Below are 230,686 nucleotides of genomic sequence, written 5' to 3'. Positions count from 1 at the left end.
GCCTTTTTTCGCCAGCAGACGTGTGCCGACCACAAAAATAGTGTCAGAGAACGCAGCCTGTTTCTGGCGCTCCACGTTATTGGTGGTGGAACCACACTCAAAATCGAAAGTGCCGTTTTGCAGCAGCGGAATACGGTTCTGAGAGGTAATTGGGATCAGCTTAACCTGCAGATCGGGCTTGTTCAGTTTCTTCTTCACGGCTTCAACGATAGCGTTGGAGTAATCCTGAGAATAACCCACCACTTTCTGCTGATTGTCGTAATAAGAGAATGGCACGGAGGATTCACGGTGACCGACCACGATTACGCCATTTTTAGCGATCTTGTCGAGCGTGCTGCCTGCGGCAGGTGCGGCGTCTTCTGCGTGCGCCAGACCGGCTGACAGTCCCATAACCAGCATTGCTGTGGCTAGCTTACGTAATTGCATATCCAACTCCTTATCGTCTGCGCCGTTGGCGCAGTGATACCTATTGTGAATGTCAGTGTTGTTATCGCCTGCAACTTAAGTGTGCAGTGTTTTACCTGTTTGTTAACATTTAGTCTGGGTTAATGTAAAGATTTTGCTGCGTTATTGTTTATTTTTGCGAAGTGCGCCGCACCATTCAGAGGCAAAAATCTCTCATTGCACCGTTTCGGTGCTACCGATGAACAGCCGTGGTGCGACTAAGTTGCGCTGAACGCTAAAACAGGTTTGCCTTCTTTAACAAAGCAATAGACGTGCCAGAATGGTTTTCGGGGGGAGGTTTGTAGGCCTGATAAGCGAAGCGTCATCAGGCACGATGTGGCACAACTGCCGGATGGCGGCGTACCGCCTTATCCAGCCAACATTTGATGGTGCACTGTGTTATCGACGGCGCTGACGCAAACTCATTAACACGGCGGCAAAACCGAACAGCGCGGTAATGAGCCACAGCGGCCAGTTGCCGGTACGTGCATAAGGCGTCAGGCCAGAGGTCGGCGTGACGTTGGCGGTCAATACCTGACGTGTAAACTGCGGGATCATGGCCTGAATTTCGCCCTGAGGGCCAATCACCGCCGTAATGCCGTTGTTGGTGCTACGCAGCAAGGGGCGCGCCAGCTCCAGCGAACGCATCCGCGCCATCTGGAAGTGCTGCCACGGACCAATCGACTTACCGAACCAGGCATCATTAGAGATAGTCAGCAGAAAATCCGTGTCCGGGCGGAAGTTATCGCGTACCTGTTCGCCCAGAATAATCTCGTAGCAAATCGCGGCAGTCAGTGCAAAGCCGTGCGCATGGAGCTGGGGTTGCACGTAGGCTCCGCGACTGAATGACGACATTGGCAGGTCAAAGAACGGCGCTAGCGGGCGCAGGATGGATTCCAGCGGTACAAACTCGCCAAACGGCACCAGATGGTTCTTGTCATAGCGGTTGCTGGAGTCATAGCGATATGGATTGTCTTTCCCCAGTGTGATGATGGTGTTGTATGTGTCATAGCGGTTCTGTTTATTCAGCCGTGCATCGACAATACCGGTAATCAGCGTACTGTCTTTTGAACGCAGCAGATCGTCCATCATGGCAAGAAAACGCTGCTGATTGATTTCCAGATCCGGGATAGCCGATTCCGGCCAGATAATCAGTTGGGATTTCCCCATCTCAGGCTGTGTCGCATCAAGATAGATTTTGAGCGTATTCAGCAACTGATTTTCATCCCATTTCAGTGACTGTGGAATATCGCCCTGAACCATCGACACGCGGGTCGTTCTTTCCGGTTCCAGCGTAAACCACTGGATATAGCGGAGCGGGAAGGGGAGAGCGAAAAGGACGACCGCAACGACCAGCGGACGCCAGTTGCGGGTTACCAGGGCGAGGACCAGCAGGCCGCTGACCATCATCAGCAAAAAATTGATGGCTTCGACGCCCATCACCGGCGCCAGTCCTTTCAGCGGACCGTCAATCTGACTGTAGCCAAACTGTAGCCACGGAAAGCCAGTCAGCACCCAGCCGCGCAGGAATTCGGAGAGCTGCCAGACGACCGGTGCGGCAATCGCCACCCGCAGCCAGGTGGTGTTCGGCCAAAGGCGCGAAAGCACACCAGCAAACAGCCCGGTATACAAGGAGAGATATGCCGCGAGAAGGACAACCAGAAAGACGTTCACCGGGCCTGGCATTCCACCAAACTGTGCGATGCTAACGTATACCCAGTTGATTCCCGTCCCGAAGAGTCCCAGCCCCCAGAAGTAGCCGATAGCGGCAGACTGGAGGGGGCGGCGATTGAGGGTTAAAGCCTGCAGTCCCATCAACGATACAATCGCGGCGGGCCAGATATCATAAGGAGAAAAGGCCAGCGTACCGCAGGCACCGAATAATAACGCCAGCAGCAGGCGAATGCGCTGGCGTTCAATTAATGAGGCAAAAGCCATTGAGTTCTTCTTCCCGTTCGGTTTTATTCGTCCAGTTTGGGCTGGGGAGAGTCATCCGGAATTCTGACGTGAACCTGAATAATACGACGGCTGTCGGCCATTGCAACTTTGAACTGGTAACCATCGATATCAATGGTTTCACCGCGTGCTGGCAGGTGACCAAACGCCTGCATCACCAGACCCCCGATGGTATCGACCTCTTCATCGCTAAAGCTGGTGCCGAAGGCTTCATTAAAGTCTTCTATCGGTGCCAGAGCGCGAATGGTCCAGGTGTGGCGGCTGAGCTGACGGAAGTCGATATCATCTTCTTCGTCGTACTCATCTTCAATTTCACCGACGATCAGTTCGAGGATGTCTTCAATGGTCACCAGACCAGAGACGCCGCCGAATTCGTCGATGACGATAGCCATATGGTAACGCTGAGAGCGGAACTCTTTGAGCATACGGTCAACGCGTTTGCTCTCCGGGACGACAACGGCCTGACGTAACACTTTCTCCATGCTGAAAGCATCGGCATCGCTGCGCATAAATGGCAGCAAATCCTTCGCCATCAGAATCCCTTCAATGTGATCTTTGTCCTCGCTGATCACCGGGAAACGCGAGTGGGCGGACTCGATGATGACATCAAGGCATTCGTCCAGCGTCTGGTTGCGTTTCAGGGTAATCATCTGGGAACGGGGGATCATGATGTCGCGAACGCGCTGGTCCGCAATGTCCATCACCCCTTCAAGCATGTCGCGCGTATCTTCATCGATAAGCTCGTTCTGCCCGGAATCACGGATCAGCGCCAGCAGTTCATCACGGTTTTTCGGTTCGCCGTGGAAAAGTTGGCTCAGTAACAGGGAGAAAAATCCCTTCTTGTTGCTTAATGTGTCACTACTGTGTGAATTGTCGTCGCTCATGGCGTCGTATGGGTTCTCTTGTTAGTTAATCTCTTGCGCAATGCGCGCAAACTCAGCGCATGGCATCACCGGAAATCACCGGGCATACGCCCGGTCGCTTATTCCTTCTCGGCAATGTACGGATCCTCATAGCCCAGAGCAAGCATAATCTCTGTTTCGAGGGCTTCCATCTCTTCTGCCTCATCGTCTTCGATATGATCGTAGCCCAGCAAATGCAAGCTGCCGTGGACGACCATATGCGCCCAGTGAGCATCCAACGGCTTACCTTGCTCCTGCGCTTCTTGTTCAACCACCTGGCGGCAGATGATCAAGTCGCCGAGCAGCGGCAGCTCAATACCCGGTGGGGCTTCAAACGGGAAAGAGAGCACATTGGTCGGCTTGTCTTTCCCACGGTATGTCAGATTGAGATCGTGACTTTCGGCTTCGTCCACCAGGCGAATCGTCACTTCTGATTCTTCCTGAAATTGCGGAATAACGGCGTTCAGCCAGGCCTGAAACTGGGCCTCTTCCGGCAAACCCGTGTTGTTCTCACACGCCAGTTGTAAATCGAGGATCACCTGACTCATTTTTGTTCCTGCTCCTGGGCTTCACGCTTACGCTCTGCTGCCAGCTCGGCTTTGCGTTTTTGTTCGGCTTCTTCCCACGCCTCATAGGCGTTAACGATGCGGGCAACCACCGGGTGGCGCACGACATCTTCGCTGTGGAAAAAGTTAAAGCTGATCTCGTCGACTTCCGCCAGCACTTCGATGGCGTGGCGCAACCCCGATTTAGTGTTACGCGGAAGGTCAATCTGCGTGACGTCGCCGGTAATCACCGCCTTCGAGTTAAAACCAATACGGGTCAGGAACATCTTCATCTGTTCGATGGTGGTGTTCTGGCTTTCATCCAGAATGATAAAGGCATCGTTCAGGGTACGACCACGCATGTATGCCAGCGGTGCCACTTCAATCACATTACGCTCAATCAGCTTTTCGACTTTCTCGAAGCCGAGCATTTCGAACAGGGCGTCATACAGCGGGCGCAGGTAGGGGTCAACTTTCTGACTCAGATCGCCAGGCAAGAAGCCCAGTTTTTCACCGGCTTCAACCGCCGGACGGGTCAGCAGAATGCGGCGAATCTCCTGACGCTCAAGCGCATCGACTGCGGCGGCGACGGCCAGATACGTTTTCCCCGTACCGGCCGGGCCCACGCCGAAAGTGATGTCATGATCAAGGATATTTGCAATGTACTGAGCCTGGTTTGGCGTGCGCGGCTTAATCACGCCCCGCTTCGTCTTGATGTTTACCGCTTTGCCAAACTCAGGCACGCTCTCGGCGGTTTGCTCAAGTACGCGGGCTTCTTTAATGGCGAGATGAACTTGTTCTGGCTCGATATCCTGCGTCTGGCCGCGCATCGGCGCGGTATCGACGTACAGGCTGCGTAAGATATCCGCTGCGGCGGTGACGCAAATCGGGCGGCCGGTCAGTTTAAAATGGTTGTCACGGCGGTTAATCTCGATACCGAGACGGCGTTCCAGTTGTTTGATGTTGTCATCAAACGGACCGCAAAGGCTCAGCAGGCGGTCATTGTCTGCGGGCTCAAGGGTAATTTCGCGAGTGTCTATGTTCAAACTGTTCCTCTTATGCATAGATAGCCGGAACGTGTGTGCTCACCGGCTGATAAGGAAATTATTCACGCCACAGGATAAAGGCGCAAGCACTGGAATGAAAATGGGGGCGAAGAAGGGAATAACAAGGCCCGCCATTACAGCGGGCCGGGCGTTTTTGCAGGCCCGATAAGCGCGGCGTCATCGGGCAAGTCATCCGTTACCAGTGCTCCTGTAGGCCCGATAAGCGCAGCGCCATCGGGCATTTTGGCGTTTTAGCTGAATTAAGGCTGCCAGAATCCCACGCCAATATCGTTTTCTTTACGGGTACGGGCAATCACTGATTCCGGGGTTTCTGCGATGCGCAGACCCATTTCATCTTCGGTACGAACCACTTTGCCGCGCAGGGAGTTTGTCCAGACGTCGGTAATTTCAACATCGACAAATTTACCGATCATCTCCGGCGTGCCTTCGAAGTTCACCACGCGGTTATTTTCGGTACGACCCGACAGCTCCATAATGCTCTTACGCGATGTCCCTTCCACCAGAATACGCTGGACCGTGCCGAGCATACGACGACTCCAGGCCATCGCCTGCTGGTTAATGCGATCCTGCAGAATATAAAGACGCTGTTTTTTCTCTTCTTCCGGCACATCATCTACCATATCGGCGGCTGGCGTCCCTGGACGCGCAGAGAAGATAAAGCTGTAGCTCATGTCAAAATTGACGTCGGCAATCAGCTTCATGGTCTGTTCGAAATCCTGGGTGGTTTCACCCGGGAAGCCGACAATAAAGTCGGAACTTATCTGAATATCCGGGCGCGCCGCACGCAGCTTACGGATGATCGCTTTATATTCCAGCGCCGTGTGGGTACGCCCCATCAGGTTCAGCACACGATCCGAACCGCTCTGTACCGGCAGGTGCAGGAAGCTCACCAGTTCCGGCGTATCGCGATAAACCTCAATGATGTCATCGGTAAATTCGATCGGATGGCTGGTGGTAAAGCGGATACGGTCAATACCGTCAATGGCGGCAACCAGACGCAGCAGATCGGCGAAGGAACCAGTAGTGCCATCAAAGTTCTCTCCGCGCCAGGCATTCACGTTCTGGCCGAGCAGGTTGACTTCACGCACGCCCTGAGCGGCAAGCTGGGCGATTTCAAACAGAATATCATCCGACGGACGGCTGACCTCTTCACCGCGGGTATACGGCACCACGCAGTAGGTACAATATTTGTTACAGCCTTCCATGATTGACACAAAGGCGGTCGGGCCTTCCGCACGCGGTTCCGGCAGACGGTCAAATTTCTCGATCTCCGGGAAGCTGATGTCCACAACCGGGCTACGATTGCCGCGAACGGAGTTAATCATCTCCGGCAGGCGATGCAGCGTTTGCGGGCCAAAGATGATGTCGACATAGTGCGCGCGTTGGCGAATATGATCGCCTTCCTGAGACGCCACACAGCCGCCGACGCCGATTATCAGATCGGGATTCTTCTCTTTTAACAGCTTCCAGCGCCCCAACTGATGGAAGACCTTCTCCTGGGCCTTCTCGCGGATTGAGCAGGTATTCAGCAGCAGCACATCCGCTTCTTCCGCCACGTCGGTCAGTTGATACCCGTGAGTGGCATCCAGCAGATCGGCCATCTTCGATGAATCGTATTCGTTCATCTGACAGCCCCAGGTTTTAATATGGAGTTTTTTGGTCATCGACTTGCTCTTGCGAAATAGTGGCTGAATTGCAGGGCGCATAGTGTAATGCTTTGCTGCTCTGGTGACCAGTATGACCGTTATCAGCCTCAAGGGGTAAAAAATCCTGTAAACTTACGCAATACATGCAACAGGATGATTGACCATGACAAATCAACCAACGGAAATTGCCATTGTCGGCGGGGGGATGGTCGGCGGCGCGCTGGCGCTGGGACTGGCACAACATGGATTTACGGTCACGGTGATCGAACACGCCTTACCTGCGCCGTTTGTCGCGGACAGCCAGCCCGATGTGCGTATTTCGGCGATCAGCGCCGCCTCTGTTTCTCTTCTGAAAGGCCTGGGCGTGTGGGATGTCGTGCAGGGAATGCGCAGCCATCCCTATCGTCGGCTGGAAACCTGGGAGTGGGAAAACGCGCATGTGGTGTTCGATGCCACGGAACTTAAGCTCCCGCTGCTCGGTTATATGGTTGAGAACAACGTTTTGCAACTGGCGCTCTGGCAGGCGCTGGAGGCGCATCCGAAAGTGACACTGCGCGTTCCTGCGTCGTTGATAGCGCTGCACCGACTGAACGATTGCCATGAGCTGGAGCTGGCGGGCGGTGAACGGATCAGCGCAAAACTGGTGATCGGTGCGGATGGTGCCAGTTCGCAGGTACGCCAGATGGCCGGCATTGGCATTCACGCCTGGCAATATGCGCAATCTTGTATGCTGATAACCGTTCAGTGTGAAAACGATCCGGGGGACAGTACCTGGCAGCAGTTTACGCCGGACGGCCCGCGCGCCTTTCTGCCGCTGTTTGACCACTGGGCGTCGCTGGTGTGGTACGACTCACCGGCGCGTATTCGCCAGTTGCAGGCGCTCAGCATGCCTCAGCTTCAGGATGAGATCGCAAAGCATTTTCCGGCGCGTACCGGAAAGGTAACGCCCGTTGCAGCAGGCGCGTTCCCACTGATGCGCCGCCACGCGTTGCAATATGTGCAGCCCGGACTAGCGCTGGTGGGCGACGCGGCGCATACCATCCACCCACTGGCCGGGCAGGGGGTAAATCTGGGGTATCGCGATGTGGATGCGCTGATTGATGTCCTGGTGAGCGCCCGTAGCTATGGCGAGTCCTGGGTGAGCCAGCCGGTGCTTAAACGTTACCAGACCCGTCGCATGGCGGATAACTTCATTATGCAAAGCGGGATGGATCTGTTCTACGCCGGATTCAGCAATGACCTGCAGCCGTTGCGGATTATCCGTAACCTCGGGCTGATGGCGGCAGAGCGCGCAGGCGTGTTGAAACGCCAGGCGCTGAAATATGCGTTAGGGTTGTAATTTTTGATGCTTTATCAGGTCTACGATCGCAGGCCTGATAAGCGCAGCGCCATCAGGCAATGTGATGCAAAAAAACAAAAAGCTCGCCGAAGCGAGCTTTTTTATGTGGCTGGGGTACGAGGATTCGAACCTCGGAATGCCGGAATCAGAATCCGGTGCCTTACCGCTTGGCGATACCCCAGTAGTTGACCTTCTTGCGTTCACAAGCTGAACGTCTTTGAATGTGGCTGGGGTACGAGGATTCGAACCTCGGAATGCCGGAATCAGAATCCGGTGCCTTACCGCTTGGCGATACCCCAACAAATTGTCTTCGGCGCTGTCGAAATCAATCAACACACTTTAAATATGGTGGCTACGACGGGATTCGAACCTGTGACCCCATCATTATGAGTGATGTGCTCTAACCAACTGAGCTACGTAGCCAGATAATTTCTTCGATGGCTGGGGTACCTGGATTCGAACCAGGGAATGCCGGTATCAAAAACCGGTGCCTTACCGCTTGGCGATACCCCAATGACCGTCGCGGAGAACCGCAAACTCGAAGAAATGTGGCTGGGGTACCTGGATTCGAACCAGGGAATGCCGGTATCAAAAACCGGTGCCTTACCGCTTGGCGATACCCCAACAAAATTTCCGAATGGAGAACTTCAGGCTCGTTCGTTATTAGCCGTGGAGGCTAACTTACAACCTGGAGATACCTCATCCGTGCAACGCTTTTATGGGAATGGTGCGGGAGGCGAGACTTGAACTCGCACACCTTGCGGCGCCAGAACCTAAATCTGGTGCGTCTACCAATTTCGCCACTCCCGCAAAAAAGATGGTGGCTACGACGGGATTCGAACCTGTGACCCCATCATTATGAGTGATGTGCTCTAACCAACTGAGCTACGTAGCCCTCTTTTTTCGCGCGTTACCTTATCGGCGTTGCGGGGCGCATTATGCGTATTGAGCCTTGAAGCGTCAACCTCTTTTTCATCGAAAACAGCCGGAATGTGACTGTTTGGTTAGGTTGCGAACAGCGTGACGCAGAAATCGGCAATTATTGGTTATTAATCACTTTCTGAACTGTTTTTCAGCATCAAAAAAGGGCCCCGAAGGACCCTTTTATTGCCGCTCAACTTACTGATAAGCGGACTGATGAACACCCACCGCGCGACCTGATGGATCGTTCATGGTTTTGAACGCTTCGTCCCATTCGATCGCTTTGGCTGAAGAACAGGCGACGGACGGACCACCCGGCACACACTCCGCAGCGCTCGGCAACGGGAACAACTCTTCGAAAATCTCGCGATACAGGTACGCTTCTTTAGAAGACGGCGTGTTATACGGGAAGCGGAAGCGGGCGGTTTCCAGTTGCTGGTCGGAAATTTGTTCGGCCGCCACTTCTTTCAGCGTATCAATCCAGCTATAGCCCACCCCATCAGAGAACTGCTCTTTCTGGCGCCACGCCACGCTGGCTGGCAAATAGGATTCAAAACATTCACGAAGAATATGCTTTTCCATCTTGCCATTGCCGCACATTTTGTCTTCCGGGTTGATGCGCATTGCCACATCGAGGAATTTTTTATCCAGGAACGGGACGCGCGCTTCCACACCCCAGGCCGACATGGCTTTGTTTGCGCGAGCGCAGTCAAACATATGCAAGGCCTGTAACTTGCGGACGGTTTCTTCGTGCAGCTCTTTCGCGTTCGGCGCTTTATGGAAATAGAGATACCCGCCAAACACTTCGTCAGACCCTTCGCCTGAGAGGACCATTTTGATCCCCATCGCTTTGATCTTACGCGACATTAAGTACATCGGCGTCGAGGCGCGAATGGTGGTCACATCATAAGTTTCAATGTGATAAATCACATCACGGATCGCATCCAGCCCTTCCTGCACCGTAAAGTGAATTTCATGGTGTACTGTTCCCAGGTGGTTTGCCACTTCCTGCGCGGCTTTCAGGTCAGGAGAGCCTTCCAGACCTACTGCGAAAGAGTGGAGTTGCGGCCACCAGGCTTCAGAACGCTCATCATCTTCCACGCGACGGGCGGCGAATTTCTTGGTGATTGCGGAGATCACGGAGGAGTCCAGACCGCCGGAAAGCAGCACGCCATAAGGCACGTCTGACATCAGGTGACTTTTTACGGAATCTTCCAGCGCCTGACGCAATGCGTTTTTGTCGGTCACATTATCTTTAACCGCGTCGAAATCGAACCAGTCACGCTGATAATACTGACGGATCTCGCCGTCTTTGCTCCACAGATAGCTCCCCGCCGGGAACTCTTTAATGGTGCGACAAACCGGCACCAGCGCTTTCATTTCGGAAGCCACATACAGGTTACCGAACTCGTCATAACCCATATACAGCGGGATTATCCCGATGTGATCGCGGCCAATCAGGTAAGCATCCTGCTCGCTGTCGTACAGGGCGAAGGCGAACATGCCTTGAAGATCATCGAGAAATTCAGCCCCTTTTTCCTGATACAGCGCGAGGATAACTTCGCAATCGGAACCGGTCTGGAAAGCATAGCGATCGCCGTATTCTGCGCGCAGCGCCTGATGGTTGTAGATTTCACCGTTAACCGCCAGCACGTGAGTTTTCTTTTCGTTATACAGTGGCTGAGCGCCAGCGTTGACGTCGACAATCGACAGACGTTCATGGGCAAGAATGGCCTTATCGCAGGCATAGATGCCGGACCAGTCCGGGCCGCGATGGCGCATCAGGCGTGACAGCTCGAGTGCTTTTTTACGCAGTTCACCTGCATCAGATTTAATATCGAATACGCCGAAAATTGAACACATAACCTTCTCCGTTAACCTGTTGCGTAATGCTTTTTGTGTTTGCTTGCTTAAGAAAATGCCGCAAAGAAAAAGAGGGTGCAAGAGCTTTGCCGTCTGAAAAAGAAAAAACGCAACGCTGATTGCATAATGGTGAAAAAAGAACATGTAATGAACACATTCATTAATGAATCGTCAAAAAAATGGCGTTTTTATTGATTGGCTTTGTTTTTGTGGCGGAGAAACATGAAAAACCACGTCCTGGGACGTGGTCTGTTTTAAATAACGTCGATCTCTGCGACAGAAGGGTAAATCCAGCTTGGGCGGAACGGCATACTGTCGATATCATCCAGCGTCGAGACCCCGGAGAGCACCAGGATCGTCTCCAGCCCTGCCTGGAATCCGGCCAGAATATCGGTACGCAGATTGTCGCCTACAATCACCGTCTCTTCTGAGTGCGCCTGCATTTTGTTCAGCGCCGCGCGGATAATCCACGGACTCGGTTTGCCCACGTAGAACGGCTTGCGGCCAGAGATTTTCTCGATACCTGCGCAAAGCGCACCACAGGCCGGATAAAAACCGCGACCGTGGGTATCCGGGTTGGTGGCGATAAAACGTGCGCCGTTTGCCACAAAATAAGCCGCTTTATGCATCATGTCCCAGTTATAGGAGCGGGTCTCACCGACGATCACAAAGTCCGGATTCACGTCAGTAATGGTGAATCCAGCCTTATACAGTTCGTGGATCAGCGCGCCTTCACCTACTACATAGGCCTTTTTGCCTTCCTGACGACGCAGGAAATCGGCGGTCGCCATCGCCGAGGTATAAAACACGCTGTCTGGCACATTAACGCCAGCCGTCGCAAAACGGTTCGCCAGATCCTGACCGGTCTGTGACGGGTAATTGGTCAGCAGCACCAGCGGCAGGCCTTTTTCCATTACACCAGTCAGAAACTCCGCCGCGCCAGGTACGGCGACATTGTCGTGCATCAGCACGCCGTCGATATCACAAATGACATTCTTGATGGTCATGAACTACCCAGGAAATGTGTTAATAATCCGATACTATAAGAGCGCATCAGTTTTCCAGCAAATGCTGGAGCAAAATGCCGTTGAGCATGGCACGCTTCACCAGCGCAAATGCGCCAATCGCCGAGCGGTGGTCCAGCGTGGAACGCACCACTGGCAAATTCTTGCGAAATGCCTTCAACGCCTGCGTATTAATGCAGCTTTCAATGGCGGGTAACAGCACTTTATCCGCTTCGGTTATCTCACCCGCGATGACGATTTTTTGCGGATTAAACAGGTTAATGGCGATGGCAATGGTTTTACCCAGATGACGCCCTACGTGTTCGATAACTTCAGACGCCAGACTGTCACCTTTATTGGCCGCTTTGCAAATCGTTTTAATCGTGCAGTCGTCCTGCGGCACGCGGCTCTGGTAACCCTGCTTCAGCAGATTGAGGACACGTTGTTCAATGGCTGCATTCGCGGCGATGGTTTCCAGACAGCCGAAGTTGCCGCAATGACAGCGTTCGCCCAGCGGTTCAACCTGGATATGACCGATTTCGCCAACGTTACCGTTACGGCCAATAAAAATGCGTCCGTTAGAGATGATCCCGGCGCCTGTCCCCCGGTGTACACGCACCAGAATGGAGTCTTCACAATCCTGACTTGCACCGAAGTAGTGCTCTGCCAGTGCCAGACTCCGAATGTCGTGGCCGACGAAACAGGTGACGCGGAATTTTTTCTCCAGCGCTTCAACAAGGCCCCAGTTTTCTACCTGAATATGCGGCATGTAGTGAATCATGCCGCTTTCCGGATCGACAAGACCTGGCAGGATCACAGAGATCGCGATTAACTCGCGGATCTTACGCTGATTGCTGTCGATAAAGGTCGTAATGGCGTTCAGCAGCGCGTGCTCCAGCGTTTCCTGGGTACGCTCCGGTAAAGGGTAGTGCTCTTCAGCCAGCACTTTACTGCTCAGATCAAACAAGGTGATCGTCGCGTCATGACGGCCAAGACGCACGCCAATAGCGTGAAAATTGCGGGTTTCGGTGACGATAGAAATGGCGCGGCGGCCCCCAGTGGAGGCCTGTTGATCAACTTCTTTGATCAGTCCGCGTTCAATTAACTGACGCGTAATTTTCGTTACGCTGGCGGGAGCAAGCTGGCTTTGTTCGGCAATCTGAATCCGCGAGATAGGCCCGTGCTGGTCAATCAGGCGGTAAACGGCCGCGCTGTTAAGCTGTTTTACGAGATCAACATTACCTATTTGAGCTTGTCCGCCTGGTGTCATACGTTCTCTTACTCAGTAACGACCTCGTTGCCATTAACGATGGTCTTGATGATTTTAAAATCGTGTGTAAAAGCGGTCAGGTTAGCCACTTTCCCTGCCGCGATGCTGCCAAGGTGTTTCTCAACACCGATGGCACGCGCAGGGTAGAGCGTTGCCATGCGCAGCACTTCATCCAGCGCAATGCCGCAATGTTCAACCAGGTTACGCACGCCTTCGATCATGGTTAATGATGAACCGCTCAGCGTACCGTTCTCATCCACACAAAGTCCATTGCGGTAGTATATTGTTTTACCAGCAAAAATGAACTGTTCAATATTTGCACCTGCCGGAGCCGTTGCATCTGTCACGAGGCAAAGCTTGTCACCTTTCAGGCGCTTGGCATTGCGGATGTTGGCATAATCAACGTGCAGACCGTCTGCAATAACGCCGCAATAAATGTCGGCTTCATCCAGAATGGCTCCCGCCAGACCCGGTTCGCGTCCGGTAATGTACGGCATGGCATTGTACAGGTGGGTGGCAAACGTAATACCTGCCCGGAAGCCCGCTTTGGCTTCTTTCAGCGTGGCGTTTGAGTGACCCGCAGAGACGACGATACCCGCCTGCGCCAGCTTGCGAATCACTTCGGCAGGCACCATTTCCGGCGCTAAGGTGACCTTGGTAATCACGTCGGCATTATCGCACAGGAAATCGACCAGCGCAGCGTCAGGCTGACGGACAAAACTCGGGTTATGCGTTCCTTTTTTGACCAGGTTCAGCCACGGACCTTCCAGATGCAGCCCGAGCGCCTGGTTCGGATGTTTCGCGAGGTATTCGCGCATCACGCGAACGCCTTGCTTCATCAGATCGTCGCTGGTGGTGATCAGCGTTGGCAGGTAATTGGTGCAGCCGGATTTCTCATTGGCTTTCTGCATGATCTCCAGCGTTTCAACGGTAACGGCTTCCGCCGTATCGTTAAACTGCACGCCGCCGCAGCCATTGAGCTGGACATCGATGAAACCGGGGGAAAGAATGGCCCCGTTCACTGAACGTTGTTCGATCTCTGGCGGCAGTTCTGCCACTGGACAAACGCTGTCAATCAGGCCATTAGCGACAACAATCGCATGGTCATCAAGAATTTCGTGGCCGGTAAAGATCCGGCCCTGGGTTAAAGCATACATTCCGACCCCCGATTTCAAAAAAATGCCGCCCTGAACGCAGAGGCAGGGCGGAGACTACATTACAGACCTTTGATATTTTCGGCTTCTAACTCGTTGAAATATTTCAGCGTCTTAACTTTCAGTTCCATCGTGGACGGCTCATCGCACACCACAACCGCTTTCGGATGCAGTTGCAGACAGCTGATGGTCCACATATGGTTCACATTACCCTCAACCGCCGCCTGCAGCGCCTGCGCTTTCTGATGACCCAGCACCAGAATCATCACTTCTTCGGCATCCAGCAGGGTACCTACGCCAACGGTCAGGGCATATTTCGGCACCTGATCCACGTCGCCGTCAAAGAAACGGGAGTTTGCCACACGGGTATCATGCGTCAGGGTTTTGATACGGGTACGGGATGCCAGCGAAGAGGCCGGTTCGTTGAATGCGATATGGCCGTCGTTACCCACACCGCCCATAAACAGGTGGATTTTGCCGTATGAACGGATTTTTTCTTCGTACTGGCGGCATTCGGCGTCGATATCTGGCGCGTTGCCGTTGAGCAGGTTGATATTTTCTGCTGGAATATCAACGTGGTCAAAGAAATTGCGGTGCATAAAGCTATGGTAGCTTTCCGGGTGTTCTTTTGGCAGACCGACATATTCGTCCATATTGAACGTCACAACATGTTTGAAGCTAACCTGGCCCGCTTTGTGCATTTCGACTAAGGCTTTATACGCGGTCAGTGGCGTCCCGCCTGTCGGTAACCCCAGAACAAACGGGCGATCGGCTGTCGGTTTGAACGCGTTGATACGGTTAACGATATGGCGTGCAGCCCATTTGCCGACCTGTTCAGCGGAAGTCAGTGGGATCAGTCTCATTCTTCACCTCAGAAAGTAAATGTAAGCCATTGGCGGATTGCACGTCGGTGCATTCTAAAGCGTAACCTGGTATGCCGCAGTGGGGACAATCCGTCTTGATTTTTTGAATGATAAAATAAGTTTTCACAGTTAGCCAGTAAAAGGGAGTGATGATAACGATATTTGGTGACTAAACTCACAAAAAACACGCTTTTAATTTGCGATACGAATTAAATTTTTACACACTCAGAATGCCAGTAAAGCAACAACTGAATTTCTATAAGTTAGTGACAAAATAAAAACACAGCTTAAAGCGAGCCTTAACGGGGTCTCAAAGGGGGAAGAAAGTGAGTATTCTAGGTTATCTGCAAAAGGTAGGCCGTGCGCTAATGGTGCCGGTCGCCACGCTGCCGGCGGCGGCGATATTGATGGGGGTCGGTTACTGGATCGACCCGGTTGGCTGGGGTGGAGATAACGCGCTCGCGGCGTTCTTCATTAAATCCGGCTCCGCTATTATCGATAACATGTCCGTGCTGTTTGCTATCGGTGTAGCGTATGGCATGTCTAAAGATAAAGATGGCGCAGCGGCGCTGACTGGTTTTGTGGGCTTCCTTGTGTTGACCACACTCTGTTCTCCGGCTGCGGTTGCAATGATTCAGAAGATCCCGGCCGATCAGGTTCCTGCTGCATTTGGCAAGATCAGCAACCAGTTCGTGGGTATTCTGGTCGGTATTATCTCTGCTGAGCTGTATAACCGCTTTAGCAGCGTTGAGCTGCCGAAAGCACTTTCCTTCTTCAGTGGGCGCCGTTTGGTTCCGATCCTCACCTCTTTTGTGATGATCGTCGTGGCGTTTATCATGATGTACATCTGGCCGATGATTTTCGATGGCCTGGTAAACTTCGGTGAACACATCCAGAAACTGGGCTCAGCCGGTGCGGGTATTTATGCCTTCTTCAACCGTCTGCTGATTCCGGTAGGTCTGCATCACGCGCTGAACTCCGTATTCTGGTTTGACGTTGCGGGTATCAACGATATTCCTAACTTCCTCGGCGGTGCTCAGTCTATCGAAGCGGGTAAAGCAACGGTTGGGATCACCGGTCGCTATCAGGCGGGCTTCTTCCCGATCATGATGTTTGGTTTGCCGGGTGCGGCGCTGGCTATCTACCACTGCGCGCGTCCTGAGAACAAGGCGAAAGTGCTGGGTATTATGATGGCCGGTGCGTTTGCTGCCTTCTTCACCGGTATCACTGAACCGCTGGAATTCTCCTTCATGTTCGTTGCGCCGGTGCTGTATGTCATCCACGCTATTTTGACCGGTATCTCCGTTTTCATCGCGGCGAGTATGCACTGGATTGCCGGCTTCGGCTTTAGTGCGGGTCTGGTGGATATGGTGCTCTCTTCCCGTAACCCGCTGGCGACGCAGTGGTGGATGCTGATCCCTCAGGGTCTGGTGTTCTTTGTTATCTATTACGTTGTGTTCCGTTTCGTCATCACTAAATTCAACCTGATGACGCCGGGTCGCGAACTGGCAGTGGCCGGTAGCGAAGCGGATGGTCAGGACGTCAATGTGAGCAACGGTAATGAGCAGGACGTTTCCGCGCTGGCGCGTCAGTACATCGCGGCAATCGGTGGTTCCGACAACCTTACCGGTATCGATGCCTGCATCACCCGTTTGCGCTTGAACGTAAAAGACTCTTCTCTGGTGAACGAAGCGCTGGCGAAACGCCTGGGCGCGTCTGGCGTGATTCGTCTGAACAAGACCAGCGTACAGATCATTGTAGGCTTTGTGGCTGAGAAAATTGCTAACGCGATGAAGACAACAGGTCCGGTCGCTGCGGCAGAAGCGTCTGCTGCTCCTGTTGCACAACCGGCCGCCAAACCGCAGGCAGTACCGAATGCGGTGACCATCGCTGAGCTGGTTTCGCCAGTGACCGGTGACGTTGTTGCGCTGGATCAGGTGCCTGATGAAGCCTTCGCCAGCAAAGCCGTTGGTGATGGCGTTGCGGTAAAACCGACGGATAAAACCGTTGTTTCTCCGGCAGCCGGTACCATCGTGAAAATCTTCAACACCAACCATGCGTTCTGCCTGGAAACCGAGAAAGGTGCAGAAATCGTCGTTCACATGGGTATTGATACTGTTGCGCTGAACGGTCAGGGCTTCACGCGTCTGGTGGAAGAGGGCGCAGAAGTGGCCGCAGGTCAGCCGATTCTGGAAATGGATCTGGACTACCTGAACGCGAATGCGCGCTCGATGATTAGCCCGGTTGTTTGCAGCAACATCGACGACTTCAGCGGTCTGGTTGTTAAAGCTGAAGGTCATGTGGTTGCTGGTCAAACGCCGCTGTATGAGATTAAAGGCCAGGCCAGATAAGGCGTAAGCCGCCATCTGGCACTATGAAGCGGCGGGGGGAAACCTCCGCCGCTTTTTTTATCGGTAACGCTTTTTCCGTGACATTTAAAGGTTGTCTCTTCGCCCGGCTTATAAGATCATATGCCGTTATACGTTGTTTACGCTTTGAGGAACCTACGATGAGTGAGGCTGAAGCCCGCCCGAGTAATTTTATTCGTCAGATCATCGATGAAGATCTGGCCAGTGGTAAGCACACCACAGTCCATACCCGTTTTCCGCCGGAGCCAAATGGTTATCTGCACATTGGCCACGCGAAATCTATCTGCCTGAACTTTGGTATCGCGCAAGACTACCAGGGGCAGTGCAATCTGCGTTTCGATGACACCAATCCGGTAAAAGAAGATATTGAGTACGTTGACTCGATCAAAAACGACGTAGAGTGGTTAGGTTTTCACTGGACTGGCGACGTTCGCTACTCCTCAGATTACTTTGATCAATTGCATGCCTACGCGGTCGAGCTGATCAACAAAGGACTGGCGTATGTCGATGAACTGACGCCGGAACAGATCCGTGAATACCGTGGCACGCTCACGCAACCAGGTAAAAACAGCCCATTCCGCGATCGCAGCGTTGAGGAGAACCTCGCACTGTTCGAGAAAATGCGTACCGGCGGCTTCGAAGAAGGTAAGGCCTGTCTGCGCGCGAAGATCGACATGGCATCACCGTTTATCGTGATGCGCGATCCGGTGTTGTACCGCATTAAATTTGCCGAGCACCATCAGACCGGCAACAAGTGGTGCATCTATCCGATGTACGACTTCACCCACTGCATCAGCGATGCGCTGGAAGGTATTACGCACTCTCTGTGTACGCTGGAGTTCCAGGACAATCGCCGCCTGTACGACTGGGTGCTCGATAATATCACCATTCCGGTTCACCCGCGCCAGTATGAGTTCTCGCGCCTGAATCTGGAATACACGGTGATGTCCAAGCGTAAGCTGAATCTGCTGGTGACCGATAAGCACGTTGAAGGCTGGGACGATCCGCGTATGCCGACCATCTCCGGTCTGCGTCGTCGCGGCTATACCGCGGCGGCAATCCGTGAATTCTGTAAACGCATTGGCGTGACCAAACAGGACAACACCATCGAGATGGCATCGCTGGAATCCTGCATTCGTGAAGATCTCAACGAAAACGCACCACGTGCGATGGCGGTTATCGATCCGGTGAAACTGGTGATTGAGAACTACCCGCAGGGTGAAAGCGAAATGGTCACCATGCCTAACCATCCGAACAAACCGGAAATGGGTACCCGCGAAGTTCCGTTTAGCGGTGAAATCTGGATTGATCGCGCGGACTTCCGTGAAGAAGCGAACAAGCAGTACAAGCGTCTGGTCATGGGCAAAGAAGTACGTCTGCGCAACGCCTACGTGGTGAAAGCAGAACGCGTGGAAAAAGATGCCGAAGGCAACATCACCACTATCTTCTGTACCTATGACGCGGATACCCTGAGCAAAGATCCGGCTGACGGACGTAAAGTGAAGGGCGTTATTCATTGGGTGAGCGCGGCACATGCGCTGCCGGTGGAAATTCGCCTCTACGATCGTCTGTTCAGTGTGCCAAACCCGGGAGCAGCAGAAGATTTTCTCTCTGTGATGAACCCGGAATCGCTGGTGATCAAACAGGGTTTTGCGGAGCCATCTCTGAAAGACACTGTGGCGGGTAAAGCGTACCAGTTTGAGCGCGAAGGTTACTTCTGCCTGGACAGCCGCTATGCCACAGCAGAAAAACGCGTGTTTAACCGCACTGTTGGCCTGCGTGATACCTGGGCAAAAGCCGGCGAATAAACCGCTTTCTGAATACCCCTTCCAAACGCCGCGTCCTGCGGCGTTTTTTTACCGCTTTTGCCGCTGACCGATGTCACTTTGCGTTACGAATTAATTTCTGTCTTAGAAATTAATAATTTCACAAATGTTAATTTGCAAGGAATTGATTTGTAGAATGAGTCATGAGATGAAACCGATTTCATCTTTCTGGAAAACAACGAAATTTTTTATTCTTAGGGCGTTTTTTGAGCGATGAATGAAATGTAACAGAAAGCGATGAAATATGTGCGGTTGCTCATACTCTTACATTCTCGTTACAGAAAGATATTGATAATTCGCGTCGCGAAAAATAGTCTATTCACTGTAGTCAGCGAGGTTTTTCTCAACGCTACTTTTTCATTTTTATTTTTTCGCTGTTTTGCTTTTGGCAACAGCAATTTATACGTCAAAGAGGATTAACTATGCGTACGTTTAGTGGCAAACGTAGTGCGCTGGCGCTGGCTATCGCCGGTATCACAGCAATGTCGGGTCTGGTCGTTGTTCCGCAGGCGCATGCCGAAGGCTTTATTGATGATTCCACATTAACCGGCGGCATCTATTACTGGCAGCGCGAGCGTGACCGTAAAGATGTGACCGACGGCGACAAATATAAAACCAACCTTTCTCATTCAACCTGGAACGCCAATCTGGATTTCCAGTCCGGCTATGCGGCTGATATGTTCGGTCTTGATATTGCGGCATTCACCGCGATAGAAATGGCGGAAAATGGCGACAGTGGCCACCCTAACGAAATTGCCTTCTCGAAAAAGAATAAAGGTTATGACGAAGACTATTCCGGTGATAAGAGTGGCATAAGCCTGTATAAAGCGGCTGCGAAATTCAAATATGGTCCGGCCTGGGCGCGTGCGGGTTATATCCAGCCCACCGGTCAAACGCTGCTGGCACCACACTGGAGCTTTATGCCTGGCACCTATCAGGGGGCCGAAGCGGGGGCGAATTTTGACTACGGCGATGCGGGTGCGCTGAGCTTCTCCTACATGTGGACGAATGAGTACAAAGCGCCGTGGCATACTGACGTCGATAAATTCTATCAGGCCGACAAAAAGACCAAAGTCGATTATCTCCACTCTGTTGGCGCAAAATACGATTTCAAAAATGATCTGGTGCTGGAAGCCGCATTTGGGCAGTCCGAAGGGTATGTCGATCAGTACTTCGCCAAGGCCAGCTACAAATTTGATCTGGCTGGTAACCCATTCACCACCAGCTACCAGTTCTACGGTGCGCGCGACAAGGTTGATGATCGCAGCGTGAACGACATCTATGACGGTACTGCCTGGTTACAGGCATTAACCTTCGGCTACAAGGTGGCGGAAGTGGTTGATCTGCGTCTGGAAGGGACCTGGGTTAAAGCTGACGGTCAGCAGGGGTACTTCCTGCAACGTATGACGCCGACCTATGCGTCATCCAACGGTCGTCTGGATATCTGGTGGGATAACCGTTCAGACTTCAACGCCAACGGCGAAAAAGCGGTCTTCTTTGGCGCGATGTACGATCTGAAGAACTGGGATTTGCCTGGCTGGGCTGTGGGCGCTTCCTATGTATATGCCTGGGACGCGAAGCCGGCAACCTGGCAGAGCAACCCGGATGCGTACTACGACAAAAACCGTACCATCGAAGAGTCCTCATACAGTCTGGACGCCATCTACACCCTGCAGGAAGGTCGTGCCAAAGGCACCATGTTTAAACTGCACTTCACCGAGTATGACAACCACTCCAACATTCCGAGCTGGGGCGGCGGTTACGGCAACATCTTCCAGGATGAGCGTGACGTGAAGTTCATCGTAATTGCACCGTTTACTATTTTCTAATGCCAACATCGGCAGGCGATAAGCCTGCCGCATCGTTGAGGACCGCACTATGAAAAAACTGATACTCATCGTCATAATGGCTTCGGGACTGGTTGCCTGTGCTCCATCATCCGCACCGCAAGAAGACAGCCGCTTGAAAGAGGCGTATAGCGCCTGTATCAATACCGCTGAGGGTTCACCTGAAAAAATCGAAGCCTGTCAGAGTGTGCTGAATGTGTTGAAAAAAGAGAAACAGCATCAACAGTTTGCCAATCAGGAGAGCGTAAGAGTTCTGGATTACCAGCAATGTATTCAGGCGGTACACAGCGGTAATGGCCAGGCTGTGAGCGCTGATTGCGACAAGATTTGGCGGGAAATTAGCCGTAATAATACGGCCAAATAACCGACATTTCAGACAGAAAACAGGCGGAGAGATTTCTCCGCCTGTTTGCATTCAGACCTTACTCTCTGTGGGCTGATAGCCGCGGCTGAGACGTACAAACAACATTGCCGTGGCGGCAAGTCCGCATAGTGCGGCGCACATGAGCCACCATCCCGGCGAACTTTTATCTCCGGTCCACTGGACCAGCGCAGTGGAGATGGCTGGCGTCAGGCCGCCAAAAATTGCGGTGGCGAGACTGAAGGCCAGCGAAAAACCCACGGTACGAACATAAACGGGCATCACTTCGGTGAGTGCGGCAACCATCGCGCCGTTATACATCCCAAAAAAGAACGAGAACCAAAGGAGCACCAGCGTCATGCGGGCGAAATCCGGCGCGGCGGTAAGCCAGTTCATCACCGGCCAGGTTGTGAGCAGCGCCAGCACAGTAATGCCCATCAGCACCGGCCGACGCCCGATGCGGTCAGAAATCGCGCCGCCAATCGGCAGCCAGATAAAGTTAGAAATTCCCACCAGCATAGTGACTACCAGGCTGTCACGCGCGCTCAGATTCAGCACGGCTCTTCCGTAAGTCGGGGTATAGACGGTAATAAAGTAAAACGTCGTCGTGGTCATTGCCACCAGCAGGGTGCCCGCAGTAATGATGCGCCAGTTTTTGGCGATGGTGGCAAAAATTTCCCGGGTGTCCGGGCGGTGCTTACGTTGCAAAAAGGCTTCGGTTTCCTGCAACGTACGACGAAGAACAAAAATCAGCGGAATAATCATACAGCCGATAAAAAACGGGATCCGCCAGCCCCATTCTGAGATTTCATCGTGCCCGAGCGTCGCATTCAGGGTGTAACCAATCAGCGCGGCGAAGACAATCGCCACCTGCTGGCTGGCAGACTGCCAACTGGTGTAAAAACCTTTGTTGCCAGGTGTGGCGATCTCAGACAGATAAACTGACACGCCACCCAGTTCGACGCCCGCAGAGAAGCCCTGAAGCAATCGTCCCAGCAGCACCAGCACAGGGGCGAGTACACCGATTGTCTGATAACCGGGAACAAGGGCTATCAGCAACGTGCCGCAGCCCATAATCGCCAGCGTGACCATCAGTCCTTTTCGCCGACCAATCCTGTCGATATAAGCTCCCAGCACTACTGCTCCGATGGGACGCATTAAAAAACCCGAACCAAAAACGGCGAAGGTGAGCATGAGCGCGGCAAACTCACTTTCGGCGGGAAAAAACGTCTTTGCGATATAGGTTGCGTAGAAGCCAAACAGAAAAAAGTCGAACTGTTCGAGAAAATTACCGCTGGTTACACGCAGTATTGCGCCAAACGTGCCAACGCGTGAGGGTTGTTGTGTCATTGAGGTTGCTCCACTGTCTTATCATAATATTTATAGAGGTAAGATGTAGCGGGTCAGTCGCCTGCGACCCCCGCCTGTTTTCCACGTCGCTTCTCAATCGCCCATTTGAGTAACGATGCGCAGCGGTAAAAACCGTGGGCGAATTTTCCGTATGGAATAGTCAAAAAAAGCGCCATGACTACGCCAAGATGGATGGCAAGCAGGACTCCCATCCACGAGGTATCTCTTCCTGCCAGCAGGCCTAAACCGGTCAGGCTGGTCAGGAGCAGCAGCAAAATAAAGCCGCGATCCATCGGTTTCTGTCGTGCGTCGCCATGCAGCGGCGAGCGTTTAAGGTTCAACCACAGCAAGCCCGCCGGGCCAATGACTAAACCGATTCCGCCGAGCGTGCCCAGCATGACCGGCACGCTGAAGAACGGGTAAGGCGCTTCCCATCCGGCGAAATAGTGATAGCCCGTCGCCACCACCGTGGCGGCGAAGCAGAGCATAAAGCCGTAGAAGGTGAAGTGATGGAAGCGACGGCGCATCAGCGTGAAAGCGTCATCAGCTTCGTTGCAGCCTTTGCCATGTCCCCCGTCGAGGTATTTCAGCGTCAGCGCACTGTGTGAGGCTTCGGCAATTTCAGCCGGATGCGGGTTGACGGGAGATATCTCTCGCCAGAAGCGAACCACGCCCGCCATCAGTAACCCCATTGCCAGAATGAAAACTGAGCCAAACATCCATGCCAGCAGGTTGTGGGGGACGATTTGGTAGAAATCACCGGCCAGCGGCGGGTGGAGCAGTGATCCTTTCAACCCCATTGCGAGGAGTAAAAAGAGGATCAGACCGAAAACCAGCGCCAGCGCGACGGTGATACCCGCCCGGCGATACAGCGCGCCAAACGCTGCGGGCAGGGCGTAGTGCTGATAGCTTTCCAGACGCACTTCCGCCATCGCTTTCGGGACATTGATAGCAAATTCATGCGGTGGGGCATACTGGCAGGCATGCAGGCAGGCACCACAGTTGTGACACAGGTTCGCCAGATAGTTAATGTCGGCTTTGCCGAACTCCAGTCGATGCGTCATCGCCGGGAACACCGCACAAAACCCTTCGCAATAACGACAGGCGTTGCAAACCTGCATCACCCGTTCAACTTCGGCCTCCGGTTCAGTAAGAATTTTTGCCTCGATAATCAATTTTTCAAGCTGCTTCATGACGCGCCTCCTTACCTGCTGCCTGCGCGGCTTCTTTACCGGCGATCCGACCAAACGTGGTGCCGATGGACATGCCGACACCGGCGGTATATCCCTTGCCCAGCACGTTGCCTGCCATCATCTCTCCGGCGACAAACAGATTGCGGCTGGGGTTGCCGCCAAAATGGACGGCGGCGTGTTCATTTACTTTCAGCCCCAGATAGGTAAAGGTTATCCCCGGGCGCAGGGCGTAGCCGTAATAGGGGGGCGTATCGATGGGGCGTGCCCAGTGGGTTTTCGGCGGCGTCAGGCCCTGCGTAGAACAGTTGTCCAGCGTGGTGTGATCAAACTGACCTGGCTGACAGGCCTGGTTGTAGCGCTCCACGGTTTCGGTAAAACGTCCGGGATCCAGCCCCAACTGGCGGGCCAGTTCGCCCAGCGTGTTGGCTTGCGCGCCCGGAAAAACGGGGGGCATAAAGTGACCGATAGCTTTGCTGTCGATAATGGAATAGCCAATCTGGCCCGGCTGGTGGGCGACCAGACGCCCCCAGATGGCATAGCGCTTGGGCCAGAAATCTTCACCTTCATCATAAAAGCGTTCCGCGTCCCGGTTGACCACCACGCCGAGAGAGACGCAATCCACACGGGTGCAGATGCCACCGTCATACAGCGGGGCGCGGGCATCAATGGCGACGCAGTGCGACTGAGAAGGATCGCCGATGATGTCAGCCCCGGCCTCGATCATGAATTTAAGCAAGACGCCCTGATTAAAGCGGGTGCCACGAATGAGAAAATTATCGGCAGGCCATTCTCCACGTGCGTTTTCTCCCCAGGCTTCGCGCAGCCATTCGCGGTTGGATTCAAACCCGCCGGCGGCGAGCACGCAGGTTCTGGCTTCAATACGTTCGTTACCCGCCAGCGCCGCGACAAACTCGCCATTTTGCAATTCAAGGGCCTGCACTGGCGTGTTATAGCGAATCTGTACGCCCAGTTTTTCTGCGCTACGGTAATAGGCATTCACGAGGGCTTTGCCGCCGCCCATAAAAAAAGCGTTGGTCCGCGCCACGTGCAGCGCGCCCGAGAGCGGAGGCTGAAAGTTTACGCCGTGCCGACGCATCCAGTCCCGGCATTGCGAAGAGGTACGGATCACCAGGCGTGCCAGTGCTTCATCGGTATTTCCCTCGGTCACACGCCAGAGATCCTGCCAGAATTCCTCTTCGGGATAGCTCTCGACCAGCACATCCTGGGGGGCATCGTGCATACAGCGTAAATTGCGCGTGTGCTGAGAGTTACCGCCGCGCCATTCCCGGGGCGCAGCCTCCAACAGCAGCACGGAAGCGCCTGCCTCGCGGGCGGTTAAGGCGGCACATAGTGCGGCATTGCCGCCGCCAATCACCAGTACATCAAGCATGTATACTCCCTTACCATTTAACTATTTGTTAAATTTGTAATTGAAATGTATACGCGCGGGTTGTCCTGGCGCTATGGCGAGACGCTAAAGACCTGTTTAGTGAGAGTAAAGAGTGGCGCCCGGCCAACAGCCGGTTTCCACCAGTTCACGCATGACTTTAGTAAGGATGACGCGGGCGGCAAGGCCCGCCGGGGTGAGTTCATCGTCAGACAAGCTGACCAGAAAATTGGGGCGACTGAGTATCGGATTGTGAACGCCGATCACTCTTAACGCCTCACTCTCCAGATGTGAAATGGCGGCGCCGGGTTGCAGCGTGGCGCCCAGACCGCCGCGAACGGCGCGCATCAGTAGCGCAAGCCCGTCAATCTCAGTGACGATGTCAATATTCAGTCCATGTTCCTGGCAGATAACGTCCAGTCTGCCACGCAGCCCGTGGCCCTGGCTTGGCATGATCAGGGGGATACTGGACAGTTGTGCTGGCGTGATGGCGTCGTCGGTTATATCCGCCAGCAGGTCATGTGTGCCAATCAGAAAGAGCCGTTCTTCGAGGATGGGTCTGGCGCTCCAGCGCAGGATTTTCTCTTTCTGAAACACCACCGCCAGATCAATTTGCCGGGTATTGATCATCCGTTCCAGATTACCCGAGAGGCTTTCCACCACATGTAAGCGTACATCATGGTAGTGTTCCCGCATGGCGTTAATAAAGGGGATCCCGAGGACGGAAGCGGTGCTGGGAGCCATGCCAACGCTGACGTGTCCGGACAGCCGGGCCTCACGGGCGGCAAGGACAGCATCGTCAGCGTGACGCAGCGCCAGTTGCGCCTGGGAGTAGAAAGCGAGACCGGCGTTAGTTGGCGTTACGCCGCGAGACGTTCGTTGCAGCAGACGAATGGCGAGTTCGTTTTCCAGTCGCGTCATCTGCTGACTCAGCGCTGAGACGCCGATATCGAGATCGAGCGCGGCGCTGCCCATGCTGCCGGTTTCCACTATACGAACAAAGTAACGCAACTGACGAAGTTCCATTTCGATTCTCCGGGGACAGGGCAAAGGAGATTTTACATTAAAGCAACATGACGCCAGAGGAAAGAAAAGAGTGCAGGGAATGGCAGGCATAAAAAAAGCCAACCGACAGGCTGGCTTTTCAGAATGACGTCAATTATTTCGCGTCGTGCGCGTGTTCGTCTTCGCGACAATCGCCTTCAGCGCAGTGGCCGTAGAGATAGAGGCTATGGTTCGTCAAACGAATACCATGCTTCGCCGCGATTTCACGCTGGCGCGCTTCGATAGAATCATCACTGAATTCGATCACTTTGCCGCAATCGAGGCAAATCAAGTGATCGTGATGATGCTGCTGGGTCAGCTCAAAAACGGATTTACCGCCTTCAAAATTGTGGCGGGTGACGATACCGGCGTCATCAAACTGGTTCAGCACGCGGTACACGGTCGCTAAACCTATCTCTTCACCCATGTCGATCAGCCGTTTATATAAATCTTCCGCACTGACGTGATGGTTTTCCGGTCCCTGAAGAACTTCCAGAATCTTTAAACGAGGAAGCGTTACTTTCAGGCCAGCCTTCTTTAATGCGGTATTGTTGTCAGTCATGCGGAATCTGTCCTGTTGCTAAACGATTCACTTCATACAAGAAGTGACAGAAATGGCACCCAAGAGAATGCGTTTCATTATAGGGCTGCCGTACTTAAATGAAAACTGCAAGCCTCTGGCAAATGTTAATAAATAAACGGTATTGCCTGGAAATGAGAGCACCACCTAAAAACTCCTGCATATTGTACAGGGATGGGCTGGAAAGTTACAAATTTGTAGCAATTATTTTGATTGGTATTGTCTATTGATGCGGCGCAAACATAGTCCGCGCCGCATCACATCAGGCGTTGATGATGTCGTCGAGGTGCAGTTCGTCGGAAATCTGCTTCACCCATTTTTCTACGCGCTCAGCGGTCAGTTCCGGCTGGCGATCTTCGTCGATGGCCAGACCAACGAAATGATCGTCGTCCGCCAGGCCTTTAGAGGCTTCAAAATGGTAGCCTGCGGTTGGCCAGTGGCCCACGATGGTCGCGCCGCGCGGTTCAATGATATCGCGGATGGTACCTAACGCGTCACAGAAGTATTCCGCGTAATCTTCCTGGTCGCCGCAGCCAAACAGTGCTACGAGTTTGCCATTAAAATCAATCTCTTCGAGAGTCGGGAAAAAATCATCCCAGTCACACTGCGCTTCACCATAGTACCAGGTTGGGATACCGAGCAGCAGTATGTCATAGCCTTCAAGATCTTCTTTGCTGCTTTTCGCAATGTCATGCACATCGGCAACGTCTTTACCAAGCTGTTTTTGAATCATTTTTGCGATATTTTCGGTGTTCCCGGTGTCGCTGCCGAAAAAAATGCCAGTGATTGCCATGAGTAAAGTAACCTCTTGAAACTTATTGAAATGGTGGTGGCGAATTGCCCACAGATAAGGGCAATCATAGCAGAACAGTCAGGTATGCGGAAATAGCAAAGGCACCCGAGTGCACTCCATGCTACATGAAAGTGGATAATCAGATGATTTCAGACGGGATTCTGGCCGCGCAATGTTGCCAGTTGGGTCATCAGCATCTCTTCGATGAGCTCACTGCGGCTCATTTCACGGGATTCCGCCAGCTCGTTGAGCGCATCAACGGCATCCGCGTTGAGTTTAAGCTCGACACGTTTAAGACCACGAACCTTGTCGCGTTTTAGCTGATTACGCTTGTTAATGCGCAGTTGTTCATCGCGCGAAAGCGGATTCGTTTTCGGTCGTCCCGGGCGACGCTCGTGCGCGAACAGATCTAGTGTCGTACGGTCCGTTTGTTCTTTGGCCATGATTTTGGTGACTTCGAGGAAACAATCAGCCAGGCCTCTGCCCGGATGGATAGCGCGCCATCATACATCAGCGAATGAGGCGCGCCAACGTTCACGCGCGTATTCGCGCACGGACGCTGAGTTTTTAATCAGCCAGCCATCTCATTGAGATAGCGGCGGATGGCACGCAGTACCGCTTCCGGTTTTTCAGCATGCACCCAGTGACCGGCACCGGCAATCACATGTGCCCGCGCCTGGGGGAACTGGGCCAGTAAATCAGCGCGACAGGCTTCGGTGACATAAGGCGAGTTACCGCCGGGGATAAACAGCGCCGGGTGATCCCAGGCAGGAAGGGGCTCCCAGCCGACGATGTGCGGATATTGTTCCCACAGCACCGGCACGTTGAAACGCCACTCTCCGTCCACGAACGATTTCAACAAAAACTGAATCACGCCTTCTTCGTTGAGATGCTCACGCATAACGACGGCTGCCTGCTGGCGAGTTTGCGCTTTCGATGCCGTGACGGCATTAATGGCGGCGAAAATTTCGTCGTGGCGGCGGACGTGATAATCCACCGGCGCAATATCAATAGCCACTAAACCGTTGATGCGATCCGGAGCCAGCGCGCTCAGCGCCATGACTGCTTTACCGCCCATCGAATGGCCGACAAACGTCGCGTTATCAATCTGTTGTGCATCCAGCGTGTCCAGTAAATCCTGCGCCATCGCCGGGTAGTTCATGACCGGGTCGCGTGGGGACAAACCGTGGTTACGCATATCGACCTGGATAATGTCATGATCACTTACCAGGTCGCGCGCGAGGACGCCAAGATTGTCCAGACTGCCAAATAAGCCGTGAACGAGGACGATGGGAGAATTATTGTTCAGGTTTTGTGCAGATTGCGCTCGGATATTCAATTTCATGGCAAAGTTCTTTTTTTCGCTCTGTCGGGTTAGGGTATTATGTTGACCATTCTGCCACTGGGCTGCAACCTCTACGGTTTACTCCGAGTTTTTCGTTCAGCCAGGTTTGACGCTATTCGCTGTTGGGATTTGCTTCTATAATCCCAACGATTTGTATTCAGATCAGATAAAACACCGCACTGGATAAAGATGAAAACGATTGAAGTTGATGATGAACTCTACAGCTATATTGCCAGCCACACGAAGCATATTGGCGAGAGCGCATCCGAAATTTTACGGCGCATGTTAAAGTTTTCCGCCGCATCACAGCCTGCCGCTCCGGCGGCAAAAGAGGTTCGCGCCGCGCAGCCTGAGGTTGCGCAGACGAAGCCCGTCAATCCTGTGAAAGATAAAGTGCGCGCGATGCGTGAGCTGCTTCTCTCCGACGAATACGCGGAGCAGAAGAAAGCGGTTAACCGCTTTATGCTGGTGCTGTCTACACTTTATTCACTGGATCAACACGCGTTTGCCGACGCAACGGAATCGTTGCACGGTCGTACACGCGTCTATTTTGCGGCAGATGAACAGACGCTGCTGAAAAATGGTAATCAGACCAAACCAAAACACGTGCCCGGCACGCCTTATTGGGTGATCACCAACACCAACACCGGCCGTAAATGCAGCATGGTTGAACACATCATGCAGTCAATGCAATTCCCGGCGGAATTGATTGAAAAGGTTTGCGGAACAATTTAATCCTTGCATAAAAGGACCAGGCAATGGCAATCCACAACCGTGCAGGTCAACCTGCGCAACAAAGTGATTTGATTAACGTCGCCCAACTGACGGCACAATATTACGTACTGAAGCCCGCAAAAGGAAATGCGGAACACGCGGTGAAGTTCGGCACTTCCGGACACCGCGGCAGTGCAGGTCGCCACAGTTTCAACGAGCCACATATCCTGGCGATTGCGCAAGCTATCGCGGAAGAACGTGCAAAAAACGGCATTACCGGTCCGTGCTATGTGGGCAAAGATACCCACGCGTTGTCTGAACCGGCGTTTATCTCCGTACTGGAAGTGCTCGCAGCGAACGGCGTCGACGTGATTGTTCAGGAGAACAACGGTTTTACCCCAACGCCCGCAGTATCACATGCGATTCTGGTCCACAACAAAAAAGGCGGCCCGCTGGCTGACGGTATTGTAATTACGCCGTCGCATAACCCGCCTGAAGATGGTGGTATCAAATACAACCCGCCAAACGGTGGTCCGGCAGATACCAACGTCACGAAAGTGGTGGAAGATCGCGCGAACGCGCTGTTAGCAGACGGCCTGAAAGGGGTTAAACGGATTTCTCTGGATGCGGCGCTGGCGTCCGGCCACGTTAAAGAGCTGGATCTGGTGCAGCCGTTCGTTGAAGGGCTGGCGGAAATCGTCGATATGGCGGCGATTCAGAAAGCCGGTCTGACGCTGGGTGTCGATCCGCTGGGCGGCTCCGGTATCGAGTACTGGAAGCGCATCGCTGAGCACTACAAACTGAACCTGACCATCGTCAACGATCAGGTTGATCAGACTTTCCGCTTTATGCATCTCGATAAAGATGGCGCGATCCGTATGGACTGCTCTTCTGAGTGTGCCATGGCCGGTTTGCTGGCGCTGCGCGATAAGTTCGATCTGGCGTTTGCCAACGATCCGGATTATGACCGTCACGGTATCGTCACCCCGGCGGGACTGATGAATCCGAACCACTACCTGGCGGTAGCAATCAACTATCTGTTCCAGCATCGTCCGCAGTGGGGCAAAGAGGTGGCTGTCGGTAAAACGCTGGTCTCTTCGGCAATGATTGACCGGGTGGTTAACGATCTGGGGCGTAAACTGGTCGAAGTCCCGGTGGGCTTTAAATGGTTTGTTGATGGTCTGTTCGACGGTAGTTTCGGCTTTGGCGGTGAAGAGAGCGCGGGTGCGTCCTTCCTGCGTTTCGACGGTACGCCGTGGTCTACCGATAAAGACGGGATCATCATGTGCCTGCTGGCGGCGGAAATTACCGCTGTGACCGGGAAAAATCCGCAGGAGCACTACAACGAGCTGGCGGCCCGTTTTGGCGCGCCGAGCTACAACCGTCTGCAGGCTGGCGCAACATCCGCACAGAAAGCGGCGCTGTCTAAACTGTCTCCGGAAATGGTTAGCGCCAGCACGCTGGCCGGTGACCCGATCACCGCGCGTCTGACGGCAGCACCGGGTAACGGTGCGTCAATTGGCGGCCTGAAAGTGATGACCGATAACGGCTGGTTCGCGGCGCGTCCGTCCGGTACAGAAGACGCCTATAAGATCTACTGTGAGAGCTTCCTTGGTGAAGAACATCGTAAGCAGATCGAAAAAGAAGCGGTCGAAATTGTCAGCGAAGTGTTGAAGAACGCCTGATTTCATTGAATATAAAAAGGGAGCCGAAAGGCTCCTTTTTTACATCCCGGTATGCCGCCGACAGGTTAATGTCTGGCAATCGATACGAACCACACAGACCGCTTTCATCATTTCTTCGCGATATATGAAATCTTTTCCTGGCGTCGCCTGACGCATAATCCGGTTAAGCCCATATTCCATCTCTTTTCGTTCCTGAACTATAGATGCCTTCCCGCAGGCAAAGATGCTGGTATAAGCGTAGCTGTAATCGCAGGCATCTTCGGCCTCCATCAAACGATGGTCGCCATCCATTTCTATACTGACAGCCGGGTTTCTCCGTAACAGCCGCATCTTTTTCCCGCTACGCGCGCCGTGGAACCAGATTGTCCAGCGTCCGCTCTGATACTCATAGCCAAAATTGACCGGTACAATATATGGGCTGCTCTCATCGTTTAGCGCCACCCGGCAAACCTGGTATTTAGCGATAATTGTATGGATTTCATCAGGATTGCTGACTATTCGTTCTGGATTGCTCATGATTATTGTCTTAAGACTGAGGTTGAAGAAAACCGGACTGCAATGACTTGCAGTCCGGTAAGGGACATTAACCGTGCTTATTCTTCAACTCAAAGCGCGGTGATACCAGACCGTACAATGTCCAGCCCAGGAAGGTCACAATCGAGCCGTACAGCATGGCTTCCTCACCTGACGAGTAGAGCGCATAGAAGCTGTACATCGCCCCCACGAACGCCACGAAGTTTGCGGGTTTTGCTTTCGCGGACGGGACATTCGCCATTCTCTGAATGATAACCAGCGCAGCCATCGACAGAATATACGGGATAATGTTCGTTACCACGGCCAGGTTGACCAGCACGTTAAACTGACTGTTTAACGACGGGCTAATGGTCATCAGCGACAAGCCACTCTGGATGATCACAATGGCCAGCATGCCCTGAACCGGCGCATCGACTTTGGTCACGCGAGAGAATACTTTCGGGAAATACCCTTCATCAGCCGATGACTTAAACACCTGTGCGATGGTGAACTGCCAGCCCAGCAGCGAACCGCAGCAGGACATGACCATCAGCGCCATGATCACTTTACCCACTTCCGGAGTAAACATCTGGGCGAACGCCAGACCAAATGGTGCGGTGGAATTCGCCAGATCCATGTTCGGCACGATCCCGGCGATGACGTTGGTGGAGACGATATAGATTACCGCCGCACCCAGCGTTCCGCCCAGTACCGCAATCGGGACGTTCTTTTCAGGGTTATCCACCACATCTGCGTTAGCACAGGCGGATTCCAGACCGAGGAATGCCCACAGCGTCATGGCGATAGATGAACCAACCGCAGTAAAGAACGGTACGTGATGCGGGTTCCAGGAGTTGGCATACAGGGTTGGGCTAAACCAGAACCAGCCGATGATGCACAGACCGACAACCGGAATAATAACCCCCCAGACGGTGATACTGCTGATCTGCCCGGTGATGCGCGCGCCGCCAAAGTTAGCCACCGTACAGATCCACAGTACGCCAATGGTGGCAAGCCCGATTTGCACCGGCGAGAGGGCGACACCGAAAAGCTCCGTGCCGTAGCCCACCGCGGAAATCGCAATGGCGACGTTGGCAATCAACAGCGACACCCCGTAGGTGTAGTTCGCCATAAAGTTGCCGGACTTGCCGAATGCATACTCCGCGTAGCCGCCCATACCGCCTGATTTACGGCTGAACATTCCACACTTGGCGAATGCCCAGGCCAGCGCCATTGAACCGACCGCAGTGACCAGCCAGGAGATAATCGAGATGGTACCGACTTCCGCCAGTTTCGTCGGCAGCATGATAATCCCGGAGCCCATCATATTGACCATGGTCAGGATGGTGAGCTGTACCACGCCCATCTTGTTGGATTTAGCTTTACTCATAATGCGTCTCCTTTTAACAGACAGTTCTCGGCGTCACGCGCTTTGATCACGTAGCACCAGACCTGTTTGCGACCGTCATTTTCCTGGATGTATACGCCCTGAAGCTCCGGTGCGAAACCGGGGAGCAGGTTGATCCCTTCTTCCAGCGCGCTGAAGTAACGCAGTACCGCGCCACCCCAGACTTCGCCCGGAACCACGCACAGTACGCCTGGCGGGTAAGGGAGCGCGCCTTCTGCCGCAATGCGGCCTTCGGCCTCCGGCAGAGGCACCAGATCCACTTCGCCGCGCAGATAGGCGTAGTTGGCTGCCTGCGGATTCATACTCACGCGTGGGAAATGTGATTTGCGGAACATCTCTTTCTGCAACTGCTTCACGTTGTGACGCGCATACAGGTCGTGCATTTCCTGGCACAGTTGACGCAGGGTATAACCGGCATAACGCGCTTCGTGCTGTTTGTAGAGAGACGGCAGGACGTCAGCCAGCGGCGCATCGGACTCCAGCAGCTTCTCGAAGCGCACCAGCAGGGCGACGAGTTGTTGCAGTTTTGCCATGTCTTCCGCCGGGGTCAGCAGGAACAGGATTGAGTTGAGATCGCATTTTTCCGGAACCACACCGTTTTCACGCAGGAAGTTAGCGAGAATGGTCGCCGGAACGCCAAAGGTGTCGTATTCGCCGTTACGTGCGTTTATGCCTGGGGTGGTAAGCAACAATTTGCACGGGTCAACAAAATACTGGTGCTCTGCGTAGCCTTCAAACGCATGCCAGTGTTCACCAGGGACAAAGTGGAAGAAGCGCAAATCATTGGCGATTTCCGCCGTCGGGTAGGTGTGCCACGGTTTACCGTCAACCAGTTCAGGCACGAACGGGCGGATATGATGGCAGTTTTCAAGGATTAGCTTGCGGGCATCAATCCCATTTGCGACGCAATCCATCCACATATTCCGACCGCTGACGCCTTCATGCATTTTGGCGTTAACGTCCAGCGCCGCAAACAGGGGATAGAACGGACTGGTGGAGGCGTGCATCATGAACGCGTTGTTCATACGTTTATGCGGCACATAGCGTGACTGGCCTTTAATATGGCTGTCTTTTTTGTGAATTTGCGAGGTCTGAGAGAAACCCGCCTGCTGCTTGTGAACAGACTGGGTGACCAGAATCCCCGGATCGTTCTCGTTCAACTCCAGTAGTAACGGAGAGCAATCCGCCATCATCGGGATAAACTGTTCGTAGCCCACCCAGGCGGAGTCGAACAGGATGTAGTCACACAAATGGCCAATCTTATCCACCACCTGGCGCGCGTTATAAATGGTGCCGTCGTAGGTGCCTAACTGGATAACGGCAAGACGGAACGGACGCGCATCGCGAGAACGCTGTGGCGCCACTTCGCCTATCAGTTCACGCAGGTAACTTTCTTCAAAGCAGTGGGCATCGATCCCGCCGATAAAGCCGTACGGGTTACGCGCTGTTTCCAGATATACCGGCGTTGCGCCTGCCTGCAATAAAGCGCCATGGTGGTTCGATTTATGGTTATTGCGGTCGAAAAGCACCAGATCGCCGGGGGTCAGCAGCGCGTTGAGCACCACTTTGTTTGACGAAGAGGTTCCGTTCAGCACAAAGTAGGTCTTATCCGCATTGAACACTTTTGCGGCGTGTTGTTGGGCGATGCACGGCGCGCCTTCATGGATCAGCAAGTCACCCATTGCCACGTCGGCATTGCACAGGTCAGAGCGGAAGAGTGTTTCACCAAAATACTCCACAAACTGGTTACCTGCCGGGTGACGACTGAAAAATTCACCGCCCTGATGCCCAGGACAGTCAAAGGCGCTGTTGCCCTGATTTACATAGTCCACCAGTGCGCGGAAGAAGGGGGGACGAAGCTGCGTTTCGTAATGGCTTGCGGCGGTTTCTAATTGACGTCCATAGAAGGCGGTACGGGCTTCGTGACATTCAAAAACGCCCGAGATACGCGGCAGGTACTCAGCCGGTACGCGCTCTTCATCTTCCGTGGCGATAAAGACAGGAATACCGTAGCCGGTCGCGTCAATTTCATCGAGTTTCCCACGTTCAATATCATTGACAGACAACACCACGGCTGCCACGTCAATGAAATGACTTTCATCCACGTTCACAATCGTGCGCTGTGTAGAAAAACAATCCGGGCAAGAACGACTCACGGCAATTTTTAATTCAGACATTTTTCATCTCTTTATTTCAGGTAATAGCAGGTCCTCAATTTCTCGAATGAGAAACTGATAGCTCCGGAAAAAAAGCAATATGTAGCCACTGATGAAATAATCAGTAAAATGCTTTTTCAAAGATGCAATTAACCCTAACCAGTCCGGTCACAGGGAAAAACAGGGTTATGCAGTGTGAGCACTGAGAGATACAGGCGATAGCCTGTGATACAGCGAGTCAGGAAGACCTGTATGCTGGAGTGCCCTTAGTCGAAAGACTAACGGGCATTAAAGAAATGAAAGTCGAAACTGTTACGGTGGGCAAACATCATAATATGTGTTGTCCGCCTTATATGGGGCATTGTACGGCTATTATTTTCCATTTTGCTTACCTTTACTGAATGAGTGGAAGGTGAAGATATTTTATCCAGGAAATGGCGTTGTTCTGTGAAGAAGATCAATATTAAACGATCGTTTCTAAAATATTTAATCGTGATTTATGCATATCGTGCGATAAGATATCGCATTGTTGTTGACATGTTATAAATATGTATTTTTATATTTTAATAAGATTTTTCTTGCGCCAGTAAATATATAAATCCCGGCGCGAAAAATTATTAATTTAATATTTGTGTTTTATTTAAAATAAATGAATAACCATTCATGGCATAAAGCGATAGCCAATTCCGGTTTCGGTAATGAAGTGGCGGGGGCGAGCAGGATCGTGCTCCAGTTTCTGTCTAAGGTGACCCATATAAATACGCAAATAGTGGCTGTGCTCAACGGCGTTCGGTCCCCAGACCTGATTCAGCAACTGGCGTTGCGTGAGGACTTTTCCGGCGTTATTGAGTAACACCGCGAGCAGGCGAAACTCGATGGGCGTTAAATGGATTTCCATGTCCCCACGATGAATCAGGTGGGCGGCAAGATCGACCACCACATCGGAAAAGCGCACAACCGGTTCGCAGGAAGGCGTGGTGGAGTGACGGCGAAGGGCCACGCGTAAGCGCGCCTGAAGTTCGCCAATGCCAAACGGTTTGCTGAGATAGTCGTCTGCACCCGCGTCAAGCGCGGCGATTTTGTCGCTCTCTTCGCTGCGGGCGGAGAGCACAATCACCGGGATGGCACTCCACTGTCGCAGGTCGCGAATAAAATCAATGCCGTCGCCATCCGGAAGACCGAGGTCGAGAATAATCAGATCGGGCTTGCGGGTTGCCGCCTCCAGCAACCCGCGCTGCAGCGTTTCGGCTTCGTACACGCGCAGGCCATCGCTTTCCAGCGCGGTGCGCAGAAAACGGCGAATGGCCTGTTCATCTTCAACAATCAGAACGTTTGTCACATATCCTCATGAAAATCTTCAAGTTCTGGAGGGGCGTCTTGTCGCAGTGTAACACGAAAACAGGCACCGCCCTGAGGACGATTATAGACGGCAATGGTTCCGCCATGGACTTCAACGATCGCCCGGCAAATCGCCAGTCCCAGTCCGACGCCTGGCACTGCGGACTCTTTGTTTCCTCGGGCGAATTTGTCGAAAACACGCTGTTCCTGACCCGGCGGAATACCCGGTCCGTTATCCCAGACGTCAAGCTGCAAATGCTCGCCTTCAAGGTGGGCCTCAATACCGATCTCTGCCTGTGGACCGGCGTACTTAATGGCGTTTTCCAGCAGATTAATCAGCACTCGCTCGAACAACGGGCCATCAACATGGATCAGCGTCAGCGGCGCGGGCAGGGAAAGATTGACCGGATGCAATAAACCGGGCTCCAGCATTTTCAGCGCGCTGCCGACCACTTCTTCCAGCGTCAGCCACTCTTTTTTGAGATTAAAACCGCCAGACTGAATACGCGCCATATCCAGCAGATTATTCACCAGACGGGTAGTGTTCAGCACATGCTGGCGGATTTCGCTGGCCTGTTTTGCGTGTGCCGACCCTTCGCTGGCGAGATCGAGGGTGAGGATTTCCGCCTGACCAAACAGCACGGTCAACGGGGTGCGCAGATCGTGAGAGAGCGCGGCGAGCAGGTCATTACGCAGGCTTTCCCGTTCGCCAGCCAGACGCGCCTGCTCTTCACTGGCCGTTAACGTCAGACGTTCAAGGGCGTTCGCCACCAGCAGCGTGAAGGTTTCCAGCAGTCGCTGTTGTTCGGGAATCATCAACTGGCGCAGATTTCCAGGTTCGACAACCACCAGACCATGCGTCTTGTCCGCACTGCGTAATGGCAGGATTTGGTACGGCACGCCGGGGAGGGTATCGGTGCCGGCTCCTGCCGGTAGACCTTTATCAAAACTCCAGCGGGCAATAGCATCATCCCAGGGCGTGAGCCCCTGCTGGTGGGTGAGCGCAACCAGTTTGCCATCCTCGCCAGGCAACAGAATCTGGCTGCGGGCATGAAAGGTGGACGCAATAAATTGCTCGCTGGTGGTGGCAATATCTTTTTCACTGCGACCCATTGCCAGCGCTTTCGACATTTCATAGAGGTGACGGGTACGCTGTTCCCGATAGCGCGCAACGCGGGCCTGGTAACGCACGCCCGCCGTCAGGTTCCCGACCACCAGCCCCACCGTCAGCATGACGCCAAAGGTGAGCAAATACTGCACATCCGAGACGGCGAGCGTCCCGCGCGGCGCGATGAAAAACAGGTCGAAACTGATCACGCTAATAACGGTGGAAAACACCGAGGGCCAGCGGCCATAGACGAGGGCGATCACTACCACACCGAGCAGATACAACATCACCAGGTTCGCGGCATCAAAGGCGGCCAGCCATTGACTGGCAATAAATGTCGTGAGGGCGCAGAGAGCGATAGCCACCAGACAGCCCTGGATTTGCACACGCCATTTGTCCTTAAACGCGCGGGTATCGGGCAAAGACGTCAGCGCCCGGACGGGTGGTTCATCCAGGGCGACGACCATCAAATCCAGTTCTGGCGCCCGTTTCGCCAGGCGGTCGGCAAACGAGGTGCGGTGCCACCAGCGTCGTGTTGTCGCACGCCCCAGCACAATTTTGCCCAGATTATGCTCGCGGGCATAACGCACTACCGCTTTGTCTTCTTTGGGATCGGAAAGGGTGGCGGTTTCTGCGCCTAACTCCTGTGCCAGTTGCAAGGCTCGCAGGATGTCGCGCCGTTGTTTTTCAGGAAGACGATGCAGCGCCGGGGTTTCCACATAGACAGCGTGCCAGACGCTGCCCAGCCGGGAGGCCAGGCGGGCGGCGGTACGCACCAGCTTTTCACTGCCAGTATTGTGACCGATACAGAGCAGAATCGCGTCACGGGTATGCCAGACTTTCTCTTCCCCTGGGCGGCACCGCCACGCGCGCATCTGATCGTCCACCCGGTCGGCGGTACGCCGCAGAGCCATTTCGCGCAGTGCTATCAGATTGCCTTTGCGAAAGAAGTGTTCAATCGCGCGTTCGGCCTGGCCGGCAATATACACCTTGCCTTCTTTCAGGCGCTGTCGCAGATCGTCAGGCGGCAGATCGACCAGTACCACCTCGTCGGCGGCGTCAAAAAAGGGATCCGGCACGGTTTCGCGCACCTGAATGCCTGTCACGCCGCTCACGACATCGTTCAGGCTTTCGAGGTGTTGCACGTTGACTGTGGTAAATACATCAATACCGGCGTCGAGCAACTCTTCGATATCCTGCCAGCGCTTGGGATGGCGTGAGCCTGGCGCATTACTGTGCGCCAGTTCATCCATCAAAATCAGGGCCGGACGGCGGGCGAGGGCCGCGTCGAGATCAAACTCGCTGATGTGACGCCCGTGGCGTGCCTGTCTTTTAAGCGGCAGGATGCTGAGTCCGTCCAGCAAGGCGGCGGTTTCTTTGCGTCCATGGGTCTCCACCACGCCAATGAGAATATCCAGTCCCTGCGCGCGCAGCCGCTGCGCTTCGGCGAGCATCGACCAGGTTTTCCCGACGCCTGCACAGGCGCCGAAGAAAATTTTCAGTTTTCCCCGATGCGGTGCGACGGTCTGCTCCAGCAGGCGATCGGGGTCGGGACGTAATACGTCATCATCAATCATCAGAGCCTGTCCAGCGCCAAATTGAGTTCCACAATATTCACCACCGGCTGGCCGATAAAACTCACCAGCGGTTTCTGCGTGTATTCTGCAACCAGTTGCGTCACCTGTTCAATGGGGAGGTGGCGAGCCTGTGCGACGCGCGGGATCTGCCAGACGACCGCGGCGGGCGTCAGGTTATTATCCAGACCGCTCGCAGAGGCGGTCACCAGTTCAACGGGAACACGGCGGCTGGCCTGTGGGTTAGCCTCACGCAGCGCGGCGATCCGGCTTTGCAACTGTTTATCCAGCTCCGGGTTACTGGCGGCAAGGTTACTGCCGCCGGACGCCATGGGATTATAGGGCATTTCAGCGGTGGCAGACGGTCGTCCCTGGAAATAGCCTGCGGCGGTGAAGTTCTGCCCGATCAGCGCAGAACCGCGTACACCGCCATCGTCTTTAATGAGTGAACCATTGGCCTGTTCAGGAAATAATCCTTGCCCAAGCGCAGTGGTCAGCAACGGATAGACGCCGCCGGTCAGCAGCATCAGGAAAATCATTGTCGGGAACAGAGGGCGTAAACCACTCATCGGACACCTCACACCAGACCCAGCAGGGTCAGCAGTAAATCAATCACTTTGATGCCGATAAACGGCACAACCAGACCACCCAGACCGTAGATCCACAAATTACGGCGCAGCATGGCGGACGCAGACAGCGGTTTGTAACTCACCCCTTTCAACGCCAGTGGGATCAGAAAGACGATTATCAGGGCGTTAAAGATTACGGCGCTCAAAATGGCGGAGTCTGGCGAGTGCAGACGCATAATGTTCAGCGCATTCAACTGCGGATAGGTCGCGGCGAAGGCGGCAGGAATAATGGCGAAATACTTCGCCACGTCGTTGGCGATACTGAAGGTGGTCAGCGAGCCGCGCGTCATTAGCATCTGTTTGCCAATATGTACCACTTCAATGAGCTTGGTGGGGTTCGAATCGAGATCCACCATATTTCCGGCTTCTTTCGCGGCCTGGGTGCCGGAGTTCATCGCCACCGCGACATCGGCCTGGGCCAGCGCCGGGGCATCGTTAGTGCCATCGCCGGTCATCGCCACGAGGCGGCCTTCTGCCTGATACTGGCGGATTAACGCCAGCTTCGCTTCCGGTGTCGCTTCAGCGAGGAAATCATCCACCCCCGCTTCCGCAGCGATAGCCGCGGCCGTCAGGCGGTTATCGCCGGTGATCATCACTGTTTTAATGCCCATTTTACGGAGCTGAGCAAAGCGCTCTTTTATCCCACCTTTGACGATGTCTTTGAGTGCGATAACCCCCAGTACGCGAGCCCCTTCGACCACCACCAATGGCGTGGCGCCAAGGCGGGCGACGCTGTCGACCTTCTGGTCGACATCAGCCGGAAACTGACCGCCATTGGCTTCAACGTGACGGCGAATGGCGTCCACAGAACCTTTGCGGATCATCCGGTTGTCGATGTTAATACCGCTCATGCGACTCTGGGCGGTAAAGGGCACAAAGGTGGCATGTAGCGACTGCACGTCGCGTTCGCGCAGATTAAAACGCTGCTTGGTGAGGATCACAATGCTGCGGCCTTCCGGCGTTTCATCGGCTAACGAAGAGAGTTGTGCGGCATCGGCGAGCGTTTTTTCATCCACGCCTTGCGCGGGCAGGAAATCAGAAGCCTGGCGGTTGCCGAGCGTAATGGTGCCGGTTTTGTCCAGCAGCAGTACGTCCACATCGCCGGCGGCTTCCACCGCGCGTCCGCTGGTGGCGATCACGTTCGCGCCCAGCATTCGGCTCATCCCCGCGACACCAATGGCGGAGAGCAGTCCGCCGATTGTCGTTGGGATCAGACACACCAGCAGGGCGACCAGAACCGTCACGCTGACCGCATGGCCGCCCCAGGCGGAAAACGGCCACAGCGTGGCGGTTGCCAGTAAGAAGACGATCGTCAGGGCAATCAGCAGGATGGTCAGGGCGATTTCATTGGGCGTTTTGCGACGCTGTGCGCCTTCGACCATAGCGATCATCCGGTCAAGGAAGGTTTCACCGGGGTTCACGCTACATTCGATCACCAGCCAGTCGGAGAGAATGCGCGTCCCGCCGGTCACGGAGGCAAAATCGCCGCCGGATTCGCGAATGACCGGCGCAGACTCGCCGGTAATGGCGCTTTCATCCACCGACGCACCGCCTTCTATGACCTCGCCATCGCAGGGAATAATATCGCCCGCTTCCACCAGTACAATATCGCCTTTGCGCAGCGCATCAGCCGGGACCTGATCCATCTTCGCCCCGTACTTCGGTTCACGCAGCTTGCGAGCGAAGGCGGTTTTTTTCACCCCTTTGAGACTGTTGGCCTGCGCTTTACTGCGCCCTTCAGCGAGCGCTTCGGCAAAGTTGGCGAACAGTACGGTGACCCATAACCAGAGGCTAATCGCCCCGGTAAACAGCGCGCTGCCTGCCATCAGTCCTGTTGCCATTGCAACGGCAATCGCGGTGGTTAACAGGCTGCCAATCCAGACAATGAACATCACCGGATTGCGCCACTGGCTGTGAGGACTTAATTTTTTTACAGCGTCCATTAGCGCCTGGGCGACCAAAGATGGTTCGAACAGCGCCAGTTGTTTGCGACTCATAACATTGTGCTCCGCATCGCTCAGCGTAAGGAAAGGTGTTCAGCGACTGGGCCAAGCGCCAGCGCAGGGATAAAGGTCAGAGCACCCACCAGCAAGACGGTGCCGACCAGTAAGCCGATAAACAGCGCGCCATGCGTGGCCAGCGTGCCGGGACTGGCGGGCTGGCTTTTTTTCGCCACCAGCGATCCGGCAATCGCCATTACCGGGATGATGATCCCGAAGCGACCCATAAACATGCAGAAGGCCAGCAGGCAGTTCCAGAATGGCGTGTTGGCGCTGAGACCTGCAAAGGCGCTACCGTTGTTATTAGCGGCAGACGAGACGGCGTACAGCACTTCGCTAAAACCGTGCGGGCCGGGGTTGAGCATGGCGCTGCGTCCCGCGTCGGTCATCATGGCGAGCGCAGAACCAAGCAATACCAGCGTCGGGGTGACCAGAATCGCCAGCGCAGTCAATTTCATTTCCCGCACGTCGATCTTTTTACCCAGATATTCCGGGGTGCGGCCAATCATCAGACCGGCGATAAACACCGCCAGCAACACGAACAGCAGCATGCCGTAGAGACCTGAACCCACGCCACCGAACACCACTTCGCCTATCTGCATCAGCCACATGGGGACCATGCCGCCCAGCGCAGTAAACGAGTCATGCATGGCGATCACCGCGCCGCACGAGGCGGCCGTTGTCACTACCGCAAACAGGCTGCTCGCCAGCACGCCAAAACGTGTCTCTTTCCCTTCCATATTGAGACTGGAATCAGCGCCAAATGCCAACAGATGCGGATTTCCCTGCACCTCAGCCCACATCACCACGGCGACGCAGACGACAAAGATAAGTGACATCGCCCCCAGCAACATTCGTCCCTGGCGACGATCGCCCACCACGTCGCCAAAAGCGAAACAGAGCGCGGCCGGAATGATAAAGATCGCCAGCATTTGCGCCATGTTGGTCAGCGCGGTTGGGTTTTCGAACGGATGCGAGGAGTTTGCATTAAAGAAGCCGCCGCCGTTGGTGCCCAGCATTTTAATGGCCTCCTGCGACGCCACCGGTCCCATCGGCAGAAGCTGGTGTACACCTTCCAGCGTGGTGTAGGGCTGATATGGCAGGAGGTTTTGCAGGCTACCTTGCTGAATAAAGAACAGCGCAATCAGCAGGGCAATGGGGAGCAAAATCCACAGGGTGATGCGCACCAGGTCGGCCCAGGCATTGCCCAATGTGCTCATGCTCTGGCGACTAAACGCACGGAACAGGGCAAATACCACGGCGATCCCGGTTGCCGCCGACAGGAAGTTTTGCACTGTCAACCCAGCCATCTGGCTGAAGTAGCTTAAGGTGGTTTCTCCGCCGTAGGACTGCCAGTTGGTGTTTGTGACAAAACTGACCGCGGTATTGAGCGCCAAGTGCCATGACAGACCCGGAAACTGCTGCGGATTGAGCGGCAGAAACTGTTGTCCCATTAACATCAGAAACAGAATCACCAGACCCAGCATGTTCAGGCTGAGGATCGCCAGCAGGTACTGTTTCCAGTTCATCTCATCTGCGGAAATGCCTAATCCTCGCCACAGCAGGCGTTCAGCGCCTGCTGTACCGGGGAGCGGCATATTGTTGATAAGCCGCGCCAGTCCCACGCCTAACGGTCTGGCGAGCACGAACAACAGCACCAGAAAACTGGCGATAAGTAAAAACCCTTGCGCAGCCATCAGAACGCCTCCGCATTGATTAAGGCATACACCAGATAACCTAATAATAAGAAAATCAGCACGATGCCGATTATCACGCCTGCACTCACCGTGCACCTCCCGTGACCTGAATGTGATAAATAAAGCGTAAATATCTGGCTGCAAAGATTTCGCAAAAATCGGCGGTGGGGGTGTAAAAAAAGTATAAAAATGGCAAAGACCATTATTTAACTAATGTTTAGTATTAATTTAACTTTTATGTAACTTAATTACAGGGTGAATGTAAATAAAGCTTCAATAGCTAAAAATAAGTGGTCGGATGAGTAGTAAAATTACACGCAAAGCGGTACTATTTTCATCAGATAACCAAATTGACTTTACCGGTGATGATTACCGGCCAGATAAAGGGGAGAGAATCATGGAGTTGTACAAAGAATACCCAGCACATGTTGTATTTTTACGCCGTACTTTCGCCGTCGTGGCTGGCGTACTGGCGCTGCCGGTGATGTTGTTCTGGAAAGATCGCGCTCGTTTTTACAGCTATTTACATCGCGTCTGGTCAAAAACCAGCGATAAGCCGGTGTGGATGGAACAGGCTGAAAAAGCCACCTGCGATTTCTACTAAGATCTGAAATGCCCGATGACGCACGCTTATCAGGCCTACGGTAAAATATGTTTATAGTCTGTAGGCCGGATAAGGCGTCACCCGCCACCCGGCAAGACCTGACTGCCCGATGACGCACGCTTATCAGGCCTACGGTAAAATATGTTTATAGTCTGTAGGCCGGATAAGGCGTTAGCTGCCATCCGGCACGACCTGAAATGCCCGATGACGCACGCTTATCAGGCCTACGGTAAAATATGTTTATAGTCTGTAGGCCGGATAAGGCGTCAGCCGCCACCCGGCACGACCTGAAATGCCCGATGGCGCAGGCTTATCGGGCCTACGGTAAAATATGTTTATAGCCTGTAGGCCGGATAAGGCGTCAGCCGCCATCCGGCAAGACCTGAAATGCCCGATGGCGCAGGCTTATCGGGCCTACGGTAAAATATGTTAATAGTCTGTAGGCCGGATAAGGCGTCAGCCGCCATCCGGCAAGACCTTCACCAGTCTGAATGACGTTTTCTTCATTATTTATATTGCGTTAAAAGTCCCTCTGAAAAAGCAGTGGAATGATTCTGTTCATCACCACGTTCTGTACAATCCTCGCTCCGTCAAGGAAAACCGAATTCAGGCTCTGGTCACCTGGCGGTTTTTTTATGTCTCTGTGTCTACACTTATTTCAGATCAAACACGATATGGCAGAATAGCCGGATGCCTGTCTTCCGGGGCTGCGTGATTTTGATCCCCGTCCGGAAGTACTGCGTTTGCGCGACGGGAGTTGAATTTTTTTATTCAGGAGTGTTATGTCCACCCATCTGGTCTGGTTCCGCTGTGATCTTCGCCTGCATGATAATCTCGCCCTTGCTGCCGCCTGCCGCAACCGGGCGGCACATGTGCTGGCGCTGTATATTTCTACGCCTGAGCAATGGACGAATCACGTCATGTCTCCGCGTCAGGCGGCATTTATCCAGGCGCAACTGAATGCCTTACAGAACGCGCTCGCGGAAAAAGGTATTCCGTTACTCTTCGCAGAGGTCAGGGATTTCAGGGCCAGCGTCGACACGGTGAAAGCGGTATGCGAGAAGCATAACGTGAGCCATCTGTTTTATAACTATCAATATGAAGTGAACGAGCGCGAGCGCGACGCGGCGGTAGAACTCGCGCTGAACAACGTGGTGTGTGAAGGGTTTGATGACAGTGTCATTTTGTCGCCGGGCTCCGTGATGACAGGCAATCACGAGATGTATAAGGTTTTCACACCGTTTAAAAATGCCTGGATAAAACGACTGAAAGAGGGGATGCCGGTGTGCGTTCCCGCACCTGAACGCCGAGAGAATAGCGACATCTCTCCCACCACTGCGCCGATTACGCTTAATTACCCTCAACAGGAATTCGATTGCACTCTTTTTCCCCCGGAAGAGAAAAAGGCGATTGCCCGGCTGCGTCAGTTTTGCCAGCAAGGGGCGGGGGATTACGAGCAACAGCGCGATTTTCCGTCCATTGAAGGCACCAGTCGGTTATCTGCCAGCCTCGCCACCGGCGGTTTATCGCCACGCCAGTGCTTACATCGTTTACTGGCGGAGCAGCCGCACGCACTGGACGGCGGCGCGGGCAGTGTCTGGCTGAACGAACTGATCTGGCGTGAATTTTACCGTCATTTAATGACCGGGTATCCTGGGCTGTGTAAGCACCGTCCGTTTATTCTCTGGACCGATCGCATGCGCTGGCGGGACAGCGCGAGTGATTTCCAGGCATGGCAGGAGGGGAAAACGGGGTATCCGATTGTCGATGCGGCGATGCGTCAACTGAATGCTACCGGCTGGATGCACAATCGACTGCGGATGATCACGGCCAGTTTTCTGGTGAAAGATTTGCTGATCGACTGGCGTAAAGGCGAGCGTTATTTCATGTCGCAACTGATCGATGGCGATCTCGCCGCCAACAATGGCGGTTGGCAGTGGGCTGCGTCAACCGGCACCGACGCCGCACCCTATTTCCGTATTTTTAACCCGACGACCCAGGGCGAGAAATTCGACCGCGACGGCACATTTATTCGCCAGTGGATCCCGGCGCTGCGCGATGTCCCAGGCAACGCCATTCATGACCCCTGGAAATGGGCAACGAAAGCGGGCATCGAGCTTGACTACCCACAGCCGATTGTCGATCACAAACTGGCGCGTCAGGAGACGCTGGCCGCCTATGAAGCCGCGCGAAATGGCTGAGTATTGCCTATCGACGGACAGGCTCAGGGACGCTATGTTAACGAATGCCTAACTCAACAAGGGAGCGATGATGAAAAACACCGAACTGGAACAACTGATCAACGAGAAGCTGAATAGCGCCGCCATCAGTGATTACGCGCCAAACGGTTTACAGGTTGAAGGCAGAGAGACGGTGCAAAAAATCGTAACCGGTGTGACTGCCAGTCAGGCGCTGCTTGATGAAGCGGTGCGTCAGCAGGCTGATGCGGTTATCGTTCATCATGGTTATTTCTGGAAAGGCGAGGCTCCGGTAATACGCGGAATGAAGCGTAATCGCCTGAAAACCCTGCTGGCTAACGATATCAACCTCTACGGCTGGCACCTTCCTCTGGATGCGCACCCTGAACTGGGCAACAATGCGCAACTGGCGGCTCTGCTAGGTATAACCGTAATGGGAGAGATAGAGCCACTGGTGCCCTGGGGTGAACTGGCGATGCCGGTTCCGGGGCTTGAACTGGCGTCGTGGATTGAGGCGCGTCTGGGCCGCAAACCACTTTGGTGTGGTGATACCGGGCCAGATACCGTCAAACGTGTCGCCTGGTGTACAGGGGGAGGGCAGAGCTTTATCGACAGCGCCGCTCAATTTGGTGTTGACGCTTTTATCACCGGTGAAGTCTCGGAACAAACCATTCACTCTGCCCGTGAACAGAATCTGCATTTTTATGCCGCCGGACACCATGCTACCGAACGCGGTGGGATCCGGGCGCTCAGCGAATGGCTGAATGAGACAACTAGTCTGGATGTGACCTTTATTGATATTCCAAACCCTGCATAAGCTGCTTTAAAAAACGAGTCGTAAGAATAAGAGGAACACAAGTGCAACGAGCGCGTTGTTATCTGTTAGGTGAAACGGCGGTGGTGCTGGAGCTGGAGCCACCGGTGACTCTGGAAAGCCAGAAACGTATCTGGCGGCTGACGCAGCGTCTGGCGGAGTTGCCGAATATTGTCGAAGCCATCCCGGGAATGAACAATATCACGGTAATTTTGCGCAATCCGCAAACCCTGGCGCTGGATGCTATCGAGCGCTTACAGCGCTGGTGGGAGGAGAGCGAAGCGCTGGAGCCTGATTCACGTTTTATCGAAATCCCGGTGACCTATGGCGGCGCAGGCGGCCCCGATCTGGCAGAAGTCGCCCGTCATAACGGCCTGAGCGAAAAGCAGGTGGTTGAGCTGCACGCGTCGGTTGATTACGTGGTCTGGTTTTTAGGGTTTCAGCCCGGTTTTCCCTATCTTGGAAGTTTACCGGAACAACTGCATACGCCACGGCGCGCAGAACCGCGTCTGAGCGTTCCGGCGGGATCTGTCGGTATCGGCGGGCCGCAAACCGGGATTTACCCGATCCCTACGCCCGGCGGCTGGCAACTGATTGGTCACACATCGCTGCCACTGTTCTCTCCTGAACGAGAGGAGCCGGTTCTGCTGCGCCCCGGCGACCGCGTGCGCTTTATTCCGCAGAAGGAGGGGGTATGCTGAAAATTATTCGCGCAGGTCTGTATACCTCAGTGCAGGATGGAGGGCGTCACGGTTTCCGGCAGTCAGGCATTAGTCACTGCGGCGCGCTGGATAAACCGGCGATGCAAATCGCTAATCTGTTGGTGGGCAATGACGCTAACGCGGCGGTGCTGGAAATCACCCTCGGCCAACTGGTGGTGGAGTTTGAAACGGATGGCTGGTTTGCCCTGACGGGCGCAGGCTGTGACGCGCAACTGGATAATCACGCCGTCTGGACCGGCTGGCGTTTGCCGGTTAACGCGGGCCAGCGTCTGACGCTGAAACGTCCGCTGCATGGGATGCGCAGTTATCTTGCGGTTGCTGGCGGCATTGATGTACCGGAAGTGATGGGATCGCGCAGTACCGATCGCAAAGTGGGCATTGGCGGCCTTGAAGGACGCCTGCTCAAAGATGGCGACCGGCTGGCGCTTGGTCAATCCCGACGCCAGTTTATGGAGGCGCAGGGGGTAAAACAACTGCTGTGGGGGAACCGCATTCGGGCGCTACCCGGGCCCGAGTACCACGAATTTGACGCTGTCTCTCAGGCGTCTTTCTGGCGTTCGCCCTGGTATCTCAGCCCGCAAAGTAACCGGATGGGCTACCGCTTGCAGGGACAACCGCTGATGCGTACAACGTCACGGGAACTGGTGTCGCACGGCCTGTTGCCCGGTGTGGTTCAGGTGCCGCACAACGGTCAGCCGATTGTATTAATGAACGATGCCCAGACGACCGGCGGTTACCCGCGCATCGCCTGCATTATTGAAGCTGACATGTACCATCTGGCGCAAATTCCGCTCGGTCAACCGATTCATTTTGTTCAGTGTACGCTGGAAGAGGCGCTGAAAGCGCGTCAGGATCAACAGCGCTATCTGGAACAACTCAACTGGCGGCTTAACAATGAACATTGATTTAAACGCGGACCTCGGCGAAGGCTGCGCCAGCGATGCCGACCTGCTGACGCTGGTGTCATCTGCCAATATTGCCTGTGGATTTCATGCCGGTGATGCGCAAACCATGCTGGCGAGCGTGCGCGAGGCGTTGAAAAACGGCGTCGCCATTGGCGCGCATCCCAGTTTCCCTGATCGGGAAAATTTTGGCCGCACGGCGATGACGCTGCCGCCGGAAACGGTCTACGCGCAGACGTTGTATCAAATCGGCGCGCTGGCGGCGATAGCCCGGGCTGAAGGGGGTGTGATGCGCCACGTTAAACCTCACGGCATGCTCTACAACCAGGCCGCGAAAACCCCACAGCTGGCGGATGCCATCGCCAGGGCGGTACACGCCTGCGATCCGGCGCTGATTCTGGTTGGTCTGGCTGGAAGCGAACTGATCCGTGCAGGAGAGCGCTATGGTCTCGTCACGCGACAGGAAGTTTTTGCCGACAGGGGATATCAGGCTGATGGCAGTCTGGTACCGCGTACCCAGCCAGGCGCGCTGATTGAAGACGAGGAACAGTCACTGGCGCAAACGCTGGGTATGGTGGAAACCGGCCGCGTGAAAAGTGTGACCGGTGAATGGGCGAACGTGGTCGCGCAAACGGTCTGTATACACGGAGATGGCGAACACGCACTGGCCTTTGCCCGCCGTCTGCGCGCGGCATTTGAAGAACGCAGGATCGCGATTATTGCGTAATGGATACTGACGTTGTCTCCACAGAGAGACGGCGCATATAAAAAACACCACAACAAACACAACATACAGGAATGGATTATGGGAGAGACTATCACTCTCTGGCCACTGATGGGCATTGCCGTCATTGTGGTTGGATTTCTTTTACGTTTTAACCCGGTGCTGGTGGTCATTGTCGCCGGGATCGTCACCGGACTCGCGGCGCAAATGCCGATCGCCACGATCCTCGAAAAACTGGGCGAAGGTTTTCTCAATACCCGCAACCTGCCGTTTATCCTGCTGATCCCGCTGGCGGTGATTGGTTTGCTGGAGCGCTACGGTTTAAAAGAGCGCGCCCAGAGATGGATTGCCAAAATTCAGAGCGCCACGACGGGTCGTCTGCTGGTTGTTTATCTGTTCATCCGTGAAGCCACCGCCGCACTGGGGCTGACCAGTCTGGGCGGACATCCGCAAATGGTGCGCCCGCTGTTAGCGCCGATGGCGGAAGGGGCGGCAGAGAAAAAATACGGCACCTTGCCCGGTGCGGTGCGCTACCGTCTGCGGGCGATGTCAGCCGCGACGGATAACGTGGGGCTCTTTTTTGGTGAGGACATCTTCGTTGCTTTCGGGGCGATCATCTTCATGCACAATTTTATGCTGGAGTCCGGCGGTATCCAGACCGAGCCGTTGCATATTGCCCTGTGGGGGATCCCGACAGCGCTTTGCGCCTTCCTGATCCACGGCACACGGCTGTGGCGACTGGATAACTATTTGCAGCGTGAGATGGCGAAAGCTGGCGCGATTGACGCACGCAAAGGAGAGGCGCAATGAATTTTCAGCAAAGCTACCTCTACTTGCTGGCGGGAATTATCCTGCTGATCGTTGCCATCATGTCCTGGCGGGACAAAGCCAACCCGCGTCGTCTGACCACCGGTTTATTCTGGGGCGTGTATGGACTGTTATTCCTGCTGGGCGACTGGACGTATCAACTGGCGGGTGACAAACGTACGGTGAATATTGCGGTCGGCGTCGCCGTCGTGCTGATGGCGCTAATCGCAGGTTTTGGCGGCGTGAAGCTGGGAAGTTATCACCAGCGCACCCGCGAACAGCGTGAAGAGAGCGCCACGCGCCTGGGGAACCGTCTGTTTTATCCGGCGCTGGCGATTCCGGTGGTGACCGTTATTGGCGTATTGATGTTCAACCATATTCCAGGCTTGCAGGATGCGCTGTTTGGGCCGGGCAATCACGCCACGTTGGTGACGCTGTTTTCCATGACGGTGGGGTCGTTGATTGGCCTGGCAATGGCGATCAAAATGACCCATGAAAAAGTGCATCAGCCAATGCAGGAAGCGCGTCGTTTGCTGGATTCCATTGGCTGGGCGTTTATTCTGCCGCAAATTCTCGCCACGCTCGGTCTGCTGTTTACGGCGGCAGGCGTAGGCAGCGGAATTTCATATCTGACTCAAGAGTATCTTGCGGTCGACAGCCGCTTTATTGCCGTGGTGGTTTATACCCTCGGTATGGCGTTGCTGACCATGGTGATGGGCAATGCGTTTGCGGCCTTCCCGATTGTTACCGCGGGGATTGGGATCCCAATTCTGGTGCTTCAGCACGGGGGCAACCCGGCGGTGATGGCGGCGATTGGCATGTTCTCGGGCTATTGCGGAACGCTGATGACGCCGATGGCGGCAAACTTTAACATTGTGCCCGCAGCACTACTGGAATTGCCGGATAAAAATGCAGTGATTAAAGCGCAGGTACCCACCGGCGTGTTGTTATTGATCGCTAACGTGTTTCTGATGTATTTCCTGATGTTCCTGTAAGGAGGAAGGATGAAAACGGTATTAATCACCGGCTTTGAGCCTTTTGGTGGCGAGCAGATCAATCCCTCCTGGGAAGTGGTCTCCCGCCTCGACAATGCGGTTATCGCCGGGTGTCGCGTGGTTGCGCGACAACTCCCCTGTGTATTTGGCGAATCGCTCCACGCGCTGAATTCCGCCATTGATACACTCTCACCGTCACTGGTGCTTGCCATCGGTCAGGCGGGTGGGCGGACGGATATTACCGTTGAGCGCGTGGCGATCAATGTCGATGATGCCCGTATTGCGGATAATAAAGGCCAGCAACCGGTGGATGAAGCGATAGTCCCCGGTGGACCAGCGGCCTGGTTTAGCACGCTGCCAATCAAAGCGATGGTCGCCGCGATGCGCGAGGCGGGCATTCCGGCGTCGGTATCGCAAACGGCGGGCACCTTTGTCTGTAACCATGTGATGTACGGACTGCTGCATAAACTGAGCGGTCAGCCGGAGGTTAAAGGGGGCTTTATCCATATCCCTTACCTGCCAGAGCAGGCGGCGGCTCATCCCGGCGCGCCCAGTATGGCGGCAGAAACGGTGCGTCAGGCGCTGGAGATCGCCATCGTTACCGCATTACAGGTAGACAATGACATTGCCGTGAGCGGCGGCGCCACGCACTAATTTCATCAGATAAGGACAGGATCATGCCTGAAGGCCCGGAGATCCGCCGCGCGGCGGATACCCTGGAGGCGGCGATCAAAGGCAAGCCGTTGACGGATGTCTGGTTTGCCTTTGCGCAGTTAAAACCCTATCAATCGCAACTGACGGGGCAGACCGTCACGCAGATGGAGACGCGCGGCAAAGCGCTGCTCACCCATTTTTCCGGCGGTCTGACGCTTTATAGCCATAACCAGCTTTACGGTGTCTGGCGCGTGGTGGAAAGCGGTGACATGCCGCAAACCACTCGTATTCTGCGCGTTAAACTGCAAACCGCGGACAAAACGATTTTGCTCTACAGCGCGTCTGATATTGCGATGTTGACGCCGGAACAGCTCACCACTCATCCTTTCCTGCAACGTGTCGGACCGGACGTACTGGATCCGCATTTGACGCCGGAGGCGGTAAAAATCCGTCTGCTTTCGCCGCGTTTTTGCAATCGTCAGTTTTCCGGCTTGCTGCTGGATCAGGCGTTTCTTGCCGGACTGGGAAACTATTTACGCGTAGAAATTCTCTGGCAGGTAGGGTTAACCAGCAGCCATAAAGCCCGCGATCTAAACGAGCGGCAACTGGAGGCGTTAGCGCAGGCGCTGCTGGATATTCCGCGTTTGTCCTACAACACGCGTGGTCAGGTGGATGAGAACAAGCACCACGGCGCGCTGTTTCGTTTTAAGGTGTTTCATCGCGACGGGCAGCCCTGTGAGCGCTGCGGTGGGATCATCGAGAAAACCACGCTCTCTTCACGCCCGTTTTACTGGTGCCCACACTGCCAGCGTTAAGAGGCATGTCTGGGTGCCTTTGCAGAAAGAAAGCGGGCAATCGCCGGGCCGGTAAGCAAAATGCTGAACAGACGCAGGGTTTGCATCGCCATGATCAAGGCCATATCCGCATGGCTGCCTGCGGCAATCACCGCGACGGTATCCAGCCCGCCGGGGCTGGTGGCGAGATAAGCGGTGAGAAAATCAATCTGCATATAGTGGCTCAGTCCCCAGGCCATCGCCGCGCAGATTGCCATCAGGGCGAAAATGGAGAGCAGGATCTGCGGCAATGGTCGCAGGGCCATAAATAACACCTGCTTATCAAAGCCAAGGCCAATTTGCCATCCTATGACCATATAGGCTATTGCCAGTAGCCATTCCGGAAGTTCAATGACCATCACGCCACTCGCATGAAGCCATGCGCCGACCAGCATCGGCACCAGCATCGTCCCGGAGGGAATGCGCAGCAGTCGTCCGGCGAGAGCCGCAACGACGGCCAGCAGCAGCGTACTGAACAGATTGCCGCTCAGCGGCGGGAACCACTCAATTTGCTGGCTGACGGTTTCCGCGCTGTCACCCAACATAAACCGAGCCACCAGCACCGCGGCACCCGCGACAAACAGCACCCGGAGATACTGCATAAAGGCGACCAGGCGGATATCGGCGCCATAGTCCTGCGCCATAGCAACCATCGCCGCCGCGCCGCCGGGCGAGGAGCCCCATGCGCCGGTATTGCCCGGCAGCGAACTGTAGCGAACCAGCAGCCAGCCGACGACCGTGCTGGAGAATAATGTCACCAGCAGAACCCCCAACACTACCGCCCAATTTTCCGCCAGTGTCGTCAGCAACGTACCGGACAGATTCTGCGCAATCATGCAGCCGAGAATCGCCTGTGCGCCGAGGAACATACAGCGGGGAAGCTTCAGCGTGATACCGCGAAGGCTAAACAGAATACCGGTGAGCATCGGACCGAGCAGCAGCGCCGCCGGGAGATGAATGCAGAGAAAGAGCAGGGACAGAAGGAGTGATAGCAAAAACAACAAGCCCCACTGCAGAACTGGCATCCTGTGCTCCCGAAAGAAAATGAACAAACTATCCGTAAATCATAGAGAAGGGCAGAGAAGATTAATATAGCGAGGGTCAAGAAAAGGTTGGGAAGTTGCCGGATGGCGCTAACACTTATCCGGCCTACGAATTGACAACCGTAGGCCGGATAAGACGCGGTAGCGTCACCATCCGGCAGTCTGAGGATTAACGCTTCAGTGCGGATTTAAAATCGCGTTTCTCATAACCGGTATACAACTGGCGAGGACGGGCGATTTTCATGCCATCAGTGTGCATTTCGTTCCAGTGCGCAATCCAGCCCACGGTACGCGCCATCGCGAAGATAACGGTGAACATGGAGGACGGAATGCCCATCGCTTTCAGAATGATGCCGGAGTAGAAGTCGACGTTCGGGTAGAGTTTCTTCTCGATGAAGTACGGGTCGTTCAGCGCGATGTGCTCAAGCTCCATGGCCACTTCCAGCAGGTCATCTTTGGTACCCAGCTCTTTGAGGACTTCATGGCAGGTTTCACGCATTACAGTGGCGCGCGGGTCATAGTTTTTGTAAACACGGTGACCGAAGCCCATCAGGCGGAAAGAGTCATTCTTGTCTTTCGCTCGACGAACAAATTCCGGAATGTGTTTAACAGAACTGATTTCTTCCAGCATTTTCAGTGCCGCTTCGTTTGCGCCACCGTGTGCCGGTCCCCACAGGGAAGCGATACCCGCCGCGATGCAGGCGAATGGATTCGCGCCGGAAGAACCCGCGGTGCGCACGGTTGACGTGGAGGCGTTCTGCTCGTGGTCGGCGTGGAGGATCAGAATGCGGTCCATCGCGCGTTCCAGTACCGGGTTAACCTCATAGGTTTCACACGGCGTGGAGAACATCATGTTCAGGAAGTTACCGGCGTAGGAGAGGTCGTTACGCGGATAAACAAACGGCTGGCCAATTGAATACTTGTAACACATCGCGGCCATGGTCGGCATTTTAGACAGCAGACGGAAGGCGGCGATTTCACGGTGGCGCGGATTGTTAACATCCAGAGAGTCGTGATAGAACGCGGCGAGCGCACCGGTGATCCCGCACATTACGGCCATCGGATGAGAGTCACGACGGAAAGCGTGGAACAGGCGGGTGATTTGCTCGTGGATCATCGTATGGCGGGTAACCGTGGTTCTGAACTCGTCATACTCTGCCTGTGTCGGCTTCTCGCCGTACAGCAGGATATAGCAGACTTCCAGATAGTTAGAGTCGGTCGCTAACTGATCGATCGGGAAGCCGCGATGTAACAAAATACCTTCATCACCGTCGATGAACGTAATTTTCGATTCGCAGGATGCAGTCGAGGTGAAACCAGGGTCAAAAGTGAACATCCCCTTTGAACCCAGGCTACGAATATCAATAACGTCTTGACCCAGCGTGCCCTTCAGCACATCCAGCTCAATAGCAGCATCGCCATTTAGGGTGAGCTTTGCTTTTATATCAGCCATTTACGGTCTCCTTAGCGCCTTATTGCTTAAGACTACTTAAGTGAGATTTGCCATCGATACATCAATTAACCGTTACCAGTTTGTTATTCGGCTCGCCGCTCTGGATAGAGGAGAAAACCAGGGTACAGAGCAAGGGGCGCTTGCAGGTAAATCAGTTAACTTATGGTGAATTAGCAACAAATCAACAACTTAGCAATCCGAATTATTCAACCTGTCTATCACTATTAACTGTACTGAAGGGATCGGTCAATATCTTCCTACGGTTACATAACTTATTTGCAGGTTAAAGAGTGACCCCATAACTTTTACGCATTATATGCTTTTTCTGGTGTTGTTTGTAACAACTTTGTTTAATGATTGTCAAATCAGATGATTAAAAATTAAATAAATGTTGTTATCGTGACCTGTGTCACTGTTCGGGATAAAACCTGACAAACTATATGTAGGTTAATTGTAATGATTTTGTGAACGTCCTATACTGCCGCCAGGTCTCCGGAAACCCCTGCAATCCCGAGCCACCCAGCGTTGTAACGTGTCGTTTTAGCATCTGGAAGCAGTGTTTTACATGACGCGTAGTTATAGAAAGGACGCTGTCTGACCCGCACGCAGACCGGAGGAAGGAAATCCCGTCGTCTTTCAGGCCACAGATGGATTCAGCCTCTGTACCCGAAGTCCTAAGGGAATAATAAGAACAGCATGTGGGCGTTATTCATGATAAGAAATGTGAAAAAACAAAGACCTGTCAATCTGGATCTGCAAACGATCCGGTTCCCAATCACGGCGATAGCGTCCATTCTCCATCGCGTTTCCGGAGTGATCACCTTTGTGGCGGTCGGGATCCTGTTGTGGTTACTGGGCACCAGCCTCTCTTCCCCTGAAGGATTCCAGCAGGCATCCGCCATCATGGGTAGCTTTTTTGTTAAATTTATTATGTGGGGCATCCTTACCGCACTGGCGTATCACGTCGTGGTCGGTGTTCGTCACATGATGATGGATTTTGGCTATCTGGAAGAAACATTCGAAGCGGGTAAACGCTCCGCCAAAATCTCATTTGTTATCACTGTCGTGCTTTCACTTCTCGCAGGAGTCCTCGTATGGTAAGCAACGCCTCCGCATTAGGACGCAATGGCGTACATGACTTCATCCTGGTCCGCGCTACCGCTATCGTTCTGACGTTATACATCATCTACATGGTGGGTTTTTTCGCCACAAGCGGCTCACTCACCTGGGAAGTCTGGACCGGTTTCTTCTCATCGGCATTCACCAAAGTCTTCACCCTGCTGGCCCTGTTCTCCATCTTGATTCATGCCTGGATTGGCATGTGGCAGGTGTTGACCGACTACGTTAAACCGCTGGCCGTGCGTTTGTTGCTGCAACTGGTTATCGTTGTTGCGCTGGTGGTTTACGTGATTTATGGATTTGTTGTGGTGTGGGGTGTGTAATGAAACTGCCAGTCAGAGAATTTGATGCTGTAGTTATTGGTGCAGGCGGCGCAGGTATGCGTGCGGCACTGCAAATTTCCCAGAGCGGCCAGACCTGTGCGCTGCTGTCCAAAGTCTTTCCAACCCGTTCCCATACCGTATCCGCGCAGGGTGGCATCACCGTGGCGCTCGGTAATACCCATGAAGATAACTGGGAATGGCACATGTACGACACCGTGAAAGGGTCGGACTACATTGGTGACCAGGACGCGATTGAATATATGTGTAAAACCGGTCCGGAAGCGATTCTGGAACTGGAACATATGGGTCTGCCGTTCTCCCGTCTCGACGATGGTCGAATCTATCAGCGTCCGTTTGGCGGCCAGTCGAAAAACTTCGGCGGCGAACAGGCGGCACGTACCGCGGCTGCCGCGGACCGTACCGGTCACGCGCTGTTGCACACGCTGTATCAGCAGAACCTGAAAAACCACACCACCATTTTCTCCGAGTGGTATGCGCTGGATCTGGTGAAAAATGCCGATGGCGCAATTGTCGGTTGCACCGCACTGTGTATCGAAACCGGTGAAGTGGTCTACTTCAAAGCCCGCGCGACCGTGCTGGCAACCGGCGGCGCAGGCCGTATCTATCAGTCCACCACCAATGCCCATATCAACACCGGTGACGGCGTAGGGATGGCGATTCGTGCCGGCGTTCCGGTACAGGATATGGAGATGTGGCAGTTCCACCCAACCGGTATCGCCGGCGCGGGCGTTCTGGTCACGGAAGGTTGCCGTGGTGAAGGCGGTTATCTGCTGAACAAACATGGCGAACGCTTTATGGAGCGTTATGCCCCGAATGCAAAAGACCTGGCGGGTCGTGACGTGGTGGCGCGTTCCATCATGATCGAAATCCGTGAAGGTCGTGGCTGTGACGGTCCGTGGGGGCCGCATGCCAAACTGAAACTCGACCATCTGGGTAAAGAAGTGCTTGAGTCCCGTCTGCCGGGTATTCTGGAACTGTCCCGTACCTTTGCGCACGTGGATCCGGTGAAAGAGCCAATTCCGGTTATCCCGACCTGCCACTACATGATGGGCGGTATTCCGACCAAAGTAACCGGTCAGGCGCTGACGGTGAACGAGCAGGGCGAAGACGTGGTGATCCCGGGGCTGTTCGCGGTGGGTGAAATCGCCTGCGTATCGGTCCACGGCGCGAACCGTCTGGGCGGTAACTCACTGCTGGATCTGGTGGTATTTGGCCGTGCGGCTGGCCTGCATTTGCAGGAGTCTATCGCCGAGCAGGGCGACCTGCGCGATGCGACGGAAGAGGAAATCGACGCCTCCCTGGCCCGTCTGAACCGCTGGAACAACAACCGTGATGGTGAAGATCCGGTAGTGATTCGTAAAGCGCTACAGGAATGTATGCAGCACAACTTCTCGGTATTCCGTGAAGGTGACGCAATGGCGAAAGGGCTCGAAGAGCTGAAAGCCATCCGTGAGCGTTTGAAAAATGCCCGTCTGGACGACACTTCCAGCGAATTTAACACCCAGCGTGTAGAGTGTCTGGAGCTGGATAACCTGATGGAAACTGCCTATGCAACGGCGGTATCTGCCAACTTCCGTACCGAAAGCCGTGGCGCGCATAGCCGCTTCGACTTCCCGGAACGTGATGATGAAAACTGGCTGTGCCATTCCCTGTATCTGCCAGAAACGGAAACCATGACGCGTCGTAGCGTCAATATGGAACCGAAACTGCGCCCGGCATTCCCGCCGAAGATTCGTACTTACTAATGCGGAGACAGGACAATGAAACTCGAGTTTTCAATTTATCGCTATAACCCGGATGTTGATGACGCTCCGCGCATGCAGGATTACACCCTGGAGGCAGAAGAAGGGCGTGACATGATGCTGCTGGACGCACTGATGCAGCTCAAAGAGAAAGACCCCAGTCTCTCTTTTCGTCGCTCCTGCCGTGAAGGCGTGTGTGGTTCCGATGGTCTGAACATGAACGGCAAAAACGGTCTGGCGTGTATCACACCGGTATCGGCGCTGGTTCAGCCCGGCAAGAAAATTGTTATCCGTCCACTGCCAGGTTTGCCGGTGATCCGCGATTTGGTGGTAGACATGGGGCAATTCTATGCACAATATGAGAAGATTAAGCCTTACTTATTGAATAATGGGCAAAATCCTCCGGCTCGTGAGCATTTACAGATGCCAGAGCAGCGGGAAAAACTCGATGGGCTGTATGAATGCATTCTGTGCGCCTGCTGCTCAACGTCTTGCCCATCCTTCTGGTGGAATCCGGATAAGTTTATCGGTCCGGCGGGTCTGTTAGCGGCGTACCGTTTCCTGATCGACAGCCGTGATACTGAAACCGACAGCCGTCTGGAAGGGATGAGTGATGCATTCAGCGTATTCCGCTGTCACAGCATCATGAACTGCGTCAGTGTGTGCCCTAAGGGGCTGAACCCGACGCGTGCCATCGGCCATATTAAGTCGATGCTGTTGCAACGCAGTGCGTAAGTAGACATTGTCCGCGGTGGCAATCCTGCAGGCCGGATAAGACGTTTATGTCGCCATCCGGCACATTTTGCCTGATGGCGCATCGCTTATCAGGCCTACGGGGTCGCCATCAGGCAAATCAGAGCAGGAAACCTTTAAAAACTGCCATGATGGTAGACAGTTTCTAAAGGTTCCTTCGCGGGCCACAAAGAGCTCGCAAGTGAACCCCGGCACGCACGTCACTGTGCGTGGTAGTATCCACGGCGAAGTAAGCATATAAATGCTTAAGGGATCACGATGCAGAACAGCGCTTTGAAAGCCTGGTTGGACTCTTCTTACCTCTCTGGCGCAAACCAGAGCTGGATAGAACAGCTCTATGAAGACTTCTTAACCGATCCTGACTCGGTAGACGCTAACTGGCGTTCGACGTTCCAGCAGTTACCTGGTACCGGAGTCAAACCGGATCAATTCCATTCAAAAACGCGTGATTATTTCCGTCGTCTGGCGAAGGATGCCTCGCGTTACTCTTCTTCGATTTCCGACCCTGACACCAATGCGAAGCAGGTTAAAGTCCTGCAGCTCATTAACGCTTATCGCTTCCGTGGTCACCAGCATGCGAATCTCGATCCGCTGGGACTGTGGCAGCAAGAAACTGTGGCGGATCTGGAACCTTCTTTCCACGATCTGACAGAGGCCGATTTCCAGGAAAGCTTTAACGTAGGTTCTTTTGCTGGCGGCAAAGAGACGATGAAGCTGGGCGAGCTGCTTTCTGCGCTCAAACAAACTTACTGCGGCCCGATTGGCGCCGAGTACATGCACATCACCAGCACCGAAGAAAAACGCTGGCTGCAACAGCGTATTGAATCCGGTCGCGCGGCATTTAGCGGTGAAGAGAAAAAACGCTTCCTGAGCGAACTCACCGCCGCCGAAGGTCTGGAGCGTTATCTGGGGGCGAAATTCCCGGGTGCGAAACGCTTCTCGCTGGAAGGTGGCGATGCGTTAATCCCGATGCTCAAAGAGATGATCCGCCATGCGGGCAACAGCGGCACCCGCGAAGTGGTGCTGGGAATGGCGCACCGTGGTCGTCTGAACGTCCTGGTCAACGTGCTGGGTAAAAAACCGCAGGACCTGTTCGACGAATTCGCGGGCAAACATAAAGAACACCTCGGCACCGGTGACGTGAAGTACCACATGGGCTTCTCCTCCGATATCGAAACCGAAGGCGGTCTGGTTCACCTGGCGCTGGCGTTTAACCCGTCGCACCTGGAGATTGTCAGCCCGGTGGTGATTGGTTCCGTCCGTGCGCGTCTGGACAGGCTGGACGAACCAAGCAGCAATAAAGTGCTGCCGATCACCATTCACGGCGACGCCGCCGTGACGGGTCAGGGCGTGGTTCAGGAAACCCTGAACATGTCGAAAGCACGCGGTTACGAAGTGGGCGGCACCGTTCGCATCGTGATTAACAACCAGGTGGGTTTTACGACCTCTAATCCGCTGGATGCTCGCTCCACGCCGTACTGCACCGATATCGGTAAAATGGTCCAGGCGCCGATTTTCCACGTGAATGCGGACGACCCGGAAGCTGTCGCGTTTGTTACCCGCCTGGCGCTGGATTTCCGTAATACGTTCAAGCGCGATGTGTTTATCGATTTGGTGTGTTATCGCCGTCACGGTCACAACGAAGCCGACGAGCCGAGCGCAACCCAGCCGCTGATGTACCAGAAAATCAAAAAGCACCCGACGCCGCGCAAAATCTACGCTGACAAGCTGGAAGCGGAAAACGTCGCGACGCTGGAAGATGCCACCGAGATGGTTAATCTGTATCGCGATGCGCTGGATGCCGGCGAGTGCGTGGTGAAAGAGTGGCGTCCGATGAACATGCACTCCTTTACCTGGTCGCCGTATCTCAACCACGAGTGGGATGAGGCGTATCCGAACAAAGTTGAAATGAAGCGTTTACAGGAACTGGCGAAACGCATCAGTACGGTGCCGGAAACCGTTGAGATGCAGTCGCGTGTTGCCAAGATTTACGGCGACCGCCAGCTCATGGCGAACGGGGAAAAACCGTTCGACTGGGGCGGCGCAGAAACCCTGGCGTACGCAACATTGGTTGACGAAGGGATTCCAATTCGCCTGTCGGGTGAAGACTCGGGGCGCGGCACCTTCTTCCATCGCCATGCGGTGATCCATAACCAGACCAACGGTTCGACCTGGACGCCGCTGCAACACGTCCATAACGGTCAGGGCTCCTTCCGCGTCTGGGACTCCGTGCTGTCTGAAGAAGCGGTGCTGGCATTCGAATACGGCTATGCCACGGCGGAACCGCGTACCTTGACCATCTGGGAAGCGCAGTTTGGCGACTTCGCCAACGGCGCGCAGGTGGTGATCGACCAGTTCATCTCCTCCGGCGAGCAGAAGTGGGGCCGGATGTGTGGCCTGGTGATGCTGCTGCCGCACGGTTACGAAGGTCAGGGTCCGGAGCACTCTTCCGCGCGTCTGGAGCGTTATCTGCAACTTTGCGCAGAGCAAAACATGCAGGTGTGCGTACCGTCGACTCCGGCACAGGTTTATCACATGCTGCGCCGTCAGGCGCTGCGCGGAATGCGTCGTCCGTTGGTGGTGATGTCGCCAAAATCGCTGCTGCGTCACCCGCTGGCGGTCTCCAGCCTGGACGAACTGGCGAACGGCACCTTCCAGCCCGCCATCGGTGAGATAGACGACATCGATCCGAAAGGCGTGAAGCGCGTGGTGATGTGTTCTGGTAAGGTTTATTACGACCTGCTGGAACAGCGTCGCAAGAGCGATCAGAAAGATGTTGCCATTGTGCGCATCGAACAGCTCTATCCCTTCCCGCATCAGGCGATGCAGGACGTGCTGAAACAGTATGCTCACGTACATGATTTTGTCTGGTGCCAGGAAGAGCCGCTCAACCAGGGCGCATGGTATTGCAGCCAGCATCATTTCCGTGAAGTGATTCCATTTGGGGCCGCTCTGCGTTACGCAGGCCGCCCGGCCTCCGCCTCTCCGGCGGTAGGGTATATGTCCGTTCACCAGAAACAGCAACAAGATCTGGTTAATGACGCGCTGAACGTCGATTAATTAAAGGATAAATAATGAGTAGCGTAGATATTCTTGTTCCCGACCTGCCTGAGTCCGTAGCGGACGCGACTGTTGCCACCTGGCACAAAAAACCGGGTGACGCGGTAGTTCGCGACGAAGTGCTGGTCGAAATCGAAACTGACAAAGTGGTACTGGAAGTACCGGCATCAGCGGACGGCATTCTGGATGCGGTTCTGGAAGACGAAGGCACCACGGTGACCTCACGCCAGATCCTCGGTCGCCTGCGTGAAGGCAACAGCACCGGTAAAGAAAGCAGCGCTAAATCTGAAGAGAAAGCGTCCACCCCGGCGCAGCGTCAGCAGGCCTCTCTGGAAGAGCAAAACAACGATGCGTTGAGCCCGGCGATCCGTCGTTTGCTGGCTGAACACAACCTCGACGCCAGCGCCATTAAAGGTACGGGTGTGGGCGGTCGTATCACCCGTGAAGACGTGGACAAGCATCTGGCCAACGCCCCGGCGAAAGCGGATGCGAAAGCACCAGCCGCCGCGCCAGCGGCACAGCCAGCCCTGGGGGCACGCAGTGAAAAACGCGTACCAATGACCCGTCTGCGCAAGCGCGTGGCTGAGCGTCTGCTGGAAGCGAAAAACTCCACCGCGATGCTGACGACCTTCAACGAAGTCAACATGAAGCCGATTATGGGTCTGCGTAAGCAGTACGGTGACGCGTTCGAAAAACGCCACGGTATCCGTCTGGGCTTCATGTCCTTCTACGTGAAAGCGGTCGTTGAAGCACTGAAGCGCTATCCGGAAGTGAACGCCTCTATTGATGGCGACGACGTGGTGTATCACAACTACTTCGACGTGAGCATGGCGGTTTCCACGCCGCGTGGCCTGGTGACCCCGGTTCTGCGTGATGTTGACACCCTTGGGATGGCTGATATCGAGAAAAACATCAAAGAACTGGCCATCAAAGGTCGTGACGGCAAACTGACGGTCGACGATCTGACCGGCGGTAACTTCACCATCACCAACGGTGGTGTGTTCGGTTCCCTGATGTCCACGCCGATCATCAACCCGCCGCAGAGCGCGATCCTCGGTATGCACGCGATTAAAGATCGCCCGATGGCGGTCGACGGCAAGGTTGAAATCCTGCCGATGATGTATCTGGCGTTGTCCTACGATCACCGTCTGATCGATGGTCGCGAATCCGTGGGCTTCCTGGTGGCCATTAAAGAGCTGCTGGAAGATCCAACGCGTCTGCTGCTGGACGTGTAGTAAACAAGAGTATCACCTGCCCGTAGGCCGGATAAGGCGTTTACGCCGCCATCCGGCGTCGATGAGATGCCTGATGGCGACGCAGCCGCGTATTATCAGGCCTACGGTTTAAGATAACGATTACCTGAAGGATGGACAGAACACATGAACTTACATGAATATCAGGCAAAACAACTTTTTGCCCGCTATGGCTTACCGGCGCCGGTGGGTTATGCCTGTACTACTCCGCGTGAAGCTGAAGAAGCGGCATCGAAAATCGGCGCAGGTCCGTGGGTAGTAAAATGTCAGGTTCACGCAGGTGGCCGCGGCAAAGCGGGCGGTGTGAAGGTTGTAAAAAGCAAAGAAGAGATTCGTGCTTTCGCTGAGCACTGGTTGGGCAAACGTCTGGTGACCTATCAAACAGACGCCAACGGCCAACCGGTAAACCAGATTCTGGTTGAAGCGGCGACCGATATTGATAAAGAACTGTACCTGGGCGCGGTGGTTGACCGTAGCTCCCGTCGCGTGGTCTTTATGGCCTCTACCGAAGGCGGCGTGGAAATTGAAAAAGTGGCGGAGGAAACGCCGCACCTGATCCACAAAGTGGCGCTGGATCCGCTGACCGGCCCGATGCCGTATCAGGGACGCGAACTGGCGTTCAAACTGGGTCTGGAAGGCAAACTGGTTCAGCAGTTCACTAAAATTTTCATGGGCCTGGCGACCATTTTCCTTGAGCGCGACCTGGCGCTGATCGAAATCAACCCGCTGGTGATCACCAAACAGGGCGACCTGATCTGCCTCGACGGCAAACTGGGCGCTGACGGCAACGCGTTGTTCCGCCAGCCTGATCTGCGTGAAATGCGCGATCAGTCGCAGGAAGACCCGCGCGAAGCGCAGGCGGCGCAGTGGGAACTGAACTACGTCGCACTGGATGGCAACATCGGTTGCATGGTTAACGGCGCGGGTCTGGCGATGGGCACTATGGACATCGTTAAGCTGCACGGCGGCGAACCGGCTAACTTCCTTGACGTAGGCGGCGGCGCAACCAAAGAGCGCGTGACTGAAGCGTTCAAAATTATCCTCTCTGACGACAACGTTAAAGCGGTTCTGGTTAACATCTTCGGCGGTATTGTGCGTTGCGACCTGATCGCGGACGGTATTATCGGCGCGGTAGCGGAAGTGGGTGTTAACGTACCGGTGGTGGTTCGTCTGGAAGGCAACAACGCCGAACTCGGCGCGAAGAAACTGGCTGACAGCGGCCTGAATATTATTGCAGCGAAAAGTCTGACGGATGCAGCTCAGCAGGTTGTTGCCGCAGTGGAGGGGAAATAATGTCTGTTTTAATTGATAAAAACACCAAGGTTATCTGTCAGGGCTTTACCGGTAGCCAGGGGACGTTCCACTCTGAACAGGCGATCGCTTACGGTACGCAGATGGTTGGCGGTGTAACGCCAGGTAAAGGCGGCACCACGCACCTGGGCCTGCCGGTGTTCAACACCGTGCGTGAAGCGGTTGAAGCGACGGGCGCGACCGCAACGGTTATCTACGTTCCGGCGCCGTTCTGCAAAGACTCCATCCTGGAAGCCATCGACGCGGGCATTAAGCTTATTATCACCATTACCGAAGGTATCCCGACGCTGGATATGCTGACGGTGAAAGTGAAACTCGATGAAGCCGGCGTGCGCATGATCGGGCCGAACTGCCCGGGTGTTATCACCCCTGGCGAATGTAAAATCGGCATCATGCCGGGTCACATTCATAAGCCGGGTAAAGTGGGTATCGTCTCCCGTTCCGGTACGCTGACCTATGAAGCGGTTAAGCAGACCACCGACTACGGTTTCGGCCAGTCCACCTGTGTGGGCATTGGCGGCGACCCGATCCCTGGCTCTAACTTCATCGACATCCTGAAACTGTTCGAGGAAGATCCGCAGACCGAAGCGATCGTGATGATCGGTGAGATCGGCGGTAGCGCGGAAGAAGAAGCGGCTGCCTACATTAAAGATCACGTGACCAAACCGGTGGTTGGCTACATTGCCGGTGTGACCGCGCCGAAAGGCAAACGTATGGGACACGCAGGGGCAATTATCGCTGGTGGTAAAGGGACTGCGGATGAGAAATTCGCGGCGCTGGAAGCCGCTGGCGTGAAAACTGTCCGCAGCCTGGCCGATATCGGCGAAGCGCTGAAAGCGGTTATTAAGTAAAAGCAATAAAACAGCCTGCTTTCCTGTATCTACCCGTGATGCAGGAAAAAGGGCTGGTCCATTTTCGACATGGTTGGCCATCTGATGATGGCCTTTTTTTTACCTGCAGATTTGCCGGATGGCGCTGTCGCTTATCCGGCCTGGGGTTGTAGGCCTGATAAGATGCGCCAGCATTGCCATCAGGCGGTTACGCGCTTTCCGCCAGCGTTTTCAGCCAGCGTATGCCACTTTCCGGTGAGGTCATTACCGGGACGGGCGGAGGAGGGAGCTGTTGCAGAACGCGCGCCATCGATGCCTGCGCCAGCATCACGACATCGGCTTGTTTATACGCGCTGTCCAATCCCTCACTGACGATGCGATCGTGGGTTTCCATATCGCCCGCCAGCAGGGCATGGAAGGCCTCTTCCATCAATATCGGCGTCACAGTGCATTGCTTACCGCTGGCCTGCACTTTGCGCTGGACATACTCCAGCGTCGGTTTCATGGTCGTGGCGACGGTGGCCAGTACGGCAATGTTCTCGCCCAGGCTGATGGCTTGTTCCACCATCGCGCAGTCGATACGCGCAAGTTGCAGCGGCGTCATAAACTGGCACTGTTCAACCGCCGTGCCAATGGACGAGCAGGCGGTGATGAAAATCTCGCAGTCTGCTTTTTCGGCAATGTGGACGTAGTCGGCAATGCGAGCCGCAATGTTCGGCGTTACGCCCCCGGCTTTCATCACCTGCTTGATCATCGACTCTTCGACGAGGTGCATCACGTCTGCTTCTGGCATGATGTCCCCGATCAGCTGCTGCATCATGGCGAGCGTAGCGGAACTGGTGTGAAGCATAGCGATCTTTTTCATTCTGCGATCTCCTTGAGCAAACATTCGGCAACGGCCATGGCCGCATCGTGATCTTCCTGAGCGGACAGTCCACCCACCGCGACGGCCCCCAGGCATTTACCGTTGTGAAGAACCGGTACGCCGCCGGGCAGCGCGGTAAAACGCGGATCGGCAAAGTAGCTGATATCCAGCGACTCGTTTTGCAGACGTTGTAAAAACGCCTGCGTGGTACAGCCTAAACGGCTGCTGGTACGCGCTTTGCGTTGCGTAAGCTCAATGGTCAACAGTTTGGCGTTATCCATACGGGCGAAGCTCAGTAACTCGCCGTGAGCATCACAAACAGCCACGCTGAGCGGACGTTGTGCATAACGGGTATCGGCGAGATCGAGCGCACAGTCTACCGCGCGTCGTGCCTGTTCCAGGGTTAAAGTCATCATTGTGCGTTATCCTTTTGACAGTGGTTCTGATACCGGCTGAGCAGGCGAAATCTTGCTATGGGCCTGCGCCTGTCGGGCATCTTTCTTGCGCCAGTAATTAGCCAGCAGCGAGCCGCTCACGTTGCCAAGCGGCGTCATGACCGCAGAGGCGAGGCCTACGGTAGCCAGTTTGCCCATCGCGGCAGCCAGACCCGACGCCATACCGCCGTTTTGCAAACCGACTTCGAAGGCCACCGTTCGCGCTGACTGGACATCCATACGGAAGATCCAGCGACTCATCAGATAGCCAATCAGGAAACCGCCGAGGTTGTGCATCAACATGGCGAAGCAGAGCAGAAAACCGACCTGCACCAGGTTGTCGCGCCCGGCCGCCGCCGCTGTGGTGGTGAAGAAAATGATGCCCATCATCGAGATGGTTGGCATGACTTTCTTAACGCCGTCCACGCGTCCATACAGCCAGTTATAGAACAGCGCCCAGATGATCCCACCCGCCACAAAGTTCAGCACCACTGCGTACATTTGCGCGTCGGCGCTGGTGCTGCCGAACAGTGAGTCCCAGCCGCCGGCAATCATATACAGCAGCCAGAGGGCACTGATCCCCGCCAGAATTTGCACGGTCCGACGACCCTGCACACCGGCATAGGTTTTCAGGTAGTCATGTAAAATCGCGGCACCAATCGGGATCAGCACGATTTTCACGACGTCCATCACCATCGCCGTGAGCTTGATATCTATCATCGAACCGGCCAGCAGATTCACCCACAGCGGGGTCATGACCGTCGCCGCCAGCGTTGAGACAGCGGCAATAGAGACTGCCAGCGCCAGGTTGGCGTTGGCGATATACACCATGACGGTGGAGGAGAGCCCGCTGGGGCAGGAGCCAATGAGCAGAATGCCTACCGCCACTTCCGGGGGGAAATCGAAGATCAATGTGATGCTCAGGCCGAGCAGAGGCATGATGACGAAATGACAGAAGGTGCCGATAAACACCGCCCATGGCATTTTAGCGACGTCGATAAAGTCCTGGATCGTGAGTTTAGTGCCCATACTGAACATGGTTGCCTGGATCACTAAAAAGACGATCCATTTATGGGTGATGTTGAATCCGCCCCAGACGATCAGATCGGTTGACCAGGTCATCGCTGCAACAAAACCGGCGATGATCCACAGGGTAAACTGATAGCTGCGAAGGCCAGACCAGAAGCCTGCGCCTGCCGCGAAACCAGCCGTCAGCATCACCAGCCCCGGCTGCCAGAGGGCGGGAGACTGCACCAGCGCGCCAATAGCCGCCAGTGCGCCGCCGGCGATGCAGACGCCCAGTCCGGTTTTGTGAATAACGGTCGTGATAGTCATGATGAAATGTCCTTTCTCTCGTTATTACTGCCGTGGTGGAATAGCTAACATTTGCCGCGCAATATCCGGCGTGGCGACCTTTTTATCCATACTGCGAATAAGCGTGGCGAGTTTGGCAACCTGCTGATAATTATGCTGAGCTTTCTCTTCGGCGCTTAAATAATAACTGTCTTCAAAACCAATTCTTACTTCACTGGCACCCATACCGACCGCTGCTGCAATAATATCGAAATTCTGGCGGCCAAAATGGGTAATTCCCCATAAAGCATCGCGAGGGATCATGCTACGCAAGGCAATTAACGCATCAACCGTCGCCGGTGAACTTCCACGGTGTCCAAGCACAATATTAAATAACATGGGTTTTTTGAACGGTATTTTTTCTTCCAGGGCCAGGATGTTATTAATCATCCCAATTTCAAAGACTTCGAATTCAGGAATAATGCCGCGTTGGGTGATTTGTTGTGAACAATATTTGACGTCCGGTCCGGGATTAAAGTAGACGGCATCGCCGAGGTTAACGGAACCGACGTTCAGCGACGCCATTTCGACGCCGGGACAGTTCAGCGGCGCACAGCGCTCGGCAATCGACATGGCAGAGACGCCACCGGTGGAGGCCTGAATAATCAGGTCGGAATGGCGCATGACGTGGTCGATCGTCGCCTGAAAATCGGTGGTGTCTGGCGTCAGGCGACCTTGCTTATCGCGAACGTGTAAATGCACGATGGCCGCACCATATTCGACACTGGCCAATATTTCCTGTGCCAGTTCTTCGGGTATAACTCTGGGGCAATCCGCGGCAACGGGTGCCAGCGAAATAATAACAGTATCCGACATGTGTTCCTCCGGTTTTCCGGTACAGAGATATTAAAATTATAAGTACGGTGTCATCCAGCGTAACGATTCGGGCCCTGGTGTTGACGGTTTATATTCACAACCGATCCAGCCCTGATAACCTGTCTGTTTAATAAAATCAAAGAGCCATGCTTCGTTTAATTCCCCTGTTCCCGGTTCATGGCGACCGGGCACAGAAGCAATCTGGAAGTGTTTAATAATCGGTAAATAATGATCAATAAGATGCGCAACATTACCGTGTATTTTTTGACAGTGGTAAATATCAAACTGTAAGCCGATATTTTTTCTGCCAACGTCGTGAATAAGACTTTCAGCCAGTGGAAAGCTGTCGACGAAATAACCAGGCATATCTTCCGGGTTTAGCGGTTCGATCAGCACGTCGATGTCAGCCTCGACCATAACGTCGCAGGCGATACGCAGTCGCTCGGTTAATTGCTCGCGCTGGGCGTTGGCGGAAAGCCCGACCACGCGGTGTCCGGCCATGACGTGCACCTTGCGACAACCCAACGCCGTGGCGTAATTGCGGGCAATCAGCAGACTGCGATGAAACTCTTCGTCACGGTCCGCCAGGGAGGCCAGCCCGCGTTCACCGGCCTGCCAGTTACCGGCAGGGGCATTCATCAACGCTACTGGCAGGCCGGTTTCCCGCTGCGCCGCCAGCAGCACATCCAGCGGATGCTGCCAGAGAAACAGCCCTTCAACACCGTGGAAACCCGCCGCCTTTGCGGCCTGAAAGCGTTCCGCAATGGGGCGGTCGCAAAACAGCCAGTCGAGGTTAGCCGCTAACTTCAGCATGGTGCGTTCCCTCCCGGCAATCAACCAGGTGCAGTTTCACGCCCTGGCTGGCAATGGTGTCCTGCGCCACGTCGGGCAACCGGTTATCTGAAATAATGTCGGTCAGTTGATTCAGTGAGCAGATGTGGAACATGCCGTATTTGCCAAATTTACTGCTGTCGCAGACCAGCACCCGACGGCGGGAGACGGTGAGTACCGCCTCTTTCACCGAGGCTTTGCCTTCGCTGGGGGTCGACATGCCGCGTTCGGTATCCCACGAGGATGAGCTGAGAAACGCCACGTCGATATTTATGGTGTGCAGAAAACTGGCGGCGCTTTTCCCGAGGCAGGAACGGTTACGCTGATCCACCAGTCCTCCTGTGTGATACAGCGCGATGTGCGGCATGTCCATCAGGTAGTGGCTGATGGAAAAATCGTTCGTCACCACCGTCAGGTTAAAGCAATGGCTGGCGGCTACCGCTTTCGCCACTTCAAATAACGATGTTCCCGCATCGAGATACAGCGTTTGCCCAGGCTCTATCAGCATGGCGGCAAGTTGCCCCATCCGCCGCTTCACGTCATGATGCAGCTCGGCTTTTTCCCGCCAGGGCAGCTCCGATTTCAGCAGATTGTTGAGTTTCACCCCGCCGTTGATCGAGATGACTTTTCCTTCTTCTTCCAGTAACTGAATATCGCGCCGTACGGTCATATGCGACACGCTCATCAGGTCCGCCAGCTCATTAAACGAGGCGACATTTTTTTCGTGCACGTAGCGGTAGATAAAATCACGTCGTTGTTCAGGGATCATCATCTCACCTCATGTTCGCCGGGATTGTTCGAGTTCAGCCACCGCTTCTGCCGTGAGCGGCACGTAACCGAGGGGCTTTAAGGTCAGCCAGATGCGGGCGCTGTCTTCCAGCTCTTCGGCATTAAATACCGCCTCACGAAGTGAGCGACCACTGACTACCGGGCCGTGATTTGCCAGGAGCGCGGCGGTATGGTCAGCCGCAATCTTGCTGAGTGCGCTGGCGATACCTTCATGACCAGGTTTGAAATAGGGCAACAGTGGCAGCTGCCCGACGCGCATCACGTAGTACGGCGTTAACGGCGGCAGACAGTTTTCCGGCGTGCTGCACGGCAGGCAGGAAAGGGCGGTCAGCCACGGTGAATGCAGATGGACCACCGCGCCGCAGGTCGGACGATGACGGTACCAGGCCAGGTGCATAGGCACTTCTTTCGACGGTTTATCACCGCTCAGGTGAACGCCGTTGGCATCCAGTTTACTGAGCGTCGCGGCGTCCAGCTCGCCCAGACAGGAGTTGGTCGGTGTGACCAGATAGCTGCCATCCGGCAACTTTACGCTCAGATTGCCCGAACCACCGCTGCTGAAACCGCGCATAAACAGGGAACGACCATAATGCACCAACTGTTCACGGAGTTGCTGTTCGTTAAGCTGACTCATGATGCATACTCCTGCGCGGTAAAAAAGAAGTCTTCGTCACCGAAGTTGCCTGACTTCAGCGCCAGCGCGAGCGGCGGCTCGGCGGAAAACACCCAGGGGACGCCGGGAGCGATGGCGTTTCCAACCGTCAATCGTGTTACCTTTAACGCTTCCACCACGGTACCGGACGTTTCGCCGCCCGCGACGATAAATCCGTTCACGCCTGCGGCCTGCAGTTTGGCCGACAATCTGGCAAAGGTATGTTCAATCGCCTGGCTGGCCTGCTGCTCGCCGTACTCCTGTTGAATTCGTTTCAGCGCTTCTGGCGACTGTGTGGCGTAAATCAACGGCGCGAGCGCATCATCGACATGGGCCATCGCCCACAGCGACAGCTCATCGCTGTAACGCTCTGCGTCAGCCAGGCAGCGCGCCACGTCAAGCTGACGGGAGGCCGCCTGCGCTTTATAGCGATTCACCTGGCGGTTGCTCATGGTTGAGCAACTTCCGGAAAAAACCACCGTTTTTACAGGCGTCGGGAAAGGATGCGCCGCTTCCCGTCCACGCTGTGGCGCGGCGCAAGCGGCCAGTGCGCCTCCCAGACCAGAACCGCCCGCCAACAGTGGCGTACGGCGTAAGGCCTGAGCGAGGGTTTGCAGATCGGCTTCACTAAAGGTATCCACGATCACGTGTCGTATACCTTCAGACCTGCAGCGGTCCAGCGCGTGAGTGACCGCTTCCACACCGTTTTGAATGGTGCTGAGGTCGATGCGCCCGACGGTGCGGGTGGTTTGCACCGCGAGCAGGCGAATCAGGTTCGCATCGGTCATCGGGTTGAGCGGATGTTTCTCCATGCCGGATTCGTTCAGCAATACGCCATTTACAAACAGATGACCGTGGATCACGGTGCGTCCGTTTTGCGGCAGGGCAGGACAGTGAACAATGTATGGCGTGTGCATCACCTCCATCAGCGCATCGCTGACCGGACCGATATTGCCGGCAGGGGTGGAATCAAAGGTGGAACAATATTTAAAGTAAATCTGCTGTGCGCGAGCCGCGTTACGCAGCCATTGCCAGCAGTGTAATGACTGATCGATGGCCTGGTCAGCCGCCAGAGAACGGCTTTTAAGCGAGATGACAATCGCATCGACCTCTTCATCCCACGGCTGTGCGGCGTCTGGCATTCCGGGCAACAGCGCGACCCGCCAGCCTTGCTCAGCCATAAAACTTGCGATATCCGTTGCGCCAGTAAAGTCGTCGGCGATAATACCTGTCGTGACGGGCATACATCCACTCCGTTCAGATTGTCTGGTAATTGAGTCCATTATTCAGGAGGGCGTTTCACATTCACATGATGATTCTCACAAATAACCACATTATAAAATTGAATTGTTTTTATATAATCATTTGAAAATTATAATAAAAACTCCATTTCAAATTGAAGTGATGCTCACAGGGCGCTGTGAAGATTCGTTAATCTTTGGGAAAGGTTGTCACAACAGGTACAGGATGTTTTTCAGGAGACAGAGGCGCCGCTCTTGCAATTTGATCATAATTACCTGAATAAATGAGATTATTTTTTGCGGTCAGGGTCATTCTTTCATCCGGACAAATTTCGCATAGTAGCGACGTTATCCAGACCACTGACGGAGCGGAACGTGCCTCAGCATAATCAGGACGATGTCTTACACACTTTTTATTCACTGGCAGAGGTGTTTTCTAAGGCCACGGGACTTGCTGCCGTGGTAGTGGACATTCATGGTCGGGAAATCTCTGCCTGTCATAATTTTAATTCGTTCTGTTCATTATTGCGCGCGGATCCGCAATACCAAAAAAGTTGTCAGAAATGTGACAAATATTGTGCCTTTGAAGGGTTAAAAGAAGAAAAAGTCAGAATACTCTGCTGTCATGCAGGGTTAAGTTTTTTCTCTATGCCGTTAATTTGTCAGGGGCACCTGCTGGGATTTATTATTTGCGGTCAGGTTCGCGCAAAGTATCCGGAATATAAAACGATTGTCATTGATGACGATCGGCAGTGGGTTTTCGATCCCAAAATTAAATCGGCCTGGAATCAGGTGGCGATTGTTGAAAATAATCACCTGGTGGCGGCGGCAAACCTGCTCAGTTTTATTATTAATAATCTTAACCCGGTCCAGCATAAAACGTTGGACACGACCGATGTGCAGTTGAGCGATCTGCGCCTGTCGGCAATGGAACTTTCGCACCATGAAAAGAAACTGGTTGCTGCGCTGCGCTATATTGATGAGCACTTATACGAGGAACTGACGCTGGAGTCGGTGGCCGCGCATGTCTGTTTAAGCGCCAATTACTTTAGCCGCTTCTTTAAAAAGCGGCAGGGTGTGAATTTTAAAACCTGGGTAAATCAGAAGAAAATGCAGCGGGCGAGTGAGTTGCTGTGCGATCCGACGAACTCTATCGACAGCATCGCCCGGAAACTTCAGTATGCGCAGACCAGCTATTTTTGTCGTGTGTTCCGGGCGGCGCATCAGACATCCCCTCAGTCATTTCGTCATGAACGGCTTTCGCTGTAGACGCTGTCTATGACCTGCGGAATAAATGAGAGTCGGTCGCTAAGGCGGACAACGTCGCCGACAACAATAAGCGCAGGCGGCGCTATGTTGGCTTCCTGGGCTTTTGCGAGCAGCGTCCCGAGCGTACAGGTCAGACGGCGCTGATTGTCACGGGAGGCAGACATCACAATGGCGGCGGGCGTATTCGGTGATTTTCCCCCCATTAATAACTCTTCGCAGATAAACGGCAGATTGGCTATCCCCATAACGATCACCAGCGTACCGTTAAGCCTGGCGAGCTGCCGCCAGTCCTGCTGCTGATTCCCTTCGCGAGTGTGGCCCGTCACAACATGAAAACCGGATGCAAAGTCGCGATGGGTCACCGGGATCCCCGCGTAAGCCAGCCCGCCAATGGCGGAACTGATGCCCGGCACCACTTCAAAGGTAATACCTTCATCAACCAGACATTCCACCTCTTCGGCGCCGCGCCCAAAGACATAAGGATCGCCGCCTTTCAGACGAACAACATTGCGGTGCGTTTGCGCATGCCGGATGAGCAGGGCATTAATCTCCTCCTGCGGAACGCAATGATAACCTGAACTTTTGCCAACGTTGATCAAAGTGCAGTTGGTCGGCGCCCATGCGAGGATGTTGGGATTAACCAGTCGATCGTAAATAATCACATCAGCTTGCTGGATGCAATAATGGGCTTTGAGGGTAAGCAGGCTGATATCGCCAGGACCGGCGCCGACTAACCAGACTTTTCCTAAATTTTTCACATGACATCCTTAATAATTTATCAGGGAAAGATAAAAAAGTAATAAACAGATGGAAAAAGCCATCGTTTGCTTATCTGACAAAGAACTAAATTTTCCTGAAATAATGAGCAAATAATATTGATTAAACCCGCAAAGTTTTTTCTCCAATTAACAAGTTAACTTGAAAAATTATTAAGAACTTACTGGCACTATTTGTCTAAAAATAACCCTATTTAAATTGTGTTTATGGTCAACGTTGCGTATTATTGCTCATTATTTGCCCGACTCCTGTCTGAATAAATCATGGAGTGGATCAATGACATCCAGGTAGAAAATAAAATATAACTCTCAGGCTAATCGGGAGTCGGTTGCATTTATTTTTTATTAATTAAACTATTTTTGTACGCGGCATATGGAAGACGTTATGAGAGGAAAGATACCAAAGACCGAATTACTGGTGACATTTGAAGTCGTGGCTCGTCATGAAAGTTATACACGCGCGGCGGAAGAGTTAGCATTAACGCAAAGCGCGGTATTTCGTCAGGTGAATGCCCTTGAGGATTTTCTGAATACCTCATTATTTAATCATGCCAAAAAGCGGATTTTTTTAAACGCAGCCGGTAAGCATTATTTGAGCATTGTTAAAGAAACGCTGAACAAGCTTGAGCGCGACACCAATACCATTATGACCTGGCAACCGACAGTGGAAGTGATTGAACTGGCGGTGAATCCGACTTTCAGCACCCACTGGTTGATCCCCAATCTTCGTGAATTCAATAAGTTGAATCCCGATATTATCGTCAATATCCACTCTCTGGCGAATATTGGCGATTTCCTTAATCGTGAATATGATGCGGCGATTATGCGCGAAGACTTCTGTTCGCCATGGTCAGAAGTGGAGTATCTGTTCGAAGAGGAAATTTTGCCTGTCTGTAGCGGCAGCCTGCTGTCACAACCGAATCAGAAACTGACCGTCGAAGAGTTGCTTAATGAGTTTCCGCTACTGCATCAAAGCACACGAATTAATGGCTGGCAGGAGTGGTTCGCTCTGTCGGATATCAGCAATCCACTGGCGAACAAAGGTCCGCGATTTGATCTGCTGTCGATGCTGATCGCGGCGGTGCGCTCGAACCTTGGGGTGGCGCTACTCCCGCGCTTTGCAATCCAGCACGATCTGGATAATGGCGATATGGTCATTCCATGTGATGTTCCCATGCGCACCGGGAATCGCTTCATCATGACCTGGCGGGAAGAAAAAGCGGAATCCCGTCATTTACAGGTCTTCCGCGATTGGTTACTGCAAAAATCCGTGGTCTCGCCACTTGAACGCTAAGGTTGAAAGACGTTCCCATCGTTGACAGGCCGGATAAGCGTCAGCGCCATCCGGCATAACAGAATGCGCTACCAGTCAATTCCCGCCTGCGCCTGAATACCACTATCAAACGCATGTTTTACCGGGCGCAATTCGCTGACCGTATCGGCCAGCGCCAGTAACTGCGCGTGGCAGCCGCGGCCGGTCACAATCACGCTCTGTTGCACCGGACGTTCCCGGATGGCGGCAAGTACTTCTTCCGTATCAAGATAGTGATATGCCAGCATGTAAGTGAGTTCGTCCAGCACCACCAGGTCATAATGCGCATCGGAAAGCATGCGCTTACTCTCTGCCCAGACGGCCTGTGCAGCGCTGATGTCCGCTTCCCGATTTTGCGTTTCCCACGTAAAACCGGTCCCCATAATGTGAAACTCCACCCCCAGCGGGTGCAGGGTGTTGTATTCGCCATTATCCCACTGGCCTTTAATAAACTGCGCGACGCCAACGGTTTTACCGTGACCCACGGCACGCGTAACGGTGCCAAAGGCAGCAGTGGATTTCCCTTTTCCATTGCCGGTGAAGACGATCAAAATTCCTTTCTTCTCGGTGGCCGCCGCCACGCGGGTGTCGACTTGTTCTTTCAGCTTTTGTTGACGCTGACGATGACGGTCGCTGTTGGCTCGCGCGTGCATAGGTGCTCCTTAATGTCCTGCCGGGCAGGATGCGCAACGATGCTGTTGCTCAAACTGGCTGAAGAAATTATTGCCTTTGTCATCGACCAGCACAAAGGCGGGCAAATTTTCGACTTCCATCATCCAGATCGCTTCCATTCCCAGTTCGGGATATTCGAGACAGCGCAGGCTTTTCACATATTGCTGCGCCAGCAGCGCCGCCGCGCCGCCGATACTGCCGAGATTGAAACCGCCATGCTTATGGCAGGCGTCAGTCACCTGCTGGCTGCGGTTACCCTTCGACAGCATGATCAGGCTGCCGCCTTCGGCCTGGAAGGCATCGACATAGCCGTCCATGCGTCCGCCGGTGGTGGGACCGAGCGACCCGCAGGCCATCTGTTCTGGCGTTTTGGCCGGACCTGCGTAATAGACAATGTGGTTGCGCATGTACTCCGGCATTGCTTCGCCGTTATCCAGTCGCTCCTTAATCCTGGCGTGCGCGATATCGCGGGCGACGACAATGGGGCCGTTCAGCGAAAGCCGCGTACCGACTGGCAATGCGGAGAGATCGTGCAGGATCTCGCGCAGCGGTCGGTTCAGATCCAGTTTCACGGTCTGGGCGCTGTTTTCCACCCGACTGGATTCAGGAATAAATTTTCCCGGGTTATGTTCGAGTTTTTCCAGCCAGATACCGTGCTTGTTGATCTTCGCTTTGATATTGCGATCGGCGGAGCAGGAAAGCGCCATGGCGATCGGGCAAGAGCCGCCGTGACGCGGCAGGCGAATGACCCGAATATCATGGGCGAAATATTTGCCGCCGAACTGAGCGCCAATGCCAAACTCGCGGCTGGCGTTGAGCAGTGTGGCTTCCAGCGCGGTATCGCGAAACGCCTGTCCCAGTTCATTGCCGCTGGTGGGCAGATTGTCGTAATACCGGGTTGACGCCAGTTTAGCGACTTTGAGTGCCTGATCGGCCGAAAGTCCACCTACCACAAACGCGATGTGATAGGGCGGGCAGGCCGCTGTCCCCAGCGATTTCATTTTTTCGATCAGGAAAGCGGTCAGTTTTTCCGGTTGCAGGATGGATTTGGTCTCCTGGAACAGGGCCGCTTTGTTAGCGGAGCCGCCACCCTTGTTGACGAACAGAAAGCGGTATTCGCTGCCCGGCGTGGCGCTGATATCAATCTGCGCTGGCAGGTTGGTTCCGGTGTTCACTTCGGTATACATATCGAGTGGGGCATTTTGCGAATAGCGCAGGTTGTTTTCTTTAAAGGTGTCATAAACCCCTTTGCTGAGTGCTTCGGCGTCGTCGCCTCCGGTCCAGATCTGCTGCCCTTTACTGGCGACAATGGTTGCTGTACCGGTATCCTGGCAGTTCGGTAACACACCTTTGGCGGAGACTTCCGCATTGCGCAGAAGCTGAAGCGCGACGTACTTGTCGTTACTGCTGGCCTGCGGATCGTGCAGAATGCTGGCGATCTGTTTTAAATGTCCGGTGCGCAGGAAGAATGAGGCTTCATAGAATGCCTGTTGCGCCAGCAGCGTCAGCGCTTCCGGCGCGACTTTAATCACCTCTTCTCCTTCTAATTCCGTCACGGTAACGTATTGATCACTCAATAATTCATATTCAGTGGTATCTTTAGTTTGTACAAAGAGTTCTTGCCAGACAAAGGGTTTAGACATTTTACTTCTCGCTTCTCGTTATTTTCGTCGGATGGCGGCGTTTCGCCTTATCCGGCCTGGAAGGTTAATGCGCTATAAAAAGGTTGGCCTGTGTGGCATCGGCAACATATTCAATGACTTGCTGGGCGCGCACGCTATTGCCGGCGCTGTCCAGCGGCGGTGAATAAACGGCAATGGCGTATCGCCCTGGCACGACCGCGACCATGCCGCCGCCGACACCGCTTTTCGCCGGGATGCCGACGGTATAGAGCCATTTTCCGCTTCCGTCATAGAGACCCGCGATAGCCATTTCCGCCAGTACCTGCGGCACATAGCGTTCACTGAGTAACTGTTTTCCGGTAAACGGGGATTTCCCTTTGTTAGCCAGTACGGCACCCATTCTGGCGAGTTGGGTTGCGGTCACATCCACAGAACACTGGCGGGTGTAGATCTCAACGGCTTCCTGGGTATTGCCATAAAAACTGTTATAGGAGGCCATCAACTGCGCCAGCGCCTGGTTATGCTGGTTGGTTTCCATTTCCGATTTAAATACCGGTTCATTGACGGTGAGGGTGGCATCAGCCCAGGCATTCAGGTTGTTGAGAATTTTGTTCCAGCGGTCGGTTTTGTCTTTGGCATCAATCAGGCTGACCGTGCTCATGGCGCCCGCATTGACCAGCGGGTTTTCTGGCGCGCCCTTCGTCAGTTCGACGGCCAGACCGGAATTAAAGGGCAGGCCAGTGGCATTTGCACCGAGTTTCGCCAGCACCTCCTGCGGTCCGTGCTGCTCCATTGCCAGCGCAAGAGTAAACACTTTACTCAGCGACTCCATCGGGAACGCTTTATTGACATCCCCGGCCTGATAAATTTTGCCGTCAACGGTGGCGAGAGTGATGGCAAAATTGTCAGGACTGTATGTCGCGAGGGCGGGTATGTAGTCGGCAACTTTACCCGCGTCGTTACTTTTGTATTTCTGATGTGCCTGTTCGATTAGCGCGGCGTAGTCCGGCGTCGTTTGTGCCAGCGCGGCGGCGCTGAAAAACAGGCTGGCGGTTAACATGCTTGCGGCGAAGAATTTTACGTTCATGGTGCAACCTTGTTGGTTTGACTGGCATGTTGCCGGATGGCGGCGTTTCGCCTTATCCGGCCTACAGCCTAATGCTTGATGTGTAGGCCGGATAAGCAATTGCGTCATCCGGCGGCCTTATATCATCAGGACATCACCACTTCTGACGGTTCAGTTTCAGGGCGCTTCTGTTCCGGTGTTTTGGCTGGAGCCGTACCCCGGCAACCAGGACCGAAATGTTCACCTTCCCAACGGCTGACAATCGCCGCGCCCATTGCGTTACTCATCACGTTAGTGGCAGAGCGACCCATGTCGAGGAACGGATCGACACCCATCAGCAGGATCAGTCCCGCCTCAGGAATGTTGAACTGGTTGAGGGTGGCGGCAATAACCACCATCGAGGCACGCGGTACGCCCGCCATTCCTTTGGAGGTCAGCATCAGGATCAGCAGCATGGTGATTTGTTCGCCCATACTCAGTTCAATGTTGCACGCCTGAGCGATAAACACGGTAGCAAACGAGCAGTAAGCCATGGAGCCGACCAGGTTGAAGGAATAACCGATTGGCAGCACGAAGCTGGCAATTTTGGAAGAGACACCGAACTTTTCCAGTTTATCCAGGGTGCCAGGGAAGGCGGCTTCAGAACTGGAGGTGGTGAAGGCCAACAGCGCGGGCTCAAAGATCGCTTTCGTCAGGCGACCGATGCACGGACCGACAATCATGGCCGACAGGCCAATCAGAATCGCCCACAGCATGCCGAGCGTCAGGTAGAACTCACCCATGAAGATCCCGGCGCTGACCATCACGCCCAGGCCCCTTTCAGCAATCAGTCCGGAGATCGCAGCGAAAACGGTCAACGGGGCGAACAACATGACGTAGCCGGTCAGCTTCAGCATCACATGAACCAGCGAGTCGAGCACTTTAACGATCGGTTCGGCTTTTTCGCCAATCGCCGCCAGGCTGCAACCGAGGAAAATGGAGAACACAACGATTTGCAGAATTTCGTTACGTGCCATGGCATCGACGATGCTGGTCGGCACAGCGTGAGAGATAAACACTTTCAGCGTGAACGGTTCGGACTGCACACCCGCCACTGCCGCCGCGTCATGGGGGACAAAGTTAATGCCTGCGCCCGGCTGGAACAGGTTAACAATCACCAGACCCAGCGCAATTGATAACAGCGAGGCGCAAATAAACAGGAAAAAGGTTTTAGAAAATATACGCCCCAGCGTTTTCGCATCGCCCATTTTTGCGATACCCACGACCAGTGTGGAAATAACCAGAGGTGCAATAATCATTTTCACCATACGTAAAAAGATGGTGGTGAAAATAGAAATATCTTGCGCATAGGTTTTTGCTGTATCAGCCGATGCCATATTATTAATGACCACCCCGGCAATCATGCCGAGTATCAGGCCTAATATGATCATTTTGGTTAGACTTATTTTCTTCATATTTACTCCATCGGATCAAGGCTGGTCTGTGAAGTGTTGTAGGGTAGCGTGCGCCTGAGCGCGGGCAGCAGCTCAGACGCACGCCTGTTATGACCAACCGCATGAATTATCTGGAATACAGTGATACAGCGAAATCCTGTACGCCAATGGATGTTGTTGTATTTTTTTTACTACAGGTCGAACTCAATACTTAATAACGGCGCATGCTGCTGTGCACCATAAACATCATTGTCACCGACGTTGCCGGAAATAATATCGCGAGGCATCACGATCTTTACGGCATTGGCCGGGTCAAACCAGACGATGCGATGAATAAAATCAGGTTCGACGTTATATAAGCGGGCAATTAACTGTGGGGTTAATTGCTCAGAACGTTTTACCCGCTGATAGTCTTCGCGCGTTTTAAATAAAATATCTAACACCAGTTCATACGGTCCGGCGTTTTTGGAACGAATTACCTGCGCCAGGGTGCAAATAGCGTGTTTCATGCCTGAACTCCTTCTGGCGTCACCTGTTCGAGATGGAAGTCAAAACGCAGGGCGTCGCTGGCTTCGATCAGGTGATAGATTGAGAACTCATACACCGGTCCGCTTTGAATGTCGGATGGCGAGAACGGGAAGGCGAGGTTGCCTGCCGTGGCGATCCGGTTTTCATAGCCGTAGTGCAGCAGGGTAGAGCGCACCAGCGAACAGACGCTGTTGGCGATATCCTGCGTTGGCGCGACCACATCCAGCAAAATCCCCAGCTCATGTCCGGCGGTTTGCATGGGTTCATGGTTGCCCATCACGCCGTTCTTTCCATAAAGATGGAAGGTCATGCGGATGCTGTCGTCATTCAGCGAAAGGTTGCGCGCCACGCTGGCCTTAACCTCTTCGAGAATGGTGTCGATGCTGGCAATCATGATAGGATCGCGGGTACCGGCAATGGTCAGACAGCGGAAACCCACCTGACGCGCGCCCTCCAGTTTCAGCGCATACGGTGTCTCTTCGTGGCGGGAACCGCTGACGTACACTTCGCCATCGTTAACCGCTTTGAAGCTGCACCCTTTCAGGTTCAGTACGCCACCAGGACCTGGCAGGAAGTACGGATCCGACTTCTCATACAGGGTGTGCGCCGCAGCTGACGTTTCGGTAAATTTACGCTTCGGATTAAACGTTTTCAGCGTGAAGCCGTGGTCGTCGATAATCCCCATCGCACAGTCGGAACCGGATCCCGGCGTGGCGGCAATGGCCGCACATTCCAGGATCTTGCCGCAGTGTAGCGCCAGACCTTCATCGAAGCCCTGCATTATCGGCAGCGCGGCAAAGCAGGCTGGATCGTATGCCCGTCCGCCGAGCACCACCTGCGCGCCAGCTTTCAGCGCGCGCTGGAAAGGCTCGATGCCCATCTGCGCCACGATGTAGGTGCTCTCTTCGATCGCCTCGTGGGTCAGTGCCGGCACAAAGTCCAGCGCGGTAATTTTGCCGTTATCCAGCGCCTGATGAACCACTTCTTTATCGACATCCGAGGGGATCAGCGCCATTGAGAACGAAAGCTTCTCTTCCTGCGCAATCTCAAGGATTATCTGCCGACACCACTCAAGATGCGGTGCGGCGCCTGATCCTCCGGCGGTGCCGATCACCACCGGAATATTGTTCTTAACGCCGGCCGTGATCATATAGCGCAGATCGCGTTTCACTCCGGCCCTGTCGGTAAACGGTTTACCTGCCCCCAGGTAGTGGGGGCCAGGATCGGAGGAACCTGCGTCAACGGCGATAAGATCCGGTGACGCTTCCATGGCCTTACGAAAGCTCTCTTCCGGGAAGCCATAACCCAGGATAGCCGTCGGCGATAAGATCTTAAATGTGCGTGCCATCTCTTAATCCTTAGTCTGCAACAGCGCGATGGTGCGGTTCATCTCGTTAAACACGATATTGAGACCTTCATCGAAACCCATACCCGGCTTGATCAGCATACGCATCGGACGCGCGGCGAGTGCCACGTGCACGCAGGTGCGGGCGCTGATTTCAGTTTCGTTGCAGGTACCCCCCTGGTAGGCTTCCATGCCGTGTTTATTGCAGTACAGCACTGCGTCAACGATGTTGTGAATGCCGCCGAGATCCGGAGTTTTAATTTGCACCATGTGGCAACTGCCCGCGTCGGTGAAGTCGACGATGTCCTGATAGGTGTTACACCATTCGTCGGCGACAATTTTCACGCCGGAACCCAGACGGGTCAGCTCTTTGGTGATGGCAGTCAGCATGCGGATCTGATCCGGCTTGTTGCCGGCATCGACCGGGCCTTCAATGTACAGCGGCAGACCCTGGGCTTCTTTCTCCAGGCTGGCGATATACTCAGCGCAACGCACCGGGTCCATATCGAAGATCAGACCGATGGTGCCATACACATCGATATGCAGCGTCGGGTGGTAGCGTGGGCTGCTGCGCAGGCTGAGAATGCGGTCAGATAACCAGCGCACATACTCACGCAGTTTTTCGCCTTTGAAACCGAGCTTCTCTTCCACGTTGTTGATCAGTGCGTGCGGCAGGACGTCAACACCTTTAAGGATCATTTTGTCGACGGCGATATAGCGGTCATCACCGCTCTGGCCGAATAACGGAATCGCTTCCGGTACACACGGCAGTTGCCATTCGTCACACACCACTTCGGTTTTCAGACGACCCGAGGCCAGCGCGGTGGCGTCAAGCAGCGCCTGTGACAGACCGTAACGAACGGCGGTATGCAGCAAATGACCGTCGATACGCAGTTTGTCGAAGAAGCGCGCGTTCGGCAGGAATGCATCTACATCGCGTCCTTCGAGCAGCGGTTTAATGTGGTCGTTGAGGAACGGAATAAAATGGTCAGCCAGGAACAGCGGATCGCGACCGCCAGCACCGGAATATTGAACGGCAGCGCAATCCCCCACAGCGACGGCACCATTTTCCAGAATCAGTTGTACGGAAACACATTCGCCAGCCTGACGTACAGAGGTAAAGCCCGGGGTGACCGGAGCGCCGGTATAAATAAACCCGTCGTGACCTGCGCCATTTTTGATAGCCTGCTGGTCATCAAAATAGAATGAGGAGTAGCCAGCGGTGAAAAGGGCCTGTTTAATTTTCATTATGGTCTTCCTATTAATTGACTGTGGGATACCGCGTTGATGTCATCAACAACCATCTGGAATGAGGGTTTGCGTCCTTCGTAATGTGCGCGCTCGGCCACGTAATCGTGGTGCAGGGCGAGAATATCTTTTGGCAGCGGAACCGCACCGGCTTCCAGCACGCGAATGGCGCCTGAGTTATCGCGAACGGGCAGAATTTTGCCGGCGTTACAGGAGGCCGGAGCGAAAGGCACGTCCAGTACACCCGCTTCGAAGGCCAGCACCGTGCCGCGGGCGATATCGCCATTGCCCAGCTCAAACACTTTTTTCAGGACCGCGCGGACTTCGCTCTTAATCAGCTCCACTTCCTGTTCGACCGCTGCACACGGCGGGAATTTCTGGTCGCTCACCATGTTGAGCATCTGTCGTGATGCGCGTAATCCCTGGGCGTTCGCTGCTGCTGTCGGGATACCGAAGGCTTCATGCGGGCTTTTGGTTATCACTTTTGTGGCGCCGGACATCCCGGCAACCGCTGCGCCCCAGGAGATAATGGCGAAGGCTTTGGACTCATCCTCCGGGAAGCCGCCCATCCACTGATGGAAGACGGTGCTCAGTTCGTAGTCGTCGAAACCGTGGTTCTGGAAGTACTCATGGGAGAGTTCGCGCAGAGACTGAATGGCGGCGATGTCCTGCGTCAGGCTGCCGACCTGGCCGTAACCGACGGTGATGGATTTCACACCCTGTTCCAGCGCCAGCAACCCTTCGATAATTGCGACCGAGTGGGACATAAACGGCGGGATCAGGGTGCCGGTGAGCGGCCCAAACGGTTCACGGTTAATGCGAATGCCGTGCTCTTCATACAACCCCATCAGGCGATCGCAGTACTGCCAGTCGCGAATCGATTTTTCCAGCGTGACGCGCTTGGCGTAAGGAATATTGTAGGAGATACCGCCGCCCTCGTAGCTGGTAAACCCGCTCGCCATCGCGATCTCCGCCAGTAGACGCGCATCAGGCGTACCGTGACGAACCTGGATCGGTTTCTCCAGCGCTTCGGTCATCCGACGACAGGCCGCCACGCCGTGGTTAACTACCGGCAGACCGTTGAGTTTGGACGTGCCAGCTTCAATGGATTTCTGGATCCCAATGGCGGCTTCTTCATAACGATTCAGACGGGTGTAGGCATCGATGGTGCTGGGCAGAAGATCGCACTCTTCCTGCAGGGTTTTCAGCAGTTCGATGTGCTCATCCATCAGCGCAACGCCCGCACGCGGTTGGCTCAGTGTTTTCCCTTCCTGATCCGCCTTCAACAGGGCATGGGAGAAACGTTTTTTCTCAGGAATGGTCTGCTGGTACTTCACGCCATCTTCAAACTTTTCGACGTCCTTGCCGGTATGCCACGTCTGCAATACCTGATGCCGCTCGGTCATAAATTCTTCATGGGTTAATTTTTTATTTCGAAGTTCCATTCGTCGCTGCCTTAGATTTTATAGGGTTAAACAGTGAATGCTGGTGCGCGCTGCAGCCTGGGGATCCAGTCTGGCGACGTTCGCCAGTAGCGGGAGCAGACCTTTTGCATCGCGGTAGTACTCAAACTGAGTGGGTAAAAGAATGCGTCTGCCGTCGTCGTCCAGTTCGCGATATTTGAGCCAGTGATGGATATCAAACTGGCTGGCGCGGGAGAGCCAGCCGCCCGAGCCAACCACTTTGCGCACGGTGGTTAGATCGCGTCCCATCTGCAAATCGACGTTGCCGACACAGGTACAGACCTGCTTTTTGGTGCCCGCATGCCGCTCTGCGGCATAGCCGACGCACAGACCGGCTAGCAGGGAATCAAAGAAACGTTCTTCGTCGTGTTGTGGCAGATAATCAGGATGCGCGACCAGATGGCGCAGATAGCCATAGAAAGCCTCCTGCCGCTCCGGTTGCTGAGCGAACACCACCTTCACCAGTTCCTGCGTGCTTTCACCGACCACCACGGCGGAAACGCGCATGCCGAGATCGCCTTCCACTGTGCGTTTAACAAATGGCTCCGGAACACCGTGTAAAACGGTATCAGGGGAAAGAGTATTGGCGCTGGCGGAATAAACGTCGGTGGTGGCACCCCCCATGTCGATGAGCATGAACTCTTTCCATGCGCTGTCGACATCGCTAATGGCTTTGACCAGTTCGTAAACGGTCCAGGGCGTTGGCATCGGCTCTTCGCCGGTTTCACCGACAATCACATCCAGGCCTTTCCCTTTCACAATGCGGGACAGGAAGACATCACAAATCGCCTTACGCGCGGCGAGGGGATTCGGGTGATCGAGATCGGGCAGAATGTTGTCTACCGTGGTCAGATCTTTGTGACCCAGAATCGCCTGGATCTCGTCCTGAATATCGCGGTTTCCGGCATAGATAATGGCGCAGTCGAGGGAAGACTCCGCCAGCGCATGCGCGTTAGCCAGACCGTAGCTTTCCTCTCCGCCATCTGTACCCCCCGTGAAAAGCAGGATGTCCGGCGGTGAGGCTTCCAGCGCCTGGATATCGTGGCGGTTCAGTTTGTACGAATAGTACTGCGCGATTTTTGCGCCTGCGGAGTGAGCTGTTACTTTCGCTGATTCCAGCGTGATAGAGGGCACCAGTCCCATCGCCGCGACGGCAAGACCGCCTTTTGCCGACGAAGAGTATTTCAGGGTGACTTCACCGCTGTTGAGCAGCGGGCGCGCATCGGCAACGTTCAGTACCTGATTCAGGCTGGCGAAAAAGCCTTCCGCCAGATGGTGGGTCGTCGTTGGAGTCAGAACGTGGTTAACCAGTGTCAACGCATTCCCCTCCTTCGCGAAGAGGGCCGCTTTGGTCCACGTCGAGCCGATATCGACAGAGACGGTCTGCATCAGATAGCCTCTTCCATGCAACGCTGTTCAACGCCGCGGCGCTGGTTGATGTCTGTCGCCATCAACTGACAAACGTCTTCAAGATCGTGGCTTGGGGCAAAGACGCGGTTAAAGCCCATCTCTTTAAATTTGGCTTCGACGTCAGCAAAGTCATGTTTACCAACGACCAGGTTTCCGCCAACGTAGAGCAGGATCTCGCCGATACCACGTTCGATGCAGCGCTCGCGCAGTCCCAGGCAGTCAATATCGCCATGACCGTAAATAGAAGAAACGACAATCGCATCGGCGCCGGTTTCGATCGCGGCATCGATATACTCGTCCTGGCTCACCATGACGCCCAGATTGATTACGCGAAAATCATGGGCAGTAAAAACACGGTCCAGAACTTTATTACCTACGGCATGGCAGTCGGCACCAATGACGCCAATAACGAGTGTTGATTTTTTCATGGGTAATCCTCTCCAGAACTCAGGGTAAGAAATAAATTGTTTTGAAATGTTTTAATAGAGCTGGAGTGTCGGCGGGAGGCGTTATGGATGCAATTGATCTATTTTCAAAATATCTTTCGAAAAATGACTGTTCTATGAGTGAAAATTAAAACCCTTTTATTTTCATGTGGTTGTGATTATGATTTCAACTCATTAATATTTTAATAAAGAGGTATCCATTAAACGGAGTTTCATGTTTGTGATCTGAATCCTGTTTATTTATCTGTTAGCGAAAGGCGTCTTTAAATAATTTCAGAAGAAGAAGTGTGAGATAGGTAACGGAATTAACTGGACCCTTAATATAAACATAAAAATAACTGTTAATGAAAAGATAATAATTTGTTCCGCGTGCGTATATATTATTCAATTAAGCTGTGCACCATTCCCGGTCACACCGGGTCACATTCTGGTCATTTTTGTCATTTCACGTGTGTCAGTTCCGCGAACGTATCATCGTCGGATTGACTGGGGGCAGAACCTGACTAAATGCATGAGTTCATGCCTGGGGAGGTGAACGATTCTTCGTCAACATGTAGGTCGGGCAGAAGCATACCTGGCGGAATAATCAGCAAACAGATTGGCGCTGCTCACAGCGTCATTATATTGTTAACGGAATAATAACAATACGGTGTTAATTCATTTTCTTGTAAAAGTAAAATAATTGTGAATTATGACGTGCAAATTCTTCGTCTCTGGAAAATAACTAAAAATTGACTACGCTAAATTGAACGGGTCAGGGCCACGAAAAATGCCGTAACCGCGTTAATTAAAGCACTGTCTTTTTATATAGACATTTTCACTTAGTAACCATCCCTACCCGCAAAGACACATGTCGGCAACATGTTTTTCACTACGATCACTCAATTTAAACACGATTAACAAAAAGCATCATTTTTGATTTAAATCAATGTTTAAACATTGGAAAAGGTGTGCAAAACACGTTAAATTGTCGCAGATCAAATTGGTGAAAAAGTGATGAATTAGCTATAAATTGATCACTGTCGAAAATTGCAAATCTTCCTCAATAAAAACCTGTTTATTGTAAGGATTTTGCGGCGTAATATAATTGCGGGATCAATTTGAGTTTTTTCTTAACATGTTTGTAACCTTTCACCCTTTATGTTTCCTTCTTCAGGAGAACGGTAACGGTGAGAGTGTGCAGATAAATTTGTATTGGGGCATGCGTGTGACCCTTTCTAACGGGGTCACTCTCGGAGTCTTCATGCGATGAGCAAGGAGTCATGATGTTAGATATAGTCGAACTGTCGCGCTTACAGTTTGCCTTGACCGCGATGTACCACTTCCTTTTTGTGCCACTGACGCTCGGTATGGCGTTTCTGCTGGCCATTATGGAAACGGTCTACGTCCTTTCCGGCAAACAGATTTATAAAGATATGACTAAGTTCTGGGGCAAGTTGTTTGGTATCAACTTCGCTCTGGGTGTGGCAACAGGGCTGACCATGGAGTTCCAGTTCGGGACCAACTGGTCATACTATTCCCACTACGTTGGGGATATCTTCGGTGCGCCGCTGGCGATCGAAGGTCTGATGGCTTTCTTCCTTGAATCCACCTTTGTAGGTCTGTTCTTCTTTGGCTGGGATCGTCTGGGCAAAGTTCAGCACATGGCGGTGACCTGGCTTGTCGCTTTAGGTTCCAACCTGTCAGCACTCTGGATCCTGGTCGCCAACGGCTGGATGCAGAACCCTATCGCATCGGATTTCAACTTCGAAACCATGCGTATGGAAATGGTGAGCTTCTCTGAACTGGTCCTTAACCCGGTAGCGCAGGTGAAATTTGTTCACACTGTGGCCTCTGGCTATGTGACTGGGGCGATGTTCATCCTCGGTATCAGTGCTTACTACCTGCTGAAAGGCCGCGATATCGCTTTCGCAAAACGTTCTTTCGCTATCGCTGCCAGCTTCGGTATGGCTGCCGTGCTGTCTGTTATTGTTCTGGGTGATGAATCCGGTTACGAAATGGGCGACGTGCAGAAAACCAAACTCGCGGCAATCGAAGCGGAATGGGAGACTCAGCCTGCTCCGGCTGCCTTTACCCTGTTTGGTATTCCTGACCAGGAGTCGCAGGAAAACAAACTGGCGATCCAGATTCCTTACGCGCTGGGTATCATTGCGACACGCTCTGTCGACACGCCGGTTATCGGTCTGAAAGATCTGATGGTGCAGCATGAAGAGCGTATCCGTAACGGGATGAAAGCTTATGAACTGTTGGAGCAACTGCGTGCTGGTTCAACTGACCAGGCGGTTCGCGATCAGTTCAACAACATGAAGAAAGACCTGGGCTATGGTCTGCTGCTGAAACGCTATACCCCGAACGTGTCTGATGCGACTGAAGCGCAGATTCAGCAGGCAACCAAAGATTCTATTCCTCGCGTTGCGCCGCTGTACTTCGCGTTCCGTATCATGGTGGCATGTGGCTTCCTGCTGCTGGCGATCATTGCGCTTTCCTTCTGGAGCGTGATTCGTAACCGCATCGGTGAGAAGAAATGGCTGCTGCGCGCTGCGCTGTACGGTATTCCACTGCCGTGGATTGCGGTTGAAGCCGGCTGGTTTGTTGCCGAGTATGGCCGTCAGCCGTGGGCGATCGGTGAGGTGCTCCCAACCGCAGTGGCAAACTCGTCGCTGACCGTGGGTGACCTGCTGTTCTCCATGATCCTGATTTGTGGCCTGTATACCCTGTTCCTGGTGGCTGAACTGTTCCTGATGTTCAAGTTCGCACGCCTTGGCCCAAGCAGCCTGAAAACCGGTCGCTATCACTTTGAGCAGTCCAATGTGACTTCTCAGCCGGCACGCTAAGACAGGAGTCGTCAAATGATCGATTATGAAGTACTACGTTTTATCTGGTGGCTGCTGGTTGGCATTCTGCTGATTGGTTTTGCGGTCACCGATGGCTTCGACATGGGGGTGGGCATGCTCACCCGTTTCCTCGGTCGTAACGACACCGAGCGTCGAATTATGATTAACTCCATCGCCCCGCATTGGGACGGTAACCAGGTGTGGCTCATCACTGCGGGTGGCGCACTGTTCGCTGCCTGGCCGATGGTGTATGCCGCTGCGTTCTCCGGTTTCTATGTGGCGATGATCCTCGTGCTGGCGTCCTTGTTCTTCCGTCCGGTCGGTTTTGATTACCGCTCCAAGATTGAAGACACCCGCTGGCGCAACATGTGGGACTGGGGCATCTTCATCGGTAGTTTTGTGCCGCCGCTGGTGATCGGCGTGGCCTTCGGTAACCTGTTGCAGGGCGTACCGTTCCATATTGATGAGTACCTGCGTCTGTACTACACCGGTAACTTCTTCCAGTTGCTGAATCCGTTTGGTCTGCTGGCGGGTGTGGTGAGCGTAGGGATGATCATCACTCAGGGCGCGACGTATCTGCAGATGCGTACCGTAGGCGAACTGCACCTGCGTGCGCGTGCAACGTCACAGATTGCCGCGCTGGTTACGCTGGTTTGCTTCGCGCTGGCGGGTGTCTGGGTTATGTACGGCATTGACGGCTATGTGGTGACCTCTGCCATTGACCATCACGCCGCTTCTAACCCATTGACCAAAGAAGTCGCGCGTGAAGCGGGTGCGTGGATGGTGAACTTCAACAGTGCGCCGATCCTGTGGCTGGTTCCGGCGCTGGGTGTGGTTCTGCCGCTGCTGACGATCCTGACCTCCCGTATGGAGAAAGGGGCATGGGCATTCCTGTTCTCGTCTCTGACGCTGGCCTGCATCATCCTGACTGCTGGTATTGCTATGTTCCCGTTTGTGATGCCTTCAAGCACCATGATGAACGCGAGCCTGACCATGTGGGATGCGACGTCCAGTCAGTTGACGCTGAATGTGATGACCTGGGTTGCTGTGGTGTTTGTACCGATCATTCTTATTTACACCACCTGGTGTTACTGGAAAATGTTCGGTCGCCTCACCAAAGAGCACATTGAAAACAATACCCACTCTCTGTACTAAGTAAGGAGCAAACTATGTGGTATTTCGCCTGGATTCTGGGAACGCTTCTTGCCTGTGCATTTGGGATCATCACCGCGCTGGCCCTTGAGCACGTAGAGGCAAGCAAAGCCGGTCAAGAAGAACACTGATGACTAACCTGATCGCGATGATCTATAACGCGATGGATAAGCGCCCGTTAAGGGCGCTTTCTTTAGTGATGGCGTTAGTGTTAGCAGGATGTATGTTTTGGGACCCCTCACGCTTCGCGGCAAAGACCAGCGGGCTGGAAATTTGGCACGGTTTACTGCTGATGTGGGCGGTCTGTGCAGGCACCATCCACGGCGTGGGTTTTCGCCCTCGCGCCGTACACTGGCAGGGCGTTTTCTCCCCGCTACTCGCCGATATCGTGCTTATTATTGGTTTGCTGTTCTTCTTCGTTTGAATAAGAAACATCCTTAAAAATTTATGGGCCCGAAAGAGCCCATAAATTTTTACGCTCCCTTAACCTTCCCCCCATTCCCAAGCCTCAATCGCGCGCGTATAGTAGCAACGTTTAAAAGCACTAACTTGAGGTTGTGTCCTGCCATTGTGCGCGGTGGCGACGCTGAACCCTAAGGACGTTATCAAGGCGGAGTACGCCGGGCATAGGGGTCTATGTCCAAGTGCGACAACGCAGAGAACGACCTTAGGGGACGCGTCCCGAAGGGCTGAGGACATTTTTGCGCAGCACTGCGTTACTCGTGGCTGGTTTGGTCTACCAAACTTCGCCACTCGCGCCTTGTTCTGTGCAAAAATGTCCGTCAGCGCCATCCGTGAATAATGGCAGGCCACAACCTAATTGCATTACCGGGATGTAAAGTGAATACAACGCTGTTTCGATGGCCGGTTCGTGTCTATTACGAAGACACCGACGCCGGTGGTGTGGTTTATCACGCCAGTTACGTCGCTTTTTATGAAAGAGCACGCACAGAGATGTTGCGCCATCATCACTTCAGTCAGCAGGTGTTGTTGGCTGAACGAGTTGCCTTTGTGGTGCGCAAAATGACGCTGGAATACTTTGCGCCGGCGCGACTCGACGATATGCTCGAAATTCAAACAGAAATTACGTCAATGCGTGGCACCTCTTTGGTTTTCACGCAACGCATTGTCAACGCAGAGAACACCGTGCTCAATGAGGCTGAGGTTCTGATCGTTTGCGTTGATCCACTCAAAATGAAGCCTCGTGCGCTTCCCAAGTCTATTGTCGCGGAGTTTAAGCAGTGACTGACATGAATATCCTTGATTTGTTCCTGAAGGCGAGCCTTCTGGTTAAACTTATCATGTTGATTTTGATTGGTTTTTCAATCGCATCCTGGGCCATCATTATCCAGCGGACTCGTATTCTTAACGCTGCCGCGCGTGAAGCCGAAGCGTTTGAGGACAAATTCTGGTCCGGCATTGAGCTGTCTCGTCTGTATCAGGAGAGCCAGGGACGCCGGGATAATCTGGCGGGTTCGGAACAAATCTTCTATAGCGGGTTCAAAGAGTTTGCACGATTGCATCGGGCAAACAGCCACGCGCCGGAAGCGGTGGTGGAAGGGGCGTCGCGTGCGATGCGTATCTCGATGAACCGTGAGCTTGAAACGCTGGAAACGCATATTCCGTTTCTTGGCACCGTCGGTTCCATCAGTCCGTATATCGGCCTGTTCGGTACGGTGTGGGGGATTATGCATGCGTTTATCGCGCTCGGTGCGGTAAAGCAGGCGACGTTGCAGATGGTTGCGCCGGGTATCGCGGAAGCATTGATTGCTACGGCGATTGGTCTGTTTGCGGCTATCCCGGCGGTAATGGCCTACAACCGCCTGAATCAGCGCGTGAATAAGCTGGAACTGAATTACGACAACTTTATGGAAGAGTTCACCGCGATTCTGCACCGTCAGGCGTTTACCGTTAGCGAGAGCAACAAGGGGTAAGCCATGGCCAGATCGCGTGGACGAGGTCGTCGCGACCTGAAGTCCGAAATCAACATCGTACCGTTGCTCGACGTACTGCTGGTGCTGCTGCTGATCTTTATGGCGACAGCGCCGATCATTACCCAGAGCGTGGAAGTCGATCTGCCGGATGCGACGGAGTCGCAGGCTGTGAGTAGCAACGACAATCCCCCGGTCATTATTGAAGTTTCCGGAGTAGGGCAATACAGCGTGGTAGTAGAGAAAGATCGTATGGATCAACTGCCGCCAGAACAGGTTGTCGCAGAAGCGAAAAGTCGCCTGGAGTCCAATCCTAAAACGGTCTTCTTAATCGGTGGCACGAAAGACGTGCCTTACGATGAAATAATTAAAGCGCTGAACTTGTTGCACAGTGCGGGTGTGAAGTCGGTTGGCTTAATGACGCAGCCTATCTGATCATTTGCGTCTCTGGCTTGAAACAGAGCGTGTAACAGGCGAACAGTTTTTGGGAACCGAGAGTGTCAAAGGCAACCGAACAAAACGACAAGCTCAAACGGGCAATAATTATTTCAGCGGTGCTGCATGTCATCTTATTTGCAGTTCTGATCTGGAGTTCGTTCGATGAGCACATAGAGGCTTCAGCCGGTGGTGGCGGTGGTTCGTCCATTGATGCCGTGATGGTTGATCCTGGCGCCGTGGTTCAGCAGTATGAACGTCAGCAGCAGCAACAGTCCAGCGCGCAGCGTGCCAAAGCGCAACGTGAAAAGCTGGAGCAGCAGCAGGCGGAAGAGCTTCGTGAGAAGCAGGCTGCCGAGCAAGAACGGCTCAAGCAGATTGAAAAAGAGCGTTTAGCGGCTCAGGAACAGCAGAAGCAGGCTGAAGCCGACGCGAAGAAAGCGCAGGAACAGCAGAAGCAAGCTGAAGAAGCCGCGAAGAAGGCGGCCGCCGACGCGAAGCTTAAAGCGGAAGCTCAGGCGAAAGAAGCTGCCGAAGCGGCGAAGAAAGCGGCTGCGGTCGCACAGAAAAAAGCGGAAGCTGAGGCTGCTAAAGCCGCTGCCGATGCGAAGAAGAAAGCAGAGGCGGAAGCGGCGAAGCAAGCTGCTGCTGAAAAAGCCGCGGCGGCCAAAGCAGCTGCGGCCGAAAAAGCCGCCGCAGAGAAAAAAGCGGCTGCTGAAAAAGCTGCTGCAGAGAAAAAAGCTGCAGCCGAGAAAGCTGCAGCCGAGAAAGCCGCAGCCGATAAGAAAGCCGCAGCAGCCAGGAAAGCGGCTGCGGAAAAAGCGGCCGCTGCATCTGGCGTTGACGATCTGCTGGGCGATCTCAGCTCGGGTAAGAATGCGCCGAAAACCGGCGGTGGGGCGAAAGGTAACAACGCTTCTCCTGCGGGAAGTGGTAATACTAAAAACAATGGCGCATCAGGCGCGGATATCAGTAACTATGCCGGGCAGATCAAATCTGCTATTGAGAGCAAGTTCTATGACGCATCATCTTATGCAGGTAAAACCTGTACGCTGCGTATAAAACTGGCTCCCGACGGTTTGCTGCTCGATATCCAGCCTGAAGGTGGCGATCCCGCGCTTTGTCAGGCAGCGCTTGCTGCAGCCCGACAGGCGAAGATTCCAAAACCACCGAGCCAGGCGGTATATGAAGTGTTCAAAAACGCACCTCTGGACTTTAAACCGTAAGCTAAACTTTCCCCGCCGCGACGGGGAAAACAATCTTCGGTAGTCGCTGGGTTCTGGTAGTTTTGTGTATTTGAGTTTGTTAACATTCTGCTAAATTATCGTGGGCTGGTCGCCTGGATAAGGGAGATATGATGAAGCAGGCATTACGAGTAGCATTTGGTTTTCTGATGCTGTGGGCAGCAGTGCTGCACGCAGAAGTACGTATCGAGATAACCCAAGGGGTGGACTCGGCGCGCCCGATTGGCGTTGTGCCATTCCAGTGGGCAGGGCCGGGTGCGGCACCTGAAGATATCGGCGGCATCGTTGGCGCAGACTTGCGCAACAGCGGTAAATTCAACCCGTTAGACCGTTCCCGTCTGCCGCAACAGCCAGGTACAGCCCAGGAAGTTCAACCTGCAGCATGGTCTGCGCTGGGCATTGACGCAGTCGTTGTGGGGCAGGTGACTCCGAATCCGGACGGTTCCTACAATGTCGCTTACCAGTTGGTTGACACCGGCGGTGCGCCGGGTACAGTTCTCGCTCAGAACTCTTACAAAGTAAACAAGCAGTGGCTGCGTTATGCTGGCCATACTGCCAGTGACGAAGTGTTTGAGAAACTGACCGGCATTAAAGGCGCATTCCGTACCCGTATCGCGTATGTTGTTCAGACCAACGGCGGTCAGTTCCCGTATGAGCTGCGCGTGTCTGACTATGACGGATATAACCAGTTTGTGGTTCACCGTTCACCGCAGCCGTTGATGTCTCCGGCCTGGTCTCCGGACGGTAGCAAACTGGCGTATGTGACCTTCGAAAGCGGTCGTTCTGCGCTGGTTATCCAGACGTTGTCTAACGGTGCGGTTCGCCAGGTTGCGTCGTTCCCGCGTCACAATGGCGCGCCCGCGTTTTCTCCGGACGGTAGCAAACTGGCGTTTGCCCTGTCTAAAACCGGGAGTCTGAACCTGTACGTAATGGATATCGGTTCTGGTCAGATCCGTCAGGTGACCGATGGTCGTAGCAACAATACGGAGCCAACCTGGTTCCCGGATAGCCAAAATCTGGCCTTTACCTCGGATCAGGCCGGTCGTCCGCAAGTGTATAAAGTTAACGTCAACGGCGGTGCTCCGCAGCGTATTACCTGGGAAGGTTCACAAAACCAGGATGCTGATGTCAGCAGCGACGGTAAATTTATGGTAATGGTAAGCTCGGCTAATGGTCAGCAGCACATTGCCAAACAGGATCTGGTAGCGGGTGGCGTACAAGTTCTGTCGTCAACGTTCCTGGACGAAACGCCAAGTCTGGCACCTAACGGCACTATGGTAATCTACAGCTCTTCTCAGGGGATGGGATCCGTGCTGAATTTGGTTTCTACAGATGGGCGTTTCAAAGCGCGTCTTCCGGCAACTGATGGACAGGTTAAATTCCCTGCCTGGTCGCCGTATCTGTGATAATAAATAATTGATTAATAAAGGAATCATTGAAATGCAACTGAACAAAGTGCTGAAAGGGCTGATGATTGCTCTGCCTGTTATGGCTATTGCGGCATGTTCTTCCAACAAGAACGCCAGCAATGACGGCAGCGAAGGCATGCTGGGTGCCGGCACTGGTATGGATGCAAACGGCAGCGGCAACATGTCTTCTGAAGAGCAAGCGCGTCTGCAGATGCAACAGCTGCAGCAGAACAACATCGTTTACTTCGATCTGGACAAGTACGACATCCGTTCTGATTTCGCTGCAATGCTGGATGCGCACGCAAACTTCCTGCGTAGCAACCCGTCTTACAAAGTCACCGTAGAAGGTCATGCGGACGAACGTGGTACGCCTGAGTACAACATCTCCCTGGGTGAACGCCGTGCGAACGCTGTTAAGATGTACCTGCAGGGTAAAGGCGTTTCTGCTGACCAGATCTCCATCGTTTCTTACGGTAAAGAAAAACCTGCAGTACTGGGTCATGACGAAGCGGCATACGCTAAAAACCGTCGTGCCGTACTGGTTTACTAAGAGAATTGCATGAGCAGTAACTTCAGACATCATCTGATGAGTCTGTCGTTACTGGTTGGCATAGCGGCCCCCTGGGCCGCTTTTGCTCAGGCGCCAATCAGTAGTGTCGGCTCAGGCTCGGTCGAAGACCGTGTCACTCAACTTGAGCGTATTTCTAATGCTCACAGCCAGCTTTTAACTCAGCTCCAACAACAGCTCTCTGATAATCAGGCCGATATTGATTCCCTGCGCGGTCAAATCCAGGAAAGTCAGTATCAGTTGAATCAGGTGGTTGAACGCCAGAAGCAGATCCTGCTGCAGATGGATAGCCTGAGTAGCGGCGGTGCTGCGCAGTCTGCGAGCGGCGATCAGAGCGGTGCGGCAACAGGCGCTACTGCTGCTGCGCCTGACGCAGGTGCTGCGACCTCCGGCGCGCCAGTACAAAGCGGTGATGCTAATACCGATTACAATGCGGCAATTGCCCTCGTGCAGGATAAATCCCGGCAGGATGATGCGATTGTGGCCTTTCAGAATTTCGTCAAAAAATACCCGGATTCCACTTATCAGCCGAATGCCAATTATTGGCTCGGACAGTTGAATTACAACAAGGGTAAAAAAGATGACGCCGCGTTTTATTTTGCATCTGTAGTGAAGAATTACCCGAAGTCTCCAAAGGCTGCAGACGCGATGTATAAAGTCGGTGTCATCATGCAGGACAAAGGCGACACCGCGAAAGCGAAAGCCGTATATCAGCAGGTTATCAGCAAATATCCTGGCACCGAAGGTGCGAAGCAAGCGCAAAAACGTCTTGGCGCAATGTAATGCACACCATGCGACCAGAAATCGAATTATTTCTGGTCGCGTCGTGTGATTCCTAAGCAGTTGAGTGATCTATATCGAAATTTTAGTTGCGCTGAAATCTGAAATCAGTAATATATGCCGCCGTTGCCACGGGATATCAAACAAACCGAAAGCAGCACAATAGTGGGTCGTTAGCTCAGTTGGTAGAGCAGTTGACTTTTAATCAATTGGTCGCAGGTTCGAATCCTGCACGACCCACCAATCGTTACGGTGGAAAGCGGTAGTAAAACGTAAAGGATAACGTTGCGTCAGCAACGGCCCGTATAGGGCGAGGCGAAGCCGAGTCATCCTGCACGACCCACCACTTCAGATGGAAACATCTTACCAGCGCAGTATCGGGTGATTAGCTCAGCTGGGAGAGCACCTCCCTTACAAGGAGGGGGTCGGCGGTTCGATCCCGTCATCACCCACCACTTGGGTCGTTAGCTCAGTTGGTAGAGCAGTTGACTTTTAATCAATTGGTCGCAGGTTCGAATCCTGCACGACCCACCAATTTAACATCAAATTCAGATGTTAAACGTGAAGGATAATGTTGCTTCAGCAACGGCCCGAAGGGTGAGGCAAAGCCGGGTCATCCTGCACGACCCACCAATTTAATTCTAAATATCGAATTGGTGCCGAGTAAAAAATCTTTCAGGTAACACCCGAATGGGGCGTTAGCTCAGTTGGTAGAGCAGTTGACTTTTAATCAATTGGTCGCAGGTTCGAATCCTGCACGCCCCACCAATATAAAAGTGGGTTCCTGAAAAGAATAAAGCAGTAAACCCATATGGGTCGTTAGCTCAGTTGGTAGAGCAGTTGACTTTTAATCAATTGGTCGCAGGTTCGAATCCTGCACGACCCACCAGTGTAAAAAGGCGCCCTAAAGGCGCCTTTTTGCTATGCGCAGAAATTAACGATTCGAACCTGCAGCAGGTTCGGGTCTCACGCAGTGAGACAACGGAGCCGCTGGCGGCGACGGCCCGAAGGGCGAGGCGAAGCCGAGTCATCCTGCACGACCCACCAGTGTAAAAGAGGGCGCTGGCGGCGCCTTTTTGCTATGCGCAGAATGTAACGTTCGAACCTGTGTCACGCCTGATGGCGCTTCGCTTATCAGGCCTACAATGATTGATCTGGTCAATGACTACGCCTTTGTAGGCCGGATAAGACGTCAGTCGCCATCCGGCATGAACAAGCGCAATTGTTGTGACTTTTATCGCCTTATCCGCTATCTTGTTTAGCATATAAAACAAATATAACCGATCTCAGCGTGCATCACGCTTTAAGTCGGTTATTTCGTTAAGCCAGTAAAACGAGAAAGCATAATGAGCGTGATGTTTGACCCCGAAGCCGCAATCTATCCATTTCCGCCGAAGCCTGTACCGTTGAGCGCGGATGAAAAAACGTTCTACCGCGAAAAAATCAAGCGACTTCTGAAAGAGCGCGATGCGGTGATGGTTGCCCACTATTACACCGACCCGGAAATTCAGCAACTGGCGGAAGAAACCGGTGGGTGCATTTCTGACTCACTGGAAATGGCCCGCTTTGGCGCAAATCATTCCGCCTCTACACTGCTGGTGGCAGGGGTACGCTTTATGGGGGAAACAGCCAAAATTCTCAGCCCGGAAAAAACCATTTTAATGCCGACCTTAGCGGCTGAATGTTCGTTAGATCTCGGCTGTCCGATTGAGGCATTCAGCGCGTTTTGCGATGCGCATCCTGACCGCACGGTTGTGGTTTACGCAAATACCTCTGCGGCAGTTAAAGCGCGAGCGGACTGGGTGGTAACCTCCAGTATCGCTGTGGAACTGATTGAGCATCTGGATAGTTTGGGTGAAAAAATCCTCTGGGCGCCGGATCGTCATCTCGGAAAGTATGTGCAAAAGCAGACGGGGGCGGATGTCCTTTGCTGGCAGGGGGCGTGCATCGTCCATGACGAGTTCAAAACACAGGCGCTAAGTCGCATGAAAGGTCTGTACCCGGACGCTGCGATCCTGGTACACCCGGAATCACCGCAGGCGATAGTGGATATGGCCGATGCTGTCGGCTCCACCAGTCAACTCATTAATGCTGCAAAAACGCTGCCGCATCAGCAGCTTATTGTTGCCACCGACCGGGGTATTTTCTATAAAATGCAGCAGGCGGTACCGGGGAAAGAGCTGCTGGAAGCGCCTACCGCCGGAGAAGGTGCCGCTTGCCGCAGCTGCGCGCACTGTCCGTGGATGGCAATGAACGGCCTCAAAGCAATTGCTGAGGGGCTGGAACAGGGTGGACAGGCCCATGAGATACATGTTGATGAAGCGCTGCGAGAAGGCGCATTAGTGCCGTTAAACCGGATGCTGGAATTTGCAGCTACACTACGTGCGTAGATAATCATACGCTCTGGGGGAAAAGATGGATTTTTTTAGCACGCAGAACATTCTGGTACATATTCCCATTGGTGCAGGGGGCTACGATCTGTCGTGGATTGAAGCGGTGGGCACCATCGCTGGATTGTTGTGCATTGGCCTGGCCAGCATGGAGAAGATAAGCAACTACGCTTTTGGCCTGATTAACGTCACGCTGTTTGCAATCATCTTTTTCCAGATTCAGCTCTACGCCAGCCTGCTGTTGCAGCTTTTTTTCTTTGCCGCCAACATCTACGGCTGGTATGCCTGGTCGCGGCAAACGTCGCAAAACGAAGCTGAACTGAAAATTCGCTGGTTGCCCTTACCCAAGGCACTGGGCTGGCTGGCGGGTTGTGTCGTGGCGATTGGCCTGATGACGGTGTATATCGATCCGGTGTTTGCGTTTCTGACGCGTATCGCGGTCACGATCATGCAGACGCTGGGGCTTCAGGTTGCCATACCTGAACTGCAGCCTGACGCGTTCCCGTTCTGGGATTCGTGCATGATGGTGCTGTCGATTGTCGCGATGATCCTGATGACGCGAAAATATGTGGAGAACTGGCTGCTGTGGGTGGTGATTAACGTAATCAGCGTGGTGATCTTTGCGCTACAGGGTGTTTATGCAATGTCACTGGAATATCTGATCCTGACTTTCATTGCCCTCAATGGCAGCCGGATGTGGATAAACAGCGCGCGCGAACGAGGTTCACACGCGCTATCCCATTAATGGTGATGATGGGTATGACCGGACACCTTCTGATTCAGATGGCAGTCCGGTCCGTGGCAGGGTTGATATTCCATCTGAATAGTGGCGTGTTCAATCTGGTAATGATCAATGAGAAAGTGCTGGATGTGCTCCAGTAGCGCATCGTGATCATGCGGTGGAATCACCTGCACATGCAGGGTCATGACCGGTTTTTCACCCACCATCCAGACATGCACGTGATGCACATTACGCACTTCAGGAATTTCCCGGCTGAGATGCCGCTGCAGTGCGGCGATATCCAGTGAAACCGGAGCACCTTCCAGTAATTCATTCACGCTGTCTTTCAATAAGCGCCACGCGCTGCGCAGTACCAGCAGTGAAACCAGTATCGAAAGAATTGGATCGGCCGGGGTCCAGCCAGTCCAGAGAATGATCAATGCGGCGAGAATAGCCCCGACGGAACCTAATAAATCCCCCATTACATGCAGGGCCGCCGCCCTGACGTTCAGGTTTTTCTCTTCGCTACCACGATGCAAAACCCAGAAAGCGACGATATTCGCCAGTAAACCGGCGACGGCGACGGTCATCATCAGTCCGCCAGCCACCGGACGGGGCGTATAGAAGCGCTCAATTGCCTCCCAGACGATTAAAATCGTAATCACGACCAATGCAATAGCATTGACGAAGGCGGCCAGTGTGGTGAGTCTCAGCCAGCCAAACGTGTGCCGGACCGTCGGAGGACGACGAGCAAACTGAACGGCCAGTAATGCGAACAATAGCGCTGCGGCGTCAGTCAACATATGTCCGGCATCGGCCAGCAATGCCAGAGAGCCGGATAAGAGCCCGCCGACCACCTCCAGTAACATGAAACCCGCTGTAATACAAAACGCAAAGAGCAGGCGTCGGGCATTGTTATCTTCTGGCAGTTGAGGGGTAGAGTGAGAGTGTGCGTGCACCATAATGTCATCCCTTAGTTATTCTCATCTTAACTGTATGACATCATACCGTTTTTGGGGTAATAAATTAAAAAGGAGAGCCTCGGCTCTCCCATAATCAGCCATCATTTCATTTTACTGAGTGGTGCCATCGGTTTTGGTATCAACGTCGTTATTAATGCCGTTACCGGTTTCCACTTTTTTGTTCACGTCCGGACAGCGGCCATCTTTACACATGGTGTTTTTATGCACCTCATCTTTGCTCATGTCATCGTGATTCATTGATGAGCCATCCGGATGCAGCATGGTGCCGCCTGAATTAATATTGCTGTTGTCGACATTATTCGGTGCCACATTTTCTTTCGCGTCCGGCGCGACTTGTCCGGCGTCTGCGGCGGCATTCGCCTGACCATTATTAGCCTCGGTGCTGGATTCGGCTGCCAGCGCTGCGCCGCTGGCAAGGCTGAGTGTGGCGGTCAGAAAAAGTGAAGCCAGATTTGTCATTTTCATAAAATGCTCCTGTTATGGTTGAGATGTCGGATAACGTCTTCCAACAGTGCATATGCCAGTCAAAGGGCCAGGCAATGGTTAAAGATCTCAGATGGGCGCATTTACCCAGTAGAGAATCTTGAAAAAATTCGTAAACAGGGTAGTTACAGTTAAAAATTGTAGGTTAGATCTCGTTTTTCGCTACATTCTGGCGTTTTTTGCCCGAATTCCAGGATTAATCCGTTCGAAGTGTAAAAGCCCGTTTACACTTTTAAATTGAAGAGATAGATTGAAGGGATTGCATTCATTTATATAAGTATGGCAACGCTGGAATAAACATGAATTATCAGAACGACGATTTACGTATTAAAGAGATCAACGAGTTATTACCTCCTGTCGCATTGCTGGAAAAATTCCCCGCTACAGAAAATGCCGCTAACACCGTCGCACATGCGCGTAAAGCGATTCATAAAATTTTAAAAGGGAGTGACGATCGCCTGCTGGTGGTGATTGGTCCATGCTCAATCCATGATCCTGTTGCCGCTAAAGAGTACGCGGGTCGTTTGCTGGCGCTGCGTGAAGAGTTAAAAGGCGAGCTGGAAATCGTCATGCGCGTCTACTTTGAAAAACCGCGCACCACCGTTGGCTGGAAAGGGCTTATCAACGATCCGCACATGGATAACAGCTTCCAGATTAATGATGGTCTGCGTATTGCGCGCAAACTGTTGCTGGAGATCAACGACAGCGGATTGCCGACTGCTGGTGAATTCCTCGATATGATCACCCCGCAGTATCTGGCGGATCTGATGAGCTGGGGCGCGATTGGCGCACGCACTACCGAATCTCAGGTTCACCGTGAGCTGGCATCCGGTCTCTCCTGTCCGGTCGGTTTTAAAAACGGGACAGACGGCACTATCAAAGTGGCGATTGACGCTATCAACGCTGCCGGTGCGGCGCACTGTTTCCTGTCAGTGACAAAATGGGGCCACTCAGCCATTGTGAACACCAGCGGTAACGGCGACTGCCATATCATCCTGCGCGGCGGCAAAGAGCCGAATTACAGCGCCGCACACGTCGCGGCGGTGAAAGAAGGCCTGGCAAAAGCGGGTTTGCCTGCGCAAATCATGATTGATTTCAGCCACGCCAACTCCTGTAAGCAGTTTAAAAAGCAGATGGACGTCGGGGCTGACGTATGCCAGCAAATTGCTAACGGCGAGACTGCGATCATGGGCGTAATGATTGAAAGTCATCTGGTCGAAGGCAATCAAAACCCGGACAGCGGTGAACCGCTGGTTTACGGTAAAAGCATCACCGATGCCTGCATTAACTGGGAAGACACTGACGTTATCCTCCGCCAGCTTGCGGCTGCGGTAAAAAGCCGCCGCGGATAATCCGGGCAAACAAAAAGGCCGACTCATTGAGTCGGCCTTTTTACATCAGAACAGAAAACTTATTTCGCTTTACCCTGGTTGGCGACGGCAGCCGCTTTCGCGGCGATCTCGTCAGCATTACCCAGATAGTAGCGTTTGATTGGCTTGAAGTTTTCGTCGAACTCATATACCAGCGGTACGCCGGTCGGAATGTTCAGTTCGAGGATCTCATCTTCGCTCAGGTTATCGAGATATTTCACCAGCGCACGCAGGGAGTTACCGTGCGCCGCGATGATCACGCGCTCACCGCTCTTCATACGCGGCAGAATGGTCTCGTTCCAGTAAGGAATGACGCGATCGATGGTTAGCGCAAGGCTTTCGGTCAGCGGCAGCTCTTTTTCGGTCAGTTTGGCATAGCGCGGATCGTGGCCCGGATAGCGCTCATCATCTTTCGTCAGCTCAGGCGGAGTGACTGCGAAACCACGACGCCACTGTTTCACCTGCTCGTCACCGTATTTCTCTGCGGTTTCCGCTTTGTTCAGACCCTGCAACGCACCGTAGTGACGTTCGTTCAGCTTCCAGGATTTCTCAACCGGCAGCCAGGCCTGATCCAGTTCATCGAGAACGTTCCACAGCGTGTGGATGGCACGTTTCAGCACAGAAGTATAAGCAAAATCAAAGCTATAGCCTTCCGCTTTCAGCAGCTTGCCTGCCGCTTTCGCTTCGCCTACGCCTTTCTCGGACAGGTCAACGTCGTACCAACCGGTGAAGCGGTTTTCATTATTCCACTGGCTTTCGCCATGGCGTACCAGAACCAGCTTAGTTACAGCCATACTCTCACTCCTCAAACTTTATCGAATGATAATAATTCTCATTATATTGCTGTGACAGGTCAGCAGCAATGCTTACGCATAACCATAGCGAAAATAGCGCGGCAGTGTAAGGTTCTTGTGAACTATGGGTTGCAATTTTGTCTTTGAGTGGTGGGGATTTGAGCAAAACAGATTCTGTAGGCCCGATAAGCTTGTGCCATCGGGCATGTTCCCTGTCACGTTAAACAGGAATAAAGCGATATTCCGTCACGCTGGCATACTCTTCGCCCGGCTGCAGAATGCAGTCTGGTTGCGGCCACTCCGGATGATTCGGGCTGTCTGGCAGGAATTCGCTTTCTAACGCCAGTCCCTGATAGTCGCTGTACACCTCAGGCCCGCGTGAAGGCGTGCCGCCGAGAAAGTTGCCGGAATAAAATTGTAGCGCCGGGGCAGAGGTGTAGACCTCCATGTGCAATTTTTCATCCGCAGACCACAGCAGCGCAACGGGCTTTTTGCTGTCGCCCTTTGCCTGTAACAGGAAAGCGTGATCGTAGCCCTTCACTTTACGCTGATCGTCATCGCTCAGAAACTCACTGGCGATCACTTTCGTGTGGCGGAAATCAAATGACGTTCCGGCGACAGATTTCAGACCCGCGCGCGGGATCCCGCCTTCATCAACCGGCAGATACTCATCAGCGAGGATTTGCAGCTTATGTTGACGTACATCGGTCTGATCGCCATCCAGATTAAAGTAGACGTGGTTGGTCAGATTCACCGGACACGGCTTATCAACCGTTGCGCGATAAGTAATCGAAATGCGATTGTCATCGGTCAGACGGTATTGCGCCGTGGCACCGAGGTTGCCCGGAAAACCTTGATCGCCATCGTCTGAGGTCAGGGCAAACAGCACCTGACGCTCATTCTGATTTACTATTTGCCAGCGACGCTTATCAAATCCATTCGGACCGCCGTGCAACTGGTTGACGCCCTGGCTCGGGTGCAGAGTGACCGTTTCACCGTTAAAGGTATAACGGCTGTCGGCGATCCGGTTAGCATAGCGACCAATGGACGCGCCAAGAAATGCGGCCTGATCCTGGTAATGCTCAGGACTGGCGCAGCCCAGCAGCGCTTCGCGAACACTGCCGTCAGAAAGCGGAATGCGAGCCGAGAGTAACGTAGCACCCCAGTCCATCAGCGTGACCACCATCCCTGCGCTGTTGCGCAGGGTTAACAGGCGGTACGGCTGACCATCGGGTGCCAGTGCGGGTGTTTCATTCAGCACTGTCCTGCTCCTTGTGATGGTTTGCACACATAGAATGTCTCTTTGATACCGGTTTTAGCTTCGTACTGTTCAGCTACAGCTTGCTGAACGGCAGGAACCAGATCTTCAGGGATTAATGCCACGACGCAGCCGCCAAATCCACCACCGGTCATGCGTACGCCGCCTTTATCACCAATGGTCTCCTTGACGATATCAACCAGCGTATCAATTTGCGGCACAGTGATTTCGAAGTCATCGCGCATTGAAGCATGCGATTCCGCCATCAGTTTACCCATTTGCTGCAAATCGCCTTTTTCCAGCGCGCCGGCGGCTTCAACAGTACGCGCATTCTCAGTTAACACGTGACGGACGCGTTTGGCAACCAGCGGGTCAAGCTCGTGCGCGACGGCGTTGAATTCATCCAGTGTGACATCACGCAATGCCGGTTGCTGGAAGAAGCGAGCGCCGGTTTCGCACTGCTGACGACGTGTGTTGTATTCACTGCCAACCAGCGTGCGCTTAAAGTTACTGTTGATAATCACAATCGCGACACCCTCTGGCATCGAGACCGCTTTTGTGCCGAGCGTGCGGCAGTCAATCAGCAGGGCATGGTCTTTTTTCCCCAGTGCGGAGATAAGCTGATCCATAATTCCGCAGTTACAGCCGACAAACTGGTTTTCTGCTTCCTGGCCGTTAAGCGCAATCTGCGCGCCATCCAGCGGCAGATGATAAAGCTGCTGGAAGACCGTACCAACCGCCACTTCCAGTGAGGCGGAAGAGCTCAGGCCCGCGCCCTGGGGAACGTTGCCGCTAATCACTAAATCCGCGCCGCCAAAGCTGCCGTCGCGTTTTTGCAGATGTTTCACCACCCCGCGAACATAGTTCGCCCATTGCAGACTGTCGTGCGTCACAATGGGGGCATCCAGCGAAAACTCATCCGTCTCATTGGCATAATCGGCGGCGACCACGCGCACTTTTCGATCGTCGCGGGCAGCACAACTGATGACAGTTTGATAATCAATGGCGCAGGGCAGTACAAAGCCGTCATTGTAATCGGTGTGTTCACCGATGAGATTGACGCGTCCTGGCGCCTGGATAGTGTGGGTGGCAGGGTAGCCGAAAGTTTCAGCAAACAGAGATTGTGTTTTCTCTTTCAGACTCATTTTTATACTCCGGATTCGCGAAAATGGATGTCGCTGACCGCGCGCAGACGTTCTGCCGCTTGTTCCGCTGTCAGGTCACGCTGGGTCTCTGCCAGCATTTCGTAGCCGACCATAAATTTACGCACGGTGGCGGAGCGCAATAAAGGCGGATAAAAGTGCGCGTGTAGCTGCCAGTGTGAGTTTTCTTCCCCGTTAAACGGCGCGCCGTGCCAGCCCATTGAATACGGGAAGGAGCACTTGAACAGATTGTCGTAACGACTGGTCAGCTTTTTCAACGCCAGCGCCAGGTCTGCGCGCTGTGCGTCGGTCAAATCGGTAATACGCAGGACATGCGCTTTCGGCAGCAGTAACGTTTCGAACGGCCACGCCGCCCAGTAGGGGACAACGGCCAGCCAGTGTTCGGTTTCGACGACCGTACGGCTACCGTCTGCCTGTTCACGCTTCACGTAGTCGACCAGCATGGGCGAGCCCTGTTCCGCGAACCAGGCTTTTTGTAAACGATCTTCGCGTTCGGCTTCATTGGGTAAGAAACTGTTGGCCCAAATCTGGCCGTGGGGATGGGGATTAGAGCATCCCATCGCTGCGCCTTTGTTCTCAAAAACCTGTACCCAGGGATACGTTTTGCCGAGTTCCGCCGTCTGTTCTTGCCAGGTTCTGACAATTTCCGTCAGTGCCGTGACGCTCAGTTCTGGCAGGGTTTTACTGTGATCGGGGGAGAAGCAAATGACGCGACTGGTGCCCCGCGCGCTCTGGCAACGCATCAGCGGATCATGGCTGTCCGGCGCGTCCGGGGTATCGGTCATCAGCGCAGCAAAGTCGTTGGTGAAGACAAACGTTCCTTTGTAGTCCGGGTTTTTGTCGCCCGTTACGCGGGTATTCCCCGCACACAGGAAGCAGTCCGGATCGTGTGCGGGCAACGCTTCGTTAGACGGGGTTTCCTGCGCCCCCTGCCAGGGGCGCTTAGCACGATGCGGTGACACCAGAACCCATTGTCCGGTGAGCAGATTAAAACGGCGATGTGGATGATCGACCGGGTTAAATTGACTCATGATCTTTCCTTAATCCGGATATCCCTGTGGATGACGTGACTGCCAGTGCCAGGTGTCCTGCGCCATCTCATCAAGGGTGCGTGTGACGCGCCAGTTCAGTTCGCGGTCGGCTTTGCTGGCATCTGCCCAGTAGGCAGGCAGGTCGCCATCACGGCGAGGGGCGAAATGGTAATTCACCGGTTTGCCGCAGGCTTTGCTGAAGGCATTGACCACATCCAGCACGCTGCTACCGACACCTGCGCCGAGGTTATAAATATGGACGCCTTGTTTACCGGCCAGTTTCTCCATGGCAGCAACGTGGCCGTCAGCGAGATCCATCACGTGGATATAGTCGCGCACGCCGGTGCCGTCTTCAGTAGGATAATCATTGCCAAAAATAGCCAGAGAATCGCGACGCCCTACCGCAACCTGAGCGATGTATGGCATCAGATTGTTTGGAATGCCCTGGGGATCTTCACCCATGTCGCCTGAGGGATGTGCGCCGACCGGATTGAAGTAGCGCAGCAACGCGATGCTCCACTCCGGCTGGGCTTTTTGCAGGTCGGTGAGGATCTGTTCGACCATCAGTTTGCTTTTACCATAAGGGCTTTGCGGGGTGCCGGTCGGGAAGCTTTCAACATAAGGAATTTTCGGCTGGTCGCCATAGACCGTAGCAGAAGAACTGAAAATCATGTTTTTGACGTTGGCGGCGCGCATGGCGCTGATGAGTCGCAGCGTCCCGTTGACGTTGTTGTCATAGTATTCCAGCGGCTTTGCGACAGATTCGCCGACGGCTTTCAGTCCGGCAAAATGGATGACGGTGTCAATCGCGTGATCGTGCAGGATCTCGGTCATCAGCGCTTCGTTGCGGATATCCCCTTTGACAAACGTCGGATGCTTACCGCTCAGACGTTCGATAACGGGAAGTACACTGCGCTTGCTGTTACAGAGGTTATCAAGGATGACAACATCATGACCGTTTTTCAGTAACTGCACACAAGTATGGCTTCCTATGTAACCGCTACCACCGGTGACCAGAACTCTCATATTTCGCTCCGTTAAGCTTATGGTATGGAATAAACATAGCATAACAAAGATGCGAAAAGTGTGACATGGAATAAATTAGTGGAATCGTTTACACTCACGATTTTCCATAATTATACTCCAATAATTCGATTGTAAATCATAAACATCGACTATGGTTGCGCCTATTATCCGAAAAAAAAGGGCGCTTTCGCGCCCACGGATGAAAACTAACGCAGTCGGGTTTGCTGATAGGTATAGGTCTCGTGATGGGGAACAAATGCCAGGCGATGAGTAATGCAGGCCGGGGCGTCCTCAGCGTGATGGGAAACAAAGAGTAACTGGGTATCGCCTTCGCTTATCAGCACATCGACAAAACGGCGAATGAGCTGGCGATTCAGCGGGTCCAGCCCCTGCAAAGGTTCATCCAGAATCAGCAGCGTCGGGTGCTTCACCAGCGCACGGGCAATCAGCGCCAGCCGTTGTTGTCCCCAGGAGAGACTCTGAAACGGCGCGTCAGCGGTACGTTTATCGATCCCCAGAATATCCAGCCATTGCTGGGCGAGCTTTTGCTGGCGATCCGATACGGCCTGATAGATCCCGATGGAGTCGAAGTAGCCCGAGAGAATCACATTGCGCACCGTGGTGCTTACCCGATAGTCGAGATGCAGGCTACTGCTGACGTAACCAATGTGTTTTTTGATATCCCAGATGGTTTCTCCACTACCGCGACGGCGGCCAAACAATGTCAAATCGTTGCTGTAACCCTGTGGATGGTCGCCGGTTATCAGGCTGAGTAGCGTTGATTTACCTGCCCCGTTGGGGCCGACAATCTGCCAGTGTTCACCAGGATTCACCTGCCAGCTCAGATGATCGAGAATGGGGCGATCGTTATATGACACGACGCCGTCTTTGAGGATAATTCGTGGTGAATGGGCAGGCAGAAGGGGACGGGCGGCGGGTTCGTCCGGTTCGGGCAAGGTCACACCTGCCAGCCGTTCGCTGTGGGCCAGTTGCGCAATCAGTGCCTGCTGTAATAAACCGGTTTTCGCGCCGGTCTGCGTTAACGTGCAGTCGACCAGGACACCGGCATACCCGACAAACGGCGGAATTTCATCAAAACGGTTGAGCACCAGAACCAGGGTGATCCCGGACTGATGCAGCTTTTCAAGCAGTGTGGCCAGGTGCTGGCGGGAATCGACATCCAGTCCGTCAAAGGGTTCATCGAGAATCAGCAGATCCGGCTCAGACATCAGCGCCTGGCAGAGCAACGTTTTGCGCGTTTCGCCGGTCGAAAGATATTTAAAGCGACGATCGAGAAGAGGTGTAATGCCAAACTGCTGCGCCAGGAGGGCACAGCGCGAGGGATCTTTTATCTCATCCTGAATAATTTCAGCCGTGGTTCGCCCGGTATCTTCTTCACCGGGACTAAGCATATCGGTGTTATTGCGCTGCCATTCATCGCTGACCAGTTTTTGCAGTTGTTCAAATGAGAGCCGGGTGATGCGGGAAAATTCGCACTGGCGTTCGCCTTTGAGCAGCGGTAATTCGCCCGCCAGCGCACGAGCCAGCGCCGATTTTCCGCTTCCGTTAGACCCCACAAACGCCCAGCTCTCACCCGCATGTAATACAACGGAATCCAGTTGCAGCGTTTTTGTGTCGCTAAGACGAAACGTGCCTTGCGAAATATGCAACGATGACATTTTATATCCCATTTTGTGCAGCGATGAATAACAGGGATACGTGTTCCGCGGGGGAATGTCAATGCAGTTTGTTGCCGGATGGCGGCGAAGGGGGCTTATCCAGCCTGCACGCTGGCGGGCCTGATCAGCGCAGCGCCATCAGGCTGTGTGCGGCGCGGTCAGCACAGCGTTGCGATAATCACCCGGTCAGCGTTGAAATACGCTGTGACGTTTGCACCTTCTGTTAGCGTTGCTGCATTTTCTGACGGCACCGTAGCGCACAGCGTCTGACCATCCGGTAGCGTCATCAGCACTTCGCATTGTTCCGCTCCACGTTCAATATGCCTGATAACGCCCTGCAACTGGTTATCAGCCGTTTGGGCAATAGCGTCGTCCTGGGTGAGCCCTACCCACGGCGCTTTCAACAGAACGAGGACTTCTTTACCCTCAACAAGTCCCAGACGTTCGCCGCTCTGGGCGGTAATGGCAACTTTTAGCCGCGTCTCGCCATCCGCGAGTAGCACATCGACATGCTGCTGCACCCGATCGCAATCGCGTGCGGTAATCGTCCCAAACCACTGATTTCGGGCGCTGGTTTGCAGGGAGAAGCGGGAAATAGCCGCTAACAAACTGTTGAGTGGTACGGCATCATCGTCGCTCAGCACATCGAACGCTTTTTGCTGAATTTTCGCCAGCAGATCGTAGAGCTGGATCAGGCGCTGCCCGTAGCGGGTCAATACTGCGCCGCCGCCGCCTTTGCCCCCTGTCGCGCGTTCGACCAGCGTCTGTTCGCTGAGCTGATTCATCTCGTTGATGGCATCCCAGGCGCTCTTATAGCTGATGCCAGCGTCTTTCGCGCCCTGACTAATGGAGCCGGAAAGCGCAATATGTTTGAGCAAAGAGATGCGTCGGGGATCGGCAAACAGTTTTTGCTGAAGCTTGAGGGTAAGGAGGATTTCGGCTTGCATAACACGATCCTGGCAAAAGGGTTATTGTGACGGAAAATGACCGGGAGGCAAAGACGACCGCACAAAAGGGGAGTGCTTTTCTCCATGATGTGGTTAGAATACATGAAGGACTATATCAGGAGTTGACCATGTTAGAGTTATTAAAAAGTCTGGTATTCGCCGTAATCATGGTACCTGTGGTGATGGCCATCATCCTGGGACTGATTTACGGACTCGGAGAAGTGTTCAACATTTTCTCCGGCATCGGCCAGAAAGACCAGTCCAGACAGAATCATTGATTTCAGAACGCCCGTTTTGCCGGGCGTTTATCTTTTTCACCCGCCGCTTTTGCTCACCAAATCCGTCACGGATCGTTTCTCAAGTTCCCGCCATTTCTGCCGATATTTTCGTAACCTAACCTTTATGAGGTAGCAATAACTGCTGGGAAAGTCGTTGCTTTGTCGTTATATTTAAAAATACATAACGAAACTCAAAAGGAGTTACCGATGGCTCGTCGCGGGTTACACTTGTTTGCAGGGGCAACATTATTGTTGACGGTTGCCGGACATGCGCTGGCGGAGGAAGGAAAAATTACGGTATTTGCCGCAGCGTCACTGACGAATGCCCTGCAGGATATCGCAACAGCGTATAAAAAAGAGAAGAATGTGGATGTCGTCTCCTCTTTTGCCTCTTCTTCCACACTGGCTCACCAGATCGAAGCCGGTGCGCCAGCGGATCTGTTTATTTCCGCCGATCAGAAATGGATGGATTACGCGGAAGAGAAGAAGTCGATTGATAGAGCATCGCGCCAGACGCTTTTAGGCAACAGCCTCGTGGTGGTTGCGCCAAAGGGCAGTGAACAGAAAGCATTTACACCCGACAGCAAAACCAACTGGACGGCGCTACTTAACGGTGGACGTCTGGCTGTCGGCGATCCGGATCACGTTCCGGCAGGGATCTACGCAAAAGAAGCGCTGCAAAAACTGGGAACCTGGGAAATGCTGTCATCCAAACTGGCACCTGCGGAAGATGTGCGTGGCGCGCTGGCGCTGGTAGAACGTAACGAAGCCCCGCTGGGGATTGTCTATGGTTCTGACGCTGTTGCCAGTAAAGGGGTTCACGTCGTGGCCACTTTCCCGGAAGATTCACACAAAAAAGTGGAATACCCCATCGCGATTGTTGATGGGCATAAAAACGCCACGGTCAACGCGTTCTATGATTACCTGAAAGGACCGCAGGCCGCTGAAATCTTTAAACGTTACGGATTTACACCCCGCCAATGATATTGACCGACCCCGAATGGCAGGCCGTTTTTCTGAGCCTGAAAGTGTCCTCCCTGGCTGTGCTGTTTAGCCTGCCGTTTGGGATCTTCTTTGCCTGGTTACTGGTGCGCTGCACTTTTCCAGGCAAAGCGTTGCTCGACAGCGTGCTGCATTTGCCGCTGGTGCTGCCGCCAGTGGTGGTCGGTTATCTGTTACTGGTCTCGATGGGACGACGTGGATTTATCGGCCAGTGGCTCTATGACTGGTTCGGCATTACCTTTGCGTTTAGCTGGCGTGGCGCGGTACTGGCGGCGGCAGTGATGTCGTTCCCGCTGATGGTTCGCGCCATTCGACTGGCGCTGGAGGGCGTGGACATTAAGCTGGAACACGCGGCCCGTACGCTGGGAGCCGGGCGCTGGCGCGTCTTCTTGACCATTACTTTACCGCTGACGTTGCCGGGTATAATTGTCGGCACGGTACTGGCGTTTGCCCGATCGCTTGGCGAGTTTGGCGCAACAATTACCTTTGTTTCCAATATTCCCGGCGAAACGCGCACCCTCCCTTCGGCTATGTACACCCTAATCCAGACGCCGGGGGGCGAAAGCGCGGCGGCGCGACTGTGCCTGATCTCCATCGTTCTGGCGCTGATTTCACTGTTAATCTCTGAATGGCTGGCGCGAATCAGCCGTGAACGGACGGGGCGATAATCATGCTGGAACTCCATTTCTCCCAGACGTTGGGCACGCACTGCCTGACGCTGAACGAAACGCTTCCCGCCAACGGTATCACCGCGATTTTCGGCGTTTCGGGCGCCGGGAAAACCTCGCTCATCAATGCGATCAGTGGCCTGACGCGTCCGCAAAAAGGGCGCATCGTCCTTAATGGGCGGGTGTTGAATGATGCGGAAAACGGCATTTGTCTGACTCCGGAAAAACGCCGCGTGGGTTACGTATTTCAGGATGCGCGACTGTTTCCGCACTATAAGGTGCGCGGCAATCTGCGCTACGGCATGGCGAAAAGCATGGCCGGGCAGTTTGACAAGCTGGTGGCGTTGCTGGGCATCGAAGCACTGCTCGACCGGTTGCCGGGCGATCTTTCCGGCGGGGAGAAACAGCGAGTGGCGATTGGCCGGGCGCTCCTGACCGCGCCGGAACTGTTGTTGCTTGACGAACCGCTCGCTTCGTTGGATATTCCGCGCAAGCGCGAATTGTTGCCTTATCTGCAACGGCTGGCGCGGGAAATTCATATTCCGATGCTCTATGTCAGCCACTCACTCGATGAAATTCTCCATCTGGCGGATAACGTGATGGTGCTGGAAGAGGGGCGGGTCAAGGCGTTTGGCGCACTGGAAGAGGTCTGGAGCAGCAGCGCGATGCATCCGTGGCTACCGAAAGAGCAGCAGAGCAGCATACTGAAGGTGAGCGTACTGGAGCATCATCCGCATTATGCAATGACCGCGCTGGCGCTTGGCGATCAGCATTTGTGGGTCAATAAGCTCAACGTGCCTCTGCAAGCTTCACTGCGTATCCGCATTCAGGCGTCAGATGTCTCATTAGTTTTACAGCCGCCGCAACAAACCAGTATCCGTAACATCCTGCGGGCGAAAGTCGCGCATTGCTACGACGATAATGGGCAGGTGGAAGTTCAGCTTGAGGTGGGGGGCAAAACGCTGTGGGCGCGGATCAGTCCGTGGGCCAGGGATGAACTAGGAATCAAACCTGGCCTCTGGCTGTTCGCTCAGGTTAAGAGTGTGTCGATCACCGCCTGATTACAACAGGTGGGTGTAGATAAATTTCGCAATACTGTCGGTGGTGTTATCGCCAATGACCACGTTGGCGCGTGCTTTGATGGCATCATCGGCATTACCCATTGCCACGCCGGTTCCGGCGGCTTCCAGCATGCTGATATCGTTGTAGTTATCACCGAATGCTACCACATTTTCCATTGACCACCCCTGAGATTCGACCCACTGCGTCAGGCGTTTTCCTTTGCTGTTGCCCTGACGGGCGATATCAACCTGATCGTGCCAGGACCATTCGCACTCAAGGCCCAGTTGCTGCTCTACATGTTTGCCAAACTGCTGCAATTTGGGAATATCTTCATCCGTCAGGGCGAATTTCCAGACCGCATTGACGTCGCGAGCTGCCTGCGCCAGCGACGGCACCTGGGTGAACACCGGGCGTTGCTCCGGCGGCAGGGTTTGCGCCCAGTTCGATGTGCGAATGACATGACCGGTCGGGCGTTCATACAGCATGGCGTCATCGACATACATCAGGCCATGAACCTGATGCGCTTCCAGCAGCGTAATAAGCTGCAATGCCTGGTCAACCGGCAGCGGATCGGCCTCAAGCACACGTTTTGCATGATAATCATACAAATAAGTGCCATTACAGCAAATTGCAGGTGTATCCAGCGCCAGTGCCTGATAAAAAGGATGAATCGCGACGTGATGACGCCCGGTGACGATGATAAGTTGATAACCTGCCTGACGGGCACGCGACAGTGCCTCCAGTGAAGAGGGAAGCAGGGTCTTTTTGGGGGTCAACAGGGTTCCATCTAAATCCAGGGCAATCACGCGAGTGGTCATAACGATATCCAGAGTAGCATTGATAATTTTGTCTGCCTGAATGGTACACCGGGACGGGGAGCGGACAAAATTCTGAGCGCTGATTCAGCATTCACCGTTAAAAGCGACTACGTTAAGCTGTATTCCCTTATTGCAGCCAGTGGCCTAAAGCAAAGGAGCATTCATGAAGCAAACCGTTTATACCGCCAGTCCTGAGAGCCAACAGATCCATGTCTGGAGCCTGAATCACGATGGCGCGTTGACGCTGGTACAGGTGGTTGATGTGCCTGGACAGGTCCAGCCGATGGTGGTCAGCCCCGATAAGCGTTATCTCTATGTGGGCGTGCGTCCTGAATTTCGCGTACTGGCTTACCGGATTTCGCCTGATGATGGTGCGCTAACGTTTGCCGCTGAATCTGCGCTGCCGGGCAGCCCGACGCACATTTCCACCGATCGCCACGGGCGTTTTGTGTTTGTCGGTTCTTACAATGCCGGCAACGTCAGCGTCACGCGTCTGGAAGACGGCCTGCCGGTTGAGCTTGTGGATGTGGTGGAAGGGCTGGAGGGCTGTCACTCCGCCAATATCTCTCCGGATAACCGCACCCTGTGGGTGCCCGCGTTAAAACAGGATCGTATTTGCCTGTTTACACTCAGCGATGATGGCAAGCTGGTGGCGCAGGAGCCAGCGGAAGTGACGACCGTTGACGGTGCAGGACCCCGCCACATGGCGTTCCATCCGAATCAGCAATACGCCTACTGCGTCAATGAGCTAAACAGTTCTGTTGACGTCTGGGCGCTGAAAGATCCGCATGGACATATTGAGTGCGTGCAGACTCTGGACATGATGCCGGCGGACTTCTCAGACACCCGTTGGGCGGCGGACATCCACATTACGCCGGATGGGCGCCATCTGTATGCCTGCGATCGTACCGCCAGCCTGATTACCGTGTTCAGCGTTTCGGAAGATGGCAGCGTGTTGACCAAAGAGGGCTTCCAGCCGACTGAAACGCAACCGCGTGGTTTCAATGTTGACCACAGTGGGAAATACCTGATTGCCGCCGGGCAGAAATCACACCATATCGCCGTGTATGCGATTAACGGTGAACAGGGGCTGTTAACGGAGAAAGGGCGTTATGCGGTAGGCCAGGGGCCGATGTGGGTGGTGGTTAACGCGTACTGACAAAAATGTGCAGACGTTGATAAAAAACCGGCATCTTATGATGCCGGTTTTTTTGGCTTACTGCTTCGGTTCTGCCACTACTTTGCTGCCCACACCGCGGTTATTGTATTCCCACATGCGGTTAAAGCTTGAGTCGTTCAGGTTGCGCTGGATCTCGCCTTTATCATCCTTCGCACCGGTATTGCCCACGAAAGGACGTTTAGAGATAACCGCGTCAGCCCACGGCTTCGCCATGTTAAAGCCTTCGTTGATCACGCTGTCGCGGATCACCACCTGTCCGTTGGTGTTGCCATCAACATCCAGCGAGCGGCCCAGTTGCGCCACGCCATCTCCGGCAGCGGTAAAGCGGCTGTTGGTGGCGAGGAAACCGTAGTAAATGTTCGACAATGTTGCCGGTGCAAAGACGTACGCTTCCTGCTGGGTACGGGAGTTCACTACGCGGAAATCGGTGTTCTCGAACACCACGGCGCCACGACCGGAAACAATATCCACATCCCCTTCGATATAGCTGTTGGTCACCAGTGTACGCGGCTGGCGATCGTTTTCCAGACGGTTCTGCACACCGCTGTTGGTCACAAAGAAGGTATTCTGGCGACCGAGAATATTCACATTGTTAATCTGTACCTTGTCGCCATCGGTACGCAGTGCGACGGCCGGGTGGTTACCCGCATCTACGCTGTCGCCCAGGTTGTTTTCGACCGTCAGGTTCTGCAATTGCAGACCGGCGTTCTGAGACCACAGAACGGCAGAACACATCACGCCGATGTTGGCGCTGCGCTTGCTCTGACAGTTGTCAAACATGTACCAGGCCGGTTTGCCAGGCATATATTTACCGCCCGGATTCACCGTGTGACGCCAGTCAGCGGTGCTCATCTCGCCGTCAATCGCCGCGCCAATCTTCACATCTAATGGTTTTTCACCCGTTCCGTACAACGTCAGGCTGCCCGGCGCTGCCGGGATATACACCGTTCCCTGATACTCGCCCGGCATAATCGCAATGTACTGACGCTTATTGGTACGTGTGGTGATTGCCGCATCCACCGCGGCCTGAATCGTGGTATGGGTGACGCCCTGCGTATCGGCCGGGCCGACAACGAAGTCAGGTTGCGCAGGCAGAGAAATAGAGGACGGCGTCCACGGCGCAGCGTTTGGCGTCAGCGAAGAGAAATAGGTCTTCGCGTCGAAATTCTGTGCTTCACTGGCCGATAAAATCGGACGCGAGGCGGTGCCTGGCGCAGTTTGATCGGAAGGAATTTGATCCGGCGGGGTCGAGCTACAGGCGGTCAGCGTCACGCCGAAAGCCAGTGCCAGCGCCAGACGGGAAACTGATGATGTGTTCACGAGTTGCTCCGGGCTAGAAAAGTATCCATTGAAGCCTGCTTTTTTATACTAAGTTGAGCAAAACGGGAAGGTGAAAAGCTAAAAAGTTGTTTTTTAAACCACTACTGTCGGGCTCTTCGCGTCTCAATGTCACAATTAAATAACATTTTCTTGCTGGATGATTGACTTCCCGCCTGCAATCTCAAATAAATGTCTATACAACCTAAGACAAGTGGAGAGCGCATGCGACACCTCTTACCTGACGATACGCTGTGGCGAAATCTTCGTCTGGCCACGCTCGACCCGAACCGGCAAACGCCCTATGGCATGCTGGACCAGCATGCGCTGATTATTCGTGATGGACGCATTCAGGCCATTGTGCCGGAATCCTCTCTGCCGGCTTCTCACGCTAAAACCTATGACCTGCAGGGACGGCTCGTGACGCCGGGACTGATTGACTGCCATACGCATCTGGTGTTTGGCGGCAACCGCGCCAGTGAGTGGGAACAGCGGCTGAACGGCGTGTCGTATCAGCAAATCAGCGCGCAGGGTGGTGGAATCAATGCCACCGTGATGGCAACCCGTGCCGCCACGGAGGAGACGCTCTTTGCCTGCGCTCAGGCGAGAGTCGCTCGCCTGATCCGCGAGGGCGTGACGCTACTTGAGGTTAAGTCCGGCTATGGCCTGAATCTGGATACAGAAGAGAAAATATTGCGTGTCGCCGCCCGCTTGGCCAGAGAAAACCCTGTTGATATCAGCCCAACGCTACTGGCGGCGCACGCCGTTCCGCCTGAGTATCGGGACAACCCGGATGGCTACATTACTCTCGTTTGCGAAACGATACTGCCGCAATTGTGGGAAAAAGGGCTGTATGAGGCGGTTGATCTGTTTTGCGAAAGCGTCGGTTTTACGCTGGTGCAGAGTGAACGGGTATTACGTGCGGCGCAGGCGATGGGTATTCCGGTGAAAGGCCATGTCGAGCAGTTGTCTTTGCTCGGCGGGACGCAACTGGTCAGCCGCTATCAGGGACGCTCTGCGGATCACATCGAATATCTCGATGAAGCGGGCGTTGCGGCAATGCGCCGCAGCGGTACCGTTGGGGTACTACTGCCGGGGGCGTTTTATTTTCTCAAAGAGACGCAGCGCCCGCCTGTTGAATGGCTACGTCGCTACCAGGTCCCTATGGCGGTGGCGACTGATTTCAATCCCGGCACCAGCCCGTTTATCAGCCTGCATCTGGCGATGAACATGGCCTGCGTTCAGTTTGGGTTGACGTCGGAAGAGGTCTGGGCGGGCGTCACTCGTCATGCGGCTCAGGCGCTGGGGCGCCAGGCGACGCACGGACAGTTAAAAGAGGGCTACGTGGCGGATTTTAACGTCTGGGATGCAGACTATCCCGTGGAAATCCTCTACGAACCTGGACGCAACCCGCTGTATCAACGCGTATTTCGAGGACAAATCACATGACGCAATGGGAACCCACCGCACCGGAATTATGGCAGGGACGTGATGACCGCGGTGAAGCGGCAAACGCGCTGCGTCTGTTTCAGACGATAACGCGCAGTTCGACATTTTCACCGCAAAACTATCGCGATAGGATAGCCTTACTGGGCTTCGCCTGTGATGAAGGGGTTAAGCGTAATCATGGCCGTCCGGGGGCCGCAGGCGCGCCGGATGCGCTGCGCAAAGCGCTGGCAAATATGGCCAGTCACGCCGGGCATGAGCGGTTGGTGGATATGGGCAATCTGCTCGCCCCGACGCCGGATCTGGAAGGGGCGCAGCAGGCGCTGCGTGATGCGGTGGTTCAGTGCCAGCAGGCCGGGATGCGCACGTTTGTCCTCGGCGGCGGGCATGAAACGGCATTCGGTCACGGGGCGGGCATTCTTGAGTCGTTTCCTGACGCACGGGTGGGGATCATTAATCTCGATGCGCATCTGGATCTGCGCTGCAGCGAACGGGCGACGTCCGGCACGCCGTTTCGTCAACTGGCGCAGCTTTGCGATCGGCAACAGCGCGAGTTTCATTACGCCTGTTTCGGCGTCAGTCGGGCGGCCAATACCCAGGCGCTGTGGGATGAAGCGCAGAAACGCAATGTGCTGGTCATCGAAGATCTACAGTGCCGTGATGCGCTGGAGCCGCTGACGACCTTTATTCAGCGTATGGATAAACTCTATCTGACTGTCGATCTCGACGTGCTGCCCGTCCAGGAGATGCCCGCTGTGTCGGCGCCGTCGGCGCTGGGCGTCCCGCTGTTTACGCTGCTGCAACTGATCGCGCCAATTTGTCGCAGCGGGAAACTCCAGGCAGTGGACATGGTTGAATTTAATCCGCGTTTTGATCATGATGATCAGTCGGCACGCGTGGCGGCACGGCTTGGCTGGCAAATCGCCCACTGGTGGCTGTAACCGACTGATAAGGGAAAACGCATCCATGACACTCTCACGTCCCCGTTCTGTTCCCGCGCCGTTTTACGAAACGGTCAAACGGGAGATTGGTGAAAAGATCGCCAGCGGCGTCTGGCAGCCGCACGATCGTATTCCGTCGGAAGCGGAACTGGTGGCGCAGTATGGCTTTAGCAGAATGACCATCAACCGTGCGCTGCGTGAACTGACCGACGAAGGCATGTTGGTGCGTCTGCAGGGGGTGGGGACGTTTGTCGCAGAGCCGAAAGGCCAGTCTGCGCTGTTTGAAATTCGCAGTATCGCCGATGAAATTGCCGCCCGTTCGCATAAGCACCACTGCGAGGTGCTGGTGCTGGAAAAAACGCCCGCTACAGCGCGCCAGGCAGCGGCGCTGAATGTGGCTGAGGGTACCACGATTTTCCACTCCGTGATGGTTCATTTTGAAAACGATCTGCCGGTACAAATTGAAGATCGCTGCGTCAATGCGGTCATCGTTCCGGAGTATCTGGTTCAGGACTACAGCCAGACTACGGCGCATGCCTATCTGTCGCTGATTGCCCCCCTCACCGAAGGTGAGCACATCGTTGAAGCGGTGCGTGCGACGGCGCAAGAGTGCGCATTGCTGGATATCAGTGAGACCGATCCCTGTCTGCTTATTCGGCGTACCACCTGGTCTGCGACGCAGATTGTCTCCCACGCACGGCTGCTTTTCCCCGGCTCCCGCTACCGCTTACAGGGGCATTTTACGTCCTGAATGGTTCCCCCCGTAAAAGCGTGATTGCAGACGCAATATAACAAAAATGTATCTTTTTTGTTAAATTCACTCTTGTTATGTCTTGTATAGACAAGTATACCTTAGCCCAACACCCACCCATTTCGATTGCCGGAAAAACTTATCCGGCGCGCCAGTGAGGAGTCGCAGTTATGTCTCATAGCAAGTATCGTCAGCAGGATATCCGCGCCCCGCGCGGGACGACTCTGACGGCCAAATCCTGGTTGACCGAAGCGCCGCTGCGCATGTTGATGAATAATCTGGATCCTGATGTCGCTGAAAACCCGCATGAACTGGTGGTCTACGGTGGAATAGGGCGCGCGGCCCGTGACTGGGCATGTTACGACGCGATCGTTAAGGCGCTGACCGAACTGGACGATGACGAAACGCTGCTGGTGCAGTCAGGTAAACCGGTCGGGGTTTTTAAAACCCATCAACATGCCCCGCGTGTGCTGATTGCCAACTCCAATCTGGTGCCGCACTGGGCGACCTGGGAACATTTCAACGAACTCGATGCGAAAGGGCTGGCGATGTACGGTCAGATGACGGCCGGAAGCTGGATCTACATCGGCAGTCAGGGAATTGTGCAGGGCACCTACGAGACGTTTGTCGAAGCAGGGCGGCAGCACTATGACGGTAATCTGCGTGGGCGCTGGGTGCTGACTGCCGGTCTGGGCGGTATGGGAGGCGCACAGCCTCTGGCGGCAACGCTCGCGGGTGCCTGCTCGCTCAACATCGAATGCCAGCAGAGTCGTATCGATTTCCGTCTGCGCACAGGTTATGTCGATGAACAGGCCACTTCTCTTGATGATGCGCTGGCGCGAATCGAAAAATATACCCGTGAAGGCAGCGCGGTGTCGATTGCCCTGTGCGGTAACGCGGCGGATATTTTGCCTCAACTGGTAAAACGCGGCGTGCGCCCGGACCTGGTGACCGATCAGACCAGCGCGCACGATCCCCTGCATGGTTATCTGCCTTCCGGCTGGCGCTGGGAAGAATATCAGCAGAAAGCGTTCACTGACCCGCAGGGTACGGTGGAGGCGGCGAAGCGCTCAATGGCGAAACACGTTGAGGCGATGCTGGCGTTCAGCGAAATGGGCGTGCCAACGTTTGATTACGGCAATAATATCCGCCAGATGGCAAAAGAGATGGGCGTGGAAAATGCCTTTGCGTTTCCCGGATTTGTACCGGCCTATATCCGTCCGCTGTTTTGCCGCGGCATCGGACCGTTCCGCTGGGTGGCGCTGTCCGGCGATCCGCAGGATATTTACAAAACCGACGCCAAAGTCAAAGAGATTGTGGCAGATGATGAACATCTCCATCGCTGGCTGGACATGGCGCGCGAGCGCATTCATTTTCAGGGATTGCCCGCGCGTATCTGCTGGGTGGGACTTGAATGGCGCCAGAAACTTGGTCTGGCGTTCAATGAAATGGTGCGCCGCGGGGAAGTCTCAGCACCGATTGTCATCGGTCGTGACCATCTTGATTCCGGTTCGGTCGCCAGCCCGAACCGTGAAACGGAGGCAATGCGCGATGGCTCTGACGCGGTTTCCGACTGGCCATTGCTTAATGCGCTGCTCAATACCGCCAGCGGCGCCACCTGGGTGTCACTGCATCATGGCGGCGGGGTGGGAATGGGCTTCTCACAGCATGCCGGGATGGTGATTGTTTGTGACGGCAGCGATGAGGCGGCAGAGCGGATTGCCAGGGTGCTGCATAACGATCCGGCGACGGGCGTCATGCGTCACGCCGATGCGGGCTATGACATTGCCATCGCCTGCGCTGCTGAGCAGCGACTGAATCTCCCAATGGTTACGCAAACGCAGGGGAAACGCTGATATGAAGACCCTAACCTTAACGCCAGGCCATCTGAGCTTTTCACAACTGCGTGAGGTCTGGCAGCAGCCAGTTACGCTGCGTCTCGATGAGAGTGCTGTTGACGGAATCAACGCCAGCGTGGCGTGTGTGAACACCATTGTTGCCGAGGGGCGCACCGCCTACGGTATCAACACCGGTTTTGGCCTGCTGGCGCAAACGCGCATTGCCAATGAGGATCTGCAGAATCTGCAACGTTCGCTGGTGTTGTCTCATGCGGCTGGCGTCGGCGAGGCGTTAGATGATGCGCTGGTGCGCCTGATCATGGTGCTCAAAATTAACAGCCTTGCCCGCGGTTTTTCCGGTATTCGCCTGAGCGTGATAGAGGCGCTGATAGCGCTGGTGAATGCCGAAGTCTGGCCGCTGATCCCGGCAAAGGGCTCGGTGGGGGCATCGGGTGACTTAGCGCCGCTGGCCCATATGTCACTTACGCTGTTAGGCGAGGGCAAAGCGCGCTGGCAAGGTGAGTGGCTCGACGCGACGGACGCGTTAAAGAAAGCCGGACTGGAGCCGATTACCCTGGAGGCAAAAGAAGGACTGGCATTGCTTAACGGCACCCAGGCGTCGACGGCGTTTGCGCTGCGCGGACTGTTTGAAGCACAGGAGCTGTTTGCGTCGGCTATCGTGTGCGGATCGTTAACCACCGAAGCGGTGCTGGGATCCCGCCGGCCATTTGATGCGCGCATTCATGCCGCACGCGGACAGCGTGGACAAATTGACGCGGCGGCGCTGTATCGCCATCTGTTGACGGAAACCAGCGCGCTGTCTCAGTCACACCACAACTGTGAAAAAGTGCAGGATCCGTATTCGCTGCGCTGTCAGCCTCAGGTAATGGGGGCATGTCTGACGCAGATGCGCCAGGCGATGGAGGTTTTGCTGGTGGAAGCCAACGCGGTTTCTGATAACCCGCTGGTCTTTGCGGATGAAGGCGATGTTATCTCCGGGGGGAATTTTCACGCCGAACCCGTGGCGATGGCGGCGGATAATCTGGCGCTGGCGATTGCCGAAATTGGCGCGCTGTCTGAACGCAGGATTGCGCTGATGATGGACAAACATATGTCGCAACTGCCGCCCTTCCTTGTGAAAAACGGCGGGGTGAACTCCGGCTTTATGATTGCCCAGGTCACGGCAGCGGCGCTGGCCAGTGAGAACAAAGCGCTGGCGCATCCGCACAGCGTTGACAGCCTGCCCACCTCGGCAAACCAGGAAGATCATGTGTCGATGGCGCCGGCGGCGGGGCGCAGGCTGTGGGAAATGGCGGCAAATACCCGTGGCGTGCTGGCGGTGGAGTGGCTGGCGGCCTGTCAGGGAATCGATTTACGCGAGGGGCTAACCTCAAGCCCGTTACTGGAGCAGGCGCGAACGGCATTACGTGAACAGGTGGCGCATTATACCCAGGATCGTTTTTTCGCCCCGGACATTGAGCGTGCCACGCGATTGCTGGCGCAGGGGGTTTTACTGAAATTCGTACCGGCGTTTCTTTGATACATTGCCGGATGGCGCTAACGCTTATCCGGCCTACAATCAGGCGTTAAAAAATGTTTCTTCGCGTACAGCCTCATTCACGGCCTGCGTCAGACGGCGCAGTTGTCCGGGTTGAATCAGGTAGGGCGGCATCAGGTAGATAAGCTTACCAAACGGACGGATCCACACGCCGCGCTGCACAAAGAATTTCTGCAAGGCCGCCATATTGACCGGATGCGTGGTTTCCACCACGCCAATCGCGCCGAGCACGCGCACGTCCGCGACCCACGGAGAATTCAGTGCCGGGGCAAGTTCCCGGCGTAGCTGCGCTTCAATAGCCGAAACCTGCTGCTGCCAGTCGCCGGATTCCAGCAGAGACAGACTGGCGGTCGCCACCGCGCAGGCCAGTGGATTGCCCATAAACGTCGGGCCGTGCATAAAACAGCCCGCCTCGCCGTTGCTGATGGTGTCTGCCACCTCACGCGTGGTCAGCGTAGCGGAGAGCGTCATCGTTCCGCCGGTCAGCGCTTTGCCCAGACAGAGAATATCAGGTGTAATCCCGGCGTGTTCACAGGCAAACAGTTTACCCGTGCGGCCAAATCCGGTAGCAATCTCGTCAGCAATCAGCAGGATCCCCTCGCGGTCGCACATTTTACTGATACGCCGCAACCACTCCGGGTGATACATGCGCATGCCTCCCGCGCCCTGGACGATGGGTTCCAGAATCACCGCGGCGATCTCCTGGCGATGCGCCGCCATCAGGCGCGCGAAGGCCACCATGTCGCGCTCGTCCCACTCGCCGTTCATCCGGCTTTGCGGCGCCGGGGCAAAGAGGTTTTCCGGTAGATAGCCCTTCCACAGACTGTGCATGGAGTTATCCGGATCGCAGACCGACATGGCGCCGAACGTATCGCCGTGATAGCCGTTACGGAACGTCAGGAAGCGCTGGCGGGATTCTCCTTTCGCCTGCCAGTATTGCAGCGCCATTTTCATCGCCACTTCCACTGCGACGGACCCGGAATCGGCGAGGAAAACACACTCCAGCGAGGCGGGCGTCATGGCGACCAGTTTGCGGCACAGGTTGATGGCCGGAGCATGGGTGATCCCGCCGAACATCACATGCGACATAGCGTCGATCTGCGTTTTCATTGCCGCGTTAAGCTGCGGGTGGTTGTAGCCGTGAATGGCGGCCCACCATGACGACATACCGTCAATCAGGCGTTCACCACTGGATAAAATCAGTTCGCAGCCTTCCGCCCGTTCAACCGGGTAGACCGGTAGCGGAGAGGTCATGGAGGTGTAGGGGTGCCAGATGTGGCGCCGATCGAAAGCGAGATCGTCCGTTGTCATAATCGACTTGTAAACCAAATTAAAAACATTTAGGTTTACGAGTCTACACCGTTCTCACAACAAAACGTATAAAATTATGACTCACCATTCTCGCTGGACACTGTCGCAAGTCACCGAATTATTTGAAAAACCGCTGCTGGATCTGCTGTTTGAAGCTCAGCGTATTCACCGTCAGCACTTCGATCCCCGTCAGGTTCAGGTCAGCACGCTGCTGTCAATCAAGACCGGCGCCTGCCCGGAAGATTGCAAATACTGCCCGCAAAGTTCGCGCTATAAAACCGGCCTTGAGGCTGAGCGGTTAATGGAAGTGGAGCAGGTGCTGGACTCGGCGCGCAAAGCGAAGAACGCGGGATCGACGCGATTCTGCATGGGGGCGGCGTGGAAAAACCCGCATGAGCGCGACATGCCCTATCTGGAACAGATGGTTCAGGGGGTGAAAGCGATGGGGCTTGAAGCCTGCATGACCCTCGGCACGCTCAATGAATCACAGGCGCAGCGGCTGGCGGAGGCGGGACTGGATTATTACAACCACAACCTTGATACTTCTCCGGAGTTTTACGGCAACATCATCACCACCCGTTCCTATCAGGAGCGTCTTGATACCCTGGATAAAGTGCGTGAAGCCGGGATTAAAGTCTGCTCCGGCGGCATTGTCGGACTGGGGGAAACGGTAAAAGACCGCGCCGGATTGCTGCTGCAACTCGCCAACCTGCCCACGCCGCCGGAAAGCGTTCCGATCAACATGCTGGTGAAGGTGAAAGGGACGCCGCTGGCGGATAACGACGACGTGGATGCGTTTGATTTTATCCGCACCATTGCCGTGGCGCGTATCATGATGCCTACCTCTTATGTGCGCCTCTCTGCCGGTCGTGAGCAGATGAACGAGCAAACCCAGGCCATGTGCTTTATGGCGGGCGCGAACTCCATTTTCTACGGCTGCAAACTGCTTACCACGCCAAACCCGGAAGAGGATAAAGATCTCCAGCTCTTCCGTAAACTGGGGCTGAACCCGCAACAAACCGCGGTGCTGGCAGGGGATAACGAGCAGCAACAGCGTCTGGAACAGGCGCTGAGGACACCGGATACCGACGATTATTACAACGCGGCAGCCCTATGACCTGGCAACAAAAAATCGACGATGCGCTGGCGGCGCGTCGTTCGGCTGACGCTTTGCGCCGTCGCGATGCCGTGACCCAGGGAGCGGGGCGCTGGCTGGAGGCGGACAACCAGCGCTATCTCAATTTCTCCAGCAATGACTATCTCGGCCTGAGCCATCATCCACACATTGTCCGCGCCTGGCAGCAGGGCGCGGCGCGTTTTGGCGTCGGCAGCGGCGGCTCGGGCCACGTCAGCGGCTATTCCATCGCTCATCAGCAACTGGAAGAGGCGCTGGCGGACTGGCTGGAGTATCCGCGCGCGCTGTTGTTCATCTCCGGCTTTGCTGCGAATCAGGCGGTGATTACCGCGCTGATGGCTAAAGACGACCGGATTGTCGCCGATCGTCTCAGCCATGCGTCGTTGCTGGAAGCGGCCAGCCTCAGCCCCGCTTCGCTTCGCCGCTTCACCCATAACGATGTGTCGCATCTGGCCCGGCTGCTGGATGGTCCCTGTTCAGGGCAACAACTGGTGGTGACCGAAGGCGTATTCAGTATGGATGGCGACATCGCACCGCTGGCGAAAATCCACCAAGCCGCCCGGACACGCAACGCCTGGCTGCTGGTGGACGACGCTCACGGTATCGGCGTCAGCGGAAAAGAGGGACGCGGAAGTTGCTGGCAGCAGCAGGTCAAACCGGAACTGCTGGTGGTGACCTTCGGCAAAGGGTTTGGCGTCGGTGGGGCGGCGATCCTCTGTTCTGAAAGCGTTGCCGATTATTTGCTGCAATTCGCCCGCCACCTGATTTACAGCACCAGTATGCCGCCGGCTCAGGCGATGGCGTTGCAGGCTTCACTGGCAGTGATCCGCAGTGCGGAAGGTGATGCGCGAAGGGAAAAACTGAATTCGCTGATCCAGCGTTTTCGCGCCGCGGTCGATCGCACGGACTTTGCGTTAGCGGAGTCGGCCTGCGCCATCCAGCCGCTGATTGTCGGCGAGAATACCCGGGCGCTACGACTGGCGAACACTTTGCGCCGCCAGGGGTGCTGGGTGACGGCCATTCGCCCACCGACGGTGCCTGCTGGGACGGCGCGCCTGCGTCTGACGCTGACGCAGGATCATGAGCCTGAGGATATCGATCGTTTGCTGGAGGTGCTGCATGGCGCAGGTCAATAAGCAGGCGATCGCGGCGGCGTTTGGTCGTGCGGCAGCGCACTATGAGCAGCACGCCGTATTACAGCGACGCAGCGCCGATGCGCTTCTGGCGCAGCTCCCGGCTCGTTCGTTTGCGCGCGTCCTGGACGCGGGGTGCGGTCCGGGCCGTTTAAGCCGCTACTGGCGCGACCGGGGAAGCCGGGTCACAGCGCTGGATCTCTCGGCACAAATGCTGGACGAGGCGCGACGGCAGGATGTGGCGCACTACTACCTTGCCGGGGATATCGAATCATTACCGTTAGCCACCGCGACGTTCGATCTGGCCTGGAGCAATCTGGCGGTGCAGTGGTGTCACGATTTGCCCCAGGCTCTCCGCGAACTCTACCGGGTGGTCCGGCCCGGCGGTTATCTGGCGTTCACCACGCTGCTTGAGGATTCGCTACCGGAACTACACCAGGCCTGGCGGGCAGTGGATAACCGCGCCCATGCCAACCGCTTTTTATCTTATGAAACGCTCTGTGACGCAGTGGGCGGCTGGCAGGGCCATTGCCAGTCACTCACCCTGACGCTGGCGTTTGACGATGCGCTAAGCGCCATGCGTTCGCTGAAAGGCATTGGCGCAACCCATTTGCATGAGGGGCGCGAGGCGCGTGTTTTGACCCGCTCTCAGCTACAGCAGTTACAACTGGCCTGGCCGCAGCGGGAGGGAAAATCCCCCCTGACGTACCATCTTTTTACCGGAGTGATTGAACGTGATTAAACGCTATTTTGTCACCGGCACCGACACGGAAGTCGGCAAAACCGTTGCCAGTTGCGCTTTGCTGCAGGCGGCGAACGGTCTGGGATACCGGACCGCCGGGTATAAACCGGTGGCCTCAGGCAGTGAGATGACCCCCGAAGGACTCCGTAACAGCGACGCGCTGGCGCTACAGCGTAACAGCAGCGTGCTGCTCGACTATGCCGCGGTGAATCCTTACACCTTTGCGGAACCGACGTCGCCGCATATCGTCAGCGCCGGGGAGGGGAAACCCATTCGTACGTCCGTTATGTCCGAGGGATTGCGGGCACTGGAATCCCGGGCTGAGTGGGTACTGGTGGAAGGGGCGGGCGGCTGGTTTACCCCGCTTGCGGATACGTTGACTTTCGCTGACTGGGTGCAGCGCGAGCGGTTACCGGTCATTCTGGTAGTGGGGGTGAAGCTCGGGTGTATTAACCATGCGATGCTCACCGCGCTGGCTGTGCAGCAGGCTGGATTGTCTCTGGCGGGATGGGTCGCCAATGACATCACGCCGCCGGGAAAGCACCATCAGGCGTATATGACAACACTTACCAGTCTTATCCCGGCGCCGTTGCTGGGTGAAATCCCATGGCTTGCGGAAAAGGCGGAGCATTCATCCACAGGACAATATCTGGATCTCTCGTCTCTGGCGCAACAGTAAAAGGTGAAAATACGAGCAAGATCTCGTTTGCGCCTGGCATTTCGTTAGCTGATAAAAATCAAAATTTAGCGATATTTTTTTTTTATCGTTCTCTCCAGGGGGAATTAAGCGAAATTGCCAGGCGGCGGTCCGTACGGGCTGCACGCAGTTATCCACCATTCCTGTGGATAACCTTGTGTATTAGAGTTAGAAAACGCAGGGTAAGCGAGAGAATACGCGGCTTTCAGCCGAATTGATGCGAAAGGCGTCTTTGGGAAATATCCCTTATTTAATAATGCGTTAGATAAAAGCAATGCCTGTCAGAGTCCGGTTGCTGGATGTCAGAAATCTTACAGGGCAGCTCTTGACAATGTTAACGAAGTTATTGGTCTGGGGATAACACGGCTTCACAGTGGAATATCTTGCCAGCGGTGAAATTTCATCCACCTTCAGTTCGGTTTTTATGCGCGTAACACAAATATTATGAGGCGTTACTGTTTTTTCATCCAGTATATTTTACTGGCAATATTATCCTCTGCGAGTAAAATTACACTCCTGCCCGCCCATTCCTTCAGGTAGCTGCCCATGAGTAAACCGTTCAAACTGAATTCCTCCTTTAAACCGTCAGGCGATCAGCCTGAGGCGATACGACGTCTGGAAGAAGGGCTGGAAGACGGCCTGGCGCATCAGACGCTGCTTGGCGTAACGGGGTCAGGGAAAACGTTCACCATCGCCAACGTGATTGCCGATTTGCAGCGTCCGACAATGGTGCTGGCACCCAACAAAACGCTGGCGGCGCAGTTGTATGGCGAGATGAAGGAGTTTTTCCCGGAAAATGCCGTCGAGTATTTCGTCTCCTACTACGACTATTACCAACCGGAGGCGTATGTTCCCAGTTCCGACACCTTCATCGAAAAAGATGCCTCGGTAAACGAACACATTGAGCAGATGCGTCTGTCGGCGACCAAAGCGCTGCTGGAACGCCGTGACGTGGTGGTGGTGGCTTCTGTGTCCGCCATCTACGGTCTGGGCGATCCGGACTTATACCTGAAGATGATGCTGCATTTGACGGTGGGAATGCTCATCGACCAGCGGGCGATTCTGCGCCGCCTCGCCGAGCTGCAATACACCCGCAACGATCAGGCTTTCCAGCGCGGCACGTTCCGTGTGCGTGGCGAGGTGATCGATATCTTCCCGGCGGAGTCCGATGACATTGCGCTGCGCGTGGAGCTGTTTGATGAAGAAGTGGAGCGCCTGTCACTGTTTGATCCGCTGACCGGGCAAGTAGAGTCGACTATTTCACGCTACACCATCTACCCGAAAACCCACTACGTTACGCCACGTGAGCGGATTTTGCAGGCGATGGAAGAGATCAAAGAAGAACTGGCCGAGCGCCGAAAAGTGCTGCTGGCTAATGACAAACTGCTGGAAGAGCAGCGCCTGAGCCAACGGACCCAGTTTGATCTGGAGATGATGAACGAACTGGGCTACTGCTCGGGGATTGAAAACTACTCGCGCTTTCTCTCCGGGCGTGGGCCGGGTGAACCGCCGCCGACCCTGTTTGACTACTTGCCTGCAGACGGTTTGCTGGTGGTGGATGAATCGCACGTGACGATCCCGCAGATTGGCGGGATGTACCGTGGCGATCGGGCGCGTAAAGAGACGCTGGTAGAGTACGGCTTCCGTCTGCCTTCCGCGTTGGATAACCGGCCATTAAAATTTGAAGAGTTTGAAGCGCTGGCCCCGCAGACCATCTACGTATCGGCGACGCCGGGCAACTATGAACTGGAAAAATCCGGTGGTGACGTGGTGGATCAGGTGGTTCGTCCGACAGGCTTGCTGGATCCGGTCATTGAAGTGCGTCCGGTGGCGACGCAGGTGGACGATCTGCTTTCTGAGATCCGCATCCGCGCGGCAGTGAACGAGCGTGTGCTGGTGACCACCTTAACCAAGCGTATGGCGGAAGATCTGACCGAATATCTGGAAGAGCACGGCGAGCGGGTGCGCTATCTGCACTCGGACATTGATACCGTGGAACGTATGGAGATCATTCGTGACCTGCGTCTGGGCGAGTTTGACGTGCTGGTGGGGATCAACCTGTTGCGTGAAGGCCTGGATATGCCAGAGGTGTCGCTGGTGGCGATTCTTGATGCTGATAAAGAGGGGTTCCTGCGCTCTGAACGTTCGCTGATCCAGACCATTGGTCGCGCGGCGCGAAACGTCAACGGCAAGGCGATCCTTTACGGCGATAAGATCACGGCCTCAATGGCGAAGGCGATCGGCGAAACCGAACGTCGCCGTGAGAAACAGCAGCTTTACAATGAAGAACACGGCATTACGCCACAGGGTCTGAATAAGAAAGTGGTGGATATTCTGGCGCTGGGGCAGAACATTGCGAAAACCAAAGCGAAGGGCAGAGGCAAATCGCGCTCAGCGGCTGCGTCGGATGTGGTGGAAATGGACCTGTCGCCGAAAGCGTTGCAGCAGAAGATTCATGAACTGGAAGGGCAGATGATGCAACATGCGCAGAACCTGGAGTTCGAAGAGGCCGCACAAATCCGCGACCAGCTACATCAACTGCGCGAACTGTTTATTGCCGCATCGTAGTTCAGGGCCAGGCTTTGTAGGCCGGATAAGCGAAGCGCCATCCGGCAATAAAATGCTCACCCCAGCGCCTGGACCGCTTTTTCCAGGGCGCTGTGCAGCAACTGGCGGTCATGACGATAAGGGATATCGCTGGCCTCCAGTACGTCCTGAATGACTACCCTGTCGCTGATTGCAGAGACATCCACCTTTGGCCCGACGACAACAGCGTCGATCACCTTCTTACCCACATACTGTTCCATAATGGTCAGTTTATCGATAAGCGTCAGGCTTGCGGCGGGGATGCTCAGTTCACGGCCTAAATTGCCGATATAGACCATCGGCGCCTGCGTGCGACGCAGCGCCTGCGCTAAATCATCCAGCAGCAGGATGGGCATCAGGCTGGTGTAAAAACTACCAGGGCCGATAATAATCAGATCCGCGTCGTTGATCGCCTGCACCGCCTCCCGGGTGGTGGGTACCTTCGGAGAGAGCATCAGCTCCTGTAACGGCGAGGTAAGCTGATCGATATTCACCTCGCCATACACCTCATGTCCCTGATCGTCGATAGCCATTAAATCCACCGGCAACTCCGACATGGGGATCAAATGCGCATCCACTTTCAGCAGATTGCGAATTAAATTGATGGCTTCGAGAGGCCGCACGCTCAGGTGATCGAGCGCCTTTAACATCAAGTTTCCGAGGTTATGGCCGGAAAGTTCGCCATTACCGCCAAAACGGTACTCAAACATGGCGGACGCCACGCTTGGCTCGGTGATTAACTGGTTGAGACAGTTGCGCATGTCGCCCCAGGCAATTCCTCCTTCTGATCGACGAATACGACCGGTCGAACCCCCATTATCAGTGGTGGTCACAATTCCGGTGAGGCGTGAGCCCAAAGAAGAAAGAGAAGAGAGAACGCGCCCTAATCCATGCCCTCCGCCGAGAGCAACGACACGATCCAGGTCAGCCAGCGTACGATTGCGCATAAAAATTCCTGAAGTCAGATTTACAGCGCTACAGTAGCGCAAACCGGGGGTTTTCAGCAATTCGGCAACGGCGCGAGAGTGAAATAAATACGGCTGAACACCCTCTTAGGGGTAGGACGTGACTGACCGCGAGATGATGTATATCAATGCAAAAGTGCTGTTTTTGCTTATCCTGTAGCGAAATAGCACGATCATGACGCTATGTATATGATTATATAACGTTAAGTGTGAATGGCATAATCTGCATTTACACGCTAGTATCGGCATAACCACAGTAAACACTCTAGCCTCTGCACCTAAGTCTCCCGATACGGTGTTTTGGCCGTGACAATGCAAACGCGTTGCCACCAGGGCGCAGGAAGAAATGACTCCGCCTCCCGTATTTGGAAAGGTGTACATGGCCTCACAACTGACCGATGCATTCGCGCGCAAGTTCTATTACTTGCGTCTGTCGATTACCGATGTGTGTAACTTTCGTTGCACCTACTGCCTGCCGGATGGCTATAAGCCGGGTGGCGTCACCAACAATGGCTTTCTCACCGTCGATGAAATTCGCCGGGTGACGCGTGCTTTTGCAAATCTGGGCACTGAAAAAGTGCGTCTGACCGGCGGCGAACCCTCGCTGCGCCGGGATTTCACGGACATTATTGCCGCCGTTCGCGAAAATAACGCCATTCGTCAGCTTGCGGTAACCACCAATGGTTATCGTCTGGCGCGCGATGCTGCTCACTGGCGCGATGCCGGGTTAACCGGGATTAACGTCAGCGTGGATAGCCTTGATGCGCGTCAGTTTCACGCTATCACCGGGCAGGATAAATTCCAGCAGGTGATGGCAGGCATTGATGCGGCCTTTGACGCTGGTTTTGACAAGGTCAAAGTCAACACCGTGCTGATGCGCGATGTGAACCATCATCAACTCGACACGTTTCTCGGCTGGATCCAGACGCGTCCCATTCAACTGCGCTTCATCGAACTGATGGAGACAGGCGAGGGCAGCGAACTTTTCCGCAAACATCACCTCTCCGGGCAGGTGCTGCGCGATGAATTACTGCGTCGCGGCTGGATCCACCAGTTGCGCCAGCGCAGTGACGGTCCGGCGCAGGTATTCTGCCACCCCGATTATGAGGGCGAGATTGGCCTCATCATGCCGTACGAGAAAGATTTTTGCGCCACCTGCAACCGTCTGCGCGTCTCTTCTGTCGGCAAACTCCATCTCTGTTTATTCGGCGAGGGCGGCGTCAGCCTGCGCGATCTGCTGGAAGACGACGGACAGCAAGCCGCGCTGGAAGCCCGGATTTCTCTGGCGCTGCGCGAGAAAAAGCAGACCCATTTCCTGCATCAAAACAATACCGGTATTACCCAGAACCTCTCATACATAGGCGGTTAACACCGCTTTGCACAAGGAGTTTTCCATGAGTCAGGTAAGCGCTGAATTTATCCCAACCCGCATTGCTATTCTGACGATATCCAATCGTCGTGGTGAAGAAGACGATACCTCTGGCCATTATCTGCGAGATTCCGCACAAGAGGCGGGACATCAGGTGATTGATAAAGCGATTGTTAAAGAGAACCGTTACGCCATTCGCGCACAGGTTTCCGCGTGGATTGCCCGTGATGATGTGCAGGTGGTATTGATTACCGGCGGCACCGGGCTGACGGATGGCGACCAGGCGCCGGAAGCGCTGCTGCCACTGTTTGACCGCGAAGTGGAAGGGTTTGGCGAAGTGTTTCGCATGTTGTCGTTTGAAGAGATTGGCACCGCAACGTTGCAGTCGCGCGCGGTGGCGGGCGTCGCTAACAAAACGTTGATCTTTGCGATGCCGGGCTCAACGAAAGCGTGCCGAACGGCCTGGGAAAATATCATTGCCCCCCAGCTTGATGCCCGCACGCGTCCCTGTAATTTTCACCCACATCTGAAGAAATAAGTATGTCGCAACTGACCCACATTAACGCCGCTGGCGAAGCGCATATGGTGGACGTCTCAGCCAAAGCCGAGACCGTTCGCGAGGCGCGCGCCGAAGCCTTTGTTACCATGCGCAGCGAAACGCTGGCGATGATCATCGACGGCAGCCATCACAAGGGTGATGTATTTGCCACTGCGCGTATCGCGGGAATTCAGGCGGCGAAACGCACCTGGGAGCTGATCCCGCTCTGTCATCCGCTGTTGTTGAGCAAAGTTGAGGTACAGCTGCAGGCAGAGCCTGAGAATAACCGTGTCCGTATCGAATCGCTGTGTCGTCTCTCCGGTAAAACCGGCGTGGAGATGGAAGCGTTAACGGCGGCGTCAGTGGCGGCGTTGACCATCTACGACATGTGTAAGGCCGTGCAAAAAGATATGGTGATTGGCCCGGTACGTCTGCTGGCGAAAAGCGGCGGTAAGTCCGGTGATTTTAAGGCGGACGCCCATGATTAAGGTTCTCTTTTTCGCCCAGGTGCGTGAACTGGTCGGTACTGATTCGCTGGAGGTGGCAGCGGATTTCCCAACGGTAGAAGCGCTGCGCCAGCATTTGGCAGGCAACAACAACCGTTGGGCGCTGGCGCTGGAAGACGGCAAGCTGCTTGCTGCGGTTAATCAGACGCTGGTGAGCTTTGATCATCCGCTAACGGCGGGGGATGAAGTGGCTTTCTTTCCTCCGGTCACCGGAGGCTGAGATGGCCGAAACGAAAATTGTTGTCGGGCCTGCGCCATTCAGCGTGGGCGAAGAGTATCCCTGGCTTGCCGAACGCGACGAAGACGGCGCGGTGGTCACCTTCACCGGTAAAGTGCGTAACCATAATCTTGGCGACAGCGTAAAGGCGCTGACCCTGGAGCACTATCCGGGCATGACGGAAAAGGCGCTGGCGGAGATTGTCGATAATGCGCGCGAGCGCTGGCCGCTGGGACGCGTCACTGTCATTCACCGGATTGGCGAACTGTGGCCTGGCGATGAGATCGTTTTTGTTGGCGTGACCAGTGCGCATCGCAGCAGCGCCTTTGAGGCCGGGCAGTTCATTATGGATTACCTGAAAACGCGTGCGCCGTTCTGGAAGCGCGAGGCGACGCCGGAAGGCGAGCGCTGGGTGGAAGCCCGCGACAGCGACCAGCAGGCGGCGAAGCGCTGGTAGCCTAAAATTGTGATACCCTTACATTGAGGTATCACTTTACATCAGGAGATTATCATGGACCGATTCCCTCGTTCCGAATCGATAGTACAGGCGCGTTCTGGCCTGCAAACCTATATGGCGCAAGTGTATGGCTGGATGACGGTCGGCCTGCTGCTCACCGCGTTTATTGCGTGGTATGCGGCGAATACGCCAGCTGTCATGATGTTTGTTTTTTCCAGTAAAATCACCTTCTTTGGTCTCGTCATTGCCCAACTGGCGCTGGTTTTTGTGCTGTCGGGGCTGGTGCATAAACTCAGTGCCGGAATGGCGACGACGCTGTTTATGCTCTATTCGGCGCTAACCGGACTCACGCTTTCCAGTATTTTTATCGTTTACACCTATTCCTCCATCGCCAGCACCTTCGTTGTGACGGGCGGGATGTTTGGCGTGATGAGCCTGTGGGGTTACACCACGAAGCGCGACCTCAGTGGCTGGGGCAACATGCTGTTTATGGCGCTGATCGGCATCATTCTGGCCTCACTGGTGAACTTCTGGTTGAAGAGTGAAGCGCTGATGTGGGCCGTCACGTATATCGGCGTGGTGGTGTTTGTGGGCCTGACTGCCTACGACACTCAGAAGCTGAAAAATATCGGTGAGCAGATTGATGTGCGCGACAGTTCGAATCTGCGTAAATATTCCATTCTTGGCGCGTTAACGCTGTATCTGGACTTTATCAACCTGTTCCTGATGCTGCTGCGTATCTTTGGCAACCGCCGCTGAGTCTGCTCTTCGCCTTATCTGGTCTACAAAATCCACCTGTAGGCCGGATAAGGCGTAGCCGCCATCCGGCAACACGTTGTCACTTCGCCATCGCTTTCTCGTTTTTTGCCCGCAACGTCTTCGCCCGGCTCTCCAGTACCAGATAACAGATCAGCGCCAGTAACAGGGGAATAAAGTAATAAAGCACGCGATACGCGAGCAGCGCGGCGATGATCGTGCCCTGTGACGTGTGTTCTCCGGCTAAAAGCGCGATAAATACCGCTTCCAGCACGCCAATTCCTGCCGGAATATGCACAATCACTCCGGCGATACTGCTGACCAGCAGTACGCCCAGCACAAAGAAGTAATTCACATTCTGCCCCATCAGCAGCCAGATGATTGCCCCCATCACCATCCAGTTGGCGCTGGAAATGGCCATCTGCGCCAGCGCAAACTTCCACGATGGCAGCACCAGCTTCTGCCCTTTAATCGTCATATGACGGCGTCTGGCGAAGGCGCAAAACCACAGATACGTGGCGATGGTTGCCAGCAATATCACGCCCAGAATACGTAGCGTACTCTCATCGATGTACCAGTGTGCGGGCAGTTCTACCACACCAAACGTAAAGATAATCCCGCCTAACAGAATATACCCCAGCCAGTTGGTGGTGATACTGAGTGAAAAAATGCGGGTGATGGTGCCGCCTGGCAGACCGAGGCGTGAATAGAGGCGGTAGCGCATACCGATACCGCCCACCCAGGTGCTGAGCGTCAGGTTAAAGGCGTAGCAGATAAACGACACCAGCATCACCTGCCGCCTGGCAAGCTTGTGCCCACAATAGACGCGCCCTAAAAGGTCATAGCAGCCATAGAGCAGATAGCTGAGAACCACCAGCCCAACGGCGCCCAGCAAGGCGACCCGGTTGTAATCGCGAATGACTGTCCACACCTCCTCCCAGTTCACTTTTTTGGCGTAGACGACCAGCAGCACGATGACGGCAATAAAAAACAGCCAGGTAAGGATCTTTTTCGCCAGCCGCCAGCGCGGATGTGATTTTGCCATCAGGGTTTGGCTCCTGTGTTTTGTACTTCCACGCGATCCTGGGTTTCCATCTCAGGCTGGACCGGCGGATCGACCTGCGCCAGGCGCGGAGTATGTGCCGGAAGCCAGCCGACCAGCGCCGGAAAATGGCGTAAAAAGTGGAATGCCAGTACGCTTTTGCTCAGGTTCCACCAGGTGCGTTCAGGTAGCATCGTTTCATCGACCCGCTTACAGTCTCGGGCAATAAGCGCGTTGAGGTTATCGCGCAACGTCTGGTTGAACTCTCTGTCGTGAATGATCAGGTTAGCTTCCAGATTGAGCGACAGGCTGAGCGGATCCAGATTGCTGGAGCCGACCGTTGCCCAGTGATCGTCCATGAGCGCGACCTTGCCATGCAGTGGCTTACGACGGTATTCGTAAACCTGGACATCGCCTTTTACCAGGTAGTTGTAGAGCAGGCGCGCACCGACTTTGACAATCGGCATGTCCGGTTCACCCTGCACAACCAGTTTTACCCGCACGCCCCGACGAGCCGCCTTGCGCATGGCGTGCAGTAAACGGTAGCCGGGAAAGAAATAGGCGTTCGCGATAATCACCTCGCGCCGCGCCTGGGTCAGCATTTTCAGATAGTGACGCTCAATATCATCGCGATGTTCATCGTTATCCCGCCAGACAAACAGCGCTTGTGCTTCGCCGGGCTGGCGATTCTCTTCTGCCGGATGATGGCGACGCCACCAGCGGCGCACCGCACTGTGCCCGGGGAGGTTTTCCACCTCAAATTGCAGAATGTCGGCGACCACAGGACCTTCCACCCGCACCGCGTAGTCCTGCTTGGCTTCGGGGCCGTAGTCCGACATATGCTCGGCGGAATAGTTAATCCCACCGACAAATGCCACGCGGTCATCAATCACGACGATTTTTCGGTGCATACGGCGAAAGACGTTAGTACGCATGCCGAAGAGACGGGGACGGGGATCGTAGTAGCGAAACACCACGCCTGCGGATGTCAGTTCGCCGACAAACGCATCGCTTAAATCCGGTGAGCCATAGCCGTCCAGCAGCACTTCCGCCTTCACGCCGCGTTTTGCCGCCTCCAGCAGGGCGGCATGAAGCTGTTTTCCCACCTCATCTTCAAACCAGATAAAGGTTTCCAGAATGATTTTTTGCTGCGCATCGGCCATTGCCGCAAAGACGGCGGGATAATACTGGTCACCGTTTTCCAGTAACTGAATCTGATTACCTTCACGCCAGCCACATTTCATAGATGGATCTCCGCGCTAAGGGGGGCATGGTCTGAGAGATGTCGCCAGTTACGCAGCGGCAGGGCCGTCGGCGAACTGGCATTGGCATTTTTCACGTAAATTCGATCGAGGCGCAGCAGCGGTAGGCTGACGGGAAACGTGCGCGCCGGGCGTCCGTGGGCGCGGGTGAAAATCTCCTCCAGCCCGGCGGACACGTTGAGCGGATGATTCGCCTTCTGCCGCCAGTCGTTAAAATCACCGGCTACGATCACGGGTTCGCCGTCGGGCAGCGCATTGACCCAGTCAGCCAGCATACTGAGCTGCGCCTGACGGTGCGATTCGCGCAAACCGAGGTGAACGCACATCACGTGTATCGGTTTATCAAGCCGGGGCGGGACAATACGGCAGTAGAGCACGCCGCGTTTTTCGCTTCCTGCGACCGAAACATCACGATTCTCATAGTGCTCAATCGGGTAGCGTGACAGCACGGCGTTCCCGTGATGCCCCTCCGGATAGACGGCGTTGCGCCCGTAGGCGTAGTCACTCCACATGGTGTCGGCGAGAAATTCGTAATGCGTGGTATCCGGCCAGTTTTCCACATGCAGTGGATGCACTTCATGCGCGCCCATCACCTCCTGCAGACACACAATGTCCGCACTGACCGTGCGAACGGCATCGCGCAGTTCCGGCAAAATGAAGCGCTTGTTAAAGGCGGTAAAGCCTTTGTGTGTATTAATGGTGAGCACTTTGAATGAAAAATTGCGCGTATGTTGATTCATTTTTCTCCTGTTCGCGTCACTATCCTGATTGAAATAGTGTAGTCGTCGTCACAAAAAGGTGCGGTGTTACGGAATTTTCCGTAAAGTGCGGTACTCTGAATCATTAGAGAAAAATCCTTCAGGAGAATAGCCATGAAGTGGCAACAACGTGTTCGTGTCGCAACCGGGTTAAGTTGCTGGCAGATTATGTTGCATTTACTGGTAGTGGCGATGCTGGTAATGGGCTGGATGAGCGGCACTCTGGTGCGCGTCGGTCTGGGATTGTGCGTACTGTACGGTGTGACCGTACTACTGATGCTGGCGTTACAGCGTCATCACGAGCAGCGCTGGCGCGAAGTCGCCGACGTGCTGGAAGAACTGACGACCACCTGGTATTTTGGCGCCGCGCTGATCGTGCTGTGGCTGCTGTCCCGGGTTTTACAAAATAACGTGCTGTTAGCCATAGCGGGACTGGCTATCCTGGCCGGACCCGCCGTGGTGTCGCTGCTGGCGAAAGATAAGAAGCTACATCACCTTGCGTCTAAACATCGCATACGCCGCTGACCCCGTCGTGGCCGCTATCACCAGTAGCGGCCACAAACTCCCCCAGACAATCTGCAAACTCGCATCTTTCAAATAGATCTGCTTGGTGATATCCGTAAAGTGGCGGATGGGGTTTATCCACGTCAGGTTCTGCAACCAGACGGGCATGTTCTCGACCGGTGAGACATATCCCGACAGCAATATCGCTGGCATCATAAAGACAAACACGCCAATAAAAGCCTGTTGTTGCGTTGAGCAGAGCGAGGAAATCAGCAGTCCGAACCCCACCAGTGACAGGCCATAAATCACCATCGTGAAGTAAAACAGCGCCAGCGATCCGGCAAAGGGGATCTGATACGCCCAGATGCCGATGGCGAGAACGATGGTGGCCTGAAAGGTCGCGACAATCAGCGCTGGAACCGCTTTGCCGATAAAGATTTGCCAGGTGGTGAGCGGGGAGACCAGCAGTTGATCCAGCGTGCCCTGTTCACGCTCTCGCGCCACGGACAGCGAGGTCACGATCATCACGCCAATCGTGGTGATCATCGCGATCAGCGACGGCACCACAAACCACTTGTAGTCGAGGTTAGGGTTGTACCAGTTGCGTACCACCAGCTCGCTGTTATTCGGTTTTGGTTTGCCCTCCATAAGCTCTTGCTGATAGTTTTTGACGATTTGTTGGAGGTAATTGGCGGCAATTTGCGCACTGTTTGAGTTACGTCCGTCGAGGATTAACTGCAAGGGGGCCGTTTGAAACGTGTCGAGATTGCGCGAGAAATCCACCGGGAAACGTACCAGCAGTAGCGCTTTCTGCGTATCGATCGTGGGCTGGATCTCCTGCGGGCTTTTCAGCAACAGCACGTGGGTAAAGGCTTTGGCGCGGGCGAAGCGCTGGGTCAGCTCAACCGAATGTTCGCCATTGTCCTCGTCATAGATAGCGATGGTGGCATTGGTCACCTCCAGCGTCGCGGCAAAAGGAAACAGAATCACCTGAATCAGTACCGGCAGAATCAGGATCGCGCGGGTTTGCGGTTCACGTAACAGTGACTGCAACTCTTTGCGAATTAATGTCCATAAACGATGAAACATAGTGTTGCCCTTATACCAGATAAAGCCCCTTGTAGGCCTGATAAGCGCAGCGCCATCAGGCAGATTGCCGGATGACGGCACAAGGCCTTATCCGGCCTACGGTGATCTATACCAGATGAAGCACCTTGTAGGCCTGATAAGCGTAGCGCCATCAGGCAGATTGCCGGATGACGGCACAAGGCCTTATCCGGCCTACGGTGATCTATACCAGATGAAGCCCCTTGTAGGCCTGATAAGCGCAGCGCCATCAGGCAGATTGCCGGATGACGGCACAAGGCCTTATCCGGCCTACGGTGATCTATACCAGATAAAGCACCTTGTAGGCCTGATAAGCGCAGCGCCATCAGGCAGATTGCCGGATGACGGCACAAGGCCTTATCCGGCCTACGGTGATCTATACCAGATGAAGCACCTCATAGGCCTGATAAGCGCAGCGCCATCAGGCAGATTGCCGGATGACGGCACAAGGCCTTATCCGGCCTACGGTGATCTATACCAGATAAAGCCCCTTGTAGGCCTGATAAGCGCAGCGCCATCAGGCAAATCATCAATCCAGCCGACGTTTGGTTTTTAGCCACGTCAGGCCAATAAACATCACCGCCGAGGCGATTAAAAACAGCACGTTGACCACCAGCACAACCGGGATATTACCGGCGAGGAACAGACTTTGCAGGGTGCTGACGAAGTAGCGCGCCGGAATAATGTAGGTCACCGCGCGGATAACGGCGGGCATACTGTCTATCTGGAAAATAAACCCTGACAGCATGATCGACGGTAAAAAGGCGGCATTGAGCGCAACCTGAGCGGCGTTAAACTGATTACGGGTAATGGTGGAGATCAAAAGCCCCATCCCCAGCGTACTGAGTAAAAACAGGCTGGTGATGAAAAACAGCAGCAGTAACGACCCGCGATACGGAACGCCGAGAATAAAGACTGAAACCAGCATACACAGCAGCATCGCCAGCATGCCGAGGAAGTAATAGGGAATAAGCTTGCACAGCAGCAGTTCAACGCGCGTCACTTCCGTGGAAAGCAGGGCTTCCATCGTCCCACGTTCCCACTCCCGCGCCACCACCAGCGAGGTGAGGATCGCGCCGATCACCGTCATGATAATGGTCACCGCGCCGGGAATAATAAAATGCTGGCTGATCGCCGCCGGGTTAAACCAGTAGCGGGTTTGTATGTCAATCAACGGTTCAAATGTTTCCCCGCGATCTTCCGCCCGCTGCATCTGCCAGATTTGCCAGATCCCTTCGACATACCCCTGTACAAAGTTGGCCGTGTTGGGTTCACTGCCGTCAGTGATCACCTGAATCGGCGCGGTGTCACTGGCGCGCGCCATCCGTTGCGCGAAATCCACCGGGATCACCACCAGCCCGCGAATACGCCCGGCCTGCATTTTTTCAATCAGCGCCTGGCGATTATCGCTGATGGTGGCGTCAATGTACGGAGAACCGGTCATCGCGTGGGTAAAGTCCAGCGCCTCTTCGCTTTGCTGCTCAAGCAAAATCCCCACCCGCAGTTTGCTGGAGTCGAGGTTAATGCCGTAGCCAAAGATAAACAGCAGCAGCAGCGGGATAACAACCGCAATCAACCAGCTACTGGGATCGCGGACAATCTGCCGCGTCTCTTTGACGCACAGCGCCCGCACGCGACGCCAGGAGAGAAGGCGGTTACGCATTGGCATGCTCCTTATCCCAGTCGTTAATCAGGGTGATAAAGGCCTGCTCCATGGTCGGATCCGGCGTGTCGTCATCAGCGGCCTGCGCTTTCAAATCGTCCGGCGTGCCGCTGGCGATTAATTTCCCGCGATAGACCAGACCGATACGGTCGCAATATTCTGCTTCATCCATAAAGTGGGTAGTCACCATTACGGTTACCCCTTTTTCCACCATGCTGTTGATATGCAGCCAGAATTCGCGGCGGGTGAGGGGATCGACGCCCGACGTGGGCTCATCAAGAAACAGGATGTCCGGCTCGTGCATGAGTGAACAGGCCAGCGCCAGACGCTGCTTAAAGCCCAGCGGCAGTTCGTCAGTGGCATGAGAGGCGATACTTTTCAGGCCGAACGCGTCGCTCATGCGGGCGATTTTTTCGTTCTGCGCGCGCCCCCGCAGGCCGTAAACCCCGGAGAAGAAACGCAGGTTTTGTTCGACCGTCAGGTTGCCGTACAGCGAGAATTTTTGCGCCATATAGCCGAGGTGCTGGCGGGCCTTTCCGGAACTGACTTTCAGATCCATATCCAGCACCAGCGCTTTCCCGGAGGTGGGCACCAGCAGGCCGCACATCATTTTAAAGGTGGTGGATTTCCCCGCGCCGTTTGGACCCAGCAGGCCAAATATCTCACCGCGCTGAACCGCGAAGTCCACGTGGTCGGTGGCGGCGAAATCGCCAAATTTCTTGGTCAACGCCTGCGCTTCAATCACCGTTTCGCCTGGTGTGCCTTCGACGGTATGCAGAATAGCGCCCAACGGTGATTCGGACGTTGCTGCGCCGCCCAGCAGGTCGATAAACGCATCTTCAAAACGTGGCGTGGTTTCATGGATGTTAAGCTCCGGCATCCCTTCGCCGCGACGAATGTCATCGGCGGTGGCCTCTTTTTTCAGGATCAGACGTACCGATTTCCCCTGAATCATGCCATCGCTGACCTGCGGCAATTTCAACGCCCGCTGGAGCAGTCTGCGGTTGTTTTCCTGTGGGCTGTTCATTAGGAAACTGCGCCCGGCCATGGTTTGCGTCAGCTGCGTCGGATCCCCCTGATACAGCAGTTCGCCTTCGTTCATGAGCAGCACATCCCGACATTGTTCGGCTTCATCCAGATAGGAGGTGCTCCAGAGAATCAGCATACCGTCACCGGCCAGTTCGTGTACCATTTGCCACAGTTCACGCCGCGAAATGGGGTCCACCCCGACACCGGGTTCATCCAGTAACAGCACTTTGGGTTCGCCAACCAGCGTACAGGCCAGCCCCAGCTTCTGCTTCATCCCGCCGGACAGCTTACCGGCCAGACGACCGGTAAACGGGCCGAGCGAGGTGAACTCCAGCAAGCGGGCAAAGGTTTTTTCACGAGCGTCGCCCGTGACGCTGCGCAAATCGGCGTACAGATTGAGGTTCTCCATCACGGTGAGATCCTCATACAGGCCGAATTTTTGCGGCATATAACCCAGCACCGCATGCAGGGCGCTGTCGTTTTTGATCGGGTCAAAGCCAATTACCGTCGCGCTACCGCCATCGGGCTTTAACAGGCCTGCCAGCATGCGCATCAGGGTGGTTTTTCCGGCGCCATCTGGCCCCACCAGCCCGGTCACATAACTGGCGTGAACGGTACAATCGAGCGGCGCGACCGCCGGCTTTTCCAGACCCGCAAAACGCTTCGTTAGTCCGTTTAGCGTGATGACGGCGTCACTCATGCCCGGCCTCGTTGCCGAAGCTAACCGTAACCGGCATACCCTGACGGAGCGCGTCGTCAGCGTCGGTGACGACGATGCGCAGGCGGTACACCAGATCGGTACGCAGGTCCGGCGTTTCTACGGTTTTCGGGGTGAATTCTGCCGTCGGCGAGACAAAGCCGATTTTGCCGTGGTAAGGCTTATCCGGGCGTCCGTCGGTGTAGAGCAGGATTTCACGTCCCGGCTGTGCCTGAGACAGGTTGCGCTCATCGACATAAGCGCGTACCCACACCGGTCGGGTGAGGGAGAGCGTCAATACCGTACTACCGGCGTTAAGCATAGTGCCGGGCTCTACCGCGCGGGTTAACAACGTCCCGTCCGACGGGGCGGTCAGCGTGGTGTCGTGGAGATCCAGCTCCGCCTGCGCCAGTTGCGCCTGCGCCTGTTCCAGAGCGGCTTTTGCCTGTTCAATATCCTGTTCGCGATTACCGGACCGGTACTGGCTCAGCTTGTCCTGTGCTGACTTCAGCGTGGCCCGCGCCTGATCGCGGGAAGAGCGGGCGTTTTCCAGATCGTTGGCAGAGATGGTGCGGCTTTTCCATAAGCCCTGCTGGCGCTGATAGAAGTTTTGCGCGTAATCATAGGCGGCCTGCGCCTGTTTAACCGCAGCCTCAGCCTGTGCGATTTCTTCGCTGCGATAGCCCGCCAGCATCAGGTCATACTGCGCCTGTGCGACGGAAACGCCAGCTTTCGCCTGCATCAGGGCATTCTCATAAGGAGCCTGATCCAGTTCACCCAGCACCTGGCCCGATTTGATGGCATCACCTTCATCCACGGCCAGTGAAGCAAGTCTTCCCCCGACGCGAAAGCTGATGTTTACGGTGCGAATATCCACATTGCCGTATAACGTCAGCGTGTTGTCCTGCCGGCTTTGATACCACCATGTGCCGCCAGCAATGACGGCGACCAGCGCCGCAATGACCAGTCCGAGAACGACAGGTTTTTTCATCAGTCCAGACTCCTTTGCGATAAACCTTGCAGAATGAGATCGATATGGCAGGTCACGGTCTGCGCGATCAGTGCCGTTTTTTCTTCATCAAATTGCGACCAGCCGGTACGTAACAGAATGGTTTCTTTCCCCAGACGGAATGCCAGCACCTCGCCCAGCAGAGCATGCGTATGCAAAATCATCCGCTTATCACTGGCATCGCATCCGGTATAGGCGGCGATAAGACGGGTCAGATGACTGTGCAGCGGCTCGATGACCTGATCGTGTACTCGCTGGTATGCCGCGGTCGGGGAGAGCTGTTCGCGGGAGATAAACTTACTCAGATTCACTGTGTCATCCTGCGTTAGCAGCATGATCATGTTTTGACAGGCGCGCAGGATCAGTTCGCGCATCGCCTCACGGTCGGGATTGGCCTTTGCAAACAGCCGTTCAGCTTCTTGCGCGTGTGGACGAAACTGCTCGCCAATAAAATCAGCAATCCACTGGGCGCAGGCGAGGTACAAATCTTCTTTGGAACCAAAATAGTAGGTGATGGCGGCAATGTTTTGCCCGGCCTGTGCGGCAATATCGCGGGTCGTGGCATGCAGGCCATACTCGCCAAACTGAGCCAGCGCGGCGGCAATTAACTGGCTTTTCGCCTGCTCACCCTTGGTGGTGGTGGATATATTCATCTCGCACCAAATTCTTAATCAATCGATTGATTAAGATTATGACTGATAATCCACCTTGTCCAGTCTGGTGGTTTATTTTGTCTTTTCCAGTGACAGGGATAATTTATGCGGTCTGTCACAAAAACTGCTACACTCCGCCCCTTCATGACATTGTGGTTTTTGTCATTCCCAAATTGTATGTATCTCCCTGAAAACGACACCGGGAACGGTCGGGGCGGTCCGGAGTAGTTATGTCTTTTGATTCCCTGGGTTTAAATCCTGATATTCTGCGCGCTATTGCCGAGCAGGGTTACCGTGAACCTACCCCTATTCAGCAGCAGGCGATCCCCGCCGTGCTGGAAGGCCGTGATCTGATGGCGAGTGCGCAAACCGGCACTGGCAAAACTGCGGGCTTCACCCTGCCGCTGCTTCAGCATCTCATCACGCAACAGCCGCATGCGAAAGGGCGTCGCCCGGTGCGGGCGCTGATCCTGACGCCCACGCGTGAACTGGCGGCGCAGATTGGCGAAAACGTCCGTGATTACAGCAAGTATCTGAACATTCGTTCGCTGGTGGTGTTTGGCGGCGTAAGCATCAACCCGCAGATGATGAAACTGCGCGGCGGTGTGGATGTGCTGGTGGCAACGCCGGGACGTCTGCTGGATCTGGAGCATCAGAACGCGGTGAAGCTGGACCAGATTGAGATCCTGGTTCTCGACGAAGCGGACCGGATGCTGGACATGGGCTTCATTCACGATATTCGTCGTGTATTAGCGAAACTGCCCGCGAAGCGTCAGAACCTGCTGTTCTCCGCCACCTTCTCTGACGACATCAAAGCACTGGCTGAAAAGCTGTTGCATAACCCGCTGGAAATTGAAGTGGCGCGTCGTAACACTGCCTCCGAACAGGTGACGCAGCATGTTCATTTTGTCGATAAGAAACGCAAACGCGAACTGCTGTCGCAGATGATTGGCCAGGGCAACTGGCAACAGGTGCTGGTGTTCACCCGCACGAAACACGGCGCGAACCATCTGGCAGAGCAACTTAATAAAGATGGCATCCGCAGTGCGGCGATCCACGGTAACAAAAGCCAGGGGGCACGTACCCGCGCGCTGGCCGACTTTAAATCCGGTGATATTCGCGTGCTGGTCGCAACAGACATCGCGGCGCGTGGTCTGGATATCGAAGAGCTGCCGCACGTCGTAAATTACGAACTGCCGAACGTTCCGGAAGATTATGTGCACCGTATTGGTCGTACCGGTCGTGCTGCCGCCACTGGCGAAGCGCTGTCGCTGGTGTGTGTGGACGAACACAAACTGTTACGCGACATCGAAAAGTTACTGAAAAAAGAGATCCCGCGGATCGCCACGCCGGGCTATGAGCCGGATCCGTCGATTAAAGCAGAACCGATTCAGAACGGTCGTCAGCAGCGTAGCGGCGGCGGTCGTGGGCGTGGTCAGGGACAAGGTCAGGGCGCGGGTCGTGCTCAGCAACCGCGTCGTCAGGATGGCGGGGCGCCTAAAGGCAAACCACGCAGCGCAGAAGGCAAACCGGCCGGAGACAAGCCGCGTCCGCCGCGTCGTCCGCGCAGGATTACGCCAGTACAATAAGGGGTCAGGCAGGTGCAGGTGTGAAAGACGCTGCTGGGTTACTTGCCTGATGACGCTACGCTTATCAGGCCTACGCGCTCTGAACGTAGGCCGGATAAGGCGCAAGCCGTCATCCGGCAATTCGCCCCAGCCACAGCGTTGTCTGTAAACGTAGGCCGGATAAGGCGTAAGCCGTCATCCGGCAATTCCCCCTCAGTTGCGAAACGCTTCCCACTCCTGGCAAAAAAGGTACGTCCCGGGCCTGAAATGTGCCACAATAGTGGCTGTTTATACAGTGTTTCAGGTTTTCTCAATGGCATTGACCGCAGCGCTTAAAGCGCAAATCGCCGCCTGGTATAAGGCGCTTCAGGAACAGATCCCCGACTTTATCCCCCGTGCGCCGCAGCGGCAGATGATTGCGGATGTGGCGAAAACGCTGACCGGGGAAGAGGGACGACACCTGGCGATTGAAGCGCCGACCGGCGTCGGGAAAACCCTGTCTTATCTTATTCCCGGTATTGCCATTGCCAGGGAAGAGCAAAAAACGCTGGTGGTCAGTACCGCCAACGTGGCGTTGCAGGATCAGATCTACAGTAAAGATCTGCCGCTACTGCGCAAAATTATCCCTGATCTTAAATTCACCGCCGCGTTTGGTCGTGGGCGCTATGTGTGTCCGCGAAATCTGACGGCGCTGGCGAGTACCGAACCGACGCAACAGGATCTGCTCGCGTTTCTTGATGATGAGCTAACGCCGAACAATCAGGAAGAACAGAAGCGCTGCGCGAAGCTGAAAGGCGATCTCGACAGCTACAAGTGGGACGGCCTGCGCGATCATACGGATATCGCCATTGATGACGATCTCTGGCGGCGACTGAGCACCGATAAAGCCAGTTGTCTGAACCGCAACTGCCATTACTATCGTGAGTGTCCGTTCTTTGTGGCGCGCCGGGAGATTCAGGAAGCGGAAGTGGTGGTGGCGAACCATGCGCTGGTCATGGCGGCGATGGAAAGTGAAGCGGTGTTACCGGATCCAAAAAATCTGCTGCTGGTGCTGGACGAAGGCCATCATCTGCCGGATGTGGCACGGGATGCGCTGGAAATGAGTGCCGAAATCACCGCCCCCTGGTATCGTCTGCAACTGGATCTGTTTAGCAAGCTAGTGGCGACCTGTATGGAACAATTTCGTCCCAAAACCACGCCGCCGTTAGCCAGTCCGGAGCGCCTGAACAGTCACTGCGAAGAGCTGTACGAGCTTATTGCGTCACTCAACCATATCCTTAACCTGTACATGCCTGCGGGTCAGGAAGCAGAGCATCGCTTTGCGATGGGAGAGCTGCCTGATGAAGTGATGGCGATTTGCCAGCGCCTGGCGAAGCTGACGGAAACCTTACGCGGTCTGGCTGAACTGTTTTTAAACGATCTCAGTGAGAAAACCGGCAGCCACGACATTGTTCGTCTGCACCGGGTTATTTTGCAGATGAACCGCGCGCTGGGTATGTTTGAAGCGCAAAGTAAACTGTGGCGACTGGCTTCGCTGGCCCAGTCGTCCGGCGCGCCGGTGTCGAAATGGACAACCCGGGATGTGCGCGACGGACAGCCTCACGTCTGGTTCCACTGTGTGGGGATTCGCGTAAGCGATCAGCTTGAAAGGCTACTCTGGCGTAGCGTGCCGCATATTATTGTTACCTCCGCCACGCTGCGTTCACTTAACAGTTTCTCTCGTTTGCAGGAGATGAGCGGGCTGAGTGAAAAGGCAGGCGATCGGTTTGTGGCGCTCGACTCACCGTTCAACCATGTTGAACAAGGGAAAATCGTTATCCCACGGATGCGCTACGAACCTCTCATCGATAACGAAGAACTGCATATCGCGGAGATGGCCGCTTATTTCCGTGAGCAACTGGAAAGTAAAAAACATACCGGTATGCTGGTGCTGTTTGCCAGTGGACGCGCGATGCAGCGCTTTCTGGAACACGTCACCGATCTGCGTTTACTGCTGTTGGTTCAGGGCGATCAGCCGCGCTACCGGCTGGTGGAATTACACCGTAAGCGGGTGGAAAACGGTGAACGTAGCGTGCTGGTTGGATTGCAGTCATTTGCTGAGGGGCTGGATCTGAAGGGCGATTTACTCAGCCAGGTACATATCCACAAAATTGCGTTTCCGCCGATCGACAGCCCGGTGGTGATCACCGAAGGCGAATGGCTCAAAAGCCTTAATCGCTATCCGTTTGAAGTGCAAAGCCTGCCGGCGGCATCGTTCAATCTCATTCAGCAGGTCGGGCGTCTGATCCGTAGCCACGGCTGCTGGGGAGAGGTGGTGATTTACGACAAGCGACTGCTGACGAAAAACTACGGTCAGCGGCTGCTGAATGCGCTGCCGGTGTTCCCGATTGAACAACCGGACGTACCGGAAATAAAAAAACGCCCGGCAACACTGACCGCCGGGCGTAAAAAAAGCATCCGTGCTAAGAGGCGTGGTCCTACTGGTAAATAAATGTCACCTGAACGGCACTGCTGAACGTCCCGGCAGTGACCGGCATGGATGTCGCATAGTAGCGGGCGAGCAGGGGGAAATCGGCCGTATGACTGTTTTGGTTGATCAATACGCTGAAGCTGGCATCCGGGGCGAGCGTTATCCGGTCCTGTGGGTCTGCAAGTTCAAGAGCCAGTCCTTTCGCGGTACCGGTATTGGCGAATTTTGTCGGATGGGCGCTGTCTGCCTGTCCATGAAACGTGGCGGTCGCCAGTACGGCGGTTGTCGGACATTTTGACAATGTTAAATCGAACGTTTTCCACGTGCCGGTATCGCCCACATCTTTAAAATCACTGATATTCGCCTTGCCCATGTCAACCGTCAGATTCTGGCTGGCGCTGTCGACCTGACAGGCATTTGCGTAAATATTGCCGCGAATATCCACCTGAATTTCATCAGCCATGGACTGGCAAGCCAGCCCCAGCAGCAAAACGGTCAAAAATATTTTCATTTGTAGGCCACCGTAATGGTTGCGACGGTGTTAGCCGTCCCCGGCGTCACTTCTGCGCCGGTCTGTTCATAAGAGACGCTGAAAGGATATTGCGTCTGAATATTCGCATGTGCAGAGAATGTGCTCATATATTGTTCAAAAACAGGCACCTGACCGTTGAACAGCATTTTCACGCCTACGCCAGTGGCAACGCCGCTTTCCGGGGTGAGTTTGATGACGCCGGGATAATTTGTTTCATAACCGTTGGCGCTGGTGATCATGATTTCCGGCTGTACATCCTGATCGCAGAGCATGCCAATACTGAAAGCCGACTGAGATACCAGCGTGCCCGGGCCAGTGAAGCGGCTCACCGGAAAATCGCCCAGCGTGACGGTTAAGGATGCGGGCGAAACAGTGCAGGTCACCGATTTCACCTGGACGTCACCGGAGTATGAAATGGTGTTAGGGTAGCCCAGGCTTTCGATGTGCCCTACACCAAGGTTGAATTGCGTGTTGTTGGTTGTCAGCGAGCCGGGAGTCACCGTCTCACTGGTTTTTACCAGCTCCAGTGAAACATCAAAGTTAAACAGGTACGAACCGTCGCTACTTTTTGTAGCCGATATCTGGCCTATGGGGTCGTTATCTGAACAGTGCAGATCGGCTGCCCCTGTTACGCGCTGCCCTTTGTCATTTCTGAGTGATACCCCTATACCGGTTACACCCGAGGCATAGACGCCAGGGATGCCGGGAACTTCTTTACCGAAGCCGTTGTAGCAGACAATGACAGGCTGGCCTGCGTCCTCATCCGTATAACAGTTCCCGGAAATGTGAACCGAACGTTCCGTTCCCGAAATGGTTGAACCCACCGGCAGGCTGGTCGGTACTGAAATAGATGATAACGACAGCAGGGCGGGTATGTTCGGCGAGACACAGTTAGCCTTCGCGTGCGGCATAAAGAGCGCGCCTGTTGCCAGAACTAAAAGTAGAAATAATTGTTTTGCTATCTGCATAATATTCAGTCCGGTATTAATCAGTGACACTGCGCGGCAGCGTTAATAATGTTGGTATTGTCCTTTTCTTCCGTCAGGGCGTAATTGGCGACGCAATGTTGGCTCGCTTCCTTGCCCCAGGAGACTAAAAGTTTTCCCTGCTGCGGCAGGCCAGTGAGATACACCTGACTATCGTTGCCGACGATAAATTCACTGCTCTTATCTTCCGTTGTCACCGTTGCACCGAAAGGCAGCGGGTTGTCGTTCCAGGCCAGCGTCATTAAGACGCGGTTACCGACGCGGGTATCGAAACTGGCGCGAACGACTGCGCCGCGCGTCGGTGTCACCGTCTGAGACGCGTGCGTGACATCCGCATCCTCAGGCAGTGTCTCCGTATCCAGCGATAGCTGGTTATGGCGCCACGGTGTCACAAAGGGGACGAGGGTATAGCCGCGAGCATCCGTTTCCACACCTGTCTGGTTAGCCACATGCGTGCCATGCGTGCCCGGTGCTTTGATCAACGCCACGGTTTCGCCCAGCGTCTGACCAAAGGTGATACCTTCAGAATGGGCGACGATACCGCCCTGAATCCCGGCGCTCAGCGTTTGCTGATGGCTGTCCTGGCTCACGCCGCCGTGAATTTCGCCATACGTGCCTTTGTAATCTGCGTTCATGCTGGTGGCCGTGTTGTCATTGGCGTTATCCAGACTTTGCTGAACGTTCCAGCTCAGGTTGTTATTCTCCAGCGCCGTACCGTTCAGGCCGATGTTGTGGGTGGAGCCATCTTTACTGTTGTTCAGGCTGTAGTTGGCCCAGGTATTCGGCAGCCAGCGATCAAGAGGCACCGATATGTTCAGGCTGATCAGGCGCTCATTACTGACCGATTCACCCTCTTCGTCGGTGTCATAACTGTTTTTATTGAAGCTGTAGCTGAGGCTGTAGCTTATTCCGTGCCAGCTATTGTTGTAGCTGGCGCTTAATGAGGTCATATCCTGGCTCTGGGACCAGTAACTCTCTTTCACCAGGCTTAACGTCACTGATCCCCAGTTGTCGCCCAGCGGCTGATCAATAGTGGCTTCAGCACGCGAACGGCGCTGTTGGGGTGCAGACCAGTCGTTCGAGCTGGTCCAGGATTCCATCGTGTCCTGAAGGGTGTAAAAGCCTTTGCTGTTGTAACGGTAACCCGCCAGTGAAACGTTAGTGCCGGTTACGGCAAAATTTTTGCTGTAACGCACGCGCATGGACTGGCCTTTGCTGGTTTGACGCTGTTTGAGCAGCGCTTTGGCGCGTGTGACGTCCACTGAGAACGCCCCTAAATCGCCCACGTTTTTCCCTACACCGAAGGCAGCAGAGTGATAATGCGAGCTCTGCTGTGTCCCGCCGTAAAGGGTCACACCGTGTGACAGGCCATAAACCGCGCTTCCTTGTGCAAAAGGCGTTTTATCAACGTCGCTATCATATGAACGATAACGGCCGGCGGTAACGCTGTACTTCAGGTGCTTTTCACGCTGCAGCACCGGAACGGAGGCAAATGGCACCACGAAATGACTCTCACTGCCGTCAGTCTCTTTCACGGTGACATTTAAATCGCCGCTGCTACCGGTGGGATAGAGATCGTTAATCTCGAACGCGCCGGGGGCAACAGTGTTCTGATAGATGACGTAACCGTTCTGACGAACGACCACAAGGGCATTACTGTGCGCCGTGCCGCGTACCACAGGAGCGTAGCCGCGCTCGCTGTCTGGCAGCATGTCGCTTTCAGAAGCCATCTGCGCACCGGTATATGAAATACTGTCAAACACATCGGCCTGAGTATTACTCTGGCCCACCGTTAACTCGCTTTTTAAACCGATGACATCGCGCTGCGCATAGGTATAAACAGGGGTGAGTTTGCCGTTGTCTTCTCCCCCGTCCGAACTGTGATTCCATGTGGTGTAATTACGCACCCGCCAGGCGCCCGCGTTAAAACCCGGACGCAGGTTAATGTACTGGTTGGCGTTGTCCGCTTCACCCTGGTGGCGGGCGTGATTCTGGCTGGCATTCGCGCTGTAGTTCAAAATACCGGCAGTGATGCCTTCGTCATATTCCTTCGGATCGATATAGCCACGCGGCACCTGCCCCAATACTGACTGAGGAAAACTTAACAGAAGCTGCTGGTTTTTGATGCGAAAGGTCGCAGAGGCAGACGGGATTACGCTAATATCCGCGCACTCTCCGTTTGCTGCCAGTTGCGGAAAGTTTTTAGTTTTGACGCCAAGATTTTTTAAATCATCGACACTGAAGCAAGGCTGCAGGGAATTATTTCCCTGCGCATCTTTTTGTAATTTAAAAGTAACCTCACGGGTGTCAATTTTATTATTATTGACATACACGCTAACCTGATATTTTCCTGGTGCCTGGCCTGGACCGCTTTCATAAACGGCGAGATCGGTTTTTCCCTGTTCCGGATTATCAATATCTAACAGCGCAGGGTTAAAATAATCATCCGCACTCGCTTGTAACGCAAAGCAGGTCACTGCTATCCCACATATTGTGGGCAGCAGCGCATGCAATCGGCGTGATAGCGGTTTTTTTGTGCTGTACATGATTATTCAGGCGTCAAAGAGTGAATGAATTAACGAACAGGGGCAGACCAGGTCTTGCTAACGCTGCCAAAGTCAGTAATGACAGACCAGGACACGGTTGAACCACCGGTATCGGCCGGCAGAGCAAAGTGGCTTGCCGTTTTCGGCTTAGCCCAGGTGGCCTTCGTCACTTTTTTTCCGTTCAGCGTCACGCTCTGGAAATTCATATAAAATGGAGTGGGGTTATTCACCACCAGATCATTACCTTCGCGGTGCCATTCAAGTTTATCGGCAACCTCTTCGGGTTTACCTTTAATAGATGAAGGACGATACATCAATTTCATGCGTGTATTGATGGCGATTTGCAATGTATTTACACCTTCCTGATGGCTTGAGGAAGGAATGGCTTTAATATTCAGCCAGTACAACGATTCGCGATCTTCCGGGATATTTCCACCGGTACGGACCACGCGCAGCACGTTATCTTCTTTAGCGTTCAGGCGGAACAGCGGTGGAGTAATCAGAAATGGCGCTTTTTCACCTTTCTTCATACCCGTATCCACCCAGGACTGTACCAGATAGTTAATATTGTCAGGATTGGAAATACCAATCGAAGACTCTTTTTTCGATCCCTGATAAACCAGACGGGTGCCATTAATAACCACACCTGCATGGGCTGTTACTGTAGTCAGTAACAGTGCGCCTAATAAATAACTGTGTCGCATAACTCGTTCTCAAAAAAAGAGGAGATATTGGCCTTCGCGTGAAGACGAATATCTCCTGATTGTATCAGTTATAAATAACGGTAAAGGTAGAGACTGAATTTGCCTGACCTGCGGTAACTGCGGCCTGGGTCTGAATATAACGTGCGCCGAACTCCAGGTTATTTACGGTAGTACCGGATACTAACGGATACTGACGGGTAGGAGAGTAGAGACTGACGGGTTGATTTGACGCATCAACTAACTGAATCGCTACACCCGCAGCGGCGCTGGCGCCTGGCGTCAACGCCAGCGTTGTGTTGTTATCCGGATCTGGCGTGCCACCGAAATTAATCGCTGCGGCAGTTACCGTCTCCGGGCAGTCTTTCAACTGGATATCAAATTTTGTCAATGTGCTGGTAGAGCCCGCGCCGGTAAACACCGTCTTGGAGATTTTGCCTAACTGCACATTTAATGGACTGCTTAATCCATTAACAACCTGACAGGCGGAATCAATGATTTCACCTGTAAAGTTAATTTGCCCTTCGCCGTCTGTTGCGGCAAATGCAGATGAGGAACATCCGATAATTGCAGCAATCATTAAGCCTAATGTTACTTTGTTCATGTTAAATCCTGGTATTCTTTGTGAAAACTTTGCCTGGAAGTTTTCAGATGAGTACGAAACAATTTCCGTGGAGTATTAAACCAGAACTGGCTGAGAGAATAATTGCCTATCGAAATCACAAGTAATTTAAATAAAGCTTGTAATATGAGAAGTTCCTTAAAATCAGTCAGATAGTATTGAAAATAAAAAACTATCAGCCAGGTCTCCATAAAGGCTATATTGTTTAAAAAGTTGTGATGGAGACGTTATGGATTACCGCAATATTATTAAAGAGATCGGCCGGGGCAAAAACCACGCGCGCGATCTGGATCACGACACCGCGCGCGGCCTGTATACCCATATGCTCAATGGCGATGTCCCTGAACTGGAGATGGGCGGCGTGCTGATTGCGTTGCGTATTAAAGGGGAAGGGGAAGCTGAAATGCTGGGCTTTTATGAGGCGATGCAAAACCATTCTGTTCAGCTTACCCCACCCGTTGCGAAGCCGATGCCGATAGTTATTCCCAGCTATAACGGTGCGCGCAAACAGGCGAACCTTACGCCGTTGCTGGCGATTTTATTAAACAAGCTGGGTTTTCCGGTCGTGGTGCATGGCGTCAGCGAAGATCCCACGCGCGTACTGACGGAAACGATTTTTGAGCTGATGGGGATTACCCCGACACGGCATGCAGGCCAGGCGCAGGCGAAACTGGAGGGGCATCAACCGGTCTTTATTCCGGTAGGAACACTCTGTCTGCCGCTGGAAAAACAACTGGCCCTGCGCTGGCGACTCGGCGTGCGTAACAGCGCACACACGCTGGCGAAGCTGGCAACCCCCTTTGCAGAAGATGCCGCACTGCGTCTGGCCAGTGTGTCGCATCCGGAATATGTACCGCGCGTCGCCAAATTTTTCAGTGATATTGGCGGACGCGCGCTGTTAATGCACGGAACCGAAGGTGAGGTCTATGCAAATCCACAGCGCTGTCCGCAAATTAGTCTGATTGATAGCATGGGGACCCGGGTCCTTCATAACAGACAGCGTGAAATGCCTGACGAACCCGTCGCGTTACCGGCGGCAAAAGATCCTGAGACCACCGCGCGCTGGATTGAACGTTGTCTGGCTGGCAGTGAGCCGGTTCCGGCATCGTTGAAAATTCAGATGGCCTGTTGCCTGATGGCAACCGCACGCGTGGAAACGCTTGAACAAGGGCTGGCGCAGGTCAACGACAGTTTTTAGCGGTCAGCAGATAAAAAAAGCCCGTCCAGTGGCCGGACGGGCAAACAAGGGTAATTCAGGTTCAATGAGGGTTGGAGCAGTGTGTCTGTAGGCATTCAGACGGGGCAAAAATTATTTATAGATAACAGCAGTACCGCTCATTTTGTTGTTATTGTTTGCAGACGTAATGCTATAACCACTCGCACCAGCAGCGGCGGCTTTCTCGGCCAGTTTTGCTTCCAGACCATCCAGCGTGGTCGCGCCTTCCGCAGAAACGACACCGATTTTATTCATGCTTTGCGCCTGAGCTGCCGTGACAGGTTCGGCAGCGAAAACACCAAAAGACAGACCAGACAGGGCAATAGCGGCAACAGCATATTTGATAGTTTTCATTGTTAATCTCTCGCAGGTTATTTTTTAAGGAAGACGATGTTCCGTCGATGTGATGAGTATCACGCTTTTTGCCGCGAGATAAAATCGAAGAGAATTGACAGCATTCATCGAAAAAATTGAATGACAAATAACTTATTGATTATTAATTAATTCACGAGACAAATTTACCGTTCTTCGCAGTTCATTTTACAGTCAGCGTAATAACGGCACGTTTTGCCACGCAGAATGGGATTTAACGTGAGCGTAAGCGAAACGACATCTTCTTTAAATCAGGGTAAACATAAGTCAGCGTAGCTGGCTGTCTTTTGAGCCTCTGCGATTATATCCCGCATAACTTGCGTTTTGTGAATCTTTCTTCTGCTGGCAGTGAAGGCACAGTCTGACGCCCGGTACTGCCTGACGACGCGCTTCGGGGATCGGATCGCCACATTCTTCACATTCATACAGGCTATCACCGCGCGGAATTTCACCTCTGGCACGGGCAACAGCATCTTCAATTGTATTGTTGATTTGTTCGTTAACCGCATCATCATTTGCCCAACCGGAAGCCATTACGCTGTTCTCCTCACGTGATATTAGCGGGTTAATTATAGTGAAGATGGGGACAAAAATTGTGCAATCAAGAGAGGTAGTGCCCGAGACGCGAGGGCGTTATCGGGCAGTGAGTGGGAGGTTATTTGTAGATTGTCGCTGTACCGTACATCTGGTTTTTACCGCCGGCGGAATTGACCACAAAGCCTTTTGCGCCTTGATCTTGCGCTTTTTCGGCCAGCTTATCTTCCAGTTCGCTCAGGTTGGTTGCGCCGGTAGCCGAAACGGTACCTGCCGCGCGTAGCGGTCCTGAATCAGGGCTACTGAGCGGCTGCGCTGCAGATGCCGCGAATGTCACACTGGCAAGTGCGGCGGCGACAAGTAATGCGAGGCATTTTTTCATGATGCGCTCCTTAGGTGAAACAACGTGTAGTGCCAGATAAGTGTAGGTTGCTGGCAGCGCAAAAATGGCGCAAAAAATTGAGGATGTTATGCTTAAAATTTGAACGATTTAAATTGACGTTTGCTGACAAATCAATGGCATGCATGTTGATGATTTTCAGGGGAATTGCGCCGTTTCGTCTCATTTCGTCGGTTGATGACGTGCGGCAACGCGGCGTTTTTTATCAACCTGGTTTACCGCGTTATGTTATGCGGGTATCTTACGCCGCTGTTAACAGGAGAATGCTATGTCCCCCCAGAAGCCGGGTCTACACCCGCGTAATCGTCATCACAGCCGCTACGATCTTTCCACGCTTTGTCAGGTGACGCCTGAACTGGCGCAGTACCTCGTTCTGACGCCCGCGGGCGAGCAAAGCGTCGATTTTGCCAGTCCACTGGCGGTAAAAGCGCTGAACAGGGCGCTACTGGCGCATTTTTATGGGGTAGCAAACTGGGATATTCCTGACGGGTTTCTCTGTCCACCCGTACCGGGACGCGCAGACTATCTTCATCATCTGGCTGATTTGCTCGCCGGGGAGACGGGGACGGTCCCGGCCAATGCTTCAATTCTGGATGTCGGTGTTGGCGCGAACTGTATTTATCCGCTGATCGGCGCGCATGAATATGGCTGGCGCTTTACCGGCAGCGAAACACATGAGCAGGCATTAGCGAATGCGCAGGCCATCATCAGCGCCAACCCTGGGCTGACGCGCGCGATTCGCCTGCGTCGACAGAAAACCCCGTCGGCGATTTTTAACGGCATCATTCATAAAAATGAGCAATATGATGCAACGCTGTGTAATCCGCCGTTCCACGATTCTGCAGCCTCTGCCCGTGCCGGTAGCGAGCGCAAGCGCCGTAATCTGGGACAGGGGAAAGATGACGCGCTGAATTTTGGCGGGCAGCAACAGGAGTTGTGGTGTGACGGTGGGGAAGTGGCGTTTATCAAAAAGATGATTGGTGAAAGCCCGGCGTTTGCTCGCCAGGTGATGTGGTTTACCACTCTGGTGTCGCGTGGGGAAAACCTGCCGCCGCTCTATCGTGCGCTGACGGAGGTTGGGGCGGTGAAGGTCGTCAAGAAAGAGATGGCCCAGGGACAAAAGCAGAGTCGCTTTATTGCCTGGACCTTTATGGACGATGACCAGCGCCGCCGGTTCGCCGCGCATAAACGCTAGAGCGTTGGCTCACCCGGCGGCAGCGGTGCCGGCGTTGTTGCCGCCGGTGCGGTTGGCGTTGCGGGCAGCACCTGATACGTCTGCACCGGTGGACGCACCCCCGCCAGGTCGAAATGTTTTTTCACCTGGCTGTCCAGTGCGAAGCGTACCGTCCACTGTTTCAGCGGCAGCGTGGTAAACGATACCCGCAACGTAAAGGCGGTGTTGGTTAAACCGACAATCCCGGCAAACGACGGTTCGCCAATGATCAGCCCACGGACATCTTCTGTCTCCATCACCGCTGCGACCGCCTCTTTCAACGCCTGATTGGCCTTATCGGCATCTTCGTGACGATCCACATCATAGTTGGCAACGACTGAACCAATACCGCGAACAAAGTTGGCGAAGGTGGTGATAGAAGACCAGGGGATAATGTGATACGCCCCGGTATCCTGGCGTACCCCAACGGAGCGAATCGACATGCGTTCGACCGTCCCGGTGAGTGGCCCGATAGTCACCAGATCCCCGGTATTCATGCCATTTTCAAACTGGATAAATACCCCGGTAATAATGTCTTTCACCAGAGTTTGCGCGCCAAAAGAAATCGCCAGCCCTAATGCCCCGGCCCCGGCCAACAGTGGGGCGATGTTTACGCCGATTTCCGACAGCACGATCATGATGGTGATGGTGCTGATGATGACCGCCAGCGCGTTACGAAACAGCGTTAACAGCGTACGGGTGCGTGCGCTGGGTAGGGGACGTCCATGAATATCGGAGGCCAGACGGTTTTCGATCAGGCTGGCAAGCAGCGTCCAGCCTACCGCAGAGAAGAACAGGATAAGCGCAATGCGGATCAGAATATCCACCGTCTTCTCACCGGCACCGTTGTGGAGCCAGTTCCAGAAATCAAACAGCCCCCAGGCGTTAAGCAGCAACATGATGGCGACACACACCGTCAGGATCCGTGCCACATTCAGCGCCGTGGATAGCCAGCCGTTCACCCGCTTTTGCAGTTCGGGGTAATTGCGCTGCGTGTGCGCTGAGAGGGTAATGGTTTTCGCTATCCAGCGGGTTAGCATCCCGGAAACAAAGGCGGCAATCCCGATAATCACCAGACTGCGGACCGTCGCCCCCATCATAAATTTCAGGCTGTTACCCGGGTCGAACAGCGAGAAGAAAAACAGCACGATGAAGTAAGCGCTTGCCAGCCAGTGCCACACCAGCGCAAAAGCACGGATAAACAGGCTAAAAAAAGCCAGAGACCGTTCCGCCAGATTCAGCAGATGCTGAGTAATTTCTTTCTTGTTCCGAAAAATCAGATACAGCGCCCACAGCGTAATGCCCAACATGATAGCGACATTTGCCATCGCGCCGACCTGGACGTTCACCTGATTAGAGATAATCGGCACGGCGACAATCAGTCCATAACCAATCAGACTGCTCAGGGAACTCAGCCGTCGGTTCCAGTAACGGGCGCTGGCATCCTGAATGGTAAAAGGCCGCAGTTCCGCCACGTTTGGGCAAAAAATGAGTCGCAGAATGGCTTTGAAAAATTCAATTAGCGCAAAGGCATTCAGAAACAGTCCCTGCTGGAACGCGATAGTACGGCTTCCTGCGTTCAACCGGTCGCTCAGTAACTGGCCGACAAACAGCGTCAGCGCCAGCAGAAGCAGATCGATAATAAAGGCGCCGACGATCATCGCCGGCAACTGGAGCCAGTTGCTGCGGTCGCGGTTTTTTTTCCGCGCCCAGTTGCCCATTTTGCGATACAGAGGGAGAGCGCACAGGCGGATTAACCAGTAAAAGCCGAAGACCGCAATGGCCAGCATCAGAAAATGATATAGAGCATTGGTGAAAGTCTGGCTGTTAAAGGGTTTGTGCGGTGCATCGGTGATGTTGCGATAGAGTTGGGCAAAGCGTCCTGAGAGCGCATCGCCATAATGACGACTAAGATCGGTGACATTTTCCAGCACCGTTTTTTCTTCTTCAACCACCGGTGGGGTGATTTTGGGCACCGGTTCTGGCGGTGGTGTTGCGGCAACGGTGCGTAACTGGTCAATCAGTTCTTTGCGCGACGTCTCATTTTCCAGCACGTCAGCCAGAGCGCCATAGGCCGCTTTCTTTTGCTCAACGTCTGGCTCTGGTGCTGGCGCGGTTTTCGCGTCTGCGTTTGCCGGGGCTGCGATGCCAGGAAGGGTTACCGCCTGAGCGGGGGCGCCCAGCAGGCAAAAGAGGATGAACAGGATCCACCGCATGACTCCTCCAGTGAGAAAACAGAACAAAAAGATAAGTATAGTTGCTGAGGGAGGGGCGATTCGAATTGGGAAGAGTCCCAGAGAGAACTCCCTTCCCGAAGGAAGGGAGGCAGAGCGTCAGGAAACGTGTTGCAAAAATTCCTGTAAACGCTGGCTGGGTGGGTTTTCAATCAGGGTTTGCGGATTGCCGTCCTCGGCAATACGGCCTTTATCAATAAAGATCAGGCGTGAGGCGACTTTTTCAGCAAAGCCAATTTCGTGCGTGACGATGACCATCGTCATGCCTTCTTCTGCCAGGTCCTGCATTACTTTCAGTACTTCATGGCGCAGTTCCGGGTCGAGTGCTGAGGTAGGTTCGTCGAAGAGCATCATTTTGGGCTTAACGGCCAGCGCACGGGCAATCGCTACACGTTGCTGTTGACCTCCCGAAAGTTCAGACGGGTAGTGGTGCGAACGTTCGGCCAGTCCGACTTTCGCCAGCAGCGCTCTCGCCTGTTTCTCCGCTTCGTCTTTCTTTGTGCCACGCACACGAAGCGGGCCGAACATCACGTTTTCCAGCGCGGTCAGGTGAGGGAAAAGATAGAACTGCTGGAACACCATTCCGGCTTCTTGGCGAATCAGGCGCTCGTCCACCTTGGGATCGTTGACTTTCAACCCATCCACGATCAGATCGCCTGAGGTTATCTCTTCCAGTTTATTAATGCAGCGCAATAGCGTGGATTTACCCGAACCGGAAGGGCCGATAATGACCACCACTTCACCCTGCCTGATGTTCAGATCGATGTTATGCAGCACCTGGGTCGGGCCAAAATGCTTTGAGACATTTTTAAATTCAATCACAGGATTTTCATCCTTCTTTCCAGACTACGAAGCACGATGTTCAGGACTTGCGTGATGATAAGGTAGATAACACCCACGGCGGTCCAGATTTCCAGAGCGCGGAAGTTTCCGGCAATAATCTCCTGACCGCTGCGTGTCAGTTCCGCTGCGCCGATAACGATAAACAGCGACGTATCTTTGATACTGATGATTAACTGGTTACCGAGCGAAGGCAGCATGCGGCGCAGGGCGAGTGGCATGATCACGTGGCGAATGGTTTCACGGCGCGAAAGACCCAGCGCCAGACCGGCCTCGCTGAACCCTTTATGAATCGACAAAACGGAACCGCGGGTGATTTCTGCGATATAAGCACCGGAGTTAATCATGATAGTGATAACGGCAGCGCTGAAGGTGTCGATGCGCAGGTCCGGGAAGGCCATCGGCAGGGCAAAGTAGATATACATCACCTGAACAACGATGGGGGTACCGCGAATGACTTCAATAAAAACAAGAGAGACGTGATTGGCGATCCAGCCGCCGTAAGTACGCGCTAAACCGGCCAGCAAACCGATGATAATCCCGCCAGCCAGACCGAGAATGGAGATCCACAGGGTCATTTTGGCGCCCTGAAGCAGGATCGGAATGGCGGGCCAGATGGCACTCCAGTCAAACTGCATATGTTGTTCCTGTTACCGTGGTGAAAAAAATCAAATGCCCGGTACGTTTAGCGCCCCCGGGCAATATCTGAAGGCAAAAACAACTATTATTTAGGTTCAGTGCCGAACCATTTTTTGTAGATTTCGTTATAGGTACCGTTTTCACGCAGGGTTTTCAGCGCGCCATTCACTTTTTCACGCAGCTCATCGCTGCCTTTCGGGAAGGCGATACCGTACTGCTGTGCTTCCAGGGACTCACCGACCGCTTTGAACTGGCCGTTGCCTGCGGTTTTGATGAAGTACAGGATGTTTGGCGTATCGTGCAGTACAGCGTCTGCGCGATTGGTGCCCAGCTCCATGTACGCGTTATCAATGTTCGGGAACTGACGCAGATCTTTTGTTTTGATGTTCGCTTTTGCGTAATCAACGGAGCCGGTCCCGCTCTTCACGGCAAGCACTTTACCGTCCAGATCTTTTACGCTTTTCACGTTGTTGTTGTTGGTTTTGACCATCACCAACAGGCCGCTTTTGTAGTAACCGTCAGAGAAATCGATCGCTTTTTTGCGCTCGTCAGTAATGGTGATGCCAGCCAGCGCCAGGTCAACGTTCTTCGTTTGCAGCGCCGGAATAATGCCGCTGAAATCCATCGGCTTCAGCTCATAATCGAGCTTCAGTTCTTTTGCTACCGCGGCCCACAGGTCCACATCAAAGCCAACGTATTTGTCGCCTTGTTTGAATTCAAACGGAACGAACGCTGTATCCGTTGCGACAACCAGTTTCTTATCCGCGGCATGAGAAGACACCGCAAAAGCCAGGGTAAGTGCAGCCAGTGAAACTTTTAATACAGACTTCATAGCATTTCCTTTTTTATCCACGGGGCGATCCCCTGCGAGAACGATAAATGTAATGAAAAAATCGTGCCAGTTTTGCAACTCATTGTTTTAACAAGAGGCTATTGTCCGTCTTTGCACTGTAAAGGGAGCAAAACGCGCTTTTTGCACCATGATGGGGCACGCATTTGGTGCAATCCAGGAGTGGTACAAGCAGCCTGTCTATTTAGCGTAAAAATTGTTGATAAAACAATCTTTCGTTAACGATTGTGTGAGGTGATTATTACAAATATTTTACTTCGTGGCGGACTGAAGAGGATTTGTTGCACTATAAAAGTGCAAAACCCCCGCCGTGGCGAGGGTTCAGAGGAATTACTTATGACCCGATTATTCAATGTTGGATTCGATGAACCACAGGAACTTATCGAGGTCGCGAGAGGCGGCAGTGAAGATATCGGCAGTATCTTCGTCTTTTGCTTCGCTGATGGCTTTACGCACATCATTCGCGACAACCGCATATCGGTCCGCCAGTTCTTTCAGGTGATCCTGAACGGTATGGATATCCAGCGGATAGCTTTTCAGCGGAGTTTTGCTGTTGATAACCTGCGTGGTGCCCAGTGCCACGCCGCCCAGTTGTACAGCACGTTCAGCCATGGTATCCAGATGATCGGTCAGCGCAGTACGGAAGCCATCCAGCATCTCATGGACAGCGATAAAGTTAGCACCGCGCATGTTCCAGTGGGCCTGTTTAGTGATCAGAGACAGGTCAATAAACTGGATTACCTGACGATTCAGCAACTCCACCGTTGCTTTTTTATCGCTGTCGGAGACATCGTTGCGGGTATAAAGCAGGCTGGACGCTTTTGTTTTTACCAATTTAGCGGTACTCATAATTTCATATCCTCTTGATGTTATGTCCCGGTAATTTACGCAACTAAGTATAGCACCGGTTATCAGACCTGCTTTTCTGGCTCTTCCTATCGCTTTAATAGTATTTAACAGCGGATATATTTAATTGCATTATCATTCATGTAGTTGCGCGTATAAACGACAGGGTTCCGCGTATTCTCACATGGGTCTGATAACCGGAATAAATAGCCGGATGGAAGTAGATAACAGCGGGATAATAAAGGAATAATATACCGCAACCAGGGTGGGGAATTATTCTGCATGATTATGCAAACTATGCAGAAATGTAAAATTAATTTACATCAACCTTTTTAATTTTGGTTTCTCGCCGAATGGTCAGCGTAGACCCCATGGAAGCAGCAATAATGGCGCCGAGCGCGAGCAACTGGATAAATGTCAGCGTTTCGCCAAGAAAAATGATACCAGCCACTGCTGCCAGCGCCGGTTCCATACTCATTAACGTCCCAAAGGTGCGCGTCGGCAATCGGGTTAAGGCAATCATTTCAAGCGAGTAGGGCAATGCCGTCGACAGTACCGCAACGGCAAGGCCCAGCGGAATCACCGACCAGTGCCACAACGCTTCGCCTGCCTGCGCCGCGCCCAGAGGAACAAAAACCAGAGCGGCAATCAGTGACCCTACTGCGACAGTGGCGGGGCCGTGTTCAGCACCGGCGCGTTGGCCGCTAATAATATAGATTGCCCAACAGGCGCCTGCGCCGAGCGCCATCGCCGCACCGAACAGATCGACATGCGAGACGTCCTGGCCCAAAGGCAACAGGAACCAGAGTCCGAGTACGGCCAGCACAACCCAGATAAAATCAACAGGGCGTCGTGAGGAGAACAGCGCGACAGCCAGCGGTCCGGTAAATTCCAGCGCCACTGCAATTCCCAGCGGTACTGTCTGAATCGAAAGATAAAACAGGTAGTTCATCCCGCCGAGTGACAAACCGTAAAACAGCAATGGCAGCCGTTGTTCTCTGGCGAAACGCAGACGCCAGGGTTTAAAGAAGGCAATAAGGATGAGTGTGCCCAATGCCAGTCGAAGTGCGGTGACGCCGGGAGCGCCGACAAGGGGAAACAATGATTTCGCTAACGATGCGCCGCTCTGGATTGAAGCCATAGCGATAAGCAGCACTAGAATAGGCAACCAAACTGGCGTTTTTCGTATCGACCCCGGCATCCGTTCTCCTGACAATGACTGTACATACCGCATTCAGCAATTTGCCTGAATGTGTATAGAAAAGTAAAAGAAGGAGTGTAATGGAAATAAGCGGCTGCGGTTGAGTATTCGTTGAAAAAAAATCACCGGGAATCCGTAAAATGACATCGGGTTGGTGACTTATTCGTCTGTTGATTAGGAATATTCTGGATGAATGCTCTCAATTATGCGCGTAATAATAGGCTGAAAATCCGGAAAACGATGTTATTTGAAAGAGATAGTGTGTTGTGGAAATGTTTTGTTACATGAAATGGCGCATTAGACATCGTTAATCGCAAAGAGTTTCTCACTAATTTTTGATATATTTACAACTTAGGATTTATTTGAAGCACATTTGAGGTGGTTATGAAAAAAATTGCATGTCTTTCAGCACTGGCCGCTGTTCTGGCTATCTCCGCAGGTTCCGCAGTTGCTGCGACTTCTACCGTAACGGGTGGTTATGCTCAGAGCGATGCTCAGGGCGTAGCGAACAAAATGAACGGTTTTAACCTGAAATACCGTTACGAGCAGGATAACAACCCGCTGGGCGTAATCGGTTCCTTCACTTACACCGAAAAAGATCGTACTAACAGTGCAGGCGATTACAACAAATCTCAGTACTACGGCATCACTGCGGGTCCGGCTTACCGTCTGAACGACTGGGCAAGCATCTACGGCGTTGTGGGTGTTGGCTACGGTAAATTCCAGGAAACGAACTACCCGACTCACAAAGATGACACCAGCGACTATGGTTTCTCTTATGGCGCAGGTGTGCAGTTCAACCCGATCGAAAACGTTGCTCTGGACTTCTCCTACGAGCAGAGCCGTATTCGTAGCGTTGACGTTGGCACCTGGATCGCAGGCGTCGGTTACCGCTTCTAATCACTTAGGTGATATAAAAAATCCGCCTCCCGGGGCGGATTTTTTTTGGCTGTTGTTTACGCGGACTTAGCGTGAATTTGTGCTGAAAATGTCGGTTCCCAGATGCGTGTAATCCACCTTCTGCAGTTTGAAGTTGGTGATGTACACTGGTCCGGCTTTCTGTTCAGAGATGAATCGGTACTTCATCTTAATTTCTTTCGCACTAATCCCCGTCCACTGAGAGAAGAAACCGAGGAAGTCATTGGCGGAACGCCGCGCTTTGATCACCTTGTGGGCTTTATCATCACTGGAGAGCACCATAAACGGTACCTGGAAGTTTTGCTGGAACTGGTCGTCATGGGCCAGATACTGCACTTCCTTCCCGCGCTCTTTAAACGCGAGACCGTGATCGGAAAAGTACACCATTGAGAAGCTGTCGCCGCTATTGCGTAACTGATCGTACAGTTTTCGCAGCAGTTCGTCGGTCTGGGTCATCGTATAGAGATAGCAGGAGGTCTCTTTTGACTGCACAAAGGTATCATACTTCCCTTTTGTGCGGTCGCAGGCCTGCGGATGAGAGCCCATCAGATGCAGGACAATTAACTGTGGCTGAGTACGTTGCGTTGCCAGTACCTGTGATGTCATCGTTAACAGCGCTTCATCCTGAGTGTTTTTATCCGCTTCGAAATCGCCTTTTTTGAGGAACTGCACTTCATCGGCACGCTTCGCGATACTGGCGATGGCGGTGTCGTATTCGCCAATTTGCCCCTGATTAGAGAACCACCAGGTCTGGAATCCGGCACGGTTAGCCAGGGTGACAAAGTTATCCTGATACTGCGGTTTATCATCCACAACGCGATTGAGGGTCAGCCCAAGCGATTTTTGCGTTGAACCGCTGGCTGCAATGTAATCCGTGAACAGATAACCGTTCACGCTACTGGCAAACGGCGTGTTATCCCAGTGACCGCCAAATGCGCCCAGCGCATCGCGGCGCGCGCTTTCGCCAATCACCACCACATAAGTATGATACTTCGGCTTCACCGCCGTGACGGTCCAGGTGTCTTTCATGCTGGCAAGTTTCGCCATTCGCGCCTGCTCGTCAATCACCTCATTGTTATTGACGATGACGTCTTTGGCGAAGCGAAACACCGGATAACCGGTATCTTTTAATTTAAATACGCCACCCCAGGCCAGATTTTGTACCGGCGCGACAAAAAAAGCGACGACGCTGAACAGCAGGCACAGGCTGTCAAATTTATTCCAGCGCTTTTTCTCTCCACCTGGTTTACGGCGTACAGCAATCACGCCAAGCGCGAAAATGAATAGACCGACCAGGTAACTGTACCAGGGGAAAATCGTCAGGATCTCCGTTGACTCTTCCATGTTGGTCGAGTGCAGCGCCAGCAGGGTATTAAAGTTCGGCGCCCCATAAGCCTGACCAAAGGGGAAATACATCGCCGCCACCAGTGAGCAGACGCCAACCAGCAGCTTTTGTGCTTTAGGTGCGCTCCGCCAGAGCAGCAGCAAAATACAGGTAAAGGCCGCGGTATACAGCAGACTGAATGAATAGCCCAACCCCAGGTTAATCAGCAGGGACTGTAAAAAATAAAAACCAGTCCACGGGTCAAGGGCCCGGCTGCGGGCAATAAGCGTGTCTTTGAGGGTTAAATTCATATGCCACAATCGTAAAAACGCCATGTGCTTACCCTGGCGTCAAGGGTCATTACCTGCTGAGAGTGCGTGAAGAGGGAAAGAGGTCCGCATCTGCGAGCCGCAAGTTAGGCAGGGCTGCAAGAAGATAGAGCGTGTTAGTGTGAAGGTCAACGGCTAAAAGAAATTGTTTTGCGAAGGGCTTAGCAAATCCGACAAAAAGAAGGGCTATTTTGACATAAACAGCAGAGTAGCAGGCAAAAATGACAACCAGATGAAGCGGCGTGCCGCGACGCCGCGTTATTTCTCTGAGGGCTTATCCTGCCCGGGTTTGCTGTTAATCATATCGCACAGCATTGAGAGCAGCATGAGCCGGACTTTAAAGGGAGAGTGGCTAAACACGCGCATACACCTCTTGAATTCATTCATACAGACCTCCTGACATTCTGGTCCCTCGTTCCGTGAGGGATGACTGCATTACATACAGATATAGCACAGGCTATATTATATAGCTATTGCTAAAACGTTAATTTTTTGTGCCTGGGCAACTCTGGTTTACAATGGGCGTTCTCCAATTAGATGCGGTTAATGCGTCACAGGAATGAGGAAGCAGAATGAGTCGTCGCGCAGGTATGCCAACAACAAAAAAAGTGACGCAGTTAGTGAACGTTGAGGAACACGTTGAAGGGTTTCGCCAGGTCAGAGAGGCCCATCGACGTGAACTGATCGACGACTATGTTGAGTTAATTTCCGATCTGATCATTGAGGTTGGTGAGGCGCGCCAGGTGGATATGGCGGCCAGACTCGGCGTTTCTCAGCCGACGGTCGCCAAGATGTTGAAGCGTCTGGCCTCTGTCGGGTTGATCGAAATGATCCCCTGGCGTGGCGTTTTCTTGACCCCGGAAGGGGAGAAACTGGCACAGGAAAGCCGCGAACGTCACCAGATTGTGGAAAATTTCCTGTTGGTTCTGGGGGTGAGTCCGGAGATTGCCCGCCGGGATGCGGAAGGGATGGAACATCACGTCAGCCAGGAGACGCTGGAGGCTTTTCGCCACTTTACGCAACAGCACGGAACCCCTATTGAATGAACCTCCCTTTTTTACGGGCGCTGAAACGCGACCGTTTTTTTCAGTTGTTGATGGTGGTGGGTCTTGGATTAAGTGTGTGGGTACCGTTCACGCCGCGAACCTGGCCCGGCGCAATTGACTGGCACACTATCATCACTCTCAGCGGTCTGATGATGCTCACCAAAGGCGTTGAACTCAGCGGTTATTTTGATGTTCTCGGTCGCAAAATGATCCGTCGCCTGGCCACGGAGCGCCGTCTGTCGATGTTTATGGTGCTGGCGGCGGCGCTATTATCAACGTTCCTGACGAACGATGTGGCGTTGTTTATCGTCGTCCCGCTGACTATTACACTTAAGAAACTGTGTGCCATTCCGGTTAACAGGCTGATAATCTTTGAAGCCCTGGCGGTGAATGCGGGGTCGTTACTTACGCCTATCGGCAACCCACAAAACATCCTGATGTGGGGTCGCTCTGGTCTCTCCTTTATCGCCTTTATTGGTCAGATGGCACCGCTGGCTATTGTGATGATGCTGACGCTGCTGATTCTCTGCTGGTTCTGCTTTCCCAATAAACCGCTGCAATACCATACCGGCACGAGCCAGCCGGACTGGCAACCGCGGCTGGTGTGGGCCTGCCTGGGACTGTATATCATCTTTCTGACCGCGCTGGAACTTAAGCAGGAGTTAGCCGGGCTGGTGATTGTGGCGCTCGGTTTTCTGTTGCTGGCGCGCCGGGTGGTGTTGAGTGTCGACTGGACGCTGCTGCTGGTGTTTATGGCGATGTTTATTGATGTTCATTTGCTGACCCAACTGCCTGTGCTGCAGGGGGTATTAAACCACGTTGGCACGCTGTCTGAACCCGGACTGTGGCTGACCGCAATTGGCCTGTCGCAAGCGATCAGTAACGTCCCCAGCACCATCTTACTGCTGAACTATGTGCCGCCTGGCGTGCTGCTGGCCTGGGCGGTGAACGTGGGTGGTTTTGGTTTGTTGCCAGGGTCGCTGGCGAATCTGATTGCCCTGCGGATGGCGAATGACCGGCGTATCTGGTGGCGCTTCCATCTCTATTCCATCCCCATGCTGGTGTGGGCGGCGGTGTCAGGATATGCGCTGTTGCTGCTACTGCGCTGAAACAGGTGAAGCAATAAAAAAGCGGAAAATATTCAAATGCTGGTCAGTTAAGCAACATAACGAATATGTATTCATTATGTTGCTTTAAAATCCGCCCTCTGAAAAAGTAGTGGAATGGTTTCGTTCACTGCCATTCCTCTGCTTCCTGTCAGTTTCGCTGCGGTGAACGTGTAAAGGGCGTTCACCGCCACGCCCTTTACAAGGGCCATGGGGATCGATAAGGGGGCCGTGGTGGCCCCCTTATCCCGTTCACAGAATGCGAAGTAACAGAAACGACAGGTCATAAGGCGGACGTAACAACCTGCGGAGCCTAACTGACCAGCTTTTCGGTTCCGGAGACGATCAGTTCAGACGAACAGGCATACCGGAGCGGTTCTGAATCGCTTGTTCAACCACATTCTGGTCAACATCAGGCTGGCTGGTGATGTTCTGAATGCTCTTCGTCAGCGTAATCGGCACAATTTCGCCGCCTTCAAACTGGGCTTCCGTCGTCGAAAGTGGGTTATGAACCTCGATGTAGCGGCTGCCGTCTGGTTCTGTGGTCGCTTTTACCGGCTCATCAATGAACTGGACGCGGGTGCCAACAGGGACATTCTGGAACAGGAATTTGATGTCTTCGTTACGCAGACGTACACAGCCGTGGCTGACACGCAGGCCAATACCGAAGTTGGCGTTGGTGCCGTGAATCGCGTACAGGCGTCCGATATACAGCGCATACAGACCCATCGGGTTATCCGGGCCAGCCGGAACAACGGCGGGCAGCGGTTCACCTGCCGCACGATATTCAGCGTGCATTTTCGCAGTTGGGGTCCAGGTCGGGCCCGCTTTCTTACGTTCAACTTTGGTGGTCCAGTTGATTGGCGTGTCTTTACCTAACTGACCGATACCGATTGGCAGAACGATCACCGTGTTAGTGCCTTTCGGGTAGTAGTACAGACGCATTTCCGCGCTGTTAATCACGATGCCTTCGTGTACGGTGTCCGGCAGTATCAGCTGCTGAGGAATGTTCAGCACGGTGCCGCCTTTCGGCAGGAAGGTATCCACCCCCGGGTTGGCTTCCAGCATGTTGGAAAGCCCCATCTGGTATTCCGCGGCAAAATACTCCAGCGGCTGGGTGTTGCCTTCCGGGATGGTAATGACCTGGTTCTGACCGATGACACGGCTACCATCCGTTGGCAGAGGATAGGTGACAGCAGAAGCGGTACTGCAAAAGCCGACGACCGCGAGTGCTGCCGCGAAAAACGTTGTTAATTTCATGTTCATGTTATGCGAGATTCATTGCCTGGCAGGCTGTTGGGTTGAGAATTCTGTAGTGTTGGGAGCGCATTATATGTGCATTCCGGTAAACAGGGAATTCAGATGTGTACGAAATCACGTTTTTTTCCCGTCACCCCCGTGGCGTCGTTTGCCACGAGGCGCGATCTTGTTTAAGACTTGTGGCATAATAAGCGGTTTGTCACATCTTCTTTAGGATAGGTCCGTGTTAGTTTCCAGCAACGTCACCATGCAGTTCGGCAGTAAGCCGCTGTTCGAAAACATTTCCGTCAAATTTGGCGGCGGCAATCGTTACGGCCTGATTGGCGCTAACGGTAGCGGTAAATCCACCTTTATGAAAATCCTCGGCGGCGATCTTGAGCCGACGCTGGGTAACGTCTCTCTCGATCCTAACGAGCGTATCGGTAAGCTGCGCCAGGATCAGTTCGCCTTTGAAGAGTTCACTGTGCTGGACACCGTGATCATGGGGCACCTTGAACTGTGGGAAGTGAAGCAGGAGCGCGATCGCATTTACGCTTTGCCGGAGATGAGCGAAGAGGACGGCTATAAAGTGGCCGATCTGGAAGTCAAATACGGTGAGATGGACGGCTATTCCGCAGAAGCGCGTGCCGGTGAGTTGCTGCTGGGCGTCGGTATTCCGGTGGAACAACACTATGGCCCGATGAGCGAAGTTGCTCCCGGCTGGAAACTGCGTGTACTGCTGGCGCAGGCGCTGTTTTCCGACCCGGATATTTTGTTACTCGACGAACCGACCAACAACCTGGATATCGACACGATTCGCTGGCTGGAGCAAACGCTGAATGAGCGTGACAGCACCATGATCATCATTTCGCACGATCGTCACTTCCTGAACATGGTCTGTACGCACATGGCGGATCTCGACTACGGTGAGCTGCGCGTCTATCCGGGTAACTATGACGAATATATGACTGCGGCCACGCAGGCGCGCGAACGTCTGCTGGCGGACAACGCCAAGAAGAAAGCGCAGATTGCCGACCTGCAGTCCTTTGTCAGCCGCTTTAGCGCCAACGCCTCTAAATCTCGCCAGGCGACGTCCCGCGCCCGTCAGATTGATAAAATCAAACTTGAAGAGGTGAAAGCCTCCAGCCGTCAGAACCCGTTCATCCGCTTCGAACAGGATAAGAAACTGTTCCGTAATGCGCTGGAAGTGGAAGCCCTGACCAAAGGTTTTGATGAAGGCCCGCTGTTTAAAAACGTCAATCTGCTGCTGGAAGTGGGCGAGAAGCTTGCCATCCTCGGCGCGAACGGCGTGGGTAAATCTACCATGCTGAAAACGCTGGTTGGCGAACTGCAACCTGACCACGGAACGGTGAAATGGTCCGAAAACGCGCAGGTGGGTTACTACGCGCAGGATCATGAATACGAATTCGACAACGACCTGACGGTTTTCGACTGGATGAGCCAGTGGAAGCAGGAAGGTGATGACGAGCAGGCTGTGCGCAGCATCCTTGGGCGTCTGCTGTTCAGCCAGGACGACATCAAAAAACCGGCGAAGGTACTGTCGGGGGGCGAAAAGGGGCGCATGCTGTTCGGTAAGCTGATGATGCAAAAGCCCAATATTCTGGTGATGGACGAACCGACTAACCACCTTGATATGGAATCCATCGAGTCGCTGAACATGGCGCTGGAAATGTATCAGGGCACCCTGATATTCGTTTCTCACGACCGTGAGTTTGTCAGCTCGCTGGCGACCCGTGTGATTGAAATTACGCCAGAACGTGTGGTGGACTTCACCGGTAACTACGAAGATTATCTGCGTAGCAAAGGTATCGACGGCTAAAAAAAGCCCGGTGGCGCTTCGCTTACCGGGCCTACGGGTGACTTTGTAGGCCGGTAAGGCGAAGCCGCCACCCGGCAATGTTCAGAGCACCCACTCACTCCCTTCAACCCCGTTTACCCGCAGCGTACGTTTTTCCCCTGCCGGTAACGACAGTTTCAACGATTTCCACGCCGGATGATAATCACCACGCGCATTCACTTTCAGGTCAATGACCGCGCCATCACACTGCATCTCCCACTCCAGCCACAGCGCGTTACCATGCTGGTATCCCCAGGACTCGCCGTCGTCTTCAAACAGCAAGCCGGAAGAGGTGCCCACGCCTTTCACCGGGAATAATTTCAGTTCACGAATGTCGTCTTTTTCGGCGCTCACATGGGCAATACGTTCACTGAACGGCAGCCCCGCGCCAGCGCGTACCAGCAGCGGCAGTTTTTCCAGCGGCGCGTCAAGCGTGATCCACTGCCCGCCGGAGAACCATTCGTGCGTGTAAAAATCATACCAGCCGGTTTCGTTATCCGGCAGCCAGACGCGGCGCTCGCGCTGGCCCGCTTCCACCACGCTTGCCACCAGAATATCGCGACCCAGCAGGAAGTCATCACACTCCTCAAAGGTCTGCGCATCATGCTCATGATCGAGGAAAGTCGGGCGCAGCATCGGCTCATCATCAGCATGGGCCTGCCATAGCAGGGTGTACAAATAGGGCAGCAGACGATAGCGCAACTCAATCGCGCTGCGAATGGCGGGCGTCACACCCGGATACATCCACGGCTCGTTCACCGTATGGTCGTCATTCCAGGAGTGAATGGTGAAACGCGGATGCATCACGCCATTTTGTACCCAACGGACAAACAGCTCGGCGTCAGGCTTATCGCCAGAGAATCCGCCAACATCATGACCGACGTTGAATAACCCGGAAAGACTCATCCCAAGCCCCATGCGGGTGTTATAACGCAGCGTGTCCCAGTTGGTGCGGTTATCGCCACTCCATGTCTGAACGTAGCGCTGCATCCCCGCACAACCGGAGCGGGAGATAAGGTAAGGGCGTTTTTCCGGTGCGAAACGCTGCTGCGCTTCCATTGAGGCGCGCATCATCAGCAGTGGCATCACCGGACGAATATGTTTGATGGCAATGTCCTGACCAAAACCGAAACAGCGCGCTTCACCGTCCCAGACTTCAAACTCGTTGTTATCGTTCCAGGTGGAATCTATTCCCATCTCCAGCAGTTGTGTGGTGACACCGTCCTGCCACCACTGGATAGTCTGAGGGTGGGTAAAGTCGAGGTGTGACCCTTCATCATCCCAGAAACTGGAACGTTCTGGCGCATCGGTTTCAGAATCGCGAATGAACAGCCCTTTTTCTGCCACTTCGTTATAGCGGGGGTGATCCTGCAACAAGCACGGTTTGATGTTCGCAGCAAGCTTCAGTCTGGCGTCGTGGAACGCCTGGCTCATCACTTTTGGCTGTGGCACTTTGTCGTAGTTCCAGTTGAAGACATAGCGCTTACCGTTAATTGAGGTATAGCCAGACGAAAGCTGGAACGAATCACACGGAATCGCATGGGCTTCACACAGACGAATAAAGTTCATGAGCTGGTTTTGCGCATCCGGGGCATCGGTATAGTGCATAGTGGAACCACTGTAGCCGAGACTCCATTTCGGACCGAACAGCGTTTTCCCGGTCAGACGGACAAAGGCTTTAGTGACATCCAGCGCCCGTTTGCCGGTAAACAGGTAGTAATCGATATCGCCCGCTTCTGCCTGCCAGCGGCGGTAAGCGGTGTGGTAGTTGTCAATCTCGTTACCCAAATCCAGCCAGCAACTGCTCAGGTTGTCATAGAACAGGCCGTAGCTCACATCATCGCGGCGGGTGAGTGTAAAGGGGATATGTTTGTACAACGGATCGGTGCTGACTGCGTTGTAACCCATCGCGTCGAGATTACGCATCTCGTAGCGTTTCCCGTTACGCTGCAAATCGCCTGCTTTCTCGCCCAGACCATAGAAGCGTTCGTCTTTACGGCGGCTCAGATAGTGCGCCACACCGTCGCCGTGGGCGTTGATCAGATAGGCGCTGGTGGCGCGGTCATTTACCAGCGGCTGCCACTCGCCAGCATCGTTTCGATACTCCCATTCCAGCCACAGCGGTTGATGAACCGTGACGCGCAACTGGTGGGTTGATACCGTCACACCCGCATCCTGTTGCGTAAGCGTCCAGGTCGGGCAGCTAAAACCGCTGAGATCGTCGCGGCGGCGGCCTTCCCACGGCACATCTTTTTCAGGGGCGATGCTCCAGGTCCGGTCCAGCGCCAGTTCGCCTTTACGCTTGATTAACACGCGAAACAGGTTCTCTTCCAGTACGTACAGGCAGAGACGGTGTTGCTTATCCACCACCAGTTCAAGGTGAGTGGCCGATTGTTTATCCAGGGTCCAGTTTTTCAAGGTTTTCATCGTTACTACATCCACTATCAGGCGCGCTTGGCGCGACGTTCAGCAATAAATGCCACCAGGAAGACAGCGCCAATCAGGTCAAAGAAGCCCATGGCGATAAACAGCGGGTTGAAGCCGATCTTGTCGGCGGTCACCCCGATAATCAGTGAAAACAGGAAGCTTGCGATCCATGCCGCTGAACCGCGCATACCGTTAACCGTCGCCATCTGGCCTTTATCGAAAGACTCCACCACCAGGGCGCTCAACATGCAGGAGATGATCTGGTGACCGAAGCCGCCGATGGAGATCATCGCAATTGCAACATAGGGGTTATTGGTAAAGGCCATTACCGCCAGGGAAAGCATCAGGAAAGCGCCGCTGACAGAGGAGGCGACAATTGAGTTCACCCGGGTGCAGCCAAAGAGACGAACGTAGAGTTTGGTCAGATAGCCGCTGGCGACGCTGCCGAGGTCTGCGGCCAGAAACGGCAGCCAGGCGAACAGGGCGATCTGCTTGAGATCCATTCCATAGGTTTTGGACAGGTACAGCGGCACCCAGAAGCTCATGACAGCCCAGGCCGGTTCAGCCATAAAGGCGGGGATCGCGATCCCGTAGAAACGTTTATTTTTCGCTACGGTGCCGAGCGCTTTCAGGAAGGGCAACTTCACCGCGGGAGCTTCGTTGTCCTGCTGGATAAATGCCAGTTCTTCTTTGCTCAGGTTTGGATGCTTATCCGGGTTATGGTAGAACATCCACCACAACACCACCCACAGCAGCGCAAGGAAGCCGGTGAACATGAACGCACCCTGCCAGCCGAAAGAGGCATGAGCAAAGTAAATAATAGGCGGCGCGAGCATGGCGCCGATGGAAAAGCCCACGCCAGCCCAGCCCGCGGCAACCGGGCGTTCCGATTTCGGGAACCATTCGCCGATCGTTTTGGCATTAGCTGGCGTGGCGGCGGCTTCAGACGCGCCCATGCCAAAACGTAACAACGCCATGTGTAGCCAACTCCCGGCACCCGCATGAGCGATGCAGGCCACGGCCCACAGCGTGGCGCAGATCAGGAAGCCAAGCTTCAGGCCGATCACGTCGATCAGCCAGCCGCAGATTGGCTGGAAAAGGGTGTAAGCAAGCTGGAACGCACCGACGATCCAGGAATATTGCTCAGTGGTAATGCCGAGTTCGGTTTTCAGTTCTGGCGCAAGGATCCCCAGAGAGTTGCGCGTAATGTAGTTAACGGTCACGCCCAGTAAGAAAAGCACCAGTATCCACCAGCGCAAATTTTTCACGACCCGGCGCGTTTTGCTGACCGCCATCTCATTGTTTATGCCTTGGCTCATAGAATTCTCCACAAGACGGTTTGTAGGGGGAGCACTCACTCAATCCGTGAGTTGTCATACAGGTTTTTTATTTGTTTGATAACTATTTGTTTTTCAATCTTCATGTCTGATAACTAGTATGGAAGTTGTCAGGCCAATTTAGAGTAGGGCAGAAAAAGAGCTGGCAATAGCGCAATTTATGCAAGTTTTTTCATGATTGTTCGTTTTGGTGTATTTTTACCTGTATAACGCCAGTAATATTGGGGGTTAAGACTTATGAAAATTCTTTCATTTTCAAAAAGGAGGTAGATCACAAAATGGATAAAAAGCTTAAAATCGCGGAAATTGCCTCCCGCAGCGGCCTGTCAGCCAGTACTGTTTCGCGGGTATTGGCCGGAAAAGCCAATACCAGTGAAAAGGCCCGGCAGAAGGTACTGGCCTGTGCCCGTGAACTGGGCGTAATGGACGGGATGGCGGCCGGGCGTATGCTGCTGAACAGTCTGATTGTTTTTGCGCCGCAGCGGGCGTTTGATGAACGTTCCGACATCTTCTACTACCGGGTGATCCAGAGTCTGAACAAGGCGCTTTCCCCCCATGAAGTGCGGCTGCGCTACTGCGCGCTGGAAGAAAATGACAGCGATGCCAACCTGTTTCTGGCGCGGATGAATGAAGCGGAAACCCAGGCCGCAATCCTGCTGGGGATTGACGATCCTCATATTCACGATCTGGCGGCAGATTTTGCCAAACCTTGTGTGTTGATTAATTGTCTTGACGAGCGCATGCGCTTGCCTTCCATCGCTCCGGATCATCGTCTGATAGGCCAGTTTGCCGCGCGCTATCTGTTTGATATGGGGCACCGGGCGGTGGTGAATGTGATGTGCCTGCGGCGCTACACGATGGAACTGCGACTGGCGGGCATTCGCGAGGCATGGAAAAACCATAATCTGCGTTTTCAGGACGGTCGGGATCTGATCACCGTCCCGAGTTTTAGCGCCAAAGAGACAGACGAAAGGGTCAGCGCCTGGCTGGAGGAGCAGGGTGAAAAGCCCTTACCCACCGCGTTTCTGGTCGGCGGCGACTTTATGGCAGCAGGAACCATCAGCGCGCTACAACGGCGTGGGTTGCGGGTGCCGCAGGATGTCTCGGTGATGAGCATTGACGGGTTTAATCTGGCCGCCATTCAGGATGTGCCCTTAACTGCAGTGCATGTGCCGCGTGATGAACTGGGAACGGAAGCAGTGCAGATGTTGCAACAACGGTTGATTCGCCCGGAAGCCCCTTGTGGATCGTTACTTTTACACGGACAACTGGCGGTACGTGAATCCGTACGGCGGATACGTCCAGGCACCAGACGCACCGCCGTCGAACGGGAAGGGCTGTATGACCGTTAAATCATTCCCAGGGCGCGTTTGCCGTGGATGTTTAAATCGTCCAGCGTGAAGCGTCCTTCCCAGTGCATTTCATAGTTTTCACGCGGGAAATCCCCGGGTGATGCGCCGGTTTCCAGCGCGGCTTTCACCTTCTGCGCATAGGCCAGATTCTTCTCGCACAGCGGGGCCGCAGGAATGTACATCACATTTCCCCAGCCCTGCTGGTTTTCAACCGGCGCGACGGAGTGAATCACATCGCAATGCCACCAGACAGAATCGCCCGCTTCAAGCGCCGGAATGCTTGTTAACGCTTCGATTAACAGCGGATGCCATTTTTCGGAAACCGGCAGCACGCGGCCCGGCGCCACCCCGCATAATTCATCGTCAGGAACGTCATCAAGCAGGGGACGTAACAGCACATACGCCATCGCTTCCGGAAGAGGGACGACATGCAGTAAGCCCTGACCGGGCAGCATGTCGGACAGCGCGGTCCAGCCCTGGAACGTGCGAAAGACGGAGCATTTAGTGGTGTTATCCACCGTATACTCTTCCACCTCTGTACGATGCGCTGCCTGCCACGGATCGTATTTCGCCAGATTGCCGTCAAACACGTGGGCGAAGACGCGCTGATAGGCCGGGAGCAACCAGCGCTCCAGCGCGCCGGAGTCAGTGTGCGCCCCCAGTCCCTTCGACGTTGTACCCGGCGGACGGCGGCGGATACGATCCGGATAGATCACGCTCACATCCGGGTTGAACCACTGTTTACCTTCACTTTCAAACGTCCACAGACGATTGAGAAATGATTGCACGTTTGCCATCTCTTCGCTCTGACGCGCCTGCATTTGCGCCTGCGACCAGTAGATGGGATAGATTTCCGGGCGGGAGGCGGTAAGCGTGCCAAAAAAGTTATCGCCCGGCCCTTTGTACACCTCGTCAAAATGGTTGCGATCGAGGTAATCGAGCATCGATTGATCCCACGCCAGCGCCTGTTCACGAGGGAAGTGACCTTTGATGACCGCACAACCGCGACGTTTAATCAGTTCGCGCTGCTGTTCGGTGATTAGGCCGGTTTTGATATCGTCATACGCCAGCTCAGGCCATACGGGGGCGCCCTGGGCATTGAGCGCATTGATTTCCGCCACGCGGGTGGCGATGGCGTCACTAAGCTGATTAACGATTTGCCGGACATCGCCGAGTTGCGCCCGCAGCGCTTGCTTCATCTGCCGGATCGCCGCTTTATGATCGGCAGGTAATGTGTCGCTTGTAAAGGTAAGAGCCATAACCACCTCATGTAACTTTCACTCGAAACTTATTTTAATTACATATGACAATATAGGTTATAAAAAAGTTAATGCAAGTTTAGAAACTTGAGCTGTAGCGCAGGATGAGAAAGAAAACAGAACCGGGACAGGACATCCCGGTTTTTAACATCAGACGTTGAAGGGGGCAGTGTTATCCAGAACGGCCTGAATCACGTTCAGCGCGCCCTGGTGATTGTTGTCATCCGTCTGGTAACGAGAAATCGCTTTGATACTGTCGGCGGCATTGGCCATCGCGAAAGCGTAGTGCGCCATTTTCAGCATTTCCGCATCGTTGTCGCTGTCGCCAATCGCCACCACGTTCTTTGGCGACAGGTTCCAGCGTTTCAGCAGACGGCAGATGCCGTTGGCTTTGTGCAGACCCGGTATGATCAGATCAATAAAGCCAAAGCCGCTGGTTACCGGTTTCACAATACCGTCCAGCGCGATATGTAAATGATCGATAACCAACGGGATTTGCTGGTCCGGCAGATTCAGCGAGAACTTAAACAGCACATCGTCGATGTCGTGATAGTCCTTAACCGGCTGAAGGCGGTGATAGTGTTTTGCCATCAGCGCGACAAACGCTTCCGGCGCGTTTTCACTCACATAGGCGCTGTGCAGGCCGCACGCCACAAAGTTGAGCTGTTTGTCTTTCAGTAGCTCGCCCATCACCACCTGTGATTCATGGCGAGTCAGTTCGCCGTGAAAGAGCTGCTTGCCATGCTCAAACACCAGCGCGCCGTTTTCGGCCACAAAAGAGATCTCGTCTTTGAGTTCGGGGAAGAAAGAGATGAGCTGGAAATACTGATTGCCGCTGGCGACCACAAACTCAATGTCGCGCTTTTTCAGCTCCTGATACTGCGCCAGAAAACGTGCTTTATCGTACTTTTTGGCGTCGTCGAGAAAAGTTCCGTCCATGTCGGTGACGATAACTTTAACGGTCATACACTGCGCTCCTGAAGGTTACTGCAAACAGTAACATTCTAATAACAATGTGACCTGAAGCACAAATTTATTTCGAATGAAAGCGGTGGAGGGGGATGTGTAGGCCGGATAAGACGCATAAGCGTCTTAGCCGCCCTACGGGGGCACATTACAACATATGTTCAGTACGGGCGATAATATCGTCCTGGGCGTCCGGTGACAGCGCGGTGAAGAAAGCGGAGTAACCGGCTACACGGACCACCAGATCACGATACTGATCCGGATGTTTTTTCGCCTCCAGCAACGTTTCGCGCGACACGATGTTGTACTGGATGTGCCAGCCTTTATGCACCTCGAAGAAGGTGCGCAGCAGGATCATCAGCTTCTGTTTATCAGACTCATTCTCCAGCGTTGCCGGGTTGAGCTTTTGGTTCAACAGTACGCCGCCCAGAATCGAACCGGTAGGCAGTTTGCCGACTGAGCCAATGACGGCCGTAGGGCCAAGATGATCGGTGCCGGAAGCCGGGCTTGCCCCTTCCGCCAGCGGCGTATGCGCTTTACGGCCGTCAGGGGTGGCCATTGTTGCGGCGCCGAACGGTACGTTAGCCGAGATAGACGAGGTTCCCGCGTAGTAATTGCCGCCCACCGGACCGCGTCCGTAGCGTGGGTTATGGTACTGTTTCAGTTCATCAATGTAGGTCTGGTATGCACGCGCCAGCAGGGTGTCGACGCTGTCATCGTCGTTGCCATACTTTGGCGCGCCGTTGATTAAGCGCTGACGTAACTGTTCGTGCGTCAGACCGTCAAAATCGTCTGCCAGCGCGGCGGCCAGTTGTTGTTGACCGATAACGCCCTGTTCAAAGACCAGCTTTTTCACGGCTGCGAGGCTATTGCCGAGGTTGGCGATGCCCACCTGCAGACCCGAAACCCAGTCATACTTCGCGCCGCCTTGCTTGATGCTTTTTGCCCGTTCAATACAGTCATCGACCAGCGCCGAGCAGAGAATGTCATGCACGTTCTCTTCCAGCATGGTGTCGACCACATACTCAATTTCAATCGATTTACGGGTGTAGTAGCGAATCTGGTTATCCCATGCCGCCATGACTTCATCAAAGTTGCTGAAATTCCCTGCGGAGAGCGCTTTTTCCTGCGGCAGGAACACTTTCCCGCTGGTGGCGTCACGACCGCCTTCCAGTGCAGCCAGCATCACGCGGGCAAAGTTGATAAAACTCATACCGGTACAGCGGTAGCCCCACTTACCGCCCACAGCGGTTTCGATGCAGCCGATCGCTGCATAATCGTAGGCGTCCTGTGGTTCAATGCCGAGCTTAATGAATTCAGGAATCACAATTTCATCGTTATTGAAGGCTGGCATGCCAAAGCCGCAGCGAATGACCTGCACACAGGCGTCGAGGAAATCGTTACTCATTCCCGCATGATAACGCACGCTCAGATTAGGCTGGGTGGAACGCAGACGACCGCAGGACTCAAGAATCGCATAAGAGAGAGGATTGACCGCATCCATCGCCTGACCGTTGACCAGGTTTTGCCCGCCAATGGTGACGTTCTGATATAGCGGGCTACCCGCTGACGCCTTGGAGTGCGAGCCGGAGCGGATTTTGTTCACTTCCAGCAGCTTCAGCCAGCAGCTATGCAGCAGTTCAATGGCGTGTTCACGATCCAGCGTCTGGTTCAGTTCGACATCACGGCGGTAGAACGGATAAAGATACTGGTCCATACGACCGAACGAGACCGAGTGACCGTTGGACTCAATTTGTAAAATCAACTGGATGAAATAGCACAATTGCAGCGCCTGCCAGAAGGTTTGCGGCGGCTGATGCGCGATAACTTCGCAGTTTTCCACCATTGCCAGCAGTTCGTCGCGGCGATGTTCACGGGTTTCTGTCTCTGCCATCTTACGAGCCAGTTCAGCGAAACGCAGAATGTGCTCGCTGACAGCCACCAGCACGATATCAATCGCTTTCAGAAACTGTTCGCCATGCAGGTCGTCAAGAACGGTCAGGTTGATGCGTGAACGACGCTCTGCCACTTTTTCCCGCAGGCCGTCAATGCCTTTTTCCAGCAGCAGCGGGAAATTCACCGCCAGGTGTGCGTCACCGGAGGTCATATTACCTTCGGCTTTAATAATCCCGGTTTCCAGCAATCCTTTTTGCTCATCGGTAAACATGCCGTAGCAGCGATCCTGCACGGTCTGACCGCGCCACCACGGACACACTGCGTGCAGGACGCGTTTATTGTCTTCGCTAACGGCAAAACCCGCACCCGGTCGGTCTGCCAGGTCATCGATCTCTTTTTCAATCCACGAAACGGTATATTCCGGGAAAATAGGCGCGGCGCGGACTTCGCTCGCCTGGTTGCCGATGATCAGTTCATCGTGCTTGATCCAGATAGTTCGCTTCGCCAGATGGTGTGCCAGCGCCAGGGCGCGGCGTACCGGAATGGGTTTGTCCAGATGCTGCTGGTACATTTCGGTGTAATGCTGCGCACGTTCGGTACAAACCGGTGGTTTGACAATATGTACCAGCGCGGTTTTATGCGCTTTAATGCGGTCGCTGAGCGTATCCAGTTTCAGTTGGGTCATGGAATTATCCTCGTAAAGTCGCGGTCAAACCTTTCGAGCAGGCGTACTGCTGCGCGAAGGCAAGCAGTTCCGGGGCATCCAGCGGTTTATCCGGCGCGTTGTAGGGTTGGTTAAGTAAATGGTATTTATTGATGCCCAGCGTGTGGTAGGGCAGAAAGTGAATCTCATGGACACGCAGTTCATCGGCGGCAAAATCGGTAATGGCCTGAATATCCTCTTCACTGGCGTTAAAGCCCTGAATCAGCGGGACGCGGATGATGATCTGCTTCCCTGCCGACGCGAGTTTTTTCAGGTTATCGAGCACGCGTGACGCACTGCCATCTGTCCATTGCTTAAACGGCGCATCGGCGACATGTTTTAAATCCGCCAGGAACAGATCAATATAAGGCAGAGACGGTTCAATGTATTTCCATGGTACGTGCAGACAGGTTTCTACCGCCGTGTGAACGCCGGCCTCATGGCTGGCTTTGAATAACGCAGCGGCCAGTTCCGGTTGCATAAACGGTTCGCCGCCGGAAAGCGTCATACCACCGCCGCTGCGGTCATAGAAAGGTTTATCGCGCAGAACTGTGGTCATAATGTCCTCCACGCTTCTGGCTTCACCGCAGACGGTTAACGCCTGGGTCGGGCAACAGTCGGTCAGGCGGGCAACGTGATCGTCCGTCAGTTTTTCGCGATGAATGAGGAGACCGTTCAGTGCGCGTTCGATGACGTCAGGCGCAGCCTGTGCGCAAAGCTCACAGCCTTCCAGGCATAAGCGCGCATCAAACATCAGATCCTGTGTGCGCGCCCGGCTTTCCGGATTCTGACACCAGCGACAGCCCAGGGAGCAGCCTTTCAGGAAGACGACGGTGCGAATGCCCGGGCCATCATGTGTGGAGTAGCGCTGAATATTGAAAATCATAAACGGCCTCATTTGTTTCGTATAAAGATTAAATAACTTTCGAATGAAAGTTATGTTGATGTGCGTCAACTAACAGAGCGGTTTAGCCGTGATATCTTTCATTCATGCAAACTATTCATTGAGGAATGACTATGGAACTCTATCTCGATACCTCCGATGTCGAGGCCGTGAAGAGGCTGGCGCGGATTTTTCCGCTGGCGGGCGTGACCACTAACCCGAGCATTGTGGCGGCAGGTAAAAAACCACTGGACGTTTTACTGCCTGAACTCCATGACGCGATGGGCGGGCAGGGGCGTTTATTCGCACAGGTGATGGCGACCACCGCGGAAGGAATGGTGAACGATGCACATAAACTGCGCGGCATTATTGCCGACATCGTGGTGAAAGTGCCGGTCACCGCGGAAGGCCTGGCGGCAATCAAGATGCTGAAGGCAGAAGGTATCCCGACGCTGGGAACGGCGGTTTATGGCGCCGCACAGGGCTTATTGTCGGCGCTGGCGGGAGCGGAGTATGTTGCGCCTTACGTGAACCGCGTAGATGCCCAGGGTGGCGATGGCATTCAGACCGTCACCGATTTGCAGAATTTACTGAAGATGCATGCACCGCATGCGAAAGTGCTGGCGGCAAGCTTTAAAACTCCGCGTCAGGCGCTGGATTGTCTGCTGGCGGGTTGCGAATCCATCACCTTACCGCTCGACGTCGCACAGCAGTTGATTAGCTCTCCGGCGGTGGACGCGGCGGTGGCAAAGTTTGAGCACGACTGGCAGAGTGCCTTTGGGCGAACCTCTCTCTGATCGGCTCCAGCTGTAGGCCGGATAAGGCAAAGCCGTCATCCGGCAATTCGCGCCGTCATTGCCTGATGGCGCTACGCTTATCAGGCCTGGAATCTCATCAGGATGATACTTTCCCGCACACCTCGCAGCCAGAATGCCGCATGAGTTTCATTTCGCGGAACTGGCAGGTCATCGCATCGTACATCACGATTTTTCCCGCGGCTGGCTGACCATACTGCGCCAGCAGTTTAATTGCCTCCATCGCCTGTAGCGACCCAATCACGCCGATCAGCGGCGCCATTACTCCCGCCTCCACGCAGGTTAAGGCGTTTTCGCCAAACAGCCGACTCAGACAGCGATAGCAGGGCTCACCGTCCTGATAAGTGAAAACAGTAATCTGGCCCTCCATACGAATGGCCGCACCGGAAATCAGCGGCACTTTTGCCGCATAACAACCGGCGTTGAGCTGATTACGAATGGCGACGTTGTCCGTGCAGTCCAGCACCAGATGGTGTTCGGCGATGAGCGACCGGATAGCCGGCTCCTCCAGCAGCGCATTAACCGGTTTAATGGCGATATGCGGATTAATACGGCGTAGCGCTTCACAGGCTGAATCCACTTTCGCCTGACCGATAGTCGCATCGCTGTGCAGCGTCTGGCGCTGCAGGTTAGACAGCGACACGGTATCGAAATCCAGCAGCGTCAGGTAACCAACACCGGCGCTGGCGAGATACTGCGAGGCCGCACAGCCCAGTCCGCCCAGGCCGACAATTAACACCTTCGCCGCTTTCAGCGCCTCCTGGCCGTCAAAGTCAAAGCCGCGCAGAATAATTTGCCGATTGTAGCGCAGCATCTCCTGATCGCTGAGTTCCGCCATCAGAGTCCTCCGAACAGCGCGTTAAAGGGTTCGACTTCCACCCATTCGCCCACCTCAACATTACCGCGATCGCACTCCAGCACGATAAAGCAGTTCCCGAGGCTGAATGAGCTAAAGATATGTGAGCCCTGATGCCCCGTGCTGCTCACTTCGAGCTCGCCGTTAGCGGTGCGTTGCAATACGCCGCGCTGGAAGTCGAGACGGCCTGGCGTTTTTTTCAGGCGCGATGCGGCGCGTACTCGCTGGCGTGGCGGTAAACCACAGGCACTGTTACCACTCAGTTTCGCCAGCAGCGGCTGAACCAACTGGTAGAACGTCAGGGCCGCGGAAACCGGGTTACCCGGCAGCCCGCAGAACCAACTGTTGCTCAGCTTCCCGAACGCGAATGGTTTACCCGGCTTGATGGCCAGCTTCCAGAACGCGATTTCGCCCAACTCTTCGAGAATGGTTTTGGTGTAATCTGCTTCACCTACCGACACGCCGCCGGAGCTTATCACCACGTCCGCCTGGCTGTCGGCTTCAACAAACGCCGTGCGCAGGGCGTTCGGATCGTCACGAATAATGCCTAAATTGATAACGTCACACCCCAACTGTTGTAGCATCAGATGCACGGCCAGGCGGTTGGTATCATAAATCTGACCGTCACCAAGCGGTTGACCGGGCAATTGTAGTTCATCCCCGGTCGAGAACAGCGCAACGCGAACTTTGCGCACTACCTGCACATCGGCAATGCCGAGAGACGCCAGCACCGGTAATTCAGCCGTGGTCAGACGCGTGCCTGCGGGGAATACCACTGCATTTTCGCTGATATCTTCACCGCGGCGGCGGATATTTTGCCCGGCGCGCACGTCAGCGGTGAAGCGAACGCCTGAGTCAGTCTGTTCCGTTTGCTCCTGCATCACGACCGCGTCACAGCCCGCCGGAACCGGCGCGCCGGTCATAATGCGCAGGCAGGTTCCCGCAGCCCATTCTCCCTGAAAGGGCTGTCCGGCGAATGCTTTACCGGCGACCGGCAGCGGTTGCCCGGCGGCGAGATCGTCCATACGCACCGCGTAACCGTCCATCGCCGAGTTATCGAACCCCGGAACATCCAACGGCGAGACCACGTCGCTTGCCAGAATACGGCCAAAACACTGAACCAGTGGCAGCGTCTCTACGGCGGTAAGTGGGGTAACACGCGATAACATTTCGGTGAGGGCCGTTTCCAGCGGCATCAGTCCGGCGGTAAATTCCATGAAAACACTCCTGCGGGGCAAAATCGAATCCGTCTATTATGTCAGAAAATGGCAGGGGACTGTATGCCACCTCGGACTCAGGAACAAGGCGAATGCTTTACATGCTAATCACATCTTTCTATATTCAAAAATCGAATCAATAACTCTACATAATTCTGATATTTGTAGAAGATGGATAACACACATGGGCAAAGCAGTTATTGCAATTCACGGTGGCGCCGGGGCGATAACCCGGGCGCAGATGAGCCAGGAGCTGGAGTTACGCTATATCCAGGCGCTTTCAGATATTGTTGAAGCCGGACAAAAGATGCTGGAAGCGGGTGAAAGTGCGCTGGATGTCGTGACGGAAGCCGTGCGGTTGCTTGAGGAGTGTCCGCTGTTTAATGCCGGGATTGGCGCCGTCTATACCCGCGACGAAACCCATGAACTGGATGCCTGCGTGATGGATGGCAACACCCTGATGGCCGGGGCGGTGGCGGGTGTTAGTCATCTGCGTAATCCGGTACTCGCCGCACGGCTGGTCATGGAACGCAGTCCGCATGTGATGATGATCGGTGCCGGCGCTGAAAAATTCGCCGCCGCACAGGGGATGGAACTTGTCTCGCCAGACCTTTTTTCCACACCTGAACGTTTTGAGCAGTTACTGGCAGCGCGTGAGAACGGTGAAACGGTGCTGGATCACAGCGGCGCACCGCTGGATGAAGGTAAGAAGATGGGAACCGTTGGCGCGGTGGCGCTGGATGTGGATGGCAATCTGGCGGCAGCGACGTCAACGGGTGGAATGACCAATAAACTTCCCGGCCGCGTCGGTGACAGCCCGCTGGTGGGGGCAGGCTGCTATGCCAATAATGCCAGCGTGGCGGTCTCCTGTACCGGTACCGGTGAAGTCTTTATCCGGACGCTGGCGGCCTATGATATTGCCGCCTTGATGGACTACGGCGGTCTGAGCCTGTCGGAAGCGTGCGAACGGGTAGTGATGGAAAAATTGCCGGCGTTAGGCGGCAGCGGTGGACTGATTGCCGTCGATCATGAGGGCAATGTCGCTTTGCCATTTAACAGTGAAGGGATGTATCGCGCCTGGGGTTATGCCGGAGATACACCCACGACCGGGATCTACCGGGAAGAAGGGGGCAGCGTTGCCACACAGTGACGAGCTTGACGTCAGCGATGTGCTGGCTGTCAGCAATCTGAATATCGCTTTTCAGCAGGATGGGCAGCGTACTGAGGCGGTGCGGAATCTGTCGTTTCGTCTCCGGCGTGGAGAAACGCTGGCGATTGTTGGCGAATCCGGCTCAGGAAAATCGGTGACCGCGCTGTCGCTGATGCGATTGCTTGAACCGTCGGGCGGTGAGGTTCAGTGCGATCAGATGCTGCTGCGTCGGCGTAACCGCGAAGTGATTGAACTGGGCGAACAGCGCACCGCACAGCTTCAGCGGATACGTGGCGCGGATATCGCCATGATTTTCCAGGAGCCCATGACCTCACTGAATCCGGTCTTTACCGTAGGAGAGCAAATTGCCGAGTCCATTCGCCTGCATCAGGGGGCGGGACGCGAAGAGGCCATGAAAGAAGCCAGACGGATGCTCGATCAGGTGCGGATCCCGGAGGCAAAAGCGATTCTTTCGCGTTATCCCCACCAGCTTTCCGGCGGGATGCGCCAGCGCGTAATGATTGCGATGGCGCTCTCCTGCCGTCCGGCGGTGCTGATTGCCGATGAGCCAACGACCGCGCTGGATGTCACGGTTCAGGCGCAGATCCTGCAACTGATCAAAGTCCTGCAACAAGAGATGTCGATGGGGGTGATTTTCATCACTCACGATATGGGCGTGGTGGCGGATGTCGCCGACCGCGTACTGGTGATGTATCAGGGCGAAGGCGTTGAAACGGGCAGCGTTGAACAGATCTTCCGCGCGCCACAACATCCTTATACGCAATCGTTGTTGGCTGCCGTACCGCAACTGGGGTCGATGAAAGGTCTGGCGTATCCGCGCCGTTTTTCGCGGAACTCACTGAACGAGTCGGAAAAATGTGAACGTCCGACCGAACAAAATACGGTGGTTGAGGGGGAACCCATTTTAAAGGTGCGTAACCTGGTCACCCGTTTCCCATTGCGCAGCGGCATTCTGAACCGTGTGACGCGCGAAGTTCACGCGGTAGAAAATGTCAGTTTTGATCTCTGGCCCGGTGAGACGTTATCGCTGGTTGGCGAGTCGGGCTGCGGTAAATCCACCACCGGACGCGCGTTGCTGCGGCTGGTGGCGTCGCAATCCGGTGAGATTACCTTTAACGGGCAGCGAATTGATACGCTGTCAGACAGCCAGTTACAGCCCTTGCGCCGCGATATTCAGTTTATTTTCCAGGATCCTTACGCTTCGCTGGATCCGCGGCAAACCGTTGGCTACTCCATTATGGAACCGCTGCGCGTGCACCGGCTTTTAGAGGGGAAGGCTGCGGCTGAACGCGTGTCGTGGCTGCTGGAGCGCGTTGGCCTGCGTCCTGAACACGCGTGGCGCTATCCGCACGAGTTTTCAGGCGGGCAGCGCCAGCGAATCTGTATTGCACGCGCACTGGCGCTGAACCCAAAAGTGATCATTGCCGACGAGTCGGTCTCTGCGCTGGATGTGTCGATTCGTGGACAGATAATCAATTTGCTGCTCGATTTACAGCGTGATCTGGGCATTGCCTGGCTGTTTATCTCGCATGATATGGCGGTGGTCGAGCGTATCAGCCATCGGGTAGCGGTGATGCACATGGGGCAGATTGTTGAGATTGGTCCCCGCGCCGCGCTGTTTGAAAATCCTCAGCATCCGTACACCCGCAAGTTAATGTCTGCGGTTCCGGTTGCGGATCCCGGCTATCGTCGTCCGCAGCGGGTACTGCTGTCGGACGATCTGCCCAGCAATATTTATCGGCGTGGTGAAGCGCCTGCACCTGTTTCATTACAGCTCGTCGGACCCGGGCACTACGTCGCGCGTCCGCAACAACAAAATGCGCTCATGCGCTTATAACATTCAGACAGGGTTCAGGAGAAAAATGATGACAAGAACAGAAGCCCGACATTGGCTGTTGGCAGTAGGCGCGACGACCATACTGGCCGCGTCACCGGCGTTTGCAGCAAAAGATCTGGTGGTGGCCGTCGGATCCAATTTCACCACGCTCGATCCTTACGATGCGAATGACACCCTGTCACAGCAGGTGGCGAAGTCGTTTTATCAGGGACTTTTCGGTCTTGATAAAGAGATGAAGCTGCAAAACGTGCTGGCGGAAAGCTACACCGTCTCGGATGATGGGCTGGTGTATACCCTCAAACTGCGTCAGGGGGTGAAGTTTCAGGATGGGACTGACTTCAACGCGGACGCGGTGAAAATCAACCTCGATCGGGCCAGCAATCCGGACAACAGCCTTAAACGCTATAACCTGTATAAAAACATCGCCAAAACGGAAGCGGTGGATCCGGCAACGGTAAAAATCACCCTGAAACAGCCGTTCTCGGCGTTTATCAATATTCTGGCGCACCCGGCGACGGCGATGATCTCACCGGCGGCGCTGGCGAAATATGGCAAAGAAATCGGCTTTCACCCGGTTGGTACTGGCCCATACACGCTGGATACCTGGAATCAAACGGATTTTGTGAAGGTGAAGAAATTTGCCGGCTACTGGCAGCCGGGATTACCGAAGCTGGACTCCATCACCTGGCGTCCGGTCACCGATAACAACACCCGTGCGGCGATGCTGCAAACCGGTGAAGCGCAGTTTGCTTTCCCCATTCCTTACGAACAGGCGGCGCTGCTGGAGAAAAACAAAAATCTGCAGCTGGTCGCCAGCCCGTCAATCATGCAGCGCTATATCAGTATGAATGTGACGCAAAAACCGTTCGACAATCCGAAGGTCCGTGAGGCGCTCAACTACGCGATCAACCGCCAGGCGCTGGTGAAAGTGGCATTTGCCGGCTACGCAACGCCCGCAACCGGCGTGGTTCCTCCAGCCATTGCTTACGCGCAAAGCTACACGCCCTGGCCTTACAATCCGGCGAAAGCCCGCGAACTGCTGAAAGAAGCTGGCTACCCGAACGGTTTTAATACCACGCTGTGGTCATCGCACAATCACAGCACCGCCCAGAAAGTATTGCAGTTTACCCAACAGCAACTGGCGCAGGTGGGTGTTAAAGTTCAGGTGACGGCGATGGACGCCGGGCAACGCGCCTCAGAAGTTGAGGGGAAAGGGCAGAAAGAGAGCGGTGTGAGAATGTTCTACACCGGCTGGTCGGCCTCGACGGGCGAAGCGGACTGGGCGCTGTCGCCGCTGTTTGCCTCACAGAACTGGCCGCCGACGCTGTTTAATACGGCGTTTTACAGCAACAAACAGGTTGATGCCGATCTCTCTGCTGCCCTGAAAACCACCGATCCGAAGGAAAAAGCGCGGTTATACAAAGAGGTGCAGGATACCCTTTGGAAAGAGTCGCCGTGGATCCCGCTGGTGGTAGAGAAACTGGTCTCGGCGCACAGTAATAAGCTGACCGGATTTTGGATTATGCCAGACACCGGATTCAGCTTCGACGATGCCGACTTGAAGTAAGCAAAGGAACCTGATGCTTAACTATGTCCTTAAGCGCCTGCTGGGGTTGATTCCCACCCTGTTTATTGTGGCCGTGCTGGTATTTCTATTTGTTCACCTGTTGCCAGGCGATCCGGCGCGACTGATTGCCGGGCCGGAAGCCGACGCGCAGGTGATTGAACTGGTTCGCCAGCACCTCGGTCTTGATCGGCCGCTGCACGTCCAGTTCTGGCATTACATGACCAACGTATTGCAGGGGGATTTTGGCCTGTCGATGGTTTCCCGGCGACCGGTCTCAGAGGAGATCGCCAGCCGGTTTATGCCCACGCTATGGCTGACCCTGACCAGCATGGTCTGGGCCGTTCTGTTCGGGATGGCGGCGGGGATTGTGGCGGCGGTATGGCGAAACCGCTGGCCGGACCGTCTCTGCATGACGCTTGCGGTCACCGGGATCTCTTTTCCGGCGTTCGCCCTGGGCATGCTGTTAATGCAGATCTTCTCCGTGGAATTAGGTTGGTTGCCCACCGTCGGAGCGGATAGCTGGCAGCACTACATTTTGCCATCTGTTACCCTGGGGGCGGCGGTGGCCTCGGTAATGGCGCGCTTCACGCGCGCTTCTTTCGTTGATGTCCTGAGCGAAGATTACATGCGCACCGCCCGGGCGAAAGGGGTCAGTGAAACGTGGGTGGTGCTCAAGCACGGCCTGCGCAACGCGATGATCCCGGTTGTCACCATGATGGGATTACAGTTCGGCTTTTTGCTCGGCGGTTCTATCGTCGTGGAGAAGGTGTTTAACTGGCCCGGATTGGGGCGTCTGCTGGTGGACTCCGTCGAGATGCGTGACTATCCGGTGATTCAGGCAGAAGTCCTGCTGTTCTCGCTGGAATTTATACTTATCAACTTAGTGGTGGATGTATTGTATGCCGCCATTAACCCGGCTATCAGGTACAAGTAAGGATGCGATTGTTCAACTGGCGCCGTCAGGCGATTTTAGATGCCATGCCGATGGTGAAACCCGATCGGGTACGCACGCCCTGGCTTGAATTCTGGCGGCGTTTTCGTCGTCAGCATATGGCGCTGATTGCCGGTCTGTTTGTGCTGCTACTGATTCTGGTGGCTATCTTCGCTCGCATGTTGACGCCTTTCGACGCCGAAAACTATTTCGATTACGACCGGTTAAATGACGGGCCGTCGATGATGCACTGGTTCGGCGTGGACTCGCTGGGCAGGGATATCTTTAGCCGGGTGCTGGTTGGGGCGCAAATCTCGCTGGCGGCAGGGGTGTTTGCGGTGTTGATTGGCGCGGTGATTGGCACTGTCCTCGGATTACTGGCAGGCTATTATGAGGGCTGGTGGGATCGACTCATTATGCGCATCTGCGATGTGTTGTTTGCCTTTCCGGGGATCCTGCTGGCGATTGCGGTGGTGGCGGTGCTGGGCAGCGGCATTGCCAATGTGATTATCGCGGTGGCGATTTTCTCGATACCGGCGTTTGCGCGTCTGGTGCGCGGCAATACGCTGGTACTGAAACAGCAGACGTTTATTGAGTCGGCGCGCAGTATTGGTGCCAGCGATGCGACCATTATTTTCAGCCATATCCTGCCTGGAACAGTGTCATCGATCGTGGTCTTTTTTACCATGCGTATCGGGACGTCGATCATCTCAGCGGCAAGTCTGTCGTTCCTCGGACTGGGGGCGCAGCCGCCGACGCCAGAGTGGGGGGCGATGCTGAATGAAGCGCGGGCGGATATGGTGATTGCCCCGCATGTGGCGCTGTTCCCTGCGGTGGCGATTTTCCTGACGGTTCTGGCGTTTAACCTGTTAGGCGATGGTCTGCGTGACGCGCTGGATCCGAAAATAAAAGGGTGAACCTGGTGACGTGTAGGTCTGATAAGACGCGTCAGTGTCGTCGTCAGGCAATGCCGGTTGGCGATACAGTTTCGATTTGTAGGCCTGATAAGACGCATCAGCGTCGTCATCAGGCATTGTCGGATGGCGATACAGTTTCAGATTTGTAGGCCTGATAAGACGCGTCAGCGTCGTCATCAGGCAATGCCGGATGGCGATACAGTTTCAGATTTGTAGGCCTGATAAGACGCGTCAGCGTCGTCATCAGGCATTGTCGGATGGCGGCATATATGCCTTATCCGGCTTGTGGGCAGGGTTAAACGCGGGTGCCCCAAAGGTCATACTCGTCGGCGTTTTCCACTTTTACACGGACAACGTCGCCGGGCTTCACGTGAGTTTCACCGTTCAGATAGACCGCGCCGTCGATTTCCGGTGCGTCTGCCATACTGCGACCGATGGCGCCTTCTTCATCAACTTCATCGATAATAACCAGAATTTCGCGTCCCACTTTTTCCTGCAGGCGTTCAGCGGAGATCTGCTGTTGCAGTTGCATGAAGCGGTTCCAGCGCTCTTCTTTTACCTCTTCCGGCACCTGATCCGCCAGTTCGTTGGCGGTTGCGCCTTCTACCGGGCTGTATTTAAAGCAGCCCACACGGTCGAGTCGCGCTTCTTTCAGGAAGTCGAGAAGCATCTGGAAATCTTCTTCCGTTTCGCCCGGAAAACCGACGATAAACGTGGAACGCAGGGTCAGTTCCGGACAGATTTCGCGCCACTGTTTGATGCGCGCCAGTTGACGGTCAACAGAGCCTGGACGCTTCATCAGCTTAAGAATGCGCGGGCTGGCGTGTTGCAGCGGGATATCCAGATAGGGCAAGATCTTGCCTTGCGCCATCAGTGGGATGACGTCGTCTACATGCGGGTACGGATAAACATAGTGCAGGCGCGTCCAGACGCCCAGTTTAGACAACTGTTCGCACAGGCTGGCCATGCTGGTTTTCACCGGTTCGCCGTTATAGAAACCGGTGCGGTGCTTCACGTCCACGCCATAGGCGGAGGTATCCTGGGAAATGACGAGGATCTCTTTGACGCCCGCATCCACCAGACGTTTGGCTTCGCTCAGCACATCGCCGATCGGACGGCTCACCAGATCGCCGCGCATGGACGGAATGATACAGAAGGTGCAGCGATGATTGCAGCCTTCAGAAATTTTCAAATAGGCGTAATGACGCGGCGTTAGTTTCACGCCCTGTTCCGGCACTAGGCTCAGGAACGGGTTGTGCTTCGGCTTTGGCACATAATGGTGAACATGTTCCAGAACCTGTTCGTAGCTATGCGGTCCGGTGATTTCCAGCACTTTTGGATGCACTTCGCGGATCTGGTCTTCTTTCGCGCCCAGACAGCCGGTCACGATCACTTTGCCGTTTTCGTTCAGCGCTTCGCCAATCGCTTCCAGTGACTCCTGTACGGCACTGTCGATAAAACCGCAGGTATTGACGATGACCATGTCGGCGTCGTCATAGCTCGGGACGACATCGTAGCCTTCGGTACGCAGTTCAGTGAGGATGCGTTCCGAATCGACGAGGTTCTTCGGGCAACCGAGGGAAACGAAGCCGATTTTTGGCTGGTGGGTTACTTTGCTCATAGCTTAAAAATTGTTCAGTTATTGGAATGTTCAGGGCAGGGATTCTACAGAGTTCCGCACAAAAATTGTATTGCTATCTCACCCGAGAAGGGGGCGATGCGATCATTTGCTTATAGCCAAATTGTAAATAATGTTAATTCCGCGTGAATTATTGATCTCAGGCATCATGTTGTACAAAAAACAACCATACTATTAAGTTGCACTATGGCTGGAAGAGGAGGAACGAAGTATGTTCGTTGACAGACTGAGAACCGACCTGCTGAATAAGCTCATTAACGCCAGGATAGACCTCGCGGCGTATCTGCAGCTAAGGAAAGCGAAGGGATACATGTCAGTCAGCGAGAATGATCATCTGCGTGATAACTTTTTCGAACTGAACCGCGAGCTGCACGATAAATCGTTGCGCTTGAATCTGCATCTCGATCAGGAAGAGTGGGATGCACTGCACCATGCTGAAGGGGCACTGGCCGCTGCGGCGGTGTGCCTGATGAGTGGACACCACGACTGTCCGACCTTCATTGCGGTCAATGCAGAGAAACTTGAGACCTGCCTGGCGATCTTAACCCTGAGCATTCAGCTCCTCCAGACGCATTCCACGCTGGAAAGCGCCTGACATTCAGGGGGAGGTGACTCCCCCTTCAACTGATCGGGTTAACTGACGGGGATCATGACCGTCTTACGAAACGCCGGGCGTGCGGTAAGCTGTTGATACCAGCGCTCCAGATGCGGACGCGGCGTCCACGTCAGGCCAACGTTGAACAGGTTATAGACGAACGGCGCGATAGCGATATCACCGGTGCCAAACGCGTTTCCTGAGAACCAGGGCTGACTGGCCAGCGCCGAATCGAGAATAGCAAACAGTTCATCGCATTTTTTCGCACCCGCGTCGATAGCCGCCTGGTCACGCTGCTCCGGCGGGGTTCGAACCAGACCAAAAAGCACGACACGGTGCGCCGGGCTTAATGTCTGATTTGCCCAGTCCATCCATTTCTCGCCTTCTGCACGGCGTGCCGGGACATCTACCCACAGTCGGTTCTGTCCATATTGCGCAGCCAGATAGCGCACAATCGTATTGGATTCCCACAGCAAAAGGTCGGTTTCATCGTCTTGCAATAAAGGCACCAGACCGTTCGGGTTCATGGCCAGATAGTCTGCATCGTGATTCAGACCAAACTGTCCTCCCGCCAGGATATGGTTAAACGGTAACTCCAGTTCTTCGAGCGTCCACAACACTTTCTTGACGTTGGTTGAGTTATTCCGACCCCACAGCGTAATCATAGTTACCCCTCAAAAATGGACAGCCTCAGGCTGCGTTCACTCTCCATGGTGAGATAAACACAACATTTACGCAACAGCGAACAAAAAAAAGAACTCAGCGGCAGCATAGCGAGGCGTTATTGCATAAACTTTAAAAACTTTACCAACTTACGGTTCCCTTACGCTTCTGAGTGCGTTATTACTCACCGCACTTATTATACGGTGGTATAACGTATATTTTTTGAATGGATACTCGGGTGGCATTTATGACGCAATACGTTTCTTCCCTTCGTAATTTCGCAGCGGGTTCAGCACTTTTATTCCTCTTCGCCCCAACGGTCATGGCGGCGGAACAAACCATTGAAGCACCGAGCGTGGATGCCCGCGCGTGGATCTTAATGGACTATGCCAGCGGCAAGGTGCTGGCAGAGGGCAATGCCGATGAGAAACTGGACCCTGCCAGTCTGACAAAGATCATGACCAGCTATGTGGTGGGACAGGCGCTTAAGGCAGGGAAAATCAAGCTGACTGATATGGTGACGATTGGCAAAGATGCCTGGGCGACCGGTAACCCGGCGCTGCGCGGCTCCTCGGTGATGTTCCTGAAGCCGGGCGATCAGGTGGCGGTCTCCGATCTTAATAAAGGGGTGATCATTCAGTCCGGTAATGACGCCTGTATCGCGCTGGCGGACTATGTCGCCGGAAGCCAGGAATCATTTATCGGTCTGATGAACGGTTATGCAAAACGGCTCGGGCTGACAAACACCACCTTCCAGACGGTACACGGCCTGGATGCGCCAGGCCAGTTCAGCACCGCGCGTGATATGGCGCTACTGGGTAAAGCATTGATTCACGATGTGCCGGAAGAATATGCGATCCATAAAGAAAAAGAGTTCACCTTTAATAAAATTCGCCAGCCTAACCGCAACCGTCTGCTGTGGAGCTCCAGCCTTAATGTGGATGGCATGAAGACAGGCACCACGGCGGGCGCCGGTTACAATCTCGTCGCGTCCGCGACCCAGGGCGATATGCGCCTGATTTCAGTGGTATTGGGCACCAAAACGGATCGGATCCGTTTTAACGAGTCAGAAAAACTGCTGACCTGGGGCTTCCGCTTCTTTGAAACCGTTACGCCGATTAAACCCGATGCCACTTTTGTGACTCAGCGCGTCTGGTTTGGTGATAAGAGTGAAGTGAATCTCGGTGCGGGTGAAGCCGGTTCGGTGACCATTCCGCGTGGTCAGTTGAAAAACCTGAAAGCCAGCTTTACGTTGACCGAACCGCAGCTCACCGCGCCGCTGAAAAAAGGGCAGGTGGTGGGGACCATCGACTTCCAGTTGAACGGTAAATCCATTGAACAGCGTCCGTTGATTGTGATGGAGGCCGTCGAAGAGGCCGGGTTCTTTGGGCGGATGTGGGATTTTGTGATGATGAAATTCCATCAGTGGTTCGGTGGTTGGTTCTCTTAAGCCTGTTGAGTGCCGGATAACGCGAAGGCTTATCCGGCATGCTGCGATCAGTACATCAGCTTAATTTTCTGCGCGTTGGCAAACCTGACAAATTCATCGTCTGGGCAGCTGTCGCTGACCACGACGTCAAAGCGCGTTAGCGCTCCCATTCGTGCCGGGCGAACTTTGCCAAATTTGCTGTGATCCACCACCAGCACATGGTGTTGCGCCATCGACATCGCCCAGTGTTTCACTGGCAACTCTTCCAGATTAAAGCACGTCGCGCCCTTGCTGATATGGACTCCCGCAGCGGAGTAAAAAGCGATATCCGGGCAAATATGGTTCAGGGTTTCCTGGGCATCTAAGGGCTTGAAAATAGCATTGCTGGCATGGAATTCGCCACCGGAGAGAATCGCCCGGCACAGCGGTTTTTCCTGCAATGCCAGAAAGGTATTCAGTGAATAGCAAACGGCGGTAAAGGGGATGTCATTATCGATGGCTTCGATGATCCACGGCGTGGTGGTGCCACAGTCAAAAAACAGCGTCTGATGCGGCTCAACCAGACTGGCCGCCCGCTGCGCTGCGCGTCGTTTTTCGTCCACCAGACGGGACTTTTGATCGCTGAGCAGATAGTGACTGGCGCTGCGGGGTTCCAGCACGATATAGCCACCTAACAGCACCACGGGCGCGCTGTGGTTATTCAAATCGCGACGAATGGTCATTTCAGAGACGCCCAGCAGGGTCGCGGCTTCCTTAAGATGGAGTTTATCGCTGCGCTTGAGGGCCTGCAGCAATTGACCGATACGCTCTTCGCGACGTGTTTCCATAGTTCCCCTGGACGAATAATTAAGCGCTCTGTCCATTACAGAGTGCTTAATATTACTCTTTTTTCCTTTGTTTAGTCACGTACCCAGCCTTTGCGAATCGGCAGGGCAAAGCAGATGCGGTAAGCGTTTTGTAGGCTGCGATAGAGCGCCGGGCCGAATTTTTGCCAGAAAATCTGGGCGCTCAGGCAACCGATCATCCCCGCCAGCAGTCCACCAACCATGTCCAGCGGCCAGTGCACGCCAAGATAGACACGGGACCAGGCGATGGTCAGCGCAATCACCATCAGCAGCGCGCCTGACCAGAGGCGATGCCAGAACAAAAATGCCAGCGCAAAGGTAAAAATCACCGTGCCGTGGTCGCTGGGATACGAGTCATCAGGCGCATGCCTGAGGTAGTTGTAGCCGATATGATCGACAAACGGACGATCGTGCGGGAACAGATGCCCCATGATCCAGGAAACCAACAGACTTACGATCAGCGCTATCGCCATTTTGACGATCAGCTGGCGCTGGGCGCAGATCTGTTCGCGGGGGCCCCACAGCCAGAGTACAATCGCTAACAATGGCACGATATTGATCAGATCTTTGGCGATAAAAATGGCGAGAGAAATCATCCACGGCGCCGAGTCCGGCGTGGCATTGATAAAGTAGAACAGCGAAACGTTAATATTTTCCAGCATAACATCCAGACTCAGTGCGTTTAACGAATAACCATGCAGGCCGAGAATAAAATCCCCCGTCCACAGGGTAAAGAGGGATTATCTTATTTCCCTGTTTATTGAGGCATTTTCAGACACCGCTCGTGATTTATCGCCCATGGTAACGCTGCCAGGTTAGATTAACCTTAAACCAACAGTAAGCGTTGTCGTAAGGACGTAAAAATGTGCGTAATTTGTTATCGCCACGCATAATTCACTATCTCAGGCGGCGCACTTTCATTACACTTTGCGCGATTTTTGATTATCGAAGAGATTGCATGCAAAACCGTTTACAACAGGGTGCCCGTCTTGGACGTCAGGCGCTGCTTTTCCCTCTTTGTCTGGTGCTCTACGAATTCTCCACCTACATTGGCAACGATATGATCCAGCCCGGCATGCTGGCGGTGGTGGAGCAATATCAGGCGGGGATCGACTGGGTGCCGACTTCAATGACCGCCTATCTCGCTGGCGGTATGTTTTTACAATGGCTGTTAGGGCCGTTGTCGGATCGCATTGGCCGCCGTCCGGTGATGTTAGCGGGCGTGGTGTGGTTTATTGTCACCTGCCTTGCCACGCTGCTGGCGCAAAACATTGAACAATTTACGCTGCTGCGTTTTTTGCAGGGGATCAGCCTGTGCTTTATTGGCGCGGTCGGCTATGCGGCGATCCAGGAATCTTTTGAAGAGGCGGTATGCATTAAAATTACCGCGCTGATGGCGAACGTGGCGCTGATCGCACCGTTACTGGGTCCGCTGGTAGGGGCGGCCTGGGTGCATGTCCTGCCGTGGGAAGGCATGTTTGTGCTGTTTGCCGCGCTGGCGGCGATCGCGTTCTTTGGTCTGCAACGTGCGATGCCGGAGACCGCTACGCGTATTGGCGAAAAGTTGTCCCTGAAAGCGCTGGGCGGCGATTATAAACTGGTGTTGCAAAACGGACGCTTTGTGGCGGGGGCGCTGGCGCTGGGATTTGTCAGCCTGCCGCTTCTGGCCTGGATTGCCCAGTCACCGATCATCATCATTAGCGGCGAGCAGCTCAGCAGCTACGAGTACGGCCTGTTACAGGTGCCGATTTTTGGCGCACTGATTGCCGGGAACCTGGTGCTGGCGCGTCTGACATCACGCCGCACGGTGCGTTCACTGATCATCATGGGCGGCTGGCCGATTGTGCTGGGACTGATTATCGCCGCAGCAGCTACCGTCGTCTCGTCTCATGCGTATCTGTGGATGACGGCCGGACTGAGTGTTTACGCCTTTGGTATTGGCGTGGCAAACGCCGGGCTGGTGCGTCTGACCCTGTTCGCCAGTGAGATGAGCAAAGGCACCGTCTCGGCAGCGATGGGGATGCTACAGATGTTAATCTTTACCGTCGGAATCGAGCTAAGTAAGCATGCTTATCTGTACGGCGGGAACGGGATGTTTAGTCTGTTTAACCTGGCAAGCGGTATTTTGTGGCTGCTGTTAATGGTTATCTTCCTGAAAGATAAGCAGGTTGGCAGCACCCGGGAAGGGTAATCTGATCATCAGGTCTGCGGTAATCCGCAGACCTGACAGGCGAAGCGCTATCAGGCAAAAGGCGCTTCGTTTTTTAACACGCTGTCAATGACGTCCAGAACACCTTCCTGGTTATTCGAGCCCGCGCGGTATTTTGCCGCTTTCGCCACGACCTCTGACGCATTTTCCATGGCAAAACTGAAACCTGCCTGGCGCAGCATTTCAATATCATTGCCGCCATCGCCAAACGTCACCACTTCGCTATCATCAATGCCCCAACGCTGTTGAAGCAGACGCAGACCGTTCGCTTTATGTACGCCCGGAATGATCAGGTCAATGCTGCCGTAGCCGGTGTGTACGGGCACCATGATATCGCCGATGGCGTCATGGAGCGTGCGCTGGATTTCCGGGATCCGATCGTCAGAGATATTCAGACCAAATTTAAAAAACACGTCATTGATATTGTAGAAATCATCTACAAATTCAAGGCGATGGTAGTACATGCCCGCGATAGCTTTCATTTCGTCGTTATACGTTTTCAGGGTATAGGCGCTGTTTTTACCGCAGACGACGATCTCAACATCGGTACGACTCAATAAGTGATCGACAATCGTGGTGAAATCCGATTTTGCTAAATCGCCATTGAAAATATCCTGGCCTTCGCTCACCACCCAGCCGCCGTTTTCGGCGACGAAGGAGATTTCATGCGCGATCTCAGGAAAGAAGGAGATGAGCTGGTAATACTGGTTGCCGCTGGCAACCGCAAAACGTATGCCCTGCGCTTTCATTTGCTGATATTGCGCCAGAAAACGGTCGCGATTATAGGTCTTCTGATCGCTCAGAAAGGTGCCATCCATATCGACTGCAATTAACTTAATCCCCATCTATCCCTTCTCCATCGCAGTTTGCGTCATTGAATTTGGTTTAGCGACCGCTCTGGCGACAACGGCGGCCAGCAGGACCAGCGCCAGCACCACCAGCATGGCGCTACGTAAGCCGTAATGCTCGCCAAGATAACCCAGCAGCGGCGGGCCCACGAGGAAGGCCAGATAGCCGGTGGTCGCCACCACGCTGACTCGCGTTGGCGCGTCCGGTCCGGTATCGCTGGCGGCAGAAATTGTTAACGGGAAGCCGAGTGAGGCGCCCAGTCCCCACAGTACGACGGAGACACCGGCTATCCAGGCGCTGTCGACAAAAATGATCAGACCGATACCGAGCGCGCCCATCAGTGCGCTGGCGCGCACGACCGCCACGCGGCTGTAGCGATCGATAAACCAGCCACCGGTAAAGCGTCCCACGGTCATCCCAAGCGTAAAGCCTGCGTAAATCAGCGAACCGGATGTCGGGCTGAACCCATGACCGTCCACCATCAGCAGCGGCAACCAGTCGTTGGCGGATCCTTCGGCGAACGCCATCGCCAGCACCACAACGCCAATGAGCAGCAGCTGAGCATCACGCCAGAAGGGAACGCCTTTCTCTTCGCTGTGCGAACCGTCGGTGGCGTTTTTTCCCGTACCGTCGGGAATCGCTTTAATCGCAATAAAAATCGGGACAATGGCAACGAGGCTGGCCAGCACAATGTGGGTGGTTGCGGCAACGCCAAAGGCGGTCAGGGCCATTCCCACGCCCGCGCCGGCCAGTGTGCCGAAGCTGTAAAAGCCGTGCATCATCGGTAGCACGGTCTTATTCATCTCGCGTTCTACCGTTGCGCCTTCAATATTGATTGCTACTTCTGCAGAGCCAAAGCTGGCACCGAAGATACCTAACCCCAGTGCAAACAGGACCGGTGAGGTCAGCCATAGCGCCAGACTTAGCACCAGCATTCCTCCAACCGCGCAGGACATCGTGGTGCGGATCACTTTGCGGGTGCCAAATCGTTTTACCAGCCAGGCCGAACAGAGGATGCCGCTCATCGAACCAATCGAGAGCCCGAACAGCACTGCCCCCATCTCCGCCGTCGAGACAGACAACGTGTCGCGGATCGCTGGCGTACGCGTAGCCCAGGAGGCCATAAGCAGGCCGGGCAAAAAGAAGAACATAAAAAGCGCCCAGGTCCGGCGCTGCAGGGCTTTGCGTGAAGAGATGGCAGTCATAGTTCCCGTCGACAGAAATGAGAAGAAGACAACATTAACAAGCTTGTGTACATTTGTACATAAATCGGTTGAGAGGAATAAAAGTGCGACGGGCTAATGATCCGCAGCGACGAGATAAAATCGTTGCGGCGACGCTGAAAGCAGTAAAAGAGCATGGCATTCATGCGGTGACGCATCGAAAAATCGCCACTATTGCTGGTGTGCCGCTGGGGTCGCTGACCTACTACTTTTCCGGCATTGACGAGCTGTTGATGGAGGCGTTCACGCAGTTTACGCAAGTGATGTCTGTTCAGTATCAGGCTTTTTTTCATGACGTTGAGGATGAAGAAGGGGCATGTCGCGCCATCACCGAGATGATTTACAGTTCTCAGGTCACCACGCCAGATAATATGGAGCTGATGTACCAGCTTTATGCCTTTGCCAGTCGTAAACCCGCGTTAAAAATAGTGATGCAAAACTGGATGCAGCGGAGCCAGCAGGCCCTCGTCCAGTGGTTTTCGCCGGATACAGCGCGGGCGCTGGATGCGTTTATCGAAGGGATGACGCTGCACTATGTGACCGATCGTACGCCAATGGCGCGCGAAGAGATTCTGCTGATGGTCAAACGTATCGCCGGGTAAAAGACAGCGATGTTGTGGGGATGTGACAGGAATTTCAGGCAACAAAAAACCCATCAACCTTGAACCAAAACGGCGGGGTTGATGGGCTCCACAAATTGGGGACATCAAAGAAAAGCAGTGGCAATAGTTATGACTGACACCTTGAGGAAAAGTTCTGCGTATCTACAAAAAATTTTCACTTAAGGGGCAACTTCAGTTTTATCCTAAGCCAGGCCAGATGATGATAATGAGTGTCCCCGCCAGCGTTAGCAGGACGTTGGCAATCGCGTAGGTTCCGGCATAGCCAAGCGCCGGGATGTTGCTTCGTGCAGTATCGCTGATGATTTCCATCGCCGGTGCGCAGGTTCGCGCGCCCATTATGGCACCAAACAGCAGGGCGCGGTTCATGCCCAACACATAGGCACCGAACAGGAAGCAGATAATGACCGGGACGAGACTCACAATCAGTCCGGCAATCAGCATTTGGCCCCCAATCGCCCCCAGACCATTGCCGATTCCGCTACCGGCACTTAACCCCACACCCGCCATAAAGACCATCAGGCCGAACTCTTTCACCATATTCAGCGCACCCTGCGGGATATAGCCAAATGTCGGATGGTTGGCGCGCAGGAAGCCAAGCATGATCCCGGCAAACAGCAGCCCGGCTGCGTTTCCGATACCGAAGCTAAACGAACTGAACTGGAAGGTGATCATGCCGATCATCAGGCCGATAATAAAGAATGCACAGAAGGCCAGCAGATCGGTGACCTGGCTGTGAATCGAAATAAAGCCGATCCGATCCGCGATAGTTTTCACGCGGCGCGCATCGCCGCTAACCTGCAATACGTCGCCTTTATTCAGGACCACGTTGTCATCGATCGGCATTTCAATTTGCGAACGAATCACGCGGTTCAGGAAGCAGCCATGATCGGTGAGCTTTAGTTGGGCGAGACGGCGTCCCACCGCATTGTGGTTTTTCACCACGATCTCTTCCGTAACGATGCGCATGTCGAGCAAATCGCGGTCGAAGACTTCTTTCCCGTTACGGAAACTCGGGTCGAGACGCGCATGGGCATCCGGATAGCCGACGAGGGCAATTTCATCGCCCATCTGCAACACGGCATCGCCATCCGGGTTCGCCAGAATCCCGTTACGACGAATGCGTTCGATGTAGCAGCCCGTGGCGCGATAAATGCCAAGTTCGCGCAGATTCTTCCCGTCCGTCCAGGCGACCAGTTCAGGGCCGACGCGGTAGGCGCGAATCACCGGCAGATAAACTTTTCGGTTTGTATCGGTATCCAGCCCACGCTCACGGGCTATCTGCTGGGCGCTGGTTTGCAGATCCTGGTGCTGGAGTTTAGGCAGGTAGCGCGCGCCAACGATCAGACTGACCAGACCGATCAGGTAGGTCAGGGCATAACCGAGACTCAGGTTGTCCAGCGCCCGGGAAAGTTGTGCACTCTCCATACCGAAGTGTCGCAGCGTATCGCCCGCGCCAACCAGTACCGGGGTGGAGGTCATTGAGCCCGCCAGCATACCGGCCGTCAGGCCGATGTCCCAGCCAAACAGCTTACCCAGACCTAAGGCGATCAGCAGGGCGCTGCCGACCATTACCAGTGCCAGCATCAGGTAATTTTTCCCATCGCGAAAAAATATGGAAAAAAAGTTAGGCCCTGCTTCAACGCCGACGCAAAAAATAAACAGCATGAAACCGAGATTCAGTGCATCAGTGTTAATACTGAAATGTTGCTGGCCTAATAATAGGGAGACCACTAAAACGCCAATGGAATTACCCAGTTGGACGGATCCCAGACGTAATTTGCCGAGACACAGACCGAGAGCCAGTACAACAAATAATAACAGGATGTAATTCCCATTTAACAAATCGGCGACGTTTATATTCACGGAGACTAACTTCTTGTTTACGAGTAAGCTGTTGAAAGAAATGGTAATTTAGGCTACTGTTTTTGCCAGAAATATACGGTGATTGTGGCATATTCACACCCCGAATATAAGCAGCACAACAATATATCGGACTAGTTTAATCTCATTACGTATCAACGGCTATAAGAATCGTGTTGGCGTATTTTGGTATGGAATGCTGAACGGCTTTATCGGACTGGACGCCACTGGCGAAAAGTGTGTTTGATAGAGACAGTGTCAGGAGAAACGATTGAAATATAAACATGGTTGGGCAGGCGCGATCTGTTGCTTTGTGCTCTTTGTGGTCGTCTGTCTTTTTCTGAAAATGCACATGAGGGGCGCATTTCGGGCTGCCGGGTATCCTGAAATTGGGCTGCTGTTTTTTGCGCTTCCAGGTGCGGTTGCCAGCTTTTTTTCTCACCGCCGGGAGGTCATCAGGCCTCTCTTCGGTGCGATGCTTGCCGCCCCCTTTTGTTTACTGTTCATGCGCGTTTTCTTTACACCGACCCGTTCACTGTGGCAGGAGTTGGCGTGGTTATTCAGCGCCGTGTTCTGGTGTTCCCTGGGGGCCTTGTGCTTCTTGTTCATCAGTAGTCTGATCAAGCCCAGAGCGGATAAACAACAATAACGCCCTCGTCAGAGGGCGTTTTATCATGACTCATCGCCATCAGGCGAACAGATCCAGATTCTCTTTCGCCCAGGCTTCAAAATCGGTGCAACCGCCGATGTGTTTTTGATCAACAAAAATCTGCGGCACGGTCTCAACCGGTTTACCCACGGTTTTTTCCAGATCGGCTTTGGTGATGCCTTCCGCGTGAATGTCGATGTAGCGATAGTTGAAATCTTCACGCTCATTGCTCAGCTTCTCAGCCAGTTCTTTTGCGCGTACGCAGTAAGGGCAACCCGGGCGACCAAAAATAACGGTGAACATTGTCGTTTCTCTCCTCGAACTCAAAGCCTGACGGCGAATGGCTGTTATGATGACGCTAATTGTTGCTCTTGAACAGTAGGTTGCACCTTTTACTTCGATACATTTAGTCTATATCTGTTAAACACATGAACGCCGAACGCTTTACACTGTGTCTCGCAAAGGAGGGTTTCCTGTGCGTAAAATTGGCGCGTTACCGAAAAGTGTCTTGATTCTGGAAATGGCAGGCATGGTGCTGCTGGCGCTGGCTTTACTGTCGCTGAATGACTCTCTTACACTTCCGGCGCCGTTTAATACGCCGTTAGCGGTGATTGTCATGCTGTTTCTGGGCGTTCTGCTGATGATCCCGGCGGCGGTGGCGCTCATCTGGCAAATTGCGCGACGACTGGCGCCACAGTTGTTGAAACCCTCGACCGATTCTTCCCGTTCAGACAGAGAAAAACATAATGACTCCAACCATTGATCTGCTACGTAGCCACCGTTCGATTCGTCATTTTACCAATCAGCCGATTTCCCGCGAGCAGCGGGAGGCGATTCTGGCGGCGGCACAGGCGACCTCCAGCTCCAGTTTTTTACAGTGCACATCGATTATTCGGATTACCGATCCGACGCTTCGCGACGCCCTGGTGCCGTTAACGGGAGGACAACAACATGTCGCTCAGGCCGCTGAATTTTGGGTATTTTGCGCGGATTTCAATCGTCATTTGCAAATCTGTCCTGAAGCGCAGTTGGGTCTCGCTGAACAGTTGTTGCTGGGCGTCGTGGATACGGCCATGATGGCGCAAAATGCGCTAACCGCAGCGGAATCGCTGGGGCTGGGCGGCGTATATATTGGCGGTCTGCGCAACAATATTGAGTCTGTCACTGAACTGCTGAAACTGCCAAAGCACGTCCTACCCCTGTTCGGCTTGTGTCTTGGTTGGCCTGCGGATAACCCGGATCTGAAACCGCGCCTGCCTGCGGCGATTGTGATGCACGAAAATCACTATCAGCCCCTCGACAAACAGGCGCTGGCCGATTACGACGAACAGCTTGCACAATATTATCTCACGCGTGGCAGCAATACCCGCCGTGACACCTGGAGCGATCATATTCGTCGCACCCTGATTAAAGAGAATCGCCCCTTTATCCTGGAATATTTGCACAAACAGGGATGGGCCACGCGCTAAAAATGCTGCCGCTGTGTATGATACACAGGATTTTGATCGGGTTATTCAGAGAGGTGCAGGGTGAAAATTGCCATATTATCCCGGGATGGAACGCTCTACTCGTGTAAACGGCTGCGTGAAGCGGCGATGAAGCGTGGTCACCTGGTGGAAATACTCGATCCGCTTTCCTGTTATATGAACATCAATCCGGCGGCGTCGTCCATTCACTATAAAGGGCGCAAGCTACCGCATTTCGATGCGGTTATTCCGCGCATTGGTTCCGCAATCACCTTTTACGGCACGGCGGCCTTACGTCAGTTTGAGATGCTGGGCAGCTATCCGCTGAATGAATCTGTCGCCATTACCCGTGCCCGCGATAAGTTGCGTTCGCTGCAACTGTTGGCGCGTCAGGGGATCGATCTGCCCATTACGGGAATTGCGCACTCGCCGGATGATACCAGCGATCTCATCGACATGGTGGGCGGCGCGCCGCTGGTGGTCAAACTGGTGGAAGGGACGCAAGGAATTGGTGTCGTACTGGCGGAAACCCGTCAGGCGGCGGAGAGTGTCGTGGATGCGTTCCGGGGCCTGAACGCCCATATTCTGGTGCAGGAATATATTAAAGAAGCTAAGGGACGGGACATTCGCTGCCTGGTGGTGGGCGACGAAGTGGTCGCCGCCATTGAGCGCCGTGCGAAGGACGGTGATTTTCGTTCCAATCTCCATCGTGGTGGTGTGGCATGCATTGCGAATATCACCCCCCGTGAACGCAAGATTGCGGTGAAAGCCGCGCAGACGTTGGGGCTTGATGTCGCGGGAGTCGATATTTTGCGTGCCGATCGTGGCCCGCTGGTGATGGAAGTGAATGCTTCTCCGGGTCTTGAAGGCGTTGAAAAAACCACTGGAATAGACATCGCCGGGCGGATGATCCAGTGGATCGAACGACACGCGACGGCTGAATTTTGCCTAAAAACAGGTGGCTAGGCTGAATATCGATGATGATCGTGGCATGGCGACCACTTTTTGCGTAAGCTGTGCCGGTATTTTTTTCATCGTAAATCGTAAGAGGTAGCACATTATTATGACAGTTCTGGTCGTTCCCACTCTGGATACGTTGCGGCAATGGCTCGACGACCTTGGCATGAATTTTTTTGAATGTGATACCTGTCAGGCGCTGCATCTTCCTCATATGCAAAACTTTGACGGCATTTACGATGCAAAATTAGATCTCGTTGATAATACGCTACTGTTTTCCGCGATGGCGGAAGTCAGACCGTCCGCATTACTGCCACTGGCGGCAGATCTGTCGGCCATCAATGCCAGTTCCCTTACCGTAAAAGCCTTTCTGGATATGCAGGATGATAATTTGCCAAAGCTGGTGGTTTGCCAGTCTTTATCCGCTATGCAAGGGGTGACATACGAGCAATTTGAATGGTTTGTACGCCAGAGTGAAGAGCAGATTTCGATGGTCATTCTTGAAGCGGGCGCGCATCAGATGTTGTTTACCGCTGAAGACGACGCGCAAAAAAGCACCGTTGAGAACCATTTTCTTCACTGATATCTGGTGAAGCCTGCACACATGCCACCAGAAGTATGACGCGTACAGCGCAGTCGCTGCCAGAGCGGTCGCAGTTTGCGCGTTATTATTCTGCTTTTAACCTTTCTTTAAAGAATTTTTCACCTCCTTTCCTGCCGTTTCGCTTTATCACATAGACATAAATTGCATAAAAAATTGATAAAAGGCGTTTTTTAATCTGGGCTATAGCCTGAATCTCTGGCTAAAGTTATTCTTGCGAAGCTTAAACATAGCGAGCAATAACGGCCGGGAGAGCGTCGACTCTTCCTTGTTTTTGCCTTGTGACAAACTATGCACGTTTCTTGCATGGCATTAAGTGCAACTTTTTTGGTTCGTTTGTTAACGAACTTTGATAAGGAAAGAGATTATGACCGCCTTAAATAAAAAATGGCTATCGGGTCTGGTTGCGGGTGCTCTGATGGCCGTCTCTGCCGGCGCGCTCGCTGCGGAACAAAAAACTCTGCATATCTATAACTGGTCTGATTATATCGCACCGGACACGGTGGCGAATTTTGAAAAAGAGACCGGTATCAAAGTGGTCTATGACGTCTTTGACTCCAATGAAGTGCTGGAAGGTAAACTCATGGCGGGGAGCACGGGTTTTGATCTGGTGGTGCCTTCTGCCAGTTTCCTCGAACGGCAACTGACGGCGGGCGTTTTCCAGCCGCTGGATAAGAGCAAACTGCCGGGCTGGAAAAACCTCGATCCCGAACTGCTGAAACTGGTCGCTAAACACGATCCGGACAATAAATTTGCCATGCCCTACATGTGGGCCACCACTGGTATTGGCTATAACGTCGATAAAGTGAAAGCGGTGCTTGGCGCGGATGCGCCAGTCAACAGTTGGGATCTAGTGCTGAAACCGGAAAATCTCGAAAAGTTGAAGAGCTGTGGCGTTTCATTCCTTGATGCGCCGGAAGAGGTGTTTGCCACCGTGCTGAACTATCTGGGTAAAGACCCGAACAGCACCAAAGCGGACGACTATACGGGACCGGCGACCGATCTGCTGCTCAAACTGCGCCCGAATATTCGCTATTTCCACTCTTCGCAGTACATCAACGATCTGGCGAATGGTGACACCTGTGTGGCCATTGGCTGGGCGGGGGATGTCTGGCAGGCGGCGAACCGTGCGAAAGAGGCGAAGAATGGCGTCAATATCTCCTTCTCCATTCCGAAGGAAGGGGCGATGGCGTTCTTTGATGTCTTCGCAATGCCCGCAGATGCGAAAAATAAAGAAGAGGCCTATCAGTTCCTCAACTACCTGCTGCGCCCGGACGTGATTGCGCATATCTCTGACCACGTCTTCTACGCGAATGCCAACAAAGAGGCGACGGCGCTGGTGAATCCTGAGGTACGTGATAATCCGGGAATTTATCCGCCAGCCGACGTGCGCGCGAAAATGTTTACCCTGAAAGTTCAGGATCCGAAGATTGACCGGGTGCGTACCCGCGCCTGGACGAAGGTGAAGAGCGGTAAATAATCCGCCGCAGATGCGCCGGGTACGCCTTGTGCGGCCCGGCGATACGCACCGTTTGGGTGCGTTTGCACCCTGTTTGTTTCTGCCGGAGAGCACCCCGTGAATGATGCCACCCCACGCCCGCAGGCGAAAACCCGTAAAGCGCTGACGCCGCTTCTTGAAATCCGCAATTTAACCAAATCCTTCGACGGCCAGCATGCCGTAGATGACGTGAGTCTGACGATATATAAAGGCGAAATTTTTGCCCTGCTGGGCGCATCGGGCTGTGGGAAATCTACGCTGCTGCGCATGCTGGCAGGTTTTGAACAACCCACCGCCGGTCAAATCATGCTCGACGGCGTGGACCTGTCTCAGGTTCCGCCCTATCTGCGTCCGGTCAATATGATGTTTCAGTCCTACGCGCTGTTTCCCCATATGACGGTGGAGCAGAACATCGCTTTTGGCCTGAAGCAGGACAAGCTACCGAAAGCAGAAATTGCCAGCCGCGTCGAAGAGATGCTGGGGCTGGTGCATATGCAGGAGTTCGCCAAACGCAAACCGCATCAGCTTTCCGGCGGCCAGCGTCAGCGCGTGGCTCTGGCGCGAAGCCTGGCAAAACGCCCCAAATTACTGTTACTCGACGAGCCGATGGGGGCGCTGGATAAAAAGCTGCGTGACCGTATGCAGCTTGAAGTGGTCGACATCCTTGAGCGTGTTGGCGTGACCTGCGTGATGGTGACACACGATCAGGAAGAGGCGATGACCATGGCCGGACGTATTGCCATTATGAACCGTGGCAAATTCGTCCAGATTGGTGAGCCGGAAGAGATTTATGAGCATCCAACAACCCGTTACAGCGCGGAGTTTATCGGTTCGGTTAACATCTTCGAAGGGCAACTGAAAGAGCGGCAGGATGACGGGTTGGTTATCTGGTCGCCGGGGCTGGTGCATCCGCTGAAAGTGGATGCGGATGCGTCGGTAGTGGACAACGTGCCGGTGCATGTCGCACTGCGCCCGGAGAAGATCATGCTGTGCGACGAGCCGCCTGCGGACGGTTTTAACTTCGCCGTCGGGGAAGTGGTACACATTGCTTATCTTGGCGATCTCTCCATCTACCACATTCGCCTGAAGAGCGGACAGATGATTAGCGCGCAGTTGCAAAATGCTCACCGTTATCGCAAGGGGTTGCCTACCTGGGGCGATGAGGTGCGTCTGTGCTGGGACGCAGACAGCTGTGTGGTGTTGACGGTTTAAGGAGTAAAGATGAGCACACTTGAACCTCCTGCACGCGTGGAAAAAACCGGTGGCATTGCGCTCTGGTTAGCTCGCTTACAGATGAAACACGGGCGCAAACTGGTGATTGCGCTGCCTTTTGTCTGGCTTATCCTGCTGTTTCTGCTGCCTTTCCTGATTGTGTTTAAAATCAGTCTGGCGGAGATGGCGCGGGCGATCCCACCGTACACAGAACTGATGGCGTGGGCTGACGGACAACTGTCGATTACGCTTAACCTCGGCAACTTCCTGCAATTGACCGACGATCCGCTCTATTTCGATGCTTATCTGCAGTCATTACAGGTGGCCGCGATTTCAACGCTTTGTTGTCTGCTGCTGGGATATCCGCTGGCCTGGGCGGTGGCGCACAGCAAATCGTCAACGCGGAATATTCTGTTATTGCTGGTGATCCTGCCCTCCTGGACTTCGTTTCTGATCCGCGTGTATGCATGGATGGGCATTCTGAAAAATAACGGCGTGCTGAATAACTTTCTGCTGTGGCTCGGCGTAATCGATCAGCCGTTAACCATTCTGCACACCAATCTGGCGGTCTATATCGGCATTGTGTATGCCTATCTGCCGTTTATGGTGTTGCCGATTTATACCGCGCTGACGCGGATTGACTACTCGCTGGTGGAGGCCTCGCTGGATTTAGGCGCGCGCCCGTTGAAAACGTTCTTTAGCGTTATCGTGCCGTTGACTAAAGGCGGGATTATTGCGGGTTCCATGCTGGTGTTTATTCCGGCGGTGGGCGAGTTTGTGATCCCGGAGTTGTTGGGCGGCCCGGACAGCATCATGATTGGTCGCGTTCTGTGGCAGGAGTTCTTTAACAATCGCGACTGGCCGGTGGCTTCAGCGGTGGCCATCATCATGCTGCTGCTGTTGATCGTACCGATCATGTGGTTCCACAAACATCAGCAGAAAAGCGGAGGGGTACACGGATGAACAACTTACCGGTAATTCGTTCCCCCTGGCGTATTGTGATCCTGGTGCTCGGGTTTACTTTTCTCTATGCGCCAATGCTGATGCTGGTCATCTACTCGTTTAACAGTTCAAAACTGGTGACAGTGTGGGCAGGCTGGTCAACGCGCTGGTACGGGGAACTGTTCCATGACAGTGCGATGATGAGCGCAGTGGGGCTGAGTCTGACCATCGCCGCCTGTGCGGCAACCATGGCGGCGATACTCGGCACAATTGCTGCGGTAGTGATGGTGCGCTTTGGCCGTTTTCGCGGCTCAAACGGTTTTGCGTTTATGATCACCGCGCCGTTGGTGATGCCGGATGTGATCACCGGACTCTCTTTGCTGCTGCTGTTCGTGGCGCTCGGACACGCCATCGGCTGGCCGTCAGATCGCGGAATGCTGACCATTTGGCTGGCCCATGTGACCTTCTGTACGGCGTATGTCGCCGTGGTGATTTCGTCGCGCCTGCGTGAACTGGATCGTTCCATTGAAGAAGCCGCGATGGATTTAGGGGCGACGCCGCTGAAGGTGTTTTTTGTGATTACGCTGCCGATGATTATGCCGGCGGTGATCTCCGGCTGGCTGCTGGCGTTCACGCTGTCGCTCGACGATCTGGTGATTGCCAGCTTTGTCTCCGGTCCAGGGGCGACAACCTTACCCATGCTGGTCTTCTCCAGTGTGCGGATGGGGGTTAACCCGGAAATCAACGCCCTGGCGACGTTGATCCTCGGCGTGGTTGGTGTTGTCGGATTTATCGCCTGGTATCTCATGGCGCGCACGGAAAAACAGCGGATCCGCGATATCCAGCGTGCAAGACGCGACTGAAGACACTAAAATCTGCGAATCTGGCTGTACGTCACCGTGCATATCGCGCGGTGACGATTTCATGGAAGACTAATCGTTGGGATTTTTTAAAAAATCATCCTCATCACATGCCCGTCTGAACGTCCCTGCGCTGGTGCAGGTGGCGGCGCTCGCCATTATCATGATCCGCGGCCTTGATCTGCTGATGATCTTGAATACGCTCGGCGTGCGGGGAATAGGGGAGTTTATTCATCGCAGTGTCCAGACCTGGAGTTTGACGCTGGTTTTTCTGGGCAGTCTGATACTGGTCTTTATCGAAATCTGGTGTGCGTTTTCACTGGTCAAGGGGCGTAACTGGGCGCGATGGGTCTATTTGCTGACGCAGGTGATCGCCTCTGGTTACCTTTGGGCGGCTTCGCTCGGCTATGGCTATCCGGAGTTGTTCAGTATTGCGGGCGAATCAAAGCGCGAAATTCTGCGTGCGCTGGTGATGCAAAAACTGCCGGATATGCTGGTACTGTCTTTACTGTTCGTCCCCGCAGCCAGCCGTCGCTTCTTCCGTTTACAATAATGTGTATAATCCTCGCCCCTGTTCAGATAAAGGTTTCCTTATGCAGTGCGCACTCTATGACGCCGGTCGCTGTCGTTCCTGTCAGTGGATAAAAGAGTCTGTCGGCGAACAGCTCTCAGCCAAAACCGCCGACCTTAACACGCTGCTTGCCGGTTTGCCGGTAGGGGAGTGGTGCGCACCTGTCAGTGGTCCGGAACAGGCATTTCGCAATAAAGCGAAAATGGTCGTCAGCGGCAGTGTGGAAAAACCGTTGCTGGGGATGCTGCACCGCGACGGCACGCCGGAAGATCTGTGTGACTGCCCGCTCTATCCCGCCTCGTTTGCGCCGGTATTTGCAGCCCTCAAACCCTTTATTGCCCGCGCCGGGTTAACGCCTTACAACGTGGCGCGTAAACGCGGAGAGCTTAAGTATATTCTGCTAACGGAAAGTCAGTCTGATGGCGGCATGATGCTGCGCTTTGTCCTGCGATCCGAAACCAAGCTGGCGCAGTTACGCGCCGCGTTGCCATGGCTACAGGAACAACTGCCGCAACTGAAGGTTGTCAGCGTGAATCTCCAGCCGGTGCATATGGCGATTATGGAAGGAGAGACGGAAATCTTTCTGACCGAACAGCAGGCGCTGGCGGAGCGTTTTAACGATGTGCCGCTGTGGATCCGCCCACAGAGTTTCTTTCAGACCAATCCGGCGGTGGCCAGTCAGTTGTATGCCACGGCGCGCGACTGGGTGCGACAGCTACCGGTTCAACACATGTGGGATCTGTTTTGTGGCGTCGGCGGCTTTGGCCTTCACTGCGCGACACCACAAATGCAACTGACCGGCATAGAAATTGCGCCAGAAGCGATTGCCTGCGCCAGACAGTCTGCTGCGGCGCTGGGCTTAACGAACCTGCATTTTCAGGCGCTGGACTCCACGCAGTTTGCTACTGAACAAGGCGCCGTCCCGGATCTGGTGCTGGTGAACCCTCCGCGGCGAGGGATTGGTAAAGCGCTGTGCGACTATCTGAGCCAGATGGCGCCGGATTTCATCATCTATTCAAGCTGTAACGCGCAGACGATGGCGCAGGACATCGCCGCGTTGCCGGGCTATCGTATTGAACGGGTACAGCTTTTCGATATGTTCCCGCATACCGCGCATTATGAAGTGCTGACGCTCCTTGTTAAATCTTAAACAAAATGTGAACGTTTACCCCGTCCGAAATCAGGTAAGCTTAAGCCATAGCAATTAAAACAGGGCTTAGCCATGAAGCAGATCCTGCTGGTAGAAGACGACCACGATATCGCCGTACTTTTGCGTCTCAATTTAGAAGATGAGGGTTATATCATCACCCACGAACCCAACGGGGGCGCTGCGTTGCAACGCCTCGAATCTCAGTCGTGGGACGCGGTGATCCTCGACCTGATGCTTCCGGAGGTCGACGGGCTGGAGATTTGCCGCCGCATCCGTCAGATGACCCGTTACCTGCCCGTGATTATTATCAGCGCCCGTAGCAGCGAAACGGACCGAATTACCGGACTGGAAACCGGTGCTGATGATTACCTGGCGAAACCCTTCTCGGTACAGGAGCTCATTGCACGCATTAAGGCGTTGTTTCGTCGCCAGCAGGCGATGGGGCAAGCGCAATCTGTCGGGCAAATTCAGGCGCATGGACTGACGCTCGATCCGTTGTCCCGCTTGGTGCGTCTGCACGGGCAGGAGGTGGATCTTACCCCGCGCGAATTTGAGCTGCTCTATTTCTTTGCCTGCCATCCCGGTGAAGTTTTCTCTCGTCTGGCGCTGCTGGAGCAGGTCTGGGGATACCAGCATGAAGGTTACGAACACACCGTTAACACCCACATCAACCGCCTGCGCATCAAGATTGAAAAGGATGCGGCCGAGCCGGAGATCATTCGCACGGTCTGGGGGAAAGGCTACAAATTTGCGGAGCTGAATCACGATGCGCCGCTTTAGTCTCAGCCAGCGCCTGACCTTGCTGTTTATCCTGCTGCTGATGCTGTGCGCGACCGTTGCCTGCGTGGTACAGCTCTACAGCAGCATGCAGTATGGCAACGCGATGGTACAGCGACTGTCCGCCGGTCTGGCGCAACAGATTGTGCAGCGGGAAGCCATCCTCGATCCCAGGGGCAATGTTGATCGCAGCGCGTTGAAGCCACTGTTTGATCGCCTGATGACGTTTAACCCGAGCGTTGAGCTGTATGTTGTTTCCCCGGAAGGTGAACTCCTGGCTGATGCTGCGCCGCCTGGGCATATCCAGCGGCAGAAAATTGACATTGCGCCAGTACAAACGTTTCTTGGTGGCACAGTGATGCCGGTTTATGGCGACGATCCGCGAAGCATCGACCAACAAAAAGTGTTTAGCGTGACGCCATTACGTCAGGATGGGGCGCTCAAAGGGTATCTGTATATCATCCTGCAAGGCGAAGAGTCGAATGCGCTGGCGCAGGTGGCCTGGCATAACGCGCTCTGGAGTACAGCAATGTGGTCATTATTGCTGGTGGCGCTGTTTGGTTTGCTGGCGGGATTACTGGTCTGGTATTGGGTGACGCGTCCGGTGAAGCGCTTAACGCGCGAAGTCACCGGACTGGAAGCCGACAGCATCAACGCGATTAAGCAACTGGCGATGCAGCCGCTGGCGCCCGTCACCAGCGATGAGGTGGCGGTACTGAGAAATACCTTCATTGAGCTGGCGCGGAAAATCACCACGCAATGGCAGCAGCTTGCCGACAGCGACCGCCAGCGCCGGGAGTTTATTGCCAATATCTCGCATGACTTACGTACCCCGCTGACCTCATTGTTGGGCTACCTGGAAACGTTGTCGCTTAAATCAGCCCACCTCACGGCGCAAGAGCATCAGCAATATCTTTCAGTCGCCCTGCGCCAGGGGCAAAAAGTGAGGCACTTGTGTCAGCAACTATTTGAACTGGCTCGTCTCGAACATGGCGGTATACGGCCGCAATGTGAGCGCTTTGCGATGGGGGAGTTGATTTCCGATGTGGCGCAAAAATTTGAACTGGCTGCGCGAACGCGTGAGTTAAATCTGCATATTGATGTTCCGGGGCCGTTGCCGCAGGTTTTTGCCGATATGTCGATGATTGAGCGGGTTATCACCAATTTACTCGACAATGCCATTCGCCATACGCCACCGGGTGGGGAGATTCGCCTGGCGGTCTGGCAGGAGAACGATCAGATCCAGGTCGAAGTGGCGGATAATGGCTCGGGAGTGGATGAATCGCTGCGTGACGGGCTGTTTAAGCGTCCTTCGGCACTGAATACCCAGGCGTCACGGGAAAACCGTGGCGGGTTGGGGTTGTTGATCGTCAAACGGATGCTGGAACTGCACGGTGGTGGGATCACTCTGATGGATTCGGTGAGCGGGGCGAGGTTCAGATTTTTCGTGCCACTTTGAGAAATTGCCGGGTGGCGCTGCGCTTACCCGGCCTACAACCCCCCGCGTAGGCCGGGTAAGGCGAAGCCATCACCCGGCAAAAAAGTTATTGCGGGAACCACTGATCGCTGATTTTCTGGTAGGTTCCGTCGGCTTTGATCGCCGCCAGCGCGCTGTTTAACTTCTCCAGCAGCACTTTGTTATCCGGGCGAACGGCAATACCCAGGCCGGTTCCGAAGTACTGCGGGTCAGTGACTTTCTCAGTCGCCGGGCCCAGTTGCGGGTTGGTTTTCAGCCACTCATTCACCACGGCAGTATCGCCAAATACCCCATCAATACGGCCATTTTTCAGGTCGATAAATGCATTCTGATAGCTGTCATAGGCCACCGTTTTCACTTCCGGGTGTTTGTCCTGCAGATACTTCTGGTGGGTGGTGCCGTTTTCCATCCCGATGCGTTTGCCTTTCAGGTCGGCAAAGGTTTTATAGGTATCTTTCTTCGAAATCACCAGCGCCGAGTTGGCGTAATACGGGGTCGTGAACGCCACCTGTTTACTGCGCTCGGGGGTGATGTCCATCCCGGAAATCACCGCATCATATTTCTTGAACTTAAGCGCCGGGATCAGGCTGTCAAAGGCATGGTTGGTAAAAGTACATTCTGCCTGCATCTGTTTGCATAGCGCTTTGGCCAGATCGAGGTCGAAGCCGACGATTTGGTTATTCGCATCCATAGATTCAAACGGTGGATAGGTCGCAGAGACGCCAAAGCTGATTTTCTCAGCGGCAGAGGCGCCGACAGCGAAAGAGGCAAGTAATGCGGCCAGAACTAACTTTTTCATGATTGGACTCCCGTTATGATGAGGCGCCGTTTCTGCGGCATGGATTTACAATGCCAGCAATTGAATTTATATGCAATAATAATGAGTAAATATTTTTTATGATTGATAAAAAAGACGGACAGGTTAGAAACTTGTCCGTCATTGTGATTCTGATTTATGCAATAAAGTGCTTAGTTGCGCCGCTCAAAGGCCAGAGCTTTACGTTCAATCAGACGCATAATCAGCGTCAACAAGCCGTTGACGATGAGGTAAATGATCCCCGCCGCGCCGAATACCATCACATCATAGGTCCGGCCATACAGCAGTTGACTGTAACCCATCACTTCCATCAGCGTGATGGTATACGCCAGTGATGTACTCTTAAAGACCAGCACCACTTCGTTGGAATACGAAGAGAGCGCGCGTTTAAACGCGTAGGGCAGCAGGATAGCCAGCGTGTCTTTCTTGCTCATCCCGAGGGCGCCGCAGGACTGCCACTGGCCTTCCGGAATGGCGCGAATCGCCCCGTAGAATAGCTGTGTGGTGTAAGCCGCACTGTTGAGCGACAACGCAATCAATGCGCACAGCCACGGTTCAGACAGCAGATGCCACAGCACCGGATAGTCCTGCAACGACGGAAATTGTCCCGGCCCGTAGTAGATCAGGAAGATTTGTACCAGCAACGGAGTACCGGTAAACAGCGTGATATAACCGCGTACCAGCCAGACCACCACCGGGGTTTTCAGCGTCAGCACGATAGTAAAAATCAGCGCCATGATCAGGGCGACGACGATAGAGGCAACCGTCAGCGTCAGGCTGGTATGCAGCCCTTTCAGCAGTTCAGGTAAATACTCAAGCATCAGCCTGGTCTCCGCTCAAATCGTGTCGCGCGCAGGTCAATGCGTTTGAGAATGTACTGACTCACCAGCGTGATCACCAGGTAGATTGCCGCCGCGATGATGTACCAGTTAAACGGTTCCTGGGTTCGCGTGGCGATGCTCTTGGTTTGCAGCATCAGGTCGTTGACGCTGATGAGGCTCACCAGCGCGGTATCTTTCAGCAATACCAGCCACTGGTTACCCAGGCCGGGCAGCGCGTGTCGCCACATCTGCGGCATTACCAGACGAAAGAAGATGGCGGTCTTCGACAATCCCAGCGCCTGACCGGATTCCCACTGCCCCAGCGGTACCGCTTTTAGCGCGCCGCGCAGCGTTTGCGATGCATAGGCTGCATAAAGCAATGAAAGCGCCACGACACCGCACAGGAACGGGCTAACGTCGAAGTTTTCGATCTCCATCTGCACCGGGACCTGCACCACGCCCAGATTGATGGTAAAGCCGTCCGCGAGCGTCAGCAGAAGCTGGGAAGAGCCGAAATAGATAAACAGCACCACCAGAATTTCTGGCAGGCCGCGCAAAACGGTGACCAGCGCGGAACCCGCCCAGGCCACTGGACGCCATTTCACGGATTCCCAGACGGCAAACAGCATGGCTAACGCCAGTCCGAGGATCAGTGCGCAGACGGCAAGGCCGACGGTCATCCCGGCGGCGCTTGCAAGAGGAAAAAATTCGTTCATCAAGGCTTACTTCTGGAACCATTTGTTATAGATGGTTTCGTACGTCCCATCTTTCTTCACTTTTTCCAGCGCAGTGTTGAATTTCTGCTGCAGTTCCGTGTTGCCCTGGCGAACGGCGATGCCGAGACCGGTGCCGAAGTAATCTTTATCCGTCACTTTATCGCCCACCGGCGCCAGCTTCGGATTGTCTTTCAGCCATTCGGTAACCACTGCTGTGTCGCCAAACACACCGTCAATGCGGCCGTTTTGCAGATCCAGTTTCGCGTTCTGGTAGCTGTCATACGGCACGGTGGTGATTTCCGGGTGTTTGTCCATGATGAATTTCTGGTGCGTAGTCCCGTTCTGTACGCCGACTTTTTTGCCTTTCAACTGATCAACGCCAGTGAATTTACCTTTCTGTCCGATGAACAGCGCGGAGTTATCGTAGTAAGGCGTGGTAAACAGCACCTGCTTTTCACGCTCAGGGGTGATATCCATCCCGGCCATCACCGCGTCGAAGCGGCGGAATTTCAGGCTTGGGATCAGGCTGTCAAAGGCCTGGTTAGTAAAGGTACAGGTCGCGTCGATCTCTTTACACAGCGCATTGGCCAGATCGACATCGAAGCCGACAATCTTGTTATTAGCGTCCATTGATTCAAACGGAGGATAGGACGCTTCGGTCGCAAAACGAATGGTCTGGGCTGCTGTAGCGGAAAGGCTAAAGCCTGCGATTAGCGCGGCAATCAGAACTTTTTTCATTGTGTTGTCCCGAATCTTAGTGAGAAAGATAGTTTTTAAATGCTTCGGTCTGCGGGTCGGCAAAGCAACCCGCATTACCCTGCTCGACGATATGACCGTTTTCCATATACACAACGCGGCTGGCGGTTTTACGCGCCACTTCCACTTCGTGGGTGACGATCACCTGGGTAATTTTGGTTTCTGCCAGTTCTCGAATGATGCTAACGATTTGCGCGGTAATTTCTGGGTCCAGCGCGGCGGTAGGTTCATCAAACAGCAACACCTGCGGTTCCATCATCAGCGCACGGGCAATTGCCACACGCTGTTGCTGACCCCCGGAAAGATGTAACGGATAGCGATCGCTGTAAGGCTTAAGACGCAGGCGCTCCAGCAATTTTTCTGCGCGTGCTAACGCCTGGTCTTTCGATAAACCCAGCACGCGACAGGGCGCTTCGATCAGATTCTGTTGCACGGTGAGGTGCGGCCACAGATTGTACTGCTGAAAGACCATACCGACATTCTGTCGCAGGTCGCGAATCGCTTTATCTGACGGTGTTTTGCGGAAGTCAAAGTGGTTTCCCGCAATGGTGAGCGTACCGGAGCGCGGCATCTCAAGCAGATTGAGTACACGCAGCAGTGAGCTTTTACCGGCCCCGCTTGGGCCCAGCAACACCAGCGTTTCGCCCTGAGGGCAATCCAGCGTGATATCGAACAGCGCCTGATGCGCGCCGTAGAAGCAGTTAATGCCGTTTAATTGAATACTCATTGATACTCGTATACTGGCCGTCTGATAGCTATTGAAGCCGCAGATAGTACCTTCGACAGAATAGTTATGCAATATTTATGCTTTAAAAGTTAAATATAGCGCGCATTTCCCCTTAAACATAGCACAAAATAGCGAGGGCAAAAGCCGACAAGCACAATTGTCGGCATTCATGAATGAATGCCAGACAATTTACGGGAGGTACGATTTTTAGCGTGGTAAAGCGGAGCGATTAACGGTTTTCAACCGACTGACGAAGGGTACCTGCCGGTGCATGGACACTACCGCCCAGGTAACGCACATCATCAATCACCCAACACTGGCCTTCGCGGATCATCAACACTTCATCCTGCCAGCGTTGATCGCCCTGTTTTAGCGCCACGCGCAGCGGGATGTTGCGAGCATCACTGTTCGGAATGGTCGAGGCGCTGGCGACGCTGGCGCTGTCCGGTGGTGTTGTACGGCTGGAGAACGGATCGCTGCTCAATAACTGGCGATGCGCATTGTCACGGCTGGCATCGGAGAGCAGTTTCGCCAGATTGTCACTCAGGTAAGGACGCAGCGCGGTAATGTCATTGCTACGGTGCTGGATACGGTAGTCATAGAATTGTTGAGCCACACTGTCCGGGCCGCCATCCACACAGGTTCCCGCACGCGGCCCGTTATCTTTATAGACAGGCGTGACGGTGGTACAGGCGCTGAGCAGCAGCGCACAAGGGATGAGCAGGGAGAGTTTTGAATAGCGCATAGTGATTTCCTTATATACCCGTCATACTTCAAGTTGCATATGCGTTGGCTGCACTCGTTCACCCCAGTCACTTACTCATGTAAGCTCCTGGGGATTCACTCTCTTGCCGCCTTCCTGCAACTCGAATTATTTAGGGTATAAGCTTTTGCCATGAGTTTTCTACGATAATCAATTATATCCTTTCAATGATAGTGTATGGCGCTGATAATGTGCTGAATGTAACCAGGAGAGCCATCATGCAATTTTCGACAACCCCAACACTGGAAGGACAAAGCATCGTGGAATACTGCGGTGTAGTAACGGGTGAAGCCATTCTGGGCGCGAATATCTTCCGGGATTTTTTCGCCGGGATCCGCGATATCGTCGGCGGTCGTTCAGGCGCCTATGAAAAGGAGTTACGCAAAGCGCGCGAAATTGCCTTCGCAGAGCTGGGCGAGCAGGCGAAAGCGCTGGGCGCTGACGCGGTGGTCGGCATTGATATCGATTATGAAACCGTTGGCAAAGACAGCAGCATGCTGATGGTGAGCGTCAGCGGTACGGCGGTCAAAACGCGCCGATGAGAACATGGTGGTGGCTGGTCGCCCTGGCGCTGTTATTAACGGGATGCGCGGGTGAAAAAGGGATCATTGATAAACCGGGTTACCAGCTTGATACCCGTCATCAGGCGCAGGCGGCCTATCCGCGTATAAAAGTATTAGTGATTCACTATACGGCGGACGATTTCGATGCGTCGCTGGCGACGCTGACCGATAAAAACGTGAGCTCGCACTATCTGATCCCGGCAGTGCCGCCGTTACACGGTGGAAAACCCCGCATCTGGCAACTGGTGCCGGAACAGGAGCTGGCGTGGCACGCTGGCATCAGCTTCTGGCGCGGTGCGACGCGGATTAACGATACTTCGATTGGCATTGAACTGGAAAACCGCGGTTGGCAAAAATCGGCGGGTGAGAAGTATTTTGCCCCCTTTGAACCGACGCAAATTCAGGCGCTGATTCCGCTGGCGAAGGACATTATTGCCCGTTATGACATCAAACCGCAGAACGTGGTCGCCCATGCGGATATTGCCCCGCAGCGTAAAGATGACCCTGGTCCGTTGTTTCCCTGGCACATGCTGGCAGAGCAGGGGATAGGCGCATGGCCCGATCCGGCGCGAGTGGCGTTTTACCTGAACGGTAAACCGCGTTATGAGCCCATCGCGCCAGGCGTCTTGCTCGACCTGCTGGCACGCTATGGCTACGAAGTGACGGAAAGCATGACCACCACGCAGCAGAAACGTGTCATTACCGCCTTTCAAATGCATTTTCGCCCACAGCGCTGGGATGGCACAGCCGATCGCGAAACGCTGGCTATCGCTGAGGCGTTGTTAGAACGCTACGGACAGGGGTAATCCTCCGGATTCCCCGACGTTTTTTCCCTCAGTCCCGTTTTGGACTCCATTCAACTAACATTCACGATGTAAATGTCTTATAGTTTCCTCAGTCGAAATTACTCGCAAACGTGCTTGACAAGATGTCAGCATGATATAAATAAAAATGATATGTTCTAATTAACGTTTTATTTCTATTTTTCATTTTTAAATGGACTGCGCATTTATGCGCTGTGAATACACACGTTTACATTCTTCATTTAATATCTTAATGGGTATAGCTATGTTAAGCACTTACTGTAAAAATATTCGTCCGCAAGAAGAACTGAACGCAATTATTGCTGCTACTGAAGGTTATGAAGAAAAAACCTTACGTAAATGGCAGCGCATCAGTACAGAAAACAGTGAAGTTATTCATATTATCATTAGCGGTGAAGTTGAATTCCGCCGTGAGTCAGACGAACTGTGTATGTTCACCTTACAGAATAAATGTGTTTTCGGTTTGTCCTCAATTTATTATAACTCAACGCATATGTACGGGTTAGTTCGCTCAAATACTGTGGTGCGGACCATCCAAAAAGATGATTTTCTCCAACTGATGAGCGAAAAAAATCTGTGGGAAGCTTTGAGTAAAGTCCTCTCCTGGTACGTATGCCTGCTCAGCAAGCGTGATGAAGTGCTGGTCGCTCGCAGCGCTTACTCGATTGTTCGCGAGTTTTTGGTGGAAATCAACGAACTGATGGTGAACCATCAGCGTGATATCAATATTTACGACTATATCCAGGAATATACCAGCCTGGCACGTAGTACCATCATTAAAATACTCGCTGACCTGAAAAGAGGTAATTACATTCAGGTTGATAAAGGTCGTCTTCTGTATTTGTCCTCACTGCCGGAAAAATACTAATAGCTTTCATGCGCCCTTTTTAACTGAAAGGGCGATGACTATTTTGTATTGAATTGTTCGCCTGCGATCCTGCTGCGGTTTCATCCACAGGAGGCGCGGGCACTTTGCCTTGCGAATAATCTTTTTCCTGTTCTTTTAATGCCTGCATTAATAGTGCTTTAATCGCGCCATTATCTGCCGGTTGACCGGAATCCTCCTGTTTCGGCACAGAGACTTCATTCTCCTCGGTTCCCGGTAATGTATCCCGTGAAATATCGTGCGGCATTTGGGCATCCGGCGCCTGCTGCCAGTCAGCATCATCGTCATTAATTGGCATATCCTGCAGCGGCGGCATCGCTTTTTGCACCGGCTCGGGTTTCTGTTCTGGCTGCGGGAACGGTTTACTGATGTAAACGTAATGCATATCAGAAAGCTGTGTTTCCGGTTTAGCGGCAGCGGTTTTTACTGGTTCAGAAGCCGGATGGCGCAGATTCCAGTAAATATGGGCATAAAGCCCCGCGGCGATCATCATGATCATCCCCACAGCCCATAACAATGAGACACACATTATCTTTTTCAACGAGGGGCGCCGCCAGGAAAACCAGACCGGCTCGTTTAGCGTATAGCTGCGTTGAGCAGCCAAATTAATTGTCGACATTATGAATGTTTCTCTTGCGCGGTCGTGTTCACAGATGTATTTGCGGACTGAATAAGTACGCTGGGCGTGGTTTTGGTTTCACGCATTAACTGCATCAATGTATCTTCGCCCGCAATCCCGTCTACGTGCAGATTCATCTTCTGCTGGAATTCGCGTGTGCGTTGCATCATTTCTGCCGTCCACACCTGAGAGTGGGTTTGTGGAAGATTCAGCGCCAGGCTAAGTTGCTGATCCATCCAGCCCAGATCTTTGGCGCTGCTTTCAGCGCTAATGGCGTCTTTGCCTGTCGGCGTCAGGCGGTGTAACTGCGTATAATTTCCGGTCGCATGTTGGTTAAACCAATGACGACTTACCTGCCAGGTCCGGTTATTCATTAACAGGTCAAGCGTATCGTCCCCGACACGGGCAACCACCGCATAATTAAGATGATCGCCGGTTTTGAGTTCACTTATCCACGGATACCCTTCCTGGGACAGAGTTTCCAGCGGCGCATTGCCCTGCTTGCACATCAGATTCACTTTTGTCGCATTCTGGCACAGCGCATCTTCAGCGGAGGCGTCATAACCCCACATCACATATAGCTGATGCATTGCGCTGGGTTGGTTAACCATTTCGTTATCAATAACCGGAACGATTGGCTCCTGCGTCTTCGGCTGCGTGTGTTTCCAGCTTACCGGTACAGGCAGTTGAATCGGTAGTCTGGCGTTGATTGCAGAAGTCATATACCAGCCACAGGCGGCGAAGAGTACTGACGCAAATAATCCCACGGTTGCCAGGCGCTTACCGTGTTTTTTCGCGGGCAGACTCTCGCTGGCTGCGAGGCGTAAATGGCGCGCGCCAACAGACGGGGCGCGTTCTGTCCAGGCCGCAAGCATCGACAGATGGGCCAGCTCGTTAAATTTGCTGATATCCCCTTTCGTCAATGCGTGCATTTTGCGCACGCGAGCCGGTGTTAATGGCGAGTTTTCGCAACCCTGATCATCACACTGGCTCTGCACATAGCTCAGCATTTCACGGCAGGTCAGGGAACGCACCAGATGGTGTGTATGAACATACCCCTGAAGACCGGACTGTTGCAGCAATACCGCTTCCTGATCGGCGGAGCCCATCAGTACTATCGATAAGGAAAAATCCATTTCTTGCGCGCGGCTCAGTAACATACCCAGCACGTCACGGCAGTTATCTTTCATTGCCTGCATGTGGGAAATCACCAGCACTTTGTGCTTCTCTTTGCCCGAAGCCGACGCCTCCAGCCACAGGTTTAGCACGGCATCAACCGCCTGAATGCGGTTTTTACTCTCTTTACTTCCTGGATTGAGCTTGTACAGCAGGCTACTGGCACTCAGTTTCGGAAACGCATTAAGAGTAATGACATCACGGTTGGTCGTTTTCAGCGCGTCGCTAAACTGGCAAAGCAACGGCGCGTCGTTACTAAAGAGTCCTGTAATTCCGGTCTGCCGGGTTTTCTCCTTCAGCAGGTTAAAAATATCCTGATGATAAGGCACAAAAAAATCGCCCGCGGCTCGGGTGACTTTTCTGAAAGGCAGATTGTTAAAATTAAAATGGCTCTTATACATATCGACTTACCGTCTCTTTACTGGATTAGCACTGGGACGAAAAGGTAAGGCAAGTTAGAGGATGGATCAATTTGCACACTGAGTAAAAATATCCTGTCAACTTTTCCAGTCATGAGAACTTTCTTATGTCAATCTTTTTCTTTATTAAAGTTAATGGCAAAGCTGATGGTTGGTTTTGCAGCAGAACATTATTATTTGCCACCTGTATTGGCGCAGCACGATGCTGCTTAATTTCGTTTTACAAAAGGCCAGATGAATAATGAGTTTCTCATTTCTATCCCGCTGGAGAACACCCTTTATTATGCTTGTGTTGCTTATATTTTGCGGCCAGCAAGGGTATGTGATCATTAAAGATTATCAAAAAGTAACAAAAAAGCTGGCTAATGCGGAAACAAAACCGCTGAAACAACGTAAGGACGGAAAGTCGTTTGCGCTCTTTGCTGCGGCAGTACGCCAACAAAACCAGCCAGTTGCTGTGAAAAAACCGTTGTCGGCCGAAATTGAGGGCATTGTCAGTAGTGATGACACGTGGCTTTCCTTTGCCGTTATCAAAACCCCGGGCGGTCAAATGAGCTACCGCGAAGGGGAGAAGCTGAGTGGATTTGATGACGCATATATTGAGTCAATTAATAAAGATGCGGTTGTCGTTAATTACGAAGGCACATCGCAGACTCTGGCATTAAAGAACCCCGATTATTTTAAGGGCGGCGTTGACAGCGGCCCGGTAACAAAATCGACGAAAGATGCAGGCGCTGACAATTTGCATCTGGATGATTATCTGGTGTTAAAACCGTTAATCGAGAAAGGCCAACTGGAAGGCTACAACATTAATCCCCGCAATGCGTCACCTTTTTATAGCCAGTCTGGTCTGGAAAAAGGCGATGTGGTGGTTAAGGTTGACAATATCGATATGACCAAAGAGGCGCAGGCAAAAGAAATTATTGCCCGCTGGTCAAAAATGAAAGAAGCGGATGTCGTTATTCGGCGTCACGCTCACCTTGAAAATGTTCGGGTCAATGTTCTAAACAATTAATAAGTGTACAGACATGAAGAAATTTCCATGGGCGTGCGTGGCGCTGACCGCATTGTCGTTATATTCCGGTTCGCTGTTCGCGGCGAACTTTAGCGCCAGTTTTAAAAATACCGATGTCCGTGAGTTTATCGATACGGTCAGTCGTAATCTGAATAAAACTATTCTGGTCGATCCTTCCGTTCAGGGAACGGTATCGGTCCGCACTTATAACGTGCTAACGGAAGAGGAGTATTACCAGTTTTTCCTGAGCGTGCTCGATCTTTACGGCCTGTCTGTGATCCCGATGGATAACGGTATGGTGAAAGTGGTGCGCTCCTCGGTCGCCCGTATGTCGGGCGCGCCGATTGCCGACAGTAAAAACCCCGGCAAAGGCGACGAAATCATCACTCGCGTCGTGCGGATGGAAAACGTTCCTGTGCGCGAACTGGCGCCGTTACTGCGTCAACTGAACGATGCTTCCGGCATCGGTAACGTGGTGCATTTTGAGCCATCAAACGTGCTGCTGTTAACCGGTAAAGCCTCGGTGGTGAACCGTCTGGTGGACCTGGTTCAGCGCGTGGATCAAAGTGGCGTACAGCGTCGTGAGATTGTTCCTCTGCGCTTTGCGTCGGCCAAAGATCTCTCTGACATGTTGAATAACCTCAACAATGAAGAGCAAAAAGGGCAAAACGCCCCGCAGTTGGCCACCAAAGTGGTGGCTGACGATGAGACGAACAGCCTGGTGATCAGCGGCAGTTCAGATGCGCGTCAGCGCACCCGGATGCTGATTTCCCAGCTCGACCGCGAACAGAACAACGAGGGCAACACCCGTGTGTTCTACCTGAAGTACGCCAACGCCACCAAAGTGGTGCCGGTGTTGACGGGTATTGGCGAGCAGTTGAAAGACAAAGCGGGCGGTAATAAGAGCAAAGCAGCGCCAATGGCGAACGATCTGAATATTACCGCTGATGAGTCCACCAACTCTCTGGTGATCACCGCCCAGCCAAACGTGATGGGGTCGCTGGAAAAAGTGATCGACAAACTGGATATTCGCCGTCCGCAGGTGCTTGTGGAAGCGATCATCGCCGAAGTTCAGGACGGCAACGGCCTGGATTTAGGGGTGCAATGGACCGGCAAACACGGCGGGGTGCAGTTTGGCTCTACCGGCCTGCCGATCAGCCAGCTCAAGAAGTCCAGGGTTATTGGCAGCTATACGGGCCTTGCAACCGGCTTCTTTAACGGCGATTTTGGCGCGTTGATGACGGCACTTTCGACCAACGGGAAAAACGACATCCTCTCTACGCCAAGCGTGGTGACGCTGGATAACAAAGAGGCGTCGTTCAACGTCGGTCAGGATGTACCGGTACTTTCCGGTTCCCAGACGACCAGCGGTGACAATGTCTTTAACTCGGTTGAACGTAAAACCGTCGGTACTAAGCTGAAAATCGTACCGCAGATCAACGATGGCGACATGATCCATCTGAAGATCGAGCAGGAAGTGTCGAGCGTAGACAACACCTCTACCGCCGATGCCAGCCTGGGTCCAACCTTTAACACCCGCACCATCAATAACGAAGTGATGGTACACAGCGGCCAGACGGTTGTGCTGGGTGGTTTGATGGAAAACGTCACTAAGCAGTCGGTTTCTAAAGTGCCGTTGCTGGGGGATATTCCGCTGGTGGGGCAGTTGTTCCGCTACACCTCGCAGGACAGCGCCAAGCGTAACCTGATGGTATTTATTCATACCACCGTGCTGCGCGATGACGAAAACTACACTGAGGCGTCGAAAGAAAAATATGCCCTGATCCAGGCGCGTCAACAGCACCGCATGGAAGAACACAAACTGGGCATCGTAGAGAATGCGGATTCTCCGATGCTGCCGGCTTATCCGTCTCAGAGCCATGCCGCGCCGGTCAGTACCAGTGCGCCGGTATCGTCCCGCAATCCTTTCAAAGAGTAAGGCGGAGACG

The 230,686-nt window shown here is 54.1% G+C and carries 214 protein-coding genes, 12 tRNA genes, 1 other RNA gene and 1 riboswitch (1 of these 228 running past the window's edge); of the genes, 106 read left to right on the top strand and 121 right to left on the bottom strand.

The annotated features are described in order from the left end of the window. The 6 genes from gltI to miaB form a co-directional block, all read right to left on the bottom strand. Positions 1–426, bottom strand: partial view of a glutamate/aspartate ABC transporter substrate-binding protein GltI gene (gene gltI, locus WB371_RS04730; RefSeq protein ID WP_336218943.1) — the 5' end (the start) only. It extends 483 nt beyond the left edge of the window; the window shows 426 of its 909 coding nt (coding positions 1–426); the start codon lies at positions 424–426; its stop codon lies beyond the left edge, outside the window. Between the two features lie 417 nt (positions 427–843). Further along, positions 844–2,382 (bottom strand): apolipoprotein N-acyltransferase, encoded by a 1,539-nt coding sequence (gene lnt / locus WB371_RS04725; RefSeq protein ID WP_336218942.1) that lies wholly within the window; start codon positions 2,380–2,382, stop codon positions 844–846. 23 nt (positions 2,383–2,405) lie between these two features. Beyond that, positions 2,406–3,284 (bottom strand): CNNM family magnesium/cobalt transport protein CorC, encoded by an 879-nt coding sequence (gene corC / locus WB371_RS04720; RefSeq protein ID WP_336218941.1) that lies wholly within the window; start codon positions 3,282–3,284, stop codon positions 2,406–2,408. Between the two features lie 98 nt (positions 3,285–3,382). Beyond that, the gene (gene ybeY / locus WB371_RS04715) at positions 3,383–3,850 is read right to left on the bottom strand and encodes an rRNA maturation RNase YbeY (protein ID WP_336218940.1); all 468 of its coding nucleotides are present in this window, start codon (positions 3,848–3,850) and stop codon (positions 3,383–3,385) included. After that, a complete protein-coding gene (locus tag WB371_RS04710) occupies positions 3,847–4,893 on the bottom strand; it encodes a PhoH family protein (RefSeq protein WP_336218939.1) in 1,047 nt (348 codons plus the stop codon). The genes ybeY and WB371_RS04710 overlap by 4 nt, the downstream gene beginning before the upstream one ends. A 260-nt stretch (positions 4,894–5,153) precedes the next feature. Continuing rightward, complete coding sequence (miaB, locus tag WB371_RS04705) at positions 5,154–6,578, bottom strand: tRNA (N6-isopentenyl adenosine(37)-C2)-methylthiotransferase MiaB (protein ID WP_336218938.1); 1,425 nt, start codon at positions 6,576–6,578, stop codon at positions 5,154–5,156. Positions 6,579–6,723: 145 nt separating this feature from the next. Between miaB and ubiF the strand changes: the two genes are divergently transcribed. Then, positions 6,724–7,899 (top strand): 3-demethoxyubiquinol 3-hydroxylase, encoded by a 1,176-nt coding sequence (ubiF, locus tag WB371_RS04700; protein WP_336218937.1) that lies wholly within the window; start codon positions 6,724–6,726, stop codon positions 7,897–7,899. A gap of 106 nt (positions 7,900–8,005) precedes the next feature. Here the strand turns inward: ubiF and WB371_RS04695 are convergent. The 12 genes from WB371_RS04695 to nagB form a co-directional block, all read right to left on the bottom strand. Beyond that, a tRNA-Gln gene (locus WB371_RS04695) sits at positions 8,006–8,080 on the bottom strand. Positions 8,081–8,123: 43 nt separating this feature from the next. Further along, positions 8,124–8,198, bottom strand: a tRNA-Gln gene (locus WB371_RS04690). A 47-nt stretch (positions 8,199–8,245) separates the two neighbouring features. After that, positions 8,246–8,322: transfer RNA gene (locus WB371_RS04685), tRNA-Met, on the bottom strand. Positions 8,323–8,337: 15 nt separating this feature from the next. Then, positions 8,338–8,412, bottom strand: a tRNA-Gln gene (locus WB371_RS04680). Positions 8,413–8,448: 36 nt separating this feature from the next. Further along, positions 8,449–8,523, bottom strand: a tRNA-Gln gene (locus tag WB371_RS04675). A 101-nt stretch (positions 8,524–8,624) separates the two neighbouring features. Then, positions 8,625–8,709: transfer RNA gene (locus WB371_RS04670), tRNA-Leu, on the bottom strand. Between the two features lie 8 nt (positions 8,710–8,717). Further along, a tRNA-Met gene (locus tag WB371_RS04665) sits at positions 8,718–8,794 on the bottom strand. 224 nt (positions 8,795–9,018) lie between these two features. Next, positions 9,019–10,683, bottom strand: coding sequence for an asparagine synthase B (gene asnB, locus WB371_RS04660; RefSeq protein WP_336218936.1), 1,665 nt, complete (start codon positions 10,681–10,683; stop codon positions 9,019–9,021). Positions 10,684–10,937: 254 nt separating this feature from the next. Next, positions 10,938–11,690 (bottom strand): ribonucleotide monophosphatase NagD, encoded by a 753-nt coding sequence (gene nagD, locus WB371_RS04655; RefSeq protein ID WP_042320681.1) that lies wholly within the window; start codon positions 11,688–11,690, stop codon positions 10,938–10,940. A gap of 46 nt (positions 11,691–11,736) precedes the next feature. Then, positions 11,737–12,957, bottom strand: coding sequence for a DNA-binding transcriptional regulator NagC (gene nagC, locus WB371_RS04650; RefSeq protein WP_336218935.1), 1,221 nt, complete (start codon positions 12,955–12,957; stop codon positions 11,737–11,739). 8 nt (positions 12,958–12,965) lie between these two features. Continuing rightward, positions 12,966–14,114, bottom strand: coding sequence for an N-acetylglucosamine-6-phosphate deacetylase (gene nagA / locus WB371_RS04645; RefSeq protein WP_336218934.1), 1,149 nt, complete (start codon positions 14,112–14,114; stop codon positions 12,966–12,968). Between the two features lie 59 nt (positions 14,115–14,173). Continuing rightward, positions 14,174–14,974, bottom strand: a complete 801-nt coding sequence (nagB, locus tag WB371_RS04640) for a glucosamine-6-phosphate deaminase (RefSeq protein ID WP_042320678.1) — start codon at positions 14,972–14,974, stop codon at positions 14,174–14,176. A gap of 326 nt (positions 14,975–15,300) precedes the next feature. Here nagB and nagE point away from each other — a divergent pair, with 326 nt between their 5' ends. From nagE to chiQ, 4 genes are all read left to right on the top strand, one after another. Then, positions 15,301–17,325 carry an N-acetylglucosamine-specific PTS transporter subunit IIBC gene (gene nagE / locus WB371_RS04635; RefSeq protein ID WP_336218933.1) on the top strand — a complete coding sequence of 675 codons (2,025 nt, stop codon included), beginning with the start codon at positions 15,301–15,303 and terminating at the stop codon, positions 17,323–17,325. Between the two features lie 158 nt (positions 17,326–17,483). Continuing rightward, complete coding sequence (gene glnS / locus WB371_RS04630; protein ID WP_336218932.1) at positions 17,484–19,151, top strand: glutamine--tRNA ligase; 1,668 nt, start codon at positions 17,484–17,486, stop codon at positions 19,149–19,151. A gap of 440 nt (positions 19,152–19,591) precedes the next feature. Further along, a complete protein-coding gene (gene chiP / locus WB371_RS04625) occupies positions 19,592–20,998 on the top strand; it encodes a chitoporin ChiP (protein WP_336218931.1) in 1,407 nt (468 codons plus the stop codon). Positions 20,999–21,047: 49 nt separating this feature from the next. Further along, positions 21,048–21,380 carry a ChiQ/YbfN family lipoprotein gene (gene chiQ / locus WB371_RS04620; RefSeq protein WP_336218930.1) on the top strand — a complete coding sequence of 111 codons (333 nt, stop codon included), beginning with the start codon at positions 21,048–21,050 and terminating at the stop codon, positions 21,378–21,380. A gap of 51 nt (positions 21,381–21,431) precedes the next feature. On the opposite strand, the gene WB371_RS04615 is transcribed toward chiQ, so the two are convergent. The 8 genes from WB371_RS04615 to ybfF all read right to left on the bottom strand — a co-directional run bounded on the left by WB371_RS04615 (position 21,432) and on the right by ybfF (position 29,069). Beyond that, positions 21,432–22,727, bottom strand: coding sequence for an MFS transporter (locus WB371_RS04615; RefSeq protein WP_336218929.1), 1,296 nt, complete (start codon positions 22,725–22,727; stop codon positions 21,432–21,434). Between the two features lie 53 nt (positions 22,728–22,780). Further along, entirely contained in the window at positions 22,781–23,920 is a 1,140-nt protein-coding gene (tcuB, locus tag WB371_RS04610) for a tricarballylate utilization 4Fe-4S protein TcuB (protein ID WP_336218928.1), read from the bottom strand. Then, entirely contained in the window at positions 23,907–25,310 is a 1,404-nt protein-coding gene (gene tcuA / locus WB371_RS04605; RefSeq protein ID WP_336218927.1) for an FAD-dependent tricarballylate dehydrogenase TcuA, read from the bottom strand. The genes tcuB and tcuA overlap by 14 nt, the downstream gene beginning before the upstream one ends. 96 nt (positions 25,311–25,406) lie before the next feature. Beyond that, on the bottom strand, positions 25,407–26,333 hold the full coding sequence (gene tcuR / locus WB371_RS04600; protein WP_336218926.1) for a tricarballylate utilization LysR family transcriptional regulator TcuR: 927 nt from the start codon (positions 26,331–26,333) through the stop codon (positions 25,407–25,409). 133 nt (positions 26,334–26,466) lie between these two features. Then, positions 26,467–26,913: a ferric iron uptake transcriptional regulator gene (fur, locus tag WB371_RS04595; protein WP_042320669.1), complete on the bottom strand. Its 447-nt coding sequence runs from the start codon at positions 26,911–26,913 to the stop codon at positions 26,467–26,469. A 280-nt stretch (positions 26,914–27,193) separates the two neighbouring features. Continuing rightward, entirely contained in the window at positions 27,194–27,724 is a 531-nt protein-coding gene (gene fldA / locus WB371_RS04590) for a flavodoxin FldA (protein WP_012905020.1), read from the bottom strand. Between the two features lie 149 nt (positions 27,725–27,873). Next, positions 27,874–28,167, bottom strand: coding sequence for a LexA regulated protein (ybfE, locus tag WB371_RS04585; protein WP_336218925.1), 294 nt, complete (start codon positions 28,165–28,167; stop codon positions 27,874–27,876). 128 nt (positions 28,168–28,295) lie between these two features. Further along, a complete protein-coding gene (ybfF, locus tag WB371_RS04580) occupies positions 28,296–29,069 on the bottom strand; it encodes an esterase (RefSeq protein ID WP_336218924.1) in 774 nt (257 codons plus the stop codon). Between the two features lie 189 nt (positions 29,070–29,258). On the opposite strand from ybfF, the gene seqA reads away from it, so the two are divergent. Together seqA and pgm are read left to right on the top strand one after the other, a co-directional pair. Then, on the top strand, positions 29,259–29,804 hold the full coding sequence (gene seqA, locus WB371_RS04575; protein WP_336218923.1) for a replication initiation negative regulator SeqA: 546 nt from the start codon (positions 29,259–29,261) through the stop codon (positions 29,802–29,804). A gap of 23 nt (positions 29,805–29,827) precedes the next feature. Then, positions 29,828–31,468: a phosphoglucomutase (alpha-D-glucose-1,6-bisphosphate-dependent) gene (pgm, locus tag WB371_RS04570; RefSeq protein WP_336218922.1), complete on the top strand. Its 1,641-nt coding sequence runs from the start codon at positions 29,828–29,830 to the stop codon at positions 31,466–31,468. Between the two features lie 39 nt (positions 31,469–31,507). Here pgm and WB371_RS04565 read toward each other — a convergent pair whose 3' ends face one another. From WB371_RS04565 to kdpF, 10 genes are all read right to left on the bottom strand, one after another. Then, a complete protein-coding gene (locus WB371_RS04565) occupies positions 31,508–31,984 on the bottom strand; it encodes a pyridoxamine 5'-phosphate oxidase family protein (protein ID WP_336218921.1) in 477 nt (158 codons plus the stop codon). A 67-nt stretch (positions 31,985–32,051) separates the two neighbouring features. Next, positions 32,052–33,371, bottom strand: a complete 1,320-nt coding sequence (gene potE, locus WB371_RS04560; protein ID WP_336218920.1) for a putrescine-ornithine antiporter — start codon at positions 33,369–33,371, stop codon at positions 32,052–32,054. Next, on the bottom strand, positions 33,368–35,566 hold the full coding sequence (speF, locus tag WB371_RS04555) for an ornithine decarboxylase SpeF (RefSeq protein ID WP_336218919.1): 2,199 nt from the start codon (positions 35,564–35,566) through the stop codon (positions 33,368–33,370). Before speF ends, potE begins: the two co-directional genes overlap by 4 nt. Before the next feature lie 257 nt (positions 35,567–35,823). After that, on the bottom strand, positions 35,824–35,928 hold the full coding sequence (gene speFL / locus WB371_RS04550; protein WP_114149115.1) for a leader peptide SpeFL: 105 nt from the start codon (positions 35,926–35,928) through the stop codon (positions 35,824–35,826). Between the two features lie 278 nt (positions 35,929–36,206). Then, on the bottom strand, positions 36,207–36,884 hold the full coding sequence (gene kdpE, locus WB371_RS04545; protein ID WP_336218918.1) for a two-component system response regulator KdpE: 678 nt from the start codon (positions 36,882–36,884) through the stop codon (positions 36,207–36,209). After that, complete coding sequence (kdpD, locus tag WB371_RS04540; RefSeq protein WP_420704028.1) at positions 36,881–39,568, bottom strand: two-component system sensor histidine kinase KdpD; 2,688 nt, start codon at positions 39,566–39,568, stop codon at positions 36,881–36,883. Before kdpD ends, kdpE begins: the two co-directional genes overlap by 4 nt. Continuing rightward, complete coding sequence (gene kdpC / locus WB371_RS04535) at positions 39,568–40,134, bottom strand: potassium-transporting ATPase subunit KdpC (RefSeq protein ID WP_336218917.1); 567 nt, start codon at positions 40,132–40,134, stop codon at positions 39,568–39,570. The genes kdpD and kdpC overlap by 1 nt, the downstream gene beginning before the upstream one ends. An 8-nt stretch (positions 40,135–40,142) precedes the next feature. Next, positions 40,143–42,191 (bottom strand): potassium-transporting ATPase subunit KdpB, encoded by a 2,049-nt coding sequence (kdpB, locus tag WB371_RS04530; RefSeq protein WP_336218916.1) that lies wholly within the window; start codon positions 42,189–42,191, stop codon positions 40,143–40,145. A gap of 20 nt (positions 42,192–42,211) precedes the next feature. Continuing rightward, complete coding sequence (gene kdpA, locus WB371_RS04525) at positions 42,212–43,891, bottom strand: potassium-transporting ATPase subunit KdpA (RefSeq protein WP_336218915.1); 1,680 nt, start codon at positions 43,889–43,891, stop codon at positions 42,212–42,214. Next, the gene (gene kdpF / locus WB371_RS04520; protein ID WP_042285393.1) at positions 43,891–43,980 is read right to left on the bottom strand and encodes a K(+)-transporting ATPase subunit F; all 90 of its coding nucleotides are present in this window, start codon (positions 43,978–43,980) and stop codon (positions 43,891–43,893) included. The genes kdpA and kdpF overlap by 1 nt, the downstream gene beginning before the upstream one ends. A 308-nt stretch (positions 43,981–44,288) precedes the next feature. Here kdpF and WB371_RS04515 point away from each other — a divergent pair, with 308 nt between their 5' ends. The 10 genes from WB371_RS04515 (at position 44,289) to nei (ending at position 53,126) form a co-directional block, all read left to right on the top strand. After that, on the top strand, positions 44,289–44,495 hold the full coding sequence (locus tag WB371_RS04515) for a YbfA family protein (RefSeq protein ID WP_336218914.1): 207 nt from the start codon (positions 44,289–44,291) through the stop codon (positions 44,493–44,495). 782 nt (positions 44,496–45,277) lie between these two features. Then, the gene (gene phrB / locus WB371_RS04510; protein ID WP_336218913.1) at positions 45,278–46,696 is read left to right on the top strand and encodes a deoxyribodipyrimidine photo-lyase; all 1,419 of its coding nucleotides are present in this window, start codon (positions 45,278–45,280) and stop codon (positions 46,694–46,696) included. Between the two features lie 70 nt (positions 46,697–46,766). Further along, positions 46,767–47,510, top strand: a complete 744-nt coding sequence (ybgI, locus tag WB371_RS04505; RefSeq protein WP_336219095.1) for a radiation resistance protein YbgI — start codon at positions 46,767–46,769, stop codon at positions 47,508–47,510. Positions 47,511–47,551: 41 nt separating this feature from the next. Continuing rightward, positions 47,552–48,208, top strand: coding sequence for a 5-oxoprolinase subunit PxpB (gene pxpB, locus WB371_RS04500; RefSeq protein WP_336218912.1), 657 nt, complete (start codon positions 47,552–47,554; stop codon positions 48,206–48,208). After that, complete coding sequence (gene pxpC / locus WB371_RS04495; RefSeq protein WP_336218911.1) at positions 48,202–49,134, top strand: 5-oxoprolinase subunit PxpC; 933 nt, start codon at positions 48,202–48,204, stop codon at positions 49,132–49,134. Before pxpB ends, pxpC begins: the two co-directional genes overlap by 7 nt. Further along, on the top strand, positions 49,124–49,858 hold the full coding sequence (gene pxpA / locus WB371_RS04490; protein WP_336218910.1) for a 5-oxoprolinase subunit PxpA: 735 nt from the start codon (positions 49,124–49,126) through the stop codon (positions 49,856–49,858). Before pxpC ends, pxpA begins: the two co-directional genes overlap by 11 nt. A 78-nt stretch (positions 49,859–49,936) precedes the next feature. Then, positions 49,937–50,665 carry a DUF969 domain-containing protein gene (locus tag WB371_RS04485; protein ID WP_336218909.1) on the top strand — a complete coding sequence of 243 codons (729 nt, stop codon included), beginning with the start codon at positions 49,937–49,939 and terminating at the stop codon, positions 50,663–50,665. Then, positions 50,662–51,657 carry a DUF979 domain-containing protein gene (locus WB371_RS04480; RefSeq protein WP_336218908.1) on the top strand — a complete coding sequence of 332 codons (996 nt, stop codon included), beginning with the start codon at positions 50,662–50,664 and terminating at the stop codon, positions 51,655–51,657. The genes WB371_RS04485 and WB371_RS04480 overlap by 4 nt, the downstream gene beginning before the upstream one ends. 9 nt (positions 51,658–51,666) lie before the next feature. Beyond that, positions 51,667–52,311 (top strand): pyroglutamyl-peptidase I, encoded by a 645-nt coding sequence (pcp, locus tag WB371_RS04475; protein ID WP_336218907.1) that lies wholly within the window; start codon positions 51,667–51,669, stop codon positions 52,309–52,311. A 23-nt stretch (positions 52,312–52,334) separates the two neighbouring features. Then, positions 52,335–53,126, top strand: a complete 792-nt coding sequence (gene nei, locus WB371_RS04470) for an endonuclease VIII (RefSeq protein WP_336218906.1) — start codon at positions 52,335–52,337, stop codon at positions 53,124–53,126. Here the strand turns inward: nei and WB371_RS04465 are convergent. Beyond that, positions 53,123–54,169 (bottom strand): AbrB family transcriptional regulator, encoded by a 1,047-nt coding sequence (locus WB371_RS04465; protein WP_336218905.1) that lies wholly within the window; start codon positions 54,167–54,169, stop codon positions 53,123–53,125. The genes nei and WB371_RS04465 overlap by 4 nt on opposite strands. A gap of 187 nt (positions 54,170–54,356) precedes the next feature. After that, on the bottom strand, positions 54,357–55,640 hold the full coding sequence (locus WB371_RS04460; protein ID WP_336218904.1) for a citrate synthase: 1,284 nt from the start codon (positions 55,638–55,640) through the stop codon (positions 54,357–54,359). 696 nt (positions 55,641–56,336) lie between these two features. On the opposite strand from WB371_RS04460, the gene sdhC reads away from it, so the two are divergent. The 8 genes from sdhC (at position 56,337) to sucD (ending at position 66,073) form a co-directional block, all read left to right on the top strand. Then, positions 56,337–56,741, top strand: a complete 405-nt coding sequence (gene sdhC, locus WB371_RS04455) for a succinate dehydrogenase cytochrome b556 subunit (protein WP_043001371.1) — start codon at positions 56,337–56,339, stop codon at positions 56,739–56,741. After that, positions 56,735–57,082: a succinate dehydrogenase membrane anchor subunit gene (gene sdhD / locus WB371_RS04450; protein ID WP_336218903.1), complete on the top strand. Its 348-nt coding sequence runs from the start codon at positions 56,735–56,737 to the stop codon at positions 57,080–57,082. Before sdhC ends, sdhD begins: the two co-directional genes overlap by 7 nt. Continuing rightward, complete coding sequence (sdhA, locus tag WB371_RS04445; RefSeq protein WP_336218902.1) at positions 57,082–58,848, top strand: succinate dehydrogenase flavoprotein subunit; 1,767 nt, start codon at positions 57,082–57,084, stop codon at positions 58,846–58,848. The genes sdhD and sdhA overlap by 1 nt, the downstream gene beginning before the upstream one ends. Before the next feature lie 15 nt (positions 58,849–58,863). Then, positions 58,864–59,580, top strand: a complete 717-nt coding sequence (gene sdhB / locus WB371_RS04440) for a succinate dehydrogenase iron-sulfur subunit SdhB (protein WP_336218901.1) — start codon at positions 58,864–58,866, stop codon at positions 59,578–59,580. Positions 59,581–59,856: 276 nt separating this feature from the next. Beyond that, entirely contained in the window at positions 59,857–62,658 is a 2,802-nt protein-coding gene (sucA, locus tag WB371_RS04435) for a 2-oxoglutarate dehydrogenase E1 component (protein WP_336218900.1), read from the top strand. A 14-nt stretch (positions 62,659–62,672) separates the two neighbouring features. After that, a complete protein-coding gene (odhB, locus tag WB371_RS04430) occupies positions 62,673–63,893 on the top strand; it encodes a 2-oxoglutarate dehydrogenase complex dihydrolipoyllysine-residue succinyltransferase (RefSeq protein WP_336218899.1) in 1,221 nt (406 codons plus the stop codon). Between the two features lie 144 nt (positions 63,894–64,037). Beyond that, on the top strand, positions 64,038–65,204 hold the full coding sequence (gene sucC / locus WB371_RS04425; RefSeq protein ID WP_042320639.1) for an ADP-forming succinate--CoA ligase subunit beta: 1,167 nt from the start codon (positions 64,038–64,040) through the stop codon (positions 65,202–65,204). Next, positions 65,204–66,073, top strand: coding sequence for a succinate--CoA ligase subunit alpha (sucD, locus tag WB371_RS04420; RefSeq protein WP_061076867.1), 870 nt, complete (start codon positions 65,204–65,206; stop codon positions 66,071–66,073). Before sucC ends, sucD begins: the two co-directional genes overlap by 1 nt. A gap of 187 nt (positions 66,074–66,260) precedes the next feature. On the opposite strand, the gene WB371_RS04415 is transcribed toward sucD, so the two are convergent. The 9 genes from WB371_RS04415 to WB371_RS04375 form a co-directional block, all read right to left on the bottom strand. Further along, positions 66,261–66,917, bottom strand: coding sequence for an aspartate/glutamate racemase family protein (locus WB371_RS04415; protein ID WP_336218898.1), 657 nt, complete (start codon positions 66,915–66,917; stop codon positions 66,261–66,263). Continuing rightward, positions 66,914–67,333, bottom strand: coding sequence for a heme-binding protein (locus tag WB371_RS04410; protein WP_336218897.1), 420 nt, complete (start codon positions 67,331–67,333; stop codon positions 66,914–66,916). The genes WB371_RS04415 and WB371_RS04410 overlap by 4 nt, the downstream gene beginning before the upstream one ends. Positions 67,334–67,339: 6 nt before the next feature. Next, positions 67,340–68,686, bottom strand: coding sequence for a bile acid:sodium symporter family protein (locus WB371_RS04405; protein WP_336218896.1), 1,347 nt, complete (start codon positions 68,684–68,686; stop codon positions 67,340–67,342). 24 nt (positions 68,687–68,710) lie between these two features. Further along, positions 68,711–69,520, bottom strand: a complete 810-nt coding sequence (locus tag WB371_RS04400) for a 3-keto-5-aminohexanoate cleavage protein (protein WP_336218895.1) — start codon at positions 69,518–69,520, stop codon at positions 68,711–68,713. A gap of 36 nt (positions 69,521–69,556) precedes the next feature. Continuing rightward, positions 69,557–70,333: a hydroxypyruvate isomerase family protein gene (locus WB371_RS04395; RefSeq protein ID WP_336218894.1), complete on the bottom strand. Its 777-nt coding sequence runs from the start codon at positions 70,331–70,333 to the stop codon at positions 69,557–69,559. After that, on the bottom strand, positions 70,314–71,123 hold the full coding sequence (locus WB371_RS04390) for a DeoR/GlpR family DNA-binding transcription regulator (RefSeq protein ID WP_336218893.1): 810 nt from the start codon (positions 71,121–71,123) through the stop codon (positions 70,314–70,316). The genes WB371_RS04395 and WB371_RS04390 overlap by 20 nt, the downstream gene beginning before the upstream one ends. A gap of 6 nt (positions 71,124–71,129) precedes the next feature. Beyond that, on the bottom strand, positions 71,130–71,774 hold the full coding sequence (locus WB371_RS04385) for an aldolase (protein ID WP_336218892.1): 645 nt from the start codon (positions 71,772–71,774) through the stop codon (positions 71,130–71,132). After that, complete coding sequence (gene otnK / locus WB371_RS04380) at positions 71,771–73,036, bottom strand: 3-oxo-tetronate kinase (protein WP_336218891.1); 1,266 nt, start codon at positions 73,034–73,036, stop codon at positions 71,771–71,773. Before otnK ends, WB371_RS04385 begins: the two co-directional genes overlap by 4 nt. Positions 73,037–73,223: 187 nt before the next feature. Then, positions 73,224–73,346: a hypothetical protein gene (locus tag WB371_RS04375; protein ID WP_336218890.1), complete on the bottom strand. Its 123-nt coding sequence runs from the start codon at positions 73,344–73,346 to the stop codon at positions 73,224–73,226. A 62-nt stretch (positions 73,347–73,408) separates the two neighbouring features. Here WB371_RS04375 and WB371_RS04370 point away from each other — a divergent pair, with 62 nt between their 5' ends. Further along, positions 73,409–74,302, top strand: coding sequence for a PocR ligand-binding domain-containing protein (locus WB371_RS04370; protein WP_336218889.1), 894 nt, complete (start codon positions 73,409–73,411; stop codon positions 74,300–74,302). On the opposite strand, the gene cobA is transcribed toward WB371_RS04370, so the two are convergent. Next, entirely contained in the window at positions 74,281–75,060 is a 780-nt protein-coding gene (cobA, locus tag WB371_RS04365) for a uroporphyrinogen-III C-methyltransferase (protein ID WP_336218888.1), read from the bottom strand. The genes WB371_RS04370 and cobA overlap by 22 nt on opposite strands. Before the next feature lie 403 nt (positions 75,061–75,463). On the opposite strand from cobA, the gene WB371_RS04360 reads away from it, so the two are divergent. Next, complete coding sequence (locus WB371_RS04360) at positions 75,464–76,372, top strand: LysR family transcriptional regulator (RefSeq protein ID WP_336218887.1); 909 nt, start codon at positions 75,464–75,466, stop codon at positions 76,370–76,372. A 68-nt stretch (positions 76,373–76,440) separates the two neighbouring features. On the opposite strand, the gene cobO is transcribed toward WB371_RS04360, so the two are convergent. The 10 genes from cobO to glmS form a co-directional block, all read right to left on the bottom strand. Then, the gene (gene cobO / locus WB371_RS04355) at positions 76,441–77,043 is read right to left on the bottom strand and encodes a cob(I)yrinic acid a,c-diamide adenosyltransferase (protein ID WP_336218886.1); all 603 of its coding nucleotides are present in this window, start codon (positions 77,041–77,043) and stop codon (positions 76,441–76,443) included. A 9-nt stretch (positions 77,044–77,052) separates the two neighbouring features. Then, positions 77,053–78,705 (bottom strand): class I fumarate hydratase, encoded by a 1,653-nt coding sequence (locus tag WB371_RS04350; RefSeq protein ID WP_336218885.1) that lies wholly within the window; start codon positions 78,703–78,705, stop codon positions 77,053–77,055. 64 nt (positions 78,706–78,769) lie between these two features. Next, positions 78,770–79,771 carry a glutaminase A gene (glsA, locus tag WB371_RS04345; protein WP_336218884.1) on the bottom strand — a complete coding sequence of 334 codons (1,002 nt, stop codon included), beginning with the start codon at positions 79,769–79,771 and terminating at the stop codon, positions 78,770–78,772. A 125-nt stretch (positions 79,772–79,896) separates the two neighbouring features. Beyond that, on the bottom strand, positions 79,897–81,204 hold the full coding sequence (locus tag WB371_RS04340; RefSeq protein WP_336218883.1) for a dicarboxylate/amino acid:cation symporter: 1,308 nt from the start codon (positions 81,202–81,204) through the stop codon (positions 79,897–79,899). 170 nt (positions 81,205–81,374) lie between these two features. Next, positions 81,375–81,692 carry a DUF4387 domain-containing protein gene (locus WB371_RS04335; protein WP_042320615.1) on the bottom strand — a complete coding sequence of 106 codons (318 nt, stop codon included), beginning with the start codon at positions 81,690–81,692 and terminating at the stop codon, positions 81,375–81,377. Continuing rightward, the gene (locus tag WB371_RS04330) at positions 81,689–83,059 is read right to left on the bottom strand and encodes an acyclic terpene utilization AtuA family protein (protein ID WP_336218882.1); all 1,371 of its coding nucleotides are present in this window, start codon (positions 83,057–83,059) and stop codon (positions 81,689–81,691) included. The genes WB371_RS04335 and WB371_RS04330 overlap by 4 nt, the downstream gene beginning before the upstream one ends. A 3-nt stretch (positions 83,060–83,062) precedes the next feature. Continuing rightward, a complete protein-coding gene (locus WB371_RS04325) occupies positions 83,063–84,304 on the bottom strand; it encodes a methylaspartate ammonia-lyase (protein WP_336218881.1) in 1,242 nt (413 codons plus the stop codon). Beyond that, a complete protein-coding gene (locus WB371_RS04320) occupies positions 84,304–85,749 on the bottom strand; it encodes a methylaspartate mutase subunit E (RefSeq protein WP_336218880.1) in 1,446 nt (481 codons plus the stop codon). Before WB371_RS04320 ends, WB371_RS04325 begins: the two co-directional genes overlap by 1 nt. A gap of 18 nt (positions 85,750–85,767) precedes the next feature. Continuing rightward, entirely contained in the window at positions 85,768–87,156 is a 1,389-nt protein-coding gene (glmL, locus tag WB371_RS04315; RefSeq protein WP_336218879.1) for a methylaspartate mutase accessory protein GlmL, read from the bottom strand. After that, positions 87,156–87,605 (bottom strand): methylaspartate mutase subunit S, encoded by a 450-nt coding sequence (gene glmS, locus WB371_RS04310; RefSeq protein WP_336218878.1) that lies wholly within the window; start codon positions 87,603–87,605, stop codon positions 87,156–87,158. Before glmS ends, glmL begins: the two co-directional genes overlap by 1 nt. Positions 87,606–88,888: 1,283 nt before the next feature. On the opposite strand from glmS, the gene cydA reads away from it, so the two are divergent. The 19 genes from cydA to pnuC all read left to right on the top strand — a co-directional run bounded on the left by cydA (position 88,889) and on the right by pnuC (position 101,111). Continuing rightward, on the top strand, positions 88,889–90,457 hold the full coding sequence (cydA, locus tag WB371_RS04305) for a cytochrome ubiquinol oxidase subunit I (protein WP_336219094.1): 1,569 nt from the start codon (positions 88,889–88,891) through the stop codon (positions 90,455–90,457). Between the two features lie 15 nt (positions 90,458–90,472). After that, on the top strand, positions 90,473–91,612 hold the full coding sequence (gene cydB / locus WB371_RS04300) for a cytochrome d ubiquinol oxidase subunit II (protein ID WP_336218877.1): 1,140 nt from the start codon (positions 90,473–90,475) through the stop codon (positions 91,610–91,612). A gap of 14 nt (positions 91,613–91,626) precedes the next feature. Beyond that, positions 91,627–91,740, top strand: a complete 114-nt coding sequence (cydX, locus tag WB371_RS04295; protein WP_012905057.1) for a cytochrome bd-I oxidase subunit CydX — start codon at positions 91,627–91,629, stop codon at positions 91,738–91,740. Continuing rightward, positions 91,740–92,033, top strand: a complete 294-nt coding sequence (ybgE, locus tag WB371_RS04290; RefSeq protein ID WP_336218876.1) for a cyd operon protein YbgE — start codon at positions 91,740–91,742, stop codon at positions 92,031–92,033. The genes cydX and ybgE overlap by 1 nt, the downstream gene beginning before the upstream one ends. 416 nt (positions 92,034–92,449) lie before the next feature. After that, complete coding sequence (gene ybgC / locus WB371_RS04285) at positions 92,450–92,854, top strand: tol-pal system-associated acyl-CoA thioesterase (RefSeq protein ID WP_336218875.1); 405 nt, start codon at positions 92,450–92,452, stop codon at positions 92,852–92,854. Then, on the top strand, positions 92,851–93,543 hold the full coding sequence (tolQ, locus tag WB371_RS04280; protein ID WP_080343208.1) for a Tol-Pal system protein TolQ: 693 nt from the start codon (positions 92,851–92,853) through the stop codon (positions 93,541–93,543). Before ybgC ends, tolQ begins: the two co-directional genes overlap by 4 nt. Before the next feature lie 3 nt (positions 93,544–93,546). After that, entirely contained in the window at positions 93,547–93,975 is a 429-nt protein-coding gene (tolR, locus tag WB371_RS04275) for a colicin uptake protein TolR (protein ID WP_336218874.1), read from the top strand. Positions 93,976–94,037: 62 nt separating this feature from the next. Then, on the top strand, positions 94,038–95,201 hold the full coding sequence (gene tolA, locus WB371_RS04270; RefSeq protein WP_336218873.1) for a cell envelope integrity protein TolA: 1,164 nt from the start codon (positions 94,038–94,040) through the stop codon (positions 95,199–95,201). Between the two features lie 131 nt (positions 95,202–95,332). Beyond that, positions 95,333–96,625: a Tol-Pal system beta propeller repeat protein TolB gene (gene tolB / locus WB371_RS04265; RefSeq protein ID WP_336219093.1), complete on the top strand. Its 1,293-nt coding sequence runs from the start codon at positions 95,333–95,335 to the stop codon at positions 96,623–96,625. A 34-nt stretch (positions 96,626–96,659) separates the two neighbouring features. Beyond that, positions 96,660–97,178 (top strand): peptidoglycan-associated lipoprotein Pal, encoded by a 519-nt coding sequence (gene pal, locus WB371_RS04260; RefSeq protein ID WP_003022983.1) that lies wholly within the window; start codon positions 96,660–96,662, stop codon positions 97,176–97,178. 9 nt (positions 97,179–97,187) lie between these two features. Beyond that, positions 97,188–97,979 carry a cell division protein CpoB gene (cpoB, locus tag WB371_RS04255; protein WP_336218872.1) on the top strand — a complete coding sequence of 264 codons (792 nt, stop codon included), beginning with the start codon at positions 97,188–97,190 and terminating at the stop codon, positions 97,977–97,979. A 164-nt stretch (positions 97,980–98,143) separates the two neighbouring features. Then, positions 98,144–98,219: transfer RNA gene (locus WB371_RS04250), tRNA-Lys, on the top strand. Between the two features lie 136 nt (positions 98,220–98,355). Continuing rightward, a tRNA-Val gene (locus WB371_RS04245) sits at positions 98,356–98,431 on the top strand. A 3-nt stretch (positions 98,432–98,434) separates the two neighbouring features. Continuing rightward, positions 98,435–98,510 (top strand) — tRNA-Lys (locus WB371_RS04240). Positions 98,511–98,668: 158 nt separating this feature from the next. Then, positions 98,669–98,744: transfer RNA gene (locus WB371_RS04235), tRNA-Lys, on the top strand. Positions 98,745–98,789: 45 nt separating this feature from the next. After that, positions 98,790–98,865: transfer RNA gene (locus tag WB371_RS04230), tRNA-Lys, on the top strand. 22 nt (positions 98,866–98,887) lie between these two features. Beyond that, positions 98,888–99,023, top strand: a non-coding RNA gene (locus tag WB371_RS04225) — RtT sRNA. Positions 99,024–99,322: 299 nt separating this feature from the next. After that, the gene (gene nadA, locus WB371_RS04220; protein WP_336218871.1) at positions 99,323–100,366 is read left to right on the top strand and encodes a quinolinate synthase NadA; all 1,044 of its coding nucleotides are present in this window, start codon (positions 99,323–99,325) and stop codon (positions 100,364–100,366) included. Positions 100,367–100,391: 25 nt separating this feature from the next. Further along, positions 100,392–101,111, top strand: coding sequence for a nicotinamide riboside transporter PnuC (pnuC, locus tag WB371_RS04215; RefSeq protein ID WP_336218870.1), 720 nt, complete (start codon positions 100,392–100,394; stop codon positions 101,109–101,111). On the opposite strand, the gene zitB is transcribed toward pnuC, so the two are convergent. Both zitB and WB371_RS04205 read right to left on the bottom strand, forming a co-directional pair. Next, positions 101,108–102,049, bottom strand: coding sequence for a CDF family zinc transporter ZitB (gene zitB, locus WB371_RS04210; protein WP_336218869.1), 942 nt, complete (start codon positions 102,047–102,049; stop codon positions 101,108–101,110). The two genes, pnuC and zitB, sit on opposite strands and share 4 nt — an antisense overlap. A gap of 111 nt (positions 102,050–102,160) precedes the next feature. Further along, on the bottom strand, positions 102,161–102,535 hold the full coding sequence (locus tag WB371_RS04205; protein ID WP_336218868.1) for a YbgS-like family protein: 375 nt from the start codon (positions 102,533–102,535) through the stop codon (positions 102,161–102,163). A 317-nt stretch (positions 102,536–102,852) separates the two neighbouring features. On the opposite strand from WB371_RS04205, the gene aroG reads away from it, so the two are divergent. Then, the gene (aroG, locus tag WB371_RS04200) at positions 102,853–103,905 is read left to right on the top strand and encodes a 3-deoxy-7-phosphoheptulonate synthase AroG (RefSeq protein WP_336218867.1); all 1,053 of its coding nucleotides are present in this window, start codon (positions 102,853–102,855) and stop codon (positions 103,903–103,905) included. Between the two features lie 59 nt (positions 103,906–103,964). On the opposite strand, the gene gpmA is transcribed toward aroG, so the two are convergent. The 7 genes from gpmA to modE form a co-directional block, all read right to left on the bottom strand. Further along, positions 103,965–104,717 (bottom strand): 2,3-diphosphoglycerate-dependent phosphoglycerate mutase, encoded by a 753-nt coding sequence (gene gpmA, locus WB371_RS04195; RefSeq protein WP_336218866.1) that lies wholly within the window; start codon positions 104,715–104,717, stop codon positions 103,965–103,967. A gap of 220 nt (positions 104,718–104,937) precedes the next feature. Then, entirely contained in the window at positions 104,938–105,978 is a 1,041-nt protein-coding gene (galM, locus tag WB371_RS04190) for a galactose-1-epimerase (RefSeq protein ID WP_336218865.1), read from the bottom strand. Then, positions 105,972–107,120, bottom strand: a complete 1,149-nt coding sequence (gene galK, locus WB371_RS04185) for a galactokinase (protein ID WP_336218864.1) — start codon at positions 107,118–107,120, stop codon at positions 105,972–105,974. Before galK ends, galM begins: the two co-directional genes overlap by 7 nt. 2 nt (positions 107,121–107,122) lie before the next feature. After that, the gene (gene galT / locus WB371_RS04180) at positions 107,123–108,169 is read right to left on the bottom strand and encodes a galactose-1-phosphate uridylyltransferase (protein ID WP_336218863.1); all 1,047 of its coding nucleotides are present in this window, start codon (positions 108,167–108,169) and stop codon (positions 107,123–107,125) included. Positions 108,170–108,178: 9 nt separating this feature from the next. After that, positions 108,179–109,195 carry a UDP-glucose 4-epimerase GalE gene (gene galE / locus WB371_RS04175; RefSeq protein WP_336218862.1) on the bottom strand — a complete coding sequence of 339 codons (1,017 nt, stop codon included), beginning with the start codon at positions 109,193–109,195 and terminating at the stop codon, positions 108,179–108,181. 206 nt (positions 109,196–109,401) lie between these two features. Then, on the bottom strand, positions 109,402–110,874 hold the full coding sequence (gene modF, locus WB371_RS04170; protein WP_336218861.1) for a molybdate ABC transporter ATP-binding protein ModF: 1,473 nt from the start codon (positions 110,872–110,874) through the stop codon (positions 109,402–109,404). 158 nt (positions 110,875–111,032) lie between these two features. Further along, positions 111,033–111,821, bottom strand: a complete 789-nt coding sequence (gene modE / locus WB371_RS04165; protein WP_336218860.1) for a molybdenum-dependent transcriptional regulator — start codon at positions 111,819–111,821, stop codon at positions 111,033–111,035. A 128-nt stretch (positions 111,822–111,949) separates the two neighbouring features. On the opposite strand from modE, the gene WB371_RS04160 reads away from it, so the two are divergent. The 4 genes from WB371_RS04160 (at position 111,950) to modC (ending at position 114,830) form a co-directional block, all read left to right on the top strand. Further along, complete coding sequence (locus tag WB371_RS04160) at positions 111,950–112,099, top strand: AcrZ family multidrug efflux pump-associated protein (protein WP_003023026.1); 150 nt, start codon at positions 111,950–111,952, stop codon at positions 112,097–112,099. Between the two features lie 207 nt (positions 112,100–112,306). Continuing rightward, a complete protein-coding gene (gene modA, locus WB371_RS04155) occupies positions 112,307–113,083 on the top strand; it encodes a molybdate ABC transporter substrate-binding protein (protein ID WP_336218859.1) in 777 nt (258 codons plus the stop codon). Further along, the gene (gene modB, locus WB371_RS04150; RefSeq protein WP_336218858.1) at positions 113,080–113,769 is read left to right on the top strand and encodes a molybdate ABC transporter permease subunit; all 690 of its coding nucleotides are present in this window, start codon (positions 113,080–113,082) and stop codon (positions 113,767–113,769) included. Before modA ends, modB begins: the two co-directional genes overlap by 4 nt. Positions 113,770–113,771: 2 nt before the next feature. Continuing rightward, complete coding sequence (modC, locus tag WB371_RS04145; protein ID WP_336218857.1) at positions 113,772–114,830, top strand: molybdenum ABC transporter ATP-binding protein ModC; 1,059 nt, start codon at positions 113,772–113,774, stop codon at positions 114,828–114,830. Here the strand turns inward: modC and WB371_RS04140 are convergent, their stop codons facing one another. Then, positions 114,831–115,649 (bottom strand): pyridoxal phosphatase, encoded by an 819-nt coding sequence (locus WB371_RS04140; RefSeq protein ID WP_336218856.1) that lies wholly within the window; start codon positions 115,647–115,649, stop codon positions 114,831–114,833. It abuts the gene before it with no gap. A 163-nt stretch (positions 115,650–115,812) separates the two neighbouring features. Between WB371_RS04140 and pgl the strand changes: the two genes are divergently transcribed. Then, positions 115,813–116,808, top strand: a complete 996-nt coding sequence (pgl, locus tag WB371_RS04135) for a 6-phosphogluconolactonase (protein WP_336218855.1) — start codon at positions 115,813–115,815, stop codon at positions 116,806–116,808. 57 nt (positions 116,809–116,865) lie between these two features. Here the strand turns inward: pgl and WB371_RS04130 are convergent, their stop codons facing one another. Then, entirely contained in the window at positions 116,866–118,149 is a 1,284-nt protein-coding gene (locus WB371_RS04130; RefSeq protein WP_336218854.1) for a putative acyl-CoA thioester hydrolase, read from the bottom strand. A gap of 222 nt (positions 118,150–118,371) precedes the next feature. On the opposite strand from WB371_RS04130, the gene hutI reads away from it, so the two are divergent. From hutI to hutH, 5 genes are all read left to right on the top strand, one after another. Then, positions 118,372–119,595, top strand: coding sequence for an imidazolonepropionase (gene hutI / locus WB371_RS04125; protein WP_336218853.1), 1,224 nt, complete (start codon positions 118,372–118,374; stop codon positions 119,593–119,595). Beyond that, positions 119,592–120,533 (top strand): formimidoylglutamase, encoded by a 942-nt coding sequence (hutG, locus tag WB371_RS04120; protein ID WP_336218852.1) that lies wholly within the window; start codon positions 119,592–119,594, stop codon positions 120,531–120,533. The genes hutI and hutG overlap by 4 nt, the downstream gene beginning before the upstream one ends. 25 nt (positions 120,534–120,558) lie before the next feature. Continuing rightward, a complete protein-coding gene (locus WB371_RS04115) occupies positions 120,559–121,284 on the top strand; it encodes a histidine utilization repressor (protein WP_336218851.1) in 726 nt (241 codons plus the stop codon). Positions 121,285–121,454: 170 nt separating this feature from the next. Beyond that, positions 121,455–123,140 (top strand): urocanate hydratase, encoded by a 1,686-nt coding sequence (hutU, locus tag WB371_RS04110; RefSeq protein ID WP_336218850.1) that lies wholly within the window; start codon positions 121,455–121,457, stop codon positions 123,138–123,140. Position 123,141: 1 nt separating this feature from the next. After that, complete coding sequence (gene hutH, locus WB371_RS04105) at positions 123,142–124,662, top strand: histidine ammonia-lyase (RefSeq protein WP_336218849.1); 1,521 nt, start codon at positions 123,142–123,144, stop codon at positions 124,660–124,662. Positions 124,663–124,701: 39 nt separating this feature from the next. Here hutH and bioA read toward each other — a convergent pair whose 3' ends face one another. Beyond that, entirely contained in the window at positions 124,702–125,991 is a 1,290-nt protein-coding gene (gene bioA, locus WB371_RS04100; RefSeq protein WP_336218848.1) for an adenosylmethionine--8-amino-7-oxononanoate transaminase, read from the bottom strand. A 76-nt stretch (positions 125,992–126,067) separates the two neighbouring features. On the opposite strand from bioA, the gene bioB reads away from it, so the two are divergent. The 5 genes from bioB to uvrB all read left to right on the top strand — a co-directional run bounded on the left by bioB (position 126,068) and on the right by uvrB (position 132,266). Next, positions 126,068–127,108 carry a biotin synthase BioB gene (gene bioB, locus WB371_RS04095; RefSeq protein ID WP_336218847.1) on the top strand — a complete coding sequence of 347 codons (1,041 nt, stop codon included), beginning with the start codon at positions 126,068–126,070 and terminating at the stop codon, positions 127,106–127,108. Further along, positions 127,105–128,262 (top strand): 8-amino-7-oxononanoate synthase, encoded by a 1,158-nt coding sequence (gene bioF, locus WB371_RS04090; protein ID WP_336218846.1) that lies wholly within the window; start codon positions 127,105–127,107, stop codon positions 128,260–128,262. The genes bioB and bioF overlap by 4 nt, the downstream gene beginning before the upstream one ends. Next, positions 128,246–129,001: a malonyl-ACP O-methyltransferase BioC gene (gene bioC, locus WB371_RS04085; protein ID WP_336218845.1), complete on the top strand. Its 756-nt coding sequence runs from the start codon at positions 128,246–128,248 to the stop codon at positions 128,999–129,001. The genes bioF and bioC overlap by 17 nt, the downstream gene beginning before the upstream one ends. Then, entirely contained in the window at positions 128,994–129,680 is a 687-nt protein-coding gene (gene bioD / locus WB371_RS04080) for a dethiobiotin synthase (RefSeq protein ID WP_336218844.1), read from the top strand. The genes bioC and bioD overlap by 8 nt, the downstream gene beginning before the upstream one ends. A gap of 564 nt (positions 129,681–130,244) precedes the next feature. Next, positions 130,245–132,266 carry an excinuclease ABC subunit UvrB gene (gene uvrB / locus WB371_RS04075; protein WP_336218843.1) on the top strand — a complete coding sequence of 674 codons (2,022 nt, stop codon included), beginning with the start codon at positions 130,245–130,247 and terminating at the stop codon, positions 132,264–132,266. Positions 132,267–132,322: 56 nt separating this feature from the next. Here uvrB and yvcK read toward each other — a convergent pair whose 3' ends face one another. Further along, positions 132,323–133,231: a uridine diphosphate-N-acetylglucosamine-binding protein YvcK gene (gene yvcK, locus WB371_RS04070; RefSeq protein ID WP_336218842.1), complete on the bottom strand. Its 909-nt coding sequence runs from the start codon at positions 133,229–133,231 to the stop codon at positions 132,323–132,325. Positions 133,232–133,498: 267 nt separating this feature from the next. After that, positions 133,499–133,641, top strand: a riboswitch (molybdenum cofactor riboswitch). On the opposite strand from yvcK, the gene moaA reads away from it, so the two are divergent. From moaA to WB371_RS04040, 6 genes are all read left to right on the top strand, one after another. Continuing rightward, entirely contained in the window at positions 133,629–134,618 is a 990-nt protein-coding gene (gene moaA / locus WB371_RS04065; RefSeq protein WP_336218841.1) for a GTP 3',8-cyclase MoaA, read from the top strand. Its footprint overlaps the riboswitch before it by 13 nt. A 25-nt stretch (positions 134,619–134,643) precedes the next feature. Next, positions 134,644–135,156, top strand: a complete 513-nt coding sequence (gene moaB / locus WB371_RS04060) for a molybdenum cofactor biosynthesis protein B (RefSeq protein WP_336218840.1) — start codon at positions 134,644–134,646, stop codon at positions 135,154–135,156. A gap of 2 nt (positions 135,157–135,158) precedes the next feature. After that, positions 135,159–135,644, top strand: coding sequence for a cyclic pyranopterin monophosphate synthase MoaC (gene moaC / locus WB371_RS04055; RefSeq protein WP_336218839.1), 486 nt, complete (start codon positions 135,159–135,161; stop codon positions 135,642–135,644). Continuing rightward, a complete protein-coding gene (gene moaD / locus WB371_RS04050; protein WP_336218838.1) occupies positions 135,637–135,882 on the top strand; it encodes a molybdopterin synthase sulfur carrier subunit in 246 nt (81 codons plus the stop codon). The genes moaC and moaD overlap by 8 nt, the downstream gene beginning before the upstream one ends. A gap of 1 nt (position 135,883) precedes the next feature. Then, on the top strand, positions 135,884–136,336 hold the full coding sequence (gene moaE, locus WB371_RS04045) for a molybdopterin synthase catalytic subunit MoaE (protein ID WP_336218837.1): 453 nt from the start codon (positions 135,884–135,886) through the stop codon (positions 136,334–136,336). A 54-nt stretch (positions 136,337–136,390) separates the two neighbouring features. Further along, complete coding sequence (locus tag WB371_RS04040) at positions 136,391–137,095, top strand: Bax inhibitor-1/YccA family protein (protein ID WP_336218836.1); 705 nt, start codon at positions 136,391–136,393, stop codon at positions 137,093–137,095. Between the two features lie 79 nt (positions 137,096–137,174). Here the strand turns inward: WB371_RS04040 and WB371_RS04035 are convergent, their stop codons facing one another. From WB371_RS04035 to WB371_RS04025, 3 genes are read right to left on the bottom strand one after another with little or no spacing between them, the layout of a single operon-like run. Further along, positions 137,175–138,137 carry a YbhN family protein gene (locus WB371_RS04035; RefSeq protein ID WP_336218835.1) on the bottom strand — a complete coding sequence of 321 codons (963 nt, stop codon included), beginning with the start codon at positions 138,135–138,137 and terminating at the stop codon, positions 137,175–137,177. Next, positions 138,137–139,378: a cardiolipin synthase ClsB gene (gene clsB, locus WB371_RS04030; protein WP_336218834.1), complete on the bottom strand. Its 1,242-nt coding sequence runs from the start codon at positions 139,376–139,378 to the stop codon at positions 138,137–138,139. Before clsB ends, WB371_RS04035 begins: the two co-directional genes overlap by 1 nt. Continuing rightward, positions 139,375–140,136: an endonuclease/exonuclease/phosphatase family protein gene (locus WB371_RS04025; RefSeq protein ID WP_336218833.1), complete on the bottom strand. Its 762-nt coding sequence runs from the start codon at positions 140,134–140,136 to the stop codon at positions 139,375–139,377. Before WB371_RS04025 ends, clsB begins: the two co-directional genes overlap by 4 nt. A gap of 132 nt (positions 140,137–140,268) precedes the next feature. Here WB371_RS04025 and WB371_RS04020 point away from each other — a divergent pair, with 132 nt between their 5' ends. Then, positions 140,269–140,679: a YbhQ family protein gene (locus tag WB371_RS04020; protein WP_336218832.1), complete on the top strand. Its 411-nt coding sequence runs from the start codon at positions 140,269–140,271 to the stop codon at positions 140,677–140,679. Here WB371_RS04020 and WB371_RS04015 read toward each other — a convergent pair. The 5 genes from WB371_RS04015 to cecR form a co-directional block, all read right to left on the bottom strand. Beyond that, on the bottom strand, positions 140,641–141,747 hold the full coding sequence (locus tag WB371_RS04015; protein WP_336218831.1) for an ABC transporter permease: 1,107 nt from the start codon (positions 141,745–141,747) through the stop codon (positions 140,641–140,643). The two genes, WB371_RS04020 and WB371_RS04015, sit on opposite strands and share 39 nt — an antisense overlap. Positions 141,748–142,294: 547 nt before the next feature. Continuing rightward, positions 142,295–143,428 carry an ABC transporter permease gene (locus tag WB371_RS04010; RefSeq protein ID WP_336218830.1) on the bottom strand — a complete coding sequence of 378 codons (1,134 nt, stop codon included), beginning with the start codon at positions 143,426–143,428 and terminating at the stop codon, positions 142,295–142,297. Next, on the bottom strand, positions 143,421–145,157 hold the full coding sequence (locus tag WB371_RS04005) for an ATP-binding cassette domain-containing protein (RefSeq protein ID WP_336218829.1): 1,737 nt from the start codon (positions 145,155–145,157) through the stop codon (positions 143,421–143,423). Before WB371_RS04005 ends, WB371_RS04010 begins: the two co-directional genes overlap by 8 nt. Next, positions 145,150–146,145, bottom strand: coding sequence for a secretion protein HlyD (gene hlyD / locus WB371_RS04000; protein ID WP_336218828.1), 996 nt, complete (start codon positions 146,143–146,145; stop codon positions 145,150–145,152). The genes WB371_RS04005 and hlyD overlap by 8 nt, the downstream gene beginning before the upstream one ends. After that, positions 146,145–146,816, bottom strand: a complete 672-nt coding sequence (gene cecR, locus WB371_RS03995) for a transcriptional regulator CecR (RefSeq protein WP_336218827.1) — start codon at positions 146,814–146,816, stop codon at positions 146,145–146,147. Before cecR ends, hlyD begins: the two co-directional genes overlap by 1 nt. Before the next feature lie 230 nt (positions 146,817–147,046). On the opposite strand from cecR, the gene rhlE reads away from it, so the two are divergent. After that, the gene (gene rhlE / locus WB371_RS03990) at positions 147,047–148,405 is read left to right on the top strand and encodes an ATP-dependent RNA helicase RhlE (protein ID WP_336218826.1); all 1,359 of its coding nucleotides are present in this window, start codon (positions 147,047–147,049) and stop codon (positions 148,403–148,405) included. Between the two features lie 292 nt (positions 148,406–148,697). Continuing rightward, on the top strand, positions 148,698–150,875 hold the full coding sequence (gene dinG, locus WB371_RS03985; RefSeq protein ID WP_336218825.1) for an ATP-dependent DNA helicase DinG: 2,178 nt from the start codon (positions 148,698–148,700) through the stop codon (positions 150,873–150,875). On the opposite strand, the gene WB371_RS03980 is transcribed toward dinG, so the two are convergent. The 5 genes from WB371_RS03980 to WB371_RS03960 all read right to left on the bottom strand — a co-directional run bounded on the left by WB371_RS03980 (position 150,862) and on the right by WB371_RS03960 (position 156,223). Continuing rightward, positions 150,862–151,365: a fimbrial protein gene (locus tag WB371_RS03980; protein ID WP_336218824.1), complete on the bottom strand. Its 504-nt coding sequence runs from the start codon at positions 151,363–151,365 to the stop codon at positions 150,862–150,864. The genes dinG and WB371_RS03980 overlap by 14 nt on opposite strands. Further along, positions 151,362–152,297: a fimbrial protein gene (locus WB371_RS03975; RefSeq protein WP_336218823.1), complete on the bottom strand. Its 936-nt coding sequence runs from the start codon at positions 152,295–152,297 to the stop codon at positions 151,362–151,364. The genes WB371_RS03980 and WB371_RS03975 overlap by 4 nt, the downstream gene beginning before the upstream one ends. 77 nt (positions 152,298–152,374) lie before the next feature. Next, entirely contained in the window at positions 152,375–154,918 is a 2,544-nt protein-coding gene (locus tag WB371_RS03970) for a fimbria/pilus outer membrane usher protein (protein ID WP_336218822.1), read from the bottom strand. Between the two features lie 29 nt (positions 154,919–154,947). After that, entirely contained in the window at positions 154,948–155,622 is a 675-nt protein-coding gene (locus WB371_RS03965) for a molecular chaperone (protein WP_336218821.1), read from the bottom strand. 64 nt (positions 155,623–155,686) lie between these two features. Beyond that, positions 155,687–156,223, bottom strand: a complete 537-nt coding sequence (locus tag WB371_RS03960) for a fimbrial protein (protein ID WP_336218820.1) — start codon at positions 156,221–156,223, stop codon at positions 155,687–155,689. A 247-nt stretch (positions 156,224–156,470) separates the two neighbouring features. Here WB371_RS03960 and ybiB point away from each other — a divergent pair, with 247 nt between their 5' ends. Next, positions 156,471–157,439 (top strand): DNA-binding protein YbiB, encoded by a 969-nt coding sequence (ybiB, locus tag WB371_RS03955; protein WP_336218819.1) that lies wholly within the window; start codon positions 156,471–156,473, stop codon positions 157,437–157,439. Between the two features lie 111 nt (positions 157,440–157,550). Here ybiB and ybiJ read toward each other — a convergent pair whose 3' ends face one another. The 3 genes from ybiJ to mcbA all read right to left on the bottom strand — a co-directional run bounded on the left by ybiJ (position 157,551) and on the right by mcbA (position 158,745). Beyond that, a complete protein-coding gene (gene ybiJ, locus WB371_RS03950; RefSeq protein WP_336218818.1) occupies positions 157,551–157,811 on the bottom strand; it encodes a DUF1471 family protein YbiJ in 261 nt (86 codons plus the stop codon). A gap of 285 nt (positions 157,812–158,096) precedes the next feature. Beyond that, a complete protein-coding gene (locus WB371_RS03945) occupies positions 158,097–158,363 on the bottom strand; it encodes a DksA/TraR family C4-type zinc finger protein (RefSeq protein WP_336218817.1) in 267 nt (88 codons plus the stop codon). 121 nt (positions 158,364–158,484) lie between these two features. Beyond that, on the bottom strand, positions 158,485–158,745 hold the full coding sequence (mcbA, locus tag WB371_RS03940; protein WP_336218816.1) for a DUF1471 family periplasmic protein McbA: 261 nt from the start codon (positions 158,743–158,745) through the stop codon (positions 158,485–158,487). Positions 158,746–159,031: 286 nt separating this feature from the next. Between mcbA and rlmF the strand changes: the two genes are divergently transcribed. After that, positions 159,032–159,958: a 23S rRNA (adenine(1618)-N(6))-methyltransferase RlmF gene (gene rlmF, locus WB371_RS03935; protein ID WP_336218815.1), complete on the top strand. Its 927-nt coding sequence runs from the start codon at positions 159,032–159,034 to the stop codon at positions 159,956–159,958. Here the strand turns inward: rlmF and ybiO are convergent. The 6 genes from ybiO to rhtA form a co-directional block, all read right to left on the bottom strand. Then, complete coding sequence (gene ybiO / locus WB371_RS03930; protein ID WP_336218814.1) at positions 159,955–162,192, bottom strand: mechanosensitive channel protein; 2,238 nt, start codon at positions 162,190–162,192, stop codon at positions 159,955–159,957. The genes rlmF and ybiO overlap by 4 nt on opposite strands. Positions 162,193–162,309: 117 nt before the next feature. Further along, on the bottom strand, positions 162,310–163,032 hold the full coding sequence (gene glnQ / locus WB371_RS03925; protein WP_336218813.1) for a glutamine ABC transporter ATP-binding protein GlnQ: 723 nt from the start codon (positions 163,030–163,032) through the stop codon (positions 162,310–162,312). Further along, complete coding sequence (gene glnP / locus WB371_RS03920; RefSeq protein ID WP_043001274.1) at positions 163,029–163,688, bottom strand: glutamine ABC transporter permease GlnP; 660 nt, start codon at positions 163,686–163,688, stop codon at positions 163,029–163,031. Before glnP ends, glnQ begins: the two co-directional genes overlap by 4 nt. Before the next feature lie 86 nt (positions 163,689–163,774). Next, on the bottom strand, positions 163,775–164,521 hold the full coding sequence (gene glnH / locus WB371_RS03915) for a glutamine ABC transporter substrate-binding protein GlnH (RefSeq protein WP_336218812.1): 747 nt from the start codon (positions 164,519–164,521) through the stop codon (positions 163,775–163,777). Between the two features lie 363 nt (positions 164,522–164,884). After that, on the bottom strand, positions 164,885–165,388 hold the full coding sequence (gene dps / locus WB371_RS03910; protein ID WP_336218811.1) for a DNA starvation/stationary phase protection protein Dps: 504 nt from the start codon (positions 165,386–165,388) through the stop codon (positions 164,885–164,887). Between the two features lie 310 nt (positions 165,389–165,698). Beyond that, positions 165,699–166,586 carry a threonine/homoserine exporter RhtA gene (gene rhtA, locus WB371_RS03905; RefSeq protein ID WP_336218810.1) on the bottom strand — a complete coding sequence of 296 codons (888 nt, stop codon included), beginning with the start codon at positions 166,584–166,586 and terminating at the stop codon, positions 165,699–165,701. Positions 166,587–166,970: 384 nt separating this feature from the next. Here rhtA and ompX point away from each other — a divergent pair, with 384 nt between their 5' ends. Beyond that, the gene (gene ompX / locus WB371_RS03900) at positions 166,971–167,486 is read left to right on the top strand and encodes an outer membrane protein OmpX (protein WP_336218809.1); all 516 of its coding nucleotides are present in this window, start codon (positions 166,971–166,973) and stop codon (positions 167,484–167,486) included. 66 nt (positions 167,487–167,552) lie between these two features. On the opposite strand, the gene WB371_RS03895 is transcribed toward ompX, so the two are convergent. Next, positions 167,553–169,139 (bottom strand): phosphoethanolamine transferase, encoded by a 1,587-nt coding sequence (locus WB371_RS03895; RefSeq protein WP_336219092.1) that lies wholly within the window; start codon positions 169,137–169,139, stop codon positions 167,553–167,555. A gap of 276 nt (positions 169,140–169,415) precedes the next feature. Beyond that, positions 169,416–169,544 carry a manganase accumulation protein MntS gene (gene mntS / locus WB371_RS03890; protein WP_336218808.1) on the bottom strand — a complete coding sequence of 43 codons (129 nt, stop codon included), beginning with the start codon at positions 169,542–169,544 and terminating at the stop codon, positions 169,416–169,418. 185 nt (positions 169,545–169,729) lie between these two features. Between mntS and mntR the strand changes: the two genes are divergently transcribed. After that, on the top strand, positions 169,730–170,203 hold the full coding sequence (gene mntR, locus WB371_RS03885; protein WP_336218807.1) for a manganese-binding transcriptional regulator MntR: 474 nt from the start codon (positions 169,730–169,732) through the stop codon (positions 170,201–170,203). Further along, a complete protein-coding gene (locus WB371_RS03880; protein WP_336218806.1) occupies positions 170,200–171,312 on the top strand; it encodes an anion transporter in 1,113 nt (370 codons plus the stop codon). Before mntR ends, WB371_RS03880 begins: the two co-directional genes overlap by 4 nt. 342 nt (positions 171,313–171,654) lie before the next feature. Here WB371_RS03880 and ldtB read toward each other — a convergent pair whose 3' ends face one another. After that, positions 171,655–172,575, bottom strand: a complete 921-nt coding sequence (ldtB, locus tag WB371_RS03875) for a L,D-transpeptidase (protein ID WP_336218805.1) — start codon at positions 172,573–172,575, stop codon at positions 171,655–171,657. Positions 172,576–172,792: 217 nt separating this feature from the next. Here ldtB and WB371_RS03870 point away from each other — a divergent pair, with 217 nt between their 5' ends. After that, entirely contained in the window at positions 172,793–174,388 is a 1,596-nt protein-coding gene (locus WB371_RS03870) for an ABC-F family ATPase (RefSeq protein ID WP_336218804.1), read from the top strand. An 81-nt stretch (positions 174,389–174,469) separates the two neighbouring features. Here the strand turns inward: WB371_RS03870 and WB371_RS03865 are convergent, their stop codons facing one another. Continuing rightward, on the bottom strand, positions 174,470–176,833 hold the full coding sequence (locus WB371_RS03865) for a glycoside hydrolase family 31 protein (RefSeq protein WP_336218803.1): 2,364 nt from the start codon (positions 176,831–176,833) through the stop codon (positions 174,470–174,472). Between the two features lie 17 nt (positions 176,834–176,850). Beyond that, a complete protein-coding gene (locus WB371_RS03860; RefSeq protein WP_336218802.1) occupies positions 176,851–178,152 on the bottom strand; it encodes an MFS transporter in 1,302 nt (433 codons plus the stop codon). Between the two features lie 296 nt (positions 178,153–178,448). Here WB371_RS03860 and WB371_RS03855 point away from each other — a divergent pair, with 296 nt between their 5' ends. Further along, entirely contained in the window at positions 178,449–179,522 is a 1,074-nt protein-coding gene (locus tag WB371_RS03855) for a LacI family DNA-binding transcriptional regulator (protein ID WP_336218801.1), read from the top strand. On the opposite strand, the gene WB371_RS03850 is transcribed toward WB371_RS03855, so the two are convergent. From WB371_RS03850 to WB371_RS03835, 4 genes are all read right to left on the bottom strand, one after another. After that, a complete protein-coding gene (locus tag WB371_RS03850) occupies positions 179,519–180,781 on the bottom strand; it encodes a DUF1479 domain-containing protein (RefSeq protein ID WP_336218800.1) in 1,263 nt (420 codons plus the stop codon). The two genes, WB371_RS03855 and WB371_RS03850, sit on opposite strands and share 4 nt — an antisense overlap. Before the next feature lie 150 nt (positions 180,782–180,931). Continuing rightward, the gene (locus WB371_RS03845) at positions 180,932–181,747 is read right to left on the bottom strand and encodes a Cof-type HAD-IIB family hydrolase (RefSeq protein ID WP_336218799.1); all 816 of its coding nucleotides are present in this window, start codon (positions 181,745–181,747) and stop codon (positions 180,932–180,934) included. A 148-nt stretch (positions 181,748–181,895) separates the two neighbouring features. After that, the gene (locus WB371_RS03840) at positions 181,896–184,328 is read right to left on the bottom strand and encodes a glycyl radical protein (RefSeq protein WP_336218798.1); all 2,433 of its coding nucleotides are present in this window, start codon (positions 184,326–184,328) and stop codon (positions 181,896–181,898) included. A 4-nt stretch (positions 184,329–184,332) separates the two neighbouring features. Then, positions 184,333–185,232 (bottom strand): glycyl-radical enzyme activating protein, encoded by a 900-nt coding sequence (locus tag WB371_RS03835; RefSeq protein ID WP_336218797.1) that lies wholly within the window; start codon positions 185,230–185,232, stop codon positions 184,333–184,335. A gap of 131 nt (positions 185,233–185,363) precedes the next feature. Between WB371_RS03835 and fsa the strand changes: the two genes are divergently transcribed. Further along, complete coding sequence (fsa, locus tag WB371_RS03830; RefSeq protein WP_336218796.1) at positions 185,364–186,026, top strand: fructose-6-phosphate aldolase; 663 nt, start codon at positions 185,364–185,366, stop codon at positions 186,024–186,026. A 97-nt stretch (positions 186,027–186,123) separates the two neighbouring features. Here the strand turns inward: fsa and moeB are convergent, their stop codons facing one another. Continuing rightward, the gene (gene moeB / locus WB371_RS03825) at positions 186,124–186,882 is read right to left on the bottom strand and encodes a molybdopterin-synthase adenylyltransferase MoeB (RefSeq protein ID WP_336218795.1); all 759 of its coding nucleotides are present in this window, start codon (positions 186,880–186,882) and stop codon (positions 186,124–186,126) included. Continuing rightward, on the bottom strand, positions 186,882–188,117 hold the full coding sequence (gene moeA / locus WB371_RS03820; protein WP_336218794.1) for a molybdopterin molybdotransferase MoeA: 1,236 nt from the start codon (positions 188,115–188,117) through the stop codon (positions 186,882–186,884). The genes moeB and moeA overlap by 1 nt, the downstream gene beginning before the upstream one ends. Before the next feature lie 184 nt (positions 188,118–188,301). Between moeA and iaaA the strand changes: the two genes are divergently transcribed. From iaaA to gsiD, 5 genes are read left to right on the top strand one after another with little or no spacing between them, the layout of a single operon-like run. Next, on the top strand, positions 188,302–189,267 hold the full coding sequence (iaaA, locus tag WB371_RS03815) for a beta-aspartyl-peptidase (RefSeq protein WP_336218793.1): 966 nt from the start codon (positions 188,302–188,304) through the stop codon (positions 189,265–189,267). Then, positions 189,254–191,125, top strand: coding sequence for a glutathione ABC transporter ATP-binding protein GsiA (gene gsiA / locus WB371_RS03810; RefSeq protein WP_336218792.1), 1,872 nt, complete (start codon positions 189,254–189,256; stop codon positions 191,123–191,125). Before iaaA ends, gsiA begins: the two co-directional genes overlap by 14 nt. 28 nt (positions 191,126–191,153) lie before the next feature. Then, on the top strand, positions 191,154–192,692 hold the full coding sequence (gsiB, locus tag WB371_RS03805) for a glutathione ABC transporter substrate-binding protein GsiB (RefSeq protein WP_336219091.1): 1,539 nt from the start codon (positions 191,154–191,156) through the stop codon (positions 192,690–192,692). A 13-nt stretch (positions 192,693–192,705) separates the two neighbouring features. After that, positions 192,706–193,626, top strand: a complete 921-nt coding sequence (gene gsiC / locus WB371_RS03800) for a glutathione ABC transporter permease GsiC (protein ID WP_336218791.1) — start codon at positions 192,706–192,708, stop codon at positions 193,624–193,626. A 2-nt stretch (positions 193,627–193,628) separates the two neighbouring features. Then, positions 193,629–194,540, top strand: coding sequence for a glutathione ABC transporter permease GsiD (gene gsiD / locus WB371_RS03795; protein ID WP_336218790.1), 912 nt, complete (start codon positions 193,629–193,631; stop codon positions 194,538–194,540). Here gsiD and WB371_RS03790 read toward each other — a convergent pair. Continuing rightward, a complete protein-coding gene (locus WB371_RS03790) occupies positions 194,493–194,717 on the bottom strand; it encodes a hypothetical protein (protein ID WP_336218789.1) in 225 nt (74 codons plus the stop codon). The genes gsiD and WB371_RS03790 overlap by 48 nt on opposite strands. A gap of 118 nt (positions 194,718–194,835) precedes the next feature. Continuing rightward, positions 194,836–196,161 carry a 30S ribosomal protein S12 methylthiotransferase RimO gene (gene rimO, locus WB371_RS03785; RefSeq protein ID WP_336218788.1) on the bottom strand — a complete coding sequence of 442 codons (1,326 nt, stop codon included), beginning with the start codon at positions 196,159–196,161 and terminating at the stop codon, positions 194,836–194,838. Positions 196,162–196,390: 229 nt separating this feature from the next. On the opposite strand from rimO, the gene bssR reads away from it, so the two are divergent. Continuing rightward, a complete protein-coding gene (bssR, locus tag WB371_RS03780) occupies positions 196,391–196,774 on the top strand; it encodes a biofilm formation regulator BssR (protein ID WP_336218787.1) in 384 nt (127 codons plus the stop codon). 38 nt (positions 196,775–196,812) lie between these two features. Here the strand turns inward: bssR and WB371_RS03775 are convergent, their stop codons facing one another. Next, complete coding sequence (locus WB371_RS03775) at positions 196,813–197,439, bottom strand: glutathione S-transferase family protein (RefSeq protein WP_336218786.1); 627 nt, start codon at positions 197,437–197,439, stop codon at positions 196,813–196,815. Positions 197,440–197,684: 245 nt separating this feature from the next. On the opposite strand from WB371_RS03775, the gene dacC reads away from it, so the two are divergent. After that, a complete protein-coding gene (gene dacC / locus WB371_RS03770; protein ID WP_336218785.1) occupies positions 197,685–198,887 on the top strand; it encodes a serine-type D-Ala-D-Ala carboxypeptidase in 1,203 nt (400 codons plus the stop codon). A gap of 47 nt (positions 198,888–198,934) precedes the next feature. On the opposite strand, the gene deoR is transcribed toward dacC, so the two are convergent. Both deoR and ybjG read right to left on the bottom strand, forming a co-directional pair. Beyond that, the gene (gene deoR, locus WB371_RS03765) at positions 198,935–199,693 is read right to left on the bottom strand and encodes a DNA-binding transcriptional repressor DeoR (protein WP_336218784.1); all 759 of its coding nucleotides are present in this window, start codon (positions 199,691–199,693) and stop codon (positions 198,935–198,937) included. Between the two features lie 71 nt (positions 199,694–199,764). Next, positions 199,765–200,373 (bottom strand): undecaprenyl-diphosphate phosphatase, encoded by a 609-nt coding sequence (gene ybjG / locus WB371_RS03760; protein WP_336218783.1) that lies wholly within the window; start codon positions 200,371–200,373, stop codon positions 199,765–199,767. Positions 200,374–200,669: 296 nt separating this feature from the next. Between ybjG and WB371_RS03755 the strand changes: the two genes are divergently transcribed. Then, the gene (locus WB371_RS03755; protein WP_336218782.1) at positions 200,670–201,902 is read left to right on the top strand and encodes an MFS transporter; all 1,233 of its coding nucleotides are present in this window, start codon (positions 200,670–200,672) and stop codon (positions 201,900–201,902) included. A gap of 50 nt (positions 201,903–201,952) precedes the next feature. Here the strand turns inward: WB371_RS03755 and WB371_RS03750 are convergent, their stop codons facing one another. Together WB371_RS03750 and WB371_RS03745 are read right to left on the bottom strand one after the other, a co-directional pair. Continuing rightward, on the bottom strand, positions 201,953–202,765 hold the full coding sequence (locus WB371_RS03750; RefSeq protein WP_336218781.1) for a Cof-type HAD-IIB family hydrolase: 813 nt from the start codon (positions 202,763–202,765) through the stop codon (positions 201,953–201,955). After that, positions 202,766–203,974, bottom strand: a complete 1,209-nt coding sequence (locus WB371_RS03745; RefSeq protein WP_336218780.1) for an MFS transporter — start codon at positions 203,972–203,974, stop codon at positions 202,766–202,768. It lies immediately after the preceding gene. 83 nt (positions 203,975–204,057) lie between these two features. Here WB371_RS03745 and WB371_RS03740 point away from each other — a divergent pair, with 83 nt between their 5' ends. Next, positions 204,058–204,594 (top strand): TetR/AcrR family transcriptional regulator, encoded by a 537-nt coding sequence (locus tag WB371_RS03740; protein WP_336218779.1) that lies wholly within the window; start codon positions 204,058–204,060, stop codon positions 204,592–204,594. Positions 204,595–204,792: 198 nt separating this feature from the next. On the opposite strand, the gene WB371_RS03735 is transcribed toward WB371_RS03740, so the two are convergent. Then, a complete protein-coding gene (locus WB371_RS03735) occupies positions 204,793–206,478 on the bottom strand; it encodes an aspartate:alanine antiporter (RefSeq protein WP_336218778.1) in 1,686 nt (561 codons plus the stop codon). 268 nt (positions 206,479–206,746) lie between these two features. Here WB371_RS03735 and WB371_RS03730 point away from each other — a divergent pair, with 268 nt between their 5' ends. Then, on the top strand, positions 206,747–207,124 hold the full coding sequence (locus tag WB371_RS03730) for an inner membrane protein YbjM (protein ID WP_336218777.1): 378 nt from the start codon (positions 206,747–206,749) through the stop codon (positions 207,122–207,124). Between the two features lie 39 nt (positions 207,125–207,163). Here the strand turns inward: WB371_RS03730 and WB371_RS03725 are convergent, their stop codons facing one another. Then, a complete protein-coding gene (locus WB371_RS03725) occupies positions 207,164–207,427 on the bottom strand; it encodes a GrxA family glutaredoxin (RefSeq protein WP_336218776.1) in 264 nt (87 codons plus the stop codon). Between the two features lie 172 nt (positions 207,428–207,599). On the opposite strand from WB371_RS03725, the gene WB371_RS03720 reads away from it, so the two are divergent. The 12 genes from WB371_RS03720 to WB371_RS03665 all read left to right on the top strand — a co-directional run bounded on the left by WB371_RS03720 (position 207,600) and on the right by WB371_RS03665 (position 218,617). Continuing rightward, on the top strand, positions 207,600–207,887 hold the full coding sequence (locus WB371_RS03720; RefSeq protein ID WP_336218775.1) for a DUF1418 family protein: 288 nt from the start codon (positions 207,600–207,602) through the stop codon (positions 207,885–207,887). Then, entirely contained in the window at positions 207,871–208,593 is a 723-nt protein-coding gene (nfsA, locus tag WB371_RS03715; RefSeq protein ID WP_336218774.1) for a nitroreductase NfsA, read from the top strand. Before WB371_RS03720 ends, nfsA begins: the two co-directional genes overlap by 17 nt. A 60-nt stretch (positions 208,594–208,653) precedes the next feature. Beyond that, the gene (gene rimK / locus WB371_RS03710; protein WP_336218773.1) at positions 208,654–209,556 is read left to right on the top strand and encodes a 30S ribosomal protein S6--L-glutamate ligase; all 903 of its coding nucleotides are present in this window, start codon (positions 208,654–208,656) and stop codon (positions 209,554–209,556) included. 97 nt (positions 209,557–209,653) lie between these two features. Continuing rightward, positions 209,654–210,130: a YbjN domain-containing protein gene (locus tag WB371_RS03705; protein WP_336218772.1), complete on the top strand. Its 477-nt coding sequence runs from the start codon at positions 209,654–209,656 to the stop codon at positions 210,128–210,130. Positions 210,131–210,515: 385 nt separating this feature from the next. After that, positions 210,516–211,628 (top strand): spermidine/putrescine ABC transporter substrate-binding protein PotF, encoded by a 1,113-nt coding sequence (potF, locus tag WB371_RS03700; protein ID WP_336218771.1) that lies wholly within the window; start codon positions 210,516–210,518, stop codon positions 211,626–211,628. A 96-nt stretch (positions 211,629–211,724) separates the two neighbouring features. After that, entirely contained in the window at positions 211,725–212,858 is a 1,134-nt protein-coding gene (gene potG / locus WB371_RS03695) for a putrescine ABC transporter ATP-binding subunit PotG (RefSeq protein ID WP_336218770.1), read from the top strand. A gap of 9 nt (positions 212,859–212,867) precedes the next feature. Beyond that, entirely contained in the window at positions 212,868–213,821 is a 954-nt protein-coding gene (gene potH, locus WB371_RS03690; protein ID WP_336218769.1) for a putrescine ABC transporter permease PotH, read from the top strand. Continuing rightward, entirely contained in the window at positions 213,818–214,663 is an 846-nt protein-coding gene (gene potI / locus WB371_RS03685) for a putrescine ABC transporter permease PotI (RefSeq protein ID WP_336218768.1), read from the top strand. Before potH ends, potI begins: the two co-directional genes overlap by 4 nt. A gap of 76 nt (positions 214,664–214,739) precedes the next feature. Continuing rightward, positions 214,740–215,213, top strand: coding sequence for a YbjO family protein (locus WB371_RS03680; RefSeq protein ID WP_336218767.1), 474 nt, complete (start codon positions 214,740–214,742; stop codon positions 215,211–215,213). A gap of 40 nt (positions 215,214–215,253) precedes the next feature. Beyond that, complete coding sequence (gene rlmC / locus WB371_RS03675; RefSeq protein WP_336218766.1) at positions 215,254–216,381, top strand: 23S rRNA (uracil(747)-C(5))-methyltransferase RlmC; 1,128 nt, start codon at positions 215,254–215,256, stop codon at positions 216,379–216,381. A 72-nt stretch (positions 216,382–216,453) separates the two neighbouring features. Beyond that, the gene (locus tag WB371_RS03670) at positions 216,454–217,161 is read left to right on the top strand and encodes a response regulator transcription factor (RefSeq protein WP_336218765.1); all 708 of its coding nucleotides are present in this window, start codon (positions 216,454–216,456) and stop codon (positions 217,159–217,161) included. After that, positions 217,148–218,617: a sensor histidine kinase gene (locus WB371_RS03665; protein ID WP_336218764.1), complete on the top strand. Its 1,470-nt coding sequence runs from the start codon at positions 217,148–217,150 to the stop codon at positions 218,615–218,617. Before WB371_RS03670 ends, WB371_RS03665 begins: the two co-directional genes overlap by 14 nt. Positions 218,618–218,702: 85 nt before the next feature. Here the strand turns inward: WB371_RS03665 and artJ are convergent, their stop codons facing one another. From artJ to WB371_RS03635, 6 genes are all read right to left on the bottom strand, one after another. Continuing rightward, positions 218,703–219,434: an arginine ABC transporter substrate-binding protein ArtJ gene (gene artJ / locus WB371_RS03660; RefSeq protein WP_336218763.1), complete on the bottom strand. Its 732-nt coding sequence runs from the start codon at positions 219,432–219,434 to the stop codon at positions 218,703–218,705. Positions 219,435–219,604: 170 nt separating this feature from the next. Next, positions 219,605–220,273, bottom strand: coding sequence for an arginine ABC transporter permease ArtM (gene artM, locus WB371_RS03655; protein ID WP_336218762.1), 669 nt, complete (start codon positions 220,271–220,273; stop codon positions 219,605–219,607). Beyond that, on the bottom strand, positions 220,273–220,989 hold the full coding sequence (gene artQ / locus WB371_RS03650) for an arginine ABC transporter permease ArtQ (protein ID WP_336218761.1): 717 nt from the start codon (positions 220,987–220,989) through the stop codon (positions 220,273–220,275). The genes artM and artQ overlap by 1 nt, the downstream gene beginning before the upstream one ends. A 6-nt stretch (positions 220,990–220,995) precedes the next feature. Beyond that, complete coding sequence (artI, locus tag WB371_RS03645; RefSeq protein ID WP_336218760.1) at positions 220,996–221,727, bottom strand: arginine ABC transporter substrate-binding protein ArtI; 732 nt, start codon at positions 221,725–221,727, stop codon at positions 220,996–220,998. Positions 221,728–221,743: 16 nt separating this feature from the next. Next, entirely contained in the window at positions 221,744–222,472 is a 729-nt protein-coding gene (gene artP / locus WB371_RS03640) for an arginine ABC transporter ATP-binding protein ArtP (protein ID WP_336218759.1), read from the bottom strand. A 229-nt stretch (positions 222,473–222,701) separates the two neighbouring features. Next, entirely contained in the window at positions 222,702–223,217 is a 516-nt protein-coding gene (locus tag WB371_RS03635) for a lipoprotein (protein WP_336218758.1), read from the bottom strand. Positions 223,218–223,453: 236 nt separating this feature from the next. Between WB371_RS03635 and WB371_RS03630 the strand changes: the two genes are divergently transcribed. The 3 genes from WB371_RS03630 to WB371_RS03620 all read left to right on the top strand — a co-directional run bounded on the left by WB371_RS03630 (position 223,454) and on the right by WB371_RS03620 (position 225,490). Beyond that, complete coding sequence (locus WB371_RS03630) at positions 223,454–223,777, top strand: heavy metal-binding domain-containing protein (protein ID WP_042320310.1); 324 nt, start codon at positions 223,454–223,456, stop codon at positions 223,775–223,777. Beyond that, positions 223,774–224,604: an N-acetylmuramoyl-L-alanine amidase gene (locus WB371_RS03625; RefSeq protein ID WP_336218757.1), complete on the top strand. Its 831-nt coding sequence runs from the start codon at positions 223,774–223,776 to the stop codon at positions 224,602–224,604. Before WB371_RS03630 ends, WB371_RS03625 begins: the two co-directional genes overlap by 4 nt. Before the next feature lie 262 nt (positions 224,605–224,866). Further along, a complete protein-coding gene (locus tag WB371_RS03620; RefSeq protein ID WP_336218756.1) occupies positions 224,867–225,490 on the top strand; it encodes a helix-turn-helix domain-containing protein in 624 nt (207 codons plus the stop codon). Positions 225,491–225,509: 19 nt separating this feature from the next. Here WB371_RS03620 and WB371_RS03615 read toward each other — a convergent pair whose 3' ends face one another. Next, a complete protein-coding gene (locus WB371_RS03615; RefSeq protein ID WP_336218755.1) occupies positions 225,510–226,127 on the bottom strand; it encodes a hypothetical protein in 618 nt (205 codons plus the stop codon). Beyond that, positions 226,127–227,704, bottom strand: a complete 1,578-nt coding sequence (locus tag WB371_RS03610; protein WP_336218754.1) for an ExeA family protein — start codon at positions 227,702–227,704, stop codon at positions 226,127–226,129. The genes WB371_RS03615 and WB371_RS03610 overlap by 1 nt, the downstream gene beginning before the upstream one ends. Positions 227,705–228,005: 301 nt before the next feature. Between WB371_RS03610 and gspC the strand changes: the two genes are divergently transcribed. Continuing rightward, positions 228,006–228,737, top strand: coding sequence for a type II secretion system protein GspC (gene gspC / locus WB371_RS03605; protein WP_336219090.1), 732 nt, complete (start codon positions 228,006–228,008; stop codon positions 228,735–228,737). Positions 228,738–228,750: 13 nt separating this feature from the next. Next, entirely contained in the window at positions 228,751–230,676 is a 1,926-nt protein-coding gene (gene gspD / locus WB371_RS03600) for a type II secretion system secretin GspD (protein ID WP_336218753.1), read from the top strand. The last annotated feature ends 10 nt before the right edge of the window (positions 230,677–230,686 follow it).

The sequence above is a fragment of the Citrobacter amalonaticus genome, assembly GCF_037053465.1.
In the GTDB taxonomy this organism is placed as follows: Bacteria; Pseudomonadota; Gammaproteobacteria; order Enterobacterales; family Enterobacteriaceae; genus Citrobacter_A; species Citrobacter_A amalonaticus_H.
This window is presented reverse-complemented; position numbering and strand designations above follow the sequence as displayed.

Coding starts and splice junctions, on each gene's coding strand:
- WB371_RS03835 (WP_336218797.1), bottom strand. CDS start 185,232: ATGATTTTCAATATTCAGCGCTACTCCACACATGATGGCCCGGGCATT.
- WB371_RS04320 (WP_336218880.1), bottom strand. CDS start 85,749: ATGGAACTTCGAAATAAAAAATTAACCCATGAAGAATTTATGACCGAG.
- WB371_RS03970 (WP_336218822.1), bottom strand. CDS start 154,918: ATGTACAGCACAAAAAAACCGCTATCACGCCGATTGCATGCGCTGCTG.
- yvcK (WP_336218842.1), bottom strand. CDS start 133,231: ATGCGCAATCGTACGCTGGCTGACCTGGATCGTGTCGTTGCTCTCGGC.
- WB371_RS03850 (WP_336218800.1), bottom strand. CDS start 180,781: ATGGCTCTTACCTTTACAAGCGACACATTACCTGCCGATCATAAAGCG.
- mcbA (WP_336218816.1), bottom strand. CDS start 158,745: ATGAAAAAATGCCTCGCATTACTTGTCGCCGCCGCACTTGCCAGTGTG.
- rlmF (WP_336218815.1), top strand. CDS start 159,032: ATGTCCCCCCAGAAGCCGGGTCTACACCCGCGTAATCGTCATCACAGC.
- ybfF (WP_336218924.1), bottom strand. CDS start 29,069: ATGAAATTGAATATCCGAGCGCAATCTGCACAAAACCTGAACAATAAT.
- moaB (WP_336218840.1), top strand. CDS start 134,644: ATGAGTCAGGTAAGCGCTGAATTTATCCCAACCCGCATTGCTATTCTG.
- glmS (WP_336218878.1), bottom strand. CDS start 87,605: ATGAAAAAATCAACACTCGTTATTGGCGTCATTGGTGCCGACTGCCAT.
- artQ (WP_336218761.1), bottom strand. CDS start 220,989: ATGAACGAATTTTTTCCTCTTGCAAGCGCCGCCGGGATGACCGTCGGC.
- WB371_RS04405 (WP_336218896.1), bottom strand. CDS start 68,686: ATGACTATCACGACCGTTATTCACAAAACCGGACTGGGCGTCTGCATC.
- WB371_RS04350 (WP_336218885.1), bottom strand. CDS start 78,705: ATGTCTAAACCCTTTGTCTGGCAAGAACTCTTTGTACAAACTAAAGAT.
- nadA (WP_336218871.1), top strand. CDS start 99,323: ATGAGCGTGATGTTTGACCCCGAAGCCGCAATCTATCCATTTCCGCCG.
- ybjG (WP_336218783.1), bottom strand. CDS start 200,373: ATGCTGGAAAATATTAACGTTTCGCTGTTCTACTTTATCAATGCCACG.
- WB371_RS03725 (WP_336218776.1), bottom strand. CDS start 207,427: ATGTTCACCGTTATTTTTGGTCGCCCGGGTTGCCCTTACTGCGTACGC.
- ompX (WP_336218809.1), top strand. CDS start 166,971: ATGAAAAAAATTGCATGTCTTTCAGCACTGGCCGCTGTTCTGGCTATC.
- sdhB (WP_336218901.1), top strand. CDS start 58,864: ATGAAACTCGAGTTTTCAATTTATCGCTATAACCCGGATGTTGATGAC.
- modE (WP_336218860.1), bottom strand. CDS start 111,821: ATGCAAGCCGAAATCCTCCTTACCCTCAAGCTTCAGCAAAAACTGTTT.
- WB371_RS04390 (WP_336218893.1), bottom strand. CDS start 71,123: ATGATGATCCCTGAACAACGACGTGATTTTATCTACCGCTACGTGCAC.
- artP (WP_336218759.1), bottom strand. CDS start 222,472: ATGAGTATTCAATTAAACGGCATTAACTGCTTCTACGGCGCGCATCAG.
- WB371_RS04565 (WP_336218921.1), bottom strand. CDS start 31,984: ATGAGCAATCCAGAACGAATAGTCAGCAATCCTGATGAAATCCATACA.
- WB371_RS03880 (WP_336218806.1), top strand. CDS start 170,200: ATGAACCTCCCTTTTTTACGGGCGCTGAAACGCGACCGTTTTTTTCAG.
- asnB (WP_336218936.1), bottom strand. CDS start 10,683: ATGTGTTCAATTTTCGGCGTATTCGATATTAAATCTGATGCAGGTGAA.
- moaD (WP_336218838.1), top strand. CDS start 135,637: ATGATTAAGGTTCTCTTTTTCGCCCAGGTGCGTGAACTGGTCGGTACT.
- WB371_RS03670 (WP_336218765.1), top strand. CDS start 216,454: ATGAAGCAGATCCTGCTGGTAGAAGACGACCACGATATCGCCGTACTT.
- WB371_RS04025 (WP_336218833.1), bottom strand. CDS start 140,136: ATGAATCAACATACGCGCAATTTTTCATTCAAAGTGCTCACCATTAAT.
- WB371_RS04015 (WP_336218831.1), bottom strand. CDS start 141,747: ATGTTTCATCGTTTATGGACATTAATTCGCAAAGAGTTGCAGTCACTG.
- WB371_RS03865 (WP_336218803.1), bottom strand. CDS start 176,833: ATGAAAACCTTGAAAAACTGGACCCTGGATAAACAATCGGCCACTCAC.
- glnH (WP_336218812.1), bottom strand. CDS start 164,521: ATGAAGTCTGTATTAAAAGTTTCACTGGCTGCACTTACCCTGGCTTTT.
- ldtB (WP_336218805.1), bottom strand. CDS start 172,575: ATGAACATGAAATTAACAACGTTTTTCGCGGCAGCACTCGCGGTCGTC.
- rimO (WP_336218788.1), bottom strand. CDS start 196,161: ATGAGCAAAGTAACCCACCAGCCAAAAATCGGCTTCGTTTCCCTCGGT.
- WB371_RS04325 (WP_336218881.1), bottom strand. CDS start 84,304: ATGAAAATTAAACAGGCCCTTTTCACCGCTGGCTACTCCTCATTCTAT.
- glnP (WP_043001274.1), bottom strand. CDS start 163,688: ATGCAGTTTGACTGGAGTGCCATCTGGCCCGCCATTCCGATCCTGCTT.
- WB371_RS04035 (WP_336218835.1), bottom strand. CDS start 138,137: ATGGCAAAATCACATCCGCGCTGGCGGCTGGCGAAAAAGATCCTTACC.
- odhB (WP_336218899.1), top strand. CDS start 62,673: ATGAGTAGCGTAGATATTCTTGTTCCCGACCTGCCTGAGTCCGTAGCG.
- phrB (WP_336218913.1), top strand. CDS start 45,278: ATGTCCACCCATCTGGTCTGGTTCCGCTGTGATCTTCGCCTGCATGAT.
- WB371_RS04460 (WP_336218904.1), bottom strand. CDS start 55,640: ATGGCTGATATAAAAGCAAAGCTCACCCTAAATGGCGATGCTGCTATT.
- potE (WP_336218920.1), bottom strand. CDS start 33,371: ATGAGTAAAGCTAAATCCAACAAGATGGGCGTGGTACAGCTCACCATC.
- WB371_RS03860 (WP_336218802.1), bottom strand. CDS start 178,152: ATGAGCCAAGGCATAAACAATGAGATGGCGGTCAGCAAAACGCGCCGG.
- ybgI (WP_336219095.1), top strand. CDS start 46,767: ATGAAAAACACCGAACTGGAACAACTGATCAACGAGAAGCTGAATAGC.
- cobO (WP_336218886.1), bottom strand. CDS start 77,043: ATGCACGCGCGAGCCAACAGCGACCGTCATCGTCAGCGTCAACAAAAG.
- hutH (WP_336218849.1), top strand. CDS start 123,142: ATGAAGACCCTAACCTTAACGCCAGGCCATCTGAGCTTTTCACAACTG.
- miaB (WP_336218938.1), bottom strand. CDS start 6,578: ATGACCAAAAAACTCCATATTAAAACCTGGGGCTGTCAGATGAACGAA.
- sucD (WP_061076867.1), top strand. CDS start 65,204: ATGTCTGTTTTAATTGATAAAAACACCAAGGTTATCTGTCAGGGCTTT.
- ybeY (WP_336218940.1), bottom strand. CDS start 3,850: ATGAGTCAGGTGATCCTCGATTTACAACTGGCGTGTGAGAACAACACG.
- deoR (WP_336218784.1), bottom strand. CDS start 199,693: ATGGAAACACGTCGCGAAGAGCGTATCGGTCAATTGCTGCAGGCCCTC.
- WB371_RS04400 (WP_336218895.1), bottom strand. CDS start 69,520: ATGTCGGATACTGTTATTATTTCGCTGGCACCCGTTGCCGCGGATTGC.
- glnS (WP_336218932.1), top strand. CDS start 17,484: ATGAGTGAGGCTGAAGCCCGCCCGAGTAATTTTATTCGTCAGATCATC.
- WB371_RS04395 (WP_336218894.1), bottom strand. CDS start 70,333: ATGCTGAAGTTAGCGGCTAACCTCGACTGGCTGTTTTGCGACCGCCCC.
- WB371_RS04005 (WP_336218829.1), bottom strand. CDS start 145,157: ATGAGTGACGCCGTCATCACGCTAAACGGACTAACGAAGCGTTTTGCG.
- WB371_RS04040 (WP_336218836.1), top strand. CDS start 136,391: ATGGACCGATTCCCTCGTTCCGAATCGATAGTACAGGCGCGTTCTGGC.
- potI (WP_336218768.1), top strand. CDS start 213,818: ATGAACAACTTACCGGTAATTCGTTCCCCCTGGCGTATTGTGATCCTG.
- WB371_RS04020 (WP_336218832.1), top strand. CDS start 140,269: ATGAAGTGGCAACAACGTGTTCGTGTCGCAACCGGGTTAAGTTGCTGG.
- ybgE (WP_336218876.1), top strand. CDS start 91,740: ATGACTAACCTGATCGCGATGATCTATAACGCGATGGATAAGCGCCCG.
- bssR (WP_336218787.1), top strand. CDS start 196,391: ATGTTCGTTGACAGACTGAGAACCGACCTGCTGAATAAGCTCATTAAC.
- WB371_RS04515 (WP_336218914.1), top strand. CDS start 44,289: ATGGAGTTGTACAAAGAATACCCAGCACATGTTGTATTTTTACGCCGT.
- WB371_RS04385 (WP_336218892.1), bottom strand. CDS start 71,774: ATGAGTCAGCTTAACGAACAGCAACTCCGTGAACAGTTGGTGCATTAT.
- glmL (WP_336218879.1), bottom strand. CDS start 87,156: ATGCAGACCGTCTCTGTCGATATCGGCTCGACGTGGACCAAAGCGGCC.
- lnt (WP_336218942.1), bottom strand. CDS start 2,382: ATGGCTTTTGCCTCATTAATTGAACGCCAGCGCATTCGCCTGCTGCTG.
- WB371_RS03665 (WP_336218764.1), top strand. CDS start 217,148: ATGCGCCGCTTTAGTCTCAGCCAGCGCCTGACCTTGCTGTTTATCCTG.
- pcp (WP_336218907.1), top strand. CDS start 51,667: ATGAAAACGGTATTAATCACCGGCTTTGAGCCTTTTGGTGGCGAGCAG.
- cecR (WP_336218827.1), bottom strand. CDS start 146,816: ATGAATATATCCACCACCACCAAGGGTGAGCAGGCGAAAAGCCAGTTA.
- moeB (WP_336218795.1), bottom strand. CDS start 186,882: ATGGCGGAACTCAGCGATCAGGAGATGCTGCGCTACAATCGGCAAATT.
- nagA (WP_336218934.1), bottom strand. CDS start 14,114: ATGTATGCTTTAACCCAGGGCCGGATCTTTACCGGCCACGAAATTCTT.
- WB371_RS04375 (WP_336218890.1), bottom strand. CDS start 73,346: ATGACCCTGACCGCAAAAAATAATCTCATTTATTCAGGTAATTATGAT.
- galE (WP_336218862.1), bottom strand. CDS start 109,195: ATGAGAGTTCTGGTCACCGGTGGTAGCGGTTACATAGGAAGCCATACT.
- bioB (WP_336218847.1), top strand. CDS start 126,068: ATGACTCACCATTCTCGCTGGACACTGTCGCAAGTCACCGAATTATTT.
- potH (WP_336218769.1), top strand. CDS start 212,868: ATGAGCACACTTGAACCTCCTGCACGCGTGGAAAAAACCGGTGGCATT.
- kdpC (WP_336218917.1), bottom strand. CDS start 40,134: ATGAGTGGTTTACGCCCTCTGTTCCCGACAATGATTTTCCTGATGCTG.
- gpmA (WP_336218866.1), bottom strand. CDS start 104,717: ATGGCTGTAACTAAGCTGGTTCTGGTACGCCATGGCGAAAGCCAGTGG.
- otnK (WP_336218891.1), bottom strand. CDS start 73,036: ATGCCCGTCACGACAGGTATTATCGCCGACGACTTTACTGGCGCAACG.
- WB371_RS03625 (WP_336218757.1), top strand. CDS start 223,774: ATGAGAACATGGTGGTGGCTGGTCGCCCTGGCGCTGTTATTAACGGGA.
- WB371_RS03615 (WP_336218755.1), bottom strand. CDS start 226,127: ATGTCGACAATTAATTTGGCTGCTCAACGCAGCTATACGCTAAACGAG.
- nfsA (WP_336218774.1), top strand. CDS start 207,871: ATGACTCCAACCATTGATCTGCTACGTAGCCACCGTTCGATTCGTCAT.
- cydX (WP_012905057.1), top strand. CDS start 91,627: ATGTGGTATTTCGCCTGGATTCTGGGAACGCTTCTTGCCTGTGCATTT.
- speFL (WP_114149115.1), bottom strand. CDS start 35,928: ATGGAAAATAATAGCCGTACAATGCCCCATATAAGGCGGACAACACAT.
- WB371_RS04330 (WP_336218882.1), bottom strand. CDS start 83,059: ATGGCACGCACATTTAAGATCTTATCGCCGACGGCTATCCTGGGTTAT.
- gspC (WP_336219090.1), top strand. CDS start 228,006: ATGCTTGTGTTGCTTATATTTTGCGGCCAGCAAGGGTATGTGATCATT.
- gsiB (WP_336219091.1), top strand. CDS start 191,154: ATGACAAGAACAGAAGCCCGACATTGGCTGTTGGCAGTAGGCGCGACG.
- modB (WP_336218858.1), top strand. CDS start 113,080: ATGATATTGACCGACCCCGAATGGCAGGCCGTTTTTCTGAGCCTGAAA.
- modF (WP_336218861.1), bottom strand. CDS start 110,874: ATGTCATCGTTGCATATTTCGCAAGGCACGTTTCGTCTTAGCGACACA.
- potF (WP_336218771.1), top strand. CDS start 210,516: ATGACCGCCTTAAATAAAAAATGGCTATCGGGTCTGGTTGCGGGTGCT.
- chiP (WP_336218931.1), top strand. CDS start 19,592: ATGCGTACGTTTAGTGGCAAACGTAGTGCGCTGGCGCTGGCTATCGCC.
- pal (WP_003022983.1), top strand. CDS start 96,660: ATGCAACTGAACAAAGTGCTGAAAGGGCTGATGATTGCTCTGCCTGTT.
- sdhA (WP_336218902.1), top strand. CDS start 57,082: ATGAAACTGCCAGTCAGAGAATTTGATGCTGTAGTTATTGGTGCAGGC.
- WB371_RS03840 (WP_336218798.1), bottom strand. CDS start 184,328: ATGACCCAACTGAAACTGGATACGCTCAGCGACCGCATTAAAGCGCAT.
- WB371_RS03610 (WP_336218754.1), bottom strand. CDS start 227,704: ATGTATAAGAGCCATTTTAATTTTAACAATCTGCCTTTCAGAAAAGTC.
- hutG (WP_336218852.1), top strand. CDS start 119,592: ATGACGCAATGGGAACCCACCGCACCGGAATTATGGCAGGGACGTGAT.
- bioC (WP_336218845.1), top strand. CDS start 128,246: ATGGCGCAGGTCAATAAGCAGGCGATCGCGGCGGCGTTTGGTCGTGCG.
- rlmC (WP_336218766.1), top strand. CDS start 215,254: ATGCAGTGCGCACTCTATGACGCCGGTCGCTGTCGTTCCTGTCAGTGG.
- galK (WP_336218864.1), bottom strand. CDS start 107,120: ATGAGTCTGAAAGAGAAAACACAATCTCTGTTTGCTGAAACTTTCGGC.
- aroG (WP_336218867.1), top strand. CDS start 102,853: ATGAATTATCAGAACGACGATTTACGTATTAAAGAGATCAACGAGTTA.
- nagC (WP_336218935.1), bottom strand. CDS start 12,957: ATGACACCAGGCGGACAAGCTCAAATAGGTAATGTTGATCTCGTAAAA.
- corC (WP_336218941.1), bottom strand. CDS start 3,284: ATGAGCGACGACAATTCACACAGTAGTGACACATTAAGCAACAAGAAG.
- WB371_RS04615 (WP_336218929.1), bottom strand. CDS start 22,727: ATGACACAACAACCCTCACGCGTTGGCACGTTTGGCGCAATACTGCGT.
- pgl (WP_336218855.1), top strand. CDS start 115,813: ATGAAGCAAACCGTTTATACCGCCAGTCCTGAGAGCCAACAGATCCAT.
- pnuC (WP_336218870.1), top strand. CDS start 100,392: ATGGATTTTTTTAGCACGCAGAACATTCTGGTACATATTCCCATTGGT.
- WB371_RS03980 (WP_336218824.1), bottom strand. CDS start 151,365: ATGAAAATATTTTTGACCGTTTTGCTGCTGGGGCTGGCTTGCCAGTCC.
- chiQ (WP_336218930.1), top strand. CDS start 21,048: ATGAAAAAACTGATACTCATCGTCATAATGGCTTCGGGACTGGTTGCC.
- tcuB (WP_336218928.1), bottom strand. CDS start 23,920: ATGAAGCAGCTTGAAAAATTGATTATCGAGGCAAAAATTCTTACTGAA.
- tolR (WP_336218874.1), top strand. CDS start 93,547: ATGGCCAGATCGCGTGGACGAGGTCGTCGCGACCTGAAGTCCGAAATC.
- WB371_RS03635 (WP_336218758.1), bottom strand. CDS start 223,217: ATGCGCTATTCAAAACTCTCCCTGCTCATCCCTTGTGCGCTGCTGCTC.
- dacC (WP_336218785.1), top strand. CDS start 197,685: ATGACGCAATACGTTTCTTCCCTTCGTAATTTCGCAGCGGGTTCAGCA.
- sucA (WP_336218900.1), top strand. CDS start 59,857: ATGCAGAACAGCGCTTTGAAAGCCTGGTTGGACTCTTCTTACCTCTCT.
- WB371_RS03630 (WP_042320310.1), top strand. CDS start 223,454: ATGCAATTTTCGACAACCCCAACACTGGAAGGACAAAGCATCGTGGAA.
- WB371_RS03960 (WP_336218820.1), bottom strand. CDS start 156,223: ATGAACAAAGTAACATTAGGCTTAATGATTGCTGCAATTATCGGATGT.
- fldA (WP_012905020.1), bottom strand. CDS start 27,724: ATGGCAATCACTGGCATTTTTTTCGGCAGCGACACCGGGAACACCGAA.
- bioA (WP_336218848.1), bottom strand. CDS start 125,991: ATGACAACGGACGATCTCGCTTTCGATCGGCGCCACATCTGGCACCCC.
- dps (WP_336218811.1), bottom strand. CDS start 165,388: ATGAGTACCGCTAAATTGGTAAAAACAAAAGCGTCCAGCCTGCTTTAT.
- WB371_RS03855 (WP_336218801.1), top strand. CDS start 178,449: ATGGATAAAAAGCTTAAAATCGCGGAAATTGCCTCCCGCAGCGGCCTG.
- WB371_RS03845 (WP_336218799.1), bottom strand. CDS start 181,747: ATGACCGTTAAAGTTATCGTCACCGACATGGACGGAACTTTTCTCGAC.
- ubiF (WP_336218937.1), top strand. CDS start 6,724: ATGACAAATCAACCAACGGAAATTGCCATTGTCGGCGGGGGGATGGTC.
- WB371_RS03945 (WP_336218817.1), bottom strand. CDS start 158,363: ATGGCTTCCGGTTGGGCAAATGATGATGCGGTTAACGAACAAATCAAC.
- fur (WP_042320669.1), bottom strand. CDS start 26,913: ATGACTGACAACAATACCGCATTAAAGAAGGCTGGCCTGAAAGTAACG.
- ybiB (WP_336218819.1), top strand. CDS start 156,471: ATGGATTACCGCAATATTATTAAAGAGATCGGCCGGGGCAAAAACCAC.
- WB371_RS04480 (WP_336218908.1), top strand. CDS start 50,662: ATGAATTTTCAGCAAAGCTACCTCTACTTGCTGGCGGGAATTATCCTG.
- moaA (WP_336218841.1), top strand. CDS start 133,629: ATGGCCTCACAACTGACCGATGCATTCGCGCGCAAGTTCTATTACTTG.
- artI (WP_336218760.1), bottom strand. CDS start 221,727: ATGAAAAAAGTTCTGATTGCCGCGCTAATCGCAGGCTTTAGCCTTTCC.
- WB371_RS03750 (WP_336218781.1), bottom strand. CDS start 202,765: ATGGGGATTAAGTTAATTGCAGTCGATATGGATGGCACCTTTCTGAGC.
- ybiJ (WP_336218818.1), bottom strand. CDS start 157,811: ATGAAAACTATCAAATATGCTGTTGCCGCTATTGCCCTGTCTGGTCTG.
- cydA (WP_336219094.1), top strand. CDS start 88,889: ATGTTAGATATAGTCGAACTGTCGCGCTTACAGTTTGCCTTGACCGCG.
- artM (WP_336218762.1), bottom strand. CDS start 220,273: ATGCTTGAGTATTTACCTGAACTGCTGAAAGGGCTGCATACCAGCCTG.
- modC (WP_336218857.1), top strand. CDS start 113,772: ATGCTGGAACTCCATTTCTCCCAGACGTTGGGCACGCACTGCCTGACG.
- WB371_RS04415 (WP_336218898.1), bottom strand. CDS start 66,917: ATGAAAAAGATCGCTATGCTTCACACCAGTTCCGCTACGCTCGCCATG.
- pgm (WP_336218922.1), top strand. CDS start 29,828: ATGGCAATCCACAACCGTGCAGGTCAACCTGCGCAACAAAGTGATTTG.
- WB371_RS04140 (WP_336218856.1), bottom strand. CDS start 115,649: ATGACCACTCGCGTGATTGCCCTGGATTTAGATGGAACCCTGTTGACC.
- artJ (WP_336218763.1), bottom strand. CDS start 219,434: ATGAAAAAGTTAGTTCTGGCCGCATTACTTGCCTCTTTCGCTGTCGGC.
- sucC (WP_042320639.1), top strand. CDS start 64,038: ATGAACTTACATGAATATCAGGCAAAACAACTTTTTGCCCGCTATGGC.
- moaC (WP_336218839.1), top strand. CDS start 135,159: ATGTCGCAACTGACCCACATTAACGCCGCTGGCGAAGCGCATATGGTG.
- tcuA (WP_336218927.1), bottom strand. CDS start 25,310: ATGCTTGATGTACTGGTGATTGGCGGCGGCAATGCCGCACTATGTGCC.
- WB371_RS03755 (WP_336218782.1), top strand. CDS start 200,670: ATGCAAAACCGTTTACAACAGGGTGCCCGTCTTGGACGTCAGGCGCTG.
- rhlE (WP_336218826.1), top strand. CDS start 147,047: ATGTCTTTTGATTCCCTGGGTTTAAATCCTGATATTCTGCGCGCTATT.
- kdpD (WP_420704028.1), bottom strand. CDS start 39,568: ATGATTGATGATGACGTATTACGTCCCGACCCCGATCGCCTGCTGGAG.
- WB371_RS04410 (WP_336218897.1), bottom strand. CDS start 67,333: ATGATGACTTTAACCCTGGAACAGGCACGACGCGCGGTAGACTGTGCG.
- galT (WP_336218863.1), bottom strand. CDS start 108,169: ATGAGTCAATTTAACCCGGTCGATCATCCACATCGCCGTTTTAATCTG.
- WB371_RS03790 (WP_336218789.1), bottom strand. CDS start 194,717: ATGACGACGCTGACGCGTCTTATCAGGCCTACAAATCTGAAACTGTAT.
- seqA (WP_336218923.1), top strand. CDS start 29,259: ATGAAAACGATTGAAGTTGATGATGAACTCTACAGCTATATTGCCAGC.
- WB371_RS04115 (WP_336218851.1), top strand. CDS start 120,559: ATGACACTCTCACGTCCCCGTTCTGTTCCCGCGCCGTTTTACGAAACG.
- cydB (WP_336218877.1), top strand. CDS start 90,473: ATGATCGATTATGAAGTACTACGTTTTATCTGGTGGCTGCTGGTTGGC.
- tolB (WP_336219093.1), top strand. CDS start 95,333: ATGAAGCAGGCATTACGAGTAGCATTTGGTTTTCTGATGCTGTGGGCA.
- WB371_RS04360 (WP_336218887.1), top strand. CDS start 75,464: ATGAGAGGAAAGATACCAAAGACCGAATTACTGGTGACATTTGAAGTC.
- WB371_RS03705 (WP_336218772.1), top strand. CDS start 209,654: ATGACAGTTCTGGTCGTTCCCACTCTGGATACGTTGCGGCAATGGCTC.
- WB371_RS03975 (WP_336218823.1), bottom strand. CDS start 152,297: ATGCCGCACGCGAAGGCTAACTGTGTCTCGCCGAACATACCCGCCCTG.
- WB371_RS03745 (WP_336218780.1), bottom strand. CDS start 203,974: ATGACTGCCATCTCTTCACGCAAAGCCCTGCAGCGCCGGACCTGGGCG.
- bioF (WP_336218846.1), top strand. CDS start 127,105: ATGACCTGGCAACAAAAAATCGACGATGCGCTGGCGGCGCGTCGTTCG.
- cpoB (WP_336218872.1), top strand. CDS start 97,188: ATGAGCAGTAACTTCAGACATCATCTGATGAGTCTGTCGTTACTGGTT.
- WB371_RS04010 (WP_336218830.1), bottom strand. CDS start 143,428: ATGCGTAACCGCCTTCTCTCCTGGCGTCGCGTGCGGGCGCTGTGCGTC.
- kdpA (WP_336218915.1), bottom strand. CDS start 43,891: ATGGCTGCGCAAGGGTTTTTACTTATCGCCAGTTTTCTGGTGCTGTTG.
- rhtA (WP_336218810.1), bottom strand. CDS start 166,586: ATGCCGGGGTCGATACGAAAAACGCCAGTTTGGTTGCCTATTCTAGTG.
- WB371_RS04335 (WP_042320615.1), bottom strand. CDS start 81,692: ATGAAACACGCTATTTGCACCCTGGCGCAGGTAATTCGTTCCAAAAAC.
- nagD (WP_042320681.1), bottom strand. CDS start 11,690: ATGACCATCAAGAATGTCATTTGTGATATCGACGGCGTGCTGATGCAC.
- tcuR (WP_336218926.1), bottom strand. CDS start 26,333: ATGGAACTTCGTCAGTTGCGTTACTTTGTTCGTATAGTGGAAACCGGC.
- WB371_RS03620 (WP_336218756.1), top strand. CDS start 224,867: ATGTTAAGCACTTACTGTAAAAATATTCGTCCGCAAGAAGAACTGAAC.
- dinG (WP_336218825.1), top strand. CDS start 148,698: ATGGCATTGACCGCAGCGCTTAAAGCGCAAATCGCCGCCTGGTATAAG.
- WB371_RS04205 (WP_336218868.1), bottom strand. CDS start 102,535: ATGAAAATGACAAATCTGGCTTCACTTTTTCTGACCGCCACACTCAGC.
- hutU (WP_336218850.1), top strand. CDS start 121,455: ATGTCTCATAGCAAGTATCGTCAGCAGGATATCCGCGCCCCGCGCGGG.
- moaE (WP_336218837.1), top strand. CDS start 135,884: ATGGCCGAAACGAAAATTGTTGTCGGGCCTGCGCCATTCAGCGTGGGC.
- modA (WP_336218859.1), top strand. CDS start 112,307: ATGGCTCGTCGCGGGTTACACTTGTTTGCAGGGGCAACATTATTGTTG.
- nagB (WP_042320678.1), bottom strand. CDS start 14,974: ATGAGACTGATCCCACTGACTTCCGCTGAACAGGTCGGCAAATGGGCT.
- WB371_RS03775 (WP_336218786.1), bottom strand. CDS start 197,439: ATGATTACGCTGTGGGGTCGGAATAACTCAACCAACGTCAAGAAAGTG.
- nei (WP_336218906.1), top strand. CDS start 52,335: ATGCCTGAAGGCCCGGAGATCCGCCGCGCGGCGGATACCCTGGAGGCG.
- WB371_RS03965 (WP_336218821.1), bottom strand. CDS start 155,622: ATGCGACACAGTTATTTATTAGGCGCACTGTTACTGACTACAGTAACA.
- WB371_RS04340 (WP_336218883.1), bottom strand. CDS start 81,204: ATGAAGAAAATAAGTCTAACCAAAATGATCATATTAGGCCTGATACTC.
- pxpC (WP_336218911.1), top strand. CDS start 48,202: ATGCTGAAAATTATTCGCGCAGGTCTGTATACCTCAGTGCAGGATGGA.
- fsa (WP_336218796.1), top strand. CDS start 185,364: ATGGAACTCTATCTCGATACCTCCGATGTCGAGGCCGTGAAGAGGCTG.
- hutI (WP_336218853.1), top strand. CDS start 118,372: ATGCGACACCTCTTACCTGACGATACGCTGTGGCGAAATCTTCGTCTG.
- gspD (WP_336218753.1), top strand. CDS start 228,751: ATGAAGAAATTTCCATGGGCGTGCGTGGCGCTGACCGCATTGTCGTTA.
- moeA (WP_336218794.1), bottom strand. CDS start 188,117: ATGGAATTTACCGCCGGACTGATGCCGCTGGAAACGGCCCTCACCGAA.
- gsiC (WP_336218791.1), top strand. CDS start 192,706: ATGCTTAACTATGTCCTTAAGCGCCTGCTGGGGTTGATTCCCACCCTG.
- kdpB (WP_336218916.1), bottom strand. CDS start 42,191: ATGAGTCGCAAACAACTGGCGCTGTTCGAACCATCTTTGGTCGCCCAG.
- sdhC (WP_043001371.1), top strand. CDS start 56,337: ATGTGGGCGTTATTCATGATAAGAAATGTGAAAAAACAAAGACCTGTC.
- ybiO (WP_336218814.1), bottom strand. CDS start 162,192: ATGCGGTGGATCCTGTTCATCCTCTTTTGCCTGCTGGGCGCCCCCGCT.
- WB371_RS04465 (WP_336218905.1), bottom strand. CDS start 54,169: ATGCCAGTTCTGCAGTGGGGCTTGTTGTTTTTGCTATCACTCCTTCTG.
- glsA (WP_336218884.1), bottom strand. CDS start 79,771: ATGAACGTAAAATTCTTCGCCGCAAGCATGTTAACCGCCAGCCTGTTT.
- iaaA (WP_336218793.1), top strand. CDS start 188,302: ATGGGCAAAGCAGTTATTGCAATTCACGGTGGCGCCGGGGCGATAACC.
- gsiD (WP_336218790.1), top strand. CDS start 193,629: ATGCGATTGTTCAACTGGCGCCGTCAGGCGATTTTAGATGCCATGCCG.
- WB371_RS04485 (WP_336218909.1), top strand. CDS start 49,937: ATGGGAGAGACTATCACTCTCTGGCCACTGATGGGCATTGCCGTCATT.
- WB371_RS04160 (WP_003023026.1), top strand. CDS start 111,950: ATGTTAGAGTTATTAAAAAGTCTGGTATTCGCCGTAATCATGGTACCT.
- WB371_RS03895 (WP_336219092.1), bottom strand. CDS start 169,139: ATGAATTTAACCCTCAAAGACACGCTTATTGCCCGCAGCCGGGCCCTT.
- uvrB (WP_336218843.1), top strand. CDS start 130,245: ATGAGTAAACCGTTCAAACTGAATTCCTCCTTTAAACCGTCAGGCGAT.
- pxpA (WP_336218910.1), top strand. CDS start 49,124: ATGAACATTGATTTAAACGCGGACCTCGGCGAAGGCTGCGCCAGCGAT.
- mntS (WP_336218808.1), bottom strand. CDS start 169,544: ATGAATGAATTCAAGAGGTGTATGCGCGTGTTTAGCCACTCTCCCTTT.
- speF (WP_336218919.1), bottom strand. CDS start 35,566: ATGTCTGAATTAAAAATTGCCGTGAGTCGTTCTTGCCCGGATTGTTTT.
- mntR (WP_336218807.1), top strand. CDS start 169,730: ATGAGTCGTCGCGCAGGTATGCCAACAACAAAAAAAGTGACGCAGTTA.
- clsB (WP_336218834.1), bottom strand. CDS start 139,378: ATGAAATGTGGCTGGCGTGAAGGTAATCAGATTCAGTTACTGGAAAAC.
- zitB (WP_336218869.1), bottom strand. CDS start 102,049: ATGGTGCACGCACACTCTCACTCTACCCCTCAACTGCCAGAAGATAAC.
- sdhD (WP_336218903.1), top strand. CDS start 56,735: ATGGTAAGCAACGCCTCCGCATTAGGACGCAATGGCGTACATGACTTC.
- hlyD (WP_336218828.1), bottom strand. CDS start 146,145: ATGAAAAAACCTGTCGTTCTCGGACTGGTCATTGCGGCGCTGGTCGCC.
- ybfE (WP_336218925.1), bottom strand. CDS start 28,167: ATGGCCAAAGAACAAACGGACCGTACGACACTAGATCTGTTCGCGCAC.